The sequence below is a fragment of the Ruegeria sp. C12 genome, assembly GCF_056537745.1.
On sequence record NZ_JBQFSA010000010.1, the window covers coordinates 1 to 190,740 of the forward strand.

Below are 190,740 nucleotides of genomic sequence, written 5' to 3' on the forward strand. Positions count from 1 at the left end.
AGCGGGGCAAGGCACTGGCTGAAAGGCATAACCCCGGTTTGGAAGAGGCCCTAGAGGCGCGTTACGGCGCGCTTCTACCTGGAATGCCGCAAGACCTGATCAGTTTCGTCTATGGGCAACACTATGATCGACCTGGATTATCGCTTCGTGATCGCAGCCTTGCGACGATCTTCGCCCTTACTGCTTTGGGCGGTCAGACAGCCCCTCAACTTCGCATTCACATTGAGGGAGGGCTGAAAGCGGGTCTCTCTAAAACGAAAATCGCCGAAGCGATCTGGCAAATGTCATTGTATGGTGGCTTTCCAGCCGCCATCAATGCACTCAATGTAGCTCTGGACGTATTCAAGGAGCGCGACGAGGCTGGACAATAACCCCTTGCCAATACCTATGTGCCAAAAATGGTCGAATTCGCGTCGTAGACGAGGGCCGTTTCGAGCTGTACGAGTTTCTGGACGTTGATTTGCACAAACAGGCATTCTCATGGAACAAATCTACATCTATCTCCCAGGCATTCTTCTGGCATACTCCGTTTTCCTGGTTGGGGTGGCTAGTCCAGGGCCCAACATCCTTGCAATCATTGGTACGTCCATGAGCGTTGATCGCCAATCTGGGGTTTGGCTGCCACTCGGAGTGGCTTTGGGTTCGCTGACATGGGGGATGCTGACCGCTCTTGGCCTGTCTGCCCTTCTTGCTACCTACGCATCTGTATTGTTGGTCATCAAAATCGTCGGCGGAGTGTATTTGCTTTGGCTGGCCTACAAGTCCTTCAAATCAGCGGCTTCCGTTTGTGATCTGAGTGCCGGAGCCACAGATCAGCCAGAGAAATCTCCGACCCGTTACTTTCTAAGCGGCTATGCGGTTCAGATGACCAACCCCAAAGCCGCTTTAGCGTGGATTGCCACAATTTCATTCGGGCTTCAGCCGGGATCGCCTGTTTGGGTGGCCGTGGCAATTGTCGCTGGCATTTTTTTGATGTCGGTCATCGTCCATGTACTGTATGCCGTCGCGTTTTCTACTCCGCTGATGGTCGCGGCCTATAGTCGTTCCAGGCGGTACATTCAGGCGATGCTCGGCGTGTTCTTTTCCTTTGCCGGCCTAAAACTCCTGACAGAGAGATCATAGGTTCGAGCAAGCCTCATGGAGGATAGAAACAGTCACGCGTTTTGAGCCATCCGCACGAGATTCTGGAGCGCGGTGGCGGGCATAGTGCAGACCGGGATCACTATAGCCGGAAAGAAAACACGCGCGAAATCGGTAGAATGGTAGATCGCGAACCTGGCCTCGCATTGCCGGGATTCAGCTCAGCACCGTAAGATTGATGCCGAAAAAGGAAAATTGTGAGGCTAGTGCGGCTATGGGTTTTCAGGGATAGCTGGCCCGAACGTCCGCAGTGCATCGTCACGGCCAGACAAACGGGCGCTTTCCTTGTGCTGTCAACGCAAGAAGTTCGGGACGAAGCGGTCGATCATGGCTCAGCCGTGTTCTGCCGCCATCATCCCCATGAACTTAGACGCTGTATCTTTGGACATTCCAGCAGCTTCGAAGATTGCGGCGGTGAAACTAGCTGGATCTTCACGCCGCCATTACGTGCGGCCTCAAGGATGTCGGCCGCATGGCCTGATGCATCATCCATTCCTGAAAGGGCCATTTTGCTGTCTGGGAAGCTTGGGAAATAGTCGTTCTGAATATCGACCAAAATCAAGGCTGTTTGGGTCACGTTATTCTCCTATCGTTTGGTAGTGGTTCCGCTGTGTTTACAGCTTGGGGGCGGACCAATACCATTGGCGTATATGACAAACTCTGTGCCATATGCGCCAAGCGTTGCGATAATCGCATATGATGGCGTTCAGCAATCCGCCCTGCATGGGTTGGGTGAAGTGTTCGATGTCGCCAACAGGCACGTCGAAGAAGAATCCGGCCGGAAGATTCGTCATCAACTATTGAGCCCTTCCACGATTCGGGAGGCTTCCGGACTGAATGCCATCATACTGCCCCCGAACCTTATAGGGGCGAGAGGCGCGGGAGACCGGGACTTGCATAACTGGCTTCGGCGTCAGCATCTTGCAGGGACGATTATGTGCTCGGCATGTGCGGGGAGCTATTGGCTGGGCTACGCGGGCGTTTTGGACGGTCGTCCCGCGACAACCCATTGGGCGCTTGAAGCGAATTTCAGATCGGCTTTTCCCAAAGTGGACCTATACCCCGAACATATCCTGGTTGATGACAACGATGTTGTGACCGCAGGCGGCGTTATGGCCTGGGTGGATTTGGGAGTTCATCTGGTCGGACGTTGGCTAGGGCCGCAGGTCGTATCGCGGCTGTGTCGCCAGATGTTGATTGATCCTGCCGGGCGCGAACAGCAGGCCTACCGCAGTTTTCAGCCCAGAATGACGCACAAGGACGATGCGATCCGAGCCTTGCAGGTATGGATGGAGGGAAATGCTGCATCCGATTTATCGGTGAGCGCATTGGCACGCCGGTCAAGCCTTTCCGAGCGCTCCTTGCATCGCAGGTTCTTGAGTGGCACGGGCTTATCCGTGAACCGGTATGTTCAAGAGTTAAGAGTGGAAAAAGCAAAGGGTTTGCTGGAGTTGACCAATCTCTCGGTCACTCAAATCTGCTGGCAAGTCGGTTATCAGGATGTTTCGGCCTTCAACCGGGTTTTCAAGTCCCTTTCAAGCATCAGCCCGAGTGAGTATCGGCACCGCTTCAAACTCTGTTGACGCAAAACACCGTGGCGTGGCGGTAGCAAGTCGGAGCCAGAGCGCGAGATCGGCGGGGAGACAGATTGTGAACGAGGTCTCAGTTATTGATCTACTGCATATGTTGAAGGGATTGGGGCGGTTTTTTTCGATGCCTTCAGGCCCACTTCTGCTCAGGGGGATGATAGCCGCCCATCAAATCCAAAATCCGGTCGGGAGTATCGTTGAAAATCAATATGTCTAGGTATTCAGGTTTCATGAATCCCTGTTCCGTCATATGGGCGACTAAGGCCTGCATGTGATTGTAGAATCCGTTGATGTTCAGGAATGCTACTGGCTTTCCGTGTATTCCGAGCTGGCCCCACGTCCATTGTTCGGTGATCTCTTCGAGGATTCCCGCGCCGCCTGGCAATGCGACAAAGCCATTTGAAAGCTCAGACATTTTTGCTTTTCTCGTCGCCATGTCTGGCACGACATGCAGCTCTGTCAGTCCCGGATGCGAGATTTCGCGCTCTACCAGTGCCTCTGGCATTACGCCAATGACACGACCACCTGCTTGCAACGTGGCATCGGCAATCTGTCCCATAAGGCCAACCTTGCCGCCACCGTAGACCAACGTGATCGAGCGCTCTGCCAGAGCCGTTCCCAGGTCGATGGCTGCCTGAACATATTCTGGACTATTCCCGGTGCTGGAGCCGCAAAATACCGCTACCTGCTTCATGAAGCATATTCCTTTGTGCGATTGTTTGTTCGGAAGAGAACAAGACTGATTATCAATAATACTGGTCCCGAGAGACCGGCCAGACCAATCCATCCAATCCCGGCGTATAGCGCACCCGACAGAAGCGAAGCCGCTGAAGAAGAGATTGCCAGGATCGTGTCGTTTGCGCCTTGAATGAGTGGGCGTTCCTGATCCTTGAGTGCAGATTGCAGCAAGTGTGTGCCGCTTACGAAACCAAAATTCCAACCAACTCCGAGCAGGATGAGGGCGGTATAGAAATTCAGAAGCTCCAGCCCTGACACGGCAACAAGGGCCGAAAACAGGAGCAGGGCGATCCCGATGGCAGCAATGTGTCCCGCTCCAAAACGCTTGATGAGTGATCCGGTAAAGAAACCAGGGGCGAACATCGCCACTACATGCCAGCGGATCACGTCAGCAGCCTGGTCGTCCATAAAGCCACACCCGATCATCGCCAGAGGTGTTGGCGTCATCATCAGCACCATCGTCGCCTGCGATAGGGCGGCAATACCGATTGCCACGGCAAGTCTGGGATTTCTGGCAATGATGTCTCGGACAGTTGTAGAGGACTTTGGTGCCCGTTTTGCCTCAGCGTTTTGCATCTTGAGGCAAAGAACGGGAACAGCGCCCAATATTCCCAGAACTGCCATAGCTGCGTAGGCCCCTGCCAGCGGTGTTGGCGCAAGGGCATCCTTCGACCAGGAAAACAGCTCTGGGCCAATCAGTGCCGCAACCAACCCCGATGCCAAAGTAAAGGAAATGGCCTGCGGTCGGTGTTCTTCGGCTACCGCTTCAGAGGCTGCGAAGCGGAAATAGTTCACGCAGATCAGCGCCGCACCCAACGCGACATGGGCGAGACAGAGCAACATGAAGCTCTGAATCTGAAGTGCAAGAACAGCGAGAATAGCCCCTGAGATTAGCGCAACCGTCCCTAGCAAGAATCCTGCACGACGTCCAAAACGTCCCATGAACAGCGAAATGGGAGAGGCGACAGCTATCCCGGCAATCATTTGGGCCGATGGCGGTGCGGTGGCCAGCCAGCTTTGTGGGGCCAGCCAGGCTCCAGCGAGGCCGCCCAGGATAATCAGCATTGGCATCGCCGACCCAAGAATGACATTGCCTACAAGGATCAGGGTGAAGTTTCGGTTTAGCATCAACAGGTCCGATATTCAGGAGACGTAGTGCTTTTCTAACTGCTGGCAGTATTGGCGATAATGACATATTATCATCAATTATGGACAAAATACGCAGCATCGACATTCTACTCTTTGACGACCTGAACATCCTGGATGTTGCAGGACCTGTTCAGGCTTTCAGCTCTGCGAATGATGATGGCGTGAACCGTTATCAACTGCGCTATGTCTCGCTCGATGGCGGCGCAGTCACATCATCCTGCGGGTTGCGGCTTCAGGCAGATCAGGTGTTGGAGATTGAAGCCCATCATGACCTGCTGGTTCCGGGCGGCCGTGGTGTGGACCGTATGTTGCAGCGACCTGTACTACGTAAGATTCTGAGCGGTTGGCAGAGGTCTGGAAATGGTCAGAGAGTGATTTCAGTTTGTTCTGGGGCTTTGATCCTCGCCGACGCCGGGCTTCTGGATGGCCGATCTGCAACCACCCATTGGGGACGTGCGAAACAAGTCCGCGACCTTTTTCCCATGGTGAATTGGGTCACCAATGAGCTTTATAGAATTGATGATCTGATCTTCACTTCGGCGGGTGTCACATCGGGCATAGACTTGGCGCTGGAAGTCATTCGTAGGGATCACGGCTCAGCGGTCGCGTTGTCGGTAGCGCGGGAACTGGTGGTGTACCTCAAACGCAGCGGAGGGCAGAACCAGTTCGCCGACATCCTTGAGGCACAATTCACAGAAGACAGGGAGTTGGCCCGCCTGATCTCTGCTTTGCACGACAATCCAGGGGAAGAATGGACACTCGATCTAATGGCTGACGTTGCCGGACTGACTTCTCGTACTCTGGTGCGGCGCTTCTCCGCCATGACCGGCCATTCACCCGTGAAATTCCTGGAGCGTTACAGGGTAAAACGTGCCTCTGATGCTCTTAGCAGTGGTCTCCCTATTGGCAAGAGTATCGAAATTTCCGGTTTCAGAGACTTCCAGCAAATGCAGAGGGCATTCAAACGGCAGCTCGGAACAACCATTGGCAACTATGCTGAGAATTTTGCCAAATGATTAGATTGTAGCTGTTCGGAAGTTGATCTCAGCCTCGCGTAATGGCGCAAAAACGGTCCTTTCTGCTGGAAACAAAGACGGCTGGAATTCTAACCACCTAAACGAGCGCGATTCCTCTGCGCCAGATCGCGCAGAAATTCTGCGACGGCACGGACGCGGCGTGAGTGAACAAGATCGGAATGGGTGACAAGCCAGATCGTCTGATCGACGCCAAGCTCTGCGTTGAGGCACACAAGACCGCGCGGACGCGCCAGAAAATGCGGCAGGATCGCCAGGCCAAGTCCATTTTCACAAGCGACAAACTGTGTCGCCAACGAGGTCGTGACCAGCACAGGTGGGCGACCCTTTAACATGCGTTCAACCCACTGAGCGGCTGGAAGGTTCGCGTAGGCCTCGGACCAGGCAATGAAATCGTCTGTATCAAACGCGCTGGCATCTGATGCTGCGCCGCGAGCAGACACATAATCCACCGAGCCATAGAGGCCAAAGCCCAAGCGTCCCAATCTTTGCAGTGAGACGTTGCCCCGGTCAGGTTTCACCATTCTAAGGGCGATATCCGCATCACGCCGATGCAGGTTAACTGTGGATACGTCCGTCACAATTTCCAGCGATAAGTGTGGGTACTCTGCCTTCAATCGCCCCAGTTCCGGGATGATCAGGCCGGTTGCCAAATTCTCGGCTGTGGCCAGCCGCACGGTGCCCGCGACGGGTGCGTCGTGGTGCAGCCCGGAGGTTAGCGACAGGGCCGCTGCTTCCATCTCTTCCGCACGTTCAATCAGCGCCGCACCATCTGCTGTCAGACGATAGCCGGACTGGTGCCGCGTAAACACAGGTAGGCCCATCGCAGATTCCAACCGTTCGATCCGGCGCGAGACGGTGGCGATCCCGACCCCTATCTGCGCCACTGCTCCAGACAACGTGCCTGTACGCGCCACAGCCAGGAAAGCGCGGATGTCATCCCAGATCAGATCATGGTTGGAGTGCTTTCCGATTTTGGAAATCCTGTTTTCAAATTCACGGATGTTTATACAGATTTGAAAATGCCATCTCTTTGGTCAACAGACAAGGAGAGCGGCATGAAACAACGGACATTGGCGCAAGGTTTCGATGTATCGGCCATCGGCCTGGGGTGCATGGGCATGAGTGAGTTTTACGGCCCGCGCGATGACCAGATGTCGATGCGGGTCTTGAATGAAGCTGTAGATTTGGGGATCGGTTTTTTCGATACCGCCGATATGTATGGCCCGCATCACAATGAAGAACTGCTTGGTGCGTTCCTAGCAAATTCGAAAGCCCATCCGAAGATAGCGACCAAGTTCGGCATCGTTCGCAAACCCGGCGAATACCGACGCAGCCTGGATAACAGTCCGGACTATGCAAGGGCCTCCTGCGAGGCGTCATTGAAACGTCTCGGGGTCGAACGGATTGACCTCTACTATGTGCATCGGATCAACCGTGCGCAGGATATCGAAGACACGATGAGCGGCCTGTCGCGCCTGGTCGAGGAAGGAAAGATAGACCGGATCGGCCTGTGCGAGGTCAGCGCGGATACACTGCGCCGCGCACACGCAGTGCATCCTGTCACTGCTGTGCAGACGGAATACTCCCTATGGTCGCGCGATGTTGAAAAAGAGGTGCTGCCTACCTGCCGCGAGCTGGGGATTGGCTTTGTGCCCTATTCACCGCTTGGTCGCGGTTTCCTGACCGGGCGGTTCCAGATTGATCACGAATTTGAAGATGGAGATTTCCGCGCGTCTCTACCGCGTTTTCAGACAGAGGCAGCGACATCCAACAAGCGCATCGCCGACCTGGCACGCGTCATTGCAACCCGCAAGGAATGCACACCTGCGCAACTGGCGCTTTCCTGGTTGCTGGCCCAAGGCGATGATATCGTCCCAATCCCGGGCACAAAGAAAATCACATATCTGCGGGAGAACATGGCTGCCGCCGAAATCACCTTGAACGAAGAGGATTTGCAGGAGCTTGAGGATGGTCTGGCCACGCTTCCGGTATCTGGCGCGCGATACACCGAAGAAGGCATGAAAGGGGTCAATGTCTGAGCCAGAATCTAAGCGTAGGTTGTTGTTGCAGCCCGCATTGAATGGCAACCGAACAGCGCACCCCTGATCCCAATTCAAACAGAGACAAGATATGAAAAACGCATATGAGCGCGGCAAAGCGCTGACCGAAGAACATAATCCGGGCTTGGAAGAGGCACTTGAAGCTCGGTATGGCGCTCTTTTGCCGGGGATGCCCCAAGACCTGATCAGTTTTGTTTACGGACAACACTACAGTCGCCCGGGTCTAGCATTGCGGGATCGAAGTCTTGCAACGATTGCAGCGTTGACGGCTTTGGGCGGACAAACTGCTCCTCAGTTGCGCATTCACATCGAAGGAGGTTTGAAAGCGGGCCTAACCAAAGTCGAGATTGCCGAGACAATCTGGCAAATGTCGCTCTATGGTGGGTTTCCAGCGGCTATCAACGCGTTGAACGTAGCCTTGGATGTTTTCGAAGAGCAAAGCGGAACAGGAGAGTAACTCGCTGCCAATATCGGCCGTTTTCGCCGGTGACAGCAATGTATGAGTTTTGGCACATCCTGCAGTGCGGAGAAGGTCCGGAACGAGCCCACTCTTACCGTTGCTGCGGGAAGCGCGTGTATCCGCTTAGCAGAAAACTATTTGAAGCAATCTCATTGGTTTCGATTTTCATCCTCGAACCGCTTCAGCCCATGCGCAATCAATCTGTTGATAAGCTCTGGCCCGTCGATCCCGCTTGCGGCCATTAACCTCGGGTACATGCTGTTGTCTGTGAAGCCTGGCATTGTGTTCAGCTCGTTCACAACAACCTCAGCATCAGGACCCAGGAAGAAATCGACGCGAGCCATTGCGTCACACCCGGCTGCGTGGAAAGCCTCTGCGGCCATCACCCGGATCGACGCTTCCTCTTCCTCAGAGAGAGCGACCGGAGCGCTCAGTTCGGCCCCTTCCGGATCAACGTATTTCGCATCGTAGGTGTAGAAGTCGTGTTTGGCGGACGGAACAATCTCTCCCGGCCTGGAGACGAAAAGCGATCCATCTGCGTTTTCCAGAACTGCGCACTCAATTTCGCGGCTTTCTATGAATTCTTCCGCAAGCACCCGTTGATCATGTTGGAAGCCGGCTGCCAGCACAGTTTGGAACTCCTCATCGTTTGTAACTTTTCCTACGCCGACCGATGATCCTTGGGTGGCGGGTTTAAGGAAAACTGGAAGGCCCAACTTCCTTTTGACCAATTCAAAAGAGTCCGGACTGCCCCGATGGAGAACAATAGATCGTGCTACTGGTAAACCCGCTTCGCTCAGAAGTCGTTTTGTGATTTCCTTGTCTAGCGCATTTGCCGAACCCGAAATGCTGCAACCGACCAGAGGCACGCACAAGGTGACGATGGTCCCCTGTATCGATCCGTCTTCACCCCATTGGCCATGCAGCACTGGAAAAATTGCATCAATGGGAGCTAGTTGAGCAATTGGGGTATCTGCCTCCACGTTTAATAGGCGGCCCCGCCCACCTGGGACGGGAGCGATGCATGGTCCTTCAGTTGGTTTGGACAGTTGCCCCTCTTTAAAACTGCTGAGCCTCCAGCGACCGTCCCGTCCGATATAGACCGGCACCGGCTCATGTTTCGTGCGATCCATTGCTGACAATATATTCGTCGCTGAAAGGACTGAGACTTCGTGCTCATCAGACCGGCCACCAAACAGAACCATCACGCGCAGCCGCTTTCTATCTGTTGTGTTCGTCATCATGTTCTTATCCTGCATTGATTGCGGCCACAGAAGGTTCTGGCCTCCTGTCCCATACTAAGACGATGATCGCCGTCGCAGTGATCTGGGCCACCGCAAATACTGCCATTGCAGACAGAAGGCCGAGCATATCCGCAAGTGCGCCGCTGGCGACCACCGGAAGCGAGAAGCCGAAGTAAGCGTATACAAATAGCCCTGCCGTTGCGCGCGCCCGATCCTTCGGAGCACGCAAGGAGACCTCTGCCAGAGAGGCAAGATAAGTAAAGCCGTAGCTGGCCGCGCTGGTAATGCAGGTGCCGAGAAGAACAAAGGCCAGCACTTTCATCCAAACACCTGCCAGAAGAACCAGGAAGCCAAGCGGGATCAGAACGAAGCCGAGGGCAAGGGCACAGCCGTTGGTCATGCGCCGCGCAATCGGCTGACACAGAAAACCTACGAAAATCGCCAGAAAGATGACCAGGCCGGTCCACCCCCCGAGATTGTTCTCGGCCAGCTCCAGTGGAACAACTGCGATGGTCATCCCGGTTGTGGACCATGCCAGCGCCATAGCCGCCCCAAAGACCCATGTTCCAGTGGGGAACACCGGGAGGCGCAAAAGCGAAACCGGCTTTGGCTTGTCGACGCGGGGCAGTGCGAGGGCGATCACAGCTAGAACTGGAGCCATTGCGAATAAGGCAATATAGCTGGCCGGTAACAGCGTATGACCTTGCAGGCCGAGACTGATACCAGTCGCCAGTGCGCCGCCGCCAAAACCAAGAGACGTAGACGAAGTCACAATAAGGGCCGCATTCTTAGCACGGTCAGCACCCAGGATTTCTGTCATGTAGGCGGTTCCAGCTGTTGTCGCGAGGCCGGTGCCAGTCCCGAGCATGAAACGTGCGATCACCAAACTAATCCAGCTTGGGACTTGCACAAGTAGCGCTGTCGCCGTGGTGCCAAGGATCAGTGCCAAGGCAATCGGAAACCGCCGTCCAATCCGGTCCGAAAGACCTCCGAGCAACAACAGCGTCGGCATAAGCCCCCCAACATAGGCCGCAAATGCTATCGTTACGGCCGTCGCACCCACATTACTTTCCGCCGCATAGGCATCATAGAGAGGGGCCTGAAGATTTACGGCAAATGTCACAGTGAACAGACCAAGGGCGAGAAATGATACCGGGATTGCTTTGAGCATGGGTGGACCTCGGAGATTGACTTGAGATCGAAATGCCACGAAGAATAATGCATGACAATTTATCTATTGTACTAGATACAGTGAGAATATGAAGAAACCCAGATATGTGCGTTTGGCAGATGTGCTTTCCACCGCGATCCAGGATGGCAAGTTGGCTCCGGGCACAAAGTTACCGACACATCGAGCATTTGCGGAACAGGCTGGTGTAGCTCTCGCTACCGCAACCAGCGCTTACAGAGAACTTGAAAAGCGGGGCCTGATTATCGGCGAAACGGGTCGCGGTACGTTCGTGCGCGACCACGGATTGCCACCAACGCTCGGCGTTCAGCAAACTGCCACCGATGGCCTTGTTGATCTGATCTTCAATATGCCAGGCGCTGCATCTGATGCCGATATGCTTCGTACAGGACTCCGCCGACTCGCATCAGCGGGCGATCTTGAGGCGATGCTGCGCTATCAACCTCACGGCGGGCGAGCGCATGAACGCCGGATCATAGCCGAAAGCCTCGGCAGCATCCTCGGCCCCATTGATCCGGAATGCCTTCTGGTGACATCCGGCGGACAACATGGGCTGGCGACCATAGCTCTCGGGCTGTTTCGTCATGGGGAGGCAATCGCGACTGACACCATAACATATCCCGGCTTCAAATCCGTCGCGGCGCTGAAGGGTCTCGAACTCATTCCGGTCGAAGGCAGAGACGGCGTGATGAACCCGGATGAATTGGAACGACAATGCCGCGCGCGCAAGCTACGGGCGATCTATCTCATGCCGACAGTCCATAGCCCTTTAGGCACAGTCATGGATGATGCGACACGTCTGCGTCTGGTCGAAATCGCCTGCAAGCATGACCTTTTGATTATTGAGGACGCAGCCTATGCCTTCCTGGAGCCTGACCCACCGCCAAGCCTCATTTCCCTTGCGCCGGAGCGGACGGTTTATGTGGGGGGGTTCTCAAAAAGTATTGGGACGGGATTGCGCCTCGGATACGTGATTGCTCCTAAATCAAACATCGACAGATTACTTGAGGTTATCAGAGCGACGACCTGGAACGCTCCGGCTTTGATCTCCGGGCTGGTCACGGGCTGGATCGAAGACGGCACGCTCGCCAAATCCGAAAATACCAGGAAGCGGGATGGCGCAGAACGCCAGCAGATTTGTCGGACCGTTCTGGGTGAATCGGCTATTCTGGCGCATCGAAATGCAAGCTTTGCTTGGCTGCAATTCGAGAAGGGTATCAGAGCCGAACCTATTGTCACGCGCTTGAAGGAACGCGGCATCTCTGCGTCCGGAGCAGAGCCATTTGCTACCACGGTTGCTGTACCACAGGCACTTCGGCTTGCTTTTGGGGGTATTCCAATGGAGGAGTTGGAAGGGGTGTTTCAGATGGTTCGCTTTGCTGTCGAAGAGGCTTCAGGATCATAGGCACTACGGCGGACACAAACGGTCCTTTTAGCCGCCCTGCCGCGCCCCACGAACGATCAAACACATAAACCGGTCAAAAACCCCCAGCGAAATTCAAACAGTTTTGACAGGTTTGTGCCGCAAGTGATCAATGTCGTTAGTGTGGGACTTTGCAGACATTCAGACAACGGCCCACTAGGCTCAAGAAATGAAACCGTCAAATGATCTTGGGTTGCTGCTTCTTCACGCCTTACCGTTCGATAGGCGAATGTGGCAGAAACAGCTTCGGATCATGCCCGAGCGGACTGTTGCACCTAACCTGTATGATTTTGGGAGCGACATTGAACAATGGGCCGCAAAGAGCCTGAACCTTGTTTCACAAGATCGCTTTGTTGTTGTCGGTTGTTCAGTAGGCGGGTCATGTGCATTGGAAGTTGTCAACTTGGTACCGGACCGCATTGCGGCGGCTATCTTGATTGGAACCAAGGCGCGGTGTGATCCGAATCCAGTTTCTCATTCTGAGGCACGTAGAACAGTTATTGATCAGGGAGTTGCGAGCGCGTGGGAACGGTATTGGGCACCTCTATTTGAGGGTGAAGATACTGCTGGTATCGCTCAATGGGCTGAAGAAATCGCGTTGGACCAGTCCCCAGAAGCTCTGACACGCGGTCTCGATGCCTTCTACACACGCAGCAGTTGCGAGCATGTAGTCAATGAAAGCACCATTCCAATTCATGTCGTAACAGGCGACCGCGACGAACTGCCGGGTTTGAGCTATTCATGCCGACTTGCAGAACTATCGGCCAATGCTTGCCTGCATGTGATCAAAGACAGTGGCCACTACGTTCCGATGATGCAACCAAGCGCGCTGAACAATCTGATCTCCGACGTGGTTAGAGAGGCCGACATAGACTGTGTTTTCTAGGTCAAGTCCAAGCAGGCTGTATTAGCGTTCCTGCGTCTGCATCAATCTGCGTATGAGTGCCAATCAGGACGGATCGCGCATCTGGATCGTGGCCAATCGGCAGCCCACCAAGGATCGGAACGCCAAACCCCTCAAGGTTTTGACGCAGCAACCCGACTGCATCAATCGGCGGGTTCGGTGGGGTGCCGCTGATGTGGCCGATTGCAGCGCCCGCAATGCCTTCAAGATGACCCGCTCTCACTAACATGGTCAGGTCCCGTTCAAACTGGCCGATGGCGACCCCATCAGACTCGATCAAAAGGATTGCCCCGCGCAGGGAGGGTAACGCCCACCCGGCGGCAGTAGCCAACATCGTAAGGCTACCGCCGATCAGCGTGCCACTTGCTTGCCCCTCTGTTGTCAGCGCCCCGGACTCAATGGCGGGATCGGACGAGACCGTGATCGGTTCACTCTCCATCAGGACGGAGCGTAAGGAACGCGCCGCAATATCGCTGAGCTGGTCGTCATCACTGCCGGTAAGCGCGCCGTGGACGCTGGGAGCCGCGCTGTTTCTCCACAGGGCCATTTGAAGCACGGTGATGTCTCTGAACCCAATCAGCGGCTTGAGGTCGCAGGCGATTGCGTCAAAAGGCAGTCGGTGGGCAATACGATAAGACCCCTTACCGCCCCGCGTCGCAAAAACCGCGCGCACCTCTGGGTCAAGCAAGGCTGTGGTGAGGTCGGCAAGACGTACCTCATCTGGGCCTGCGAGATAGCCCATCCTATCGAACGCGTGCGGCCCAATTTCAACCCGCAAGCCCCATGACCGCAAAACTTCGGCACGTCGTTCAATTGCCCGCGGTTCCGCGCGGCTGGCTGGCGAAACGAAGCGCACGAGATCATCTGGTTGCAGCAGGGGCATGATTCAGTCTCCGCCTGAGGGTCGGCTATGCGGGACAAGGCCGAATGGAGGATACTTGACATCAAGCAATGCCGGGAATTCGCTCCGCTTAGAAAGAGTTACGACCGGAACGTTTGGGCCAAAGCGATCAATGGCACTCGCTAAGCGAGGCGCAACTCTCGTCTCAAATGTCCAGATATAGGTCAGGAACTCGCGATCTGGTAACTGCTCTGGGCATTCCTCTGCCATATCGATCCGGACTTTGCCGTAGTTTGCAAGAACTCTTCGCGCGACACCGCCCAATGCGACGCGTCTTGGAACTCGAACCCATATCAACAGATCGGTGCGAGGAAGACGCAAATCGAATGTAGATACAGTTGTGCCGTCCATTACCCATCGATCTCTTCTCACCAAGTCTGCAACAATTTGGCGCTGCTCCTCGCGGTCGCGAACTTGCCAGCCGGGCAACCAGCGGACGTCGCGGTCATACGATAGATACTCCAAGTTGAAGCGCTCAGATATTTTGAGTGAAAGCGTGCTTTTTCCACCTCCTGAACACCCAACCACGAGCACACGTTTCGCCGTTCTAAGCAAGCTGGCTGCGTGAGATATGGGTACATTGTTCGGCATGTCAGCGGGTCCATTCTCGAACGGCATTTTCGTTGATGCGGCAACTTTCACAGAACCCCAAGGTTCTAGTCTGGCTGCGTCATGTTGAAGAGGCCCATGAAATCAATTCGACGGAATAGCGCGATAGCCTTTGACCATCATTCCCATCCCGACCCCGAGCAGACCAAGCCCGCTCAACACCTCGACATTCAGCCAGCGGGACGTCACCTTGTGTACCGCGAGCATCGCCAGCAATGCATAGCCAAGAATGGAAACCGCATCTAGAACCAGAAAGATACACCCATAGACGACACTCTGAAGCAGGATGTTGTGATCCGGAGAGATGAAGTTCGGGAACAGCGCCACGAAAAACACGATGGCCTTTGGGTTGGTCACACAGGCAAAGAACCCGGCCCAGAACGTGACGCGGTGGTTTGTGGCAACAGGCGCTTTGACTGGATGGCGAGAGGCCCTGAAGGATTGGATGCTCATGTAAATGATGAAGGCACCGCCCACGATTTGCAGGAATGGCAGAACCGTTTCAGAAATTGCGATCAGGGTTGCCAGCCCCCAGACAGCAACGCTGATGTGAACCACGGTCCCCAAGGCATCGCCAGCCACAGTGATTGCCGCCGCTTTTGTCCCATGGCGCACGGCCTGAGCCGAGGCGAAGGCCACAGATGGTCCCGGCACGGCGACGAATAGCAGTGTCGTGGTTACAAATGCGGCAAATAGAAACGGGTCCATATCATCCCTTTCAAAAAACGAGCAGCTTCAAAGGAGTACAGGCTTAACGCTATTTGGCGAGCGTCTGGTGCGCAAGACAGACCTTTACTGCCTGATCTTCGATGATAGAGTGTTTTCGCCCATCCATGTGCGGCTAGGGTTCCGCTGATTTATCAGGTCTGGACCGAGCGCCGTTATGAGCCCGTGTACGGGCGGACACCTTAAAGACGAGAAAGCTAGGGGGGATGGACGGGCGTGCTTACGCACGTCTGCTTGAAACTCGTCTTTGAGGAAAATACAATGTCCATCCTTGGCTTCGCGCTCGTCCTGACAGCCGCATTCTGTCACGCAACCTGGAACTTCTTCGTCAAACGCATCAATGCCGGACCGGAGCTTGTCTGGCTTTTCTCGGCTCTGTCGGTGGTGATCTACCTGCCGCTGGCGGTCTGGATCGGGGCGGATATTCCGTTGTTCAACGCTACGCAAATGCTCTTCATCGCGGGCAGCGCGGCCCTGCATCTGGGATATTTCCTACTGTTGCAGATTGGTTATCGAAAGGGAAACCTGTCGCTGGTCTATCCGACAGCGCGAGCCACCGGGCCGCTGCTTTCCACCTGTTTTGCTGTGCTGTTTCTGGGCGAACAGATCACGCCGCAGATCGCCACAGGCGGCGCGGTCATCATCTTTGGTGTCCTGATGCTGACAGGCGGGTTTCGCCGATCCGGCGGCAGTGCGTTGCTGTCTCTCGGTTTCGGGTTGATGGCAGGTCTGTTCATCGGCAGCTATACGGCATGGGATGCCTACGCTGTCTCAGCGTTGATGATCCCGCCGCTGCTGCTGGATTACGTGTCCAGCGTGGGGAGAACGGTTCTGCTAGCGCCGCTGGCATTGCGCCGCCGCACATTGGTCCAGGACATATGGCAGCAACACAAATTTGGCGTGCTGGTTATCGCGGTTTTTAATCCGCTTGCCTATATCCTGGTTCTCATCGCGCTCACCTTCACCCCGGTTGTCTTCGTCGCTCCGATCCGTGAGCTGAGCGTTCTGCTGACGGTATTGATGGGCAGCCTGCTACTTGGCGAAGGCCAGTTGAGACACCGCCTGACCTGGGCAAGCGTCATTCTGGCAGGCGTCGTGGTTCTTGCTCTGGCTGGAAAGCAGGCATGACAGCAATCAATACATGACAAGCCAACGGGACAAAAATATATGGTTTGCGAGACGCCGCTGCCTGGGCATAGCTATCTGTTCTTTTTGAGACGGCCATGCTAAAATTTCTACATGCTACGCTTGGTCCGACATATCTTCTGCTGGCTTAAGGAAAGACGAACCGAGTTATCAGGCATTGGATACATCATCCATATGGCAGGTTGGTTCACGTGTTTGTACCTATCGTTTCACTGGGGCCGGGCCTGGCTACATATGTTGGACACTATCGAAGCTGCGCTGGCTGCATACCATTGGAGCACTTGGCATGGTTTCTACTGGCTCGATGCGCTCATCGCGATACCGGTTCATATCTTCTCTGAGCCAATCTACTGTCTGCAAGTCTTTGCAATCAGCCTCATTTACGCGTTCTTCGTAAACAAAGAAGGTTACTATCGGTTCGGATCGGTGCCGTCAGCTCGATCTACTGCAAGCGGTTCAAGCATGGCGGCAATATACCTGTTCTTCCGACGCTAGGATTTCGCAGCTTTGTTGGCAATTCTATTTTGCCTTCCGCGCTGGCCTTCTCGACCTATCTGCCCTGCTTGCGAAAGCGCCCCTCCTGAAACAGCTCCCGCTTGATAGGACCCCGCGATAGATCCCGCCTTCACTGCATTCGCAGTTTGAGCGCCAAGATCATCGCCCAGCCCGTCTATCCATTTGAAAATTCGGGCCGGAAAGACGTTGATAAGGCTGAAGGACCAATCAATGATAACCACGTAGATCACCGCAACAAAGACCGTAAGTACTGCCAGCACCAAATACGTGGATAGAAAACCGAATGCGTCCGGGTCGGCGGCCATCTGTGAGGTTAAGGCCGCAAACATCATTCCGTTTAGAGAAAACGCTGCAATTCTGAACAAAACCATGCCGAGAAGCAGTCCAAATATCATTAAGAGAGGCGTTAGAAAGAGCATCAAAAGGAGCGACCATCCTTTGCGGGCGATGTTCGATGAAATGCCATGGCCGTCCATGGACAGCATCGCTACAGCCCACAAAGGTGCGGCAAATACAGCCTCGATAACTAACAGCATGAAGGCAAGAACGGCAATCAGCCAGATAATTGCTGGAAGATATGGGAGAATGAAACCAACAAAAATTGCGGCAAAAATTCCAACCTGGAACAATCCGCTGGTCATCGATGCAAGTGTGCTCGGGATAGAGCCGAAAATTGGAACCGCAGATGCAGTCGCGAGCACCGCGACTGCTGCCAGTGAGTAGGTCAGAAATGTCGAGGCAAAAGCCATGAGACCAATCATTGGGTCAACAGTGATCGAACTCGGCGAAAGAAAAGAGACGCCCCGTAGCAAATTTGTGGGAGGGGGAAGGAAATTCTCGGGGGATGACGCATCATCTCCAGCGTATGCACGCTCTGTTATGAATGTCCTCAAACCGGCGTTTGCAGCTGCTTCGTTCCAAGCTCCGACACTTGCATTGTAGCTCGCACCAATTGATGCGAGAATTTTCTCGGCGTCTCGATCCGCGTTGCTTTGAAACCAATAAGAACGACCGAGTTCTGTCGCCAGAGTGTTTTGAACACCCCCGTTGAGAGTTGTTGAGATCAGCGTCCCCGGAGTTGCAACCGGAAACATTGAGGCCACCGCATTGGCGTCACTCGAAACCTTACTAAGCAGCATGTAGTAGGAACCAGCCATCATCCAACCGCCGGTTCGTAGATCACCCGCGATGGCGGTCGGAGCAGAAAGGGCACCCGTCCCGTCGCTACCGATGGACTGAATCTGTTGAGAAATTGGCGTTCCACTTTCAGTCTGGACCAACTGGGACAAGGCGTCGGGATTCACGATTGGGTTTACAATTGCAGAATGGCCCAATCGAAGTTGTTGCATCATCCCGGCGAGGCTCGGAATGTCAGTGACAACAACGGGTTCTCTATTTGAGACCTTAAGAGCAACGGACTCGGCCGGTCCTCGCATCGAAGATCGAAGGTCATCGATCAACTGTCGCATCTGAGCGTTGATCACATCCATATTGGTTGTCGGGCTGATCCGTTTCAGTGAAGGCGTCGCCGACGGCAGTGTTACGGATCCACATGCCGCGGTGATACTCGGAGTTGAATATGCAAGACTGAGAGGCGTGTAGCTATCTATCAAGCCGTTTGCCGGTGCACTGTCCAACGGAGACCAAACACCATCGCTGACCAGCTGTAGATTTCCGCCCTTTGAAACCTCATGGTTGTAAGCCGCGCGACAAAACTCCATCCGCCAAAGTTGCTGCAAAAATCTGGAGTCCGAGGCGATGTAGTCAGAACCAACAATGGGCACCTCATCTGCAATTATCAGGTCAGCGGTTTGGTTCCAAAAGAAGCTTCCCGCGGCCGTCCCGGCTCGGACGACATAGGAGATCCCATGCTGCACGCCGTTATATCCGTTGCCAAGCGGGATCAGGAGTGCGAATGCCGTTAGCACCCGGATCGGCACCCAAATCGTTGATTTTTGGCCGAGAACCACACCCTCATGCGCCGAATCCAGCGTGCCTTGAAAGATGTTGTAGAGAAGGAACAGCGCCCCGATCGCCAGAAAGAGAATGTTGAACGACAACATGAGCAGGGAGATTACGGTTCGATCATTCGCGGCCGGTCCCGGGAACAAACTCCCAAAAATCAAATTAAAGAATGTATTTGACCTGTCGTCGCCATCGCCATTGAAGATGTCAGGAACACTGATCGATTGCGCGACGGCTTTATCACCGAATACCGCAAGCGCGACGACCGAAAGAAAGAGGGAAGCCGCAAACCGTTGAGCGGGAGTCATGACTGTTCTCCCCGGCGGTCAGAAGGTGTTTCTCCGCGGTGGCGTTCAGGCAGAATGATCTGAACGTTGCGCGGCAGGCGGGAGCCCAGATAGTCCAAAAATCCGCCAAACCGGCCCTGTTCCAGAATCCAGGCAAAGAAATCCGCGCGGATCGCACGAAAGAGTGCGAATAGGAACAAGCCCACCAAGCCGAAGACAAGGAACTTTGAGATTTGAAAGAAGACCATGCCGAGCGGGATCGCAAGGACAGCGCCAAGAGCTGCATATTGGAAACACGCCCTCTGAACCAGCCAACCTCGATACTGGTCGCCGATTTGGAACTCGGACATGCCTTTCGTGAGTTCGCGAAAGCGCTCGATTCCGCCATCACTGTAGCGGCCTGAAAGGCCCGTCCGGTCAAATGCCTTTGGACGCACTCGATCACAGAGGTCTGACATGAAATCAGCCCCTCGTCTCGTCCCCTCAAAGGCGCGATTGATGCCGCCTCGGCGCGCGAAGAACCCTGCGGCACGACGCGCGCGGCTTTTCTTTTCTTTGGGTTCTCTCGTTTCATCAGGTGTCAAAGTCAGTTTCCAATCGGCGCTCCGCCGCCAGCACCCTCGGTCCCATCCACTGAGGTTGCGAGCTGAGCGGCTTCAACAGCCGCCACGCGGCGCTCCAACCCAAATCGCATCCAGTTCACATGCAGGTTGAGAGCATTCGTAAGAAGGATTTCTCTTTGCACAGCGTCAGGCGACATCTTGGCGATCGATTGATGCCAATCCGGATTTGCAAAACGAGAATGAACGAATATGTCGACGGCCTGCAGCGACGAAACTTTGTCACCTACCTGATAGGGGTATGCAGGCCCGGCCGCATTTTGCGCCCAACTTGCCAGCTCTGCGCCGCCAGTCGGCGTGGCGAGATCTCCGAGATAGGTGAAGACGGCATGAGATGCAGAGCGGCGCGTCGCATCGATCTGCCGCGCGGCGATACGCGCGAGACCTGTTGGGGTCTCCGCCTCCGATGTGGTGACCGGTTTAGGCGGCAGCGGATCCACCATGTTGTTAACCATTCGCGCATAGGCCTGCGCAATCTCCTGGTTGGACGTGTCCAGTGTGATTGCTTCGGTCAGCAGGCGCACATCTGATGTCGGGTCGGCAAAACCACCGACATTTCTGAGGCGGTCGCGATCAACGCGGATTTCTTGGGCAAGAGCCAGCCCGCCCTGACGAACCGGTTCGCCAGCGGCCCCATTCCCGTATGAGCGATTTCGCGAAAGGTTTGCGATGTCGATTCCGCCGACGCCTTGGCTTGTCTGACCACCGCCGTAGTTGACGATGCCAGAGAGATCGATACAGGCCGAGGCAGCAGGGTCATATTTCCCGCCTTCAGCAGCCGCTCTAACCTTTTGCCTTTCCAGCATCACAGCGTTTTGGTCCTGGGCTTGAGCGATGCGCTGTGCAGCCTCTGTTTCCCTTTTTGAGTATGCTGAAAGCTGGGCGACGCCACGCAGGATGTTGTCAACGATGTAGTTGCCGACTTCTGTGGTGTGGTTGTTCACATTGATCCGCGCATCCCGCACGATATTGGCGACCCCGCCACAGGAGCAGCCGCCGAAGGCGTAGGTCGGAGTTGCAATACAGATTGCTGTTAACGCAAATCCTACAACTTGGGCTTTGAAAGCAAGGGCGACAGATAATTGATGGCGACTACTATTCATCGTTTGATGCCTCATCATTCGCGCGTTCGGTCACACACTCGGGCAAGCCGTAAATTTTGTTGTAGACCGCATCAAGATTGTTGCATGTGACTGTCGTGCCCCGGACAACAATGCCTCCACCAACCTGCGGCTCTTGTTTTCCTTGAGTAATTGTCTTGGGGACTTGAAAGCTCGTGAAGTTGAACAAATAAAAAAGAACCACAGCTGCTAGGACCAAGGCCGCTACAATCCACTTTGTTAGCGTCATTTTTGCTAGGAACTCACTGGCCATTGTTGCCTCCGTAAATGCGCTCATAGACTGCATCCAGGTTGTTTGGTGCGTATGTCGTACCCCTTAGGGTAATACCCCCTCCGGTCTCGCCACCGCCAACGTTGAGATCAACGCCACCTATGGCTGTGGTCGAATTGCCTGTAAGACCGCCAATGGGCAGGAAGTTGAAATCGGGCAATTGCAGCAGCGCGTTTACCTCCGCGGTAAGCTCGTTCATCTTCTCCTGAGCGAAGCCACAGATCCGATCCTGCACCATTGAAACGGCCTGGGCGAAAATCGCCTGAAGATTTGGCACCTGAATTGCGATGTCCAAGTTCACGTCGAAGAGGTTGTCGAGGCACCCCAACGCGCTGATCGAATGCGGTGCTTTGAGCGCGTCTTCAGCCCTGAGCACTTCGGCTTCGATGCCCGCGCGAATGGCTTCAGTGAGGTTGATCCTCACGGTATCGGTGCAGCCTTGTCCGCCAGAGGGAAAGAGCTGAAGAATCTGGTCATCGACGGATTGCGCAAATGAAGTTGTTGCGGTTCCCGTGAGTGCTGCCGTTGCTATCGTAAGCGTTGCCAAAAGGGCTCTTGTTGTTCTGAACAATCGATACATCAATTCACTCCAAGCGTTGCGCGTTCGCCCTGGAATGGCGGCGTTTCGCGAATAAGGACGGGACGTTTAGCTCCAAGCCTGGGGAACCCATCAGTCGCGGCATAGGTGCCACCCACGCCACCTGTGTAGGTCGTGCCATTGGGCCCGCCGATCCGGTTCATCAGATGAGCCTGCAACTCATCATAGGATCCAAATCCGTTGGCGGTCAGGTACTCGGGCGGGAATACGGTCGGGTCAAAGCCACTCGCGACCCATTCATTGAGTGCGCCTGCTCCCAAAAAGTGTGCGGCTGTTAAAAGCCCTTCTTGAGTAAATGTGACCCCATTGACCGTCTGACCAACAAGCCCTCTGGTTTGCGACGAAAGAGACGCCAGGTTGCGGTCAGTCAATTCCGTGAAAGCTCGATCCTGCAGCGAATGGCCTGCGCTGCTGTTCAGGAAATCGCTGAGCGAGTTCACACCGGCACTGCTTGCCTGACTGGTCCAGCTATAGTTGGACCAGCTGCCGCGCGATCCACCATTGTGTTGCACGTAGCCGAGGCTTTCCAATGTGCCGGCTGTAATCTGATAGGCCCCGGCCGCTGTGCCACCTTGAGTATTCAAAGCGCCATAATTTCCACTGGATTCCTGAGAGCGAATGAGATCGGCATAAGTAGAGGCCAAAGCGGGGCTGGTAAGCGCCAGACAGGTGATAACCAAAAACTGCGCGAGACGGATCATCGAGACCTTCCCGCAACGTGGATCGCTTGAACGGGGACTGATGACAGAAGCTTGCCACTGGTAGAAGAAACAATCGAGATGCCATTGCGCGTCAGCAGCTCGATCCCGCGAAAGCCTTGCTCATCGCGATGCGTCCGGGAAAGCCCCACCTCTCCTTCAATAGAGCGCAGTACCCGGAAGATCTGATCCTCGCCGTTGAGCAGATAGATCGGGCAGGTAGATTGACCGCAGACAGCAGGTGACCGGACGGCAATGATCTTGCCAAGGTATCCGTTCATGTCGACGTCATAGACATCAACCTTGGGAGGCCCAAACGCATTTAGGCCATCTGATCCATACACGCCGCTCAATTGCTCGGCGACGACACTCAGTTCCTGCTCTGTCGCATCTCTGCGATCGATACTGTCCTGGATCGGTTCTGGAACATAAGCCCTTGCATTCCAGGACCATACGCGATCATCGGCGATGATGGATTTCATCCCCGTGGGCGACACTTCTGATAGAGCAAGCCGGTTTGCCTTGGGTTGGCGAAAAATCTCAAGCCATTGGTCGTTGTAGAAAAGCGCAACCTCGATGCAGTCGTGCGCGCAATCTCGGCCGTTTCCCAGCTCCACCATCAGCTGCTCGGGGTCGTTGCTTGGCGGCTCCAGCCACACCCGCACGGCCCTTACATGGGAAAACTCTTTGCCGTACATCTGCCGGGCAATACGAGTGGCCTGAACGTCAGATTCGTCAAAATCCACTATTTCCGTGGCGATACCGCCATCAATTGCCTGAGCATAGAGCGGCATTGCCGCAAAAACGGCGATCCCCAAAGCGCTGATGTAGGTAGCTAGTCTATTGGGCGTCATGCGTAGGCCCCTTTCGCGAGTTCTTTGGCAAAATTGGCAATAACGTTGCCGCGCGCGGTTTCGTCGATGGTTTGGCCTGACGCCATCAGCTGCTCGAGTTCTGCTTCGATCTCCGGTTTGGCCGACCCCGATGGGAAACGGCGCGCGAGAATGCGTCTGGCTTCTGGACTTCCCAATTGCTCATACAGAAGGGCCCTGAGCGCCGTGTCTTCAGCCGTCGTCGACAATGCCCACAGCTCAATCGGGCCCAATTGGTTGTAAAAGTGCTGAACGTAGGTCTGGGATTTGAGCTTGAAGATGCCGACAATCGGTGCGCCAACACCTGCTTCGGGCCCGCTCAAGCGCGATATCACCGGCTGAAGTGTCTCGGGCAGATCGTAGGTGTCCATAACGGCCCGGACGGAATCCGCTGTTGGAACATTGCAGAGGAAAATATTGGTGGCCAGTTCGCGAATGGAGTTGTCAAAGTCTCCGATGAGTTGGCTTGCCAAGGAAATCTGCACACCGGCTTTTCGGCCAACACGCACGTCAGACACCACCTGGTCTCGGATACCAAGACCTCCTGTCAGATGGTATTCATCGATGCATATCCGCTTTGGCATCTGTCGGTTATTCTGACAGCGAAGCAGATGATGCGCCTTAATCCGTTCAGGCAGATTTGAGGCTTTGATCTCGTCCTCGTCGAGCCAGAAATCAGAAGTCAGGGTTTGGCGCGCCATCATATACATGACAGCCGTTTGCTTGCGACCGCGCGTGCCGGTCGCCTCGGTAACGCCCGCCAGATCGAAAGCAATAATGCGCGCGTTTGAGACATCAAACCGCGTTGGACTTGCCAGAATAATATACTGCTTGATCGCAGCAGTAATCATGCGTTGGAACGCGGCAATCATCGGCTCCTGGGTCGATTGTACCCGCATCTCGACAAACGGCTCCCGAATTGTTTCGGCGTTAGAGATCGGGATCAAATCGCCCAAAACAGGCACCGCCAATCGCTGTGCTAATGCTGCGCCATGGAATTCGCCTCTCTCGAAGAGGAAATCTACGATTTCCCACCAGCTCGTGGCCGTATCGGATTGGAAGCCGTGCTTTTCGAGAGCCTCGTCGACTTTGAGATCCATGGCCGGCGAATAGCGCTTTGGGCTCACCTCGTCGGAATAAACGCGAAAGGCCTCATCGATGCAGGATTCTGCGAGTTGCGATACCCCGTCATAAGTTGTTTCGCTGTCTTCCGGCGTGCAGATCAGTGAAATCAGATTGACCAGGAAAGCGCGCTCGTGGGCAAAGGGGAATCTGCACCCTAGTTGCGTATCAAACGGGTTGACCGCATCCTTGTCGATCATCCGAAGCCGATGAAACATTGCCTCATGGCGACGCTTTGGTGGCAAGGCATCTCTTATCAAGCTGATCAGTCCGGAAGATGACGGTCCGATATCAATGATCGAGATGCGCGGAAGGAGTGCGCCATCGTCTTTACTGCTGCCCGATTGCGGGGAGAGCGCGACCCCCAAATTGATTGCGTTCATTAAGACTGACTTACCCGAGCCCGGCGTGCCGATCATAATGTCGACACTGGCGTTCTGCTTGGAACTGCCCGGCTGATAGGGGAATGGTTTTCCATCTGAGGTGCGGAAGACTATGGAGCCGCGTTCCCAGGGGCAGGCAGGTCTTGCCAACGGTGCCATCGCAAGAACGTCAAGCAGATCAGCAGCGCAGCTTTCCGCAGTCGAAGCCGTCGAAAGCCCAAGCGCCGAGGACATAACACAGTCCAAAGGATCGCCGGAGATGGAGTTGGTCTGACTGTTGCCCCAACTGCGGACCATTTCCTGCAAAGTTGCTATGTGTCCGCGCAGCGTTGCGATTTCATCAGCAGGTGCCCAAGCGCAGAAAGAGGCCCGCCACCTGACGACTGTGTTGCCATCCCCATCGGTTTGCCTCAGCCGGTCGAAGCTTTCTTTGATCCTGCCGTTATGATTGGGTGCCGTCCAAACCAAGAGACGCGATAGTTGCTCGCGGAGCACCTGACCGGCAAACCCACCACTTTCGACCAGCATGGAACACCGCCACGAGATCTTCGTCCCGTTGGTTACGACCCTTCGGATAAGATCGTTGAACGGCACCACGATTTCCGGAGGCAGTGTGATGTCAAATCCGGAGAAAACCGAGTTTCCGATCTGCACGATCTTGCTGTCTATCACCTCCGCATGGTCGGAGAAAATCTGCTCGGACAGGCTCGGCCAAATGAGATTTGAGATGTCTTTGCGTTTGATATGACGGTCGAGCGTTGGCATCCGGCGGCGCAGATAGTCCCCGGGAAGGGTTGCGCGCCATGGGTGTTTCAAGCCGAGTGTTTCAGGTGCAATGACCTTGCGGATGGCATTGAGCGCCGTGTAGCAATCCAGTGTTTCAACAACGATCCCTGCCCCTCCAAACTCGCGACTAAGGGCTGTGACAAGGCTCTCGTGACGCACGGCCAACCCTTCGAGCGCAGTGCCTGGTATTTGCCCCAGCGTCAGAGGCGGCGCAGCACGCAGCACGTCGGATCGTTTCTTGATACTTTGGGTTCGATCGTCGCTTGTTAAAAGCGAGGGCTTCGTCCAAAGCGCCAGATAGCACCGCTCCCCCTGAACACTGTGCGGCAGCAATTGCCTGCGCTCCACAAGCAAGTCTTCAAGGTCAAGCGTGTTGCTGTGCGCGATGCTTGCCGTATCGTCGATGATGTTTTCGATCTCGCGCCGCCCCAGCTCAGGGGAGTGACCAAACCAGAATTGCAACGCGAGACCAGGCTTGGAGAAGAAAGGCGAAAGTCCCACGCGCAATCGGTCACAGGCTTCTGTAATGTCCTGTTCGCCCGGCAAAGACCGAAACCCATCAAGCCGAAATAGGGTGACCATAGAACCGTCATCAGCCAAAAGGGCATGCTCACCCTGCCCGCTCTCCAGACGACAATAGGCGTCCAGAGAGGTGTTGAGCGCATTGCGGCCCAAATAGGCCGCCGCCTGATGCCAGAACGCCACCACGGTCAAAGATCCTTAGTTCAAGGACCGGAGTGTTCCGTCGACAGTGGACTGATCTGCGCCAGTACCAAAGATTGAGGCCACGCCCACATTCAGGAAGGTTGGAATCGCGATCATACAAGCTGCGGCGAGCGACAGCATGAGGATGCGGCTGACTTCGACGGAATTGTCATTCATATTGCGAGATCGCTTGATCATCGCCATGACAGCCATGATCCCGAAAGCTACGCCCAGTACGAAAGATATCGTTCCAAGGATGTCGGCGGCCGGACCAAGCTGACTTGTGCGTACTTCGGTGAAGATGTCACCAAATGTTTGAGCGGACGCGGGCAAAGCAAGTGTGCATGCGAAGAGGAACGACGACGTTGCGGAGATGACGCGAATGGGCGTTGCTCTTGCTCGAGGGCAAGCTATGCGGAGATTGGGCATAGGGATATTCCTTTCAGGGTGCAAAGAAGAGGTTTTCGAAAAGGCCGACGGTGCGTGGCAGATCTACTGCCATGACGCCGGCGATCATGTGGATGGAGCCTTTGCCCATAAGGCCGCTGCCAGGCATGTCTGTTGACTTCACGCAAAGGAACAGACCGCGGACGACAGCAATGAGCCCGATAAACTGAGCCACCCGTACGAGCGCGATCAAAATCGCTTCTCCCGGCGCCCCAGCAACCGGAGCCAACATTTCCGGAGCATAGGCCATGATTTCGCTGGCCGCGCTTGCCGTTGTGTTTGCCGACCCAAAGAGCGATGCGATCCACGCCGATAAAGTCAGATCGAGGGAGATGATTAGAAGTCCAAAAACAACGTAGGCACCCGCCTGCCAAAAACCGTGGCGCCGATGATGTGCATGGGCCCTTTCTTCGGCCGTGATCAAAAAAAGCCGGACGCCCATGACGACAAGCACAATCCCGAGCACAAAACAAAGGACCGCAACGAAGGCCTGGGCAGGCGACAGGATTGCCGTCACGCGCTGAAAGAAGGCGGTCAGTTCGTCCATTTGCGCACGCCCATATCACTGCCCCTGCCCCACCGAAGTCTGACTTTGATCTGGCGTGACAATCACCCTTTGGGGTTGCTCTGCGCCTGTCACATTCACGGGGGTCACTTGGATGGGTCCGGATGGAAATGTCCGAACCTGTGCCGCTCCGTTGAAGTCATCTAGGGACCGAGGCCCGTTGTCACCGTTGCTGAGGATCTGATGGAGAGCCGCCGCGTGGGCTGCCTCGACGCGGCGGCTCTCCCCGAGTCGTTCGATTATCCGCGGGAGCACACCCCCTGGCCCTGAGATACCATCGAACTCGTTACGCAGCTGTGCATTCGCCTGCCCCAATTGGATGAGCCTTTGCTCCAGCGATTGCAGAAGGATCCGGTGCTCCTCGAGAGAAGCGACATCCGTGGGTTCAACACTGCCCCATTGCTTCCAAGAAATGACTGATGCCGTGCATGCAAGAATGAGAAAACCGGACGCACCAATGAGCATCGCGATGCCCGGCGCAGTCCACCGTGAGCGGTTTTGGTCTTGCTCAGTTCTCGACATTCAAACTCCTTGAAGGCAACCGACCCGAATTGAATTGGGGATGACCGCCTAAACGACTCGCAATAGCGCTAGCGGAAGTGATAATAGCGCTATATATAGCGATGTTTATAATGATATGGGAGTCGGCGCAATGCTTTTTGTCACAAGAAGAAATCAGCCCACAGGTTTCATTCTCGAGAGAGTGCCAACCTATCTTGCCTTGGCTATTGCGTTGCCTATCCTGGTGACGTCGGCATCCGCCCAAGATGAAGCGTGGAAGCAGAACTTCGCTGCATGTGCCGGAAACTCCCCGTTCATCGAAGGTCTGCTCAAACGGCACGAGCAGGATCATCGCCCACTCATGCGCATTGGTGAGATGCAGGCATGGGCAATCAAAGACGAAAATGGTGAGCCAACGATTGCTCTGACCACCAATGATGGGCTGACCATTATCGGCGACATAATCGGTCCGCAGGGAGAGGACATTTCTGCCGCTCTACTCGCCACCATGCCTTCGCTGGAGGAACAGGGCACGGCCACACCACATGCTGCACTGGACAACGCGCCTCTGTCGCCTAAGGCAAGTGCACCGCTGCCGCAATCTATGGCCTCGACTCCCCAGCCCGAAGCTCAGTCGACCATGTCTACGGCTCTGAGCAATCTCACAAGGCCAACCCCACCAAACACACCGGAGAACAGCAACGAAACGGCTGCGGCGTCAGAGCCGGCAACCGCACCGATCACAGCCTCGGCAGCACCGAGTGCAGAAGCACAGGCGGGAATGAACACGATCTTCAAGCAAGCAACTGAGGAACGCGTCTGGTTCTCTGCTGCTCAAGCCAGAGATGGCGCGCCAGTTGTCTATATGTTGGCTGATCCCGAATGCCCCCATTGCCAATGGACAATCGACAAGATGCATACGCAGATTGTCTCAGGCGATATTGATCTGCGGATCATCTTTACGCCAATCACCGGTCCGGCTGGCCTCAATACGTCGCTTTCCATCTTACATTCGGGCGATGTCGCACCGACTTTCCTGTCGCACATGACGTCCAAGACGCGCGGCACCCCCGCAGTAGCCCAGATGGATACCAGCACTGCAGATCGCGCAGTTATCCAAGGTATCGTCGACAACATCAACTGGATGAGAACCAACCGCATGCCTGGCGTCCCGTTCTTTCTTTATATGACCGATGAGGGTGCGCGCTTTGCCTTTTCTGAGCTGCCATCGAACATCATGACGGAGGCCAAGCCTTTCTGATGTCAGGTGACAATGAAAATTATGCTGTATTGGAAGCTATCCTGCGCAAAGCGCAGACGTTTGAGGCAGCTTACAAAGCAATGTGCTGGATAGCCCTGGGTCTTGGTGCATCGACCGTGGCGCTCGGCATGTCCACCGCCTATCTGGCAATGTCGAAACCCGAACCGCGCTACTTTGCGACCACGACCAACGGCCAATTGCTTCCGCTCGTACCGTTGGACAAACCACACCAGACTGCCGCGGAAGTCAGCAATTTTGCGGTGCGCGCGGTCACAACATCGCTCACCTATGATTTCGCCAACTACCGCTCTGATTTTAACAACGCCCTAGAGTATTTTACCAAACCCACGGGCTGGAACCAGTTTGTTGACGCGGTTCAGAAATCTCAGATGCTCGACCTGGTCCAGAGCCGCCGTCTCAACACCACAGCGGTTGCAAACAACGCGGTCATCGTCCGCGAGGGCGTGAATTCTCGGGGGGTCTACGAGTGGATCGTCCAAATACCACTACGCGTTACCTATCAATCCGCGTCTGAAGTCACCGGTCAGAATTTCCTGATCACCGTAAACATTGAACGGCTGCAAACCTACGAGTCCCCCTACGCTATGGCGATTTCTCGGTTCATCGCGGCTCCAGGAGGAGCATGATGCCCCGCAAACTCACCATTTCCACTCGCATCCTTCGATCAACAACAGCCCTCGCGTTCGCAGTGGCACTAATGCCGGCGACATTCAGTGTCGCACAGCAGACCATCCTCAGGGACGCGACCGGAGATGAAACCGTGCCGCCGAGCACAGCAGTTCAGACACCCCTGCCCTCTCCCACAGAGCGCCCCGTGGCGACGCTTCCCGGCCAGACCCCAGATACAACTGTGGTTACCATTCAGAACGGCGGGCAACAAAACCCCCCTGCCTTCCCCACTGGACGCGATCCAGTATCTCAGAACGAACTCAATCAGCAGCGACAACCTTCGCAGGCTCCACCCCAAACACCGGTCGGTGACTTTCCCGTCATTGGGGCCACTGAGTTACTGCAGAGCCTTGACGAGTTGGACCGTCCGCTCACACCTGAAGAAATAACCGCCTACGGCACGGCATTGCAGAGCCAGTTTCCGATGACTCCAGAAATGATCCGCGATTATCGCCGTAGACTTGATGAAAGCCAGAAAGCCGCCGCAACACCTCCGTCAGGGCGTTTTCCTAATGCTATCACAGACGCCGCACATATTTACCTCGGGCCCACTCAACGGCCTGAGGTCCTGCTGACTGGGCCTGATACCGTAAGTGTCATGGCATTCTATGACCGCAGCGGTGCGGCCTGGCCCATCGCTTCATACGTCATCGGCAAGCCGTCGAGTTTTCAAGTCTACGCGATGCAGGAAGGCTCAAACCAGCTCGCTGTTACGCCCCTTGTGCCCCATGGGTTCTCAAACATCATTGTCTCGCTGGTTGGCGAAAGCCGCCCCTTGGTCTTTGATGTCCGTACCAATTCCCTGAACACGCACTACCGGCGAGACTTTACGATCGACGGGATGGGCCCCAACGCTGAGAGGCAACCTGTTTCCGTAAGCGCTAGAGAGCCACGTGTTCGTGCATCCAACAACGTGATGATGGCCTTCGCAACGGGTACTGACATTCCAGGCAATGCTGTTCGGTTGGGTACGGACAACCCTGCTGTTCGCGCCTGGAGCTACGACGGCGCAATCTATCTCCAGTCACGTGAGACGGTCATATCCCCACCTGCCTCACAAATCCTGACAGCGGCCGGCCAAATCAAAGCGTACAAAATCAGACCCACGGCAATCGCACTCATTTCTGTAGGTGGCGTGGTCTCAAAAGTGAGGATTGCGCAATGACAGAAGAAGATATCTTGGGTGGCAATGGTTCCGAAGGGAATGGTTCGGGCGGATCTCGCCGCGTCGAGCGAAAGCAATCGAGAGTCCTGCTTTCGTTTCGAAACATTGCTCTCTTGAGCATCCTGGTTGTAGGGGGTGCCGTCGGGTATGAGTTCTGGCGGAACCCTGAACTAGGCGGAGGCAGTCGCGTAGCTGGCGCGCCAAGTCTTGATGCCACACCTGCTGGCAATCAGCTGCGCACATCCGAACGCTATGCCGAAAACTTGCGGCAACAAAATGAAGATGGCGCTCGGCAGGCCGTCGAAAGCGGAGATTCCTTCGTGGCGGTACCCGACGAACCTTTGCGGCAGATTGATGAGCCGGCGCCTGACGTCGTGACCAACCAAAACCGCCCGCTACCACCTGCAAATACACGCCTGGAGCCAACTCCCTCAGAGCCTGTTGTCGTCGAACGGCCACAGGCACCGGTGCGCCAACAGGCCCCTGCCCCGTCTCAGCCTGCACCCGATTACAGTCGGATCAACCAACTTGCTCAGCTGATGGCCTCTCAGCAACAAGGATTGATCCGATCCTGGCAGGCACAACCATCTGGCGTCACGGTTGTTGTCGAGCAAGATTTGCTTCCCACGGACGAGCCCACCACGGTAGATCAGTCAGGATCTCGCGGTGCGGTTGCCAATGGCAATGTGACACCCACCGCAGATCTCCTAGCACGTGCAGGTGATGTCGTCTTGGCGGCAACGATCGTTACCAATGACAGTGACACCCCAGGACCTGTCCTTGCCGAGGTGCGCCGCGGACCACTACGCGGTGCTCGTCTTGTGGGGGGGGTCCAGCCGAACCAGAACAACACGCATCTCATTGTTCAGTTCAACAATGCGGTGCTACAGGATGGAACCGAGGTTCCCATCGCGGCATATGCCGTCGATGCACGCCAGAAGTCACTTGCGGTTCGTACAGATTTGGATCGCCGCCTATTCCAACGATACGCGCCGAGGGTGGCTGCCGCATTCGTCTCCGGTCTCGGAGACGCGCTTTCAGATCCGGGGACGAGCTTGGTCGATCTCGGCGGTACCACCGGCATATCGCGGCCGGCCGCCACTTTCGAACAGGGCGTCTACAGCGGATTGGCTGAGGTTGGCAATGATCTTGCCGGAGAATTTGTGGCGGCAGCGCCGCGTGGGCCACTGATCTCTCTGCGCTCCCGCCAGATCATTGGCGTTCTCTTTACTGCCAACGTCACGAGGCCCTAGGTCGCGCATGGCAGATGAGCGATACAATATCTTTAGATCACCGGTGCATTGGCGTTACTCGATGGCCCGGCCGCAACTGGCATTCTTTGATGCGAGGCTGGTCTTCTTTGTCGGGCTGTTCGCGTTCCACATACGCTGGTGGACTTTCCTATTGTTGATTTTCGCACTCACCCTTTTGGCAGCAGCGAACCAATTGAGTTATTCGCCTGAGAGTCTGTGGCGATTGTTGAAGTCCAAACTGGCCGGTTCCAGACGCCCAGCAGCGCCCTACACACGAACCAGGCCCATGGTCGACTACCGGTCTGATTGACAAACAAATACGCCAACTGCTCTAAGTGGCGGGAATTCAGCGAGAAAACCTTCCTTTTGACTGCAGTCAACATGCGTCAACGCTATTCTGTTATATCTCGTGGTGTGGGTTGGTTCTTCTACATGATCATGCGAAAATGTGACCGAACATCCGATTCATAGGCCGGTTAGTTCCCGCTCAGAGCCGTTGTTACAACTGTAAATCTGACAAATTCTCAAGCATCGATGAAGGCCATCTTTTGTTATGCAGTCGGCAAATTTCAGGGGATACGAGAATTGACAGCCGTGCAGAATCCGGAAAAACCCTATTATTTCAGTTAGTTGCTGAGGATGGCCCTCTGAAAAAGAGACCTGACAAATTATCTGCCACTTTAGAATGCAATCACCACTATATCTGGTGTGGACCACACCATTTGCGGTGCACCTGGTGTGGTGTGCCTAAATACTTGTGGAATCACGGGAATCGGTGTAGTGACGTTTTTAGAGTATAATTCGCGGTAAAAGCGATACTAGAGAGCAGGACGCCGATGAGTGACGCACCAGTTGTCGCAGAGATGAGCAATCTGCACTTTGACGAGATCATCCTCGGTCAAGGTGAGCTAATATCCGATAAGCTCAATATCCTGCGTCAGGAACAGTATCCACCAAATGCCCAAAAAGGTCTACGTCACTTCTCTCTCGCTGAGGTGGCCTATTTCCTGGGTGTAACTACTTCGAACATCAAAAAGTTGCACCTCGAAGGCAAGGGCCCTACTCCGGAAACATCCTCTTCCGGTCGCAGAAGCTACACCGCGGAGCAGATGCTGGAGTTGCGAGAGTACCTCGACAAACATGGTCGACCAGGGAAGAGACCCTATGTTCCGCGCCGTAAGCCAGGCGAAGACTTACACGTAATATCCGTTGTGAATTTCAAGGGTGGTAGTGGCAAGACCACTACCGCTTCGCATCTCGCACAGCATCTTGCACTGAAAGGTCATCGGGTTCTTGCGGTCGATCTCGATCCCCAGGCTTCTCTAACAGCTCTGCATGGCATTCAACCCGAGTTAGATGACGTCCCTTCGCTCTATGAGACACTGAGATACGACGATCAAAGGGTTCCGATTTCGGAGGTTATTCGCCCTACCAATTTCCCGAACCTAGATATCGTACCGGCCAATCTCGAGCTTCAGGAGTATGAGTACGATACGCCGCTAGCCATGACAGCAAAGGATTCGACTGAAGGTCGCGCGTTCTTCACTCGGATCTCCTCGGCCTTGAAAGAAGTTGATGAGCGCTACGACGTCGTTGTCATCGATTGCCCACCGCAACTTGGATATCTGACGCTGACCTCTCTAACGGCGTCCTCGTCTGTTCTTGTGACGGTGCACCCGCAAATGTTGGACGTGATGTCGATGAGTCAGTTCCTGCTCATGCTAGGCGGGATCATGAAGACGATACGATCAGCCGGTGCGGAGATGAAACTCAAGTGGTTCCGTTATCTTGTGACACGCTACGAGCCGACGGACGGACCACAAAAGCAGATGGTTGGCTTCCTTCAGGCCATGTTCCCAAATCAAATGTTGCAAGCTTCAATGCTTAAATCCACGGCGATATCTGATGCAGGTATCACCAAACAAACACTCTACGAGGTGGAGCGCCAACAGTTTGTGAGGACGACCTATGATCGTGCCATGGAATCCCTCAATGGCGTCAACGATGAGGTCGCGGACCTCATTCACAAAGCTTGGGGGCGGTTCTGATGAAAATTGACAGCCGTGCAGAATCCGAAATTTTGACGATTTGTCAGATGATTAGCATCGCAGAAGGGGGGCTCTGATGGCTCGGAAAAATCTTCTCGAAAGCGTTCTTGGCACAGAGACTGAGCAAAATCCAAGCGCAAAGCGGTCCGACTACGCTCTGAAAGGCGCTTCAGGCAAAATGAGAGCGTCTCTCGACAGCTTGGCAGATGATGCGAAGAAGATGTTGGAGGGCGAGACTATTGTCGACGTCGACCCTCAACAGATTGATGTCTCATTCGTCAATGATCGTTTGTCAGGCGATGACGAGGAGTTTCAAGAGCTCAAGGCGACGATCGAACGCGACGGCCAGAATACTCCTGTTCTATTACGGCCCCATCCAAAGGGCTCTGAGCGGTATATGATCGTCTTTGGTCACAGACGGGTACGTGTTGCAAGGGAGCTTGGGCAGACCGTGCGCGCCGTCATCAAACCAATGGATGATCTGGCGCACATCCTGGCACAGGGCCAGGAGAATTCTGCCCGATCTGATCTGTCATTCATTGAAAAAGCCTTGTTTGCGAAGCGTCTCGTCGACCTTGGCAACCCAAAGGATGTTGTCCAGGCCGCGCTTACAGTTGACGCCACGCTGCTTTCAAGATTGCTGTCCGTCTCGCAGAAGATCGATGAACAGATCATCGAGTTCATAGGTCCCGCAAAATCGGTCGGTCGAGATCGATGGGAGACGTTCAAAAAACTCGCTGTGTTGCCAAGCAACCGAGGCAGGGCGCTTGAACTCATCCAAGAGGCCAGCATCCAGGATCTGGATAGCAACGCTCGGTTTGAAAAGCTCCTCGCTACATTGCAGAAAGCGAACGCGAAACCGAAAAAGTCAGGCTCGAAAGCAACGACAACCCGAAAACTTGGAGAGGTTGGCTCCATGACGATTGGGCCAGCGTCAGTCAAACTAACCTTGTCCAAATCTCACGCGGCAGGGTTCAGCAAGTTTCTCGAGCGAGAGATGGATAATCTCCTCGCCAAATACAAAAAGGGTCTCGAGAAACAGTAACCCGCAGTCGCTCATACAACTTCAGGAGTTCCACTGGGGGATCATAACGAGTTGAAACAAGGAAACGAGCAGAGAAAGAGAGAGATACAGGCAAAAGAAAAGCCCTCCACCAAGCGGTAAGAGAGCTCATCTATCTGTTTAGCACCTCATAGATAGCACCCTCCGCGAATCACTGTCAACGCAGAACACCGATTCGGTGAACGGATTTCTATTGCCTTCTTTTAAGCAAAGGAGGTCACACACCCATCATGACACATACAGGTTGGCGCAAGCCAACGCCGGGTCTTGTTCAGGCTGAAAAGTATGCACAAGTCGGCGAACGGCTATCTATACCCAAATCACAGGCTATTGTAGCGGCGAAGAAAGTCGCTGCGGCGATCGGGCTCAAGTCCCAGGACCTGTTGCTCCTCGACACCTTCGGTGCGGTCACGCAAGCCCAGGACTGGGAGCAGGGCAGGCGGCCTATCGTCTGGGCCTCAAACAATTTCCTTATGGAACAGACAGGGTTTTCCCTGGCGACACTCAGACGCCATGTACGCCGTCTTTGCGAGAGCGGCGTCATTTCGATGAAGGACAGTCCGAACGGAAAGAGATGGGGCAGGAGAGACGAAGAAGGGGTGATAATTGAGGCCTACGGCTTCGACTTGGCTCCTTTGGCGGCGCGTACCGAAGAGTTTGAAGCGCTCTATGCGCGTTTACAGGAAGAGCGCGAGTTCTGTGCTTCGGTGCGCAACACGATCACTGTCACACGGCGTATCATCCGGGCAAAGATTGAAAAGGCGCTTGAGAGCCGCCTCAGAGGGCCATGGAAGGAGCTGCGGGAAGAATTCGGTGTCTTGCTCGAGAGCCTCCCAAAGCGCTCCACAGGCCCAGACAAGCTCCTAAGTATTCTGGACTGGTTCAAGGAGCTGCAGGACCGTGTTGAGCGCGCCTTCGAAGCCGCTTTCGACTGGCCGAAGGAATCTGATGCCACAACGTCTTCTCAGGAGACCACATCCAGTGCCAACGTCGTGTCTATTTCTAAAAATATGACACCCTCGAGTCTCGAAAACGAGACCCACATACTAACTACAAACCAACCTAATCCTGTATCTAGTAATAGCTTTGAAACAAAGCCCGCGGCGGGCGCATCGCCCCAAGTGGAACCGCATCAACCGGTGGAGAGGCCAGATGAGATTGATTTAGATATCAACTGGAGCACCCATACCCAAAAACGGGGATCAGAGGTCGATATACCAATGCTGATGGCCTCGTGCCCGCATTTTGCGGAGATGGCGCGCGCGGTTCAGGGCTACTTGAAGGACTGGAACGATGTCCATAGGGCCGCTGCGCAGCTCAGATCGATGGCGGGCATCTCAGAGGACGCCTGGAACGTAGCAAACCGGGTGTTGGGACCCGCGATTGCTGCAGCATCCATCGCATTGATCTTTGATAAACACACCGATGGAGTGGTGAGGTCACCCGGCGGGTATCTTCGAGGGCTCGTCGAAAAGGCGCAAGCGGGCGAATTGCATCTGGATCGTAGCTTCTATGGTCGATTGAATGAGCACGCAGGGCGGCATTGATGTGTATCGGTTATCACCGAGGAGTGAAATATTGGTGGATGGAGATCAAGATTGACAACTAAAGGGGATCAAGACGCACGAACTAAACGCCTCGAAGCGTGGAAAAAAAGTGACGAGCTAAAGCGTGAGATCAGGTATCGAGCAATGATCAACGAAGGACTGCGGATCAGGCGAAGTTCACAGCTTCTCTCGGTGGCCCTTGCCATCGCCATCGTAATTGGACCCGGTCAATCCAATATGCTTGTAAATGTGTTGGGCGAAGGTAGCACTTACGAGATCATGGTCTTTTTCGTTTGGATCGCTATTGCATATAAGACACTCGTCTCTGTGATCTGCTATGATGAGACCGCTAATGGGTTACCGGGCCCAAGGGAAATGTCATTGAACGCACTGTTTCTTAACAGAGACTATACGCCTTCTTTGGGTTCTCATCTCATCAGCTCAATTGCATCCATCCTAAGGGCAGGTGTTCCTCATTTCGCCGTTGTCGGGGTCCTTTTATTGGCGGGAGAAGTCGCCTGGGAAGGTTTCAAGGAAATTGTCAACATTGAAAACTGGTACGCGTTCGCACGCCTGAGAGAAATGTGAATACTCAATAGCTTGCTCCCGAAGTCCTCAGGCAAGATCGTCCGAATGTGTCTGAGACATGTTGGCAAGTATTGTCTGTTTGGGTCAAAACATGCACCTCGGGAAACACCCATTTTGGTCTCTTCAAAGCCCAGCTGCTTTCGTCAGGTTGACCCGGAACCTATCTCGCCGCCGTTGGTAGCGTCGGGTCATCTGAGGGGAGGCGTGTCCGAGCTGCTTCTGAACATAGCGTTCATCCACTTCTGCATAGGAGGCGAGGCCCGCGCGCAACGAGTGACCGGAGAAGAGCTTGAGCCGCTCCGCGTCAGGCACATCAGGTCGTAGCCCCGCCTCGAGCATGGTTCGCTTGATGAGCCGCGCGACATGTTTGTCTGACAACCGATCTGACTGAACTCCGGAGTTATCTCGAAGCACTCTGCGAAAGATCGGGCCAAAATCGACCTTTGCGTAGTACAACCATTGTTCGAGCGCATGGACCGGACAGGTCAGGTCGCTGGACCCGCGTGCTACTTCGGCTTCCTTCCAACCCGTCTTTGTTCTTTGAATGATCACCACACCGCCGTCCTCGATCTCCACCCAGCCTTTTCCGTCATCGGTGTCGTCTCGGTGGACATCAAGGTCAACGATTTCCGACCGTCTCAGACCGGCAGCGTATCCGAGAAGCAAAATTGCGCGATCTCGCATATCTCTGAGACCGAACGTTAACTGTCCAACCATCTCCAAGAGCTCTTCCGGCGAAATAGGCTCCTTTTGTTGAGGTGGGCGGGCGTGTTTACGCCGGATCCCGGCGAGAACAGTCGCTATATGACGATCCTTGCGATCGAGGAGCTGCCCGCGTTGCTGATAGTTCCAGGACAGACCCGACAGGCGACGTTCAATCGTCGAAACAGATAGGGCAGGGGACCCGTTCTGAGGCGCGGCCATCTCTGTAATGTAGAGCCCAATCAGCTGCGCGTCTGGCACAAGGTGGTCCGCGCCACGGCGCCGACACCAGCTCGAGAAATGCGCCCAGTCGTGTTTGTAGGCGGCATTTGTGTTTTCGGCCGTTGCCTGGGTCGCATAATCGCGCGCAGTCTCGACGAGCCGCTCCAATGAGCCAGAGGCGACGACAGACTCTGGAACATCGATTTTTTGGCAATCAGCGTCGACTGGATCCGGCCAGCCGAGCTCGACATGGATCAGATCAGGTTTTGCAATGACTCTGGCTTCGAATGAGCTGTTTTCCAGCGCCCGGCCGATCTCTTCAGATGCATCAAGGTCGGAAACGCTCTTAGTGTTCTTGTCCGAGCGAGCTCTCTCGTCGAGTTGATCCGCGTTTGACGGGATAGGGGTCTCTGAGCTCGAATTCTCGGCCTTTTTAGGTGGTTCGCAAGGCATATCGGCAGGGTATTCTTTTACGTCCGATAATGCAAGATTATTGGACCTAGAAAAGCTGTTTAAGGCGGGGCGGTTTATACCATATTTTGTGGACAAAAGCGCCGCGATAAACCAGACTCTGTGGCATGACCTATGAGTCGCCACGCATCGTTTCGGACCGAACCAACCTAGCGGACCTGCCCGCCTGGGTCACCTCTTGTCCGGGCGAAAGTACTCAGAACGTTGCCTTTTTGTCGGGCGCGACGTTCGCCTTGCTGGACATGATCCTAAAGCAAAAAGATGAATGTGTGCCTAAGGTTCTCCTGGCAAATACGCTGGCGCTGCAGGCGTCGGCAGCAACGTCGAGGCTTGAAGGCCGAATGGCACGCGAGGCAGATATCCGCGATGCCTTTCATCTGACGCCGGCCAGTGATGCGCTCGGGCCAGATGGGGACATGTTGGCCTTTTGGCGCGCAACCTTGCGTCTGTCGCTTCGTGGAACTGACTGGATTGGGAAGGTTGCCGCGCAGGTAGACGATCATCTAGCAGATGATGTCCCGTTCTGGATCGCCGAAGCGATTGATGCGGCTAAACAGAATGGACCCTTGGCAGCCGCGCGCGATGTCATTGGCACTGTTGTACGGGCCGACGATCGCGCGGAACGAATGGCCTGCTTCCTCGCCGATGTGGTGCTTGCGAAGTCCTTGGGATGGGCTCAACCAATGCCGCTGACGGCACACCATTTGAAGAAAGCGATGCTGCGGGAGCTTCGCGACAGCAAGACCGGGTCAGATACTGCCGTTCAAGAGGCCATTACAAAGGGAGCCCAATCAGCTTATCAGATGGCGCGCACCCTCGCGTGGCGCTCCGAAGTGCTGAAAACAGTGGCTCCCAAGTTACGGACACGAGGATCAGAGGACGCGGTGGCTCTGTTCCTGCGCGAAGATGCGGTGGCGCCATCCAGCATGCTCGCCCCGCGCATTCAAGGCACCAACACACCGATGACCGGGCGAGCGGCGCGCCGGCTTTGTGACCGCCTGGTCGAGCTGGGCGCTGTAAGGGAACTCACTGGCCGTTCAACGTTCCGGCTCTATGGGATCGCGCCATGAGTGTCGCGGCCGCAAGACGATCACCATCTACAGAGGGCCGTGCGCTCTTCGACCGCGAGCTCGACGACTTGCCAGCAGAGCTCAGGTGGCGCGAATGGATGGGCCGTATCGAGGCTGTACTGTTCGCGAGTGCCTCACCGGTCGACCGTGAGGATTTGGCGTGCTTGGTGGGGCAGGGGGTCTCAGTCGAGATGCTGATCGACGACATTCGGGCGGAACTGCTGCAGCGCCCGTATGAGTTAGTTCACATTGCTAGTGGCTGGATGTTCCGAACCAAGCCTCATTTTGCCGAAGCAATCAAATCGGTGGCTGATCTTGGAGAGCAGCAGATAGGCTTCACGGAAACCGAAATGGCTGTGCTTTGCGCCATCGCTTATCATCAGCCTATCGATCGTGCTGGCCTGGCCGACATATTCGGCAAAGAGGTCAGTCGCGACTTAATCTCAAGGCTCAAATACCAAAAGCTGATTTCCAATGGGCCGCGCGCGCCGCGACCCGGTGCGCCCCACACCTTTGTCACCACGCCAGAGTTTCTAGCGCTGTTTGATCTTCAGAGTCTCAGAGATCTGCCTGAGTTAGACTTGGAAAGGGTGACATTGCCCTGAGCACATGGAAACAGATCGCATAGGATGTCTTCTGGGGGTCGACTCCGGCTCGGTGCAGAATAGGGCGTTAAGCTCTGATCAAGGTTCTGGAACAGCGCTCAAGCTTCGTTTTCGGTGAGATAGCGGTAGATGGTGGCCTTAGAGAGGCTGTATTCAGCCATGAGGTCTTTGATCAGAGTACCGTGTTTGCGTTTGTCGCGCAGTTCTACGATCTGATCATCAGTAAGCGCGGGGCGTTTTCCGAACTGAACACCTCGATCCTTGGCCTTCTTGATCCCGTCCATTTGCCGTTCGGCTCGAATTTCAGTCTCGAACTGGCCTATGCCCCACGAATGCTGGATACGTTGGACATAACGGGAGCCAGTGTGGCTGAGCCTCTGCTGGCGGCGACCGATGTGATCCGTGATAAACGCGATATTCCAAGTCGCTCAGCCTCCTTTCTTCAGCCACAGTCGAAATGGCGAAGTCACTTGCGGAATCCGGAAACCAATCGAGACCGTCTATGGGTTGTTGCGGTGCTGTTCCATCTACGTGACGCCTTCAGATCGGGAGATGTTTGGCTTGCCAATTCCCGCCGCTACAGCGACATGAAACAGGCCTTGGTTCCGGTCGATACCGCTCAGACTATGGGTCTGTCGATGCCATTGGAGCCAGAGGTATGGATTGAGGATCGCAAGCGGCGCTTAGAAGACGGACTACAAAGGCTCGCAACGGCGGTCAGAAAAGGAGTCCTTCCTGGCGGTGTCATCGAAGATGGCCGGTTGCGCGTAAAGCGTCTTGAAGCCGATATTCCTGCCGAAGCGGATAGCCTCATCCTTGATCTTTATCACCGCCTGCCGGAGGTGCGAATCACGGATATCCTTATGGACGTGGACAATGATACCAAGTTCACCGATGCCTTCACCCATCTGCGCACCGGGGCACCGTGCAAAGACAGGCTCGGATTGCTGAACGTCATTCTGGCAGAGGGTCTGAATCTCGGCTTGAGCAAAATGGCCGGGGCCAGCAGCACGCATAGTTTTACTCAGTTGGCACGGCTCTCGAACTGGCATGTCGAAAGTGAGGCCATCAATCGGGCATTGGCCATCGTGATTGAAGCGCAGGCACAGCTACCAATGGCAAAATACTGGGGTGCTGGCGAGACTGCTTCCAGTGATGGTCAATTCTTTCCCACCACGCGACAGGGTGAAGCGATGAACCTGATCAATGCGAAGTACGGCCATGAGCCCGGCCTGAAAGCCTATACTCATGTATCAGATCAGTATGGCCCCTTTGCCACGCAAGTCATTCCCGCCACAGTGAACGAAGCCCCATATATTCTGGATGGGTTGTTGATGAACCCAACGGGCAAACGGATCAAAGAACAATATACCGACACAGGCGGTTTCACCGATCTTGTGTTCGCCGCCACTTCGCTGCTTGGCTATCTGTTCATCCCGCGCATCCGGGATTTGCCGTCCAAACGGCTGCATGTCTTTGATCGGCGCAGTGTCCCGAATGAACTTAGAGGCTTGGTAGGAGACAAAATCCGGGAAAACACCATCATTGCCAATTGGCCAGATGTTCTGCGGTGTATTGCGACAATACTCTCAGGCAGGATGCAGCCCAGTCAGCTTCTGAAGAAACTGGCGGCACGCCCACGGCAACATGATCTGGTAGTTGCTCTTCGGGAGATCGGGCGCGTTGAGCGGACATTGTTCATCATCGAATGGCTGCTCGATGTCGATATGCAACGCCGTGCCCTGATCGGGCTCAATAAAGGCGAGGCGCAACACGCCCTGAAGAATGCACTGCGGATTGGTCGGCAGGGGGAAATCCGGGATCGCACCACAGAAGGCCAGCACTTCAGGATCGCAGGGCTGAACTTGCTGACGGCAATCATCATCTACTGGAATACAAAACAGCTCAGCAAAGCGGTCGCCGCGCGAAAAAAGACCGGGTTGGATACGCCAGCCTATCTTCTCGCGCACATCTCACCCCTTGGTTGGGCACATATCATCCTCACAGGCGAATACAGGTGGCGGAAAATGAGGGCGGAAATCCTGTAGGAGTTCCTATTGTAACAACTCTGTCTATTCCAGCGCCAATCAGCAAGTTCGGGCAGAGAGCCCAATTTGATTGATGCTGCGCATTAGATGCGCGGTTGCCCTGACGGTTTCGCAGATGCTTTTCGCAAGCTCTTGTGATAGCGAGGCATCATGCCATCATCTCATCTTGTCCGTCAGTCTTCTAGTGCTGTGCTGCGCGCTGTAGTTTCCCAAAAACCTGTTGTCGTGCTCGTAAGGCAAGGATGCAAGAGCGTCATTTCTAATGATACAAAGCTGACAATTCTCAGTGGCAGCGTGGGCGTTCTCCCTGCGAGAGTGCCACTTACGATTGAGAACAAGCCGAACAATGGTTGTTATATCGCGTCGGCCATTCTCCTCGATGAGAAGCAAATCGAAGAATCCGCGATACCACCGGGCGTTCCGACAGGTACATCGCGCGATGATCGTACAGTTGCGGCATTTGAGCGGGCGGTGATCGCATTGGACGACCCCCTAACTCCGAGCAAGATAAGTGAACATGCCGTGCGGGAGGCGTTGCTTTGGCTGGCAGAGGCCGGAATTGGTTTTGGGCCAACGCGACCGATAGGCTTTGTAGACCGCTTACGGTCGCATATTGCAGCTGAACCCGATGTCCTGTGGCGGTCAGCGGAAGCCGCGCGGGGAATGGCGGTCAGTGAGGCCACCATGCGTCGGAAACTGGCTGCGGAAGGCACCACGTTTGGCGACTTGTTAGCTGATGTTCGAATGACACAAGCCCTTGGGCTTCTACAAACTACAGAGTTACCGATCAATCGGATCGCACTGGACGTGGGATACTCGTGCGCCTCACGTTTCGCACGGCGTTTCCGCGCTCGCTTCGGTGTTGCGCCCTCTGCTATTCGTGCCAGCCGCCACAAAAACATGACTGTATCGGCACATTGATTGAGCGCGGCGGCACTGCCGCACTCTGGCAAAACGTCTACAGTATCTCGGGAAAAGCTACCCCGGAGACGTAAACAATGAGAGAGCCTTCAAAACACATCCAAATCATTGCTACTCTTACGGTATCTGCATTTCTGGCCTCGCCGACTTTTGCTGACATGAACCTGACTTCCCCCGACATTGCAGAAGGGGAATTCATGGACATCGAGCAGGTCTTTTCAGGATTTGGATGTGAGGGCGGTAACCTGTCGCCGTCGCTCACCTGGTCTGGAGCACCGCAAGGTACAAACAGCTTCGTAGTGACTGCCTACGATCCGGATGCTCCGACTGGCTCTGGTTTCTGGCACTGGTCGGTCTTCAATATCCCTGCGTCTGTGTCCGCCCTGCCTGAAGGGGCTGGAACCGTCGCGGCTCCGCTCCCGGAAGGCGCTGTACAGGCACGCAATGATTTCTCACAGAACGCTTTTGGAGGTGCTTGCCCGCCCGAGGGCAGGACGCACCGATATGTATTTACAATCTATGCGATGCCGCAGGACACGTTGCCAATCGACGAGACCGCATCCGGAGCTCTTGTCGGCTTTTTTGCCAATACTAGTAGCCTTGCTAGCGCCTCGATAACAGCCGAATTCGGGCGCTGACTGTTTTCCATTAAAGGGTGAAATGACCACCTGGACGTTGCACAATGGGGCGGGCGGCACGCAAGACCGCCCCATTTTTCGAGCAGGTCGGCCAACTATCGCAATAAACGTGCTTGTCCGACAAACCATCAAGCTTTGATATTGACCAGGCTAATCTAGCAATGGAACTTTGGATTATCTTCACGCTCGCGGCGGCATTCCTGCAAAATGCGCGGTCAGTGTTACAGAAGCAATTGAAGGGGCAATTGAGTACAGCGGGGGCCGCATTCAGCCGCTTTGTATACGCTTTGCCGCTGGCACTGCCGACGTTGCCATTGTTTGCAACATTGACAGGGGAACCGGTTCCTGCGGTTCATTGGCCGTTTTTAATCTTCTGCGCTCTGGGCGGGTTGAGCCAAATTCTGTTCACAGTGGTTTTGTTATGGATGTTCAGTTTTCGTAGCTTTGCTGTAGGGACCACATTTTCAAAACTGGAAGTCGTAATGATCGCAGGTCTTGGCGCTGCCTTACTCGGAGACGAGATTTCCCCTTTGGGAATAGTTGCTATTGCACTCGGCGCAATGGGGGCACTGGCGCTTGCCTTTTCGGAGGCGAAACTGACTATTGGCGGTCTTTGGCGTGGACTGTTTGAAAAGGCTACAGCGGTTGGGCTGTTAAGCGCTGTCCTCTTGGGCGCGTCCGTTGTGTTTTTCCGAGGCGCTACGACCTCTTTGGAGGGGGCTTCGGTCGGCATGGCTGCGATGACGGCACTGACGGTCGGATTAACAATGCAGACGATCATGATGGGTGCTTGGTTCTTTGCCTTTGACCGTGAGGAAGGTAAGCGGGTGTTAGAAAAATGGCGCGTAGCCTCGCCTGCCGGAGCCGTTGGTTGGCTGTGCAGTGTTTGTTGGTTTACCGCATTCACGCTACAGAATGCAGCCTATGTTCGTGCAGTTGGTCAAGTTGAGTTGATTTTCACGTTTCTAGCAGGCGTTTTTGTGTTCAAAGAACGCACAACGCGGATTGAAGCGATTGGCATCGCTCTGGTTGCGATATCAATTCTATCGCTGCTTCTGCTGAGGTGACCGTAAAAACCAGCACGCATCCCAGCCAAGCCCTTGACCTGCTACCCAATTACCTGATCGCCTCAGCTTAGGAATACGGGCACACTATCGTATAAGAGTTTGATCGCAGTAAGGACCAAGAAGCCGTACACCACCATCACAAACTTCCTCTGGTCTATGTATTTGTGGAGACTAAACCCCAAGACAACACCAACAAGAAGGACCGGAGCAAGCTGCGCGCTTACCTGCAAGCTAGGGACAGAAAGTGTGCCAAAGGCTCCATAGGCCAGCGTTTTCAGGAAGTTCAGCGAGAAGAAGAACACAGTGTTGGTTCCGACAAACCAAGATTTTTCCAGTTGCTGTTGTAACAGGTAGCCCTTCACCGGAGGTCCACCTGCATGGGCGATAAAGCTGGAAAATCCAGAAATGACGCCTAACCCGAACATGATGGGCTTGGGCGTAAATGCAGACGTTTTCCTTCGCCGCTGTGGCAGGATAAATTGCAGCACAAAGAATGCCGCCAGAAGTCCAATGAAGAACTTAACGGTATTTGCATCCATGTATTGGAAAGACAGGCTGCCTAAAACGAGGCCAACTATAGCGGCGGGAAGAAGGCCCAGGACAATCGCCCGATCCCAGGTTGCGCGATACCGCCAGACGATCAGTATGTCCATTGTCAGGAGAATAGGCATCATTACGGCAGCGGCAAACTGAGGTGTCACGAAGAGCGACATCATGGGAACAGCCATCACACCCAGACCTCCGCCAAAGCCACTCTTTGAAAGACCGGTCAGTAATACGGCTAAGATCGCAACGATGTAGAATGTAGTTGTGTGGTCCATAACGCTCAGAATCCTCTTTTCCGAACCGAGCGCTATCAGCTATTCGTAAATCTAAGAAACGATTACATTTGGCTCTAAAAATCGGAGAAATAGATTTTGCTTGATCTTCGGGAACTGCAAACCTTTGCTCTGGTCGGTGATGATTTGAACTTCACGACGGTCGCAGCGCGACAAAACACCGTTCAATCCGCGATCAGCGCACAGATCAACAAGCTTGAAACAACCGTCGGGCAACGCCTGGTCGAGCGAGGGCGTGGACAAAGTATGTCCCTGACGGCGGAAGGGCGGGCCTTTCTCATCTATGCAAAACGCATCCTTGCGCTCTCTGAGGAAGCTCTGGAAACAGCGCAAACCGCGAATGCCCGGCGGGTTCTTCGGCTAGGTACGACGGTCACTTTAGCGATGTCGATTGTTGCCGAAACCCTCGGCAAGTTCGCGCACCAGCGACCAGACGTCCAAATTCAGATCCAATGCGACCGAAGCGACCGATTGCTGCGACGGCTGGAAGATGGCGACATCGACATCGCCTTTATGATGGACCAGGGCCGTCACAGTTCTCGGCAATTTGTTCACACAATGGAATTGAGCTGGGCCTGTTCGCCGCAGTTTGTAATGCCATCCGAGGGACCTATTCCATTGGCGTTTTTGACGGATGGGCGTGATCTTCGGCACTACGCACTCCGAGCGCTTGATGTTGCGGGAATGAAAGGGCGTGTGTCTCATCTAAGCCCACATCCTGTCGGGGTCAGAACGCTCGTGCAGGCAGGATTGGCCCTGACCGTGATGCCATCCCGAACAGTTGTGCCGCCACTTGTACCGGCGGCAAAGACGCTGGGCTTACCTGATCTCGTTCCGATTGCGCTTTCAGCGTACAAAGAAACGCATGACAGTAAAAATGGTGGCGAGTTATTGGTTAACCAACTCACCGCCGCGTGCCGGACAAATTGATTGCCGGCGTTGGCTAGTCAACTGCTAGTACTTAGTGATCAGCACATTCGGGAATTTCCTAAACGCCCTATTTTGCACTCAGCCGGAGTCTACCCCTTCTGGGGCACCTGTGCTGAAAGGGAACAGACATTTGGACAATATATTTTTTACGAGGTTTGCGCGAGAGACTGACAGCACGTCCGAGATCGAGGCGGCAATCAAATTTCATTCTGTCACGTCGCACTCAATCGTGCTCCCCGTTGATCAGCTAAGGTTTGAAGCATCCCGCAGAATGCTCCATCGCCAACCGAAACTCATTACAGATGGCGTCATCAAGTTTGTCGTTGGCAGCGACAAGGGCGGTATCGCCGAGTATCTGGGTGAACGTCTCACTGGAATTGATGCAACCGGACGGGAGGTGATCCAAACCATCGAGACAACCCCTGACGCGCTTCAGACCTATGAGCAACCGGACACGTATCTGACGTTTAACCAGCTGTTCTGGGATCAAGTTGAAGATCCCGAGTCGTTCGTTCGACGCTATGGCGTTGTCTCGGCAGTAGATTGTGATGCGCTCGTTGCCGAGAACAATGGGGCCGGGATAAAGGGGCGCCAGCTTTATGAGTTCATTGACAAATCCTTTGAAGGGGAAACCCGGCTCTTCTTGAGAGACTTGGCTGAATACATTTACCTTTATGCCGGCGCGAAACACTCCGGGTGCCGGTTGATCTTACCGCAGCAAGAGCTCATTGACTGGTCCGATGCAGAGTTTGCCCCCAATGAAAGCGAGATCTCTGAGCAAAACCTTTTCTTTGATGTGCTCATTGAGAACATATTGCTGCTGGCTGACGATCTTTCAGATCTTGATCATATGGGCTTGGTCACCGACACCAACTTCGAAGCGCTAACCTATGATGACGTCTTTGCCTTAAGGGCTGGGATCAACTTTTCTGGCTTCCTCGGCCGATATGTTGAGATCATCAAGAAATGCGAGGCTCTTTCCAAGAACTTCGAAGATGACAGGGTCTTTCGCGACATCGATGAAATTCTGCAGCTTCGCGAAGAACTGGTGAAGGTATTCAATGAGGAGGCGACGCAAGATGTTGCAGCCTACCGCATGCTGAAGGGCGCTGAAGGCTTTGTCGCGTTCTTTGGCAGCGTCCTTGGTCTATCCTACGGTGTGCGTGCACTGTTAAACTCATTCGCAGTGGTGATGAAACGTGAGAAGGAATTCAAAGACTGGCAAGACAGGCGTCTAAAGCGCCTTCGCCAAGCATCGTCCTGGGGACGTGAAAAGATGACCGGTGGCAATGTCATCCCCTATCTGTTGGATGTTGAGCGGCGTATTGTCGATCGTCTCGCTGGCAAGTGAGTTCCGGCCAGAAGTCTAGAATCTCGCACGCCGTCGCCGGTACCGTACGGTTCGACGGGTGGGCGCGCCAAACAACACATCAGGGAAGGGCGTACTTTCAGAGATATGTTCGACCAGCGTGTGTTTCGGATACTGAAACCCATATACCCAGTCGTTCTTGATACGGCGGAGAACCCAAACCATGTCCTCCCCAAAATCGAAAGCGACGATCACCCCGACATGGACCCATTCCTTCAGCAGGCGTGAATCATAAATCCACAGTTGCTGTACAAGACCGTCCTTGGTCGGATGTTTCACGCCACCCCTCAACGCGTTCTGAAACTGTTCCCGATCCGTCTTCCGCCGCGTTCCATCCACAACCCAGAACATCGGATTGTGAAACTCCGTTCTCTTACGGGCCTCTGTCGGCTTGATGTAAGAGTGCTGAAATTCGACAACCAAACCCTTTGGCGTCTTGATGTCTGCGATATGAAGTTCACCCGCTTCATCTCGTGCTGGGATCTCCTGCCAATCAGACGGGAAGTGGTTCTTCCAGTCCCGATGCCACTGCGTTTCGTTTTCCCACCAGTGGTCGCAATGCCGCTGACCTTTATGGGCCCAGTGCCAAACTTTCTTGGTTCCGCATCGTGCGATGAGTTCTGCACCACATCCTGGGCATTTGCCCTTGGCGCCGGGGGAGGCTTCAACTCGTTTGCCGTCGTCTAAAGCGAAACGCATCGATACGCCCTCACCTGTGCGGGCCATGTACCGCGATACCCCGATCGCATTATTCGCTCGCAAGCCATTTGTGTCATTCCTTTCTCTTGTTCGGTGATTGCGGCCGCCCACCCTTGCACCAATGAACCTGACCCTTTTTGACCCAGAAGTGGCATCCACAGTCATTTTGCTGATGCACCGACGGGCGGAGTGTGGGTCTCTGCCAGAAATCTGTCTTAATGCTCCAGCGAGGTCGGCGATCTGGGTTGAGAGACAAAGCGATCCTCTCGCCGCAGCCGCCAGGGCAGGAGAGACAGGCCCATTTTTGGATCGTGCCGCTCTCGACCAGGATTAACTCGGCCGGTTCTGTTTCTGGCGTTTGCGGGAAGGCGTCTTGCCTGCTCACCAGATAGTCATACCTCAGCACTCCAAGCTGCCGAAGCATGTTTGCCATTAGCTTTTTCATCTCACGTCACCATGTCCAGAAAGGGTGTCATGTCCCCCCGGCCCAGCGTTTCAGTTGCATCACAACCCGGGCAACCCGGCCGGGGCGAAATCTCAGGAAAACGCTCATCGCGCGCATGAAAACGGCGCATCCGCGTCGGTACCATTCCGTTTGTTCCGGCAAACCCGGTGATACCGGTCAGCCATTCATTGACCGCCATGGCACCCGCCTCTGTCGTGAAGGTCACAACGGCAGGGGAGGGGTCACCCTCACCAAGCAGATAGGCTTCCTCTTTCAGTTTTTCATAAGCCTCCGGATCGGTCCGCTGCAGGACTTCCTCGCGCGCGCGTTGCGGGTTGATGAACCCGCCGCAAAGCAGACAGGGGTGTCCGGGCACAAGGGTGGTAACCCGGGCAAACAGATCGAACGACTGAGCATCGCGACGCTGCATTGCGAGACCGACATCGATGACCGCAATGCCATAGAAACGGGCGAAGCGGTTCAGAAAGAGCCGACCGGCGTGATCATCCGTGCAACAGAAAATCACATCACAAGACTTCAATGCGTCCCATGTGCATGGCTCACCGGCCCAGGCATCGATGGTTACCAACGACATGCCAAGATTGGCCTCCGCAACTGTCCGCGCATGAATGTCGGCCTTGGCTCGAAGAGCATCAACATCCTCCTGTCGTGCGCCGTGGAGCCTGTTGAGATTTGTATCTTCAGCATGGTCCTTTTCGAAGAGGACCGCCTCGCGCACGCCAAGACGCATCAGCAAGGGCAACACTGCGCTTCCCGTAGCACCTCCTCCGGAAATACCGCAGCGAAACTGAGTGATCATTGCATTGGCCTGATCGCCGAAAAGTCGGGTTTGACGGTCCAGGAAGCCCAGCTCGCTGCCGCTCTCCGCGGTGAGGGCCAGACGCGGCCCAGTGTGAAGAATACGCCTGATGGCCGTCGGCTTGTGGGCCGAGCGCCAAATCCGCACGGCAATCTCGCCGTCGCTCGCAATCAAAACGCTGATCAGACCGGGTGCACCCTTGATCAGGGCGGTCCGCGCAAGTTCCGCTTCGTTCCGGTCATCTTGTTTGGAAAAACGGGCCCGGCCCTTTGGATGGGTATGAACGATGGCGGGAACCAGGCCATTGGATTTGGCGCGCCCAAGCAATCGCATGAAGCTATCGGTTTGCCACGTCACGTGGCTCTCGGAGGCTGAGACCACGTCGTCATCATCGAGGTCGATGAAAGCGTGCGAAATGAGCCGGGTGCGAGCAGAGTCCGTCCAGGGGTCTTTCTCAATCGCCGCTGTGCCAAAAAGCATGTAGGCGGAACGCTCGGCACCGGCACACTGCGCGAGCAGGGACCGGATACCGGCTTCGTGCGGATCAGCCAGAACAATATCCAGCGGGCCCTTCATGGCCGCGCCTCGGCGAGAGCAGTTTTGATCCGCGCCACCATCGTGCGCAAACCATCAATCCCGGGCCGCCAAGCGTTGTTGTGGCGCGACCAACGCTGCCAAACACGACCTGCATAGGTGTGTTGCACCGTGCAGGCTTTCGGGACCTGACCGCTCGCCAGCGTCAAATGCGGAGAGGCATAAAACATATCAGGCGCGCAATCGGGATATCCGGCTGGCAGGAGTACAAGGATATCTGCGGCTTCGACATTAAATTTGCCTTCCGGCAGGTCGAGCGACTTCAGGATGATGCCCGTTTCACGGCCTTGCTGAACGACGTCGAACTGATAGCCGTGGTCCACCAGAAAAGTCTGATCGAACGACGGAAGGGTGTCCCCCTCCGTCGTCTGATCGATGAGCGAGATGAACCGCTCCACACCCTTGGCATCGAGATTGATGACATCGCTGTCTGCAATCTTGCGGTCCTGCTGGCCCGGGATTTCCTGCCAGAGATTGTAGTTTTCTGGCAGGTCCGCAAGCTTACGCAGAACAAATCCGCTGATGCACGCGTGCGGCCATTCAAGATCCTTGTCGTCGATCTTAAACTTGAAGACACGGTCAGTCCGCGCGACCAGCACTTTCTCAGCACCGCGACCGCGCAGATCATAGCTTTCGTCGAGGCGAATGTCTTCGAAATCCCCATTTGGCAAGATGGCGATTGCCACATGCTCATCAACAGGATGTCCGCCGGCAGCTTCGATCAACTGGCGACCGAGAACCTTTGGGTCATCGAAAACGTGTTTTTTGTAGTTGAGGCCCTCATCAGCGATGAAGACCGGGAAGCGAGGATCATTTCCTTGCGATTTCATTGTGTTCGTCCTTAAGAAGTTGGCGGACGCAAACCTCATGTCTGCGCCTTCACAAGGACAATCGCGGCGTCAGGAGGAATCCGGTAAGCCTGATCCGATTTTTTTTCGGAGCGTGCCTGAGGGCGGTTCGTTGCAGATGAAGAAATATGCGCAGCGGGCGCAGCGATCAGTGCGTTTTGGGGGAAAGTGCCCTTCGAGGATCGCAATTGCAGCTTGAGCGATCTTTGTTTTCCGGTTCCCCAACTTCGTGCTGCTCATGGTCAATCGGTCCTGCGTGGCGCCGGTCAGGAACACGAATTCTGCCTGGCCGTGGCCTTCAGCGGCGAGCTGAAAGGCAGCCGCATCTAAGGACTCGACAGCGTTCGTGGTCTTGCGTCCTGTTTTGATGCGCCGCAATACCCGGCCAGACCCTGCATCGACTTCCTCATGTGCAGATACGACAATCTCTGCCTCACCGAACTTCAAGGAAATTGGGGTTGGTGCGCGCCGTTTCTCGCCTGTTCGGACCAACCGGAAGAAACTCAGCAGCTCGTCTGAGATTTGACGGTACTCGGCAGCGTAACCATGATCCACCGGACCATTTTCCACCCACGCCTTATCCATAATGGCTGCGAGTTCTGCATCGCTTGGTTCATCGTTCAAACGAGACGTCAGCTCATCGACAACGCCCTGGACTGCGTTGTGCATACGCATAAGGGGCGACTCTGCGCGACGACCGCCGACTTGTAACACATGTGCAAAGAAAAACCGCCGTGGGCACTTTTCATAGGCCGCGAGCTGGGAAGGCGATATGCGAGCGATGCCATCAACCTCCAACCTTATTCCGTTCGCTGATACCGCGCCTTCAGCCGGTGCAGATTGCGGAGCTTCGCTCAGAACATGACCAGAAATGTCATCCACGAACTTCGATCTCTTGCTGTAGGCATAAAGTATCAGTCGCTCCTCCGCTCTGGATAAAGCGACGAAAGACAAACATTGCTGCTCCTCGTCATGCCCAGACGTGAGCGCATCACAGCCCTTAAAGGGCGCACCCTCGATCATGCCGTCAGGAGGCGCAAGGCCGCGGTTTTGCTTAGCTGACAGCGGAATGGATCGGCTGGTTAATGCCGGCAAATGAAGGACTTTGAACTCAAGCCCTTTGCTGCCGTGAATGGTCATGATCCGGACGGCGTCGAGGCTTTGCGCAGCTTCAGGCAGATCGCGTAAGTCACGTTCATCTGACACTATAACAAGGCGCCGGATGTGATCGAGAAGATCGCGAATGGGGTACCCGGATTTCTTCGGCAGTGTCGATCTCAGAAAGTTCTGAAACTGCCACAGCGCAATCGCAGGATTTGCGTTGCCTGATCTTGCTTCCTTCGCAAATTCGGCTGCCAAGCGCGTCTTGTCGAGATAGAGAGTTGTAATCACGCGCCAGGCCGATGAAGTTGGTTCAAACTCCCCAAACACCTCAATCAACCTTGAGAGGGACTTCTCACCCTCCTCGCTGATGTCGTCTAGGCCCGAAAGCGTCTGCCTCCAGTCCAAGGGCAGCGTGTTCTTTGCGGCACGAACCGCATCAACACAAGCTGAAACATCCCCAATCGCCATTTGAAATGGGCGGAGAGACGCGACGCAGGCAAGTCCCATGGCGCGTGGATCAACCACAAGGGAAAGGACGGAAAGCGCTTGCTTGATTTCTGGTCGGTCGAAGAGGGGCCCAAGAAACAAGACCGGAATACCCCGCGCCTCTAAACCAGCGGCGATTTCTGCCAGTCTCGCATTGCCCTTACAAATGACGGCCTGATCACGGAAAGACGTGGTCTCGTTGCAGGCGTCTTTAATTCGGAAAGCGATTTCATCGATTTCGCGGTCCTTGGCATTAACACCCACAAATACGGGACTAACCCCACTGGCACCCTTAAACGCCGTGGCTTCAAAGCCCGCCCCGGCCGCCGCCATGCGCGTTTGAGCGAAGCCCTTGAATGTGTCACAAATTTCTTGTGATGACCTGTAATTGACATTGAGCGGGAGATTTTTGCCTCCGGAGAAATCCTCGGTCTCAAATCGATCGATGTTATACGAGGAAGCACCTCGAAACCGGTAAATTGATTGTTTGGCATCTCCCACCACCCAGAGGTTGGTGCCGTCAGGTTTCAGCGCTTTCAACAATCGCACACTGGCCCGGTTTACGTCCTGATACTCGTCCACCAAAACATGGTCGTAGAGTTGTTGAAGTTTCTCGCGAACATCCGCGTCACTTTCGACGAGCATTGTCGGCCGGGCGACCAGATCACCAAAATCGACTACGCCGCGTTCCGCCTTGAGTTCTTCATAGAGATCATAGACAGCTGAGATCTCCAGACACTTTTCTGCTGCCTCGATATCCGCCTCTGTGACCGCGGTCTCCATCATTTTCTCGGCGAGCTTACGGTAGTGGTTGTTGTCGACCACCTCATCCTTGGCCCGTGAAATGGCTGAAAGGAGAGAGCGCAGGGTATCTGTCGGATCCCAAAGTTCATTGAAATGCTTCAAACGCAGCCGTGGGAATTCATCCTCCAATAGGGCTATGGCTTCGGTCGTATCAATCATACGTGGATCCGCGGGAAGACCCATGCAGTCATGAAACCTGCGCAAGATATCAAGCCCAAATGAATGAAAGGTCCCAATCCAGGCCGCACCAGCCGCTTCCGGCCAAACACGCAGCGCCCGATCGGTCATCTCTCCTGCGGCCTTGTTGGAAAATGTCAGAAGCAGAATGGATTCTGGCTGCACATCACGGTCTCGTAGCACAGACAGGCGGCCAACGAGCGTCTGGGTTTTGCCCGTCCCGGGTCCCGCCTTCAGCAGAAGCGCTTTTCCGTCATGATCCGCAGCAAGTTGTTGCTCACGGTTCAATGGTTTGGGCGCGCTTGTGATATCCGGCGTTTCCTCCACCACCGGTAACAAAAGCGCATCAAATAGCTGCACCGCAACCATATCGTAGGGGGCGCCAAGACGCTCCGAAATCTGCTTTGCGCCAAGGTTGTTTTCGACATGCCAGGACCAGGCCAAACTGCGCGGAAAGAGGAACTCCCGCGCAAACATATCCATCTGGACTTCCTGGCGGGCACGGTTGCTGTAATCGACAACGCGATCCGCCCCAACGGAAGCTGGATCAGACGATCGTGCCGGATCGATGTTCACCGTTGGCGGGACATCAATACCTCCGCCAAATTCATCATGACCTAGCTCATGGGCAACAAGAAACGCATTTAAAAACTCATTGCCCGTATCCTCATGCAGGATAACTTTGGCTCTCGGCTGCAAGAGCGCCCGCCCCCCTTTGAGCTGGGGATGGTCCGGAGCGAGCTTGCGGACTTCGTAATCCCGATCTTCTGCCTCTTGGAGAGCAAATGAATAGGGCTGGGTTGGATCGCCTCCCTTGCTCCGACGCTCAGTATGAAGATGTGCGGCGCATCGACGAACGGCTTCAATTCGATCCATCATCTGCAAGCAACTCTTGCAATGCGCGTTGCTCCTCCTCGGTCAATCCAGCCTGGTCTACATAATCTTGGAATTCGATGGCCGGTTGCGCTTCAGGTTTCACATCAGATTTCATCGCAACGGCCTGTTGATCGCCAATTTGCATGCCGCTGATGACATCCTGCAGTCTCACATTCATCAGTTTTGCGAGCTTATTAAGGAGCGAAATCGGCATCGAGCCGATATGGACTACACTTGCTTGCAACCCCATGAGGAAACTCCGCGGCAACCCCAACGTTTTTGAGAGTTCACGAACGTCGGCGCCGTACAGTGCTTGCTCGACCTTCTGAACCCGCAAAATGCTGGTCTTCATAGCCTTGGTCTCAAACGGGAGACTTGCCTCGACCGCTTCCATGTCGCTCATTGTCAGCTCGTGGAACAGATCCAGGAGATCGTCTGCAAATTCAGGGTATTTGCTCAAATAGGTTTTCAGCACGGCAGACGACATTTCTGGCTCAATCGTAAAGTCGCTGAGGACATCTTCTCTATTGGTCATCATTGTCCTCCAGTTTGAGTGCGCGTCTGATCTTTTCAAACGCACGATCACGCCTATTTCGTACGGTTTTTTCGACGCAGCCGAGCAGCTGGGTCATTGAAGGTTCACCGTCTTTGTTCGTCTCAATGGGAATCTCTGCGAGCATCAAATCGATCACCTTTCGTTCTTCCTCGGGTAAGGCGTCAATCGCGCGACGTATGCGAAACCGGTAATCAAAATCTTCTTCTTTTGTCAGGCCTGACTTTTTGTATCGCTCAAGCGCCTCTTCGACTTCCTCGCGGATATCCTCGCTGCCATCATGGTGCACAACGGATTCGGTGGCATTTTCCCGACCACTTACCTGACGAAATTTGTCTATGCGAACGGAGCGAACGGCCCGGTCAAAAAACACCTCGTATGCGTCAAGCTGTTCTACGTAACCCTGCCGGTCCTCAAACATGAGCTCGGTGACACGTTCTATTATCTTGTCGCGGATCTCGGCGACGCGAAAATCCTCGACGTCCTTATCGCCGCGTCGGCTATTGGGCCGGGGACAGGCAGCTTCAATCCGATCCAACAAAATGTTGTAAAGTGCCACAAACCGGCCATCCGCATTGTCGGTCTTGGTTTGTCTCAGGTGATAGAGCAGCACTTCGGAAGGCACGTAGTCGGCGTGCCGCCGATCTCGCATCGCAGCTTTGTCCAGCAGCTCATCAAAGGGCCAATCAAGGCTCAAGCGGATAAACGCACTAATCTCCTCCCGTCGGGTATAGAGCTCTCCGCTTACTGTTCGTTTTCTGAGGGGTTCAATGCACATATCAAGTTCATAATTGTCTTAAATCAATTCGTTAGTTCGGCTTCTCCAGCGCGTTCCCTTCTTTGCTTTTACCTTGCAAACCGTCAGAAAACAAGCTATATATCTGACACAAAGGAGCTGACATGCGAACCACGTCCGAAGCGATCAAAGCCTATGCAGAAGGGTTGCCGGAAGGCGCGACCCTTTGTGCAAAAGAGCTTCTCCACCTTGGAGAGCGCGCTGCAATCGACCAGGCCTTGTCTCGATTGGTGAAGCGTGGCGAGCTCATGCGCGTAAAGCGTGGTCTGTTTGCTCTGCCTGTAAAGACACGCTTCGGGGCGCGTGCGCCATCTGTCGAGGCTGTTGTTGAGAGCATCGCAAAAACCACAGGAGAACGTGTGTCCTTAAGCGGTGCCTCCGCGGCCAATATACTTGGTTTGTCGACGCAGAACCCCTCCCGCCAGATCTACTGGACGTCCGGTCCCAGTCGCTATCTGAAGCTTGGGGCCCAAAACGTGGAATTGAAGCATGTTCCAAGTTGGCAGCTACGTGCGCCAAACAGCCGGGCCGGGCATGCCTTCAGGGCATTGGCTTACTTTGGCAAAGCAGAAGCAGGCAAGGCTTTGGGGCGGATCAAGTCCCAACTGAGTGAAGACGAGCGGCGTGAGCTACTCGCCTTACGCGCCAGCGCGCCAACTTGGATGGCGAAAGAACTAAGCACCCTAGCCGCGGCGTGATGACACGAACCCCAAGCTATTTCGATCTTACCGAAAGAGACAAAATCGACGCGCTCGAAGCGGCTGCCTTAAATTTGGGGCGGCCCGCTGATCTCCTCGAAAAAGACATCTGGGTCGTTTGGGCGCTCAATGCTCTTTTCGAAAGCGAATGGAGCGATCATCTCGTATTCAAGGGCGGAACGTCGCTGTCAAAAGTCTACAAGGCGATCGACCGATTTTCCGAAGACGTCGATGTGACCTATGACATTCGACAAATCATTCCCGATCTCATCTCAGACCCCGAGACCCCATATCCACCAAACCGGTCCCAGGCAAGGAAGTGGACAGAGGCTGTGCAAGAGCGCCTGTCCGCCTGGATCGAGACCGACGTAGCACCTTTGTTCATCGCTCAATTTGAAAGCCAGAAGCTCCCCGCATCACTGCGGCAGGACAATGACCGGCTCTACCTGGACTACGAAGCTGTGCGCGGCAACAACGGATATGTGCGACCCGCGGTGCTCCTCGAGTTCGGTGCACGCTCAACGGGCGAGCCTGCCGAACGGCACAAAGTAACCTGCGATCTTGTCGAGGGGGTCGAAGGGCTCACGTTGCCCACGGCCCACCCAAGGGTCATGATTGCCGAACGCACATTCTGGGAGAAAGCCACTGCCGTTCACGCCTATTGCCTGCGCGGAGCCTTTCGCGGTGGCGATCGTTATGCGCGACATTGGTACGATCTTGACTGCCTGGATCAGATCGGGATTGCCCAAAAGGCCTTTGATGATCGAGGGCTCGCCAACGCTGTAGCCGAGCACAAGCAACATTTCTTTCGGGAGACTAACCAAACAGGAGAGGTGATCGAGTATGCGACAGCAGTATCCGGTTCACTTTGTTTGGTGCCCGAGGGAGAACCATTGGAGGCGCTTCATGAGGATTACCAAAAGATGATTGATGCCGGGCTCCTGCGATCCGATGCAATCGGCTTTGATGAACTCATGGAAAGAATGGCCGATCTGCAAATCCGCGCCAATAAGATGGTGAAATAGTGTCTCGGTCACCGAACGAAAATCCGTACTGGCACGAATTCAAAAAACCACTCGCCTTTGATTGCGACGCGATCGAATCCATGTGCCTTGAAGCATTCGAGATCGCGCTCGCAACGAGAGGTGTTGAGGCCTTTTGGAATGATGATCTTCAGGAATTTGGCGAAGATCCCGTGTGGTCGCACCCATTGCTGGTCAAACGGCACCAAGACGCAGCCGAGGAGCGACTATCGAGGATTCTATTGACCGTAGCGGCGTCCTACCGCGCGCTCGATGACCAGTTGCGAGAGGAACGAGAGTTCCAGATCTTCAAAGCCGAACAGCTTGCCGCACATGGCGGGTTTCTCACCATCTATGAAGGCGAGGAGATCCCCGAAACACTTCGCGAATGCTGCAACAAAATTATTCACACCGATGACTTTCGCCCCGTCTATGACAATGGATCACAGCCTCGAGACGAGGGCATTTGGTCGATGATCGGAGACATTGAACTCGAAGGAAAAATGCGGCGCAAACCCTGGCAAGTTGCATTTGACCTTTTCAGCTTTCTAGAGGCCATACTCGAGACGGTCGAATACCTCACAAAGACGCATGGTAATGCTCCGACCTGAGTTTTTGGCCAGCAAAATTGATCGAAGCCGCAAGAGCGGTTGTGGAGCGCATAACGCCGAAACCGCAGTTGAACCCCAGTCGTGGCGGCTCAACGGTTTGCAGGGTCAGTTGGGGTTCTTTTGCCGAGCGCGTTCTGAGCGGAGATCGCCAGTTGATACGCTGCCTTCCAGCTCCTCATCGCGGCCATCGAGCTCTCTTAAGAGCTGACGCGCGCATTCGCGAATGCGATGTTTTGCGAATTCATCAACTTCCGCGTCATCCTCGGCAAGAAGAAATACGGCCTCTGGCGGCACAATCGCTCCGAGAAATCGCCCATACCGGTCAAAGCCGGTAATCGTCTTTCTGCCATAGGAATCTTGGATGAAGTCAGGAAACCGACGACGTCCCTCGGTCGTCGGAAAAACAATAGTCTCTGTGCCACTTCGCACCGAGCGATTTGGTTTTGGTTTGGCCATTCAAAGCTCTCTTCGTTTTATTGGTGATCATGCGGAAGATTGTCTTTGAGCATGATCTTTATTGCAGGCGGCATCAGCGAAAGCTCCGGCGTGATGTCCGCGGTTGCGCTGGCCGTCGGATCGCAATTGCGTATCTCGGCGGAGCGAATTTCAAGGCCCGTAATAAATCTCTCAGTTCTTACAAAAGCAATCTCGAAATCACTTTGTAAATTCTCAGAAGAATTAATTTGGGCTATTTCAAACTCTATTCCTGTATCAACATAACTATTACCCGTTAATTCAAACTCAGAAATAACGTGGGTGCCCGGCAGTATTAATATCCAAGTCTGCCTGTTCGGACGGACGGGCTCTTCTTCCAGATCCTTGGCGTTAGCAAAGAGCTGCCGCAACGCGTCCGGCAATACCGGGAACACGTTGCCGGCAGGCGTTGCCCAACGACCAGCAAACCGACCGCCGCCAGGAGGCAGCCCGTCTGGGTCGCCGTCCTCGAAGATCTCAACAACGACCCAATGCTTGGAGGTCGGCGTCTTGCGGACGCAGACGAAAGCATAGGGGTGGACGCGGGTGATGGCCGAAAGCGCGGTTTTGTGCTCGCGGCTGAACGCATCTAAATCTTCGGAAAGCTGATCGACCAATTCGAGGACCAAATTGAACGCATCATCTTCAAGACGGCGAATGCGCTCGCCCATCTTTTTGCTGATTGTGACTTTGGTTTCCTCGACAGTCATAACGGGCATCTTAGTACAGAAAGGACAACATCGCAAGTATGGCGCTATTAGACAGTGTTGACAGTAACTTGCTATTTTAGCGAATGTCGTCTATGTTGTACAACATGTGCAATATTCTTCAATCTCCTCCAAGGACGCTGAAGCCGCTCGATGTCGACGGCGTGATCTTCCTTGCAGATATGATTGATCCTACAAAACGCAATTCGTCCTTTGCAAACCGTCGTGATCTGGAGAAAACCACACCAGAGACACGTGATGAAGTTCTGAACGGCCTGCGCAAGGCCGGATACACCGCAGTTCACATGCAGCATCCCGCTGATTTGACACAAGATATTGCTAAGTCTCAACGCCATATTGTCCTGTCGACCTATGGCGGTGAGGTCCATCGCAGCCGTACCACCTGGGCGCCGGCGATTTGCGAGGCTCATGGCATTCCCTATGTCGGTCTCGACGCCTACGGGCAGGGGATCTGCCACAGCAAAATGGCCGGTAAGGCGCTTGCGCGAGAGGCAGGGCTCAATACACCGCGTGCACGTGAGTATCATAGAGCTGCGGACCTGCGCCATCTCGGCGACTGGGCATTTCCGGTCATCGTAAAGCCCTCGGCCGAAGGCTCTTCAATCGGAATCAGCCAAAGCAGCATCGCCCAGAACGCGATCGAACTGCGCATGACGGCCGAGGCGCTTTTTGCCGAGCTTGACGCGGCTGTGATGGTGGAAGAATTCGTCTCAGGTCGCGAAGTATCCTTTGCCGCCATTCAAGCCCAAGAGGGCCTCTATGCCTCCTTCAATGAAGTTATCGTTGAAGGTTCACCGGATTACTTCGAAACGCGCGTATGGGATGCCCAGGAGAAATATCACGGACATCTGCCTCGTCGCGTCGTGTCCATTGACGGCGAGCTGCATCCCGATGACTGTCGCGCGCTCATCCGATTTCTGACAGCTCTCGGCCCCTTTGGTTACATCCGGTTGGATGGGCGCCTGACGAAAGGGCGCTTGCATTTTTTGGAAGCCACACCGGACGCCTGGCTTGGCGAAGGCGGCCAACTGAGCCAGGGGTTTGTCAACGAAGGCTGGGCCTACCACGAGGTCATCGGCGCTATTGTGGAAACAGCGCGCGCACGACTTCCCAATCCAACTGCCACTGGCTGAGGAAACTGGGATGGTAGGGCTTTTCCATAATCTCCGGTGCGTAGATATCGGGACGGGCGTCGCTCAACCCGAAGCGCCAGGACCAATAGACACTGCCTTCTATATCGATTCCAAAGACATCGCGAACATGCACAAGCACTTTGCGGGCAGCCTCGGCGTCGCCAGCGTCTTTCAATATGACAAACGCCGTGTGACCCACAGTGTCCGCCAGAAGGCTGGTAGTTGCGTCAACCACTCGGATAATGCTCAGCGCCTGTTCGATGGTCCCAAGGGCGGCGCGCGCGCCGCGTCCTTGCCAGATCGCAATGGCAAGATTTTGCAGGATTGTCAGGTCGCTGAATTTGTCGCGGCTCAACAAGAGCGCGCTTCGCAATTGGGCTTCCGCTTTTTCAAAATCAGGCCCCTCATCGAGCAATTCCACTGCGGCCTGGTTGTTGAGAAAAAACTGGCGCGAACTAGCGGTGTCCCTGAGGCTTTCGCTGGCGGCATCAAGCATGGCCTTGGCAGAATCGATCTCTCCGCGTCGGGCAAGATGGCGTGTGACCGTAATGCGAGATTGCGCTGCGGACCGCTCGAGACCGGCTTGCACGTAAACGCGCGCACTTCTTTTGCAATAGTCAATGGCCGCTTCGGTAGAAACTGCGCTTTCCAAAAGCCGGTAGATATGGCCAAGCAAAAGGCTGTTGCGGCGCTTGGCAACCTTGGCCGCACTTTCCAGGCGTCGGGCGCAGGTCTCAAGATTGTCTTCCACAAGATCAAGATTTCCCAAAATAAGATCGCTGACGAGATCGGCATCGGGGTAGGGGAGATCGGCGCGCAACACCGAGGCAATCTCACGGGCTTCAGGTTCCCGAATCTCCTCAATCAGGCTGTGGGCGCGGACACAGTCCCACATCGGTCCAACGAGTTGGCCGATCTCAATCGCTTTAAGAGCGAGGTCGAAATTACTGGATCGATAAGCATGACGCGCTGCCCATTCGGCAAGCGATCGGCGCTCTCCGGGTCCAAGATCAGCGGTGTCCCGCAAACTGGCGATGACCTGATCGACATAGAGCGTTGGATCGCCTTTGGCTTCGATCTCGCCATCGAGCCGTTCGAGCAGCTCTTCAAGGAGAACCGGATCGGGAATAAGGGCGGCGAGGCGCGTCGCATGGCGTGTAGAGATAGCGCGGCTGATGCTGCCTTCATCAGCAGCGCGCGCGGCGTCATTGTAGTGATTAAGCAGCAACCGCCGGGCGTCGCCACTATAGAGTGCGGCATCGGGCAGTTGGCTGATCGCGGTGGCGACATCGTCATTATTGAGGCCGATTTGCGTGCTGGAGACAGAAAGAAAACTCTCGGAAAGGCCCGCAAGGGCGTCGGGCAAACGCAGCGGCAGGCCGCGGGCCGGATCGATCGTCTGCCAGAGGGCATCAAAAACCTCGCGAGAAATCGGTTCGTTATGCTCTTTCAGCAGCGCGAGAACAAATCGTTCCGCACGCCCGAGTGCCGACATCCGTTCGCTGATAGCTTGAACGGCATCGTGTGGAATCGCCTGAGTGGGGTTTGTTGGAAAGTTGCCGGTTCCGAAAGCCACGCGATATTGCAGATCCGAGACGGTACGCAGATTACCGTCCCATTTGGCGCGAAACTCACCAATCACGTCCTGATCATGCTGTCCGTGCCGTTCGAGAAGTTCGGCAACATAGGGCCAGGGCAACACATCGATATGCCAGATCTTCGGTTCGCTGAACTGTTCGATTTGCGCTTGATGGCGTTTTTGAAACGTTTGATCTTCGGTTGTGTACTCAAGCAGGGGAAAGAAGCGACCACCTTCGCTCAAGCATTGCAGGATGTGTCGCAAACTGGTCGTGTCGCAATGCTGCGCCTCCTGAACGACCAGGACAAAGTCAAACGCGTCGGCAGCTTGGCGAAAATACTCGGCACACACTTCGATCGCGAACCGATCATCGCTCTTGAGGAGAACCTCAGGAGAAAAGCTGCCCCGACCTGTGACCCGCTCGGTCGCATCGATGGCACGGCCGACGAGCTTGTGCGGGCTCACCGCATCCCGTGCAGTTCCTTTAACATCAAAGCCTTTAAGGTTCTTCCAACCGCGGTTTCTGACGAAACTCTCAAACGTTTCAAAACCCGGTTTCGCCACCTTGATTTGTTCGGAAACGGCTGCGACGCAGTGCTGCAGGAAATATCCCTCATAGGCACGATGCGGGTCCCGGTCCCCGCCGCGCAAATAAGGATCGACAAGCGCGACCGGCACAGACATTTGGATTTGTTTGGTGACAAATCCGGTGAGAGAGGACTTACCGACACCAGTGGGCCCCAGGATGATCAGCAGTTCCGGCGCCGTCGCGACAGGCGGCAACGACGCAAGCAGCGTTTCCCGCTCGCCCTCGCGATCGAGAAACACGATGTCCTGAGTATCATCCATGCCAGCTTTCAACTGCAATCCTCAAATTCATTTTCGCCCCAAGCAATATCGACAAGGTTGGCCCAATGACAAATGTATTGGCCTTCAATTCAGAGCCCGGCGCATGCGATTATGGGTTGATTTACGATCTTAATGCCCTTGCACACAACGCTAAAGTCGTTCTGTCCATCGCAAACGCGTGTCAGTTCGAATTGCGCGCGGTTCTCAAAGGCGGGTATGCTGATCCAAATATTGTGCACCATCTGAGTTCGATTAAACGCTTGCCTCTAACCATCGGTCATTCAGTTGGTGCGTTTGACGCGACGTCCAAGCACGCCGATATCGCCACACTTTACCCAGGACAGGCCGCGGTCTGTCCTGAGTTGACCTACGTGCGCCGCGTGAGCGAGGTATCGCTTCCCGGCATCGCAGAAGCGCATCGACGGTATGATCACCCAGAGGTCATGCTTGTTCTCAAGACATCTGAAAACCGAGAAGGCCTAGATATTCGCGATGTGCCTGGCTTCATCGAAGAGATTACGCACAGGTTCGGCGGGCGCACTGTGATCCGCGGGTTTCAGCTGAACTACGGCTGCGTTGTTGAGGCCGCTCCACAGTTGGCCGAGCTTACCGCAATATTCGAACGGCTATCGGACTGGGCTATCCTCTCAAAACTCGCCACCGAACCCATTTTGTCGCTTGGCGGCTCGGTTCTTTTGCCGGTCCTCGGCGAGATTAGGGTGCCGTCCTGCTATCTGGCAGAAATCAGGATTGGCGAAGCTTTGACCACAGGAACAATACCTGGACAACGCTCATCCTTCGGGTTGGAACGAACGGCGCGGTTAAATGCCAGAGTTTTGCAACATGCGGAACGTTCCCTTGACGACTTTGAACGCCTCGTTGTGGATGTGGGAAGCCAGGTTTTGAGTGAGAACCGTGAGACGGTCTGGCAGGATGGTCAGATAGTCGAATCCATGGGATCGGAGATTTCGGTCGTTCAGAGACCCGCAGGTTCTGTCCGGAATCTGAACGATCCGGTGTCCTTTGTCCTGAACTATTCGGAGACCGAGAGGGCCTTAACGCGCCTCACCAAGAGCAATGCCGCACCATCTATTCACTGGGCGGGTTCAGGGGCTGCTTCCTGATGTCCCGCACATTCAGTATCAGGCAAGCAACCCCCGAGGACGAGACGCAATGGCGTCGGCTGCTGGCGGAATACGGGGCCGAGAGCGAGACCACGCTCAGCCCCGATACCGTTGATCGTCTTTGGTCCTGGGTTCTCGACTCGCAACACCAGACCAGGTGTTCCGTCGCTGCGGATCCCCAAGGAGGTCTCATCGGATTTGTCCATTTCCGTTCCTTTGAGCGCGCATTGACTGCTTCGACCGGGATTCACATTGAGGATGTTTTTGTAATAGTCCGCGCCCGAGGTGGGGGTGTCGTCGATGCGCTGCTCAATCACGTGTTCCATCAAGCGGCAGAGGCGGGTTCCGATCTCGTGACCTGGATGACGTCCGAAGACAATTACCGCGCACGCGCGGCCTATGATCGGCATGGAGAAACATGTGATTGGGTAGTCTATGAGCGCGCAATCGATCTCCTACCAGCCTTAGAACAAGATTCTCGTTCTTACAAATAGGGTAGAGGGCGAGGCAATGCTATTGAACTGAGGTGGTGAGGCCCGCAGCGCGCGAGGACACGGTTCAGACTAAAAGAGTTGCCTGAGGGAGAGGGCAGCGCCCTCGCCCTGACCGCTAGGGGCGTTCGGATCGTCCAAATCCCGCTGGCCCACATACTGAATGTGGAGGGACTTTTGTTTTCGCCTCAATTCAATGTCTGTTGATCGTGCAAACCTCGCAAACGCTGACGGGCAATCTTCCGCCAAGGCTAGAGTTTCGTATTTTCGAATCTTGTTGCGTATAGTATATTACAGTTAACTCGCCGAAAGATTGTACGCAAATGCCTCAACAAATAAAGATTTCAGGTCCCATCCCGGCCATCGTGACGCCCTTGACAAATGACGGGGTGGATTTCGCAACAGCCGCCACACTTGCCAAACGCGCCGCGACCCATGCCCAAGCAATTGTAGTGGCAGGCAGTACGGGTGAAGGTACGTCGCTTTCGGATGCAGAACGGAACAAACTGTTAGAAGCCACAAAGAAGGCCATCGGTGTAGATTCAACCTTAATCGCCGGGATCTCGGCGGCCTCGACCCGGCAGGCTGTACAAGCTGCTGTTGAGGCAGAAGCGGCGGGCGCTGATGCGCTTCTCATGTCAACACCATACTACGTGAAGCCGGAAGAGGATGGTGTTCTTCTTCACTATCAAGCGGTTGCGGAAACTATCACGATCCCGCTAGTGCTATACAATATTCCCAGCCGCACCGGCACCAACTTGAGCAGTTCGGCGATTATCGAACTTTCAAAGCGCGGCACTATTGCTGGCCTGAAGGAAGCAGCTCAAAATGCCCATCGCATCGGAGAGATCGCCGCACAGGCCGATCCGTCGTTTGCAATTTTCTGCGGTGACGATGTTGCCTCGCTTGAAATGCTCTCAGCCGGTGCGTGCGGAACTATTTCGGTAGTGGCCAATCTGTTACCGGAGCTTTGCGCCGTCGCCCATAGCCATTTTGAAAATGGAAACTTCTCCGAGGCCGAAGCAACGTTCATGCGGATGCGGCCGCTCGTGGAGCAGTTAGGGCGCGCAGCAAATCCGACGGCTGTCAAACACGCCATGCACCTGCTTGGCCTATGCTCACCAGAGTGTCGGTTGCCATTAACCAGCGTGCCCCCTGACGTCGCTCGTGGAATCTCCAAGGCATTAACACGTTTTGAAAACGACAAACTTCAACAAGCAATAGATGGAGCAAATCAATGCAAACCCATGATTTACCTATGAACCTTGAGGCGCTGGCAAACGGTTCTGTCGTTGCCGAAAGCATTTTCTCAACCATTTCCAACGAAGACGTTGCACGACTTATTTTTTCTCGCTTCGAAGACGACGATGACCAAGCCTTCGCACTGGGTGAGAGCATCCTCGAAGGGGATGTTGCCGGTCACTTGGTGCTGAGCAAAGGGGTCGCCAAGGCGATTAATGAAAACAACGATTCAGACGGATCGACTGGATACATTTACTCAGTAGCAGAGGGTGACATTGATGACTTCCAAGCCATCAAGCACTCGTCCGCGTTTTTCACCAACAACCCGGGGAAAACCACGTTCTCACCTGTTCAATCGGTTTCGGAAGGGAAACCGACGATCATTTCAGTCCCCGTTGAATACCATGAATCCCCGGACGAAGTGGAGCTGACGTTTCAACGCTCTGATGGCACATCCTGGACAATAAAAAGCAAGAAACGGTGGATCACTCTCGACGCATCGGATGGGAGCCAGCTAACAATTGCCGAAGGCAGCCCGATCTCTTTGGCCTGTGGCGAAGGCAAAGTATTTTCTGGCAACCGGCCCATGCGACGCTCAGACATTGATGATGTATATACATTGCTGGCCCAGGCATACGCAGAATCCGAGCGAGAATTTGGGTCTGAACGGGCGTGGAAGAAAATATCAGACACCAAATACTTTGAAGGCATCGCCGCAAAGCTTTCGAAATTGACCAACAACGACCTGTTTGCAGGCTTCCAGAAACTCAGAGATTTCGCAGTTGATCGAACCCCGCTGGATGTTTTGGTCAATGTGCACAACACCAGTTGCGTTGTGAAAGCGAAGCTTCTCGCCTCAACGGTTTGGATGGAAAATGGCAAGTGCCAGATTGTCGATAACGGGCTCAACTATGGCGTCGGACTGCTACGCGACGAACGGATGTGGACCGACCCGGAAGATATCGACATGCTGCGCATTATTCTTCTCGGTCCAGATTGTACAACGGGTGAGCGCTATGAGCAGGCCGTGACCGATTACAAAGAACGACATGGCGCAAAGTATTACTCGATCTTCTGTGCTCAACCTGGTGACACCTGCGTTATTCGCACACTCTGCATGCCGTTCAGCAAGTTTCTGCCAGACACCTTCGACATTGAGGCGTTTTGCCAGAGGCAGGGGCTCGACGCCGCAATTGTCTCAAAGGAGTTTTCCCGGATATCTGGCGAAAAAGAGGTCTATCATGGCTGTCGTGGCATCCGCCTCTTCTCCATCCGCCCCGATCTCCTGGAACTCTGGCTGCGAACCGTCCTGACAGCTTTGAAAAAAGCACATGATGCCGGGATTCCGACCGACGTTCGGTTCCTGCTTGCGACCCTCACACTTCCAGAAGAGGCCAAGATTTTCATTGAGGCGTTGGAACCGATTGCGGCAGATATCTTCGGGTCGGCCGAGGCAGCTCCAATCATGGGAGTTGCATCCATGCTGGAAACAGGCGGTGCCTTCATCGCACTTGAAGAAATTCTCTCGCAGAAGGGGAATACCTTCAAGGTGAACGGTGGTTTGATCGGGTCTAATGACTTCACGACCGCATGCCTGAACATGAACCGCGGCGACGCGCCGAAGTATCTTATCCCAGGATATGTTGAAAAAGGCATCTTCCCGGCCAGCCCCTTCAAACATGTATATGCGCCCATCGTGGGCAAAGCCATGCAAGGCGCTTTGCAACGATCGACACAGCTCGGCCTCGGCACCGATCAGAAACATCTCTGGGGGTTGGCGGGCGAACTGACAACGGATTGGGAGTCGATGAAATGGCTCAGCAAGCATCTGGCACCCGTTGGCCTGGACTACGCATCGACCAGTCCCGAGACTATTGTGCAGGCCCTGTTCGCAGCAACGTCCACTCTGTTTGAGAATAGGGGGCGCAGCGCGAGCGAGAAATCACACGCCGCACAGGCCGCCTAGTTAAGTCGCATAGCCACTAAGAAACTGGCGGCAAACCTTGCCGCCAGTTTCGAATAAAACACTCCGGAGACACTATGACCTATTTCGCACCAGTCCCTTTGATATTGCCTTTTGTCCTGTTGCTCGGACTTAAGCAAACAGGTCTCCGGGCTAGCTTGATTTCAGCGCTGGTCGCCCTCATCTTTGCCGCATTGATCATCGGGGATCTTGACCAGATCGTTCAAACCAACGCCGACGCGATGCGACGCGCGGTGGGTATTTCGTTTGGCGTGTTAACCGTGCTTTTCCCCGGTCTGCTTCTGTACAAATTTCAGTCCGTTACCGGGAATCTCGAAAAAATCGTCGACCTCCTGACGAGCCTGATGGGTTCCAAGGAGCTGCAAGTCGTCGCCCTGGTGATCGGCGTTTCTCCGTTTCTGGAAGCTATCAGCGGATTTGGTGTCAGTGTTTTGCTCGTCGCGCCATTGTTGATGGCACTTGGGTTTTCAAGCTTGAAAGCGGGGATACTCGTATTGCTCAGTCAGATCAGTGTGCCCTTGGGCGCGTTAGGGGTTGGCACGATGATTGGTGCCCAACTGGCAGAAATCCCGCAGAATGATGTTGGCCAGGTGTCCCTACTTCTTTCCGCACCACTGCCCGCGCTGTTCGCAGTGGTTTCTCTGATGGTGGCCTTCGGTACTGACAGCGCTCGTCGGTTTGCACTACCCGCAATTCTTGCCGGGCTTGTTAAGGCGATCGGAGACTACTACCTCGCAGGCTATGTCGGCATCGAAGTTGCCGGCTCACTGTCATGTCTGTTCGTAATTGCGACTGTTGTGCTCTATGACGTGATGTCGCCCAAGATTGCACATGAAGCCCGTGCGTTCCGCGTCGAAGGTGCGATGCGCGCTTGTTTACCTTACTTGTTCCTCATCCTCGCACTAGTGGTTACGCGGATCATCCCGGCAATCCAGGTTCCGCTTTCGAAATTCTGGAATGTCGACATTCTCGGCAGTGGATTTGCTTACCCACTCCTTTACATGCCGGGGACATTCGTACTCGCCTCGGTGGTTTTGGCCGTGCTGGTCAATCATGTTTCTTGGAGCGCCATAAATTCTACCTTGCGGCAAACCGTCAAACAATTCATCCCCGCCGGTTTGACGATCTTCTTCTTCATTCTGCTGTCTCAGATCATGATCGTTTCGGGAATGGTCGCCCAGATCGCAGAACTGGGAACCCACATGGGTTCAGCATATGTGCTGCTGGTTCCTATCCTGGGTGCTCTGGGTGGGTGGTTAACTGGATCAAACTCAGGCGGAAACGCCATGTTCATGCCAATGCAGGTCGAAATTGCTGGCAATATCGGGTTATCGGAGAAGTTGGTCGCCGGCGCACAGAATGCGTCTGCATCCTACGGAACCATGGGGTCGCCAGCACGTATCGCCCTAGCCGCTGCCACCCTCTCCGACAAAACTATTGAGGGTGATCTCACTCGAAAAATGTTTGCGTATGTGGTTCTTGGTGCCGTGATCATCGGGGCGGCATTTGCATGTTTCGTCGCTTTTGGAACTTCAGTTTAGGAACTTAGTCATGTCTTATTCCCCTCCCAGAGAATTTGTTGAAAAGATGGTCGATGCCGGTGCTGAGAAAGTACACATGAAAACAATGCCAACTCTGATACGGGCCTATATGGCCGGAGCGATCTTGGCCCTTGCTGCAGCCTTTGCAGTGACGGTAACCGTCCAGACTGGAAGCGCGATTTTCGGTGCTATTCTGTTCCCTGTCGGGTTTTGCATGCTCTATCTGCTGGGCTACGATCTTCTGACCGGGGTGTTTGTACTGACACCTCTTGCCCGGGTCGACAGGCGCCCGGGCGTGACCTGGCCCCGAATATTTCGGAACTGGGGTCTGGTGTTTCTCGGAAATTTCGCGGGCGCCGTTACCGTCGCTCTGATGATGAGTGTCGTATTGACAGTAGGATTCGCTGTTGAACCGAATGCCGTTGGCGAAAAACTGATGGATATCGGACGGCAACGAACCATCGGCTATGCTGAATTTGGCGCAGCTGGTATGCTGACCATCTTCGTTCGGGGCGCAATGTGCAATTGGATGGTGTCAACCGGTGTGGTGGGTGCCATGATATCAAACACCGTTGGCGGGAAAGTGATCGCAATGTGGATGCCCATCATGGTCTTTTTCGCCATGACTTTCGAACATTCTGTGGTCAACATGTTCTTGTTCCCGGCTGGCCTCATGCTCGGCGGTGACTATTCATTCATTGATTATTTGGTATGGAACGAAATACCGACCGTGCTCGGCAACCTGATCGGCGGACTGTGTTTCACGGGTTTGGCACTCTATTCGGCTCATGTGATCAGATCTGACGAACCGGGTGAGCCTCACATCGGCCACCTGCGAGAAGCGTCGTAGTCGGCAAATTTTTTGGCGATGTAAGCTAGGTTTTCAGGCCCAAAGCGCCAGAACTCATGACCAATATCCAGGTCACGGGCAGATCGGTGTCGTTGCGAAAAGCATGCGAAACACTTGCGTCATAGTAAAGACATTCACCCTCCCGGACCTCAACCGTCTGATCTCCGAGAAAACCGGTCAATACGCCCTGTAGAACGAAGATATGTTCTTCAATACCGGGGCGATGCGCGGGAAAGATCGGCGTCTCGGATTGAGGTTCGAGTGTGTTGTGAACAAACTCAATGCTCCTGCTCTCAAACGTCGGGGATAGTGTTCGCCTGACAAAACCACGTTCGACATCCTCAATGACGGGCTGCTGTTCAGGGGCGTGTAGGAAAAACTTCTTACGCTCATCAAGCTGCAACAGATCTGAAATGCCAACACCTAGAGCTTCCGAAATCTTGCCTAGCGTTTCCACAGAAACTCCAACTTCCTTGCGTTCGATTCGGGATATCATCCCTTTGCTGACACCAGACTTATTAGACAGAGAATCGAGAGTTTCCCCACGGGCGGATCTGATTTCCGCCAAACGCGATGCTATTGTTGATGATAGGTCTGTAGACAAAATTTTTCACCTTCCTAAGGATGAAACGCAGCTTACAACTACAATGAAGAAAGAAAAATCGTTTACTGCGATCTATTGTTTCAGAGCATCGACCAGATAGCGCCGCCAGGGAGCCACACGCGGCGTCACAATTTTGAATCCAGACGGCAGTCGCATCGAGGCTGGCCAGGATTTTCGAACACCCGGCCCCGGCATTACCATGACCCAAAGCGGGCGCATTTTTGTTGTCGACTACGGTGGGACTACCGTACGAGAAATACTCTTGAGCGGAGGTTCAAAAGTTATTGCGGACGGCTTTTCCAGTCCGGTGGGTCTTGTCGTGACACCTGATCAAGATGCATTGATGACAGCAACTTGGGGTCGAGATGCTATATTCCGTATTCCGCTTACAAAGTAGTAAGCACTTAATTGCGGACTGAACTAAAGTCCTGCCATCGGGCAATCCTCTATCTCACCTTTGTGCGAGACAACAAACCGTCGCGCCGTCATTCCACGATTAGCATAGCACGGTCACCCGATATCGTACGTACCCAGCATTGCTCGACCAGCCATCACAGCCGGGCCTCTAAGGTCCGGTGCTGGTCGCTTTCCTGGCTAAGTTTTTGAATCCGGCTGATCCAATAGTTTGCCCAATTCATTGTTCTCGTCTTCATGCTCACCGACATATGTGTCATGGCCATCTTTTGCCGTTCTTTGCCCCGGGAGGCCGGCCCGACTGAGTTGATCCGGATTTGACGCATGATTATTCTTGAACAGCGAAGGCGTCGCTAAACCTCTGCTGCGCCAAGTCTTCAGCTCTTATGAAGAATGCGAGTGAACCGCTGGCGTACTCAAAGCCCCAGCTCGGATCATGATCAATGGTCAGTAGTCTGACAACGCCTTGGTCGGGGGTTCCCACCGTTTCGTAGCCTGTGACACCGCTCAACAGCCGGTGCATGCTATCTTGTGCGGTTGTTGGTTTCCCATTCTGTCTTCTGAACCAATTTGAAAGTCGGTTAGTTGAGTTCTGACGGGCAATTATAGTGTTTTGCAGCTGTTTGCATTGCAATACGTATGCACGACAGGCGATTTCATATGCAGCATGGTCAGTGTTTTCGTTTTCAGTCAGCAACGCATTCGGGTCGATAGCTTGATACTCGACTAGTTCCACCGGGCATTGATCAAAAGACGCCCTGGGATTTCTAGCCCACCAGAGCATTTCAGAAATACTCTGAAGTGTTTCAGGCATTCTAGGTGGCGTTCTTAGTGCAACGTCTGCAACATCGTCCTCAACGTAAATAACAGAGGATTTCCTATTCTCCACGTCCTCGACATAACTTGCAAAAAAGTACAATGCCCCGCTTTCCGGTAATCCACGCTGGAAAGCGCTCTTTGGCAGTTGCGCAAGATCAAACTGCCCAAAAAAACTCATTGGGTACTTAGGATCCTCGCCATCAAACACCCATGGCCAATCGATATATTCTGGCAATTTTGGGCAACCACCCAACCAGCAGCCCGGAGAGCCTTCGGATTGCATATTTGGTGTCTTCGAAAGAAAAACTGCTGGCACAAGCGTGCGAGAAAGAAGTGCATCGAGCTCGGCCAGCTCCGGCGACAAATTCGTTCTGTCTAACTTGAGCCAAAGCTCCAAGGTATTATCATCAATCGCCGACATATTTCGTCGCTCCAGTGTTCTACTCACCTGGTTAAGATAGATCCAAGTGAAGTGGCAAAAGTACGGAAAATTCAAGACGTTACAACTAGTGATCGTGGTTTCGCCCTTTAACTGGCTTCAACGACGCGCGCGCGGCCAAGCGTGAACGTTCATGATACTACAATGAACGTCACCCAATCTCGGCCCAAATGTCGGAATAGTCGATGCCATTGGCCATATTGCCTGGCAAAATCGAGAGTCTGGTTCCAAGCTGACACAATTCGATACACGATGAGAATGGGTCATCGGACCGGATGACAAGATTGCCTTTCAGCAATAGCCCTTTATTGCCTTTTTCTTTTGCGACTTAGGAAAGGACGGTGCCAGTTCCGGCATTCGTCTGCGTGCCCATTGCCCAAGACTGATCCGTGGTCGGATGAGGCATACTCAAAAAACCTGTTTCACTTGGATGATAGCCGGTCGCCGATATAGTCGTGCGAAGCGTTTGCCCTAGCCTGACTCCTTGCCCCCTGTGTTTCTTGAGGGATGGGACGTGGCAGAGAACCTCATTCGGCAAAATCACTAAACAGCTCCGCTGCTCCAGCCACTCCCGTGTCCTCGGGTCCTCTCTGCGTTCGTTTCCTGCGGGCCGCACCACCCGTGGCTTCCGGTGATTGTGCCGTCTGAGAACACTCTGCCTTGGCACGACCCATCGAAACACGAAGAACCAAGGAGACAGACATGATCAACTACGCAACCTTCCGCATCATCGGCCGCATCGGCAACATCAACGCGCACGAAACAGTCACCCACATCTCCGTTGCCTCTGACCGCCAGGTCAAACGCGACGAGGAATGGGTCACAGAGACAGACTGGAACACCGTCACAATTTTCCACCCCGGCCTGCGCAAACGCATTTCAAACGCCAAAGTCGGGCAGAAAGGCAACCTCGTCATCTTCGAAGGAACCATTCAATCCAACGCCTATGAAAAAGACGGCGACAAGCTCTACCAGACCTCACTCATCGGCCAGTCCTTCGACGTCCTCGCCTTCAAGCGTGACGCGCAATGAGACGGAGAAATTGGTGGCCTATTGGCCACCACCTCCTCTCGGAGGCCTCAATCGATCAGACCAGCTTTCAAGCCCGTCTCAACGCGGCGGAGCGCGATGCAGATCGAACCCAGGAACTTCTCGAGGCGGCGCATTTTGCTGGCGCCGGTCTTGAAGAGCTCGAGACCCTCGCGCAAGAGGCGATCAAAGCACGCCATCGATACTACGCAGCCCTCAATACGGATCTGGCTCTCTGAGCCAGCTTCGCTTCTGACCCCTCAACCAGTTCTATTCTAAATCCGGTTCTCGCTCGGGTTTCCCGCATTCACCTCAAAAACGACCTAACTCAGGTCCTCCCTGAGCCGCTCGCTCGTTTGATATGCTGATCCCTGCATTTTCTCGCGCAGTTAACAGTTTTAAGGAAGGTCACGTTTCGGTCTTTGGGCGCGCCGTACCGGCCGCGCTCTACTCGCTGCGCTCCCGAAGCCCATCCTGCGCAGGCTCCGGTTGGTCTTCGCCATTCGGTAACGATCGCTCACGCGTAACCACTGCATGGAAAGTTGATATAGCGCACAAATATCACAATATTTTCTTGCTATTTTCCAACATTGTTTCTCACTCGCGATTGCGTTTTTCTCCATTGCGCGACATATTCAGCCTGCGTTTCCGGCAGGAAGCGTGAGGCTTAGAAACCTCCCTTCAGGAACCAGACGGCCCACTAAGTTGCGGCCGGGTGGCGTTCGCTATGTCCAGGGTGCTTTCGCCTAAAGGCGTCCGCGCCTTTCCTGAGGAAGGTTTCTAACGCCCGGCTTTGGGCGTTTGGCCTCGTTCGTAGGGAGGTCGCGACGTGGGACAAAGAACACTTTTAACGCCCGAAGAGGGAAGCATATTGCAGCAATCGCTCGCGCGCGGAGATGCAAATAAGGCATTCGTTCAGTTGGCAGCGTTTCTCAAGAAGAACGATCTTCGCCTCTCCGACGCAACCCTGCGCATCTACATCGAAGATGAACTCTTCGATTGTTTTCAAGATCGAGGTCACGGACTCGCAACGCTGATGGAATCTCTTCGCAGTTGATCGTGAACCTCCTTGGCGAAACGGGTCGCTGATCTACAAATGATCAAACCGTTGTCGGCAAACAGATCTCGACATGCGGCAACTGCAATCTTGAAGCGAATGTCGATAGGCGATTTTCTACCACAATCTGTTTATGCTGCTTCACTTTACCGCCACATTGGTCTACAAAATACCGCTATATATAGCGGTATAGAGATGATGAAAAACCTCCCTCATTCTGGCGGTAAGACAGTACTTTCTTTCAGAGACAGTTTGATCAAGGCGCTTGATGAGGAGAGATTTGACGATCTCTTGCTTCTGCTCTCCAATCGTCTTCGTTTGCGCCAGCAAACTGTCAGTCCGCACGCGCGAAAGGCAATCCCAATTGATACCACCAAAGCATCGCCACTTCGCAACACAAAGCTCACCACCGACGAAATCAACACCTTCGACATACGCGACAGAGGGTGGCACCTCATCGCACTTAAAGACCACGCGATCATCGGGGCCGAGAGATTTCCGGTTCGACACGATGATCCCCATTTCCGCAAAAGTCTGCTCGAATATGTCGAAACCATCGTCTCATACTACGGCAAAGATGCGCTTGTCGTTGCCGCTTACCACAAGGATGGCATGCTGATCGAATGGCAGTTTCTCAACGACTTTACGGCCGAACCGGTACGTTAGCGTTCACGGCCCTTCTTGTCTGGGCAAGTCCTCAAGTCGCAACGCCTGAGACGATCTGGCGTGTCTGTCAGCCTCATGAAAAACGCATCACATGTATCGTCGACGGCGATACATTTTGGTTCCAAGGTGAAAAAATGCGCCTTCTTGGTGTCGATACCCCAGAAATGGACGGCGCCTGTGCCCGCGAGAGACATCTTGCGACCAAAGCAAAATATCGTCTGCTGGAGCTGGTTTCGACAGGCATCCTCACCATTACCCGGCATGGTCAAGACGATTACGGCCGCAGCCTCGTCAGTGTCGAAACGCGCGTCGGAATGGTCGGTGACCTTCTCCTCAAAGATGGCCTTGCCGATCGTTTCGGAGACGACCAACTACCAAGATGGTGTGGATGATGCCAGGCTCCTTCACATGGACCGCGAATGTACGCATTGGCTCGCTAAAGCCCTACGAGCAAGCCCTGGTCATTACGGTCGTTCATGAGCTCGAGCGCTTCACCATTGATCATGGCTCCACCACCACGCCCTGTTGGAACACCGTCGTTTGTTTCAAGCAGACCCTGAGAACGCAGCTTGAGGCATCCCTTGCTCCCGGTGATCTGGTTCATTTCCAAGGGTTCGTTCGCACAAGCTCTTATACCGATGACAAAAAGGCAAAACGCCGAACCGTTGACCTCGTCATCACGCAGTTCGATATTCTGCATAAACATATCGAGGGTCCGGTTCCAGCCGAGTAGTTTGACCGGGTCCATCGCCCAGTCGTCGGCGTCACACCCACCGTAGCCGACGCGCTCGTCGCCATCACGAACCCGGGCCGCGCCTTTTCAACGCGCTTTGCCGCGACAAATTCGATCCAAGGGACATCTCAATGCCAACAGTAGGGTCCCGGCGAACCCTTGTTCGTCAATGGGTAGGGCAGGGCAAATGCTCAGGGCGTCTCCTCCTTTCACTTGAGCGACTGTCTGGCCCATATTCCTGATCGGCGCCACTGGGCATGGGCGCTCCAAAACGCAATGTCGAAAGCCCCTCCCGTGTCCTCGGGCTGTGCCCTGCGGGCCGCTCCATTCGGGTCTTTCTCGTTGCGTTTTCTCGGCTCTCCCCATGCTTTTCCAGTGCCATCAGGAAAATGGATCCTGACAACATTTGAAAGGAACTGACCCATGAGCAACAAACTTGCATCCCTCACCAAAAACGAAAAAGGCATCTTCACCGGCACGCTCGCCACAATGGCTGTTCGCACCCGCATCACTGTTGTCCCGAACGCCAAAGCCCATGGCGAACAGCCCGACTACCGCGTCTTCGCAAATGGCGACTACGAAATCGGCGCCGCTTGGTCGAAGACATCGGAAACGACTGGCAACGAGTACCTGTCGGTCAAACTGGCAGCGCCCGAACTCGGCGGTATGGCTATCTATGCCAACGTCATTGCCCTCGACGAGATCGGAGACGATGGCGTGACCCATCTGATGCTATGGTCCGCGCGAGAGCCGCAAACAGGATCCTCCCAGATGGCCGCCTAGGCCATCACCGGAGAGCTGACGGCCATATCCGTCGGCTCTCCACGAAGCCAGATGACACAATCGAAGTATCACGATATATTCACGCTATCGTCCACCGGGTTCTTGACTCGACAATCACATCGGCGGAGCGGATCAAAGGAAGTCACAGCGAGTTAATAATAGCCATGCAATTCGATCCCAGAGATTTGTTCGACGACGCCTATGTGAAGTTTTTCGACGGCCCGCCTAAAGCCTCAGACCTCAAACCAGGACAACTCGGAATCAACGCTGATCTCTTCAAACAGGTAAAAACACATTACAGAAAAGCCCGCGAAAACAGCGCCTGCCGCGTTCTCGCTGATATCTGTCAAGACATCCAGGGATCAGGTTATATCGGAACACTCGAGGACAGTGCGATGCGCGTGGGAACGTCGTGGACAACTGTACAGCGATGGCGCTCAAGATTCTACGATACCGGTCTTCTCAAGCAGCATAACCGTAACGGACTTTATTCCGTCGACCCTAAAGTTGCGATTAAACTTGGTGACGACGGCAAGGTCTTAAAGCCCAATCCGAAGAACAACGGCATCTTCACCTTCTAGCGACTGACCTGTTATGCCAGCTGACGTTCAGGGTGTCTAAAAGCAACGCCCCCGCGCGCTTGGCACAAAACTACCGATCAATTTCTAACCCTTTGTCGCCCCTCTCGATCTCGCCAAATCGCATTTCTTCTTGAGCTGTGATCTCCTCTTGATGCGCAATTGCGTCTTCATCGTCAAATATCTCTCGTAACCGTAACGTCCATCCCGCCGCGCGTTCCGCGACCCGGAGCTCCTTGCTCTTGGAGTAGGGCACCATAACCCGATAGATGTATCGTCCGATCCCACTGACCAAGACATATACGCCCCGTTTGTGTAGCAGGGGGCCGAGCTCAGTCTGAAAATCAGTTCGATGCATTGCAGGTTCACGCTTTTCATCCCGGATCCATTTCAGACGACCCGAACCATCCGTATCGCGTCGATGAGTGATCAGGATTGAGTTGCCGAACTGATCCTCGAGGCGTCGCGCAGTTTGCCCAACATTGATCTTGGCGATCACTTTTGTACCGATCAGGGATTCAATTTGATCGGCAACCTGCTGCGAGTACTTGGCAACCAGTTGCTCCAATCCCTGAATCCCGAGAACGACGGCCAGACCCTTGGATCGACCGGTTTCCAGCATCGCTTCAAACCGATGAACTTTGGGAAGCTGAGCGAATTCATCGACAAATAACCACACGCGACGCTCCTTGCTTTCCCCAAAAGAAATGTCGGACACCGACGAAGACATCACCGTCAGAAACGCCGAAATCCACCCCTCGGACTGATCCTGAAACCGCCCCGAGCGCTGCAGGATCAACGTTCGGTGCGGCGTCTCTTCATCAAGCAGCCATTGCCTCAAAGAGAAGCTCTGCCGTTGGTTCTGTTCCTTGCGCCAGCCATAGGCCAACATCCGCACAGCCCCCAATCCAGCGGCCATTGTCGATATGGTCGCCGCCACCTGTCGGTAGTCCGCATTGAGATAGATCATCGCGTCCCGGTGATAGCGCTTGGCAAACCCCTGCAATGTATCGAGGGGCATCTGGGTCGTTTCCATAAGCTCCCACCAGGTCCATTGCCGCGGCTTTGTCTTCATCAATGTGATCATACAAAGTGCCAGGATTGTGCGTGCTGAATCTGAAAAGAACCGATCTTTGCTCTCTGGAATGATGCGGTTCGCCACTTCGATCGCGTCTTCTTCAACCACCAGATCATTGGCAACATCCCAGATCACCGACCTATCATCATGCGGTGCCAGGATGAGCGGCTCCGCAAGCTCGGTTTTGCCTTTCGGCTTGGAATACGCCATGCGAGTGTAGTCACCTTTGAAGTCAAAGATCACCACTTTGTCACCCCGCTCCATCACGGATCGCAGCAGCGGTAGGATCGTTTGTGTTTTGCCGCCACCAATCGCGCCATAGATCAAGAAGTGGTTCACCTCACGCAATCGGCTTAGCTGAAACGGACCAAACCATGGCAGCCCGGCCACGTCCTTTTTGATCTCTGCGCGTGACGCTTGACCCAGTTCTTTCTCTCCGGCGACCGAAAGACCTGTCTTGACGATGAGCGGTCTAACTCTCAATCCCCACTCCCAAACGAGGTAGACAAAGGCACCAATTGCGAGCATCGCCAATGCCGCAAATGTTGTCACACTGAGATAAAATTGTTCGGCCGAGCCTGCACTCATGGCCTCTCTAATCGTACGGCAGTACGCCTGATCAAACGGATTGAGGCATGCTTTCACGTAGTCCCATTGAATGGGGATGGGCGCGCCCTCTGGCGTATCGTAAGACAAATGAGAGAAGCCGTACCAACAAAAGAGGGGCGCCGCTGCGCCACCTCCAAGCACAAGACAGATGATCAGCCCGTAGTTTGGTTCTTCAGGCTTGCGGATCATGATATTCGTTCCGATCGCTGCCTAAGCGCGCCGTAAGATTTGTCTGAGGTTGTCCTTGACGCGCGCTCGGGAAAGCTGGTTTCGAGATAAGATGACAAAGCCTCTATGATGTCGTTGCGGCTCAAATGCGCAGCGCCGGCGGCTTCAACTGCTTCCCCCAGTTCCAAACGTCTACGTGTTTCAACCCGTCTTTCTGCGTGCTTAGCTTGTCGCATTCTCTGCTCCGCTCGCGCGCGCTTGGCCTGAATTTGAAGCAGGAATAGAGGCTTTGGGAGGTGCGCGAAATCGTTCTGCAATCGCCTTGAACTCCCTCAACAACTCCGCATCCGAGATATCAAGCATGTTGAGTTCGGCTTTGGCCGCGATCTTACCGATCTGCACCGCACGGCTTTCCAAGGCCTCTTCTCGTTGCGCCTGAAGTGCTGCGATTTCTTTGTCGATGTCGGCAACAGATTTCGATTTGCGTGCCATCTCGGTCATCTCCTTTCCGGTTGGGGTGGGCGGCTCCACTCAGGATGTCGCAATGACTATACCAGATTATATCGTTTACATATAGCGATATATATGCGATAGGAGTTGAAAACAACGGCGCACTTATACGTCGCATGCGACAGGTGCGGCCCGAGGAAGGGCCGTTTTGGGCGAATTGAGCGGTCTGGTCAGCGATTGCGGGACTGGTTGCGCGTTGTGATTTGGCCAAAGCAGGCCAAAGAGGAGAAAGCGCGGTGGCGATTTACCATCTGTCGGCGCAGATCATTGGAAAAGGGTCCGGGCGGTCTGCTGTGGCCGCGGCCGCCTATCGTCATTGCGCTAAGATGGAGCGGGAAGAGACATCCGAGGAGATCGACTACTCCCGAAAAGGTGGCAACGTCCACTCCGAGTTTGCGTTACCAAAAGAGGCACCATCCTGGATATCTGATTTTGCTGAAAGCCATACGGTGGCTGAAACCAGCGCCTATTTCTGGAACGCGGTAGAGACATTTGAGGCGCGGCGGGATGCGCAATTGATGCGCGAGATTGTTCTGGCGCTTCCAAACGAATTGACCACAGATCAGAACATAGAGTTGGTCCGGGATTTTGTGTCACGGGAATTGAGCGCGCATGGGATCGTCGCCGATTGGGCCTATCACGACATGGACGGAAATCCTCATGTGCATGTGATGACGTCGCCGCGACCGCTAACCGACAATGGGTTTGGAGCGAAACGTGTACCGGTCTTGGATGGCGATGGTGCACCCTTGCGTGGGTTCGAAGGCAAGATCCGCTACACGCAATTTACGGGCGGCATGGAGCGCCTCAAGGAGATGCGTGAGGCTTGGGCGGACATCCAAAACCACCACCTGGCAAAGCATGGTCACGACATTCGGGTGGACCACCGGTCTTTTGAGGAGATGGGCATCGATGCGGTGCCGTCGACCCATCGGGGGCCGGCGGCAGACAATATGGACGCGCGAGGTGAAGCCTCAGAATTGGCGGAGAAAGCGCGCACCGCCGCGCGGGAAAACTATGAGCGCTATACAGAAGACCCGAGCCTCGTCCTGCAGAAGATCACAACGCAGAAGGCGGTGTTCACCAAGCATGACATCGCTCGGGAGATCCACAGGACAGAGTGTTCTGCGGCCGAGTTTCAGGCGCTTTACTATCGTGTTGGCGCCCATGAGGAGCTTGTTCCAATCGCTGCGCCGGCCTTTGATCCCTTCACGGGAGACGAGACCAGCGATGCTTTGTTCTCGACCAAAACCATGGTCGAGCTGGAGCACCAGATGGTGCAGAACATCCAAGGGATTGCTCAGAAACCGGGGGCAAATCTCTCACAGAAGGTTCTGGGGCAGGCCTTTGAGGCGTTCGAGCATAAGCGCGGCTTTGCCCTTAACGATCAGCAGAAGATGGTGGTGCGCAATCTGACCGGCGAACAGGGTGCAGCTGCGCTGGTGGGCTATGCAGGGGCGGGTAAGTCGACCGCAATTGATGCGACGCGTATGGCATTGGAGGCGCAAGGCCACACTGTGATTGGGGGTGCTTTGGCCGGAATTGCTGCGGATAATCTGCGCGCGGAATCAGGCGTTCAGTCGCGGACACTGGCCTCCTGGGAGCACCAATGGGCGCGTGATCGGATGCTGCCCGATGCAGGGACCGTTTTCATCATGGACGAAGCTGGCATGGTGTCCTCAAGCCAAATGGAGAGAATTACGAGGGTCCTTGATGAGGCCGGCGCGCGTATGATTGTCCTTGGTGATGCGCGGCAATTGCAGCCCATCCAGGCCGGTGCCGCCTTCCGGGCGTTTGTGGACGTGACGGGGTATTCGGAACTCGACAGCGTTGTGCGTCAGTCTGAGCCCTGGATGCGGGACGCCGCGATTGCCTTCGGGTCGGGCGACGCCGATGCGGGTGTTGATGCCTATATGGCGCATGACAAGTTTGCCTGGGCTGATACGTCAGAGGATGCGCGCTCCTCCCTCATCGCCGATTGGATACCACTCCATCAGGCAGGTGCCGACGTCACCATCATGGCACATCGCAACAAGGACGTGATCGCACTCAATGTCGAGGCGCGGGAGTCCTTGAAGCGGGCAGGGGCGCTTGGTGAGGATCAGAGTTTTGCAGCCGAAAGGGGCAAGCGGGATTTCTCCAACGGGGATCGCGTGCTCTTCCTCAAGAACGAACGCAGCCTCGATGTGTTTAACGGATCGACCGGAACTGTCACCAAAGCGGACCGCAACAGGCTCGATATATTGGTCGACGGCCATGCGGATCCGATCACCATTCGGGCCAATGAGTACAACCACATCGACCACGGCTATGCCCGGACAATCCACAAAGAACAGGGCAATACGGTTGACCAGAGTTTTGTTTATCTCTCGCCAACCATGGACGCGCAGCTTTCCTATGTCGCGCTGACCCGCCACCGCGATGATGTGCGGCTCTATGCGTCTCACGAGGAATTCCGCAGCTCAGGTGAGATGGTCGAGCAGATGACCCGCGACCGGCTGCAGGATTCCACCGCGCTTTATCGACAAACTTATGACTACCAGGATGTGGTCCGTGGATTTGCTGAGCGGCGCGGCTTTCCGACAAGCCAAGTTCTCTCCGATTTCGTCAAATCGAATCTTGCTTATTTGCGCGAGCGCTTTGACAGTTTGGCGGCCGCTTTTGAAAAGCTTCGCAAAGCCGCGCCGGACCATACCCTGCGCGACGAGGCCATCCGCGTGCGTCACGCAGCGCCCGCGCCGGCCTTGCGTGTGCCGTCATCGCCCCCCGAACTGACGCCGCAGCTCAGCCAATCCATGTCGCGGCTGTCCCATGACCTGGCCTCAGAAACTCTAAAAGGACGCAAAGCGCGAGGCTTTAAACGCAGCGCTCACTACGAGCTTAACATGGCCGGGTCCGCCGCCGAGCTGCGCAGTTTCAATGAGCGCATTCGCCGGCAGATCAGCGGCGACGCGATCCTGACCCATGGGTCCCATCAGCCAAAGGAGGATGCCGCAATTCTGCGTGGCCAACCGGAAGTTTGGTCGACGTTCGCCCGGGAAAACTGGGACGCGATCTTCGCAGCTCAATGGGCTGAGACCCTAGCCAGACTGCAGCCTCTCATGACAACAGCCCGACCCATCGAACCCGAACGGCAAGCGAGGACAGCGATGCCAGAAGACCAAAGACCCGCGCAAAGGCCCCTCATCGAAGCGATGCCCGAACTGCCACCGCTCCCAGAAAGGGAATTGAGAGATCGCGCAATCGCAAGCAAGATGATTGGCCCGACGATGGCCACCGCATCCGACGTGGCTGGTCGCATTTACACCAATGGCGATGCTGCCGCCGCCGCGATAGCGGCCCGATACGCGGAGCTCGGGAACGCGGATGCTGTAACCTCTGAGGTCGAACGCAAACCGGCGTCATTTGGTGAGCTGAAAGGTGCGACCCGTCTCGGTATGGCGAATGCGGAGCGTCGCAATGCGCTCGAGTGGGTTCCTCAAATGGCGGTCCAAGCAGGTAAGGTGATTGAGGCGGCCGGTCGCGCCGAGAGGGAAATCACAAAAAATCACGACGCTATGCGGACGGCGAAAGCAAAGCCATTGCCGGATCTTTCGGAAAATGCCCAGCACTTCCTCGCCCGGGTTGATGCTGTATCCAAGCTGCCCAAGGGGGAAGCCAAGGTGGATGAGATGAAGGTGCTGCTCAAAGACAGCGCAGCGATCCAGGAAGTGCAATCCTTTAGGAAGTCGCTCTCAGATCGCTATGGCCGCGGCGAGGGGATGATCAGGGAAGGTGTCGCCGCGGACCCGGGTCTCAAACAAAGAAGTGCCCCGGATCAACAGATTGCCCTAACCCGTATACATACCGTCCTGTCTGGTTTCCCTAAGATTGGTGAGATGCAGACCCAAGTGAGGTCACAGGATCGCGCACATGATCGTAGCAAGGATCAATCCAGAAGCATCGAGAGGTAGGTCCTACTCTGGAGTACCGATTTGGCTGATGGGTGATCACTTGGGACAGGCCAGCGAATCTTCTCGCGCATAATTTACCGCTCGGATGGGTGAGCATCACCTTCACCGGGGAACATTGATGACGGCCGACAAGCGCAGAAACAAATTGAAACCTCTCGTGCCTACAAAAGCTGGCACTTGTGCATTGCGCTGCGGAAGCGAGCGAATGAGCCCAAAGTGTCCGATGCTGCACGCGACACGAATGGCCGCTCTATTGATCCGGGTCGTTCTTGGCCAGCCAGATTTCAAAGGCTTCGAGGATGTCATCCCCATTTCTTTCGAAATGCGTTTCCGCTTCCAACCCTTTCAAACCGATGAACGCATCGTCTGGAATATGCCATCTCAATTTCTTGCCCTCTGAAAGCGCAGCGTGCATCTTCGTTTCGTAGGCGAGGACACGTTCTGGCTCTGACGGGGCGTAGTCTCGCGACGCAAAGCTCGCAGTGTTCATACGCTTTAGGATGGCATCATTGCGGTGCACGTCTGCCTCAAATATCCCGAGAGGGTTTTTCTTGGCGTCGTTTTCCCAGAGATACTCTTCGATCGACATCGGTGATCCAGAGCCGAGAAACAATTGCCATCCCGTACCAAGATCGCATTTCGGGTGCAGCAAGCAGGCCATCGCCCAGTCCTCATCGAAAGGACCATCATAGTAGATGTTGCTCACAAGATAGTGGATATCCCCCGCATCCAACTTGGCCAGAAAAGCACGACCTTCCTCGCTGTCTGGCGTGATTACGCGCAGGTTCAATACGCACGCGCTATCAAGCCATTTCTGCCTGTGTTGCGCATTTTCTTGGCGGCGGCGACGCAAACTAATCTGTTCCTCTGACATGTTTGCTTCCTGGATTTTTTGAAATGTATTGGCGTCATTCAATTGCCGAAGAAGGCGACCTCGCCTCCAACCTTGAAAGAACTTCATAAAAAAATTCACGCCGTTGGCCCCTTGCTACCCATGTCTTCCTTTTTTGGCCAATCAAGCCGGATGTACGGCTAATTGTCGTCAGTCGATCTCTTGCCGTCCAATAGATTGGTGGCCCAGGCTCCGACCTCAAGCTGGACGATGTTCATCTCCCAGATGCGACCAACCACTTCCTTGACCCCATCTCTGAACTGTGTCGGTGAGTCCCAGCTTGCCCTCATCTGAATCAAATGAGCCAAGACGCTAACTCATAACCAATAGAACACCGGAGACACGACCGCGACTTCTGCAAAGTGAACGATTTGAAACGCAACGCCTTGGTTTCCCGTTTCATAGTTTAGTGATCCAGCTTCTGGTAGTCGTCATGGAGCTTCCTCAGCCGCGGTGGCGACGATAACATCATCGAACTCTCTTCCGTCGGCAAGGATGGCATATCTTTTCTGATACCAACCGTTACTTTCATTAATCAAAAGGTTCAAAACTGGACGGGGTTGATATGACTGCAAAAGATTAAAAACAAATCCCCCAAAGAACACCTTCCAACCTAGTAAAGTTACGTCGAAATGTTAGGCGCAAAAACCTCGAAGTTCATGAGCTGTCATTCATCCCGCGCTCGGCATCCGGCAGATCAGGCGCTCCTGACATTTTTGGAGCCAACTAAGTATATGCTTCTGCGAATGTTGAAAACCTTGAAAGCACCTGCTCAAGATTTCTTAGCACAGGTAACTCTCCGGCTGACTGGAGCGTCATATCCGAGGGGTCAAACAGTATCCCAAGATCAGCGTCACGTAGCATATCAAGGTCATTAAACCCATCCCCGATTGCAAGGAACGGTGCTTCTCCCTCGGGCAGGAACTCATAAATCCGGGCCTTGCCTTGCCCGATATGCCAGTAGAAACAGTCAGCGGCAAAACCGTGACAATCGACCGTCAGATGGTTCGTGAAGACGCGGCTCACGGAAAGCGCCCCAAGTGCGCTGGCGTTCATCGGTGCAAATGAATCTGTGACAATCACGACGTCAGCGAAAGTCTTGAGCGTTTCAATGAAGTCAATGGCCCCGGGCAGAAAAGACAATCCTGATACAATCTCCTCAACCTCAGTAAGTTGGACCCCATTGCAACGCAGGAGCTCAAGCCGTTGTGCCATAAGCGTCGGATAGTCAGAGACTTCACGCGTTGTAACTTCGAGTCTCGTATCGCCTATGGCCGATGCGATTGAGGGCCACATTTCAGGAAAGAGCACCCCTTCCAGATCGATCAGTGCGACTGGTTTTGGCATGTCAAATCCCCAGATCATTTTTTAGAAGCAAGAAGCACCCCAGCAGAAGCAGGACAAAGCCGATGGCGATGTTAAATGCGCGCTGGTTGTTGAGTATGCGAGTGCGGATGGCAGATGCAGACATGAACATGGAAACAGCGCTGAACCATAAGAAGTGAGAGATTGCGATAAACGCACCCCACAGCAATTTGGCTTCGAGCGATGTTTCTGGCCCGATGACCTGGCTGTATAGGCTGATGACAAATAGCGATGTCTTTGGGTTCAGGCTGTTGGTTAGCAACCCCATCCCGAAGTAACGCCAGTTGGTGAGTTGATTGTCATCTCCATCATTTGCGCTCACCTGAACTGGCTGGGAGCGCACCATCGCCAGACCCAGATAAAGCAGATAACCAGCGCCGATGATCCGAACATATTCAAAGAATCCAGGCACATATTGCGATATGAGTGCCAGGCCTAAAATCGCATACGCGACGTGAACAAAGCACCCGGAGGCAATACCCACCGAAGACGCGAGTCCCGCACCGTGGCCGAAGAGCGACGAATTTCTTGAGACAACGGCAAAATCTGCCCCAGGACTGATGACTGCAAGCCAAGTAATGGTTGCGATCACCCATGCTTGAGTGATGTCCAAAGCTAGGTTCCTTTCATAGGCCCGTCACCAGCATGGCTGGTGACGGGCGGCTTACTTGCTATTTTCTTTTGAACGTGACGACGAACATGTCACGATGACCTTTGAGCTCGGCCGACGCCGGAAGAATGGCCGAGACGCCATGTGCTACACGAAGATCGTTCACCATGACGGCCTCAAACGGCTTGGTGAGGGTGAACTGTGCAACTTCGTTGTTGTCCGCATCAAGGACACGCGTGGTCCCGTTGACGACATTGTGCCGGTCTACGAGAACCATGAGGACATAGTCAACGCCGTCGCGGTGAACGCCCTCAGGTGTCGGCTTTCCTCCGGTGGACAGGGCGTTGATGCGAAACTGATGTGTCTCGATATGCCAGTCATACATTGGTGACAGCATCCCAAAGCTGCGCGACGCGAACTTCAGGATACCATTGAGAACTTTTCCGTCGGCCACGTGATCTTCCAGCGGTGCAAAATATCGTTGGACGCCGCCGTTCAGATCGTTGAAGGTTCTGGTTTGGTAGTGCGGCTGGTGCGCTTCGTGAGCGATACCACCCCCTGCGCGCGTCGCTGAAAAAGTGCCGTGACGCCGCTTGCGGTATGTACCGCCGTCAGCCATGTGTTGGTCAACTTCAAGATTGTTCCAGCTATCGCGAAAACTCTCCAGCTCGTGCTGCGGCAGGTCGTTGATTTCCCGCAGAAAGGCTTCCGGGGACATATGCACAAAGTCATATTTCGCCAATTTTTCGCAATAAATCGGGTAAGTCGTAACGGGGGCGGATGGGGTCGCCAATGCGGCCGGGGATTGCATTTCCAATTCCTCCAAAGAGCAAGTTATACTGGATATGTTGCACGCTGAAATTGAGGCGCGACCGGCAAAATTACAAACGAGTAAAGGTCATGCAGTACCAAGAGTTTTTTTCATGAAAGATCAAAGACGGCAAAGGTACAAATGGAGCCTGAAAGCAATGCGCACGTTCGAAGTGTGTGCAAGGCGAGGAAGTTTTGCAGCGGCGGCTGAAGAACTCAGGATCACCCAAGGAGCCGTCAGCAAACAAATCAAAGGTCTTGAAGAAAACTTGGGATTGCCACTCTTTTATCGCCAAGGCAATCGTATTGATCTGTCAATTGAAGGCTCGGAGCTTGCTGCGCATTTGTTCGAGATGTTCGAAGACTTGGATAGTCTTGTGAACAGGCTGGCACCCGACCATGCGACTACTCCTCTTGTTGTTTCCTGCGAACCCACGATTTGTCTTAAGCTATTGATTCCCCTTGCACCAGTGATCGAAGAGGAAACCGGTATAAAGCTCAAAATTCTCTCGGGTGGCGGTGCGGTTGACTTTCACAGGCACGGTATCGATCTTGCGATCCGCAGAAACGACTTCGACCTTGAGCCAGACCTGCATATCGAAACAATTGCGAAAGAATTTGTCGGACCGGTCATGAACCTGGATCTTTCCTTTGGACGGGGTTCAGAGCCGCAAAATCACACACGCATCAGGTCTTCTAGCCGCCCTGACGCCTGGCTGAACTGGAACGATCAAACCGGGAAAGACACGCTGACTCGCGAGGTTGAACACCAACATCATTTTCTTGCTCTAGAAGCAGCTGAGAATGGGCATGGCATTGCAATGATGTCGCTCTTTATGGTTGCCCGAAACATGGAAAACACTAGGCTGACGGCGCCTTTCGGCTTTGTTCCAGATGGTTCCAAATACCTCTGTATATCAACTCGGCCTATTGACAACGACCCACGCAAGCGTGCTCTCGTTGATTGGCTGAAGAAGAAATTTCACGACTATAAAAACTACTTTGCCACAGAGGCTGCTGGGCATCGTGACCGAAGTTCATCATCGCGATGAGCTGGCCGCGAAACGCCTACGTGAACTGCTACAACGGACCTTCGTGCAGTCTGCAGCATTGGTCGAGATGGGCTCTTTTTCCTCTTTCGCGGCGTGATTTCTGACGGTTGCTCACAAGAAAGGGGCTTGGAGTGCCGTTTCGCCCGGTGTGCAAACGACCCCGCTTTGGTGATCGTGTCTCAATGAGCGTAGAAGCTGAGACCGCTCGCCTGTCGGGTCTCTTTCAATGTCTCATTGGGCGTTTCTTGCATGACTTTAGAGGTATTGAGCCGCTTGACGATACACTGCCGCAGAAAACTCTTTACCGCCCTATTCTGCACTGAGGCACACGCTCCAGAGGCAGTCGAGCAGGATGAGCAAGGCAAACTTCATTACGTCAGCGCATGTTCAGAAATAGTTTGGCCGCAAATCCGATCAGGATGACGCCGGAAAATTGTCGGAATCTGTCATACCGAGCCCGCGTCATGAAACTGCTCGAGAAAAAATGTGCAAGCGCCGAATAGGTGGCGAGCGACAGAATGGACAGGCCACAATAGGTCAGAATGAGAATGCTCGCTTGTGGCGCCAATCCCCGCTCCAAGTCCAGAACTTGAGGGAACAGCGCCATATAGAACAGCAGCGCCTTGGGGTTGGTGGTTGCCAGTAGAAATGCCTCTGAAAACAAAACGCGAGCTGGCACCGTTAGGTCGGCCTGAGAGTTCAGAGACAAGGTTTCTCTACTAACCAATAGTTTGACCCCAAGCCAAACCAAATAGGCCACTCCCACCCATTGAAAAAGGGGCCAGAGCAAATCTGATGCCATCACAAATGACGTGATACCCGCTGCACAAATGGCTCCGCCTACAGCAAGACCAAGGGCATTGCCAAATATTGTGGGCGCAACCTGCTTCATTCCCAATTGCATCGCGCGCCGCACAGTATTCAGGTTCGCCGGTCCTGGCGTGACAATGTTCACAGCGGAGATTGCCGCAAAGGATGCCCAAAGTGCCCAGTTCATAGTCTCTCTCAAATTTTAATATTGCTTCCATGTAAAGATAAAACGTGATTGCGAAAATGTGCTTCTGGAAATAAAAGCAGATAGATGGTTTTAAGCATGGAAAAGGAAGCATTTTTGGGTATCTGCATTGGAATGGAAAATACTTTAGACGACCTTGATCGCGGCATTCTCACCGCATTGGTGGATGATGCGCGCATCAGTTGGAAAGACCTCGCCGCTGATCTGGGGGTCTCTTCGCCAACAATCCGTGATCGTGTCAGGCGATTACAAGACAGAGGTATTGTGCAAGGGTTTTCGATCGAGGTTTCACCGGTAGCCCTGGGGTATGCTCTTGAAGCTGTTGTCAGATTTCGCCCACTACCCGGTAAGCGCCATGTGCTGGAGCAGCAGATTCAGGATACGGATAGAATCGTGCAGTGCGACAAAGTTACGGGTGAGGATGGGTTTGTGGCCCGGTTGCTGCTGAAAGATATTGGTGAATTGGATCCACTGCTTGAAACATTTGGGCGGATGGCAACAACGAACACGTCAATCGTGAAGTCGAGCTCCGTCAGAATGCGACCCCCACCGTTTTGAACCAAAGCAGACGTTGGAATGACTGTGCCGAACGCCCGCTTCGTCCGCGTTCGACCCCGACGCTATGAATGGCCAGTTTCAAGCTAACTTACTCAGAAAACTTCGTACTGCCCAATTCTGCATTTAGCCTGAAGCAACCCCTATTGGTCTATTTCCCGGAGCGAGACGTCTCTCAAAGTGCGCTCGATTTTGGTGATCGAGCATTGCGAAATATCAGCCTTTGCGCCACGTGAATTCGGTGACGGAAGGAGGCCGCGCTGGTAGGCCATGTGGCGATACACAAGGTCGCGTTCTTCAGGGTTGCGCTCATTTATGAGCGCAACGATTGGCGCGAGCTTCGTATGCAACGCTTGAGCATCAAAGAAGCGACCTTGTTGTGTTGCTTGATACAGGCTGGTGACTTCATATGGTGCAATCATGGCCAAACGAGAGAGGACTCCGTCACCACCAGTATTTAGGCTGTGAAACAACGCGCCTTCAGATGACGAAAGAACTGCGATCGGTCGGTTCACTGATTTGAGCGCATAGTAGTGTTGATCATACATCACGACGTCGTCTTGGTCGCCAATGCCAAATCCAAGAACGCGGCTACAATTTTCCGCGATGCTCGTGACTAGTGTCTGATCTGAATGCGAGCTTCGCTTGTTCTGTCGCAGTGCGATCACGACTGGCAAGTCCATTCGTTCTGCGAGACTTGGAAGTTGTTTGAGCCATTTGTGCCTAGGGTCTGCGGCCCCGCAATCAGTAAGAAACACGATAACCGCATCTGCACCAACAGAACGGAACTCTGAGCATCTCTCTAAAACGTCGTCCCCGAATTCTCCAACGCAGGCAAGAAGAACCTTTTCTTTCGAGAGACCTAACCGCGTTGCTGCAACGACCTCAAGACTCTCACTTTTCGACAGGTTTGCACGATCTCGAACCGGTGTATTGACGGCAATTCCTTGAATACCGCTTATCCGCGACAATCTTGTCGCCTGCGCGCTGATCACCTCTGGCGCCAGTGACAAGTCTTCGTTAAAAACCGCTAGTGTTGAGACAAACACGCCGCCTGAGATTGATTGCGATGTCAGTCTTTGTGGAACGTAATTCAAATACTCAAATGTCCTGCTCAGTTCGATGTAATGTGTACTGCTTCGTCCAGGAAGCTTGGGCTAAGATGTGCTCATCCTGACCCAAGACGTATACCTTGGCACGAGGCTCTTAACTCTTGTCGTTCACCTCTGATGGCTTGTTCACTCGACTAAGTGGAACTCTTGTGGATGGATTTACGTTTCTAATAACGTGGTTCTCCGGACGCTAAGAAACGTTGCTGCTTGTCGCTTCCAAGTGAACTCTAAATCCATTGAGAAAAGAGCGTGCACGGCATGCGATGAGTGACTCCAACTCGACTTGCGCGGGCATTTTGAACACCCATTGTCGTACGCCGAGATAAAAAAAGCTGGAATGAAACCCCCAGATCAATTCGAGTGCCATCTCGCGATCCGCTGGGTCGAGATCGGTTTTTCTTCCCATCTCTTGTAAAAGCTCGTTCAGGAGCGGTTCAAAAATGCGCTTGCGCAGAAGTGCGATGTACCTTTGCGAGATCACCGGGTCATCAAAGGCGGACAGCAGAAAAATTCTGACCCAATCCTTTTGCAGGACCACCTTTGTATAGTCTTGAAGATACTTAACGAGACGCTCTTCAACAGAACGGCTCTGGTCAATCAGAGTTTCATCCCATTCGGGGTCCCAACGTCCAAGATAGACGCGTTCGTAGATTTTCTCCACGATATCGTCTTTGTGTTCAAAGTAGCGATATAGAAGGCTCTGGCTTATCCCCAAATGTTTGGCGAGGTCGCGGGTAGAGAAGTTCAACCCTCGATCTGCTACAAAATCAATTGCTCCCTTTACAATTTGGTGCTCGCGCTCTTGAGGTGAAAGGCGTTGTCGCTTCTTGGTTTGCGGTTTTGTTGATGTTTCTTTCTGTACCATAAGTCTCGAACTGCCTCTGCTTTGTAACCCACGTTGTTAGCTCACGTGCCCTATATAGCATGTGCGGAGGATGCCACCCGTCGAAACGGGTGGCATCTTCGTTTTATCGCAAAGCGTAGGGAAGCCAGGTCGAGATTGCCGGAAAGAAGGCAACGATAATGAGGACCAGCACCTGCAAGCCAATAAAGGGTAGCACACCAAGATAGATATCCTTTGTCGATATCTGAGGAGGCGCTGCCGAGCGGAAGTAGAACAGCGCGAACCCAAAGGGTGGCGTCAAGAACGATGTCTGAAGGTTTAGTGAGATCAAAATGGCAAGCCAGATCGGATCGATCCCAGAGGCCAGAAGCACCGGTGCAATCGTCGGAACAATCACAAAGATGATCTCAATGAAGTCCAGAATGAATCCCAGCAAGAACATCACTGCCAAGACGGCCGCAAGCGCGACATAGGGGCCACCTGGAACACTTGAAATCAAATGCTGAACCGCTTCATCACCACTAAAACCGCGGAAAACCAAAGACAGCATTGCCGCGCCGATCAAGATCATGAAGACCATAGCGCTCAATCGCGTGGTTTCAGTAGCTGATTTGACAAGCGCTGATGATTTCGCCGTTTTTACAAGGGCCACAAAGAAGAACCCAAAAAAGATGATCACTGGAATGCCGACGATGATACGCTCAGCGAACAAGGAAACTTCGACGTTTGCAAAGACAAGCTGTTTCAACAAGACTGCAAGCCCAAGAAATCCAAGGGCGATGTTAGCCCGAGCTCGATGCTCCGTGCCAAACCCGGCTAGAAGAACGGCGCCAGCTGCACCAATGGCTGCTGATTCGGTCGGAGTCGCTACACCGCCAAGGATAGATCCGAGTACACCTAGAATAAGCGCCAATGGAGGCACGAGCCGAGCCAAAAGAGTTGAAGCTGAGATTGTCATCTCATCTGCTTCGCGCTCCGGCGGAGGAGGGCAGGTGTTCGGTGCAAAAAACGCCAGGCAAATCTGATAAGCGAGAAATATCACCACCATCAAGAGACCTGGAAGTAGCGCGCCAGCAAACAGGTCCGAGATCGAAACTGTGTCAGGCGAGAAGTTCCCCATCTCCAGTTGCGCCTTTTGATAGGCAGACGAAATCGTGTCAGCCAGCAGAACCAGAACCAAACTCGGTGGAATGATTTGGCCAAGCGTCCCCGCCGCGCAGATAGAACCGGCCGCAAGTTTTGGGGAATATCCCCATTTCAACATCACGGGAAGCGAAAGCAGAGCCATCGTGGTCACGGTTGCGCCGACAATTCCTGTGGAGGCGGCCAAAAGCGCACCTACAAGCGTAATCGCGTACCCGAGCCCACCCCGACGACGACCAAACAAGCGGCCGATGCCATCAAGGAGTTCTGAAGCGATGCCACTTCGTTCCAACATCGCACCCATGAAAACAAAGAGTGGGACTGCCAAAAGGATGTCGTTTGTCATGGCGGCATAAATTCGTTGCGGAATCGCAGACAGGAACGACGCATCAAAATGTCCCAGCAAGACTCCGAGCCCACCAAGAAGAAGGGAGAACCCGCCGAGCACAAATGCGACTGGGAATCCCGACATCAAGAACAGAAGCAAACCAACAAACAGAGCGAGCAGGTAGAGGTTGTGAACATCAATCATTGGTCTGCCCTCCAAGCCCGATACAGCGGGCAAAAATTGCAAGGGACTGAACAATAACCAACACCAATGCCACTGGGATTACCGTTTTGAACAAGAAAACACCCGGCAAACCTGTCGCTTCGCGAGACCCCTCAAAAGAAGCCCAGCTGTTGAGAACATATTCTCGCGAGCTCCAAAGCATGAAGAGGCACAGGGGCAGCAGAAATATGACGATCCCTGCCGCGTCTACGAAGCGCTTTTTTCCTTCAGAGTATGTGTGATAGAGCATGTCGACGCGAACGTGCCTATCCGCTGCAAGACTATCGGCCAATGCAAGCATGAACATTGTACCAAACAGGTACAGTATCGCTTCCTGAGCCATCACTGATCCCGCATCGAATAGGTATCGGGCAACGACAACAAAAAACTGTAGCAAGACCATTGCGACCGCCAACCAGCGGACAGCTTTGCCAAGTTTTTCGATAATGAGGTCGAGCCAACTGCTACCGCGCATATGGCCTTGGTACTCGGACATTTTTTCCTCCCTGAAGTGGTGCCAGGAAGGTCCGTAAACCGGAAGCCCTATATGCAATACTGGCACTTAATAGATCGAATGTTTCACCGTCGAGGCCAGGAAATCCGTAAAACCCAGCCTCGACGATTCTGCTCGCTTCAGCTTTGGGCTGAAGGAACTGCCTGTATGGATGCTAGGATTAACCCTGTTGCTTCAGGCGTGCGTTGGCATAGTCGCCGATTTGACCCCATTCGCGCTGCGATTCACGGAACGCAATCCAGCTTTCGTGAACCTTGCCCGCGATCTCGCTTTTTGCGGAATTCTCGGCAAGCACGTCAGGCGCGATGCGCTTCATCTCGTCGACAATGTCGCTTGGCCACTCATGCAATTGGACGCCATGGTCATCAACCAGTTGGTTCAACGCGGACAGATTGCGTGCATTGTATTCAGCGAGCGAGGTCATGTATTCGGCATCCGCTACGGATTGCAGAATTTCACGCTCTGAATCGCTCAATCCTTCCCAAACATCCTTGTTGATGTTGGAGCCGAGCGTGTGACCCATTTCGTGGAAGCCGGGGTAGTAGTAGTGCTTTGCGGTACGATGGAAACCAAAAGCCAGGTCATTCCAAGGCGCAATCCATTCCAAACCATCGATTGTCCCGGACTGCAACGCAGTGAAAAGCTCACCACCAGGGATGTTGATCGGAGTCGCACCAAGCTTTGAGAGCATCTGCCCACCGAGACCCGGGTAGCGAACTTTCAGACCCTGCAGATCGGCAGCTGACTTGATTTCCTCTTTGAACCAGCCGCCCATCTGAGCACCGGTGTTCAAGCTTGCAAGAGGTTTGACGCCGTGTGCGGCACCCAACTCGTCCCACAGTTCCTGACCGCCACCAAATCTCAGCCAGGTGAAATGCTCGTCCGCGGTCAGTCCGAAGGGGACGGTCGCAAAATAGACGAAGGCCGGATCTTTGCCGAACCAATAGTAGGGTGTGTCATGGGTCAAATCGCCTGCACCCGAAGCGACTGCGTCGAGGACTTCGAACGGGGCGACAATCTCGCCAGCACCGAAAACCTTAATCCGGAGCTTCCCGCCACTTGCCGTGGCAACACGTTCCGCGAAGCGTTCCGCGCCCGTGCCAAGCCCTGGAAAGTTTTTTGGCCAGCATGTGAGCATTTTGAGCTCTGTTCCACCTTCTGCAAGTGCAGGTGCTGCAAGCGCTGTAGCACCTGCACCCAAGGCTGCTGTTTGAACAAAGTTACGACGTGAAATTTTGTTGGTCATGAGACCTCCCTTTCATTTGATCTGGATGAATTGACATGAGGCCGCTGCAACTGATCACGAGCAGACGAGCCCCGATCCAAAGCACGTGAGCAAAAAACACAGTTCCCTGCGAACGCGAGCCATTCTTCATGCCGAAGCGTCTCCACGCGTCAATCATCTCCTCCTTAATGGCCAAACGATCAATAAGCAGACTTTTGTGTTGCGTCAACACACAAAATGCCCTTACAAAAGCTGTTTATATCGACTACTAAAATGTTCGAACGATCAATAGAATCAAGTTTTGATGAAGGAGGAGCAAATGCCAAACGACATGAACCCAGAAAATTTCTCGAACTGGACAGAGGAGTTTCGTGCTGAGATCAAAGCCAACTGGAACAATCGTCAGGTGGGATCTCGCGTTGTGTCAGAGACAGAGACTTTGCGGATTTGGCATCTTGAGCTGGAACCCGGAGAGCGCGCTCCGTTTCACCGGCATGAAGAAACCTATTTCTGGACCGTGACCGGGCCCGGAAAATCGCGCTCTCACTATCATGACGGTTCCGTGCGCGATACTGACTACCAAGCAGGTGACACGCGGCACTTTGAGCTCGAGGACGGCGACTTCTTTGTCCATGACCTTGAGAACATTGGCGACACGAAGCTCACTTTCGTGACGGTCGAGTTCAAAGCGAACTGAACAAACGAGGCTGCCATTGGATCGTGAGAAGCGAGGCCAATGGCAGTCATTGCAACTCACGAAAGTAGTGGAAACCTTGTCAGGCGCCTCCCAGATGGAAACTCACGTAGTCAGTGCATACGACCGCACAGAAATTGCCAAAATAGAGCAGTTGGACTGGTCGCAGGTGGAAGCCGCGCTGGCGCGAGCGCAGAATATGCACTGTTCGGCGGATCAAAAGCTCCCTCGCTGGAAGCGCATCGAAATATTGGAGAACGCAGCTTCGATAATTTTGGCTCGTAAGGCGGAGCTCGCGCATCAAATTGCACTGGAGGGTGGAAAACCTTTGGTGGACGCTCTGGTGGAAGTCGAGCGCGCCGCCAGTAGTACCAAACTTGCCGCGTCGTTACTGATTTCTGAAAGAGGCGACGAAATCCCGATGGGGATTACGCCGGCAGGTGAGGGGCGGATTGCCTTTACCCGTAGAAAGCCTATCGGGCCGGTGGTTGCGGTGAGCGCCTTCAACCATCCGCTCAATCTGATTGCGCACCAAGTTGCACCTGCAATCGCAGCCAACTGCCCCGTAATCATTAAGCCCTCGATGCTGACACCATTATCCTGTCTCGCCTATGTCGACATTCTGCGGGAAGCCGGATTGTCGTCCGAACGTTGTTTCGTCGCGTTGTGCGATAGAGAGACATCGGAACGTTTGGTTCGGGATCCTCGAACCGCTTTCTTTAGCTTTATCGGCTCCGCAAAAGTCGGCTGGTACTTAAGGAGCAAGCTTGCTCCAGGAACACGTTGCGCCCTAGAGCATGGCGGAGTTGCGCCAGTGATCGTAGACAGCGACGTCGATCAGGAAGAAGCCATCAACAGCATCTGCAAGGGCGCCTTTTATCACGCAGGCCAAGTCTGTGTCTCTGTGCAACGGGTGTTCGTCGTCGGGGAGCAAGCGGATGGTTTCATTGAAGCCCTGACGGCCAAAGCAAAAACACTGATTGTTGGTGATCCAACGCACCCTGATACTGATGTTGGCCCCCTAATCGCGGACGCAGAAGTTGATCGAGTGTCCGATTGGGTCTCGCAGGCAATTGCCGAAGGTGCAGATTGTCGTTGCGGAGGCCGAAAGCTCTCTGAGACGTTATATGAACCTACCGTTTTGGTTGACCCCCCCGACAACAGCAATGTTGCGCAGCGGGAAGTGTTTGGCCCGGTGGTTTGTGTGTTCAGGTGTCGCTCTCTGGAGGAAGCCGTTGAGCGCGCCAATAGCGTGGATGCCTCCTTTCAGGCAGCCGTATTCACTCAAAATATAAACACTGCAATGCGTACAGCTGATGCATTGAACGGGTCCGCCGTAATGGTGAACGACCACACAGCCTTCAGAGTTGATTGGATGCCATTTGCCGGCCTCGGCACCTCTGGGCTCGGTGTTGGCGGCATCAAAGGCAGTTTCGAAGACATGACCTACGAAAAGATGACGGTCATTCGCACTTGAGGGCGAAGTTGCCCCTTCCGCGAATGACAAATGGATAAATTGGAGGAACCAATGAAAGCAGCAGAGCTGTTCGTGAAGTGCCTAGAAAATGAAGGTGTAGATTATATCTTCGGGGTTCCGGGCGAAGAAAACATCGACGTGATGGACGCCCTGATCGATAGCCCAATCGAGTTCGTGACGACCCGTCACGAGCAAGGTGCCGCGTTCATCGCCGATGTATATGGGCGGCTGACTGGGAGAGCTGGCGTGTGTCTTTCGACACTCGGTCCAGGGGCGACCAACCTCGTTACAGGTGTTGCTGACGCGAATATGGACCGGGCGCCCATTGTCGCGATCGCCGGACAAGGCTCGACCGATCGCCTGCACAAAGAAAGCCACCAGATTCTTGATTTGGTTAATCTCTTCGAGCCCATTTCAAAATACTCGACACAAATTCGAACACCGGAAATCATTCCGGAAATCGTTCGCAAGGCCTTTAAACGCGCTCAGGCAGAAAAGCCGGGATGTTCGTTTATCGACCTGCCGGAAAATGTGGCTGGAGACGACTTGGACGCTACCCAACCGCTGAAAGTTCAAGCTCCTGTGCCTCCAACGGCGCCTGTCGGAAAATGTGCTTCCGTCGCCGAAATAATCGGTAAAGCCAACGCTCCGGTCATCATGGCAGGAAATGGGGTTATCCGGGGCGGAGCGTCTGAGGCCATGGTTGACTTTGCCGAGAAGATGAACATCCCAGTGGCGACGACATTCATGGCGAAAGGGGTTATTCCGTTCAGCCATTCATTAAGCCTCGGTACGATTGGGCTGAAAGCACACGATTTCGTGTCATTTGCGTTTGATGAAGCAGACCTCATCATCTGCGTGGGTGTCGATATGGTGGAATACCATCCCGCGCTTTGGAACCCCGAGAAAAGCAAAAAAATTATACATATCGACGAAAGCCCGGCCGAAGTTGATGCACACTATATACTGGAGGCTGGGGTCGTCGGAACGATTGAAGATTCATTGTCGCGTATTGCTGCACGGTCTCGACGTCGCCCAAACACAAAAGTTCACAAGCTGCCTGCCATCATCAAAGAGCAGATCGCAGAGCACGCAAATGATACAGAGTTTCCGGTTAAGCCTCAGAAAATTGTCTGGGATCTGCGCCAGGCGCTCGGCCCAGACGACATCACAATTTCGGACGTTGGTGCCCATAAGATGTGGATGGCCAGAATGTATCAGGCCGAGGCACCAAACACCTGCATAATTTCCAACGGGTTTGCTTCTATGGGGATCGCTCTGCCAGGGGCAATCGCCGCAAAACTTGCGTATCCAGATCGTAAGGCTGTTGCAGTCTGTGGCGACGCCGGCTTCATGATGAACAATCAGGAGATCGAGACCGCAGTTCGCTTGGGGCTGGATTTGGTGATCCTGATCTTTAACGATAGCAAGTACGGTCTCATTGAATGGCACCAAGAGCGCCATTTTGGTCGCTCGACAAAGATAGAGTTCGACAACCCTGATTTCGTGAAATTTGCTGAAAGCTTTGGTGCCAATGGTTACCGGGTCGAGAGCGCCGAAGAGTTGCTTCCAACTCTGCAAACTGCCCTCAACGATGGCACGGTTTCGATAATCGACTGCCCCGTCGACTACCGAGAGAACATGAAGCTGACAGAACAGCTGCAAAACCTGACTTCGCCGATCTGAGGGGGGCGTTCAGATGACTTCGTTTAGTTTTCAAACAACACGATCTGTTCTCGCCGAGATTGGGGCAACCGCCAAGATCGGCAAGATTCTCTCTGACCGGGGTTGCAAAAAAGTTGGTTTCATAACCGACGCGATGATTTTGAAACTTGGGTTGGCCGATCCAGCGTTGGAGGGGTTTCGGCAAGCTGGGCTTGATGTTTGGACATTTTCCGGCGTTCAGCCCGATCCTCCTGAGGATATGATCAAATCCGCCGTCGACCGCGCCCGATCTGAACGCATAGACTGTGTGGTCTCGATAGGCGGCGGGTCTTCGCTCGACACAGCCAAGCTGATCGCCGTTTTGGCAAACACCGATCAAGACTTGGCAGACATGTATGGCGTAAACCTAGTCCGGGGAGAGCGTCTTCCTCTGATCTTGGCGCCCACGACTGCCGGCACGGGGTCCGAAGTCACTCCGATTTCCATCGTGACGACAGGTGCCAATGAAAAAAAAGGGGTGGTCGCTCCCCAACTCCTGCCTGACTTTGCTGTTTTGGATGCTGAACTCACTATTGGCCTTCCTGCACCGGTAACAGCGGCTACTGGTATCGATGCGATGGTACATGCCATCGAAGCCTACACGTCAAAGCGACTCAAAAATGTGGTGTCAGACTGCCTGGCGAAACAGGCGTTAGAATTACTCGGGGCCAATATACACAAAGCGTGTTTCAGCCCGGAAGATCGAGATGCCAGGGGCAATATGCTACTCGGTTCGATGCTTGCGGGGATGGCATTCGCAAACGCTCCGGTCGCTGCCGTACACGCATTGGCCTACCCGTTAGGAGGGCATTTTCATGTTCCTCATGGGCTGTCAAATGCGCTGGTATTGCCCCACGTGCTTGAGTTCAACTTGCCGAACGCGCACTCAGAATATGCCGAATTGGCACCAATCATATTCCCAGGGCTTTCAGGGCTCGGAGAATCTGAACGCGCCGATGCAATGATTGCGCGGTTCCTGGAGCTGGGTTCTGAACTGGGCATGCCGAGCCGGTTGAGTGATGTGGACGTCAGCCACAACCACCTGCCGATGTTGGCAACGGATGCCATGAAACAGGAGCGATTGCTGATCAACAATCCTCGCGAGATGACTTACGAGGCAGCGCTCGCCATTTATAGCAAAGCGCTGTGAGGTCGGTCATGGCAGACAAACCTTCCGAACCTTACCCATTTCTCGATATGTGGTTGCGCTCCCAGAGCGCCATGATTGATGCTCAGCGACCCTTCTGGGAGAACATATCAAAATCACTCACTACGAGCGAAAATGAAGTAAGCGCGCGAATTGCCCAGCAGCTTTGGGACAAATCTGTAACAGCCAGCCAAGATTGGATCTCAGCAGCGTTTCAGAATGCTCGCTGGGAAAATGACGCAAATGACATCGCTAAGACAACGCTTAGCAAAGTAATGGACCCGAGCCAGTTTCTATTGTTCGGTTCAGATGAAGTTAATTCCACTATTCAAAAGCTTGTCGATGGCCCCGGGCATTTTAGTTCTGCAGATCTCAGTGATCTTGGAGCGCAAACGACGAACGAGTGGGCGGCGCTTCGCGAGGCCAGCGCGACATATCGGAACATCGTCCTGAAGGCTTGGTGGGCGGCATATGAGACCTTCCTGAAGGAACACAGCGGTGATCTTTCAAAACTGGGGCATTCGCCAAATGAACTTATTCAGAACTGGCTCCAAATCGCCAACGAAGAACTCACCAAAACCCAACGCACCAAGCGCTACCTCGATGCACAAAGAAAATTGTTACGTGCCGGCGTGGACTACAGGCTCAAAGAGCAGGAACTGGTTGAGAAATGGTGTGAGACGCATTCCCTTCCAACTAGATCAGAGGTCGATGAGCTTCATCGGTCCGTCTACGAATTGAAGAAATCGCTTCGAGACTTGACCAAGCAGATTGCTGATCATGCTTCCGCTCCGCCGTCCCGCAAGAAACCAGGTTCCTCCAAGTCTTCTGGAGAAAAGAAATGAGTGACGAACAAAACTCCCAAATGGGCTTGTTTCAGGATGCGATCAAATGGAATGACCAGATTTCGAAAAGCCTGAAAAACCTGAGCGCCGTAAGTGCCGATGATGTGGATGTTGGCGCAACGCCAAAAACTCTTGTCCTAGAGCAAGATAAGGTCACCCTGCACCACTACGACCCGCTCCCAGACACTGAAGTACAATCTGGTCCTGTAATTATCGTCTATGGGCTGGTTGGGCGATACACGATGGTCGACTTGCAAGAAGACCGGTCTCTTGTGCGCAATCTACTCGGTCGCGGGGTGGATTTGTATGTGGTCGATTGGGGGCATCCGACCCGCGCCGATCAGTACCTGACACTGGATGATTATGTGGACTGGTATCTTGATGACTGCATAGAGAGAATTCGAGAAATCTCCGGCGCCGATCAGGTGACAATCCTCGGCATCTGTGAAGGAGGGACATTCTCGGTCGCCTATGCGGCTTTGCATCCCGAGAAAGTCAAGAACCTCATCTTGACCATTACGCCAGTCGATTTTCATGGTGATCTACAGGATGACAATGAGGCCCATGGATTCATCAATCTTTGGACCCGCAGCCTGGAGGAAGAAGATGTTAATCGCCTGATCAAGGTCTTCGGAAACCTGCCGGGTGAAATTATGGCGAGCGTGTTCCAGATGATGACGCCCGTTCGGACCATGACAAAGTACAATATCGACCTTCTCGAAGCAGCGTCGGACGAAAAGCGACTTTTAAATTTCCTGAGAATGGAAAAATGGCTCGCCGATCGTCCACACCATCCCGGTGCAGCGGCCAAGCAATGGCTTATCGAATTGTATAAGGAAAATCGGCTTGTGGAGGGGACTTTCGAACTCTCAGGACGCCGCGTTGACCTCAAGAATTTGGATATGCCGATCCTCAATGTCTTCGCCAAACAAGATCACATCATTCCACCACCATGTTCAACGGCTCTGGGCAAGCATGTGGGCACCGATGACTATACAGAACTCGCGTTGCCAGGTGGTCATGTCGGCGTTTACGTCAGCAGAAAGAGCCAGGGCATTGTCGGGTCAGGTGTTTTCGATTGGCTGATGGATCGGCAGTAGAGCATGGGACATCCAAGCATCAGTGTTCCTGCTCGAGACGCCATTTCCGTTATACGCGACGGCGACACAGTCTGTGTTTCGGGCTTTGTCGGTGTTGGAACGCCAGACGAGCTCCTGATTGCACTTGAAGAGAGGTTTTTGGAAACAGGCCACCCCAGAGATTTAACTTTGGTTTTTGCGGCAGCCCCGGGCGACGGTGGCGAGCGGGGATTGAACCGCCTTGCGCATAAGGGTCTCATCAAACGTGCCATCGGTGGTCATTGGTCGTTGGTGCCAAAGCTATCAGCCATGGCTGTTGAAAACGAAATAGAGGCATACAATCTTCCGTTGGGCTGCATCAGCCAGCTCTATCGGGAAATTGCTGGTGGAAAGCCGGGCATGTTCTCCAAGGTCGGTCTAAGGACATTCGTTGACCCTCGACAATCCGGTGGGAAAATAAACGACCGGACAGTTCAAGACCTTGTCGAACTGGTACATCATCAAGGGGAAGAATGGCTGTACTACAAAGCATTTCCAATTGATGTCGCGCTATTGAGAGCAACGACCGCCGATACAATGGGCAATTCCACGATGGAGCGGGAAGCCCTCAAACTGGATGCCACAGCCGCGGCAATGGCCGCACATAATTCTGATGGGGCGGTGATCGTTCAGATCGAGCGAATGGCGATTCACGGCACACTGTTGCCCAAGCGTGTCATGATTCCGGGAGCACTGGTTGACTGCGTGGTAATCTCCAAGGCAGAAAACCATCGGCAAACTTACGCCACACCCTACAACCATGCCTATTCAGGTGAATTGCGCTTGCCATTGGATCAGGTGAATTCGCAACCACTAACTGAACGCAAAGTCATCGCGCGTAGGGCTGCTTTCGAATTGCCGATAGACGGCGTCGTCAATTTGGGCATTGGGGTTCCCGAAGGTGTGGCCGCTGTCGCGGCGGAAGAAGGGTTGCTCAACAACGTGACGCTCACTGCTGAACCCGGCGTGATTGGCGGCATGCCACAAGGAGGGTTGGATTTTGGGGCTGCACTAAATCCTGATGCTGTCGTCGCTCAGAGCGCCCAGTTCGATTTTTACGATGGAGGCGGTCTCGATATGGCGTGTCTCGGCATGGCCCAGACAGACCGTTTCGGCAACGTGAACGTTTCGAAGTTTGGTCCGAAATTTGCCGGGGCGGGTGGTTTTATTAACATTAGCCAGAACGCTGGCCGCTTAGTTCTTGCAGGCACGTTCACTGCGGGCGGGCTCAAAACCGAGATTGGCGATGGCAAGATCAAGATTGTCCGCGAGGGGGCTGTCAGAAAGTTCGTCCCATACGTCGAACAAATCACCTTCTCCGGAGAGTTAGCTGCCGAGCGGGGACAACCCGTGCTCTATGTTACTGAAAGGTGTGTTTTCCAAGCTTCGGCGGAGGGCCTGGTGCTAGTCGAAATCGCGCCAGGCATCGACCTAAAGAACGACATTTTGGCGCTTATGGATTTTACACCCATCATTCGCGAGCCGAAACTTATGGATGAGCGAATTTTTCAACGGGAACAAATGGGCCTTCGTGAAGATCTATTTGGAGCATCCGTGGATACACGTGTTCAACTGAATGAGCATACTGGACAGTTGGAGATCAATTTGCGCGGCTTCTTTTTGAGCAAGAAAGAAGAACTGTCTCAGTTGGAGGAACACGTCCGAGATCGGTGTAAAGGGCGAGAAGGATCGATTGACTGCACAGTTTGGTATGACGGATTTGACGTCCATCCAGACCTGATTGATGAGTATCTTCGTTTGACCAGTAAGCTCGACGAAAAGGTGTTTAGAAAAGCGACCAGGATTACCAAGAGCCCGTTTCAAAGGCTCAAGTTTGGCGTGGAACTCGCCAAACGCGAGCTACGATCCTAACGAAAGCTTCTGGGGAAAAAAACGGTGACCTTACGCGCTCTAAAATCAAACGACCAAGTCTCATCATCTGAGGCACAGGGCCGAAGTGTTATATTGAACCATGCAAGAGGTATCAGTCGGCATGGATTTCACACACTGGCCTACCGTGAGTACCCATGCCTTGAACCAACCAGTGATGTAATTTGCGTTCATGGTTTGACGCGAAACAGTCGTGATTTTGATGTGCTCGCCTCACGTCTTTCATCAACGCGAAGAGTTATTTGTGCTGACCTGGCTGGGCGCGGTGATAGTGATTGGCTGACCGATCCATCGGATTACAATCTCCTGCAGTACAACATGGATATGACCGTTGTGGCCGCCAAAGCGGGTCTCTCACGCTACGACTGGATCGGAACATCTCTTGGGGGACTAATCGGCATTGCTTTGGCCGGGCTCGAAAACTCACCAATTCAGCGCCTTATCATTAACGACATTGGGCCGGATATTCCGTTCTCGGCACTTCGTCGGATCACAAGCTATGCGGGACAGACGAGCCAATTTGATAGTTTGAAGGAGGTTGAGAACCACCTTCGGCAAACGCTTAGCCCATTTGGGCCGATGACCGACACCGATTGGGCGCGAATGGCAAAAACCAGCTGCTTTGAAACGTCCGAAGGCTACCATATGCATCATGACCCAGACATTATGCAGAACTTCCGCAACTACTTCATGTTCATGCATTTCAATCTTTGGAAATTCTGGGACAGGATCAAATGTCCTGTTCTGGTGCTGCGGGGGATGGACTCTGATTTCTTGCCCGAAAGCCTGCTGGACAAGATGCTCCGCCGACTACCGAACGCAACTTCCATCGAGTTTCCGGATGTTGGGCATACGCCAACCTTGAACGCCGCCGAACAAATTGAACCCATTCAGAGCTGGCTTTCTGAGACCGACCCCGGGATACGTGAGACAAAATCGTGATCGACCGAGGGTTTGTCGGTTACTGTTCGGCCGCCTGATCGCGCATCCATCTTTTAGAAAACTCAAACTGACAATTCGATGCTTCCAGATTGTTTGGCTGGTGTCATTTCTTACGCTTTGCCGAGCAAAAGGAACGTCAATGCAGTTAGATCACGTCACAATCAGAACAAAGGATCCAGCGGCCGTGAAATCCTTTTTTCTCACGGTCTTTGACGAAATGCAGGCAGGATCGCGGCCTAAAGCGATCCAACATATCCCTGGGTTTTGGCTTTACGCCGGAGATAAACCGATTTTGCATTTGATCGCTACAAATCGATTGGGTCAGGACCCTCAATCTGAGGCTTGGGACCACGTCGCTTTTCGCCTGAAAGGTTACCATAAGTTTCGAGCCAGACTGGAGAACCTAGGCATTACCTACAGCCCTATGGACCTTCCCGAACTCAGCGAAAGACGGCTGTTCTTTAAGACGCCGGAAAACCTCTTGGTCGAAGCAGTTTTCCGCGAATGCCAATCATGAGGAGCAATAAAATGAGCTTTAACGAGACCACCAAATCGATCGTGATAGGAGGGACTTCAGGAATTGGACGCGCCGTTTGCGATGCTCTGTCGAGGCGTCCGGGTACCGTAGTCGCGGCAAGTCGTTCTACAGGCTTGGATATCTCTGACAGAACCTCGATAGCTCGATTTTTCGAAGAACAGATCGACCTGGATCACCTCGTCATTACAGCGGGCTCACAGGCCCCTGGAGGAGAGATTTCAGCTCTCGATCTCAAAGCCGCCCGACAAGCCTTTGAAACAAAGTTCTGGGGGTCCATTGAGACAGCACAGGTTGCCTCAAAGTATATGCGAGCCGGAGGTTCAATTACTTTGACTTCGGGGTTTTTAGCACGTCGCACAGTTCCGGGGACGTTCACCAAGACCGCAATGAATGCTGCTCTGGAAGCCTCGACGAGGCTACTCGCAAGAGAGTTGGCTCCGCTTCGCGTAAATGTCGTGAGCCCGGGATTGACCGATACAGAAGCCTACGCAGGAATGGATTCAACAGCGCGCTTATCGATGCTCCAGAACGCTGCCAACACGCTTCCGGCCGGGCGCGTCGCCCGAGCTGAAGACCTCGCTGCCGCCTATCTTTTTGCGATCGATTCCCCATCCATGACCGGCGCAACGATTGATGTCGAAGGCGGCGCGCTTATCGTTTGACAGCCAACATTTACAAAAAACCTGACTGCTTAGGTCGGCGACCCAAGGTTGCCGACCTCTTTTGTAGAACTCAGTTTGAGCGGCCAAAGAGCCCAAATTCTTACGATGGCAGATAACAAATATGACGTGCCAAAAAACACAGGAGCATATGTCGCTCTTGTTGTTTCTGTTGTGATGTTAGGGGTGAACTGGCCCTTTATGAAACTAGGCCTAGCCTACTTTAGCCCATTTTGGATGGTGTCTCTCCGGTTTTGCCTCAGTGCACCTGTTGTTGCTCTACTGGTCGTTGTGCTCAAAAGGCGTTTGCCCGTTTTTAACAGGTTGGACTTGCGGGTGATTATTGGCGTCGCACTAATGCAATTTGTCACTCAGATGGGGCTTGTGACGCTGTCGTTAAAATGGATTCCCGCTGGAACTGCGAGCATACTTATCTACACGACGCCCCTTTGGCTTGTCTTGTTGGATCTATTGGTCTTTCGAGCCAGAATCGAAAAACATCGTCTCGCCATTACCGTTGCATCTGCATTTGGGTGTGCCATCGTGGTCTTCAGCTCCAGCCAGGCGATGCCGGTTGTTCCCCTATTCATGGTTCTTCTAGCGTCAGTTTTCTGGTCGCTCTCGATGCGACTGATTGCAACACATAGGTGGTCTGGCGATGTTCCGGATGCAGTTTTTTGGCAATTCTTGCTTGCAGGCCTTGTTACATTACCGCTGGCTTGGTTCATGGATGGATCACTAGCACCTGAAGCATTATCGCTGCCGGGTTTGCTCCTTTTGCTATTTGTTGGTCCCTTTGCGACTGGGCTCGGGTTTGGGCTGATGATCGTCGCAGGACGTTCCCTTCCTGTCGCACGTGTTTCGCTAGTCAGCACGGCTGCCCCACTTATCGGGTTCTTGAGTTCAGCATTGATCCTTAACGAAGCGATTACCGTCTGGGTCGCTTTCGGCGGCGCTGTCATTTTAGCCGCTTTGGTTGCGGGATCCTTTGAGTCAGTCAGGCGTGGCGCCAAAGGCTAGCTCACAAACTGCAAAAGCCGCGCAATGATCGACCTCTCAAGAATTGTAGGCGCTGGCCGAATATCGAGGATTTGTGTCCTCTTACAGAATGCAGGCCACGTGATTTACGTCCATTCTTGGAACAACGCGTGAATCCAATAAGCGTAGTTTACCATTGAAAGGAATGCGAAGATGGCCGCCTCGGACCTACCTACACCCGACTTTGCAAAAAACATGAAACTCATTGGTCATTGTGATCAGGGTGGTCGTCCGGATGGTGTTCAATTGATGATCAACAAGGGCTTTGCCTTCACAGGGCACATGTTTTCAAAAGGCTTCAGTATCATAGACGTACGCGATCCTCGGAACCCTAAGCCAGTGAACTATATCGCCGCCCCGAAAAACACTTGGCATCTTCATCTGCAAACTTACGAAGATCTCTTGCTGGTCATAAATGCGAAGGACATGTTTGCATCGGCTGAGTTTCAGGATGAGAGCGAATACTATAAGGGCGCACTTGGTCGGAAAGTTGGCACTGCGGATATGAACCGTGAACGCGACTGGACCGCGGGGATGTCTGTATACGATATCAAGGATCCGGCAAATCCGCGTCAGATTGGTTTCTTGTCCGTAGAAGGCGGTGGTATTCACCGGCTTTGGTACACCGGTGGTCGATGGGCATACGCATCGGTACTGCTCGATGGATTCACAGACTACATATTCATGACCATTGATATGAGTGACCCATCTAATCCAAAAGAGGCCGGGCGCTATTGGTTGCCGGGAATGAATGCGGCGGCAGGAGAAGAACCTGCAGATGAGAATGCCCGCGGTGGATTGCACCACGCCATTGTACACGGTGATATCGCTTATGGTGCGTGGCGCGATGCCGGCATGGTTGTAATGGATGTTAGTGACCGGACCAATCCAGAGCTGATTGTGCATCGCAATTGGTCGCCGCCGTTTGGTGGAGGGACCCATAATTGCTTGCCCTTGCCCGATCGGGACCTGCTCGTCGTCGTAGATGAGTCTGTTCTTGATAATTGTGAGGATGGTATCAAACACATCTGGATGTTTGATAACCGTGTTCCGTCCAATCCCGTCAGCATCTCTACTTTCCCTGTCCCGTCAGAAGCCGACTATTGCAAGAAGGGGGGGCATTTCGGCCCGCACAATATCTATGAAAACCGGCCCGACGGACTTGTCAGTGATCAGCTGATTTTTTCAACCATGCAGAACGCAGGTATTCGCGTTACCGACATTTCTGACGAATACCGCCCCAAAGAGGTCGCAGCGTTTGTGCCACCAGCACCCAAAAAGCTGGTTGATCACCGGCCAAACCGTCCCTTGGTCATTCAGAATTGTGATGTCTATGTCGACAAGCAAGGACTGATCTACGCTAATGACTACAATGGCGGGCTCTACATTCTTGAGTACGAAGGCTGATATGAAAGACCTGCCACCTCAAGGAATGCCGGATGTCAGTCTGACCGTTACTTCCTATTTTGACAGTTTGAAAAGTCGCGGATTCCTTGGAGAGCTGGCGTCGGATACAGCTAGCCGGATTGCTTGCTCGACCGACAATTCGATCTACCAGATCATGCCGCAAGCGGTGGCTTATCCCCGCTGCGGTTCTGATATCGATCTGCTTGTGCAGGTCGCTCAGGAGGAAGCGTTTTCTTCCTTGAGGTTTTACCCACGGGGTGGCGGAACATCGACAAACGGACAGTCGCTGGGAACAGGCGTTGTCGTGGACACATCGCGTTTCATGCAAAACGTCCTGAGTTTTGACCAAGCCAAGGGTTTGGTGCGTGTCGAGCCGGGTCTGGTGCGCGACAAACTGATTGATTTCCTGAAACCGCATGGCCGCTTTTTTGCGCCACATGTCTCAACCACGAGTCGCGCGACCCTTGGAGGAATGACGTCAAACGACAGTTCCGGGAAAGGATCAGTCGTATATGGCAAGACTTCTGACCATGTTCATTCGATAGAGTTTGTTCTGCCCAACGGAGAATGTGTTGAGATAGGGGAGGTGGCAGAGGCGGGTTTGCCAACCCTCGGTGGCGCAACAGGAGAGCTGGCCCGACGGGTGGATGCCATTCTGGCACCTCATGTTAAGGAAATTCAGAAGCGCTTTCCTGACATGAAGCGCGGGTTTACCGGCTACAATCTGAAAGAAGCGCGGAATGTGGACGGAAGCCTGAACCTTGCGAAATTGGTGGCAGGGTCCGAAGGAACGCTTGGATTCATCAAATCGATCACTCTTAAGGCAGAACCAATTCCGGCCCACACGGTGCTTACCGTTCTGGTCTATCCCAGCCATGAAGCAGGACTACGCGCTGTTCCGGGTCTACTTGAGGCTCGTCCTCACGCGATCGAGTTCATCGACGACAAGATTTTGGGCGCTGCATTGCGTTCGCCCTTCGCGAATGATGTGCGGGATGTTCTGGGAATTGAAGGGGATGGTGAGACGCTGGCGGCCCATTTCTTTGAAATGTCGGATGATGATGGCGATACTCTGGATCGCCGTCTGCAGGAATTTCTGGCACATTTCGAAACCTTACCCGATGCAGGCCTGCGCCCAATCGGCGTCAAGGTGTTGCGGGACCCGGAACAGATCGCTCGAGTCTGGGAGATCCGCCGCGCCTGTCAGGGCTTACTCGCTGGTTTTGATCGCAACAAACGTGCTGTCGCCTTTATTGAAGATTGTGCGGTTCCACCAGAACATCTGGCCGATTTCGTTGGCGAACTGGAAGAAGTGCTGTCAGCAAAAAATATTCCGCTGGGTATGTACGGCCACGCCGATGTTGGCTGCGTCCACATACGACCGCTGATGAACCTGAATTCCGAGGACGAGCGGCGGCAAATCCGTGAAATCTCGGATGCGGTGTTTGACCTCACGCGCAAATATGGTGGCCTTCTGTGGGGTGAACACGGCAAGGGTTTGCGCGGAGAATACTCAGAACAGGTTATTGGGGCCGCGCTTTATAAGGTTATGCAACAGATCAAAGGGGCATTCGATCCTCTCAACCGAATGAACCCTGGAAAAATTGCCCATCCAGATGGTGGCTCCTCGCAGCTTCTTGCTTTGGATGGTGTCACCATGCGCGGCGAATTTGATCAGCAGATTACACCGGACCTCGCACAATCCTTTTCAAACATGCTGCGATGTGATGGCAATGGGGCCTGCTTTAATCAGGATGAAACGCAAGCATTCTGCCCGTCTTACAAGGCGACAGGGGACAGACGGTTGTCCCCGAAGGGGCGTGCAGGAATGCTTCGAGAATGGGCGCGCAATCTGTCTCAGGAGCAAGAGTCACAAGTGTCCAATATGGCTGAGGCCCTACATGAGGTTCTGGATACATGCCTTGCATGCAAAACCTGCGCAGGCGCAGGCTGTCCGGCAAATGTTGATATCCCAGAAATGAAATCACAGTTTTTGGAATGGTATCACCGATCACAACCCAGGCCGTTTTCCGACTTAATGGTGGCCAATCTTGAACGGTTGGCTCCTGTTCTGGATCATTTTGGCGGAATCGCAAACTGGGTTCAGTCAACGAAGATCGTCAAGAAGCTTATGGCAGATCGGGTCGGTCTGGTAGACATACCAAAACTCAGGAGCCGACGAGAGTTTAAAAGGGCGCTCAACAGGCTTGAGGTTCCAGTACTTGCCGCGGAAAAGATATTGGCGATGCAGCCCAGGACCCCCAGCAACACGGTCGTCTTGGTCCAGGATTGTTTTACAAGTTTCTACGATAGCGGTGTTGTTCTCGCCCAAATCCAACTGATAAAAAAGCTCGGTTTCCGCCCAATAGTGCTGCGCTATCGGGAGGGCGGTAAGCCGCTGCATGTAAGGGGCATGCGCGGGCGCTTTAAGTCCGTTGCCACCCGGCAGGCGTATGATCTTGCGCAACTTGATCATGCAGGCTTTACCTTGGTTGGCGTGGATTCAGCCACAACGTTGATGTACCGACATGAATATCCTGACACTCTAACAGACTGCCCGGAGTTCCGGGTGAAAGTCTTGAGTGAATGGCTATCTGGGGTACAGCTTCCACGGTTATCCGGACTTCAAAGCTTCGCCGTAATTCAGCACTGCACCGAGCGGGCTCTCGTCCCAGAAACGTCAGCGCAATGGGTGCAGATCTTTGACAACTTTGGGATCAAGCTGAAAATCGTCAATGCAGGATGCTGTGGGATGTCTGGCCTGTTCGGTCATGAAACGGAACATCAAGATATTTCTAAGACGCTCTACGATCAGAATTGGCGAAGAATTGTTGAAGCGGAAGATCGCCCAGACTTGATTGCAACCGGCTACTCTTGCCGCTCGCAAATCAAACGTTTGTCAAAGGTTACCGTGCTGCATCCTGCAGAAGCGATCCTTCGAGCGTGGCAGTAAACTTCCCCACCAGGCGCGAAACCGATGCAGATCTTGCCGGGCCCACCTTCGTAGGCTCCGGCAGTGGTTTAGGTTAAAGCCCTTCGCGTTCTTTGTTGTAAGGATGATCAGGATCATTCCCAAAGACCGCGCGGTAGGTGTCGTATCTCTTGCCACGATGCTCTCGATACAGGCACACCAGAAATAGACCCAAACTGGAGGCTATAAGGAAAATGGCCAGGGACGGCATTGGATATTGAGACAAACCAGAGCCTACCGCGCCAGCAGCGCAAACTAGCGTCAGGAAGCCTGTTGTTTTGTGGTAGCTCTCCATACGTCTGCGGCGACGCGTCATACTGTAGTGATCCCCTTCCCAAGTATTCGGATCATCAGGGTCGGCAATTTCATAATATCGTCCGCCATGACTGCCGCGGAACAATGCCGAGACACCTTGTAGTATTCCAAGCGCAATGGTGGCCAACCCGAAGAATGAGTGCACCGTTCCCGAGAACCCCTGACTAACTACAAGAGCGACTGCCATACCAGCCAAAGACATAAGGATTGCGATGTTCAGGCCGTATTGATGAATGTGGAACCAAATCCACTCTGGCCGCCATATAGTGCGATAAACGGTAATGCCTGTTTTTGTGGGTTTGGGTTTGTAATAGCGCAAGGACATAATGCATATTGGCACTAGAACAAGCCAGATACCGGTCATGAGTATCGCGTGATAGTTCCAGTGAATCTCGATCGTTCTTCCTAAGAACTCAAGGTAGACCTCTTTAGGTATTTGATGCTCATTGGTCATGCTTTCCTCCCTCGGTGAGTTTCACGTGTCTGCTCCGCGTGGCCCGGCAATGACCGTGAAGCTAGCCTTCGCCAGCGTGTGTTGATGGATAAAGAATCCGGCAAGCGCGCCTGTCGCGTTCTCAGGTACCTCCAGCTTCTCAACGTCTAATGCATGCACATAGAATGTGTATCGGTGTTTGCGTCCAACTGGGGGGCAGGGGCCAAAGTACCCGGGCTCTCCAAAATCAGTGTTCGCCTCTTTTGAACCTTCTGGCTTCGATCCCGTCTCAATCCTAGAAAGGGTTGCCGGTATATCGAACAGAACCCAATGCCAGAAGCCACTGCCAGTAGGCGCGTCCTGATCATAGAGAGTGAGGGCGTAGCTCTTAGTACCTTCCGGTGCATTGCGCCAGGTTAGAGTTGGACGTTCATTTTGGCCGGAGCATCCAAAACCGTTCAGATATTGAGCCGCGGAGATGTCTGCACTTTCCGCCAAGTCTGGACTGGATAGTGCAAATGCTTGAGGTTCGGTCACTTCATTCTCCTCCGTTTCATGTGTCACGCGCCATCTCGATGGCCAACTGGAAGGGCTCTGCGATTACGGCAGAAGGCAGACGCGGTTAAACGTGCAGCAAACAGCTTGATGGTAACTGGCCCAAAATAGCACGCATGGCCAAATTCTGCCATTTTCGGCCAGATGTTGCATGCTGAATTCGGCCAATAAATTTCGGCTATCGGACAGTGTCTGATCAATAACAGGTTTTTTGTCCAATAACCCGGGGTCTGGGCCGAGTGAATCGAATCTTTGGAGAAAAGGTGTATGTTAAGTGTATGATTTATAAGAAATAAAAGTGACTGGCAAATCTGATCCCCGTGCCTTCAAATCGGCGTATGTCGGTCTTAGTTCGCGTCGCTTGTGATTGTTTCTTTAGTGTTGAACCTCCCGCTCTTTAATGTTTTTGACAAATGCGGAAGGTGTTTTTCCGACGTACTCAAGAAATGCATTGGAGAAGGCGGAACTACTGGAGAACCCGACTTCAAATGCTGTTTCCGTTACAGACTTCCGTTCCTTTCGGAGCAAGTCCATCGCTTTGTTCATGCGTATCTCACGAATGAACTCGCGCCAACTCTGGCCGAGTTCTGATTTCATGTGTCGTCTAAGATTTCGCTCTGACATCCCAACATGTGCAGCGACCTCTGGAAGAGAGATGCCCGGCCCTTTTTGACGGGCAAAGTCAATCACCTTTTGCACCGAAGAATTTTCAGCATACGGTGTCCACATGATGCGCTCGTGTTGAAACCAACCAGGCACCATTTCTCCCAAGGTTACAAAAAACGCCTTTGCCTTGCGGCGTTTCCTGTCTTCTTCACAGCTCCATTTCAAAGAGTAATTTGAAAGGTAGCTGGCCATTTCTTGAATTGGTCCAACCCAACATCCGTTGTGGTCCCAGCTCACCTCATTGCGACAGAATTTTATTGTCATTCCTGAGGTCGGAATCCGCACCCGGATTCTGAACATTCGGTCTGAGGGCACAAAAACCATATAGCCCGACGGGATAATCCATTCTCCGTTGTGGCCGTACAGTTCGACTTCGCCGGCTTGGCACAGAACAAGCTGGCCGCAAGGTTCGGCTTGAGACGAAAAATTATGTCTTTCGATTTTGAACTGTGTCGCGTGGCTGTTCGCGAGGTCCTCGACTCGGAATGGTTCTTGCATGTGTTCGTTCCTATTGGGGCGTCGGCTAGTGAGCGTTGTGTCCGCACCGCTGCAACCGTGATCGCAGTGGCCGAAAATGTAGTATATTTGTCCGATATTCGGTTGCAGGACAAGTCCGAAATCGTGAAATATCGAAAAATCGTTGAATTTGGGACAACCAAGTCGGCGATGGGAGGAAAAAACATATGACAACGACTCACGGAAAAGGCGCGCAAGCGCCGGTTCTATCGGTCACGTCGGTCAGCAAGCGATTTGGGGGTACCAAAGCTGTTACCGACGTGAGTTTTTCAGTGTCGAAAGGCGAAATTGTCGCTCTCTTAGGCGAAAATGGAGCGGGGAAATCGACACTCATTAAAATGCTGGCCGGAGTATACACGGCCGACGCTGGCAAGTTCGCGTTTGAAGGCGCAGAGTTTGACCCCAGAGAAGCTCACCCAGGCATCGCATTCATTCATCAGGATCTGGGTTTGATTGAATGGATGACCGTCGCTGAGAATATCGGCCTAATGCAAGGCTCTTTCCCGCGCCGATTTGGGTTCATCGATTGGAAAAAAATGCGGTCAGAGGCGGCGCAGGCATTGGCTGCGGTGACAGACACAATTGATCCAGATGCGCGAGTTCAAGAGCTGACAAGGACAGAAAAGTCGCTGGTCGCAATCGCACGGGCGCTGGCTCGCAACGCCAAGCTTTTGGTGTTGGATGAGCCGACGGCCAGCTTGCCGCAATCCGACGTCGAGATGCTTCATGAAGTGCTGTGCCGTCTCCGGGAGAGCGGTGTTGCGATGATCTATGTCTCTCACCGGCTTGATGAGGTTTTTGCAATTGGAGATCGCGCGGTCGTATTGCGGGATGGCTACCTTGTTGGTGATGAACCTATCGGGAAGCTCGACGGTGACCGACTTATCAATCTGATTATCGGGCGCGCCTTGGAGGAAGTATTCGTACATCCACCGGCAGTCGAAAACAGCCCGGTTGCACTGCGTCTGGAGGCCATGTGCACTGAGGACGTCGGTCCGATTAGCTTTGAGCTGAAGCGCGGCGAGGTACTTGGGTTAGTGGGGCTCAGAGGCGCGGGGCAAGACGCCGTAGGGCATGCTCTCTTCGGCCGCAGCCAAATTACCGGAGGTTCGGTTGTTCTGGAAGATGGCTCTCAATTGAAGACAAGCCACCCAGAGGAATCTATCAGCCAGGGAATTTGCATGGTTGCAGGTGACAGGAACGCAGAGTCTGTTGCGCAGGGCCTAACCATTCAGGAGAATCTGTTTATCAATCCGGCCCTCACAGGCAGAGGGCTGTTTTCGTTCAAGTCGCCTTCCAATGAGGCTGAAGACGCCCGAAAAATCGGAAAAACATTCGACATCCGTCCAAATGATCCCGCAGCACCGATCGAGACGTTGTCAGGTGGAAACCAGCAGAAAGTCGTAATGGCAAGATGGATGAGCGTAGGCGGCTCCATTCTTGTGCTTGAGGACCCAACGGCAGGTGTGGATGTCGGATCGAAAGCAGACATTTATGCACTCTTGGCCAAAGCCTTGGGTGATGGGCTCGCCGTCCTGCTTATCTCAACAGATTTCGAGGAAGTAGCGGCCTTAAGTCATCGGGCCTGTGTATTCCATGATGGCCAAGTAGTCGCAGAGATACCGCAAAGCGACCTCTCAATCACATCACTTTTGAACGCCGCGTCGCTTGATGCCGGGCGTAAGGAGATCCAGCATGCAATCGCTTGAATCAAATGCGCTAGAGCCAACCACGTCACAACTGCGAGGATTGTCCACTTCTCAGAAAATCGTGCGGTTGTTGCCCGTCTATGGTTTGCCAATTCTAACAATTGCTCTGATAATCCTGTTTTCAATACTGCTCCCCAAAACGTTCCCGACATATCTAAATTTGCGGGCCATCTTGGGTGAAAAGTCGGTTATCGCGTTGCTTTCTCTGGCGGCCATGATCCCGATGATGACTGGCCGTATTGACCTGACAGTTGGGTACGGCATCGTCATCTGGCATGTCCTCGCAATCAGTTTGCAGACGGTCTACGGGTTTGATTGGACAATAGCAGTTGTCATCGTTCTTTTGGGCGGATGCACCCTTGGTCTGCTCAATGGCCTCTTGGTCGAAGTCGCACGGATTGACAGTTTCATCGCGACGCTCGGAACCGGCACAATCATCTATGCACTGGCTTTGTGGCACACTGGCGGACGCCAAGTCATTGGCGCGCTTCCCGAAGCCTTTACTGGAATATATGCGCAAACCGTCTTCGGCTTGCCAATTGCAGCATTCTACGTCCTCGCGATCGCTGTCATCCTGTGGATCATCTCCGAGTACCTGCCAATTGGTAGGAACCTGTACGCTATCGGAGCGAACTCGCGCGCGGCGGAACTAAACGGTATTCGCACCAGGCGCTATGTCATCGGAGCATTCATCGCCTCAGGCTTGATCGGAGCTATTGCAGGGGTCGTTCTGGCTGCAAAGCTTCGCATTGGGCAAGCTAGCGTCGGGCTCGAATTTCTTCTGCCTGCCTTGGTCGGCGCCTTTCTGGGGTCCACAACGATCAAACCGGGTCGCGTGAACGTATGGGGCACGATCGTTGGCGTCATCATTCTGGCCGTCGGGATATCGGGCATCCAACAGCTTGGCGGTGCATTTTTCGTCGAGCCGCTTTTCAACGGAACGACGCTCCTGATCGCCATCGGGATCGCAGGATACGCGCAAAGAAAACGTAGCTCGGTTCGTCACGCACGTCTGCCTACAGCGCAGTCGAATAGCGACGGAGGAGACGAGGAGTCTCCAGACGACAAGGTTTCAGAAACTTAAGTCAAAGTGTTCAACAAGGAGGAAACGCAATGAACTTTGGAATGAAAACTGCGCTCACAGTGGCGCTTATGTCGGGGGCAGCTATTGGGGGGCAGGCCGCATATGCAGATGCCGTCAGTGACGCGATCGCATATGTGGAGGCAGCGTCGGCTCCCAACGCTCCTTGGACAGGACCCACGACTGGACCTGAAGCACAAGCGGGTAAAACAATCGTCTACGTTTCCGCGGACCAAAGAAATGGCGGGGCCCTGGGCGTAAGCGAAGGGGTTAAGGAAGCAGTCGAAGCAATCGGTTGGGATTTGCGCATCATCGACGGTCAGGGATCGGTTTCCGGTCGGTCCGCGGCCATGCAACAGGCAATCGCGCTGCAACCCGATGGGATCATCCTGGGCACGGTTGATGCCAATGAACAAGCAGAAGCGATCCGGCAAGCTGACGAAGCAGGTATTGTTGTCGTTGGATGGCACTCCACTGCCTCCACCGGTCCGTCGGACAAACACGCGATCTTCACGAATATCACAACTGATCCACTGGAAATCTCCCGTGCTGCAGCTTCGCTGGCAGTCGCTGACAGTAATGGAACGGCAAACGTGGTGATCTTCACGGACAGCGTTTACGAGATTGCTATCGCCAAATCTGACGCAATTGCGGAGGTGATCAACGCTTGCGAAGGGTGCAAAATCCTGTCGGTCGAAGATACACCTCTGGCGGAAGCCAGCACCCGCATGCCACCGTTGACAAATGCACTGCTGCAGCGTTTCGGCGACGAATGGAATTATTCCCTGACAATCAATGATTTGCCATATGATTTCATGGCACCCGCGCTGATCTCCGCAGGCAAGACCCAGGATGACTTCCCGCGCAATATTTCGGCGGGAGATGGTTCTGAAGCAGCGTTCCAACGTATTCAGCAGAACTTCTACCAGTATGCGACTGTGGCCGAGCCTTTGAATTTGCACGGATGGCAGGTCGTTGACGAAATGAACCGGGCACTCGCTGGCGAAGAGCACTCTGGCTATGTGGTTCCAGTTCATCTCTTCACGCCAAACAACATCATGGAAGATGGTGGCGCTGACCTCTCTTACGACCCTGGTAATGGCTACCGCGATATCTACCGTGGTATCTGGGGCGTAAATTAACACCTCGGCGTTCTCGATTGGATGCTCGAGAGCGCCATTTCAGGATCGATTGCACCGCATTTGATCCCCAGGTTGCCGGATGTGGCTGACTCCCTCCGCATCCGGCAACTTCTCGTCAACGAACGGCGGCCTTACCAACTGCCATCTTTAAGATATTGGTCTGCCAAAGGAGCACCTATGCTATTTGATCTTAGAAAGTACCGAACTCGCCCGGGAACACTGCAAAAGCAATTGGCACTCTATTCGGAAATGGGATTCGAGGCTCAAAAACGTCACCTAGGCGCTCCGCTGTTCTATGGTTCCGTCGAAACTGGTGATGTGAATTCTTATTTCCATATTTGGAAATATGAGAGTGCGGAGGATCGCGAGAAGCGACGACTGGCGCTTTATCAGGATGCCGATTGGCTCGCTTATCGCGAGGCGGGCGCGGAGCTTGGTTATCAGATTGAACAATTCAACACGCTCCTAAAACCGGCTGCATTCTGGAATCCAGGAGAAGAACAATGATGGGACAAACCGTTAAGACTGCCGATTTGGTTTGGGGGGAGAATGGCGCGCTTTTTGAAGTGTTTCTCGAGCCGACTTGCCCGTTTTCTGCCTTGGCATTTGGCAAACTCCCAGCTTTGCGTCGGCAGCTTGGGGAGGACGGCTTTGTCCTAAAGATCTGGCTGCAGTCGCAACCATGGCACCTTTTTTCAGGTATTGTTTGTCGCGCTATTCTTGCAGCGTCTACGGGTCCGGGTGGTAAAAGGGATGCCTGGGCGGTCATGGAGGCTATCTTTGAGCATCGCGAACAGTTCGAGTTCGAGCATCATTGTTCTGGCCCTAACTTGGACGTGACACCGAGCACGTTGCTAAAACGGATAGAAACTGTGAGTGGAGTATCGGTGAAAGAGGCCTTTGGTCAAAAGGATCTGGATCGTGACCTCAAGCGTCATGTTAAGTATGCGCGCCAAAACGGCATTCACGCGTCACCAACCTTCATGGTCAACGGTATCATCGAACCCGGGCTCGGCAGCCGCGACCCAATTGAGAACTGGATGGCGGCACTGACAAAAGCATGATGGGATGGCGGTTCAAACGAACCGCCTGCGATATCAGAGGCTTACTTGCTTGCAAAATTAGGTGCCGAAACATGGGGCGGATAGTTTGAGTATCCCACTTCGGTTCCACCAAACAGTGTATCTGGGTCAAATTCAGCTAGAGGCAAGTTTTCGGCAAATCGTCGTGGCAGGTCTGGATTGGCAATAAAGGGACGACCATAGGCCACGATGTCGGCAAACCCCTCGCATATAATCTGTTCACCTCGTTCCTGTGAGTATTTTCCGGCAACGATAATTTTTCCGGAAAAGGCCTCGCGAAGGTCTTGGCGGAAATACTCTGGTATAGTTGGAGCGTCGTCCCAATCTGCCTCTGATAAGTGGATATAGGCGATGCCAAGGTCGTCCAGGCATTCGGCGGCTTTCAAGATTACTTCGATGATCTCAGCGTCGGCCATGTTGCGTTGTGTGATGTAAGGCGACAGGCGGATGCCAGTCTTCTCGGCACCGATTTCATTCACAACAGCCTCGGTAACCTCGTTGAGGAAGCGGATACGGTTTTCCTGCGACCCGCCATATTCATCAGTGCGTTGGTTCGAGGATCGGCGCAAGAACTCATCTATCAGATAACCATTTGCCCCGTGGATTTCTACGCCGTCGAAGCCGGCCGACATAGCATTGGCCGCTCCCTTTCGGAAATCTTGAATAACATCTCGGATTTCGGCTTTGGTCAGTGCGCGCGGAATAGGGCAGTTCACCATTCCGCCTTCACCAGTAGCAGGATCGACAATCCAAACCTGTGCATCAGGGGAGAGCGCGGACGGGGCAACCGGCTTGCCATCTTCGTGGAAACTCTCGTGGCTCATTCGGCCGACATGCCAAAGCTGCAGAAATATGCGCCCTCCGGCATCATGGACCGCATCGGTAATAAGCTTCCAGCCCTCGATCTGATCTCCTGTGAAGATGCCAGGTGTGAAAGAATAGCCTTGCCCCTGCCTCGAAATCTGAGTGGCCTCAGAGATGATTAACCCTGCGCTGGCGCGTTGAGCGTAGTAATCTGCCATCATTGCATTTGGAATATCGCCAGGCTGACTGGTGCGAGCACGTGTCATCGGCGCGACGGCGATCCGGTTCGGGATTTTCATGCCGCCTAGTACCAGCGGTTCAAACAAATTTTGGCTCATATCAAGGGTCCTTCATTTTCCTTAGGGGAAAGGCACACATCGGACGTGCCAACACTCTGAATGGACCTTCGTTCTTTTAAGAAAATTTGTTAATAATGGGATGCGGATAATACCTTTTAGGGATATCAAATAATATGATTGAAAAAATATCTGACCTAAAACTGTTCAAAAGGATCGCGGAGCTGGGGTCACTCAGCGCAGCGGCCGGAGATTTGGGAATTTCGCCGGGATCCGCTTCACTACGTTTGTCGGCAATGGAAACTGCCGTAGGTGCCACACTTTTTCGGAGAACCACCCGCCAGATGCATTTGACCCAGGCCGGCGAAGATTTCTTGGAAGTGTCCCTCAACATACTAAATGATCTTGCAAATTTTGACGAGAAGATCACTCATGAGAGGCGACAGCTTACAGGCCAGGTCAAAGTCACTGCACCCGTTGACCTCGGTAGGAACTACATTGCACCGGCCCTCGACAGGTTTCTGACGATCAATCCGCAGATGTCGATAGATTTAGTATGCACAGACTTGGTCACGGACCTCACCGCACGCGGTATTGATATTGCTATCCGCTACGGTGCTTTGATGGATAGTAGTCTAAAGCTGAGAAGGATCTCGTCTAACAAGCGAATACCCGTTGCTTCACCCAGTTATGTTGAACTCAATGGCATGCCAAACCATCCCAAAGATCTTGTGCACCACAACTGCATGCTTCTTTCATCACTTGGCGCAAAAAATGACACTTGGACTTTTGTGGAAAATTCTAAGTCTCTCAACGTGCGTGTGTCTGGCTCACGGGCCACAAACGATGGAGAAGTTTTACGCCGATGGGCCACGGAGGGAAAAGGCATTGCATTAAAGTCAGCCTGGGATGTTGCTGACGACATCCGCGATGGTCGCCTTCTCCCGCTCTTGAGCAGCTTCTGCCCTCCAAATGTCGACCTTCAACTGGTATTTCCGCCGATCGCGCGTCAACCAGCGAAGGTAAGACGCCTTTCGGATTACTTAGTCAAGGAGCTGAAGGAGCTCGATCATTGCTTAGAGATGATTGATCTCAAGCCTCACTATCTTTGAGAGCGTACTGCTTCAACATCTTCGAAAGGAAAGAGTGGAATGAAATACCCCGCAATCGCGAGTCCGGCGTGTTGGGTAGGCGATTTGGGTAAGTCGGCAATAGGGCATCTCAAAAAGGTACTTTTAAGAATATTAATACCACTTTAGAGGGCGCATTAGTATTCTAAATCTGCCTGAAGATGTTGGGCGATCTCATCTTATACCATTGGAGAATTCCATGAAAAACCTAGCGGTCACGACTCTTTTGCTCTCACTTTTGACTACCGGCGCTGGCCCGGCGATAGCCGGGGAGGCTACGGGCAAGGTTCTGCGGCAGTTTTGTTCTCAATTTGATCCCGAAAACCCTGCAATACCAAAAGTCTGCCTTAAGCTAAAGTAAGGGGAAGGTTAAATAAGATCACTTACCATCATTCTGATGGTAAGTGATCGCAGGCCAAATGGGAAAAGGCAATGTGACTGTTGCGGATGCTAACCGAACTCAGTGATCAGCATTCACCTTAACCTGAATTCGAATTGATGCCAGTTTGACTCAATCCAACATCTGGCGGCTTCAATAGGCTTTTTTCCTTCCACACATATCTCGTAGTCCAGATTGGAAAGAGCTTTGTTACCTATTCTCAAGCTTTCAAGCATCTTGCGTCCTTGGGTGTTAACTTTGTGTTCGGCGTCGCGCCTAAGCAACAGTGTCGCATCGTCGTGACCGCCAAGCAGTTTTTTAGGATCTTTCAACTCTCTCAACGAGTTATTTTGGTGGAGCCATTGAGGATGCCAAAGTGGAATAATGGCAAACTCGCCTGCTTTTTCGGCATCAAGGAATGCATTTGCACAATCTTCTAGTGTGCCGTTTTCAAAGTAGAAACCCTGTCGTTCTAAATCGTAGTCGTCAATCATTTGACGAGAAAAACGGCTGATGCCTGCACCAGGATTTATCCCTTGAATGCGCTTTCGGAACAACTCCGCAACTTCGGGTTTAGAGAGATCCTCCACGGATTGTATGTGAGATGGAGCGCGCTCAGAAATACCCCATATGCAATAAGGATTGTATAGAACCGCCAGTTTAGCAAGTTGGTCTTGGTATTCCTTGATGTATTTCTCGTGACTCGCTGGCAACCAAGATGAAACCAGGAGATCGATCTCTCCCTTCCCAAGCATTTCATACAAATCTTCATGCGAGGCTTGTTTTACTACGACATCGTGCCCCAACCGCTCAAGGAGTTCACAAACAACTGCTGAAGTAGCGATGTGAAAACTTAGAGCGATTTGCCCAACTACTAAGGGTTCAGTCATTTGCTTTGGTCCTCAACTATTCCAGAGTCTACGTATTCGAAGTGAAGCGCAGATGACCAATTGGCAATTCGGAAATTCCGGAAAACAGTTTTTTCCTGCGCCAAAGAATGACGCAGGCCAGAGCCTCTTCTTTCGAGATCAATAGATGATTGAGATCTTACCGATTGTAGCGCCTGTTTCGATGGATTGATGAGCCGCCTTGAAAGATTCAACGCTCAACCCTGGTAACTCCTGTGTAACGGTCGGACGCAGCCTGCCTGTATCAGCGAGGTCTGCAATTAGAGAAAGTATCTCTCCTTGCCGCGACAAATCGGACGTGCTGAACAAGGATCTCGTGAACATAAGTTCCCATGCGAAAGTTACGGACTTGCCCTGAAGTTTTGACAGATCGACGCCTCCATCAAACTCAACAATGGCACCGATTGTACCCTGCGGCGCAATGAGGTCCGCCATTGCATCCCAATGTCCTTTTGTGTCTGCCGCGTTGAAAATGTAATCGACATTCTCAAACCCAAGGTCGCGCACGGATGACACCAGATCACGGTGATCAGCCACATGATCCGCGCCCATACGCTGAACCCAGTCATGGGTTTCCGGGCGTGAAGCCGTTGCGATGACTGTCATGTTCGTCAGGGCTTTTGCAAGCTGGATCATGGTCGAGCCAACACCGCCAGCTCCGCCAATGATCAGCAGCGAGCCGCTCTGATCTTTGGACAGTTTCATGCGATCAAATAGCGCTTCATAGGCCGTCAAAGATACCAGAGGCAGGGCTGCGGCTTCTGCATTTGCTAGGGTTTGAGGAGCTTTTGCGGTAATCCTAGCATCCACCGCCTGATACTCTGCATAAGAGCCATCGCGGGTGACATCGCCAGCGTAAAACACGCGGTCCCCAAGCGCAAAGCCTGTTACCGCCGAGCCCATTGCTTCAATGGTTCCTACTGCGTCATATCCGAGGACCCGCGGGGTTTCCCTGTCTTGATCCTGCGCCGATCGAATGCGGATTTTGGCATCTGCAGGGTTCACGGAAACTGCATCAATCCGCACAATCAAATCGTGTTCAAGTGGTTCGGGCTTGGGTACTTGGTACTCTTTGAGTGAAGCAGGGTGATCGATAGGGTAAGAGCGGGTAAATCCAACGGCTTTCATTTGGTGTCCTTTTCGTTGCTGTTTTGGATGTAGGCAACGTTCAACGAAGGATAATCTCGGAGGAGCCCAAGTCAGATTTTGGGTTTATGAAACAATCGTTCCAAGGCCAGTTTTGCGAAACCGTTCCTCAAGAAAGCTGGTAAATGCCTGTACTCTTGGTGGAGTGGTCCGGCTGGCGGGGCGGACTGCCCATACCTGCCATTCTGGTGAAACGGTATGACTGGGCAAGACACGTATCAGTCGCCGGGTCTTTAGGTGGTCTGATATGTCCCAGACAGATTTAAGCCCGATCCCTATCCCCTGAAGCGTAGTATCGGTCACCGCCTCGCCAAAGTTTGTGGTGAAGTTTCCGCCGACACGTACTTCTGTAATGTTCCCTGCCTCGTCCTTGAGCGCCCAATTTCGCGTTTCGCCAAGCACGATACAGCGGTGTGATTTCAGGTCCGAGGGTTGCTGTGGAACGCCGAACTTCTCCAGATAGTCCGGCGAGGCGACAAGCAGCCGTGGATTGGGCGCAAGCTTGCGGGCCAACAGCGTTGATGAGTTTAGCATCCCAACCCGGATTGCCAGATCATACCCCTGCTCCACGATGTCGATGATGGAATCATTAAGGTCGAGCTTCAGAGTGACATCTGGGTATTGATTAAGGAATTCGCCGATATGTGGGACAATCTGTGAGCGCCCAAAAGAGGCCGAAGTGGTCACGCGCAGTTCACCTGCAACCTGTCCTTTGACAGTGGAAACCGCTGCTCTTGCTTCTTCGACGCTATCGAGAACCCTTTGCGCATGCTCCAGGAATAGCTCTCCGTCCGGCGTAAGAGACACTGCTCGGGTTGTCCGGTTGAGAAGCTTAGTTCCCAGATCCGCTTCGAGCATCTGTATGCGCTGGGTCGTCGCCGTGGGCGATAGCCGGAATTCTTCGCCCGCCCGTCCGAGGGCTCCAAGAGCGGCCACTCGGACGAACAGTTCCAGCGATTTCAAGTCAAAGGTCATTCTTTGAGTGAGCCAAACAAAGCAGGCAAAATCAACCGCATTGTTTGCAGCGGCGGCATGGCCTCAAACGGTCAAAATGACTTTTCCGGCAAAGCCGCCCTGTTCAGCGAACTCATGCGCGGCCACAATCTGGTCCAGAGGGAAGGACCGCTCGATTTTGAGTTTTAGTGCTCCGGTTTGAAGACATGCGTTTATGTCCTCAATCGCATTCTGTTGCGCTTGGGCGGGGATTGCATAGACAAACACGAACCTGACGACCGCATTTGTTATCAGAAGGGAGCGATAGGGCAGGGGAGCGGCAGGGTCACTGGTAGCATAGTGCGCAATGACGCCGCCCTGTTTGAGGTAGAGGTGGGCCTCCTTCATCGTATCCGACAGGGCTACATCAACAATCCGGTCAATTCTTTCTCCGCCGGTGATGGCCAAGATTGCGTCGGGCAGGTTTTCTTCCCGGTAATTGATGATGTGGTCTGCCCCGGCTTGGCGAGCGATCTCCGCTTTTTCGGGTCCGCTGACCGTGGCGATCACCCGCGCGCCGGCCCATTTCGCCAGGGCGATGGCGCATTGGCCAACGGCACCGGCTCCTCCAGTGACCAGAATCCACTGGTCTTTAACTGTCCCGTCCGCCAACAGCGCGCGATGGGCGGTCATCGCCGGCACACCAAGGCAGGCCCCCTGTTCGAAGGAGTTGCCATCGGGCAGCGGGGCCGCAAGTTCGGCTTTGACCACGATCTGCTCCGCGGCGGTGCCCCTGTTGCCCTGGGCTAGGCCGTCTTCAGTACGGTTCACATTGAACAGCCAGACACGCTGGCCGATTTGGTCGGAGGAAATCCCCTTGCCCACAGCCTCAATGATGCCGGCACCATCTGAATGAGGGGTTACATCGCCATCAGGCAACGGGCCCTGAGCGCCCGAGCGGACTTTATAGTCTGACGGATTGATTCCGCTGGCGTGAATACGCACGCGCACTTCGCCTGATCCAGGTTCAGGTACGGCGCCGTTTGTGATGCGGAAACTGTCTTTTGCGGCTCCTTGGCCAATTGCGGATACGGTTTTCATGTGTGTGTCTACTTCCAAAAAAGGGGTCCGCACGGTTATCCGCGCGGACAAGTTTGGGGAGAGGTGTCAGTGTCCGACACGCCCTGGTGCCTCGGGGCGGAATCGGTAGATCAAATAAGGCGCTTCGTTCTTCGCCTCACCATCGTTGAACAGAGCGGCTTTGGATATCTGGGCTGCAGAAACATACATGTAGCCGTCCAACGCGTAGCTTACGCCATCTGGCCAGGACAAATCCTCTGCCACGGCGTAGCGGCGATATTCCCGGCTGTCTGCCGGGATGATCCCGACAGCGTTGGTTTCCACCTCGGTCAGATAGAGGTTTCCAGCCTGGTCGATTGACAGACCGCCATTGTTGGGCTTGTCGGCATAGCGTTCGACCCGCGCGCCGAGCTCAGTCTCGGTCAGGGTTTCATTCAGAAGATCGGCAAAACGGATGCGATAGATGGCGGAGCCGTTAAGGGGACCGTAGTACAACCATTCGAATTCCGTATCCGCAGCGATACCGTCCGCACCCACCTTGATCACGGCCTGCCCGCCATTGCCATCCGGGACGGTCAACGGCTTGCCATCCACTACGATCGCGACATCCTCGGGCAAGGTCGACACATGACCCTGCAAAACGCGCCGCGTGGCGCCAGTCGTCATGTCGACAATGACCAATGCCGCCGTCGTTCCGTCGCCACCCGGCCCGATGCCTTCGTCGGCGATGACAAACACGCCATCCTTGTGATTGACGACAAAATCGTTGTGCTGGCTTTCGGGGCGCGAGGCCGGGGCGGGAATGTAGTAAATCTTTTCCAGGCGATCCTCCCAGGTGTTCCAGCCCACCAGCTTGGGTGTCAGCCCGGTGCGCTGACCCATGTCGAGGATCCAGACGATCCCGTTTTCATCGCCGCGAAGACCCAGCACGCTGTCGAAATAGCGGTCGGTTCCATCCCGTGGTGTGTTCCATTCAGTGTTGGGAAACGGGGCAAAGGAATTGCCGTCTTCGCCCAGTTCGGCCACCCGGATTTCAGGCGAAAAGAACGGGTGGTGGCTATAGATAATCCGATTATCCGGCGTGAATGTGATATTGCCGACAGATAGCGGGAGTTCGGCAACGACCTCAGCAGTTTGCGGGGCTTCGCTCCAGGCTGGAAAGGCGATGGCCGCACACATGCAGAGCGAGGTGACAAGGTGTTTCATGGAGTCTTCCCTTCTTGGTTTCAGCTAATTCGGGCCAGACGGAGCGGGCGTCCGTTGAGCGCTAGTTCCGCCGCTCTCATGATCGCATCGGCGTCGATGCGGTGAGCGCGGTACAGATCTGCTATTGATCCGGTCTGCCCAAAATGCTCGACTCCAAGAGGGCGAACCCGCTGACCCAAGACCGACCCAAGCCAGGACAAGGCGAGGGGATGCCCATCCGTGACCGTGACGATGGCTGCATCTCGGCTGACCTCGGACAACAACGTTTCGACATGGGATTGCGCATTGGGATGCCCCAGGGCGCGAGCCCGGTCCGCGGCGTGCCACCCCGCGTTAAGCCGGTCCGCCGATGTGATAGCCAGGACCCCGATGTCGCGCTGATCCTGTCCAGTTCGCCCGGCAGCGGCGATCGCTTCGGCTGCTACTACACCGGTATAAGCTATCACGAGGGCGCAACCCGGACCTGGCTTGCGCAGCCAGTAACCACCATTGACGATGTCGCGCCTTAGCCTGTCATCCAATGTGCGTGTCGGCTGTTCCAGCTTGTGGGTGGACAGGCGCAGATAAACCGATCCGCCGGTTTCATCGCGCAGCCAGTCGCCGGGTTCGGGGGCCTCTTCTCCGTCACGCTGCAAATAGTCGAATGACCATTCCAGGATGCATCCAAGCTCGTCCACAAAGGCAGGTTCGAAACTGGCCAGGCCATCTTGCGATATGCCGATCAACGGTGTTCCGATGGACTGATGCGCGCCGCCCTCTGGCGCAAGGGTGATGCCGGATGGCGTCGCGGCCACAATGAAGCGGGCATCCTGGTAGCAGGCATAGTTCAGCGCATCCTTGCCGCGTTCGATGAAGGGATCGTACAGCGTCCCGATGGGAATCAGGCGCTCGCCGAACAAAGAATGCGACAGCCCGGCGGCACCGAGCAGAGTAAAGAGATTCATCTCGGCGATGCCCAGCTCGATATGTGCGCCGTCGGGCGATGCAGCCCATTTCTGCATCGATGCAATGCCCCGATCCCGAAACTCGTCCGCAATCGGGGTCTTGGCAAAAACCCCCTTGCGGTTCACCCATCCAGCCAAACCTGTCGAGGTTGCCACGTCCGGTGCCATCGTCAGAATGCGATCCGATAGAGGTGAGGAACTGCGCGCAAGATCGTCCAGCAGCTTGCCGAACCCTTCCTGTGTCGACAGAGCGGCTTTTGCCAATACAGGCGTCAGATTCGGCACGTTGATACGCGCGGCGGTGTAACGCCGACACCCTTGCGCGATGAAGGGCACCTGATTCAGGAATGCGTCGTATTCGGCGGCGGGGCGGGGCAGACCCTCGAAAAGGTCCCATTCATGGCCGGTGCGAATTTGGTGCGCATCACGCAAGATTCCCAACTGGGCGCTGTTGATCTGGCCCGAGTGGTTATCCTTGTGACCCGCAAGAGGCAGACCATAGCCCTTGACTGTATAAAGGATGAAGCAAACGGGGCGATCATGGTCGATTGAAGCAATAGTCTGCATCAAGCTACGCTGGTCGTGACCACCCAGGTTGGTCATGAGCCTAGCCAGTTCGTCATCCGTGCGGCTCTCAATCAGGCGGCTGACATCGCCTTGATCGCCAAGATCATTCAGCAGTTGTTCGCGCCAGGCGGCCCCGCCGGAAAAAGTCAGCGCCGCATAGGTCTGATTGGAACAGCCATCTATCCAGTCGCGCAACTGCTCACCTCCAGGTTCGGCGAACGCTGCCTCTAGGAGCGATCCGTACTTGAGCTCGACCACCTCCCAGCCCATCGAAGAAAAAACATCGCGAAAAAACGCATTCTGCGCATCTTTCGTGACTGCATCAAGGCTTTGCCGATTGTAGTCGATGAACCACCAGCAATCACGAAGATCGTGTTTCTTGCCCTCAAGCAGCGCCTCGTAGAGGTTGCCCTCGTCCAGTTCGGCATCGCCAAGGATGGAGATCATGCGCCCCGTAACCCGCTTGCCCCAACCCTTGGCGGCAACGTAGTCCTGCACCATCGCAGAAAACACCGCCATCGCCCCTCCCAGGCCGACCGAACCTGTGGAAAAATCCACGTCATCGGCATCCTTTGTACGGGACGGATAAGATTGCGCGCCGCCGAATCCACGGAAGTTTTCGAGGTTTTCGCGGGTCTGTCGCCCGAGAAGGTACTGCCAGGCATGAAAGATTGGAGAAGCGTGCGGTTTTACGGCGACCCGGTCCTCGGGCCGCAGCACCGCGCCATAGAGTACCGCCATAAGGGTTGAGAGCGAAGCCGACGACGCCTGATGACCACCAACTTTGAGAGTATCCGATTTCGGGCGGATGGAGTTGGCGTGGTGTATCGTCCATGTCGATAGCCAGAGTGCCTTCTTCTCGAGGTCTTCAAGAACGGTGGAGTTCGCGCAATGGTCCGACATCAGGTTTTCCTTATTTGTCGGAACAGCCTATGCGCACGTTTCGGCCAGATAATCAGATCAGTTGCGAAATCTATTTTTGGGAATGGCAAACAAAGGCCGACCGAGGGGCCTCGGCCGACCCTGACCCGATCCAATGTGACTGCTATTCCTCGCGCGGTCCGGCAATCACATCTAGTGTTGCGGTGGCGATGGCATTACTATTGTAGAAAAATCCGGCAAGTGCAGCCGAGGCGTTTTCAGGCAGATCTAGATGGTCTGTCGAGAGCGCATATACGGTGTAGGTATAGGTATGTGTCCGTCCGACTGGCGGACAAGGGCCGAAGAAACCGGGCTGGTTGAGGTCAGTGTTGTTTTCAACCGCCGCCGCTGGGAGATCCGCGCTAACTCCGGTTTCACCGGCGGGAATATTGTAGGCGCTCCAGTGCCAGAAACCGCTACCGGTGGGTGCGTCGTTGTCATAGAAAGTGACGGCAAAGCTCTTTGTACCTTCAGGCACATCGGTCCACGCCAACTCTGGGCGGGTGTTTTCCCCGGTGCAGCCGAAACTGTTCCAGTAATACTCGGCCGGAATCGTCTGACCCGCCTGTAAATCAGGGCTTGTCAGAGTAAAGTTGTCCTGTGCATGGGCGGTGCCAGTTGAGAGGGTGATTGTCAGGGCACTGATCAGAACATTGAGGCGCATAGCGACGGTCTTTCTGTGTTGAGTTGAGAACCCTAGCGTAACGCTTATGGCTTCCAAAAAAATCATGTGGTTCTCAAATGCAGATTTTGATCAGGCCAAACAATAAAGCTTCTTGATGCCCAATTGTTTGGCCGCGAAATTCGCTGAAATGTTAAAAAATGCGCGGGGGATTCACCGGAATATCATCCTGTTCCAAAGTGTATTTTGCGATTTCATCTTTGCGCATGAAAACCACGCCTTCATGTTGTTTGGCATAGGTCAGGAACCGATCCAGCGCACCTACAATCCCTGGGGCTCCTCCAATGCGATCATGTGTGCTGATAGACATCATGCGCCGCCTCGTCGCGCCTTCGGCATACAAAACATCAAATTCGTCTTTCAGCTCTTGTTCAAAGCTCGACGCTGTCATGGCCTGGGATGAAAACCGTCCGATGTCGTTGCAGCGCAACGTGTAAGGCACCACAACAAGCGGCTTATCCTGCACCATGGTCAACGCGGGTTCATCGCGGGATAAGTCATCTGTGTGGTACAGAAATCCCAGTTCTTTCAGGATGTCGAATGTCGCTCGTGTCTGCCGCATCCAGAAAGCATTAAAGCCGACTGGGCGCTGACCAGTTATCCGCTCAACAACCTCAATGTTCTTTTGATAGGATGCGCGCTCTTCGTCGGGTGTCATCCCAAATTGAGGGGTCCAGTTGTACCCATGTGCCGCGGCTTCGTGCCCCCGGACTACCAGTTCTTTGGCCAAATCCGGTCTACGTTCAACCGCTTGTCCGACCATGTGAGAGGTCACTTTAACCCCATGGCGATCCCACAGATCAAGCAGCCGGGGAATTCCTTCGTTCATCCCGTACTCGTACCATGTCGGTGTGATCGTATCGACCAGTCCGGCATCCATAGGTGGGAAGGGTCCTTCAGCGTCCTTTCCTTGCGCCCCTGCCTCAAACTGCATCGAAATCGAGATGGCAAGTTGCGCGCTACCTGGCCAGAAACCGGTGCCATTTTGATGTTCTTCCGTCATAACCCTTGTCCCGTGTTTGGATAGATTTGAGTTTTTCAACAGAGACTAGAGGCCATGCACAGACGAACAATTTCAAACACCTGAATTCATTATTTGGCTTTGTTAACGAAACCCGGGCGGTTTTAAGGGCATCTGCAAATGAAAATCACCTCGGTTGGGACTGGCTGTACAGAAATGTCGATGAACCTTGTCGACCGCGCTTGGCATTGGGGAGCAGCACCCAAGTCACGCCCGGAACTAACCAGATAGATAGTAAAACGCGTTACTTCAACGCTATCCTATTTGAACGACCAGTTCCTGCTGTTGTACGTAGTCGAGGCCAAACTGCCTATGGTTTCTGCACTTAGATGATGGTCCCAAATAGTGAAGCTCCGGCATGACTCGTGCGACAAAGCCCCAAGAGAGAAGTATTCGTTGGGAAAGCTAAAAACAGTTTTTGTCAGCCTGAAGTGTGAATCCTGTTTAGAATTGATCTAAATCAATAGGTTTTTCTGGCGTGGAGTGTTTTTTGTTTTTTCGCGAGACACCTACGCAATAGGAAAGACCTAGCCATGAGATCCAATCTTTTTGCAGTTTCCACATTTACCTGCCTAGCAGCGGGAGGAGCTTATGCGGATGAGCTTCGAGAGTTGGCGCTGGAAACCTTTAAGCCGCTACCATCAACGGTTCCGGCAGTATCCGAAAATCCAATTTCAAGCGAGAAAGTTGAACTCGGGAAGGCATTATTTTTTGACCCCAGGATGTCGGCGTCTGGCGTGTTTTCGTGCAATTCCTGTCATAATCTTGCAACTGGTGGGGATGATAACCTTGAAACCTCCATTGGCCATGGTTGGCAGCGCGGTCCTCGCAACGCACCAACAGTCCTAAACGCCGTTTTCAATGAAGCCCAGTTCTGGGACGGTCGTGCAGCGGACCTTGCTGAGCAGGCCAAAGGGCCTGTTCAAGCAGGAGTCGAAATGGCCAACACACCGGAAAACGTGATTGCGACATTGAAATCTATGCCGCAGTATGTCGACTGGTTCAGCACCGCGTTTGAAGGCGTTGAAAATCCCGTGACCTTCGACAACTTTGCCAAAGCTATTGAGGCGTTTGAAGCGACGCTGCTGACGCCATCCCCATTTGATGCTTGGCTTAATGGCGACGACAACGCGATGACCGAAACGCAACTTGCCGGGTTGGAGCAGTTTGTGGAACTCGGGTGCTCTTCTTGTCATTCAGGTGTCAATGTTGGTGGGCGCGGGTATTATCCGTTCGGCTTGATCGAAAAGCCAGGTGCGGAAATTCTGCCTGCGGGAGACAAGGGACGATTCGCTGTAACTAAGACTGTTGACGATGAGTATGTTTTCCGAGCGGCACCACTGCGCAATGTAGCCTTAACAACTCCCTATTTTCACTCTGGTAAAGTTTGGGACCTGAAGGTCGCAGTGCAAATCATGGCTGAATCTCAGTTAGGAGAAGCACTTAGCGACGAAAGCGCTGATCAAATTGTTGCGTTCCTTGAAAGCTTGACTGGTACAATACCAGAAGTAGTTTATCCGGTAGTGCCAACTGAAACGGCAAATACTCCGCGTCCTTCAGGCGAAGTAATTCCCCAATAGAACGGTCGGTCGAGAGGGAACGCGTGCACCCGTCCGGAGAACCTAACCTAATGACAGCGCGAGAGGTCGACCAAGTGTCCACCATCGGCAGTGGACAAAACGATGTACTCTGAGAGCAGGTTTAAGGAACAGTTTCCGGTCGGGCACGGATAAACCACCAACAATTGCGTAGACTATGCTACTTGCCTTCAAACAATTCTTCCTAGAGTTTACCCTCGACCAGTTCGGTATCACCAAGGATGGAGATCATACGCCCGGGCGCGCGCTTGTCTCGTATCCGTCTGGTTTGCCTGATTTGAGTGCCGATAGTGTGTAGGAGGTTGGTTTTTGTTTCACAACCCGAACAGCGATTGGGGTACAAGCTTTTACCCGAGTGAGATCGACTTTTTAAGTGATGTGGGTTATCGATTTGAACCCAGTGCCAATAGCGCTTAGGAAGATTTGAAACGATGAGTAGCCGCGGCCCAACCCAGTCTGACGTAAAGTTTTCCCAAGCGGATGATAGGGCAAGAAATTTTGGTTTGGAAAAAGCGGAGCAGCAGTCTCTGTCAACTCTAAACTCTTCAAGAGTAGTAAAAGTCTTCATACAAGGTGTGAAGCGCTCTCCTAGGTTAAGGGTGAGGTGCCCCTAGATTTGTAGACGCTTTGCTTGGTATTTTTGGAAGTAAAGGAAGACGCAAATGTCAGGGCAAATTCGTTACTCAGATGAGTTCAAGATTGACGCGGTGTCGCAGGTCACCGAGCGGGGGTATTCCGTAAGGGAAGTCGCCGAGCGGCTTGGTATCAGCACCAAATCTCTCTACACGTGGATGATCAAGTTCTCGAAACCGCAAAAGCAAATGGACCAAGAAGCTGAGGTTCGCCGCCTTAAGAGCGAGCTGGCCCGGGTCACTGAGGAGCGCGACATCCTAAAAAAGGCCACCGCGTACTTCGCCAGGGATGCAAAGTGAGGTACGCGTTCATCCACGCGCATCGTCAGCAGCATCCCGTCCGTGTTCTTTGTAAAATGCTCAGCGTTCATCCCAGCGGGTTCTACGCATGGGCTAAAGAACCGTTAAGCCAGCGTGCGTTGGAGGACGCGCGGCAGATCGACCTGGTCAAACAGGCCTGGAAAGACAGCGGCAAGGTCTATGGCTATCGCAAGATCCACGACGATCTGATCGAGATGGGCGAGGCGGTTTCTGAGAACCGCGTGGCACGACTGGCCCGTCTTGCAGGCATTCAGGCGCAGATCGGATACACGAAGAAGCCGGGCGTTTACGGTGGCAAGCCTTCCGTCGTCGTCGACAACACGTTGGATCGTCAGTTCGCTGTCGATGCGCCAGACAGGGCTTGGGTGACAGACATCACCTACCTGCGCACGCACGAAGGGTTTGCGTATCTCTGTGTCGTCATTGATCTGTTCTCACGGCGCGTCGTTGGCTGGGCCGTCCAGTCCCGCCAGACTTCGGAACTGGCGGTGCAGGCCCTGCTCATGGCAATCTGGCGACGAAAGCCCGGGCCAGGCCTGTTGATCCACTCGGACCAAGGGGCCCAGTTCACAAGCCGTGAATGGGCTGCCTTCCTGCGCGAACACAATTTGGAACACTCGATGAGCCGCAGGGGCAATTGTCACGACAACGGTAACCGTCCGGTCTGCCCGCTCTGACGCCATTTGAAGGAGAGTGATAATGTCCATTTTCGATAGTGGACATCTTGAGGCGGTTTATGGCTGGGAAGAAGGGACAGAAGAAGCGGTTTTGGTCGGATGATGAGAAGCGCTCGATTTGTGCGCAGACGACAGTGTCGGGCGTGTCTGTGGCGCAGGTTGCGCGTCGGTATGCGATGAATGCCAATCTGATCCACAATTGGTTGAAGGACCCAAGGTTTGTCCCGGAGCCCGAGATTGCTGAACCGGATTGCCACGGTGGCTTTCTTCCAGTTGAGATCGAAGGCGCGGTTGCTGTTCCATTTTTTGAAGATTCGAGAGAAATGGATTCGGCAGTTTCGGCGCAGCGCGTCGATATCACCTTGTCGGATGGTCGACGGATTTTGATCGAAGGCCCCACGGCATTGTCTGGTGTTCTGGCTTTGGTCGAAGGGCTGATGGTGTGATCCCGGTTCCAGCCAACACACGCATTTGGTTGGCCGCAGGTGTCACAGATATGCGCAAACAGTTTAACGGCCTGTCAGCCCTGGCGGAAAGCGTTCTGAAGCAGGATCCGTATTCCGGGCACCTGTTCGTGTTCCGCGGTCGGCGCGGTGATCTGGTGAAGATCGTGTGGTGGGACGGCCAGGGGGCTTGCATGTTTTCCAAGCGTTTGGAGAAGGGCAAGTTCGTTTGGCCTTCTTCTTCCACAGGCAAGGTGACAGTCAGTCCGGCACAATTGTCCATGCTTCTGGAAGGGATTGACTGGCGGGCACCGCAACGCACTTGGCGGCCCTTAACGGTCGGGAACTTGGAAGCAAATGTAGGGCCTTAGGATTCACATCTGGTGGGTACTCGGCTATAAGCCAAGGCATGTTCGATGCGCCCAAATCCCTGCCCTCTGATCCGGGCGAATTGCGCGTGGCCGCGGAGGGTTTGGTCGAATTGGCCAAGGCGCAAGCCTTGGAAATCGAGAAGCTGAAGCACCAATTTGCGGGGCACAATCGGCACCGTTTTGGATCCAGATCTGAGACCGCAGATCAGCTTAACTTGCAGCTAAGACTTGAAGAGGAAGAAACGGCTGCCGCGAGCACCGCGTCCACAGAAGACGTCAGCGATACGCCCGAGCCGAAGCAAAAACCAAAGCGTAAGCCCCTGCCGCCAGAACTGCCGCGAAACGAGCAGGTGCTGAGCCCCGACGAGGTTTGCAAATGTGGCGGCGACTTCAGGGCCATTGGGGAGATGTTACCGAAGAACTGGAGTACGTTCCTGGCCGCTTCATCGTAAACCGTATCGTCCGTCCGCGCATGGCCTGCAAATGCTGCGATAAAATCGTTCAGGCGGCTCTGCCCTCGCGCCCGATTGAGCGCGGTCGCCCCGGTGCCGGTCTTTTAGCGCATGTGTTGGTGAGCAAATACGCGGATCACTGCCCCTTGTATCGCCAAAGCCAGATCATGGAACGCGACGGGATTGACCTTGACCGCTCTACTCTGGCCGGCTGGGTTGGACAGTCCACAAAGCTTCTGGAACCGTTGGCTGATGCCATCGGTCGGTATGTTCGCGCAGGTGCGGCCATCTTTGCGGATGACACTCCGATCAAGATGCAGGCGAGGAAGAAGTGCACGACAGCCCGTGTCTGGACCTATGTGCGCGATGAACGAGCCTGGGCTGGGGACGATCCGCCAGCCGCCTGGTACAGGTTTAGCAAAGATCGGGAAGGCAGGCATCCCACCGAACATCTGGCCAACTACCAAGGCTGGATCCACGCGGATGGCTACACCGGGTTCAACGATATCTTCGCCAAAGAGGGCGTTCATGAGATGGCCTGTATGGCACATGTCAGGCGCAAGTTTGTTGATATCTTCCAGTCGCAGGGATCGCAGATCGCCGAAGAATCGATCCGGCGTATCGCACTGCTCTATGCCGTCGAAAAGGCCGCGCGTGGTAAGTCACCGGAAGAACGCGTTGCCCTGCGACAGCAGGACGCCAAACCCGTGTTCAACGAACTGGAAACCTGGCTCGACACCCAGTTAAACCGCATCTCCGGAAAATCCGATCTCGCCAAAGCCATTCGATACGCCCTTGGACGCATGAAGAAAATGCGCGGCTATCTGGAAAACGGCTTTCTGGAATTGGACAACAATTCTGCGGAAAGATCGATCCGCTGTGTCGCTTTGGGCCGAAAGAACTACCTCTTCGTCGGTTCCGAAGGTGGTGGAAAGGCCGCTGCGATTGCCTACACCCTGATCGAAACTGCCAAGGTTAACGGCGTCGATCCCCAGGCTTGGCTCACATGGGTTCTTGCCCGCATCGCTGATCACAAGATCACTCGACTGGACGAGCTGTTGCCTTGGCGTTACGCCGCCCAAGCAGCGTAACAGACAGCTTTGCCATGGCACCAGTGCAGTCAGACCAAACGGCTACGGTCAAAAGGGAAAGCCTTGGCCGGAAGTCCCCGTGGTCAAGGATCGTGTTGTGACCCGGTATGATGAGGTTTTGGGCAATGTAGAAAGCCCGGATTCGGAGGCGATTGAGCCCGAAGGTGAGCAACCTGGCTCGGAACTTTCCATATCGCAACAAGCGGCGGTCTCGGGTCCGTGGCCAACACCGATCCGCCCGTCCGTACCAACGGATTATGGTTATTTCGACGACCTTGAAGAAGCTGAAACTGGCGAGGAAACGCAGGAAGATCACAAGCTGAAGCAGGTGATGGAGACCGTCAAAGCGCCGAATCTGGCGGTGAACCTCGGGGATTTGCTGAAACTGGCTCCGATCATCCCCGAAGCCGAAGGCGATCTCGCAACGCTCGCCCATCGCCTGTCACCTGATGAATTGGTTAACAGGTTGGCGCCTCTGTTTGCAAAACCGGACGAGACGATTGACCCAGTCACATGATCCAAGCTGTTTGAATGTACTGAGCTACTCCCCGATCGTTGGACAGGATCTGGCGTAATTTAAGCTACTCTCTGCCGCTGCTGACTAGGTTGGGTTTCGTCTTTTCTCAGCCAATAGACCATGGCAGGAGGCTTGCCGCCAAGGGCGGAATGTGGGCGTTTTCGATTATAGAACTCGATCCATCTGCCGACGCCTGCCTTCGCCTCTGATCCAGTCTCCCAAGCGTGCAGGTAGACGCACTCGTATTTCAGACTCCGCCAGAGCCGCTCGACGAAGATGTTATCGAGGAACCGGCCTTTGCCATCCATCGAGATGCGCACACCGGATCGCCGCAGCCTGTCCGTCCAGGCGAAGGACGTGAACTGGCTGCCCTGATCTGTATTCATGATCTCGGGCGGGCCGAACTTGTGGATGGCCTCGTTCAGCGCCTCGACACAGAAGTCCGCTTCCAGCGTGTTCGAGATGCGCCAGGCCAGCACCTTGCGGGTGTGCCAGTCAATGATCGCCACCAGATACAGGAACCCCTTGCGCATTGGCAGATAGGTGATGTCCGCCGCCCAGACCTGGTTCGGGCGCCCCACCCGCAGACCACGCAGCAGATAGGGGTAGGTCTTGTGTCCCTTCGCTGCCTTGCTGGTGTTGGGCTTCTGGTAGATCGGCATGAGCCCCATCACCCTCATCAGCCGCCTGATCCGCTTTTCGTTCACCAAATGACCCTCATTGCGCAGATGCCAAGTCATCTGCCGCACACCGAAGAACGGCGTTTCCAGGAACTGTTCGTCGATCCGACGCATCAGCATCAGGTTCAGAGCCGTCTCGCCTTTGGGTTGATAATAGAACGACGACCGCGAGATCGACAGCAGCTTGCACTGCTTGCCAATGGGCAGATTGGCATTTGCAGGCTCGATCATTTTCCGCCTCACTTGCCGATCCACGGTTTGAGCTTTCGTGACAAAAAATCGTTGGCAACGGCCAGCTCCCCAATCTTAGCGTGCAGCTCTTTGACCTGTTCTTCGTCAATCTCCGGGGTTTTCTTGCCGCCACGCTCGAACACGCCGGACGCGCCCTCCAGGAGCGCCCGCTTCCAGCTGTGGATCATCGTCGGATGAACGCCAAATTGGCTTGCCAGCTCTGCAACAGTCCGCTCGCCCTTCAAAGCCTCAAGCGCGACCTTGGCCTTGAACTCAGGCGAATGGTTCTTCCGTTTCGACATCTCTGATCTCCTCCGCGTCGAAGATCAACAGACAGCAATTCGTAGCTTACGTCAGTGTCCGAAATTCAGGGGGTAGCTCAGTACAAAGAGAACTTTAGAGCATCCTAGTCTTGATTGCCTCGCGCCCGCGCCATTTCGCGATGGTCGTTAGATTTACGTTCAAAGTCCGACTCCACGCCACGGTAGAAACTTGTGGGCGCTGTATTACTGCTCGTGAGCGGGGCCGTGACGAGCTTGTCTCAAAGTGCATCCTTCCGTTTCCATGAATGGACCGGTCCATCTAACCGCAGGATCAAACTGTACCTAACTGCGCAGGACATTCCCTCCAACGAGAGGCGAAGATTGCAATGGCTGTTCAATCATCTCCGGGACGTGAAATTTTTTTCGCGGCTAAATTCAAAGTTAAAAACTGATCGCTGAAGTGAATTATTAAAGCCAATACTTGCAAATCCAACCCGCCTCAATATCTTCTGAGAACCCACATTATCTGGATGCGCAAATGCAGTAAGAGTAGTTAGATTTGTATTCAGGTGTGAAAATTTTAAACAGGCTTTCGCGAACTCTGTCCCGAATCCAAAACCCCAAACATTACCGGAAAAGAAATAAGCTAACTCTGATCCATACCCAATATCAAATGGATCTTCATACAGCCCGCCCCATCCAACTATCTGCTCGGTCGACTTATCCAATATAGTCCAAGGGGCAATGCCCAATTTCACCCGTTGATTTTCATGTACAGTTAGCCGTCTGTAGCACTCTTCTTCTGACCGGTAGCAATACGTATATTGCATAGCCTTAGGATCGCCCAAAAAGGAAAACAGCGCCGGCACATCGTTGACGTCAAACGGACGGCAAAACAAACGTTTTGTCTCCATTTGGGAAATTTCCCGAACCAACAAGGACTCATAGTTTTGTAGCATAGATCACCAAGCCGACTTGGTTAGTTTTTGGGCGCCCACTGAAACTGCCATATGTGTAGATGTCAGCGAAGCCGCTGCTTGACAGCATTCCGATCAAAGTTTCAGTTCTATATAATCGCGTTTTAGTAGTAACAATCTCAGCCCCCATTTCATAATCAACGGATAATATTCCTGTATCGTAATCAACATGAATCGTCTCACATACTGGACCTGTCTTGCGTACATATTTGCCATTTTCGTTCAGTAGGTGTGCCTCATTGCGATCTATCTCTTTAGAACGCTCAATATCACACACTTCCATCACCAATCGCCCACCCGGTCGAAGTGCAGCAAACCAGTTATCCAAGCAAGCTTGGTCCTGCATTTCTGAGGATAAATACCCAAAACTTGAATAGATATTTAATATTACATCATAGGTGTTCGATGGAACCGCATCCATCTCACCAACAGAATACATAGGGCCAGCATAGTCTTTTCTAGCTATTTGGATTTGCTCTGAGGATAGGTCAATACCATCTACTTCAAATCCTAGGGTGTGCAGTTCGTGTGCAATTCGCCCAAACCCGCACGGCACATCAAGAATCCGGTCAGATGCCTGGATGCTAGCAAGTTGCACGATATCGCGCACATCTTCCTTAGTTGTATTGTATCGGCCCAGTATTTCGTTCATTTCATTAAAGCTGGAAGGAAGCGGTGGCATCACCATTAGTTTACACCCTCTGCTGGTTGCGCATTTTCAAGAATAAAAAATCCATCACCTTCTTCAATCGTGCGAATCGATTGATAGTCTGCTTCAAGCTGTTCAACAGACGGGTGAGTAAGATAAAATACACCGGGCGACGTTGAAATATCCACGGTTACCTCAACACTATCTCCTACATTGCTAAGTGAGTGAATCTTGGAGAAACTCGGTAAAGTTCGGATTTTGTCGATATTCTTCAGGCCAACTACGCGGCCCTTTTTGTGCGAGATTAGTGAGACGCACCGGACAGATGAAAATCCATCTTTGAAATGAATTGGTTTGCTGAACTTTTCCGGAGCGCAGACCGCGTCAACGGACAAACTGACGTGGCTATAACCTATAGCTGATTCAATTAGATCTGGATCAATGCTACCCTGCGTGCGGCAGCCTACCTCAATTAACTTCGGGCCCTCCTCCGTGATGATAACCTCACTATGCGCGGCACCTTCAGCAACGCCTAGAGCATCAAGAACCGACAAGACATAGTTTGACAGAAGCGATTGCACCTCGCCTTCAAGTGCTAATAACTGCTCAAAGCTATAGGCAACGCCATGTGCTACTTCCTGTCTATTGTCCGACCATATCTCACTAACAAGATGCCTGCCACCCGCACTGACCGTGTTTATAATATATTGTGGTCCTTCAAGGAACTCTTGCACTAAAACCGTTTCGTTAAGCGAATTCATGGAGTTCACTTGGCCAATCAGTTGTTCAATTGCTTTCTCTACTTCATGTAGCTTCGAACAAATATGAACTCCATCTGATCCCGCTGCGTCTTTCGGCTTAACTACATACTTTCTAACGTTAATTCTCGGAAAACACGTCAAAAACTCCGAGTAGCTACTCACTTCGATTGATGTCGGCCCACTGATTCCAGCCGCTTGCAACGCAAGCTGCATTTTTTGTTTATCACGTCTAGCAAGTGTCAATTGTGGGTCATTTCCCGGAAGCCCTAAAGAATGCGACAGTTGATCTGATAAGATAACTCCAGATTCGCTGCCCGCTACAATTGCGACAACGTTCTCTTGCGCAAGCTGAGCGACTGTGCTCGCGATCGAGCGATGAACAATGTTTTTCGAGTAGCTTCCTTCCCGGAAGGAAGATATATCAAATGGATTTATCGGATCCTCAGACTGCACGTGAATGCATTCCATCTTCATATCATTGAATTTTGGCGCAAGGAAACTTCCTGTGGAGTAGCCATCTACAATCACTACTTTTCCATCAAGCATGTCTTTGATCCTTCATTTGAAAATATACAACAACAACAACAATTCCCACCAACAAAACGTTGGCAAAAATCGAATGATACGAAATTTCGACACGGGAATCGAAGAGTTGAAAAATCAACGTTAATGCCGGTGCGATTGCGATAATCATTTCGACCGTCATTGGCTCGCACAGTCTAGTCCCCTCTTGCAGGAGAAACAGACTAACTATCACGCCAAAAAAGGAGATGAGTAACATGATAGCAAACTGCTCTTGCAGGAAGGAAAGGAACGTTGCCATGCCACCAGACATAAGAACGGCACCAATTACCAAAAGGTAAAACCGATGTGCCATTACCGTAGCCGAGCTCAACCCCCTATCGTGCAACCTCTTAGAGTACACAGTGGTTGCAGAAAAACTTACCGCTGCAATGCTTGCGTATCCTAACCCTTTCCATGCGCTAGAAGAGTCTTCATACTCAAGGCCGCTATTACCGGACACGACGACCCACGCCAAGTAAGTTCCCACCAGGCCTATTGCTAGCGAACCCAAAATCTCTGTTGGGGCAACAATTGAACCAGGCCGGAGCATCTTGTTTATTATCAGTGTACATATTGGGTTCAACCCGCCAATGAGAGCACTTACCAGTGCCGGCTCCACAAGCGACAGTGAGAAGTACAAAGACAGCCAGCTAACCGCTGTGGTAATATTTAGCCACAGGTGATCCGATGCGCGACCTTTTGGTGCAACGAGTTTTCTCCTATCTGTTATTAACACGGCGCTTTGAAAAAACAGCATCGCAATAAGAAAAACTGACGCGGTCATTAAGTAGGGATTGTACTGACTGGCTTGATTTCCGATTGCAACATCTTTTGCCGCTGCAAACACGTTGTATAGCAATAGCGCGACCACACCGAAGCTAGCCAAGCGGTACTTTTTTCTTGATCCCATAATATTATTTTGCATGTGACATAAAATCCAAGATCGCTTGAACTAAATAATTTATCTGGTTTGGGGAGTGATCGCTGTATACGGAAAGCCGTATACAGCCTTCGTCGGGTGCCCCAGCATAGTTCGACAAAATGGCGATAATGGAGCGATCCTTTAGGTGTCGAATTAGCGCTGCATTTTTTTCTCGATTTCCGAACGAAAATGCAGCGATGGGACTCTCAGATTGATCTACCTCTATTCCAATTCTGGACAATCCAGACTTTAGAAGTCGGGAGTTTCTTTTTAAGTTTCCTAGGATTTTTAAATCTTCTTGAAGCAAGTTGAGCGCGGAAATCACTGCCATCGCTACAGGGACTGTTGGTAGTGTTGTTCCACCATAGATCTTGGAAGTAGATTTGATTTTCTCAGTCAGCGTGCGATCTCCAAAAACCACGCCGCCTTGAAGAGAAAGCGACTTGCTGAACGTCGCCCCCCATACTAGGTTCTCTAGTCCCCTGAATAGCGCAGGACTGCCTCGCCCGCTCGGGCCCACAGTCCCAAATCCATGCGCGTCATCAACTATCAAAACACCGTTTTTGGGGCGCAAGCAACGGGAATAGACATCCAACGGTGAAATACGCCCCGTCGTTGGGGCAACACCATCAGTGAGGATTGCCGGCGCACCTGTAAAAGGAGTATCGGAAATCAACTGCATCAATGCGTAATCTGTTGTTGCGGGGTCGAAATACGAGCAGGGTATCTGCGCCGCACGCAGTCCAAATTCAGCACTGTAATGAGTGCCGATTGGTAGAAAGGCATGTCCAATGCGATCAGAAAATGCTTCGACCGCTATAGGATAGAACAGATATCCAGTCGCAAAGAGTACTGCGTCTTCTGTACCGACAAACTCGGACACCGCTGTTTCAACGAGCCGTAGAACCGGGCATTTAATACCATAGCCTAAATCATTACTGAATCCATACTGCTCTATCCCTTGCGACATTGCTTCCGCAATTTCGTGGCGGCCGTTTAAACCAAGGTAGCAAAAACCTGAGAAATTCAGATATTCAATACCATTCACATGAATGAGAGCCCGATCGGGGCTCTCTATTAACGCATCAAACATAGTTGGGCCTTATGCGAAGAGTTCGTTCATAGTTTCATGGGTTTTTTGCGCCGCCACATCAGCGCCATTCGCATAAACCATGTTCAGAACAACTCGCTCAGCGTCGACTAATAGCGGGGTTACTTGATGCAACAAGATATCAGAGCGAAACAAATATACATCACCAGTCACGTGCTGCTTTGTAAGTATATTTCCTTCATTTTCAGCAAGGATGCTTTGAATATTTGGGTTCTTTTTGTCCCAAGACGTGTCAGGTACAATCTCGAGATTGCCGCCAAATTCTGGCGCCGGAGCCCTTAGCACCCATAGAAGCGAGTAGGCATAGTCATCCCAATGCCATCCATGGGTGTCGCCGGCTTGGTGTAAGCATGTTGCGATGTACCGCTCTTCCTTCCAAGGGCAATCAAACACTTCTTCCGAAACTAAGTATGAGATTAACCCCTTGATCACATTCGATTTGTAAACAGAGTCAATGCCTGGGCACTCGCTTTTTAAGTCAACATACCGAAGATTTGTCATCTTTCTCGGGGTGTTTTGAGTAGCTGGGATATTTAGATCACGTCGCACTCCATGGGCGCTTAGGGCTCGATCGACCTCACAACGCAAGAAATTTACAATCTCCCCGGGTAGTAGGGATGTAACTTTAGCATATTGCTCACGTATGAAGCAATTTTTGCCCTCTTTAGCTAATGCCGAAAAACCCATAGATGTAAAATGATTGGAAAGGGTTTGTTCAATTTGAGACGGTTGGAGAATAGCTTCAAAAAGTTGAATTTCTGAGTCCAAGCCGTCGTTGCGCGCATCTAACATGTTAACCTCATTAGTAGATAAGGAATAAACCTGTGGGTGATGAGTAGTTCTCTAAATCAACTCAAGCAAGATTATAATCGACCAAATTTTTCTCCCTAAGCAAAGTTTCGCTGAGCCGGTTGTCCCCGGCGCGGTTTGTGATCATGAGCAGCATTTATGGCTGCATTAAACCGTTCATATGCCCGCTTATTCTTGATGTGATTAGCTCGCGTTAACCGAGTCACTTGTGTGATTTCTGCCGCTGACCCAAGGGGTTTCTGACGCATTGACACTGTGATCGACTGCTGCCCTGTGTAGATCTCTGAATCTAGTGCTACGGGCCGGGATGGTGATGAGCAGGGTCGGTCAAAATCTACCGAGCGTGCATTATGGCTCAAGCGGTTCAACTGAGTTTCCCCATACCGGTATGTTTGGTCATTTTCCCATTCTGATCATCATGACCGGATTTAGATTTGATATCGGAATTAGAGCAATCGCCTACACCACGAGAAAGAGCGGATCGCCAGTGATATTTGTTTAACGCTCACTTGTTCCGCAGCTCCCTAACCGCAACAGGCCGCCTTTGATCGCCGCTCTTCCGAAACTGCACAATCACGTCAATCATCGAGCGGCAGTATTCGAGGATCTCGGAATAGGTCAGCCCGGTATCCGCCTGCATCACCATCAACGCCAATCGCGACAGTGCCGCCTCCGGCGACGCGGCATGCAGCGTGGAAATTCCACCTAGATGTCCCGAGTTGATCGCCGAAAGAAAATCATAGGCTTCCGCCCCGCGCAGTTCCCCCATAATGATCCGTTCCGGCCGAAACCGCAGGCAGGCTTTGAGCAAATCGCTGCTGCTTGCGTGTTCATTCACAACAAGCGACACCACATTCGGCTGGCGGGGCCGGATCTCCAACACATCCTCAATGGTCATGATCCGCTCAGACGGGTCGACCTCTGCCAGACAGGCCCGCAGCCAGGTTGTCTTGCCAGATGACGTGCCGCCCGACAGGAGGATGTTCCATTTGGCTTTCACCGCCGCCCGCAGGAAATCCCCAAACCCTCCGTTTTCATGGGATTCGAACACGGCGGCATCTGCCGGGTCTTCGCCGGATTTCAAGTCAGCCATGTTTGCGGTGAGATCGGGCAGCCCGTTCATCAGATCATCCAGCGACATTTCCTTGGCCACGGCCCGCCGCAAAGCAAAGGCCACCCCATCTTCCACCGCCGGTTTCATCGCCACCTGTGCGCGCCAGAGCGATCCGGCGATTTCAAATTGGGACCCGGCCAGAGGTCTTTTCGCCGAGATCGGGTTGTCGCCCGCGAGATCCTCCGCCAAAGCCTGTGCATCATCTTCGCGCAGAGGCTCATCCAGCGGCTGCATAGCGGGATCACCGCTGCGCTCAACCCAGACCCGACCGTCGGGGTTCAGGACGATCTCGGACAGGCGCGGATCGGAGAGCAATTGCTCTCCGAACACACGGGTCAAAATCGCTTCGAGGTGGCGGCTCATCGGCTGAATCCCCGATCACCTTTGGCCCGGTCCTCGCGTTCCCGCTGCCTGCGATCCTGAATATCCGGATCGCGGTCGATGCGGCGGTCGATGTTGGTCACATCCCAGGCTTTGCGGGTGACGCTGACCTTCTCGATCTCGTCTGACACCGAATTGCGCCGATCCCGCGTGACCACTTCTTTACCGGCCGCTTTGAAGGTGGCTTTGTCCCCGATGCTGAGATTGTTGCGCTCCATCTGATCCTGCAAGGCGGTGCCCCAGAGGCGTTTGGGGGCCTCCTGCCCGTCACTCTTCACATCCACGTAAAAGGACTGGCTTTCGGGGTCGTTGGGCCGGGCCAAGGCCTCTTTCGCATCGACGATGACGCCGGTGACACCGGTCTGAACGGACACCTCTTCCCGTACCGCGCGTTCGTTTTCCCCCTTCCCGGCCTGCTCATGGGCTGGCCCACGCGATGCCGTGGCTCGATCCTGATCCTGCCCCCGGTCCTGAGACCGCTCTTTCTCACGGGAACCATGCTCAATGTCACTGGCTTTCCAGGCGCGGCGGCGGGTTTCAATCGTCTTCTCTTCGCCGGTCTCTTTGTCTGTCTTTTTGACGGACACCGACAACGCGGTCGCTGAGAGCTTCTTTCAGCTCTTGAAGAGAGAGAAGATCAGGCGACGCAAATATCTGACACGCGAGCAAGCCAGAAGGGACGTGTTTGAATACATCGAGCTGTTCTATAACCCAAAACGCAAGCACACGAACAACGGAATGCTGTCGCCTGTTGACTTCGAATACAGACAGCGCAAACTGAAAGAGGCAGGTGTCTAGGAAACTAGGGGCACCTCAGGAACAGCAATGACGTGCTGCTCGACAAAGTATAGATCGACCATGTGTGATGCAGGTTTGAGGAATCGTCGAAGCATCCTATTGTGCACCTCGAATCTGTAAACCGTTATCGAACAGAATCAGCGATTTGCCGTTCCGGCGTTCCAGCCGAACGCGGATATCCTCATTTAGAAAATCGACCGCGTTTGGGAACTTGAGAACACTTTTTACCAGTCCAAGTGCTGCCATCTCGGATTCAAAGAGTTCATGACATGGCGCTTTGAAGAACTTTTCGGGCAAGAAGTTGCAATGCCCTTGGAACCGGTCGGTGCGGGGTGGAACCGGGTCTAGGAACAAGAAAACCGATGACAGTTGATTGCCTTTGAAAACGATACCCATTCCGTCATCGGTCAACTCCAAATCGGGTCGGTTGATCTCGGGATCGGGGTCAATAAGTACCTCCCGGCTCTTCAAAACTTCCAAAATGTCATCAAGAATGTCACGTGGTTTGAGCCTGATCTCGTCTGAGCCCAATTGAATGATTAAGGTATCCAATGCGCTAAACCTCCGCTGAAGTGGAGATCGGAAAAACACACAGCAGCACATCAATGCGATTGATCTTGTAATCCGGCAAGCGCACGAGAACCCATGTGAGCCATCCAGCTACCACGAAACCATTGCAATCAAGGAAGATACTTCTACTCGAAACACGCCTGTCATCAACGCGAGGTTTCCCTTGGGGTTGCCGAAAGTAAGTTGCCAGACACGACACCCGTGCGTCTGTCAGCCAGAAAAAGCCAGACATGGTCACTGCTCGATTTCGAACCGTGAATCTCGCCGGCCAACAGAAATCAAAGGGTCCTGCCTCTAACGTACTACATGAACGGCACATTGAGCATGACGAACGACGCGCGCCGCAGTGGTGCCAATCAGCAAGTCCTTCATTCCTGGTCTGTGACTGGCGATGACAATGCAGTCTTTGTCGTTTGATTGGGCAAAGTCCAGGATGCCACGTGCAGGATGACCCTCTACAACGATCACTTTTGCATTCTCGATATCCTGAACCAAAGGTGACAAACTCTCAGTTACAGAGCGTCGAGCGGTTTCAAGATGATCGTCGGGCAAGAGATCGCTGGCGTATTGGGGTAGGTACTCCAGCACATGTAAGACCGTTATCGACCCACCACTTTCGCAAAGCGCACGCGCGATCGTTATTGCTTCAGCAGCGTCTCGGTCAGCCTCAAAAGACAAAGGCACGAGGATGTTTCGGTACATTTATTGCTCCATTAGAAAGTTTTGATCTCACTCTAATCGCACAACGAGCCACTAGATACCACAAAAAACGCGGAAAAACCGCTTGTTAAGGGAGGCGCGTCTTCTAAAGTGTACCAGCAATAATACTCGGAGTTCTTCCTACTGGTGAAAGTACTTGACCGTTTCTGCCTTCATTGTGATCCGCAAAGCAGAAAACACTCGACATAAAATGAGTAGTAAGAAGCAATCAATGTCGGACCATCGGCGGAAGGAGGCCTGAAATGCTTCTGCGCGATGGGATGTAATGCATGCGAGACCAAATGGGAGAAGCACAAAATGACGCAAGACCGAGTTTGGATTGGTACGGTTTCTTCAACCACACTTGGTCGGCCCGGGCTGCGTCACAAGTATCCTGACCGCCCTTGGGAGGAGCCATATGAAAACCATGTTGTTCCGCTAAAGGACGGCGAGCAGATGTCTATTTTGAAGAGATACAACTCGGGCCAACACGTAAATCCAGATGAGTTGATAGAAGCATCGGCAATTTACGATGCCAAGTGTTTTGCCCGCCAGAGGCATCTAACCGGAGGGGCCATGGCCTATCTTGTGGACACTGAACTGGCGGGATTGTTGTCACAATTTGATACTGGACCGTACGGTTTGCTACCTCACACGATTTATGAAGAGGATCTTAAAACACCAATTCTAGAAACCTGGTGGTTGCTTGGTCTAGGCGTTCAGAAAGACACATTTTGCGGAGCTCGCAGTAGGAATGTTGATCTTATTTTTGACGGTGGCTCAGAACGGGAAAATGTGTACTTTCCATCTTTACCAGATGACTGGGATTATTGGTGTTCTGCTGCCGCCTTGGAAGGAGCAGACTTGTGGTGCGAAAGGCGCCTCTTAAACGCCTTCTTCTTTAGCAACGCCCTTGGTCAATCGCTGAAAGATAATGGCTACGGCGAGCTCCTCGGATTGCGATCAATAGGGATCCTTGGCTAGACTATCTAGCAGTCTTCGTCGAGATTCCGGATTTACGTTAGGGCCTAAACAGGACTACTCCGAACGCTTAGTCGAAACTTGGATGAATGGGCTCGATAAGGTTAAAGCTCATGCACGAGATGACTTATATGCTCTATCGACTTCGTTTTCATAGCTAGTAGCCGACCCGAAATTGACTTTTCGACTCCCATCCCAACTGAACCAAGACCGAAGCGCAGCGTTTATTTCATGGCTTCGAATCGCACGTGCAGCGTCCTCAAGCTCGCGGACGTGTTCGACAGTATGAGGTGTGAAATACTTTTCTGCCATGATCTGAACGCGACTGATGCTAATCTGAAACACCCAGAAGGTAGCAGGTTCTCACTGATTGACCTCACAAATTTCGATAAGCTGAATTGCCCGTGCTGCATACCTCAGAAAACTGACAGGTATCAAAATACTGCATCTGCCTGCAACTAAGGTTGCTGCGCCAACATGAAACCCAAGAGAATTAGGACGGTCCAAAACCGGGTTACTCGGCTAGGAGGAATAGTTCCTTTGAATGAGCTTGCACCAAGTCAGAGGCGCGTTTTGATGCTGCTTTCACCAGTTCAATACTGACTTTCTCGTCAAAAACCGGCCCTGATAGCGAGGAGGACAGCATCGAAATACCGATGGCTGCCAGCGCCATACCATCTTTGCCAAAGATCGGGGCACCAATACAACAAATCTGCGGATCACCCTCACAATTATCGAAAGCAACTCCCGCCTTTTTCACGGTCGCCAATTCGCGTTTAAGAGCGGACATTGTTGTGATGGTATTTTCTGTGTGTGTGGTGAATCTCAGCGACTTTAGAAGCGCGTTTTGTTCAAATTTTGGAACGTTTGCGAGTAAGGACTTGCCAACCGCACTGCAAAAGAGCTCGTCAGCATCACCTGGTGCTTGTCTGATCGTGACTTTGGCGTTCGAGCCGATCGCCACTTCAGCCAGGATGGCATGGTTGTCCTGACGAATGGCTGTATGTGCGATGCGTCCAGTGGTTTCGGCAAGCTCGACAACGATGGGATGCAACAACTTCACCATGCGATCCGTTGTCGAGAAGCTTCTAGCAAGCGCTTGCACCTTATCGCCCGGCCCATATGCCTTCCCGATTGAGAGCCGCGAAACATAACCAAGTTGTTCAAGCGTCTTCAGGATGCGGTGGGCGCTGGCCATATCAAGCTCGAACGCCTCCGAAACATCTTTGAGACGAACTGCGCGTTGGCTAAAAGCAATGAATTCAAATACCTCCAACCCGCGCGCGAGCGATTGAGCGGGAAAAGATTTGGCGACTCGCTTACTCATACGTGTTGGAATCCTTGTTAGTGTTCGTTCAACATCTCAGATAACTAATCTTTGGCACTGAGCTCGGCTCGATTGGGTGTGTTATAGTTCAGAAAGCGCTGCCCCAAAAGCCTCCTAGGTTCAGGACCTTGCTGTCTCGGGACCTCATCAGGGTCGAAGGGTGTGCTTGGTTGCCTTTCCCCAGATCGCTCGCGGGCTCATTTGGTGGAAATTTTCTATGCTGGTCTGTCTATCGGAAGGCTTGTGAAAGAAAGAGCGCCAGAGGTCGCGCCCTTTCAATGTCAGCCACCATACATCAGATTTGGCAAGAACAATGACAACGCAGGTATCGCAAAGATTATCGCAAGAACGATGATTTCGACCTGAAGGAACCACCAGATCCCTCGGTAAATCTCTCCCAAACTGAAGTTCGGCGCAACACTTTTTAGAACAAACGCGTTAAGTCCAACAGGTGGGGTGATGAGCCCGATTTCCAGTGCCTTTGTGACCAAAACACCAATCCAAATCGCGTCAAATCCAAGTGCCGTTAATGCAGGCAGAAAGATTGGCACTGTGAGAAACATCACTGAAATCGGGTCGATGAACAGACCGAGGATCAGCATCAAGACCAAATACATGATCATCAGGACCTGCGGGTGAACATCCAAGCCAACAATCGTTTCTGTGATCGCCGCGGATGTTCCACTGACCGCCAGAAAAGATGTGAAGATCAACGCGCCGACCATGATGATGAAAATCACCGATGTGGTTTTTGCGGTCTCCAGGAAAACGTTTCCCAACACCTTGAAAGAGAGGCGCCGACGAAACAATGCTATCAAAAAGGCACCAGCTGCCCCCATTGCCCCGGCTTCAGTCGGCGTAAAGATCCCGGCATAAATTCCTCCGATGACAAGAAGCGCAAGAAGGACCGCAGCCCAAATGCTCCTGACAGCTTCGACTTTTTCCGCTGTAGTTGCTTTTGGAAGAGGTGGCGCCAACTCAGGATTTTTGAGGACCCTCAAGTAGATCATCACGCCGAAAGCGAAAGCGGTTAGCAGCCCTGGTACAATCCCGGCAATAAACAACCTGGGGATCGACTCTTGAGCAATAATGCCAAAAACGATGAGAACGACACTGGGCGGTATCATACCAGCTAGGGTCCCAACCGTCGCGATGCAGCCGGCGGCAAGGCGACGATCAATTCCAGCGTTCATCATTTCGGGTAGTGCTACCTTGCCGAAAATTGCTGTTGTCGATGTTGTTGAGCCGGAACAGGCCGCAAAACCTACCGCTGCAACCGTTGTCGCAAGAACAAGACTCCCGCGAATATGCCCGACGATCGCGCGTGCCGCTTTGAACATGTCATCCGTTACACCGGACGCGATTGCCATATGCCCCATCAATAAGAAGAGTGGGACGGCACTCAAAGAATATCCCGAGCCGATATCAAATAGCCGAGCACCCAATGTCTTGAGCGCTGATTCCAGTCCCCGGGTCATAGCAAAACCAATCGCGCCCATGAGCAAAAGCGAAAACCCTACAGGCATTCGCAAAGCCAATAGCAAACCCGCTCCCGAAACTACAAAAAGGGGGATGGCTGCATCCATATCAGACCTCTTCGATCTGCGCCTCATGGCGCTCTTCAATTAGTGAATTCCAAAAAACCAACATCACTAGCTGGTTTAGGAGCCGGGTTGATAGGAAAAACAATCCGATGGGAATCATGATGCGTGCAGGCCAGGTGAGAACTGCGATAGCGCCCAGTATTGTGTCTCCCATTGCATAGTTTTCCCAAGCCGAAACGCCGGTGAACCAGGTCAAAACTGCAAAGAAAGAAAACAAAACGAGCAACTGAATTCCCTGTATCAGTCTCCTGACTGGGCGGGGCAGGCGCGCGTAAAGCATGTCGATCGCAATATGCGCGTTTTCGCGTTGAGCAAGAGCGAGGCCAAGATAGATCACAAATACAAAGGCAAGGCTCACGAAAGAATAAGAACCGGGAACATTCCACGGCGTGAGATAACGCACCAGGACATCGATGACGGTGATTACCATCATCACAGCGACAGCTGCGGCTGACACGTAACTCAGAACATTCTCAAACCGGCGTTGGACAACTAACAAAGCGATGCCCTCCATTATGGCAAGTTGGACAATAAGTGGCGACCTGCCCAAACCAGCAGGCCGCCAATTGGAGGAACAACTCAGTTGTCGCTGCCTGCAAGTTGTTGGTACCGGTCCAGCAGGCCTTGGCCATCGACACCAGCATCGTTCATGCCATCAACCCATACGGACCAAGAGGCTTCCCCTGCGGCTTTTAGCTGTTCGGCATCATCGAACTTGACGACGGTCACTCCGAGGTCCTTCGTCAGGGTTTCTGCGGCAGTTTCCTGCTGCACCATCATCAGTTCCATTGAACGTTCGACCATCTCCGTGTTCAATTCTTCGATGATCGCTTGAATATCTGCGGGTAGTTCGTCCCAGGCATCTTGGTTGAAAACCAAAGTCATCGGCATGTAGTACCAATCGAGGCCTTCGTACCAGTATGGGAAGATGTCGCCAAAACCGAAGTCGACCATATCCGATGGCCCACCCATAGTGACAGCTTCAACCACTTTCTTTTCCGCTGCCGCGGGGAGCTCACCGAACGGGATCGCGTAGGATGTAATACCAGCTGCCGTTAGAGCATCCGCAGACCCCCCATGGGCTCGGATTTTGATCTCGGCCAGATCATCCATGGTCCGGACTTCGTCATAGGACATCATTTGCATCCAGATCCATGTTCCGTTGAACATGAACTTTTGGTTCAGCGCATCAAACTCACTCTGGAATTCCTCAGATCGATAGAGTTCATCCATGACCCGATTGTGAGTGAGAACATTGTCAGAAATGAACGGCAGAATACCTACAGTCGCTCGAGGATAGAGTCCGGGGTTGTAGACTGCTGAGACTTGTCCCACATCGAAGGAACGAGCTTTCAACCCCGTCGGCTGACCCGAAAATTTGCCCAAGGCTCCGCCGAAGATGCGATTAAACTTCACGCGGCCATCTGTTCTTTTCTCCACTTCGTCCATCCAGACGCGTGCAGATTCATTGAGGCCAGCTTCACCGAACGCCGCGTGAAAAGTTAGGTTGTAGTCAGCTGCGAAAACGGAGCTGGCTGAAGTTGCAAAAGCTACGCTGACGGCCGTGAGTATTTTCTTTGCTGAGATCATTTTGGACCCCCCTTTTGTTGGCAGAGCTAGAAGCGCCCAAGTCTCCTCATGATGGACACGCTCTGATATTGTTGAGATTGAAGTCGCTCATTTTGAACGACCGAGAGTTTTCGTTGTTTGCTCCTCCTTGATTTGCTGATTGATGACTGGTGAACTTCGTCCTTCGGCCCGTAGGATTGGTGGCTTCCGGGCGATTATCTAAGGAGGTGCATTGGTCTTAAGGGTGGGGTGAGCACGCTCATATTGCTTCGGGTAAGTCAGGGAGACTCCAAGTTCTTCCGCAGCGCGCCAAGTCCATCTTGGGTCGAATAAATGGCGGCGGCCGATGGCAACCAAGTCTGCGGCACCAATTCTGAGTAGCGTTTCTGCCTGAGAGCCGTTCGTTACATGGCCCACAGCAATAACTTTCGCCGTCACCTGCTGTTTGATCGCTTCTGCAAACTTGGCTTGGTAGCCTGGTCCAGCGTTGATCTCTTGAAGCGGGCTTACTCCGCCACTGGAGACATGAATATGATCGCAACCCAAAGCATCAAGTGCCTTTGAAAAGGCAATGGAGCTTGCGATGTCCCAGCCTCCGTCGACCCAATCGGTTGCCGAAATGCGGATTCCCATGGGTTTTTCGTCAGGCCATTCAGCGCGAACCGCTTCAAAGAGCTCGAGACCAAACCGCATTCGATTTTGGAGGGTTCCACCATACTTATCTTGCCTAATGTTGGAGATCGGAGACAAAAACTGATGGATGAGATACCCGTGTGCCGCGTGGAGCTCGATGGCGTCTGCACCGGCGGCATTGGCACGTTTCGCTGAATCCACGAAACTCTCGATGATGTCGGTGATTTGAGAGGCTGATAGTTCAGTCGGAACGGGGAAACCGTCTCGAGCTGGAAGAGGCGATGGAGCAAAGGTCTCTGATCGTTGCTCTGCTTCTAGCGGACCGGCACCCTCCCATAGTGGTTTATGACCCGCCTTTCGCCCTGCATGGCACAATTGCACGCAAAAACTTGCGTCCGTATTCGAGTGAATGAAATCGACAACTCGACCCAGTCCACGAGCTTGCTCATCAGAGAAAAGGGCTAAACACGCGGGGTTGTTGCGAGCATGAGGCTCGACGTAGGTGCTTTCGGTAAAGACGAACCCGACACCAGACACGGCAAACTGACCTAAGTGCATTAAATGCCAGTCACCAGCAACTCCATCGACCGCGCTGAACTGCGTCATTGGCGGCAAGACCACGCGATTAGGCAGAGTAAGCCCACGCAGCTCCAATGGTTCGAATAACAAAGGTGCCATGATCCGTTTCGAAACCATTATCTGGTTTCGATCTCCCCAAAGTCAGGTTCTTCGATGTTCCGTTCGTATGAGCGAACGCTCCCACGGTTGGCCTCCGATGCACGCCCTCATCAATTACATGCGGGATGTATCAGAGGCCTCCCGGGAGGTTCTCAATGAGTGGTTAGCGGTCGTCCACTTGAGCCCAGAGAACGACCAGAGTTGCGCAATCCAGGCACATACCCGGATCCGAATAGATCATTCGAGAATGCCGGCCCTTTGAGCCAAACACTTCGTTGATGAGGTGAGATGCGCCGTTCAATGCTTGGGGTTGTTCCGTGAAGTCAGCAGTAGCTTGGATTGATCCCTCAAGGCGGATGATCCGCTTGATCCGGCTCAACTCCCCAACCGCAGATTTCAGCTGTGCGATCGCGTTGAGTGCTGAAATTCGAAATGACTGATACCCATCTTCCGTTGTGAGTGTGTCTCCAACCCGTCCGGCATATTTCATATCACCATCAATCCACGGCAATTGACCTGAGGTGTAGATGATGCCGTTGGCTTCCGTCCACGGCTCATAGTCACCAACCGCTGAAGGTACCGAAGGTAGCGTCAAGCCCATTTCCAGAAGACGTTCTTCGGGTGTCTTTGTGTCATCAAGCATATTTTCCTCCCTTGTAAAAAGTTTCACTATTAGAAAGAAACGTGAAAATCAAGACGAAACAGCTACCATCAACACAAAAAATTGCGTTATATGAAATAAAAAGTCATGAAAATAGGATGAAAGTGAGGGGCCTCCAGACAACGAGGTTGTTCATCAAGGCTATGAAAAGACGATACTTTTTCGTGAAGTCGATGTCGTTCTCCTGCACAGCCGGGTCGATCCGGTAGCTCGAAGCCCGGCCGCACGCCTTGTGCCAGATAGCTGGCGCCCCATCCTGATGAAACCGCTTCAGAAGCCGGAAAATCTGCCTGCGTGTTAGTCTAGGATGATTGCTGCATTGCTGACGCTCACCCTCATTGAATTTTGGGGTGTTGTGACCTTCCTGAATTGCTCATGGGTGACATTTTAGCTCTTCGGCTTGCGAATCCACTACTTGTGAACTCACATCGCATAATCAAGCTTATGTTAATAGTAAGTGCCCAGCTGTTCGGAGGTGAGATCGATGAGGCAATGCCTCTAGAGCTTAGTCTTCGTCCGAAATAATTGAGAATGAAGACCAAACTGGCATATGGTCTGAAATATTCCGAATGTGGTCGCTCAAAGGTGTGCCCTCGACTTTGTACACGAAGCCGCTGCTTCGGACGAATTCCGATGTGATGCTCGGATTGATCATCACATGGTCAATCAAGGATTCTGATCCCTTTCGGTAGGAGTACTGTCCGGAACCCGAAGCTTTGTAGTCCATCTGGGAATGAAACCCTGCGTCCCGAAGTGGCTCAAGAGAATCCTCTCGAGAGCGTGCATTGAAGTCGCCTACAAGAATGATGTCGTCTTCATCCAGGGTTTCGGACAAGTCGCTTACATGCGCGAGGAGATCTTGCGTCTGACGTTCGCGAATCTCATCAGGACACCAGCCCGGAATTCCCCTAGAGCTCTTGGACTTCAGATGCACCGCAGCGACCAAGAAATCGAATTCACCGGCTCTAAATTGTGCTGCCACAGGTTTGCGCAGACCTTGATACCGACAGCCGTTGCCAAGATTGTATTGGGTTGCGGCGTCTATTTCGACAGGACTGCCGGCAACTAGCTCCACCGTTGATGTCCGGTATAACAGGACAACGAATTGGTTTCGTCCGCTCGTTGTGCCCTCGATGGCGACAGAGTATCCGCGGTCCTCAAGGAGTTGGCTCAGTTTATCCCACTCAGAACTTCCTGTGTTGATCTCTTGAAGTGAAAGAACATCCAGATTGGCTTCTTCCGCGATGAGGTCAGCGATATCTTCAAGATCCTGATCGCTACGTTTCGCGATCGGCGTGTTGTTGCGCTTCCTCGTAGATCCTAAGAGCTCAATGTTGAATGAGCCAACACGTGCGCAAGTGTCCTGGGTGCAGTCGCTCAGTTGATTTGCAAAGGACGGCCCTACCCCACCCAATACTCCGCAAATTACCAGGGCTCGCGTCACGTTTCGAAATTTCATCTCAAACTCCATAATTCCAAATGCGAATGAGCAATAAACACCCTTACCTGCGCCAATACCGGTCAGCCTTGCTGCTTTCGAGTGCATCTTCGAGGGTGTCTTCCATATCCGGGAAAAAATCATATCCAGATACTTCTTCAATCTCGTCGATGGTTGCGATGTGACGCTCCAGGTGAGGCCTACTGCTACCGACCGACGAAAAATTGTGGGGTATTAGGAACGAGATGGTGTCCAGTGTCCCATCTGAGCGCTCGTCGACAATAATCTTGAAAAAGTTTGTCGGTTGAGCAACCCGCTCTTCAAACTGAATTCGGCTTACATCCTCTTCGGCGTCCGGCTTACCGTCCTCGTCTTCGTCAAATATCGGACCAGCGACGATCAACACAGATCCCCGACGCGCCGCCCACAGGCGCACCGACTTCTCGAGATACTGCCATACCCCACGATTATTGCTCGCAGACTGTGGCATCATGTTGGACAGATAAAAGGTATTCACGGATGTCGAAAACTTTCGATGCATGTCACCAACGGGGACCAAGTGCCCTCTGTCAAAGACAGGCTCCTCATAGTCCGCCAATGTCGATCTGGCCTCTTGATCAAGCCGATGATCTTCACGAAAACAATCTCTGCGATCACCGCTGACAATGTCTTCTCGATCGAGCCTATAGGTGGCAAAAACCGGCTGTCTGAGATTGGTGTTATATCCGAGAATGTAGTCATGGTGATGCAGCAGAACTTCAAATCCTGTGTCTTCAATCTGCTCGGGCAGCCCATACTCGGCATGCTCGTCCTCTGCATCGCGTTTTGCATCGTCATCGATCGGGATCAGTAAGTCGAACTGAGCCGCCAGTGCATCTGAAATTTCACATCCATCACTCCCAATGGCCATAGTTCCAACATTGTCCGGGCGAAGTCCCAAGGCCTCTTCGGAAAAGAACTCGATTTGTTCATCGAATGACAAATTTTCATCGGGCAGTTCGATGACGTCAGCGTGCGTAGCACTTGAAAACAGGGCTAAATGAAAAATTGCTATTGTAGAGAGCGTAGGTAAGGTTGTTCGAAAAAATGTCATGTAAAAACCCTCAAATACGATACCCGAAAAGCTTAGACCCAATCGAACAACGAGTCAGGTCTTTTTGAAATATTGAGATCATAACTATTGGTAAATGAACCCGAGCTCACAGCAACACTGGATAGTGTACAAAACAATTACCGCTACTTCGCAAATGTATGCGGCGTAGCCTATGGCACCAAATTTTCTGATGGGGTTCCGTTGGTTGATACGCCGTCTGTCCAATTTTTCGTTCGCGAAAAGCAACCGGAACAAGATTTGGCCAAGTCGCTTCCAAAATTCGTCTATGCGCGCTCGCCCACAGGCTCCATCGATCGATCGGTTCGCATCCCAACCGATGTCATTGAGTTGAGGAACCTCGAGATGTGTTGCTTTGCGGGAAATGAAGTCACGCGTGTTGGCGGATCAACCGGATCGGTGGCTTTGATGTTTGAAAACAAAACCGCTGACCGAAAAAAGCTTGTCGTTACTTGCTCCCATGTTGTCGGCGATTTGGCGGCTGTACCAGCTGACGCCGAAATTCGCGGCGGTGAGCCGATCCCAGGCGGGTGCTTATTCCGGGCCCACGTGATTGCCAGTACACAGGCCAAGAATGGCCAGCTTGACTATGATGTAGCTATAGGTGAGGTCTTCTCGTCTTCGGATTTCTTCGACCTTGCTCTGGCCAATAGCTCGACCATCTTCACTGAGTTTGCAAGAGAGGAAGATCAGGCGCGCGATACCACCGTGGAGTTTCGCTCATCAATTAGCCCGGACCGAACGGGGGACATTACGTCAAGCACAACCACAATCCGGCGCATTCTCACGCCTGAAGGGAACCATGTAACGGTCCACAATTTGATTGCCTGCAAAGGCACAGCCGTCAAAGGCGATTCCGGGGGAATAGCTTTTGTTGAGGATCGAGCGGTGGGCATGCTTGTTGCTCGCGCGGACGACGATTGGGTGTTTATCCACCCAATGAAAGATGCGCTTGCCCATCTCGCTGAAGCATCGGGGCTTCCGATCCAGTGTTTTGACTAGCGCAATCCTAAAGTAATTTATGATCGCCTCATCGCCCGCTCACTCAATCCAGTCATCTGGTTCTAATAATGCCTGTCGATTTGATGGTGGTGGGGTAGATCTTACGCCAGCCCTGCAATCGCTTTACTTAACGGATCTTCCATACCCTCAAAGGCCAGATCATTCAGAAACTGACGACGCCAGAATAAGACGCGGTCAACTTCGCTCAGATTGACCTCTTCACAGATTTCGTGCCAGCGACTGCGGATCAATGCGATTTGATCGGTGACAATGCGAAGCGCGTCCTCGTCTGAAAGGTGAAACTCTGGCGCCGCAGCTAAGCAAAGTGAGAGCTGGCTTCTTCGCTCATTGCCAACAATGCGCATGGCCTGCGAGGCTTCCCTACCCGCGCGCGCCTGTGGGCAGATGTCATATGCGGGGCTTAGGGTCAGCTGGTCGCCATTCCAAAAAGCGGCATGGTTTCGAGCATGATCATCCGTGTTACCGACCAAAATGTTGAAGGTCATGCGGGCGAAGAGCTCATGCAGTGTTTTTTTGGGTTCTGTGAAACGCGCGCGGATCAGCTCTGCCAGTTCCGGATAGCTCGCATGGGCTGCCATGATCTCATCAAGCTCAAGCATGGTCAGAGCCGAAACGAGCATACGTTTTGACCATCCATTTTCTATGTGTACCCGGTCAAATCGCTCAATCAGCAAGACATCCTTGCCGAGGGACTTTGTGAGTTTCACAGGCGCAACATCCAGTCCTGCCAGCGCTGCCAATCGCATCGCGATGAATTCACCTTTCACCACGCTGTAGGTGTCATTCGAAGATGAAAACTTCGCGATGTATTTCTTGTCGCCATCTTCAATCAGGGCCTTTGGACGTGCACCGCCGATGGCCGTGCCGTGTTGGAGGACCTCGGCCAGTGCAGGCGTTAGCGGGACACCTGCATTGACGATATCAGCCGCCTCCTGGAGTTCATCGATCGTCGCGGAACTGGTTTCTCTTGCGGTGTATTCGGTGGGCGAATGCTGGAAATCGAGCGCACCAATACGGTCCGATCCCGACTCGAGCATAAAAGTCAGCTCGTCTAGATCGACGACATCTGCGTCCGCACCTGCTGCACCCGTCAGTCGATTGATGATCACCCGCCGACCCCAGGCATCAGGCGCTGCGTCACGCAATGAGCTCGCCATTTTAAGCGGAGCGATTGGTTCAATCCAGCCCGCTCTCATCGGTAGCTCAGGTAGATAGAGCGGAATTGCCTTGTCTGAGCTCAGGTAAGATCGGCCATAGTTGAAAACATAAAAATCGCCGTCCCTCTCGATCCGGCCCGCCACGACGGGCTCGGTGGCCTCCGGAAGCCACGCCCAGACAAAGGCACCTTCCGGTGCGGCAATCTCAGAAGTCATCCTGCACCTCTGTCTTTGGCTTTCTGATCTTACCGGGCATCAGCGCAAGCTTGTCTCCCATCCGCTCAAGCTCTGGTGCCAGCGATGTCGCATCCGGAACAAAGAGTGGCTGGCCCACCAGCACGGCTGCCTCAAAGGCAAATCCAATATCAACCTGCGGATCCCCTTTTTCGATTTTCTGCAGTGTGCTGCGGGCAATGCCGATGCGATCTGCCAGATCCTTCTCGGACATATGCCGTTCCTTACGGCCAAGCTTAATCTGTATTCCCAGAAGCTTCAGCGCCTGCTTTGTGAGCCGGGAATAGGTCCTCTTTGTCATTGGCTTGTTCTTTCTTCCTTGACTGCGAGCGCGGTCATATAGCCTCTATTGACCGTTCTGGCGGTCATACATCAAACTCGTCGCTTTGTAAAGGAATGACCGTTAGGGCGGTCAATTCGTGGGAATTGCCTGTTGTCGCGGTCAAATTAGGTATTCTTGAACTTCGCATCATCCATTTTTGAGGACGTGTTTGAATTTCCGGCCAAGAAGAAGGAGCGGCAAGGCCTCAGAGAGGTAGAGGAGGGAAAGCCCGGGATGCCGGGCTTGATAGGGAGAGAGAGGCTCTCCCGGCCCGGGTTCGGACGAAAAGGACCCGAAACATGACCAAGACACAATCCAAAGCAAAGACCGACTCTCCCGCGCAAGCCGCAGCTGTCGTCGCGATTGAGATGATCCCGCTTTCAAAGCTTGTCCTCAGTCCCATGAATGTGCGTAAGACCCAGGCGAGCCCCGAGGCGGATGCCGAACTCTATGCGAGCATCCTGGAAACAGGCCTCAAACAGAACCTCATTGTTCACAAAGTGGGTGCCAAATACCATGTCCATGCCGGTGGCCGCCGTCTCGCAGCATTGCAGAAACTCAAAGAAGACGGCCACATCAAAGCAGGCCATGCAGTCCCCTGTCAGATCGAAGCCAAAGACGTCGCTGAAGATACATCTGCGGCCGAGAACATGGTCCGCGCTGCTATGCATGCGGCCGACCAGTTCGAAGCCTTCGCAGTATTGCGTGCAAAGGGCCGGACCGAAGATCAGATCGCGGCTCAGTTTGGCATCACGACCGATCTCGTACGTAGGCGCCTCAAACTCGCATCTGTCGCGCCCGAGCTGATGGAGCAGTTCCGATCTGGCGATATCTCGCTTGATTGTATCATGGCGTTTACTTTGACCGATGATCACAATCGCCAGATTGACACTTGGGAGGCGGTCAAACAGCAATACAACCCGAGCGCCTACGCGATCCGCAATCACCTGACGCAGAAATCCTATTCTGGCCGCTCAAAGCTCGCAAAATTCGTCGGCGTTGAGGCTTACAAGAAGGCTGGCGGGGACGTGATCGAAGATCTGTTTTCGGACAATGACACCGTCCATCTCAAAGATCCCGCGCTTCTGGAACGGCTCGCGCAAGAAAAACTTCAGGGTCTCGCCGATGAAGCGGGCAAAACTTGGAAATGGTCCGAAGCTCACCTCGAAACCGACTATGACAGCTTTCGTCCCTATGGCCGCGTCTATCCCCAACCATTGGATCCCGACCCTGAACTCGACGCCGAATATGAAAAGCTTCAAACCCGAAAAGAAGAACTCGAAGCCGATTATGATGAGGAGACATGGACAGAGGCGCTCCAGGAAGAGGAAGAGCAAATCTGGGATCGCCAACGCGAAATTGAAGACATCCGCGAAGCCAACGTCGCCTTCACTGAGGAAGACCACGCGATCGCCGGATGTGTTGTGACCATCAATCACGCAGGCGAGGTCACCCGACACGAGGGGCTGGTGCGTCCAGAAGACATTCCCGAACCCGCTCAGGAACTCTCGTCGGAAGACGCAGATATCGACGGCGTCGAAGAGAGCCGAGATACCGCAGGTCCAACGATTGAGCTACCGCAATCCATGCGCACCCCCTCCGCACCGGTTGATTCAACGACGGCCACACGCAAGGACCAAGGCATTCCGAGGGCATTGGCAGCTGATTTGCGCGCATCGCGCCATCAAATCCTGCAAGCGCATTTGGCAGCTGGTTATGCGACAGCATATGATGTCATGCTCTATGCCATGGCGCGCTCAGTTGTCGGACGCGGGTCCTATACCAGCCCCCTCGACATGTCTCTGCGACCAGCTATGACGATGGGCTCGCGCGAACTTCTGAAAGAGACCATAGCGCAGCATATGCTTGATGCGCTGAATAACGGTCTGGACATGACCTGGGCAGAAGCACAGGCCCCGGAAGACTTCGCGCTCCTCTGCGCCCTGGCTGAGCCGGAAAAACAAAAGCTCTTCGCTTGGTGCACGGCCTACGCGCTGAAGCAACAGCTTGCCAATGACAGCCAGTCCAACCCAATCATCGAAATGATTGGCGATCGCCTCTCCGTTGACGTCGCTGCCTGTTGGCGCCCCACATCTGAGAACTATTGGGGCCGGGTCAAAAAGGACCATGCTCTATCCACTGCAAGCACACTCGTCGGTGAGCGATGGTCAGATGACAAATCCGGTCTGCGCAAACCCGAATTGGCCAAAGCGATGGAGCAGGCATTCTCAGAGAACCCGACTGAGGCAGCAGGGCTCACGCCCGCCAGCGCCGCGAAAACATCGCGTTGGCTGCCCGATGGTATGAGCTTCTGCGAAGCGACCGCCACAGAACAAGGCGCAGCAGGTCCAAGCGAAATAGATGAGGCAGCCGAACTGCCCGACTACCTGAATTCAGAAGCGGCTTAAGACCCGCACTTATCGAGCCCACTTGGATCGCCCGCGACCCTCCACCGAGGTCGTGGGCGGTCCTTTCTCAATGCCGGCTGAACTTGTGCGGGATGGTCCCGCCTGCACCGGCACGGAGAATATCCATGCCAAATGATGAGATCATCCTCAAAGACCCACCCGCCTTGAGCACTGCCGAAACCGCTAAAATCATTGCGGAGCAAAACGACAGTTTTCGACGTGCTGCTTTTGGCCGCGCCGAAAAAGCCCCCATTCCCCAAGGTCGCGTCATGATGACCGCCGGTGTTTCAGAACGTGGTGAGGCTTTCCGCGCTGCTCTCATCCATGCCGTGGCCGCCTATGACGATTTCAACCCCGATTGCGATCCCTATGGGTGGCACGAAATGGGCGTTATGGAGATTGAAGGCGAGACAGTCTGGTTCAAGATCGACCTCTATGACGAGGCCTATGAATATGGCTCATCAGATCCAACAGAGTTACGTTTCACACGTCGTGTCCTGACACTGCTGCTTCCAAGCGAATACTGAGGCGCAAAATTACCAATCGAAGACTATTCGTTTGATCTTTGGATTGCGTTCAAACATGACGAATTGCTGATCGTTACATCGAATTCTTGTCGGAGCTTTGATCGATACAAGGGTGCTTCAATCGAAATAGGGGCAATCTCTGTTTCCGGCAATGGACGACCGATGGGCAACATCCCGTCGCTGCTCGCATTCGAAAGCAATCAAGCGCTGAAGCGTCATGAAACAGAAACCCTGACGATCGATGCCCTACGGCACGCCTGGGAGAAGTGGTCGCAGAGCGCCGGGATGCTGGATTGTCCGTTCCGCCAGAACTTTTTGCTCACACCTCACCACTTGGCCGGATCCACATCCTGCTCACCGAAGAATACAAACGACCGAAGATGCGGTGAGGCTTCGCCGTTCGCTGCGCCGCGCACCAACTCAACAAATGCGGACAAACCTGACCTTTGTGCTTTTTCCGCGAATGCCTGCTGTGGAGGATTTGGCCGGGCTTGTGCCGTGATCAGCTCGAAGTGCTTAGACCAAATCACCTATTTCACTTTCTTGTTTGTAACTGCGCAGGATTTCATCTGTATCCACGATTTTCGCAAAATCACATTTGATATGCGCCATCGTCACGTCAAAAATCACTTGAGCGGAATGGTCTGATCCTGGCAAACTAAATCCTATCACAGCATCTTCGGCGACCGTGACTGCGAAACCGAGGTCAGACGCCCCCCGGACGGTTGTGTTCACGCAAAATCCAGCAACCGCACCTACGACAAGAAGGTCTGTAATCCCTTGCGACTGCAAGTAGTCCGCCAACCCGGTAGACACAAAGGCCGAAGATGTACTTTTGAAAAAGACTGCTTCTCCGTTAAGTGCGGCAGCACATGGCATCGGTAAGTGCGTTTCAGCCCCTTCATGAAGCGGTGACGCTGGATTGTGATCGCTGTGGCGAACATGGACAACCGGAAAACCCTGCTCGCGAAAAAATGAGCTAAGCACCTCGATACGGTCCGGCGCATCCGCGTTGACGCAGTCCATTCCCGCATCGATCCGGCGCTGCATTTCATTTTGCATGTCGATGATCAGAAGTGCTTTCATCTGACAGTCCTCAATGTTGTAATTCCCATTCTAAGGTGCTTCATCCTTATCTGGCCAATCTGTCAAACAAGGTTTCGAGATCTCTTCGTAAGTCGTCCGTGTCTTCCAGGCCGATACTGATCCGCAGGATTGTGTATTGATGGTCAGGCTCCGGGTACTGCCTGATCCGACCCAAAGAAACCGGAACGATAAGGCTCCGAGTGCCACCCCAGCTTGCACCGATCCGCATCGTTCTGAGACAGTCCAGCCCAGCATCAAGATTACGTTCCTGACATGCGTTCAACACAACGCTGAAGACACCGGAAGCGCCGCGAAAGTCGCGTTTCCAAATGTCATGCTGGGGGAAATCCGGAAGCGCAGGATGCAGAACTTTGCCCACGTCGGGACGCGCTGCGAGGTACCTAGCGAGATTCTCGGCCGTCTTACTGACATGTGCCATCCGAACTGCCATTGTTTCAATCCCGCGCAAAGCAAGGGAAACTTCATCCGGACTCACGCCAATGCCAAGCATCCGCATTGTGTCACGTAGCTTTCTACGCAGGTCCATGTCTTTGACACTGATAGAACCGAGCAACAAATCCGAATGCCCCCCGACATACTTGGAGAGCGCCTGCATTGAAAAATCAAAGCCTAGGTCGAGCGGCTTCATATTCAGTGATGTTGCCCAAGTATTGTCCGCTCCGGTCAGGATACCATGCTTCTTTCCGAGCGCCGCAATCGCGGGCAGGTCTTGGAATTCCATCGTCGTTGATCCGGGTGTCTCCGCCCAGATGAGCTTCACCGATGGATCGATCAACGCATCAATCCCCGCACCATCGGGCCTGTAGACCCGATGCGTGATCCCACGGGGGGCGAGGTAATTGACACAAAAATCGACAACCGGCGGATAAACATTGTCGGGGATCAAAACGCAATCACCCGGCAAAAGAACACTCAGGAAAACAATCGATGCCCCCGCCTGACCGGATGGCACGATGACCGAACGGAGACCGTTTTCGAGCCCGGCTATCTGCGCTTCTAACGTCCTTGTCGTCGGCGTGCCGAAGAGACCGTAGGTATAGCTGTCGAGGTCCCGTTCTGCCCGCGTGGCATAGGCCTGCGCATCCTCAAACACAATTGTTGATGCCCGGTGTGTGGGAACCGTCAGACTCTCATATTCCGATAGGTCAACGGAGGGATGGATCGTACAGGCTGTCGTGTCGCGCATAGTAGTTTCTCTCGCAGTTTTCGCACAATCAGCAGATTTTCTTCTGGCGCACAATTAATACCTTGGCATAATTCTATGCATAAAACTTATAAGTTGCGAGTGACCCAATGAAGTTCAGGCAAATTGAGGCCTATCACTGCGTGATGATCTCGGGATCTGCTGTCCGCGCTGCTGAGTTGATGGGCATCACGCAACCCGCAGTCAGCAGAAGCATCGCAGAACTTGAGACCGCGCTTGGCTTTGCTCTGTTTGACAGGGTGCGCGGGCGTTTGGTTCCTACAACGGAGGGCCAGCTTTTCTTCCGTGAAGTCTCGGCGAGCTTCAAGGGCATGGATCGCCTGAAATCGGCCGCAGCGGCAATTCGTGACTTTGGGTCCGGGCAACTCAAAATCGCTTCGCTCTCAGCGCACGGCGCTGAGTTGGTGCCTAAAGCTGTTCAGAATTTCAGAACGAAACACCCAAAGATCCGAATAATGCTCCAAATCTTGCCCTCGGCACAGGTGCGCAATCAGGTCGTCGACGGTCATTTCGATATCGGCCTAGCAGCGGATGAAATCGATCGCTCCGGGCTGGATACAACTCATTTTGCTGGGGTGTCTGGTGTAATCGCTATGGCGTCAGGCCACTCGCTAGCAGAGAGGGATATCCTGAGCCCCGCAGATCTCAAACATCAGCCAATGATTGGGCTGGCACCCGAAGACAGGGCACGCCACCGATTTGATGCCATCCTCCGCGAGGCCGGGGTAACACCAGAGTATGTGATTGAAACACCATCATCGACCACAGCCTGCGCCCTTGCGTTGTCAGGTGACGCGATCGGCCTGGTCAATCCGCTTGTGGCAGACGGTTTTGTTGCCAGGGGTCTGGTTCTGCGCCCATTTGCACCCGCCGTTAACTTCCGCTCATTTCTTTTATTCCGACCGGATGTGCAAAAGTCGAAAATAGTCCGTGATTTCGCAAGATGCCTTTTTGAATTGCGCGATACGCTTGGTTAGAAATTGCACCTTCGCGTGACCGCAGCGAAGCTGGTCTGCCCTAGTTAAACAGCGGTTGGGGCCAGAATTTACAGATGCTGCTTACTTTCTCTTTGCGGACACTCATGCGTACTGCAGCACCAAGAACTTTGGGCTCTCTACTGCCGACTGCTCACGCGGCGAGACCGATGGCTCTGAGGCAACAGAAGCTGCCACCCAGAGTTACGGCCAAGTCCTTGAAATCGTGCGGCCTGGAACGGCGACCAGACGTTTCCGTATCGGCAGCAGATGTTCGTGTGGCAGACGGCGAAATTTGACTGCGAGCCCACTTCGACCGATGCTGCGGTGATTACGAATGTCGGGTTGCACGCGTGGCTCCTCAGTGCGGCCTGCGTTCTCGTGGCCTGATTGAGACAATCAAACCAGCGGCGGCAATTAAGACGGCTCCCAAGATGATCGATGGTGTCGGAACATCTGAGAAAATCAAAAAACCGATTGCTGCTGCACCGATAAGTTCGACATATACAAGCGGTGCGAGAGTTGATGCCTCTGCATGGCGGAAGGCAATAATCGTCAAGAAATGACCCAGCAGTGAGAACAGGCCAAGGCCAACGAACAGAGGCACCAGATCGTATGCCGGTATCTCAGCGACAAGGAGTGCAAGAGGTGTCAGCGACAACGTGCCGAATAGGCATTGAAACGAAAGAGTCCTGATTGGGTCGCTCTGAGCAGATGTCCGGCGTGTGATCACCAAATACACCGCGAAGAGGCATCCAGCACCCAATGCGAGGAGTGCATACGCGTCAAAATCTCCGCTTGGTTGCAGCACAATCAGCGCCCCAATTAGTCCAACCAACATACCCAGAACTTTGGCGACGGTCAGTCGCTCACCGAGGAATATGACGGACAACGCGACCGCGACCAGAGGGCCAACAAAATATGCACTTGCGGCTATCACCAGCGACACCTTCGATATTGCAAAGAAATACAGCGTCATTGCCCCGACGAGGCAGAGTGTGCGGGTGGCGTGAAGCGTAATACCATCAGTTGGCAGAACTCTCCGCCCGTTGCGCGCGAACGCGATTGGCAAGATCAGAGCGGTAGAGGCTGCATATCTGGCCCAACTTATGAACAATGGTGAGTAATCGTCGCTTAGGTATTTTGCCAGCCCATCCACAATCGGGATGACCAGCATCGCTGCAATCATAAGGACAATCCCGACACTCGGACCGGATGGATGCGCACCGCTCCTATTTTGCATCTGTATCTAGAGCCCCCGGACAGCGCCGGTTTCAGCGAGCCAATCCTGTGTTGCCTCGTTTACACCAGGAATGGGTTCGGCGGCGGCGGATAGCCTCAAATCCGCAAGGCTGGTTGTTGCAAGAACGCGCCGCCATTCGGCATCCGCTTTGTGCATAACCCGGGCGATGTTGCAGGGCGCTCGGTAGTGTTCTGGTGCCGCTGCGCACGGGCCTTTCTGACGGATTTCGGAACAACGAAAGAAGGTCTTGTGATCCTCCAGAGCCATCACGATCTGTAGAAGTGAAACATCTTCAGCAGGTTTCGCCATGGCCAACCCACCAGACCGACCTTCCACAGATTGAATGATCCCGGCAGCTACGAGCTTCTGCATCGCCTTGGAGAAGTAACCAGGTCTGATCCCGTGGTATTCCGCCAAAGAGCGCGCTGGAATGCGTGCGCCGTCAGGCATCATTGCAAGGGCAAGGCAAGCATGAATTCCCCACTCGACAGTTTCTGAAAGCTGCATTATAAACTCCGATATAACTTATCTTAGTTTAATCCAAGCGCACCGAAAGGGAAGCAGAATGTCTCAAGTGCAAGAAGCAGGGTTCGCTGTTGTTGGCCTGTCAAAAGTGGTCAGGAATGATGACCCCGCAGCTATTGGGGCGCTCTGGGAAGCTTTCTATGCCAGCGATGTTCGCACAAAGGTCGGCGTCGATGCTTCCGAAGGCGTCTTTTGCGTCTACCACGACTATGAAGGCGGTTTCATGGACCCGTACCGTATGACCATTGGCTATCGCGCTTCGTTGACAGATGCGCCGGAGGGTCTTCACATCGCCAAAGTGCCCAGACAATCGGTCGTTACATATGAGGTGAAAGGTCCGCAGCCGCAGTCATTGATCTCTCAATGGCAAGCCATCTGGAACGGTGATCTCAACCGGTCATATCTCGCAGATTACGATATATACGACGTCGCCGATCCCGAGGCAGTTAGCATAAAGGTAGGCGTGCTGCCCTAGCTAGGGGTGCCATTGCAGACATTGGCGCAGTCGCAGCGAACTGGTGCTTTGTCCCGCGACCTGTGAATTCGGGTGAGTGATCTCGCTGCGGCGCGCATGAGTGACCGCTCTTCCTGCTGCTTGGCGGCATCAAATTTCTTGCTCACGCGGCGATTTTTCTGCTGCGAGCACGCGCAGCGAGAAAATCCAAGGTACAGGTTGGGCTCTCCTGGCATCTTCGCCGCTCGATGCACCAATGCGTGCTGTTAGAAACCGCTACCAACCGCACCATCGTCCGTGAACAGGTGAGGTGCGAGACAAAGCGCCCTTTCTCTGCGACTGCGCGAAGGTCTGTTTTCAAAGTGTCATTGGATCCCATAGATTGCCCGCTCGCCTCCAACTCAGACTTCACTTGCGCCTTAGAAGGTATCGGTACAGTCTCTTCGAGTTAGACGATTTGGAAAGACCGACATGGACATTACTTACTGGTTGATATTCGCTGGAACCGTTATCGGCGTTTCACTAATACCTGGCCCCAGCACCTTCATAGCATTTGCTCACGGTGCGACCTATGGATGGCTGCGAAGCATGTCCACGGCTTGTGGAAACGCTTCAGCCTCGACCCTTCAGGCAATTGCAGCATCTGCTGGCCTTGGCTTGATCATCACCAGTTCGGCGCTCCTATTAGCGATTATTAAGTACGCAGGAGCCTTGTACCTGATCTACGTAGGCATCCAGCTTTGGCGGTCCGCCGCGCAGCGTGTGGCGTTAGGAACGATGGGAACCGGTGCAGCAGAGCCTACATTCAAGCTCTTCTCCGGTGGGTTCACCGTTGCTGCTAGCAATCCAAAAGCAATTGCATTCTTCACGGCACTGTTCCCTCAATTTCTATCCCCAGATGGAAACGGCATCGGTCAATTGGCGGGAATGGTATTTGTTGTTTGTCTTAGTGCATTCGCAGTTGCAGCGTTTTATGGGTGCCTCGGTGCTTATGTGCGCGGACTGGAACTGTCTCGCTCGCTGATGACTGTCCGTCATCAAATGAAGTGGTCCGATTGAGCTGACAGCTTTCAGGTTGGTCTGGCTCATCGTTTGTGATCTTAGGCGGCGTGCCCGAGATTGAGCAAGCGTCGCTGTTTAAGGGTTCTTTCCTTGATGGTTCTCCTTTCCTTAAGAATGCCGTCGCTGCGACCGAAGTAGACATCGGCCGGAGTCAGATTGCTGAGGCTCTCGTGATAGCGGCGGTGATTGTAGTGGTCGACGAAGGCTCTGATCGCTTCCTCGAGTGCGCCCGGTAGGTAATAGTTCTCCAACAGGATGCGGTTCTTGAGCGTTTGGTGCCACCGCTCGATCTTGCCCTGGGTCTGCGGATGATTTGGTGCCCCTCGAACGTGGTCCATGCCCTGATCTAGGAGCCAATCCGCCAGGTCACCAGAGATGTATGATGAACCGTTGTCGCTGAGCAGCCTCGGTTTGTGTCGGACGGTCGCCGACGAACAGCCTGATGCCTCCAACGCCAGTTCCAGAGTGTCGGTAACATCGTCGGCCTTCATCGTTGTGCAGAGCTTCCATGCCACGATGTAGCGGCTGAAGTCGTCCAGAATCGTCGAGAGATAGAACCAACCCCAGCCAGTCACCTTCAGGTAAGTGAAGTCGGTCTGCCAAAGCTGGTTCGGTCTCGTGGTCTTGTCGTGAAACTCGTCCGCAGCTTTGATCACATTGAACGCCGGCCCAGTAATCAGATCCTGCTCCTTGAGGATGCGATAGACCGAAGGCTCTGACACAAAGTACTTTTTCGTGTCTGTAAAGCGGAATGCCAGCTCGCGGGGCGATAGTTCCGGCTCATCAAGAGCGAGGTCAACGACGGCCTGCCGGATCTCGTCAGGGATGCGGTTCCAGACCCGGCCGGGGTGTGGACGGCGATCTTCAAGCCCCGCTTCACCAAACGCCTCATAGCGGGCACACCAGCGGTAGAACGTGGTCTTCGGTATGCCCAGCTTCGACAGCGTCCTCTTTGCTGGCAAGTGGGACTGCTCGACGAGGCGAATGATCTCGAGCTTCTCGGTTGCGGGATATCTCATATGTCGCCGTCCCCATCCCCGAGCATGCTTTTTTTGAGCAAGCGGTTTTCCAAGGTGAGGTCGGCAACGGCCTCCTTCAGGGCCGACGCCTCGGCCCGCAGCTCCTTCACTTCGGGGCTAGTCGCTTGCCTGGCTGTGTCGCCTGCCAGCCGCTTCTTTCCGGCCTCCAGGAACTCTTTCGACCAGGAATAGTACAGGCTCGTGGCAATCCCCTCGCGACGGCAGAGCGAGGCGATGCTCTCCTCGCCACGCAAACCCTCCAGCACAATGCGGATCTTCTCCTCCGCAGAATGGTGCTTGCGCGTCTTGCGGCGAATGTCCTTGACGACCCGTTCAGCCGTCGGTTTGTCGGTTCCAGCTTTCCGTCTCATCTTAACTCCTTAACGGTTCAGATGAGCCAGAAACCTTCCGTTATGCAAATCCTTCAATCAGGCCCAAAGGTGCTGATGTCAGACACCCGTTTGCAATCCTGCCCTCGCTGCAAGGATCGATCATGTTTCTGACCTCGCTGAGGTTCCGATTATTAGGGACAGTAAGACAACACTCGAATGGGCAACTTGGCTCGAACCCTTGGGTTCGCAAGACGTACATCTTCGCCAAGGCACAAGCTATTCTGACGCGTCACTCTGCATTGACGCGGCAATAGCAGGCGGTGGCGTGTTTCTGGCCTGGGACATGCTGGCGACGGATGCGGTTTTGGATGGTAGTCTGATCAAGCCATACGAACAGATTTCTCCTTCTGGGCTGTCTTACTGGCTCGTGCAGCCAAAAAGATCTGACCGCCAAAAACGCCTCAAGCAATTAGAAGACTGGCTGAAGTCTCAAATCGCAGAGTCGCTCTGACACGTTGGCTCACGAAGTTCCCATAGGCGACTTATGCAAAAGCGGCCGGTTGCAGCTGGACCTTATATGGCCCAACTGGACCGAACGTGCATATTTGGGCGCTATGAGGAACAATAGTGGAACTTAGCAACTCGTCAATTGATCAGAAAAGACTAGCCGCTATGCCTCGGTGTCAAAAAACTATATATTTTTAAGGATACGTAACTCCTCATCAGAGCTTGGCGAGATCTGTTTCAGGGCCTCCAACTCATAGCTAAGGAGCGTGTTTTTGATCCCATCATTGAAGTTAAACTGAAATTTCCAATCCAATTCTTGAAGAAATCGACGCACATCAAGCGCACAGGGATAATCTCTGAACGGGAAATACTCTCTCGTCGCAAACCCTTTCGCGTGAGCTTTACCAGAAACGATATTGGGTTTGACACCAGCGATATCGGCTACCCTTTTAACCCACTCTCCTGCGTTTATGATTTCCGGTTCGGCAACATTGTAGATAGCCTGCTTCCCAGAATCCACTTCAGCGAAGTGGGCAATGATATTTGCCAAATCTTGAACATGTAGAAATTGGATTTGTGCTGAACCGTCACCCGGCACGATGATCGCCCGCCCGCTTAAAGCCCGAGACCAAACGAAAGTTTCACGGTCATTGGAGTTGTTTGGACCATAGAGATAAGGTGGGCGCAAAATGACAAGAGGGCATTGCGCCTGCTGGATAAGGAACTCATCCGCCTCGGATTTGTCTGTTCCATAGGTGCCCCAGACAGTGGCTCCGCCAAGTGCGTCATTCTCATGTGGTAGACGATCCGGGGTCTCGCGATAGACGGCAGCGCTGCTGAGATGAATCCACTTTCCGGTAGTGTCACCGAACACAGAAAACGCAGTTTCAACTTGCTTCTTCGTATAACCGCTGGTGTCAATAACCACGTCAAACGTTTTTGCATGACGGGACAATTCTTGAATATCATCGCGGTCAGCAATGATCTGTGATGCGCCGTCCACTGTCCGATTTCCGCGATTGAGAACCGTTACTTCAAAGTTCGACTTCCTAAGAGTCGGAATGAGAGCTTGACCAACGAAGCCCGACCCGCCGATAACTAATATACTATTCAATGCTTTTCTCGCTTGCAAAACTCGTTAGCTGAACGGTTAGCTGCAGTGCAGAAAATGTCAACAGAAGCCCTCCGCAGGTCTTTCTAGGCTGGACACGGCCAAGGGGATCGACACCTTCGACTGGCTGACTCAGTTTAGGCTTCGGCTCGGCGAACATGGTTGCCACCCGGTATCCGGCGTGTAACTAACCACTATAATAGTACCTCTTTCCGTGAGCCGAGTATGACCCTAGTCCCTTCCACTCAAAATCTTTTCATCGTTGATCTACACTACATTGCGTCATTCGATGAAATTGAACCTCAGCTCGATGCCCACGTCGAATTTCTAGAAAATAACTATGCTTCGGGGCTGTTTATCGCATCCGGCCCCAAGGTTCCTCGTACCGGAGGGGTCATCGTCGCAACGGCTGAAACACGGGAAGCCCTTGAGACCATCTTGGAGGCTGACCCATTTAAAGAAAAGAAACTCGCGCGTTACACAGTGACGGAGTTTCGTCCTTCAATGATGGCCTCACAGCTTACTGAATGATGTAGAGCTGAATTGTCAGGGTAACATTGCGGCGACCTCAATCGAGAGCTTTTTTAATTTCTGTGTTTGCGAGCGCCCGGTGGACGGTCATTCTTGAAACCCCGAGATCACGAGCAATCTTGGCTTTAGCGACGCCTTCACCTGCTAACTTTCGGATTTCTTCGTCATCAACGGATTTCCGACGCCCTTTGTAAATTTCCTTTTCCTTGGCAGCTTCGATCCCGACACGTTGGTGGTCACGAATGAACTTGAGCTCCATATCGGCCACCATGCCGAGCACAGCGATGACCATGCGGCCCATGTCTCCGGCTGTGGTAACTTCGGGTTCGAGCACACGGAGCGATGCGCCTTTGGCGTCCAACTCATGCACGAGATTCAGCACATCTCGGGTGGACCGACCAAGGCGGTCCAGGCGGTGAACGACCAATTCGTCGCCTTCCCGTAAGAATTCCATCACCGTCACCAGTTCGGATCGGTCATCACGAGACACCCCGGAAACCGTTTCCGAACGGATGACCTCGCAGCCTGCCGCCTTCAGTTTGGCTTTCTGAATGTCGAGGCCCTCGCTTAATGATCGGCCGGCTGGTGGCGATCGCACGGGAACTGGCCGGGTTCGTCTGGGATATCGCGCGGAAAACGCCGTTGCCTGTATGAACCGCCGATCAGCCTGCCTGTGCAGTACGCTGGAGATGGCGGCCAATGATGGGGAAATCCTCGGCGCACGTTGGGACAGATATCCGTGCTTAGAGAGAGGCAATAAAGAGAATCTGTTGCCGTTCGGTGAAAACTATCAGGCTTGAATTTAAGCTGCCGTGTAGTTTGGCTGTTTATCCCATTTGGCCCCAAGCTCTTTGATCTCGCGCTGAATAGACCACTCGATGAGTTCACCCCAGAGTCTTCGGGCCAGTTCGGGGTCCAGTCGCTTTCCGGATGCCGTCTTGCTCACTTTATCAAGCACTTCGGCTACGCGATCTGTTGTCCTTGCAGGCAAGCCTTCGATCTTCTTCAAATCGACAGCACGGTCGATGTAGTCGGTGCGGGTGGCCAGAAGTGTGATCAATTCGACGTCAATGGCGTCGATCTGAACGCGAAGCTCGGCCATAGTTGTGCAGGCCTCGGGCGGAATAAGTTCACTCATGATTTTCCTCAGTAGTAACTTGGTTGCTAAGAAGCCGGCGAAGAAGGCTCACAGCCCTCTGAGCGCGCGCCACACAAAATTCCGCTGTCGGAGCTGGGAGGCGCCCGATCACACGCCGGATTTGCTGGTCGCCGATCAACAGGTCCAGATAAAGGCCTACGGCCTCTCCGGACGCCTCAAAGTGCAGTTGACCCTCGCGCCGTGCACGAAGCAGCACCTGCTCTAGCAAGGGAAATACGGATTCGCGCCCGGCCTTTGAAAGTGTCGCGCCGAGCTCACCGCTTTTATCAGCCGCTGCGGCGCGATTGAGGGCAACAGCGCGATCACCTGTCAGTAAATCCAAAAGCTTTGGACCCAAGGTGCCAAGAATAGAAAGCGCGTCATGGTCGGTTTCCAACTCGGCTTCCAGGTGGGACTTCACTTCTTCGGCGTTACGCGTGACGAGCGCACGGAACAGCCCCTGTTTATCTCCGTACCAGTTGTACAACGTCTCGTTTGAGGCGCGGGCCTGTTTGGCAATGCCCTGCATGGACGTGCCCCCATACCCTTTGACCTCCAGAACCTCGTAGGCAGCCGCCTCGATCTGTTGCTGACGCAGGGATCGTTTCTCTTCTCGCAAAATCACTCTCCGGCCTGTTGACATAAACCGTAACCAACATTACGGATGTGTGCAACCGTAATAAGCATTACGCTTCTTAATGCGCAAGGAAAAAGACATGAGTATTCTGAAATGGACACTGGGCAGCGTTGCCGTTTTGGCCCTGGGGGCTGGCACCGCAGTCGGGATTGGCAGTTACAGGACCGAAAGAGACATCTCCGCGTTCCAATCCCGCATCGCAGAGCAGGCCCACCCGTCCGATTTTGCGACATTAAGTCAGGCCGATCTGGACGTCTTGCCCTCGCCCGTCCAACGCTACTTCGACTTTGCTTTCCCCAACGGCGTCCCAGAGGCGCGCCTTGTGCGGCTCACGTCCGAGGGAGAATTTCGACGCCCACAGACAAACGGGTTCAACTTCACGACAGCCGAACAGGTCATCGCTATCTCGGAACCGGCGCTTATGTTCTCGGCGACCACGCCGATCCTCCCTGGCATCTGGGCCCGAGCGTATGATTACTTTGCCGACGGCGAGATGGAGATGCAGGCGAAGATCCTCTCAACACTGACGGTCGTGGACGAGCGCGAAACGCCCGAACTCAATGTTGTTTCACTGCGCCGTTGGCTATTGGAAAGTGCCCTTTTTCCACAGGCACTGTTGCCCGGTGGACCTGTCACATGGGAACCGATCAACACTAACAGCGCGCGCGCCATTGTCGCCGCCGATGGTCTTCGGTCTTCGATGATTGTGCACTTCGCCGACAATGGCGCCATCACACATATGGTGGCTGAAGAGGATGGCGACTTAAGCACGCCCTATCACGGCTCGGGTGAGCATGTCACACGTTCGGATTACCGCGAAATCGGCGGCGTTATGATCCCCCATGCCTTTGTTATTTCGCGCATGGCAGAAGGCGAAGTTTACCCGTTCTTTGATGCACAGTTGACTGGGTTCAATTTCGAATGACCCTGCAAGGAGCCAGACCAATGCCAGGAATTCTCACCTTTATGTCGATGCTCTCGCTCCTGAGCATCGGCGCTATCTTCGGGTTTTTCTACGCCTGGGTCTGTTCAACAATGTGGGGGCTGGACGCGACGGACCCACGAACAGCCATTGCCGCGATGCAAGCGATGAATGCGTCGGTCCGAAACGCGGTGTTCTTCCCGGCCTTCTTCCTGACACCAGTCATTCTGGGCGCAACGGCCATCATCGCCGCCCGGCAGACCAGAAAAAAATCAGCCGTGCTCTTTGGACTTGCTGCCATTCTGTACATCGTTGGAGCCTTTTTCGTCACTGCGACGGTGAATGTGCCCATGAATGAAGCCCTGGCAGACGTCGTTGTGCCAGCCGATATCGGGGCCGCCCAAGATATTTGGCAAAGCTACTCGGCCTCCTGGCAGGTCTGGAACTTGCTTCGCACTATTGTGAGCGGGGTTTGCCTAATCCTGACCGGCTTGGCCATTTTCTTTCTAAACCTGGAGTCCGCGTGATGGAATTGTCTCTTCTGACATTCGCCCTTCTGGCACTCATTGTCGTCATGACACCCGGTCCGACTGTTCTACTTGCCTTGTCCAATGGATCACGGTTCGGAATCGCTACGGCAGGGTACGGTATCGCCGGGGCTGCTGTCTCTGATGCTGTTCTGATCACGGCAGCCGGTTTGGGACTCGGAGTTGTTCTTGCCGCGTCAGCGTTTTGGTTCAGCATCGTCAAATGGATCGGCGTTGCTTACCTCGTCTGGCTGGGCGTCCAAATGATGCGATCATCAGGTCAGTTGGGGCCAGTCGCGAACCCGTCCGAAGACGTGAGGTCGGGTGCGCTTCGCAACAACACAGCAGTCTTTAGAAAGAGCTTTCTTGTCGCGGTCACAAACCCCAAGGGATACCTGTTTTTTACTGCTTTCCTGCCGCAGTTCCTCAAACCGACAGAACCTATGTTTCAACAATACGTAACGCTGGCTCTGGTCTTTATCACGATCGATGTCATCGTCATGGCCGCCTATGCGGGACTGGGCGCAAAAGCAGTTCAGTTTCTCAGCAATCGCGGGGCGCTTTGGATCGACAGGGCATGTGGCAGTCTTCTTGTTGCCTTGGGTCTTGCATTGACTTTCTTAAAGCGCGCCGATGTGTAGGTCTCAAACACGCCAACCTGGAACAGGCTCTATGCGTGTGGCTTTTGGTCGAACAGGATCACACGCCCGTCCCCGGTGTCGGGGTTGCTGACCAGCACGAACGGCACATACGCTCCACCATTCTCATTGAGACCGCGATATTTTAGTTGGTAGACCACTTTCAGGTGACTTCTCCAGGTCGCATCTTCGTCAGTCTTGCTTTGGCGCAAAGTACTGCTTTGATGATGCTGAGATTGAGGCAACTGAAAAGTAAGAGGGAGGCTGGGGAGGGCAAGCCCTCCCCCAGAATGAGAGAGTGCGCGCGCACTCCGGGCGGACGGCACAACCCTTCGTTTTCGGAGACCTCAAATGAAAGAACCATCTTACCCGCTCGCCGTGCCCACCGCTTCAGGCAATTCCAACAAATCGGACCGGTTGCTCAAAGCCGCAGAGCTTCTTTTGCCCTCATTTGAGCGTGGCTTGTCCATCGAACAAGCGTCGCTGCGCCAGGTTATGGAGGAGGCCTTCTGCGCGAGTGATGCCTCCGGGGCCTGGGTTTGGAAGGACGCGTATGATGCCTGTGAAGCTGCTCAGGTCTTGATGCTTGCGAAGTATGGCGCCGCGATGATGCGTCGGGCAGCAAGCCCCCAGGCCTTTGTCGAGATGCTGACACGCGTCTCTGACCTCGCCCCGTCCCACACAAGGCGGTCTGAGGATTCCCAAAAACTGCAGCAGTTTTCGACGCCCTTGTCTTTGGCTGCAATTGTGGCGCATGCGGCACAAATCATGCCGACGGATGTTGTCTTGGAACCATCGGCCGGGACGGGCCTCTTGGCAGTTCACGCCGATCTCAAAGGGGCGCAGCTTCATCTAAATGAGCTGGATGGGCTCCGGGCAGACCTTCTGTCATTTCTCTTTCCGAAATGTCTGGTGACCCAACATGATGCCGCGTCTATTCACGACAGGCTCGATCCTGCCATCGAACCATCAGTAATCGTAATGAACCCGCCGTTTTCCGCGTCTCCAGCGGTTGCTGGCCGTTACAAAGGCGCGATCTCGGATCATGTCCTCTCTGCTTTGGCTCGCTTGAAGAATGGCGGTCGACTTGTTCTGATTTCCGGAGCGAACTTCTCGCCTACAACCGCCAGTTTTCGAAAGACGTTCGAGCGCATCGCAGACCTGGCCACAGTGCGGTTTTCCGCATCGATCTCCGGCAAACTCTATGCCCGCCATGGTACTACCACCGAAACGCGCTTGACGATCATCGACAAGGTCAAAGACACCGATCCCGGTGACAAGCCCCGTTATTGGCCTCAAGCGGAAACCACCTCTGCCCTCTTGGGCTGGATGCAGTCGACCAATATTGACCGAACCGCAGTCGGCGCGGTCCCTGACCCCGCGACACCACCCTCGGACTCTGCGAAACGCCCAACAGTCCACGCGCTGCTCGATGCGGCCCGCAACACTGTCCGCGCGGCAGAAGCGGAACGCTCAAAGCACCCGTTTGATCGCGTCGAGACGGAAGAGATTACCTACACACCGACCGATTGGACCGAGCCGGTGGGTGGCCTGACTGCCTCCCTCTACGAAGGCTACACTGTTCAATCGATTGCAATCGAAGGCGCGTCAGACCACCCCACAGTGCTCGTGCAGTCGGCGGCCATGGCATCCGTGGCGCCACCAATCCCGACCCATCGTCCAAAACTCCCGATCACTGTGCGATCGAAAGGTCTTCTGTCCGACGCACAGCTTGAAAGCATAATCTATGCTGGTGAAGCTCATGGTCAGCATCTCGCGAGTTGGTTTCGCCACGACCCGGAAGACGGACATCTCATGGCGGCCGAGCCAGAATGCAACGGAGCGTTTCGCCTGCGCAAAGGATGGTTCCTCGGCGATGGAACCGGCTGCGGAAAGGGCCGTCAGGTTGCAGGTATCATCCTGGACAATTGGCTCAACGGTCGACGGCGCGCAGTCTGGATCTCCAAATCCGACAAACTCATCGAAGATGCAGTGCGCGACTGGACGGCCCTTGGCGGAAAAAGCTCCGACATCGTGCCGCTCTCACGTTTTAAGCAAGGCACCGACATCCGATTGGACGAGGGCATCCTTTTTGTGACCTATGCGACGCTGCGCACCGCGGAGCGCCAGCACGGCGACCAATTAAAGGCCTCGCGCCTCGACCAGGTGGTTGCTTGGATGGGCCCTGACTTCGACGGCGTCGTCGCTTTTGACGAAGCCCATGCCATGGCAAATGCGGCAGGCGAAAAGGCCAGGGAAGGCAGCCGAGGTGAAAAGAAAGCCTCTCAGCAGGGCCTTGCCGGCCTCAAACTTCAGGACCGCGCACCAGATGCGCGCATTGTCTATGTTTCCGCCACAGGCGCGACGGTCGTTGGCAATCTGGCCTATGCCTCGCGTTTAGGTCTCTGGGGCACCGGGGATTTTCCCTTCGCAACGCGCGAGCAGTTTGTGGCCGACATGGAAGCCGGCGGGATCGCTGCGATGGAAATCATCTCTCGCGATCTTAAGGCGCTTGGTCTCTATCTCGCTCGGTCCCTATCATATGAAGGGGTTGAATATGAGATGCTCGTCCATGAACTGACACCGGCGCAACGGGGAATCTACGACAGTTATGCCGAGGCCTTTCAGGTCATTCATACAAATCTGGAAGCCGCCCTTGAGGCTTCGGGCATTACGTCAGACGATGCGACACTCAACGTACAAGCCAAATCCGCTGCGCGCTCTGCGTTTGAAAGCAACAAACAGCGTTTCTTCAATCACCTGATCACTGCCATGAAATGTCCGACAGTCATCAGGTCAATTGAGGCCGACCTTGCTGCGGGTTATTCGGCTGTCATTCAAATCGTCTCCACCAGTGAAGCACTGATGGAGCGACGTCTGGCCCAAATCCCTGTATCGGAATGGGGTGACCTTCACGTCGACATCACGCCTCGCGAATATGTCCTCGACTATTTGATGCATTCCTTCCCGACCCAGCTCTTTGAGCCTTTCACCGACGAGGATGGCAATCTGAAATCTCGCCCTGCGCGCGATGCTGACGGAAACCCAATCGAAAGCCGCGAAGCGGCCGGACGTCGCGACGCCATGATCGAACATCTGGGGGCGCTGCCGCCGGTTCAAGGCGCGCTTGATCAGATCCTTTGGCATTTCGGCAAAGACCGCGTTGCCGAGGTAACCGGCCGATCCCGGCGGATCGTTCTGGGGAATGATGGGCGCCACAAAGTCGAGAACCGACCGGCGAGTTCCAACCTTGGCGAGACGCAGGCCTTCATGGACGATCAAAAGCGGATCTTGATCTTCTCCGATGCCGGCGGGACCGGGCGCTCCTATCATGCCGATCTCGGTGCCCGGAACCGGCGTTTGCGCGTTCATTACCTGCTCGAGCCCGGATGGCGCGCTGACAACGCAATCCAGGGCCTCGGGCGAACCAACCGCACCAACCAGGCGCAGCCGCCGCTCTTCAGGCCTTGCGCGACGGATGTCAAAGGCGAAAAGCGGTTTCTCTCCACCATTGCGCGAAGGCTCGACACGCTCGGGGCCATCACAAAAGGGCAACGCGAAACGGGTGGGCAAAACATGTTCCGTGCCGAAGACAATCTGGAAAGCGCTTATGCCCGCAAGGCCCTGCGTAATTTCTTCTGGGATTTGACCAAGGGTCGTATCTCGGCCTGCTCTCAGGATCGGTTTGAGGAAATGACTGGCCTATCTCTTTGCGACAGCGATGGAACTCTGAAAGAGCAACTGCCGCCGATTCAGCAATTTCTAAACCGATGCCTCGCGCTGACGATTGAGATGCAAGACGCAATCTTCGACTGTTTTGGGCAATTGCTCGAAGCGATCATTCAGGACGCCATTGCGTCGGGCACTTACGAAGTCGGACTGGAAACTCTGCAAGCTGAAAAGTTCGAGATTATCGATCGCAAAACTATCTACGAGCATGAGGCGTCTGGCGCTATGGCCACAGCCCTGACCGTCGAGCGAACAGAACGTAATCATCCGCTGACGCTCGCCAAAGCAAAGGCGTTCTGCTTCGCTCGGGAAAACGCGCGCCTGTTGCTCAATCGTAAATCAGAACGTGCGGCGATCTGTGTGCCCGGGACAAGCTTCATGACCGAAGAGGGCGAACCGATCGCACGCGTTGAGCTTGTTCGACCGATGGCCGAAGAGCGCATGCTTGAGTTTGAGCTGTCGAAATCCCATTGGGAGGAAGTGCCCGATAGCGTGTTTGAGGCGGCTTGGACCAATGAGGTCGCCGCCATACCGGAGTTCAGCGTTTCGAAACTCACCCTGGTATCAGGGTTGCTGCTGCCGATCTGGGATCGACTGCCCACGGACAATATGCGCATCTATCGCCTTCAGACCGACACTGGCGAACGTGCACTGGGGCGGTTGGTGACCCAAGACCAGCTTGCTCGTCTCTATGCCGCTCTCGGTCTCGATCACAGCGTGGAACTGACGGTTGATGAAATCCTCGAGGCGGTCATGGAGCGCGGCCAATCGGTCCATCTCTCCGGTGGTCTGAGCCTGCGTCGCTCGCGCGTGATGAGCGCGATGCGGCTTGAATTGGTGGGCGCGACGCCGCCGGCATTGGCGCAGTACAAGACGATGGGATGCTTCACAGAGATCATTTCATGGACCACGCGGCTCTTTGTGCCGACAGACAAACCCGACGTGCTCGCTCGGATCATGGCACAACACAAGATTGTCGTGGGGGGCGCACAGGAAAGGACAGCAGCATGACCCGGATACATCGGTTTGATGCGGGTGAAATTGCCCGCGACCTTGCCCGCGATACCCCGGGTTTCTGCGCAGAGTTCTTCCCCGAAGGCCGGCGCGTCGGAAATTACTGGCAAATGGGCGACACCAGCGGAACACCTGGGCGGAGCCTGTCCATACGCCTCTTTGATCACGGCGGCCGACCTGCGGGCAAATGGACCGACCATGCCACTGGTGAGTTCGGCGATCTTCTGGACCTTTTGCGCGAGAACCTAAGTTACGCGAGCTACTCTGATGTTCTTAAGACCGCCTCCGATTTCGTCGGCGCGCTCAACACAGACGCAACATTTGCAGAGGCATCCCCGATGCCACCAAGGCAGTCCGGTGACCGCATTGCTGCTGCAAGGCGCCTGTTCAGCTATGGCCGCTCGATCCAAGGTTCCCTCGCCGAGCAGTACCTTCGAAGTCGCTGCATCGAGCGCTTTGGATCATCGCTTGCATTTCATCCCAATACATTTCTGCGGGGTGATGACGGCGAACGGATCGAGCACCCTGCCCTCCTGGCACGCATCCAAAACAACGCCGCCGAAACCACTGGCTGTGTCAGGATATTTCTCAATCCAAGTGGGTCAGGTCTGGCTGATATCAGTGCTCCGAAGCGCGTTCTGGGCAATCTCTATCACCACGGTGTTCGCTTCGGTCCCTGGCAATCTGCCCGTGATCTTATCGTCGGTGAGGGCCTCGAGAACACGCTGTCACTCGGCACTGCGCTCCCCCATGCAGCACTTACGGCCTGTATCACGGCCAATCACATGGCAGGGTTTGTGGCTCCAACGCATCACGAACGCATATGGATTGCTCATGACAATGACGAGGCTGGCAGGCGTGCCGCATCTCAGCTCGAAGATCATGTCAGGGCGACAGGAAAAAAGGCCTATTCAATTCCCTCTCTTCGCGAGGACACAAATGCCGATCTCGTAACTGACGGCGTCGAGACGCTTCGAAATCATCTTGTGAGCGTGATCGCTGAGCAGGCACACGACCATGATCTCTGGCCTCATGTGAAGGTGGCCTGAAGGAAGAAGGGAAAAGCCTGCGCCCTGCCGCAGAAGCCTCGCCCTGCCCCGTTTGGATTTACGGGTCGATGGACCAGCAGGTCGGGCGCAGAGGCGCCCTCGACACATCAGCAACGGGCCCTGGTCGAAAATTTCCCCGGCGGGCCGAGCCCCGCCTCCTCGCGCAACAAATTTGCGCCCCTGCCCCGTCCTCCGCGTGTGCTCCGGCCCTTGCGGGTGCGGATGTGCCGCTACTGGTCCTGTCATCGCCCCATCCAAATCGGATCAGGACGAAACAACTTTGAGACAGGACACCATCATGACCCTTCATCCAGCTTCCACGAACTTCTCTGAAAGCCCAACCGCTCACGCCCTTGAAACCCTCGCCCTCCATGGCGCAACACCACCAGACGACGAAGTCGACACGCGGCCCCTTCCAGAACAAGATCAGCTGACATGTGCTATTGGAGCGATGGTGGAAGCCACACACATGCTTCTTTCAGACACCCAACTTGAAGAAGACCTCGAAGAGATCCTCTGGTCGCTAACCAACATCTTTCACCGTCGTCTTGGCCTCCTGGAGCGGCGTTTGGACGAAAATGAAGCCGAGCAGCGCATTCTGGCCCGTGAGCAAGACGGATCGGAAGTCAAAAGCCTGGAGCTTGAGCGCCAGACCGCCCGCGGCCAAAAACTGGTCGAACATCGCGACGCCTATGAGGCAATGCGTGACGAAGCAGCCAACTACTTTCGGGTCGAAACGGGTTCGATCTGGATGCCCCGGACAGGATCGCGCGTCTCCCACAAGGGTCTGACATCTTCCGTCATCGACAGCCGGAATTTCCTCTCTGCAGAGCGTCGCAAGAAAAACGAAGTTCACTGCCCTCCTGGAACGCGGATCGCATTCACCGGTGGCGATTATCAAGACTTTGATCGCATCTGGAACGTGCTGGACCAAGCGAAGGAAAAGTACCCCGACATGATCCTGCTGCACGGTGGCACACCAAAGGGTGCCGAGCATATCGCGAGCCTTTGGGCAGACAATCGGGGCGTATCCCAGGTGGTCTTTAAGCCAAACTGGGCGGCCCATAACAAAGCTGCACCGTTCAAACGAAATGACAAGCTCCTGGAAACGATGCCTGCTGGGCTGATCGCCTGCCCTGGCTCTGGAATCACCGACAACCTAGTCGACAAGGCTCGAAAACTGGGCATCGCAGTCAAGCGGATTGGGGCTTCATGACCCCTACTCCCCAACTTTGAATGCAAAAAGATGTCACTGCCTGAGGCATCTTTTGTTGAAGAGAAAAATAACGTATAGTATAACGCTATATATGTCGATATAAGCAACCCGAAGCACTGGCGAATTTGATCAGGGCAATGAGGGTCGTGCATGTATCGTAGCATTCCAATCTTACTGTTAACACTAGGCCTTGGGGCCTGCGCGTCGCAGCGCTCTGAACCCTCTGCATCGGTCGCAGCGCTTGTGGCGCAGCAGACAGAGGACGTTAAGCGCGAAATTGCCGACGCTGGCCAGTATTATGGTGTTTTGGAGCCTATGGTTGCTGGCAAAGTGACACTAACCAACCCTGAGTACATCGTTGATGATGACCTGCTAAGGGTCGTCCAGTCGGCCTTTACCGGCAAGATCGAAGATCTGGTCTCAGTCATAGCGCGCGAGACCGGCTACCGGGTTGTCGCCGACGGCGAAAAGCCTGGGGCACCAATCGTCGTCGTTTTGGTTCAACAAGACCTGCCCGCGCTCGGCGCGTTGCGCGAGGGCTTTGGGCAGGCGAAAGGACGTGCACGGCTCATAGTCAACCAGTCAGCCAAAACCATGACCATCCACTACCTGCGTCACGAGAACTCTCCCGTGCCCCATATTGAGGACCGTGAAGTATGAGTGCTGGACGTATCCGTATCATGCCAGTCTTATGCGTTGCCTGCGTACTTGCGGGTTGCGAAACGCTTCAGTTAACCCAAGAAGATGACGCACCTCCTCCGCCGATTTTCCTAGGAGGTCCGGATCAATATCGCAGCGATCGGATTCCTGATGATTTCTCCCAATTTGCGGCGCGGGCGCAGCGCGGCAATTTTGAAACCGAAATTGAAGAAGAGCGCTACGACCTTCTGCGAGAAGCGGCCCTCTCTTATGCGGCTCAAGCCGGTTACAAACGCCGCGTCTGGGAGATCATGCGCCAGCTCGAGGCTGACAGCCCGCAACTGTCTGGAGCATTTGATTTCAATCGAGTTGCCTATCGCTCGCCACGAGAAACTGGCTATATCCTGCCGCCCGTCGTCTCGCGCGCAACGGCTGCGATCAATGTCGACGACAGTGGTCGCTCTGCTGTAGCCGCGGACGAATACTACCGTATTGAGGTTCCGGGGCGCATAACAACAATCGTTCCGACCTGGCGCGATTACTTGACCATCCCGTTGGAAGAACCCTCCCTGCAAAACGATGATTTTCTACCTCAGGACCGAGAGGAAAAGCGCGTTTTCGCACGGTTTGCAGCCGAGGGTTGGCAAGCAGGTGTCGAACAGGCTGATGAGGCGCTCGAGCTGAATTTCGCACGCCTACGACGCGACTTTCTTGGCATGGTCGAGTATCGCCGGATGGTTCGGGCGGGGCTTGTCACGGAATTGGTCATCCGGGACTCTGAAGTCCGTTCTGCCGGCGACGGAGATGAGCTCTTCATTGGTGAACGACGCGTTCGCATCGTCAATGCGGCACGTTCTGTACGCGATCCATCCAAGTGGCGATCCCTGCAGCGTCCGATCAGCAAATGATCGATCTGGACAGGCTTGACCTGACGGATCCGGATCCCGCCTCGCCGGAGGTTTGTGTCCTCAAATCAGAACCCAATCGCTTCGATACCGATCTCGACGCTTTCGATCATTTCCTTGTTGGTGCCGCACTCAAAGGGGCGAGCGACATCAACATCGCCGCCGACTTGCGCATCCGTGTGGAGATGCATGGCAAGCCGAAGCTGGCGACAAAGCGCCCGCTTCTACAGACAGAAGCGCAAGCCATGTTGGCACATCTTTGGACCGCAAATGATGCCATGTCACTTGTCAGTGCAGGGCGTGCTCTGGACTTCTCCTACGAAAAGAAGGTCGATCGAGCGAGCGCCAAACGCTTTCGGGTGAATGCTGTGGGCGAGCAAAGACTTGGACGAAACGGCGTGCAAATCACGCTCCGCATTTTGCCCGACAAAACACCAACTTTGGAAGAGGTTGGGCTTGAGGAAGAGCTGTATGACAAGCTCGAACCCACAAGCGGCATTATCGTGATTGCCGGCGCCACTGGGCACGGGAAATCCACAACGATGGCGGCAATGACGCGGTCTCATCTTGAGAACCAGGAACGCCCACGAAAGATCGTCGATCTGCAGGCTCCTATCGAATACACATTCCGCGACATCGAAACTGACGCGCATGGCAATCCATCCTTCATTAGCCAGTCCGAAATCGGCGTGGGTCGGAACATCCCAACCTTCGCGGAGGGAATTCGGGCCGCGATGCGACGTGCACCGGCGATCATCAATGTCGGTGAAAGTCGCGATCGCGAAAGTATGGAGGCGTGCATCGAGGCCTGCTTGACCGGTCACCTAGTCAACACCACGACGCATGCAGGATCAATCGCTGAGGCCTTGCGCCGTATGGCGTTCCTCTTCCCGCCGGAGGAACAAGAGGCACGATCATTCGATTTGATGACATCTCTCAATCTCATCATTTGGCAACGTTTGCTTCCGCGGGCTGATGGGCTGGGGCGCGTGGCACTGCGCGAATATCTCGTTCTCGATCAAAAGATCCGGAACAAGTTCCTCAAGCGACCAGTTCTGGATTGGGTACACATCGTCGGAGAAGTCCTTGAGGAGAGTGTTTGGGACCCCACAATCATTGGCCGATCAAAGGAGCACTCAGCAGAATTGCTCTTGAAGACGGGCAGCGTCCACGAGGATGTCTTAGCGCGAGCTGTCCAGCTTTAGAGAAGTGTTAAGCGCTAGATCCCGTGGCCCCTTTCATTCAGCAGGATTTGCAAATAATGCTGTTTGCTCTGGGTTGGCTGATATCACTCATCACATTTACCCCTGCCATTCTTGGCTTGTTCGCTGGCTACTGGGTCGTTCGCAAGGGGTTACCCGCTTCATTGCTGATAGGCAGATTTGTGGTCTGAGTTTGCGCGATCGCCGCGGTGTTTGCGGTCTCAATACCGATCCTCATGGTCCTGAGGATCGTGGCCTTTGGCGCTCGGCAAGATCATCCCGGCTCATTTGAAAAAGCCTAACGGTCTTCCAATGCGTGCCAGACGCGCACAATAATGACCTCATCATCATGCAGTCGATAGCGGATCACATATCCCCGCTTTCCAAATGGCACGACGAGATCTCGGAAACCATCTTCAGCAGACCAAGGATGCCCCTTTTGGGGAAACTCGGCGAGTGAGTTCGCTGCCCTATCAAGGGTGCGAAGAGCTTTGGCCGCGGCTTCAGTGTTGTATTCTGCTATGAAGTCATAAAGGCGATCCAAGTCATCTTCGGACTTTGGCAGCCATCGAACGCGCGCCATCAAGTTCGGTTCTTAACTTTTTTTGAAATCAGGTTTTCGATCCGGGCTGTCATGTCGTCAGCTTCAATGGCCTCACCGGTGATCTCAAACTCTTTCCATCTCTCAAGAACCAATTGCCGTTCGGATTCCAACGCCTCTTCAACATCCAGATATCGTTCTATGGCGGTTTTCATCAAATAATGGGGTGTGCGATCCCGGATTTTGCCCAAGGCTTCAAGTCGGGTTTCAATTTCTTCTGTAAGTCGAACATTGGCCATTGTCAGCTCGCGTTTTTATGCCTGTAGATCAATGTAACACAAAGTAGTGCAAAATTCAATGATGGGGATTCTGGCATCTCCTGTCGGAGCGCGCTCTAGGCTGCGCCCCGAGCCAGGCTAAAGCCCGTCTCGTCCCATTCGGCTGATGCGGGCGCCCCTCGCGCTTTCTGGACGCCGAATGCTGAGTTGTTCAACCTCCTGACTAAACGGGAATTGCTGGCCATTGGGACTGACACCCTTGGGGCATCATGGGCCGACAATCACACCAAGGTCAAAAGGGTCGTTATCGCCGGTGACATAAACGTGTGAGTTTTGGCGCTACGAGCCTTCTTCTGCCAACGAAAGTAGTTCGGAGAAAACTATCGGAGAGAGTGCGATGCCGATCTTGAAACTCTGGAGCGCGTCTTCAGCTTGGGTAAGCTGATCTCTGCGGGCGAGGTTTGACAATTCGATCTGAATATCAAGAAGACGCGCCAGAATGTGCTGCGCCGTCTTCTTCGTCATGCGACGTGTTTGAGTCAGATATGCCGAGTGCTCCGTGTCCCGTGCGAGGTAGGTGCTGCGAAGAAATGCCATGTTCAACGCCACGAGGGCGTGATGCAGTGGGCCGTCGCGGCGAAACTCGACCGGGCTTTGCACGGTCAGGCGGATGCGATTGCCCGGCATAACTTCCGCAAGCCCGATGTTTTCCAGAGTCATGCCCAGTTTGAAAATCCTCTGCTTATCCAGCTGATACTGTTCCTGGATCACCTCAATCGTCATGCCATCCAGCAGCAGAAGAAATAGGTTGAAGGCTGGGCGGTTCTCGGCAAGCCGCGCCTCCTGACGGTCAGTAAGTCGGGTCGGCTGCACATCAACGCGGTTCGCCTCTGCCACCAAATCATCAAGGGTCAGGCCGAGTGCGCCGCAAATCTCGTTCATTCGGCTGAGCTTACAATCCCTCTCAGCAAAGATGCGTTTGATGGTTGGTTCTGACAGTTCCAGCAGCACAGCCAAGTCTGCATAAGTCATCCGACGCGCTTTCAGAACAGTCTTCAGAAGTTCGAAAAGTTCTTCCTGCATGATAACCTCACAATGCTGAGGAGTATAAAAAGTATCGTATTACAATACCAGAGAACGGAAAATTGGTATATCCGTATCTGAAATATAGAGGTTGCTGCACAGCAACGGAGCAACCCATGATACACACCATCACTTCTATCGCGACGGTTCTGATAGGTCTGACCTCACCTTTGCATGCCGATCCGACAAGTTGGACTGCTGGTCCGTTCGATATGCCCGAAAGTGCGATTTTCGACGCAACGCATGACCGTATCATCGTCAGCGTCATCCACGGGCACCCCGGCGAAGCAGACGGAAACGGGCACCTGGCCCTGCTGTCGCCGGATGGCGAGATTTCGGAACCAAGCTGGATCACGGGACTCGACGCGCCAAAAGGCATGGCGATTGTCGGAGAAACGCTCCTTGTCGCCGATCTCACACGTTTGCACGAGATCGACCTGCCGACAGGAACCCTTCTGCGCAGCCTGGAGGTTGATGGTGCGGTGTTTCTGAATGACATCACATCCGATGGCGAACAGGCCTATGTCAGCGACTTCATGGGCAATCGTATCTGGCACTATCAGGCTGGCGACATGACCGTCTGGCTTGAGGACGAGGCACTGGCCCATCCGAATGGCCTTTACTTGGACGAGGCGTGGCTTGTCGTCGGGTCTTGGGGACAAGGGATGCGCGACGACTTTTCTACGGAAGTACCAGGCTCTTTGCTCGCGGTCGATCTTGAGACCCACGCGATCAGCACCATTGTCCCGAACCTTGGCAACCTCGACGGTGTTGTACGGATGGGCGACACGTTTTTGGTCAGCGACTGGATCACGGGACAGCTCTTCGAGGTCGGGGCGGATGGCGCTTATACGGTCGTGGCCGAGTACCCTGTTGGGCTTGCGGACATTGCGGCATACGGCAACACGCTGGTTCTTCCTTCCATGTTGGAAGGCAATGTGTCAGCGCGAGCCTACCCCTGAGACTTGAGAGGATGAG

At 53.8% G+C, this 190,740-nt stretch carries 181 protein-coding genes and 5 pseudogenes; 92 read left to right on the forward strand and 94 right to left on the reverse strand.

The window, feature by feature from the left end; genetic code table 11:
- Together ACR0C9_RS18435 and ACR0C9_RS18440 are read left to right on the forward strand one after the other, a co-directional pair.
- On the forward strand, positions 1-371 hold a 371-nt coding region (locus ACR0C9_RS18435; RefSeq protein ID WP_480781647.1), incomplete at its 5' end, for a carboxymuconolactone decarboxylase family protein.
- Positions 372-480: 109 nt separating this feature from the next.
- Positions 481-1,122, forward strand: coding sequence for a LysE family translocator (locus ACR0C9_RS18440; RefSeq protein WP_480781648.1), 642 nt, complete (start codon positions 481-483; stop codon positions 1,120-1,122).
- A 370-nt stretch (positions 1,123-1,492) separates the two neighbouring features.
- Here the strand turns inward: ACR0C9_RS18440 and ACR0C9_RS18445 are convergent, their stop codons facing one another.
- Positions 1,493-1,717 carry a hypothetical protein gene (locus tag ACR0C9_RS18445; protein WP_480781649.1) on the reverse strand — a complete coding sequence of 75 codons (225 nt, stop codon included), beginning with the start codon at positions 1,715-1,717 and terminating at the stop codon, positions 1,493-1,495.
- Positions 1,718-1,790: 73 nt separating this feature from the next.
- On the opposite strand from ACR0C9_RS18445, the gene ACR0C9_RS18450 reads away from it, so the two are divergent.
- Positions 1,791-2,723, forward strand: a complete 933-nt coding sequence (locus tag ACR0C9_RS18450) for a GlxA family transcriptional regulator (RefSeq protein WP_480781818.1) — start codon at positions 1,791-1,793, stop codon at positions 2,721-2,723.
- Between the two features lie 136 nt (positions 2,724-2,859).
- Here the strand turns inward: ACR0C9_RS18450 and ACR0C9_RS18455 are convergent, their stop codons facing one another.
- Both ACR0C9_RS18455 and ACR0C9_RS18460 read right to left on the reverse strand, forming a co-directional pair.
- A complete protein-coding gene (locus ACR0C9_RS18455; RefSeq protein WP_480781650.1) occupies positions 2,860-3,423 on the reverse strand; it encodes an LOG family protein in 564 nt (187 codons plus the stop codon).
- A complete protein-coding gene (locus tag ACR0C9_RS18460) occupies positions 3,420-4,595 on the reverse strand; it encodes an MFS transporter (RefSeq protein ID WP_480781651.1) in 1,176 nt (391 codons plus the stop codon). The genes ACR0C9_RS18455 and ACR0C9_RS18460 overlap by 4 nt, the downstream gene beginning before the upstream one ends.
- A gap of 80 nt (positions 4,596-4,675) precedes the next feature.
- Here ACR0C9_RS18460 and ACR0C9_RS18465 point away from each other — a divergent pair, with 80 nt between their 5' ends.
- Positions 4,676-5,632 carry a GlxA family transcriptional regulator gene (locus tag ACR0C9_RS18465; protein WP_480781652.1) on the forward strand — a complete coding sequence of 319 codons (957 nt, stop codon included), beginning with the start codon at positions 4,676-4,678 and terminating at the stop codon, positions 5,630-5,632.
- An 89-nt stretch (positions 5,633-5,721) separates the two neighbouring features.
- Here ACR0C9_RS18465 and ACR0C9_RS18470 read toward each other — a convergent pair whose 3' ends face one another.
- Positions 5,722-6,666, reverse strand: coding sequence for a LysR family transcriptional regulator (locus ACR0C9_RS18470; protein ID WP_480781819.1), 945 nt, complete (start codon positions 6,664-6,666; stop codon positions 5,722-5,724).
- A 42-nt stretch (positions 6,667-6,708) separates the two neighbouring features.
- Here ACR0C9_RS18470 and ACR0C9_RS18475 point away from each other — a divergent pair, with 42 nt between their 5' ends.
- Both ACR0C9_RS18475 and ACR0C9_RS18480 read left to right on the forward strand, forming a co-directional pair.
- Complete coding sequence (locus tag ACR0C9_RS18475) at positions 6,709-7,692, forward strand: aldo/keto reductase (RefSeq protein WP_480781820.1); 984 nt, start codon at positions 6,709-6,711, stop codon at positions 7,690-7,692.
- Positions 7,693-7,783: 91 nt separating this feature from the next.
- Positions 7,784-8,170 carry a carboxymuconolactone decarboxylase family protein gene (locus ACR0C9_RS18480; protein WP_480781653.1) on the forward strand — a complete coding sequence of 129 codons (387 nt, stop codon included), beginning with the start codon at positions 7,784-7,786 and terminating at the stop codon, positions 8,168-8,170.
- Between the two features lie 152 nt (positions 8,171-8,322).
- Here the strand turns inward: ACR0C9_RS18480 and ACR0C9_RS18485 are convergent, their stop codons facing one another.
- Together ACR0C9_RS18485 and ACR0C9_RS18490 are read right to left on the reverse strand one after the other, a co-directional pair.
- Positions 8,323-9,417: a D-alanine--D-alanine ligase family protein gene (locus ACR0C9_RS18485; protein ID WP_480781654.1), complete on the reverse strand. Its 1,095-nt coding sequence runs from the start codon at positions 9,415-9,417 to the stop codon at positions 8,323-8,325.
- A gap of 4 nt (positions 9,418-9,421) precedes the next feature.
- Positions 9,422-10,588 carry an MFS transporter gene (locus ACR0C9_RS18490; protein WP_480781655.1) on the reverse strand — a complete coding sequence of 389 codons (1,167 nt, stop codon included), beginning with the start codon at positions 10,586-10,588 and terminating at the stop codon, positions 9,422-9,424.
- Between the two features lie 88 nt (positions 10,589-10,676).
- Here ACR0C9_RS18490 and ACR0C9_RS18495 point away from each other — a divergent pair, with 88 nt between their 5' ends.
- Both ACR0C9_RS18495 and ACR0C9_RS18500 read left to right on the forward strand, forming a co-directional pair.
- Positions 10,677-12,011, forward strand: coding sequence for an aminotransferase-like domain-containing protein (locus ACR0C9_RS18495; protein WP_480781656.1), 1,335 nt, complete (start codon positions 10,677-10,679; stop codon positions 12,009-12,011).
- Positions 12,012-12,198: 187 nt separating this feature from the next.
- Positions 12,199-12,915 (forward strand): alpha/beta fold hydrolase, encoded by a 717-nt coding sequence (locus ACR0C9_RS18500; protein ID WP_480781657.1) that lies wholly within the window; start codon positions 12,199-12,201, stop codon positions 12,913-12,915.
- A gap of 1 nt (position 12,916) precedes the next feature.
- On the opposite strand, the gene ACR0C9_RS18505 is transcribed toward ACR0C9_RS18500, so the two are convergent.
- Positions 12,917-13,816, reverse strand: a complete 900-nt coding sequence (locus ACR0C9_RS18505) for a S66 peptidase family protein (protein WP_480781658.1) — start codon at positions 13,814-13,816, stop codon at positions 12,917-12,919.
- A gap of 711 nt (positions 13,817-14,527) precedes the next feature.
- On the reverse strand, positions 14,528-15,151 hold the full coding sequence (locus ACR0C9_RS18510) for a LysE family translocator (protein ID WP_480781659.1): 624 nt from the start codon (positions 15,149-15,151) through the stop codon (positions 14,528-14,530).
- A 279-nt stretch (positions 15,152-15,430) separates the two neighbouring features.
- Between ACR0C9_RS18510 and ACR0C9_RS18515 the strand changes: the two genes are divergently transcribed.
- Entirely contained in the window at positions 15,431-16,297 is an 867-nt protein-coding gene (locus ACR0C9_RS18515; protein WP_480781660.1) for a DMT family transporter, read from the forward strand.
- A gap of 509 nt (positions 16,298-16,806) precedes the next feature.
- Here ACR0C9_RS18515 and ACR0C9_RS18520 read toward each other — a convergent pair.
- The 10 genes from ACR0C9_RS18520 to ACR0C9_RS18565 all read right to left on the reverse strand — a co-directional run bounded on the left by ACR0C9_RS18520 (position 16,807) and on the right by ACR0C9_RS18565 (position 27,253).
- Positions 16,807-19,104 (reverse strand): DotA/TraY family protein, encoded by a 2,298-nt coding sequence (locus ACR0C9_RS18520; protein ID WP_480781661.1) that lies wholly within the window; start codon positions 19,102-19,104, stop codon positions 16,807-16,809.
- The gene (locus tag ACR0C9_RS18525) at positions 19,101-19,541 is read right to left on the reverse strand and encodes a hypothetical protein (protein WP_480781662.1); all 441 of its coding nucleotides are present in this window, start codon (positions 19,539-19,541) and stop codon (positions 19,101-19,103) included. The genes ACR0C9_RS18520 and ACR0C9_RS18525 overlap by 4 nt, the downstream gene beginning before the upstream one ends.
- A 128-nt stretch (positions 19,542-19,669) precedes the next feature.
- Positions 19,670-20,821: a hypothetical protein gene (locus tag ACR0C9_RS18530; protein WP_480781663.1), complete on the reverse strand. Its 1,152-nt coding sequence runs from the start codon at positions 20,819-20,821 to the stop codon at positions 19,670-19,672.
- Complete coding sequence (locus tag ACR0C9_RS18535; protein ID WP_480781664.1) at positions 20,799-21,077, reverse strand: hypothetical protein; 279 nt, start codon at positions 21,075-21,077, stop codon at positions 20,799-20,801. Before ACR0C9_RS18535 ends, ACR0C9_RS18530 begins: the two co-directional genes overlap by 23 nt.
- On the reverse strand, positions 21,067-21,675 hold the full coding sequence (locus ACR0C9_RS18540) for a hypothetical protein (RefSeq protein WP_480781665.1): 609 nt from the start codon (positions 21,673-21,675) through the stop codon (positions 21,067-21,069). Before ACR0C9_RS18540 ends, ACR0C9_RS18535 begins: the two co-directional genes overlap by 11 nt.
- Positions 21,675-22,394 (reverse strand): hypothetical protein, encoded by a 720-nt coding sequence (locus ACR0C9_RS18545; RefSeq protein ID WP_480781666.1) that lies wholly within the window; start codon positions 22,392-22,394, stop codon positions 21,675-21,677. The genes ACR0C9_RS18540 and ACR0C9_RS18545 overlap by 1 nt, the downstream gene beginning before the upstream one ends.
- Entirely contained in the window at positions 22,391-23,245 is an 855-nt protein-coding gene (locus tag ACR0C9_RS18550) for a hypothetical protein (RefSeq protein WP_480781667.1), read from the reverse strand. The genes ACR0C9_RS18545 and ACR0C9_RS18550 overlap by 4 nt, the downstream gene beginning before the upstream one ends.
- Positions 23,242-26,268: a hypothetical protein gene (locus ACR0C9_RS18555; RefSeq protein WP_480781668.1), complete on the reverse strand. Its 3,027-nt coding sequence runs from the start codon at positions 26,266-26,268 to the stop codon at positions 23,242-23,244. The genes ACR0C9_RS18550 and ACR0C9_RS18555 overlap by 4 nt, the downstream gene beginning before the upstream one ends.
- Before the next feature lie 6 nt (positions 26,269-26,274).
- Positions 26,275-26,688, reverse strand: coding sequence for a hypothetical protein (locus ACR0C9_RS18560; protein WP_480781669.1), 414 nt, complete (start codon positions 26,686-26,688; stop codon positions 26,275-26,277).
- Positions 26,689-26,701: 13 nt separating this feature from the next.
- Positions 26,702-27,253: a hypothetical protein gene (locus ACR0C9_RS18565; protein WP_480781670.1), complete on the reverse strand. Its 552-nt coding sequence runs from the start codon at positions 27,251-27,253 to the stop codon at positions 26,702-26,704.
- A gap of 670 nt (positions 27,254-27,923) precedes the next feature.
- Between ACR0C9_RS18565 and ACR0C9_RS18570 the strand changes: the two genes are divergently transcribed.
- From ACR0C9_RS18570 to ACR0C9_RS18610, 9 genes are all read left to right on the forward strand, one after another.
- Positions 27,924-29,033, forward strand: a complete 1,110-nt coding sequence (locus ACR0C9_RS18570; protein ID WP_480781671.1) for a thioredoxin domain-containing protein — start codon at positions 27,924-27,926, stop codon at positions 29,031-29,033.
- On the forward strand, positions 29,033-29,680 hold the full coding sequence (locus ACR0C9_RS18575; RefSeq protein WP_480781672.1) for a type IVB secretion system apparatus protein IcmL/DotI: 648 nt from the start codon (positions 29,033-29,035) through the stop codon (positions 29,678-29,680). The genes ACR0C9_RS18570 and ACR0C9_RS18575 overlap by 1 nt, the downstream gene beginning before the upstream one ends.
- Positions 29,680-30,888, forward strand: coding sequence for a DotH/IcmK family type IV secretion protein (locus ACR0C9_RS18580; protein WP_480781673.1), 1,209 nt, complete (start codon positions 29,680-29,682; stop codon positions 30,886-30,888). Before ACR0C9_RS18575 ends, ACR0C9_RS18580 begins: the two co-directional genes overlap by 1 nt.
- Entirely contained in the window at positions 30,885-32,141 is a 1,257-nt protein-coding gene (locus ACR0C9_RS18585) for a DotG/IcmE/VirB10 family type IV secretion system protein (protein WP_480781674.1), read from the forward strand. Before ACR0C9_RS18580 ends, ACR0C9_RS18585 begins: the two co-directional genes overlap by 4 nt.
- 61 nt (positions 32,142-32,202) lie before the next feature.
- Positions 32,203-32,451, forward strand: coding sequence for an IcmT/TraK family protein (icmT, locus tag ACR0C9_RS18590; protein WP_480781821.1), 249 nt, complete (start codon positions 32,203-32,205; stop codon positions 32,449-32,451).
- A 526-nt stretch (positions 32,452-32,977) separates the two neighbouring features.
- Positions 32,978-34,189 (forward strand): plasmid partitioning protein RepA, encoded by a 1,212-nt coding sequence (repA, locus tag ACR0C9_RS18595; RefSeq protein ID WP_480781675.1) that lies wholly within the window; start codon positions 32,978-32,980, stop codon positions 34,187-34,189.
- A gap of 76 nt (positions 34,190-34,265) precedes the next feature.
- Entirely contained in the window at positions 34,266-35,234 is a 969-nt protein-coding gene (repB, locus tag ACR0C9_RS18600; RefSeq protein WP_480781676.1) for a plasmid partitioning protein RepB, read from the forward strand.
- A gap of 248 nt (positions 35,235-35,482) precedes the next feature.
- Positions 35,483-36,799: a plasmid replication protein RepC gene (gene repC / locus ACR0C9_RS18605; RefSeq protein ID WP_480781677.1), complete on the forward strand. Its 1,317-nt coding sequence runs from the start codon at positions 35,483-35,485 to the stop codon at positions 36,797-36,799.
- Positions 36,800-36,850: 51 nt separating this feature from the next.
- The gene (locus tag ACR0C9_RS18610; RefSeq protein WP_480781678.1) at positions 36,851-37,387 is read left to right on the forward strand and encodes a hypothetical protein; all 537 of its coding nucleotides are present in this window, start codon (positions 36,851-36,853) and stop codon (positions 37,385-37,387) included.
- Positions 37,388-37,510: 123 nt separating this feature from the next.
- On the opposite strand, the gene ACR0C9_RS18615 is transcribed toward ACR0C9_RS18610, so the two are convergent.
- Positions 37,511-38,764: a tyrosine-type recombinase/integrase gene (locus ACR0C9_RS18615; protein WP_480781679.1), complete on the reverse strand. Its 1,254-nt coding sequence runs from the start codon at positions 38,762-38,764 to the stop codon at positions 37,511-37,513.
- Between the two features lie 125 nt (positions 38,765-38,889).
- Between ACR0C9_RS18615 and ACR0C9_RS18620 the strand changes: the two genes are divergently transcribed.
- Together ACR0C9_RS18620 and scpB are read left to right on the forward strand one after the other, a co-directional pair.
- Entirely contained in the window at positions 38,890-39,852 is a 963-nt protein-coding gene (locus tag ACR0C9_RS18620) for a DUF1403 family protein (RefSeq protein ID WP_480781680.1), read from the forward strand.
- Positions 39,849-40,457, forward strand: a complete 609-nt coding sequence (scpB, locus tag ACR0C9_RS18625; RefSeq protein ID WP_480781681.1) for an SMC-Scp complex subunit ScpB — start codon at positions 39,849-39,851, stop codon at positions 40,455-40,457. The genes ACR0C9_RS18620 and scpB overlap by 4 nt, the downstream gene beginning before the upstream one ends.
- Positions 40,458-40,555: 98 nt before the next feature.
- Here the strand turns inward: scpB and ACR0C9_RS18630 are convergent, their stop codons facing one another.
- A complete protein-coding gene (locus tag ACR0C9_RS18630; RefSeq protein WP_480781682.1) occupies positions 40,556-40,741 on the reverse strand; it encodes a helix-turn-helix domain-containing protein in 186 nt (61 codons plus the stop codon).
- A gap of 36 nt (positions 40,742-40,777) precedes the next feature.
- Here ACR0C9_RS18630 and ACR0C9_RS18635 point away from each other — a divergent pair.
- The 4 genes and pseudogenes from ACR0C9_RS18635 to ACR0C9_RS18650 form a co-directional block, all read left to right on the forward strand.
- Positions 40,778-42,505 (forward strand): annotated as a pseudogene (locus tag ACR0C9_RS18635) (Tn3 family transposase); the annotation flags it as partial.
- Between the two features lie 150 nt (positions 42,506-42,655).
- A complete protein-coding gene (locus ACR0C9_RS18640; protein ID WP_480781683.1) occupies positions 42,656-43,426 on the forward strand; it encodes a helix-turn-helix domain-containing protein in 771 nt (256 codons plus the stop codon).
- 77 nt (positions 43,427-43,503) lie between these two features.
- Positions 43,504-44,064 (forward strand): YbhB/YbcL family Raf kinase inhibitor-like protein, encoded by a 561-nt coding sequence (locus ACR0C9_RS18645; protein WP_480781684.1) that lies wholly within the window; start codon positions 43,504-43,506, stop codon positions 44,062-44,064.
- A 113-nt stretch (positions 44,065-44,177) separates the two neighbouring features.
- Positions 44,178-45,131 carry an EamA family transporter gene (locus ACR0C9_RS18650; protein ID WP_480781685.1) on the forward strand — a complete coding sequence of 318 codons (954 nt, stop codon included), beginning with the start codon at positions 44,178-44,180 and terminating at the stop codon, positions 45,129-45,131.
- A 62-nt stretch (positions 45,132-45,193) separates the two neighbouring features.
- Here the strand turns inward: ACR0C9_RS18650 and ACR0C9_RS18655 are convergent, their stop codons facing one another.
- On the reverse strand, positions 45,194-45,952 hold the full coding sequence (locus tag ACR0C9_RS18655) for a sulfite exporter TauE/SafE family protein (RefSeq protein WP_480781686.1): 759 nt from the start codon (positions 45,950-45,952) through the stop codon (positions 45,194-45,196).
- A 96-nt stretch (positions 45,953-46,048) separates the two neighbouring features.
- Here ACR0C9_RS18655 and ACR0C9_RS18660 point away from each other — a divergent pair, with 96 nt between their 5' ends.
- Positions 46,049-46,900: a LysR family transcriptional regulator gene (locus tag ACR0C9_RS18660; RefSeq protein ID WP_480781687.1), complete on the forward strand. Its 852-nt coding sequence runs from the start codon at positions 46,049-46,051 to the stop codon at positions 46,898-46,900.
- Positions 46,901-47,171: 271 nt separating this feature from the next.
- Positions 47,172-48,251, forward strand: coding sequence for a hypothetical protein (locus ACR0C9_RS18665; protein WP_480781688.1), 1,080 nt, complete (start codon positions 47,172-47,174; stop codon positions 48,249-48,251).
- A 15-nt stretch (positions 48,252-48,266) separates the two neighbouring features.
- Here ACR0C9_RS18665 and ACR0C9_RS18670 read toward each other — a convergent pair whose 3' ends face one another.
- The 7 genes from ACR0C9_RS18670 to ACR0C9_RS18700 form a co-directional block, all read right to left on the reverse strand.
- Positions 48,267-48,995 (reverse strand): competence protein CoiA, encoded by a 729-nt coding sequence (locus tag ACR0C9_RS18670; RefSeq protein ID WP_480781689.1) that lies wholly within the window; start codon positions 48,993-48,995, stop codon positions 48,267-48,269.
- A gap of 46 nt (positions 48,996-49,041) precedes the next feature.
- Positions 49,042-49,413: a ubiquitination-like system serine protease family protein gene (locus ACR0C9_RS18675; protein WP_480781690.1), complete on the reverse strand. Its 372-nt coding sequence runs from the start codon at positions 49,411-49,413 to the stop codon at positions 49,042-49,044.
- 1 nt (position 49,414) lies between these two features.
- A complete protein-coding gene (locus ACR0C9_RS18680) occupies positions 49,415-50,809 on the reverse strand; it encodes a ThiF family adenylyltransferase (protein ID WP_480781691.1) in 1,395 nt (464 codons plus the stop codon).
- The gene (locus tag ACR0C9_RS18685; protein WP_480781692.1) at positions 50,806-51,657 is read right to left on the reverse strand and encodes a multiubiquitin domain-containing protein; all 852 of its coding nucleotides are present in this window, start codon (positions 51,655-51,657) and stop codon (positions 50,806-50,808) included. The genes ACR0C9_RS18680 and ACR0C9_RS18685 overlap by 4 nt, the downstream gene beginning before the upstream one ends.
- A 69-nt stretch (positions 51,658-51,726) precedes the next feature.
- A complete protein-coding gene (locus tag ACR0C9_RS18690; protein ID WP_480781693.1) occupies positions 51,727-55,125 on the reverse strand; it encodes a UvrD-helicase domain-containing protein in 3,399 nt (1,132 codons plus the stop codon).
- On the reverse strand, positions 55,109-55,657 hold the full coding sequence (locus tag ACR0C9_RS18695; protein WP_480781694.1) for a hypothetical protein: 549 nt from the start codon (positions 55,655-55,657) through the stop codon (positions 55,109-55,111). Before ACR0C9_RS18695 ends, ACR0C9_RS18690 begins: the two co-directional genes overlap by 17 nt.
- Entirely contained in the window at positions 55,647-56,372 is a 726-nt protein-coding gene (locus ACR0C9_RS18700; protein WP_480781695.1) for an RNA polymerase sigma factor, read from the reverse strand. Before ACR0C9_RS18700 ends, ACR0C9_RS18695 begins: the two co-directional genes overlap by 11 nt.
- A 203-nt stretch (positions 56,373-56,575) precedes the next feature.
- Between ACR0C9_RS18700 and ACR0C9_RS18705 the strand changes: the two genes are divergently transcribed.
- From ACR0C9_RS18705 to ACR0C9_RS18715, 3 genes are read left to right on the forward strand one after another with little or no spacing between them, the layout of a single operon-like run.
- Positions 56,576-57,169, forward strand: coding sequence for a DUF6088 family protein (locus ACR0C9_RS18705; RefSeq protein WP_480781696.1), 594 nt, complete (start codon positions 56,576-56,578; stop codon positions 57,167-57,169).
- Positions 57,169-58,194 (forward strand): nucleotidyl transferase AbiEii/AbiGii toxin family protein, encoded by a 1,026-nt coding sequence (locus tag ACR0C9_RS18710; RefSeq protein WP_480781822.1) that lies wholly within the window; start codon positions 57,169-57,171, stop codon positions 58,192-58,194. The genes ACR0C9_RS18705 and ACR0C9_RS18710 overlap by 1 nt, the downstream gene beginning before the upstream one ends.
- Positions 58,194-58,802 (forward strand): hypothetical protein, encoded by a 609-nt coding sequence (locus tag ACR0C9_RS18715; protein ID WP_480781697.1) that lies wholly within the window; start codon positions 58,194-58,196, stop codon positions 58,800-58,802. The genes ACR0C9_RS18710 and ACR0C9_RS18715 overlap by 1 nt, the downstream gene beginning before the upstream one ends.
- Positions 58,803-58,907: 105 nt before the next feature.
- On the opposite strand, the gene ACR0C9_RS18720 is transcribed toward ACR0C9_RS18715, so the two are convergent.
- Positions 58,908-59,258: a hypothetical protein gene (locus ACR0C9_RS18720; protein WP_480781698.1), complete on the reverse strand. Its 351-nt coding sequence runs from the start codon at positions 59,256-59,258 to the stop codon at positions 58,908-58,910.
- 17 nt (positions 59,259-59,275) lie between these two features.
- Positions 59,276-59,986: a hypothetical protein gene (locus ACR0C9_RS18725; protein WP_480781699.1), complete on the reverse strand. Its 711-nt coding sequence runs from the start codon at positions 59,984-59,986 to the stop codon at positions 59,276-59,278.
- 92 nt (positions 59,987-60,078) lie between these two features.
- Here ACR0C9_RS18725 and ACR0C9_RS18730 point away from each other — a divergent pair, with 92 nt between their 5' ends.
- Positions 60,079-61,137: a D-alanine--D-alanine ligase family protein gene (locus ACR0C9_RS18730; protein WP_480781700.1), complete on the forward strand. Its 1,059-nt coding sequence runs from the start codon at positions 60,079-60,081 to the stop codon at positions 61,135-61,137.
- Here ACR0C9_RS18730 and ACR0C9_RS18735 read toward each other — a convergent pair.
- On the reverse strand, positions 61,085-63,565 hold the full coding sequence (locus ACR0C9_RS18735; RefSeq protein WP_480781701.1) for a hypothetical protein: 2,481 nt from the start codon (positions 63,563-63,565) through the stop codon (positions 61,085-61,087). The two genes, ACR0C9_RS18730 and ACR0C9_RS18735, sit on opposite strands and share 53 nt — an antisense overlap.
- A 65-nt stretch (positions 63,566-63,630) precedes the next feature.
- On the opposite strand from ACR0C9_RS18735, the gene ACR0C9_RS18740 reads away from it, so the two are divergent.
- The 6 genes from ACR0C9_RS18740 to ACR0C9_RS18765 all read left to right on the forward strand — a co-directional run bounded on the left by ACR0C9_RS18740 (position 63,631) and on the right by ACR0C9_RS18765 (position 70,797).
- A complete protein-coding gene (locus ACR0C9_RS18740) occupies positions 63,631-64,689 on the forward strand; it encodes a hypothetical protein (protein ID WP_480781702.1) in 1,059 nt (352 codons plus the stop codon).
- Positions 64,689-65,183, forward strand: coding sequence for an N-acetyltransferase family protein (locus tag ACR0C9_RS18745; RefSeq protein WP_480781703.1), 495 nt, complete (start codon positions 64,689-64,691; stop codon positions 65,181-65,183). The genes ACR0C9_RS18740 and ACR0C9_RS18745 overlap by 1 nt, the downstream gene beginning before the upstream one ends.
- A 320-nt stretch (positions 65,184-65,503) precedes the next feature.
- Positions 65,504-66,442 carry a 4-hydroxy-tetrahydrodipicolinate synthase gene (dapA, locus tag ACR0C9_RS18750; RefSeq protein ID WP_480781704.1) on the forward strand — a complete coding sequence of 313 codons (939 nt, stop codon included), beginning with the start codon at positions 65,504-65,506 and terminating at the stop codon, positions 66,440-66,442.
- Positions 66,418-68,388 (forward strand): putative PEP-binding protein, encoded by a 1,971-nt coding sequence (locus tag ACR0C9_RS18755; protein ID WP_480781705.1) that lies wholly within the window; start codon positions 66,418-66,420, stop codon positions 68,386-68,388. Before dapA ends, ACR0C9_RS18755 begins: the two co-directional genes overlap by 25 nt.
- Positions 68,389-68,462: 74 nt before the next feature.
- The gene (locus ACR0C9_RS18760) at positions 68,463-69,947 is read left to right on the forward strand and encodes an L-lactate permease (RefSeq protein WP_480781706.1); all 1,485 of its coding nucleotides are present in this window, start codon (positions 68,463-68,465) and stop codon (positions 69,945-69,947) included.
- Positions 69,948-69,957: 10 nt separating this feature from the next.
- A complete protein-coding gene (locus ACR0C9_RS18765) occupies positions 69,958-70,797 on the forward strand; it encodes a formate/nitrite transporter family protein (protein WP_480781707.1) in 840 nt (279 codons plus the stop codon).
- Positions 70,798-70,822: 25 nt separating this feature from the next.
- Here ACR0C9_RS18765 and ACR0C9_RS18770 read toward each other — a convergent pair whose 3' ends face one another.
- Positions 70,823-71,365: a helix-turn-helix domain-containing protein gene (locus tag ACR0C9_RS18770; protein WP_480781708.1), complete on the reverse strand. Its 543-nt coding sequence runs from the start codon at positions 71,363-71,365 to the stop codon at positions 70,823-70,825.
- Positions 71,366-72,143: 778 nt separating this feature from the next.
- Positions 72,144-73,055: a DUF1963 domain-containing protein gene (locus ACR0C9_RS18775; protein WP_480781709.1), complete on the reverse strand. Its 912-nt coding sequence runs from the start codon at positions 73,053-73,055 to the stop codon at positions 72,144-72,146.
- 720 nt (positions 73,056-73,775) lie between these two features.
- On the opposite strand from ACR0C9_RS18775, the gene ACR0C9_RS18780 reads away from it, so the two are divergent.
- Entirely contained in the window at positions 73,776-74,105 is a 330-nt protein-coding gene (locus ACR0C9_RS18780) for a single-stranded DNA-binding protein (RefSeq protein WP_480781710.1), read from the forward strand.
- Positions 74,106-74,152: 47 nt separating this feature from the next.
- On the opposite strand, the gene ACR0C9_RS18785 is transcribed toward ACR0C9_RS18780, so the two are convergent.
- Positions 74,153-74,281 (reverse strand): hypothetical protein, encoded by a 129-nt coding sequence (locus ACR0C9_RS18785; protein ID WP_480781711.1) that lies wholly within the window; start codon positions 74,279-74,281, stop codon positions 74,153-74,155.
- Positions 74,282-74,931: 650 nt separating this feature from the next.
- On the opposite strand from ACR0C9_RS18785, the gene ACR0C9_RS18790 reads away from it, so the two are divergent.
- The 6 genes from ACR0C9_RS18790 (at position 74,932) to ACR0C9_RS18815 (ending at position 77,922) form a co-directional block, all read left to right on the forward strand.
- Positions 74,932-75,159: a hypothetical protein gene (locus tag ACR0C9_RS18790; protein WP_480781712.1), complete on the forward strand. Its 228-nt coding sequence runs from the start codon at positions 74,932-74,934 to the stop codon at positions 75,157-75,159.
- 39 nt (positions 75,160-75,198) lie between these two features.
- Positions 75,199-75,825, forward strand: a complete 627-nt coding sequence (locus tag ACR0C9_RS18795; protein WP_480781713.1) for a hypothetical protein — start codon at positions 75,199-75,201, stop codon at positions 75,823-75,825.
- The gene (locus tag ACR0C9_RS18800; protein WP_480781714.1) at positions 75,783-76,217 is read left to right on the forward strand and encodes a thermonuclease family protein; all 435 of its coding nucleotides are present in this window, start codon (positions 75,783-75,785) and stop codon (positions 76,215-76,217) included. Before ACR0C9_RS18795 ends, ACR0C9_RS18800 begins: the two co-directional genes overlap by 43 nt.
- Entirely contained in the window at positions 76,217-76,558 is a 342-nt protein-coding gene (locus tag ACR0C9_RS18805) for a single-stranded DNA-binding protein (protein ID WP_480781823.1), read from the forward strand. Before ACR0C9_RS18800 ends, ACR0C9_RS18805 begins: the two co-directional genes overlap by 1 nt.
- 423 nt (positions 76,559-76,981) lie before the next feature.
- Positions 76,982-77,341: a DUF736 domain-containing protein gene (locus tag ACR0C9_RS18810; RefSeq protein WP_480781715.1), complete on the forward strand. Its 360-nt coding sequence runs from the start codon at positions 76,982-76,984 to the stop codon at positions 77,339-77,341.
- 164 nt (positions 77,342-77,505) lie between these two features.
- Positions 77,506-77,922, forward strand: a complete 417-nt coding sequence (locus ACR0C9_RS18815; protein WP_480781716.1) for a hypothetical protein — start codon at positions 77,506-77,508, stop codon at positions 77,920-77,922.
- A gap of 70 nt (positions 77,923-77,992) precedes the next feature.
- Here the strand turns inward: ACR0C9_RS18815 and ACR0C9_RS18820 are convergent, their stop codons facing one another.
- Genes ACR0C9_RS18820 through ACR0C9_RS18830 form a run of 3 tightly spaced genes read right to left on the reverse strand, consistent with a single transcriptional unit; the run spans position 77,993 to position 80,266 of the window.
- The gene (locus tag ACR0C9_RS18820; RefSeq protein WP_480781717.1) at positions 77,993-79,795 is read right to left on the reverse strand and encodes a type IV secretion system DNA-binding domain-containing protein; all 1,803 of its coding nucleotides are present in this window, start codon (positions 79,793-79,795) and stop codon (positions 77,993-77,995) included.
- Positions 79,792-80,010, reverse strand: coding sequence for a conjugal transfer protein TraD (gene traD, locus ACR0C9_RS18825; protein WP_480781718.1), 219 nt, complete (start codon positions 80,008-80,010; stop codon positions 79,792-79,794). Before traD ends, ACR0C9_RS18820 begins: the two co-directional genes overlap by 4 nt.
- Positions 79,997-80,266, reverse strand: a complete 270-nt coding sequence (locus tag ACR0C9_RS18830; RefSeq protein WP_480781719.1) for a TraC family protein — start codon at positions 80,264-80,266, stop codon at positions 79,997-79,999. The genes traD and ACR0C9_RS18830 overlap by 14 nt, the downstream gene beginning before the upstream one ends.
- Before the next feature lie 254 nt (positions 80,267-80,520).
- Here ACR0C9_RS18830 and traA point away from each other — a divergent pair, with 254 nt between their 5' ends.
- Positions 80,521-84,237, forward strand: a complete 3,717-nt coding sequence (gene traA / locus ACR0C9_RS18835) for a Ti-type conjugative transfer relaxase TraA (RefSeq protein WP_480781720.1) — start codon at positions 80,521-80,523, stop codon at positions 84,235-84,237.
- Positions 84,238-84,487: 250 nt separating this feature from the next.
- Here traA and ACR0C9_RS18840 read toward each other — a convergent pair whose 3' ends face one another.
- The 5 genes from ACR0C9_RS18840 to ACR0C9_RS18860 all read right to left on the reverse strand — a co-directional run bounded on the left by ACR0C9_RS18840 (position 84,488) and on the right by ACR0C9_RS18860 (position 87,915).
- Complete coding sequence (locus ACR0C9_RS18840) at positions 84,488-85,111, reverse strand: hypothetical protein (protein ID WP_480781721.1); 624 nt, start codon at positions 85,109-85,111, stop codon at positions 84,488-84,490.
- Positions 85,112-85,269: 158 nt separating this feature from the next.
- On the reverse strand, positions 85,270-85,419 hold the full coding sequence (locus ACR0C9_RS18845) for a hypothetical protein (RefSeq protein WP_480781722.1): 150 nt from the start codon (positions 85,417-85,419) through the stop codon (positions 85,270-85,272).
- A 436-nt stretch (positions 85,420-85,855) separates the two neighbouring features.
- Positions 85,856-86,494, reverse strand: coding sequence for a bifunctional phosphoserine phosphatase/homoserine phosphotransferase ThrH (thrH, locus tag ACR0C9_RS18850; protein ID WP_480781723.1), 639 nt, complete (start codon positions 86,492-86,494; stop codon positions 85,856-85,858).
- Positions 86,478-87,107 (reverse strand): LysE family translocator, encoded by a 630-nt coding sequence (locus ACR0C9_RS18855; RefSeq protein WP_480781724.1) that lies wholly within the window; start codon positions 87,105-87,107, stop codon positions 86,478-86,480. Before ACR0C9_RS18855 ends, thrH begins: the two co-directional genes overlap by 17 nt.
- A 58-nt stretch (positions 87,108-87,165) precedes the next feature.
- The gene (locus ACR0C9_RS18860; protein ID WP_480781725.1) at positions 87,166-87,915 is read right to left on the reverse strand and encodes a 2OG-Fe dioxygenase family protein; all 750 of its coding nucleotides are present in this window, start codon (positions 87,913-87,915) and stop codon (positions 87,166-87,168) included.
- Positions 87,916-88,027: 112 nt separating this feature from the next.
- On the opposite strand from ACR0C9_RS18860, the gene ACR0C9_RS18865 reads away from it, so the two are divergent.
- On the forward strand, positions 88,028-88,966 hold the full coding sequence (locus ACR0C9_RS18865; protein ID WP_480781726.1) for a LysR family transcriptional regulator: 939 nt from the start codon (positions 88,028-88,030) through the stop codon (positions 88,964-88,966).
- A gap of 376 nt (positions 88,967-89,342) precedes the next feature.
- Here ACR0C9_RS18865 and ACR0C9_RS18870 read toward each other — a convergent pair whose 3' ends face one another.
- Complete coding sequence (locus ACR0C9_RS18870; RefSeq protein WP_480781727.1) at positions 89,343-89,963, reverse strand: LysE family translocator; 621 nt, start codon at positions 89,961-89,963, stop codon at positions 89,343-89,345.
- Between the two features lie 96 nt (positions 89,964-90,059).
- Here ACR0C9_RS18870 and ACR0C9_RS18875 point away from each other — a divergent pair, with 96 nt between their 5' ends.
- Positions 90,060-90,539, forward strand: a complete 480-nt coding sequence (locus ACR0C9_RS18875; protein ID WP_480781728.1) for an Lrp/AsnC family transcriptional regulator — start codon at positions 90,060-90,062, stop codon at positions 90,537-90,539.
- A 140-nt stretch (positions 90,540-90,679) separates the two neighbouring features.
- Here the strand turns inward: ACR0C9_RS18875 and ACR0C9_RS18880 are convergent, their stop codons facing one another.
- From ACR0C9_RS18880 to ACR0C9_RS18900, 5 genes are all read right to left on the reverse strand, one after another.
- On the reverse strand, positions 90,680-91,633 hold the full coding sequence (locus ACR0C9_RS18880; protein WP_480781729.1) for a dihydrodipicolinate synthase family protein: 954 nt from the start codon (positions 91,631-91,633) through the stop codon (positions 90,680-90,682).
- A gap of 205 nt (positions 91,634-91,838) precedes the next feature.
- Positions 91,839-92,513: a TetR/AcrR family transcriptional regulator gene (locus tag ACR0C9_RS18885; RefSeq protein ID WP_480781730.1), complete on the reverse strand. Its 675-nt coding sequence runs from the start codon at positions 92,511-92,513 to the stop codon at positions 91,839-91,841.
- Positions 92,514-92,616: 103 nt separating this feature from the next.
- Positions 92,617-94,167 (reverse strand): TRAP transporter large permease, encoded by a 1,551-nt coding sequence (locus ACR0C9_RS18890; RefSeq protein ID WP_480781731.1) that lies wholly within the window; start codon positions 94,165-94,167, stop codon positions 92,617-92,619.
- Positions 94,160-94,681, reverse strand: a complete 522-nt coding sequence (locus ACR0C9_RS18895) for a TRAP transporter small permease subunit (protein ID WP_480781732.1) — start codon at positions 94,679-94,681, stop codon at positions 94,160-94,162. The genes ACR0C9_RS18890 and ACR0C9_RS18895 overlap by 8 nt, the downstream gene beginning before the upstream one ends.
- A 178-nt stretch (positions 94,682-94,859) precedes the next feature.
- Positions 94,860-95,945 carry a TRAP transporter substrate-binding protein gene (locus tag ACR0C9_RS18900; RefSeq protein WP_480781733.1) on the reverse strand — a complete coding sequence of 362 codons (1,086 nt, stop codon included), beginning with the start codon at positions 95,943-95,945 and terminating at the stop codon, positions 94,860-94,862.
- A 310-nt stretch (positions 95,946-96,255) separates the two neighbouring features.
- On the opposite strand from ACR0C9_RS18900, the gene ACR0C9_RS18905 reads away from it, so the two are divergent.
- The 13 genes from ACR0C9_RS18905 (at position 96,256) to ACR0C9_RS18965 (ending at position 112,336) form a co-directional block, all read left to right on the forward strand.
- The gene (locus ACR0C9_RS18905; protein ID WP_480781734.1) at positions 96,256-96,621 is read left to right on the forward strand and encodes a cupin domain-containing protein; all 366 of its coding nucleotides are present in this window, start codon (positions 96,256-96,258) and stop codon (positions 96,619-96,621) included.
- A gap of 16 nt (positions 96,622-96,637) precedes the next feature.
- On the forward strand, positions 96,638-98,095 hold the full coding sequence (locus ACR0C9_RS18910; RefSeq protein ID WP_480781735.1) for an aldehyde dehydrogenase family protein: 1,458 nt from the start codon (positions 96,638-96,640) through the stop codon (positions 98,093-98,095).
- A 51-nt stretch (positions 98,096-98,146) separates the two neighbouring features.
- Positions 98,147-99,781, forward strand: a complete 1,635-nt coding sequence (locus tag ACR0C9_RS18915; RefSeq protein WP_480781736.1) for an acetolactate synthase large subunit — start codon at positions 98,147-98,149, stop codon at positions 99,779-99,781.
- 13 nt (positions 99,782-99,794) lie between these two features.
- Positions 99,795-100,949 carry an iron-containing alcohol dehydrogenase gene (locus tag ACR0C9_RS18920; protein WP_480781737.1) on the forward strand — a complete coding sequence of 385 codons (1,155 nt, stop codon included), beginning with the start codon at positions 99,795-99,797 and terminating at the stop codon, positions 100,947-100,949.
- A gap of 8 nt (positions 100,950-100,957) precedes the next feature.
- Positions 100,958-101,791 (forward strand): poly(R)-hydroxyalkanoic acid synthase subunit PhaE, encoded by an 834-nt coding sequence (locus tag ACR0C9_RS18925; RefSeq protein ID WP_480781738.1) that lies wholly within the window; start codon positions 100,958-100,960, stop codon positions 101,789-101,791.
- Entirely contained in the window at positions 101,788-102,891 is a 1,104-nt protein-coding gene (gene phaC, locus ACR0C9_RS18930; RefSeq protein ID WP_480781739.1) for a class III poly(R)-hydroxyalkanoic acid synthase subunit PhaC, read from the forward strand. Before ACR0C9_RS18925 ends, phaC begins: the two co-directional genes overlap by 4 nt.
- Positions 102,892-102,894: 3 nt before the next feature.
- The gene (locus ACR0C9_RS18935) at positions 102,895-104,781 is read left to right on the forward strand and encodes an acyl CoA:acetate/3-ketoacid CoA transferase (RefSeq protein WP_480781740.1); all 1,887 of its coding nucleotides are present in this window, start codon (positions 102,895-102,897) and stop codon (positions 104,779-104,781) included.
- A 24-nt stretch (positions 104,782-104,805) separates the two neighbouring features.
- Complete coding sequence (locus tag ACR0C9_RS18940; RefSeq protein ID WP_480781741.1) at positions 104,806-105,741, forward strand: alpha/beta fold hydrolase; 936 nt, start codon at positions 104,806-104,808, stop codon at positions 105,739-105,741.
- Between the two features lie 139 nt (positions 105,742-105,880).
- A complete protein-coding gene (locus ACR0C9_RS18945) occupies positions 105,881-106,258 on the forward strand; it encodes a VOC family protein (RefSeq protein ID WP_480781742.1) in 378 nt (125 codons plus the stop codon).
- An 11-nt stretch (positions 106,259-106,269) separates the two neighbouring features.
- The gene (locus ACR0C9_RS18950) at positions 106,270-106,941 is read left to right on the forward strand and encodes an SDR family oxidoreductase (protein ID WP_480781743.1); all 672 of its coding nucleotides are present in this window, start codon (positions 106,270-106,272) and stop codon (positions 106,939-106,941) included.
- A gap of 105 nt (positions 106,942-107,046) precedes the next feature.
- Positions 107,047-107,958 carry a DMT family transporter gene (locus ACR0C9_RS18955; RefSeq protein WP_480781744.1) on the forward strand — a complete coding sequence of 304 codons (912 nt, stop codon included), beginning with the start codon at positions 107,047-107,049 and terminating at the stop codon, positions 107,956-107,958.
- A 171-nt stretch (positions 107,959-108,129) separates the two neighbouring features.
- Positions 108,130-109,383, forward strand: coding sequence for an LVIVD repeat-containing protein (locus ACR0C9_RS18960; RefSeq protein WP_480781745.1), 1,254 nt, complete (start codon positions 108,130-108,132; stop codon positions 109,381-109,383).
- A 1-nt stretch (position 109,384) separates the two neighbouring features.
- Positions 109,385-112,336, forward strand: a complete 2,952-nt coding sequence (locus ACR0C9_RS18965; RefSeq protein WP_480781746.1) for an FAD-binding and (Fe-S)-binding domain-containing protein — start codon at positions 109,385-109,387, stop codon at positions 112,334-112,336.
- 73 nt (positions 112,337-112,409) lie between these two features.
- Here ACR0C9_RS18965 and ACR0C9_RS18970 read toward each other — a convergent pair whose 3' ends face one another.
- From ACR0C9_RS18970 to ACR0C9_RS18980, 3 genes are all read right to left on the reverse strand, one after another.
- The gene (locus ACR0C9_RS18970) at positions 112,410-113,123 is read right to left on the reverse strand and encodes a cytochrome b561 domain-containing protein (RefSeq protein WP_480781747.1); all 714 of its coding nucleotides are present in this window, start codon (positions 113,121-113,123) and stop codon (positions 112,410-112,412) included.
- Positions 113,124-113,144: 21 nt separating this feature from the next.
- A complete protein-coding gene (locus ACR0C9_RS18975) occupies positions 113,145-113,639 on the reverse strand; it encodes a YbhB/YbcL family Raf kinase inhibitor-like protein (protein WP_480781748.1) in 495 nt (164 codons plus the stop codon).
- Between the two features lie 393 nt (positions 113,640-114,032).
- Positions 114,033-114,515 carry a helix-turn-helix transcriptional regulator gene (locus tag ACR0C9_RS18980; protein ID WP_480781749.1) on the reverse strand — a complete coding sequence of 161 codons (483 nt, stop codon included), beginning with the start codon at positions 114,513-114,515 and terminating at the stop codon, positions 114,033-114,035.
- A gap of 162 nt (positions 114,516-114,677) precedes the next feature.
- Between ACR0C9_RS18980 and ACR0C9_RS18985 the strand changes: the two genes are divergently transcribed.
- The 6 genes from ACR0C9_RS18985 (at position 114,678) to ACR0C9_RS19010 (ending at position 119,835) form a co-directional block, all read left to right on the forward strand.
- The gene (locus tag ACR0C9_RS18985) at positions 114,678-115,010 is read left to right on the forward strand and encodes a hypothetical protein (protein WP_480781750.1); all 333 of its coding nucleotides are present in this window, start codon (positions 114,678-114,680) and stop codon (positions 115,008-115,010) included.
- Entirely contained in the window at positions 115,007-116,548 is a 1,542-nt protein-coding gene (locus tag ACR0C9_RS18990; RefSeq protein ID WP_480781751.1) for a sugar ABC transporter ATP-binding protein, read from the forward strand. The genes ACR0C9_RS18985 and ACR0C9_RS18990 overlap by 4 nt, the downstream gene beginning before the upstream one ends.
- Entirely contained in the window at positions 116,535-117,632 is a 1,098-nt protein-coding gene (locus ACR0C9_RS18995; protein ID WP_480781752.1) for an ABC transporter permease, read from the forward strand. The genes ACR0C9_RS18990 and ACR0C9_RS18995 overlap by 14 nt, the downstream gene beginning before the upstream one ends.
- A gap of 29 nt (positions 117,633-117,661) precedes the next feature.
- Positions 117,662-118,771 carry a substrate-binding domain-containing protein gene (locus tag ACR0C9_RS19000; RefSeq protein ID WP_480781753.1) on the forward strand — a complete coding sequence of 370 codons (1,110 nt, stop codon included), beginning with the start codon at positions 117,662-117,664 and terminating at the stop codon, positions 118,769-118,771.
- Positions 118,772-118,948: 177 nt separating this feature from the next.
- Positions 118,949-119,278, forward strand: coding sequence for an NIPSNAP family protein (locus ACR0C9_RS19005; protein ID WP_480781754.1), 330 nt, complete (start codon positions 118,949-118,951; stop codon positions 119,276-119,278).
- Positions 119,275-119,835 carry a DsbA family protein gene (locus ACR0C9_RS19010; protein ID WP_480781755.1) on the forward strand — a complete coding sequence of 187 codons (561 nt, stop codon included), beginning with the start codon at positions 119,275-119,277 and terminating at the stop codon, positions 119,833-119,835. Before ACR0C9_RS19005 ends, ACR0C9_RS19010 begins: the two co-directional genes overlap by 4 nt.
- A 41-nt stretch (positions 119,836-119,876) precedes the next feature.
- Here ACR0C9_RS19010 and ACR0C9_RS19015 read toward each other — a convergent pair whose 3' ends face one another.
- Entirely contained in the window at positions 119,877-120,995 is a 1,119-nt protein-coding gene (locus ACR0C9_RS19015) for an alkene reductase (protein WP_480781756.1), read from the reverse strand.
- Positions 120,996-121,129: 134 nt separating this feature from the next.
- On the opposite strand from ACR0C9_RS19015, the gene ACR0C9_RS19020 reads away from it, so the two are divergent.
- Positions 121,130-122,065, forward strand: coding sequence for a LysR family transcriptional regulator (locus ACR0C9_RS19020; protein ID WP_480781757.1), 936 nt, complete (start codon positions 121,130-121,132; stop codon positions 122,063-122,065).
- A 492-nt stretch (positions 122,066-122,557) separates the two neighbouring features.
- On the opposite strand, the gene ACR0C9_RS19025 is transcribed toward ACR0C9_RS19020, so the two are convergent.
- From ACR0C9_RS19025 to ACR0C9_RS19060, 8 genes are all read right to left on the reverse strand, one after another.
- The gene (locus ACR0C9_RS19025) at positions 122,558-123,352 is read right to left on the reverse strand and encodes a glycine betaine ABC transporter substrate-binding protein (RefSeq protein ID WP_480781758.1); all 795 of its coding nucleotides are present in this window, start codon (positions 123,350-123,352) and stop codon (positions 122,558-122,560) included.
- Positions 123,353-123,490: 138 nt separating this feature from the next.
- Positions 123,491-124,498 carry a zinc-binding alcohol dehydrogenase family protein gene (locus tag ACR0C9_RS19030; protein ID WP_480781759.1) on the reverse strand — a complete coding sequence of 336 codons (1,008 nt, stop codon included), beginning with the start codon at positions 124,496-124,498 and terminating at the stop codon, positions 123,491-123,493.
- 84 nt (positions 124,499-124,582) lie between these two features.
- Positions 124,583-125,491: a LysR family transcriptional regulator gene (locus ACR0C9_RS19035; RefSeq protein WP_480781760.1), complete on the reverse strand. Its 909-nt coding sequence runs from the start codon at positions 125,489-125,491 to the stop codon at positions 124,583-124,585.
- A 63-nt stretch (positions 125,492-125,554) separates the two neighbouring features.
- On the reverse strand, positions 125,555-126,550 hold the full coding sequence (locus ACR0C9_RS19040; RefSeq protein ID WP_480781761.1) for an NADPH:quinone reductase: 996 nt from the start codon (positions 126,548-126,550) through the stop codon (positions 125,555-125,557).
- A gap of 66 nt (positions 126,551-126,616) precedes the next feature.
- Positions 126,617-127,735 (reverse strand): L-dopachrome tautomerase-related protein, encoded by a 1,119-nt coding sequence (locus ACR0C9_RS19045; protein WP_480781762.1) that lies wholly within the window; start codon positions 127,733-127,735, stop codon positions 126,617-126,619.
- Positions 127,736-127,755: 20 nt separating this feature from the next.
- Positions 127,756-130,149 (reverse strand): transketolase, encoded by a 2,394-nt coding sequence (locus ACR0C9_RS19050; RefSeq protein WP_480781763.1) that lies wholly within the window; start codon positions 130,147-130,149, stop codon positions 127,756-127,758.
- A 142-nt stretch (positions 130,150-130,291) separates the two neighbouring features.
- Positions 130,292-130,897 (reverse strand): YbhB/YbcL family Raf kinase inhibitor-like protein, encoded by a 606-nt coding sequence (locus ACR0C9_RS19055; protein WP_480781764.1) that lies wholly within the window; start codon positions 130,895-130,897, stop codon positions 130,292-130,294.
- A gap of 85 nt (positions 130,898-130,982) precedes the next feature.
- Positions 130,983-131,852, reverse strand: a complete 870-nt coding sequence (locus tag ACR0C9_RS19060; RefSeq protein ID WP_480781765.1) for a polysaccharide deacetylase family protein — start codon at positions 131,850-131,852, stop codon at positions 130,983-130,985.
- Positions 131,853-132,403: 551 nt separating this feature from the next.
- On the opposite strand from ACR0C9_RS19060, the gene ACR0C9_RS19065 reads away from it, so the two are divergent.
- From ACR0C9_RS19065 to ACR0C9_RS19090, 6 genes and pseudogenes are all read left to right on the forward strand, one after another.
- On the forward strand, positions 132,404-133,450 hold the full coding sequence (locus ACR0C9_RS19065) for a cytochrome-c peroxidase (RefSeq protein ID WP_480781766.1): 1,047 nt from the start codon (positions 132,404-132,406) through the stop codon (positions 133,448-133,450).
- 680 nt (positions 133,451-134,130) lie between these two features.
- Positions 134,131-135,071, forward strand: a pseudogene (locus tag ACR0C9_RS19070) (IS3 family transposase); the annotation flags it as partial.
- 86 nt (positions 135,072-135,157) lie between these two features.
- On the forward strand, positions 135,158-135,544 hold the full coding sequence (gene tnpA / locus ACR0C9_RS19075; RefSeq protein ID WP_480781767.1) for an IS66-like element accessory protein TnpA: 387 nt from the start codon (positions 135,158-135,160) through the stop codon (positions 135,542-135,544).
- Positions 135,541-135,912, forward strand: a complete 372-nt coding sequence (gene tnpB, locus ACR0C9_RS19080; protein ID WP_480781768.1) for an IS66 family insertion sequence element accessory protein TnpB — start codon at positions 135,541-135,543, stop codon at positions 135,910-135,912. The genes tnpA and tnpB overlap by 4 nt, the downstream gene beginning before the upstream one ends.
- Before the next feature lie 38 nt (positions 135,913-135,950).
- Positions 135,951-137,455, forward strand: a pseudogene (tnpC, locus tag ACR0C9_RS19085) (IS66 family transposase).
- 79 nt (positions 137,456-137,534) lie between these two features.
- Complete coding sequence (locus ACR0C9_RS19090) at positions 137,535-137,972, forward strand: hypothetical protein (RefSeq protein WP_480781769.1); 438 nt, start codon at positions 137,535-137,537, stop codon at positions 137,970-137,972.
- Between the two features lie 59 nt (positions 137,973-138,031).
- Here the strand turns inward: ACR0C9_RS19090 and ACR0C9_RS19095 are convergent.
- The 9 genes from ACR0C9_RS19095 to ACR0C9_RS19135 form a co-directional block, all read right to left on the reverse strand.
- A protein-coding gene (locus tag ACR0C9_RS19095) for an IS3 family transposase (RefSeq protein ID WP_480781770.1) occupies positions 138,032-139,185 on the reverse strand; the annotation gives its coding sequence in 2 pieces (ribosomal slippage) (positions 138,032-138,924 and positions 138,924-139,185; 1,155 coding nt in all).
- A gap of 359 nt (positions 139,186-139,544) precedes the next feature.
- Positions 139,545-140,060 carry a GNAT family N-acetyltransferase gene (locus ACR0C9_RS19100; RefSeq protein ID WP_480781771.1) on the reverse strand — a complete coding sequence of 172 codons (516 nt, stop codon included), beginning with the start codon at positions 140,058-140,060 and terminating at the stop codon, positions 139,545-139,547.
- Positions 140,061-140,088: 28 nt separating this feature from the next.
- Positions 140,089-140,811, reverse strand: coding sequence for a class I SAM-dependent methyltransferase (locus tag ACR0C9_RS19105; protein WP_480781772.1), 723 nt, complete (start codon positions 140,809-140,811; stop codon positions 140,089-140,091).
- The gene (locus ACR0C9_RS19110; protein WP_480781773.1) at positions 140,811-142,079 is read right to left on the reverse strand and encodes an ATP-grasp domain-containing protein; all 1,269 of its coding nucleotides are present in this window, start codon (positions 142,077-142,079) and stop codon (positions 140,811-140,813) included. The genes ACR0C9_RS19105 and ACR0C9_RS19110 overlap by 1 nt, the downstream gene beginning before the upstream one ends.
- A complete protein-coding gene (locus ACR0C9_RS19115) occupies positions 142,072-143,022 on the reverse strand; it encodes an EamA family transporter (RefSeq protein ID WP_480781774.1) in 951 nt (316 codons plus the stop codon). Before ACR0C9_RS19115 ends, ACR0C9_RS19110 begins: the two co-directional genes overlap by 8 nt.
- The gene (locus tag ACR0C9_RS19120; protein WP_480781775.1) at positions 143,012-144,112 is read right to left on the reverse strand and encodes an aminotransferase class I/II-fold pyridoxal phosphate-dependent enzyme; all 1,101 of its coding nucleotides are present in this window, start codon (positions 144,110-144,112) and stop codon (positions 143,012-143,014) included. The genes ACR0C9_RS19115 and ACR0C9_RS19120 overlap by 11 nt, the downstream gene beginning before the upstream one ends.
- Before the next feature lie 9 nt (positions 144,113-144,121).
- Positions 144,122-144,922 (reverse strand): HalD/BesD family halogenase, encoded by an 801-nt coding sequence (locus ACR0C9_RS19125; RefSeq protein ID WP_480781776.1) that lies wholly within the window; start codon positions 144,920-144,922, stop codon positions 144,122-144,124.
- Positions 144,923-145,445: 523 nt separating this feature from the next.
- Positions 145,446-146,417, reverse strand: a complete 972-nt coding sequence (locus ACR0C9_RS19130; protein WP_480781777.1) for an ATPase, T2SS/T4P/T4SS family — start codon at positions 146,415-146,417, stop codon at positions 145,446-145,448.
- The gene (locus tag ACR0C9_RS19135; RefSeq protein ID WP_480781778.1) at positions 146,414-147,022 is read right to left on the reverse strand and encodes a hypothetical protein; all 609 of its coding nucleotides are present in this window, start codon (positions 147,020-147,022) and stop codon (positions 146,414-146,416) included. The genes ACR0C9_RS19130 and ACR0C9_RS19135 overlap by 4 nt, the downstream gene beginning before the upstream one ends.
- A 1-nt stretch (position 147,023) precedes the next feature.
- On the opposite strand from ACR0C9_RS19135, the pseudogene ACR0C9_RS19140 reads away from it, so the two are divergent.
- Positions 147,024-147,233, forward strand: a pseudogene (locus tag ACR0C9_RS19140) (IS3 family transposase); the annotation flags it as partial.
- 96 nt (positions 147,234-147,329) lie between these two features.
- On the opposite strand, the gene ACR0C9_RS19145 reads toward ACR0C9_RS19140, so the two are convergent.
- Together ACR0C9_RS19145 and ACR0C9_RS19150 are read right to left on the reverse strand one after the other, a co-directional pair.
- Positions 147,330-147,785, reverse strand: coding sequence for a hypothetical protein (locus tag ACR0C9_RS19145; protein ID WP_480781779.1), 456 nt, complete (start codon positions 147,783-147,785; stop codon positions 147,330-147,332).
- Positions 147,786-148,097: 312 nt separating this feature from the next.
- On the reverse strand, positions 148,098-148,505 hold the full coding sequence (locus tag ACR0C9_RS19150; RefSeq protein ID WP_480781780.1) for a universal stress protein: 408 nt from the start codon (positions 148,503-148,505) through the stop codon (positions 148,098-148,100).
- Positions 148,506-148,820: 315 nt separating this feature from the next.
- Here ACR0C9_RS19150 and ACR0C9_RS19155 point away from each other — a divergent pair, with 315 nt between their 5' ends.
- Positions 148,821-149,486: a hypothetical protein gene (locus ACR0C9_RS19155; RefSeq protein ID WP_480781781.1), complete on the forward strand. Its 666-nt coding sequence runs from the start codon at positions 148,821-148,823 to the stop codon at positions 149,484-149,486.
- Positions 149,487-149,997: 511 nt separating this feature from the next.
- Here ACR0C9_RS19155 and ACR0C9_RS19160 read toward each other — a convergent pair.
- From ACR0C9_RS19160 to ACR0C9_RS19195, 8 genes are all read right to left on the reverse strand, one after another.
- Entirely contained in the window at positions 149,998-150,810 is an 813-nt protein-coding gene (locus tag ACR0C9_RS19160) for an IclR family transcriptional regulator (protein ID WP_480781782.1), read from the reverse strand.
- A gap of 281 nt (positions 150,811-151,091) precedes the next feature.
- Positions 151,092-152,396 (reverse strand): TRAP transporter large permease, encoded by a 1,305-nt coding sequence (locus ACR0C9_RS19165; protein WP_480781783.1) that lies wholly within the window; start codon positions 152,394-152,396, stop codon positions 151,092-151,094.
- Between the two features lies 1 nt (position 152,397).
- Positions 152,398-152,928 (reverse strand): TRAP transporter small permease, encoded by a 531-nt coding sequence (locus ACR0C9_RS19170; RefSeq protein WP_480781784.1) that lies wholly within the window; start codon positions 152,926-152,928, stop codon positions 152,398-152,400.
- A 65-nt stretch (positions 152,929-152,993) separates the two neighbouring features.
- Positions 152,994-154,004 carry a TRAP transporter substrate-binding protein gene (locus ACR0C9_RS19175; protein ID WP_480781785.1) on the reverse strand — a complete coding sequence of 337 codons (1,011 nt, stop codon included), beginning with the start codon at positions 154,002-154,004 and terminating at the stop codon, positions 152,994-152,996.
- A 198-nt stretch (positions 154,005-154,202) separates the two neighbouring features.
- Positions 154,203-155,312 (reverse strand): NADH:flavin oxidoreductase/NADH oxidase, encoded by a 1,110-nt coding sequence (locus ACR0C9_RS19180; protein WP_480781786.1) that lies wholly within the window; start codon positions 155,310-155,312, stop codon positions 154,203-154,205.
- Positions 155,313-155,457: 145 nt separating this feature from the next.
- Complete coding sequence (locus tag ACR0C9_RS19185; RefSeq protein WP_480781787.1) at positions 155,458-155,937, reverse strand: RidA family protein; 480 nt, start codon at positions 155,935-155,937, stop codon at positions 155,458-155,460.
- A gap of 523 nt (positions 155,938-156,460) precedes the next feature.
- Positions 156,461-157,555 (reverse strand): endonuclease/exonuclease/phosphatase family protein, encoded by a 1,095-nt coding sequence (locus tag ACR0C9_RS19190; protein WP_480781788.1) that lies wholly within the window; start codon positions 157,553-157,555, stop codon positions 156,461-156,463.
- A complete protein-coding gene (locus ACR0C9_RS19195) occupies positions 157,458-158,486 on the reverse strand; it encodes a DNA/RNA non-specific endonuclease (protein WP_480781789.1) in 1,029 nt (342 codons plus the stop codon). Before ACR0C9_RS19195 ends, ACR0C9_RS19190 begins: the two co-directional genes overlap by 98 nt.
- Before the next feature lie 87 nt (positions 158,487-158,573).
- Between ACR0C9_RS19195 and ACR0C9_RS19200 the strand changes: the two genes are divergently transcribed.
- Positions 158,574-159,506, forward strand: a complete 933-nt coding sequence (locus ACR0C9_RS19200; protein WP_480781790.1) for a serine protease family protein — start codon at positions 158,574-158,576, stop codon at positions 159,504-159,506.
- A 101-nt stretch (positions 159,507-159,607) separates the two neighbouring features.
- Here ACR0C9_RS19200 and ACR0C9_RS19205 read toward each other — a convergent pair whose 3' ends face one another.
- Both ACR0C9_RS19205 and ACR0C9_RS19210 read right to left on the reverse strand, forming a co-directional pair.
- Positions 159,608-160,900 (reverse strand): type II toxin-antitoxin system HipA family toxin, encoded by a 1,293-nt coding sequence (locus ACR0C9_RS19205; protein WP_480781791.1) that lies wholly within the window; start codon positions 160,898-160,900, stop codon positions 159,608-159,610.
- Positions 160,890-161,219 carry a helix-turn-helix transcriptional regulator gene (locus ACR0C9_RS19210; protein ID WP_480781792.1) on the reverse strand — a complete coding sequence of 110 codons (330 nt, stop codon included), beginning with the start codon at positions 161,217-161,219 and terminating at the stop codon, positions 160,890-160,892. Before ACR0C9_RS19210 ends, ACR0C9_RS19205 begins: the two co-directional genes overlap by 11 nt.
- 320 nt (positions 161,220-161,539) lie before the next feature.
- Here ACR0C9_RS19210 and ACR0C9_RS19215 point away from each other — a divergent pair, with 320 nt between their 5' ends.
- Complete coding sequence (locus ACR0C9_RS19215) at positions 161,540-163,648, forward strand: ParB/RepB/Spo0J family partition protein (RefSeq protein ID WP_480781793.1); 2,109 nt, start codon at positions 161,540-161,542, stop codon at positions 163,646-163,648.
- A 125-nt stretch (positions 163,649-163,773) separates the two neighbouring features.
- Entirely contained in the window at positions 163,774-164,175 is a 402-nt protein-coding gene (locus ACR0C9_RS19220) for a DUF3768 domain-containing protein (protein WP_480781794.1), read from the forward strand.
- A 516-nt stretch (positions 164,176-164,691) separates the two neighbouring features.
- On the opposite strand, the gene ACR0C9_RS19225 is transcribed toward ACR0C9_RS19220, so the two are convergent.
- Together ACR0C9_RS19225 and ACR0C9_RS19230 are read right to left on the reverse strand one after the other, a co-directional pair.
- Entirely contained in the window at positions 164,692-165,261 is a 570-nt protein-coding gene (locus tag ACR0C9_RS19225) for an isochorismatase family protein (RefSeq protein WP_260094649.1), read from the reverse strand.
- Between the two features lie 46 nt (positions 165,262-165,307).
- Positions 165,308-166,468, reverse strand: coding sequence for a trans-sulfuration enzyme family protein (locus tag ACR0C9_RS19230; protein WP_260094648.1), 1,161 nt, complete (start codon positions 166,466-166,468; stop codon positions 165,308-165,310).
- A gap of 107 nt (positions 166,469-166,575) precedes the next feature.
- Here ACR0C9_RS19230 and ACR0C9_RS19235 point away from each other — a divergent pair, with 107 nt between their 5' ends.
- Positions 166,576-167,463, forward strand: coding sequence for a LysR substrate-binding domain-containing protein (locus tag ACR0C9_RS19235; RefSeq protein ID WP_260094647.1), 888 nt, complete (start codon positions 166,576-166,578; stop codon positions 167,461-167,463).
- Positions 167,464-167,821: 358 nt separating this feature from the next.
- On the opposite strand, the gene ACR0C9_RS19240 is transcribed toward ACR0C9_RS19235, so the two are convergent.
- Together ACR0C9_RS19240 and ACR0C9_RS19245 are read right to left on the reverse strand one after the other, a co-directional pair.
- Positions 167,822-168,703, reverse strand: a complete 882-nt coding sequence (locus ACR0C9_RS19240) for a DMT family transporter (RefSeq protein ID WP_480781795.1) — start codon at positions 168,701-168,703, stop codon at positions 167,822-167,824.
- A gap of 6 nt (positions 168,704-168,709) precedes the next feature.
- Positions 168,710-169,210 (reverse strand): RrF2 family transcriptional regulator, encoded by a 501-nt coding sequence (locus ACR0C9_RS19245; protein ID WP_480781796.1) that lies wholly within the window; start codon positions 169,208-169,210, stop codon positions 168,710-168,712.
- Positions 169,211-169,268: 58 nt separating this feature from the next.
- Between ACR0C9_RS19245 and ACR0C9_RS19250 the strand changes: the two genes are divergently transcribed.
- Together ACR0C9_RS19250 and ACR0C9_RS19255 are read left to right on the forward strand one after the other, a co-directional pair.
- Entirely contained in the window at positions 169,269-169,703 is a 435-nt protein-coding gene (locus tag ACR0C9_RS19250) for a GyrI-like domain-containing protein (protein ID WP_480781797.1), read from the forward strand.
- Between the two features lie 450 nt (positions 169,704-170,153).
- Positions 170,154-170,741 (forward strand): LysE family translocator, encoded by a 588-nt coding sequence (locus tag ACR0C9_RS19255; protein WP_480781798.1) that lies wholly within the window; start codon positions 170,154-170,156, stop codon positions 170,739-170,741.
- A gap of 41 nt (positions 170,742-170,782) precedes the next feature.
- On the opposite strand, the gene ACR0C9_RS19260 is transcribed toward ACR0C9_RS19255, so the two are convergent.
- Positions 170,783-172,134 (reverse strand): IS3 family transposase gene (locus tag ACR0C9_RS19260; RefSeq protein WP_170755080.1). Its coding sequence is split into 2 segments (ribosomal slippage): positions 170,783-171,798 and positions 171,798-172,134, totalling 1,353 coding nucleotides; the frame shifts between segments, so codons are not numbered across the junction.
- A gap of 100 nt (positions 172,135-172,234) precedes the next feature.
- Between ACR0C9_RS19260 and ACR0C9_RS19265 the strand changes: the two are divergent.
- Positions 172,235-172,606 (forward strand): annotated as a pseudogene (locus ACR0C9_RS19265) (LysR substrate-binding domain-containing protein); the annotation flags it as partial.
- A 180-nt stretch (positions 172,607-172,786) separates the two neighbouring features.
- Here the strand turns inward: ACR0C9_RS19265 and ACR0C9_RS19270 are convergent.
- On the reverse strand, positions 172,787-173,734 hold the full coding sequence (locus ACR0C9_RS19270; RefSeq protein WP_480781799.1) for an NAD-dependent epimerase/dehydratase family protein: 948 nt from the start codon (positions 173,732-173,734) through the stop codon (positions 172,787-172,789).
- Between the two features lie 204 nt (positions 173,735-173,938).
- On the opposite strand from ACR0C9_RS19270, the gene ACR0C9_RS19275 reads away from it, so the two are divergent.
- On the forward strand, positions 173,939-174,244 hold the full coding sequence (locus ACR0C9_RS19275; protein ID WP_480781800.1) for a YciI family protein: 306 nt from the start codon (positions 173,939-173,941) through the stop codon (positions 174,242-174,244).
- 37 nt (positions 174,245-174,281) lie between these two features.
- Here the strand turns inward: ACR0C9_RS19275 and ACR0C9_RS19280 are convergent, their stop codons facing one another.
- The 3 genes from ACR0C9_RS19280 to ACR0C9_RS19290 all read right to left on the reverse strand — a co-directional run bounded on the left by ACR0C9_RS19280 (position 174,282) and on the right by ACR0C9_RS19290 (position 176,001).
- Entirely contained in the window at positions 174,282-174,842 is a 561-nt protein-coding gene (locus ACR0C9_RS19280; RefSeq protein ID WP_480781801.1) for a recombinase family protein, read from the reverse strand.
- A gap of 204 nt (positions 174,843-175,046) precedes the next feature.
- On the reverse strand, positions 175,047-175,382 hold the full coding sequence (locus ACR0C9_RS19285; protein WP_480781802.1) for a chorismate mutase: 336 nt from the start codon (positions 175,380-175,382) through the stop codon (positions 175,047-175,049).
- Positions 175,375-176,001 carry a TetR/AcrR family transcriptional regulator gene (locus ACR0C9_RS19290; protein WP_480781803.1) on the reverse strand — a complete coding sequence of 209 codons (627 nt, stop codon included), beginning with the start codon at positions 175,999-176,001 and terminating at the stop codon, positions 175,375-175,377. The genes ACR0C9_RS19285 and ACR0C9_RS19290 overlap by 8 nt, the downstream gene beginning before the upstream one ends.
- A gap of 97 nt (positions 176,002-176,098) precedes the next feature.
- Between ACR0C9_RS19290 and ACR0C9_RS19295 the strand changes: the two genes are divergently transcribed.
- The 3 genes from ACR0C9_RS19295 to ACR0C9_RS19305 are packed head-to-tail and all read left to right on the forward strand — an operon-like array spanning position 176,099 to position 178,109.
- Positions 176,099-176,944: a DUF6920 family protein gene (locus ACR0C9_RS19295; RefSeq protein WP_480781804.1), complete on the forward strand. Its 846-nt coding sequence runs from the start codon at positions 176,099-176,101 to the stop codon at positions 176,942-176,944.
- Positions 176,945-176,964: 20 nt separating this feature from the next.
- Complete coding sequence (locus tag ACR0C9_RS19300; protein WP_480781805.1) at positions 176,965-177,468, forward strand: anthrone oxygenase family protein; 504 nt, start codon at positions 176,965-176,967, stop codon at positions 177,466-177,468.
- A complete protein-coding gene (locus tag ACR0C9_RS19305) occupies positions 177,468-178,109 on the forward strand; it encodes a LysE family translocator (RefSeq protein ID WP_480781806.1) in 642 nt (213 codons plus the stop codon). The genes ACR0C9_RS19300 and ACR0C9_RS19305 overlap by 1 nt, the downstream gene beginning before the upstream one ends.
- Positions 178,110-178,138: 29 nt before the next feature.
- Here ACR0C9_RS19305 and ACR0C9_RS19310 read toward each other — a convergent pair whose 3' ends face one another.
- Complete coding sequence (locus tag ACR0C9_RS19310; protein ID WP_480781807.1) at positions 178,139-178,267, reverse strand: hypothetical protein; 129 nt, start codon at positions 178,265-178,267, stop codon at positions 178,139-178,141.
- Between the two features lie 190 nt (positions 178,268-178,457).
- On the opposite strand from ACR0C9_RS19310, the gene ACR0C9_RS19315 reads away from it, so the two are divergent.
- The 6 genes from ACR0C9_RS19315 (at position 178,458) to ACR0C9_RS19340 (ending at position 187,863) form a co-directional block, all read left to right on the forward strand.
- Positions 178,458-182,846 (forward strand): strawberry notch-like NTP hydrolase domain-containing protein, encoded by a 4,389-nt coding sequence (locus ACR0C9_RS19315; protein ID WP_480781808.1) that lies wholly within the window; start codon positions 178,458-178,460, stop codon positions 182,844-182,846.
- On the forward strand, positions 182,843-183,898 hold the full coding sequence (locus ACR0C9_RS19320) for a DUF7146 domain-containing protein (RefSeq protein WP_480781809.1): 1,056 nt from the start codon (positions 182,843-182,845) through the stop codon (positions 183,896-183,898). The genes ACR0C9_RS19315 and ACR0C9_RS19320 overlap by 4 nt, the downstream gene beginning before the upstream one ends.
- Before the next feature lie 298 nt (positions 183,899-184,196).
- The gene (locus ACR0C9_RS19325) at positions 184,197-185,114 is read left to right on the forward strand and encodes a DUF2493 domain-containing protein (protein WP_480781810.1); all 918 of its coding nucleotides are present in this window, start codon (positions 184,197-184,199) and stop codon (positions 185,112-185,114) included.
- 150 nt (positions 185,115-185,264) lie between these two features.
- Positions 185,265-185,774: a DotD/TraH family lipoprotein gene (locus ACR0C9_RS19330; protein ID WP_480781811.1), complete on the forward strand. Its 510-nt coding sequence runs from the start codon at positions 185,265-185,267 to the stop codon at positions 185,772-185,774.
- The gene (locus ACR0C9_RS19335; protein WP_480781812.1) at positions 185,771-186,661 is read left to right on the forward strand and encodes a type IV secretory system conjugative DNA transfer family protein; all 891 of its coding nucleotides are present in this window, start codon (positions 185,771-185,773) and stop codon (positions 186,659-186,661) included. The genes ACR0C9_RS19330 and ACR0C9_RS19335 overlap by 4 nt, the downstream gene beginning before the upstream one ends.
- Positions 186,658-187,863: a type IV pilus twitching motility protein PilT gene (locus ACR0C9_RS19340; RefSeq protein WP_480781813.1), complete on the forward strand. Its 1,206-nt coding sequence runs from the start codon at positions 186,658-186,660 to the stop codon at positions 187,861-187,863. The genes ACR0C9_RS19335 and ACR0C9_RS19340 overlap by 4 nt, the downstream gene beginning before the upstream one ends.
- A gap of 295 nt (positions 187,864-188,158) precedes the next feature.
- Here ACR0C9_RS19340 and ACR0C9_RS19345 read toward each other — a convergent pair whose 3' ends face one another.
- From ACR0C9_RS19345 to ACR0C9_RS19355, 3 genes are all read right to left on the reverse strand, one after another.
- Positions 188,159-188,443 (reverse strand): type II toxin-antitoxin system RelE/ParE family toxin, encoded by a 285-nt coding sequence (locus tag ACR0C9_RS19345; protein WP_480781814.1) that lies wholly within the window; start codon positions 188,441-188,443, stop codon positions 188,159-188,161.
- Positions 188,443-188,700: a CopG family ribbon-helix-helix protein gene (locus tag ACR0C9_RS19350; RefSeq protein WP_480781815.1), complete on the reverse strand. Its 258-nt coding sequence runs from the start codon at positions 188,698-188,700 to the stop codon at positions 188,443-188,445. The genes ACR0C9_RS19345 and ACR0C9_RS19350 overlap by 1 nt, the downstream gene beginning before the upstream one ends.
- Positions 188,701-189,018: 318 nt before the next feature.
- Positions 189,019-189,762 carry a helix-turn-helix domain-containing protein gene (locus ACR0C9_RS19355; protein ID WP_480781816.1) on the reverse strand — a complete coding sequence of 248 codons (744 nt, stop codon included), beginning with the start codon at positions 189,760-189,762 and terminating at the stop codon, positions 189,019-189,021.
- A gap of 116 nt (positions 189,763-189,878) precedes the next feature.
- Here ACR0C9_RS19355 and ACR0C9_RS19360 point away from each other — a divergent pair, with 116 nt between their 5' ends.
- Complete coding sequence (locus ACR0C9_RS19360; RefSeq protein WP_480781817.1) at positions 189,879-190,724, forward strand: SMP-30/gluconolactonase/LRE family protein; 846 nt, start codon at positions 189,879-189,881, stop codon at positions 190,722-190,724.
- Positions 190,725-190,740: the final 16 nt, after the last annotated feature.

Bases quoted from the DNA above. Each gene is read 5' to 3' on its own strand.
- ACR0C9_RS19130 (WP_480781777.1), bottom strand. From the start codon at position 146,417: ATGAGCCGCCACCTCGAAGCGATTTTGACCCGTGTGTTCGGAGAGCAA.
- ACR0C9_RS18755 (WP_480781705.1), top strand. From the start codon at position 66,418: ATGCAAACCCATGATTTACCTATGAACCTTGAGGCGCTGGCAAACGGT.
- ACR0C9_RS19205 (WP_480781791.1), bottom strand. From the start codon at position 160,900: ATGACTTCTGAGATTGCCGCACCGGAAGGTGCCTTTGTCTGGGCGTGG.
- ACR0C9_RS18900 (WP_480781733.1), bottom strand. From the start codon at position 95,945: ATGACCAACAAAATTTCACGTCGTAACTTTGTTCAAACAGCAGCCTTG.
- ACR0C9_RS19285 (WP_480781802.1), bottom strand. From the start codon at position 175,382: ATGAGTGAACTTATTCCGCCCGAGGCCTGCACAACTATGGCCGAGCTT.
- ACR0C9_RS19010 (WP_480781755.1), top strand. From the start codon at position 119,275: ATGATGGGACAAACCGTTAAGACTGCCGATTTGGTTTGGGGGGAGAAT.
- ACR0C9_RS19185 (WP_480781787.1), bottom strand. From the start codon at position 155,937: ATGCTTGATGACACAAAGACACCCGAAGAACGTCTTCTGGAAATGGGC.
- ACR0C9_RS18680 (WP_480781691.1), bottom strand. From the start codon at position 50,809: ATGAAGGGCCCGCTGGATATTGTTCTGGCTGATCCGCACGAAGCCGGT.
- ACR0C9_RS18990 (WP_480781751.1), top strand. From the start codon at position 115,007: ATGACAACGACTCACGGAAAAGGCGCGCAAGCGCCGGTTCTATCGGTC.
- ACR0C9_RS18740 (WP_480781702.1), top strand. From the start codon at position 63,631: ATGACAAATGTATTGGCCTTCAATTCAGAGCCCGGCGCATGCGATTAT.
- ACR0C9_RS18550 (WP_480781667.1), bottom strand. From the start codon at position 23,245: ATGACGCCCAATAGACTAGCTACCTACATCAGCGCTTTGGGGATCGCC.
- ACR0C9_RS19100 (WP_480781771.1), bottom strand. From the start codon at position 140,060: ATGGAGACAAAACGTTTGTTTTGCCGTCCGTTTGACGTCAACGATGTG.
- ACR0C9_RS18895 (WP_480781732.1), bottom strand. From the start codon at position 94,681: ATGTCCGAGTACCAAGGCCATATGCGCGGTAGCAGTTGGCTCGACCTC.
- ACR0C9_RS19020 (WP_480781757.1), top strand. From the start codon at position 121,130: ATGATTGAAAAAATATCTGACCTAAAACTGTTCAAAAGGATCGCGGAG.
- ACR0C9_RS18630 (WP_480781682.1), bottom strand. From the start codon at position 40,741: ATGGACGGGATCAAGAAGGCCAAGGATCGAGGTGTTCAGTTCGGAAAA.
- ACR0C9_RS18915 (WP_480781736.1), top strand. From the start codon at position 98,147: ATGAAAGCAGCAGAGCTGTTCGTGAAGTGCCTAGAAAATGAAGGTGTA.
- ACR0C9_RS19015 (WP_480781756.1), bottom strand. From the start codon at position 120,995: ATGAGCCAAAATTTGTTTGAACCGCTGGTACTAGGCGGCATGAAAATC.
- ACR0C9_RS18815 (WP_480781716.1), top strand. From the start codon at position 77,506: ATGCAATTCGATCCCAGAGATTTGTTCGACGACGCCTATGTGAAGTTT.
- ACR0C9_RS18955 (WP_480781744.1), top strand. From the start codon at position 107,047: ATGGCAGATAACAAATATGACGTGCCAAAAAACACAGGAGCATATGTC.
- ACR0C9_RS18515 (WP_480781660.1), top strand. From the start codon at position 15,431: ATGTCCATCCTTGGCTTCGCGCTCGTCCTGACAGCCGCATTCTGTCAC.
- ACR0C9_RS18620 (WP_480781680.1), top strand. From the start codon at position 38,890: ATGACCTATGAGTCGCCACGCATCGTTTCGGACCGAACCAACCTAGCG.
- ACR0C9_RS18875 (WP_480781728.1), top strand. From the start codon at position 90,060: ATGGAAAAGGAAGCATTTTTGGGTATCTGCATTGGAATGGAAAATACT.
- phaC (WP_480781739.1), top strand. From the start codon at position 101,788: ATGAGTGACGAACAAAACTCCCAAATGGGCTTGTTTCAGGATGCGATC.
- ACR0C9_RS18615 (WP_480781679.1), bottom strand. From the start codon at position 38,764: ATGCCTTGCGAACCACCTAAAAAGGCCGAGAATTCGAGCTCAGAGACC.
- ACR0C9_RS18820 (WP_480781717.1), bottom strand. From the start codon at position 79,795: ATGATCCGCAAGCCTGAAGAACCAAACTACGGGCTGATCATCTGTCTT.
- repC (WP_480781677.1), top strand. From the start codon at position 35,483: ATGACACATACAGGTTGGCGCAAGCCAACGCCGGGTCTTGTTCAGGCT.
- ACR0C9_RS19345 (WP_480781814.1), bottom strand. From the start codon at position 188,443: ATGGCGCGCGTTCGATGGCTGCCAAAGTCCGAAGATGACTTGGATCGC.
- ACR0C9_RS19155 (WP_480781781.1), top strand. From the start codon at position 148,821: ATGACGCAAGACCGAGTTTGGATTGGTACGGTTTCTTCAACCACACTT.
- ACR0C9_RS18800 (WP_480781714.1), top strand. From the start codon at position 75,783: ATGGCAGTTTCTCAACGACTTTACGGCCGAACCGGTACGTTAGCGTTC.
- ACR0C9_RS18795 (WP_480781713.1), top strand. From the start codon at position 75,199: ATGATCAAACCGTTGTCGGCAAACAGATCTCGACATGCGGCAACTGCA.
- ACR0C9_RS18730 (WP_480781700.1), top strand. From the start codon at position 60,079: ATGTTGTACAACATGTGCAATATTCTTCAATCTCCTCCAAGGACGCTG.
- ACR0C9_RS19240 (WP_480781795.1), bottom strand. From the start codon at position 168,703: ATGCAAAATAGGAGCGGTGCGCATCCATCCGGTCCGAGTGTCGGGATT.
- ACR0C9_RS18440 (WP_480781648.1), top strand. From the start codon at position 481: ATGGAACAAATCTACATCTATCTCCCAGGCATTCTTCTGGCATACTCC.
- ACR0C9_RS18675 (WP_480781690.1), bottom strand. From the start codon at position 49,413: ATGAAAAAGCTAATGGCAAACATGCTTCGGCAGCTTGGAGTGCTGAGG.
- ACR0C9_RS18860 (WP_480781725.1), bottom strand. From the start codon at position 87,915: ATGCAATCCCCGGCCGCATTGGCGACCCCATCCGCCCCCGTTACGACT.
- ACR0C9_RS19325 (WP_480781810.1), top strand. From the start codon at position 184,197: ATGACCCTTCATCCAGCTTCCACGAACTTCTCTGAAAGCCCAACCGCT.
- ACR0C9_RS18585 (WP_480781674.1), top strand. From the start codon at position 30,885: ATGACAGAAGAAGATATCTTGGGTGGCAATGGTTCCGAAGGGAATGGT.
- ACR0C9_RS19050 (WP_480781763.1), bottom strand. From the start codon at position 130,149: ATGTCGGACCATTGCGCGAACTCCACCGTTCTTGAAGACCTCGAGAAG.
- ACR0C9_RS18525 (WP_480781662.1), bottom strand. From the start codon at position 19,541: ATGTCAGACCTCTGTGATCGAGTGCGTCCAAAGGCATTTGACCGGACG.
- ACR0C9_RS19320 (WP_480781809.1), top strand. From the start codon at position 182,843: ATGACCCGGATACATCGGTTTGATGCGGGTGAAATTGCCCGCGACCTT.
- ACR0C9_RS18670 (WP_480781689.1), bottom strand. From the start codon at position 48,995: ATGGCCCGCACAGGTGAGGGCGTATCGATGCGTTTCGCTTTAGACGAC.
- ACR0C9_RS19195 (WP_480781789.1), bottom strand. From the start codon at position 158,486: ATGACATTTTTTCGAACAACCTTACCTACGCTCTCTACAATAGCAATT.
- icmT (WP_480781821.1), top strand. From the start codon at position 32,203: ATGGCCCGGCCGCAACTGGCATTCTTTGATGCGAGGCTGGTCTTCTTT.
- ACR0C9_RS19360 (WP_480781817.1), top strand. From the start codon at position 189,879: ATGATACACACCATCACTTCTATCGCGACGGTTCTGATAGGTCTGACC.
- repA (WP_480781675.1), top strand. From the start codon at position 32,978: ATGAGTGACGCACCAGTTGTCGCAGAGATGAGCAATCTGCACTTTGAC.
- ACR0C9_RS19105 (WP_480781772.1), bottom strand. From the start codon at position 140,811: ATGGTGATGCCACCGCTTCCTTCCAGCTTTAATGAAATGAACGAAATA.
- dapA (WP_480781704.1), top strand. From the start codon at position 65,504: ATGCCTCAACAAATAAAGATTTCAGGTCCCATCCCGGCCATCGTGACG.
- ACR0C9_RS18485 (WP_480781654.1), bottom strand. From the start codon at position 9,417: ATGATGACGAACACAACAGATAGAAAGCGGCTGCGCGTGATGGTTCTG.
- ACR0C9_RS19210 (WP_480781792.1), bottom strand. From the start codon at position 161,219: ATGACAAAGAGGACCTATTCCCGGCTCACAAAGCAGGCGCTGAAGCTT.
- ACR0C9_RS18945 (WP_480781742.1), top strand. From the start codon at position 105,881: ATGCAGTTAGATCACGTCACAATCAGAACAAAGGATCCAGCGGCCGTG.
- ACR0C9_RS18710 (WP_480781822.1), top strand. From the start codon at position 57,169: ATGACACGAACCCCAAGCTATTTCGATCTTACCGAAAGAGACAAAATC.
- ACR0C9_RS19340 (WP_480781813.1), top strand. From the start codon at position 186,658: ATGATCGATCTGGACAGGCTTGACCTGACGGATCCGGATCCCGCCTCG.
- ACR0C9_RS18520 (WP_480781661.1), bottom strand. From the start codon at position 19,104: ATGACTCCCGCTCAACGGTTTGCGGCTTCCCTCTTTCTTTCGGTCGTC.
- ACR0C9_RS19305 (WP_480781806.1), top strand. From the start codon at position 177,468: ATGGAATTGTCTCTTCTGACATTCGCCCTTCTGGCACTCATTGTCGTC.
- ACR0C9_RS18690 (WP_480781693.1), bottom strand. From the start codon at position 55,125: ATGATGGATCGAATTGAAGCCGTTCGTCGATGCGCCGCACATCTTCAT.
- ACR0C9_RS18780 (WP_480781710.1), top strand. From the start codon at position 73,776: ATGATCAACTACGCAACCTTCCGCATCATCGGCCGCATCGGCAACATC.
- ACR0C9_RS18890 (WP_480781731.1), bottom strand. From the start codon at position 94,167: ATGATTGATGTTCACAACCTCTACCTGCTCGCTCTGTTTGTTGGTTTG.
- ACR0C9_RS18465 (WP_480781652.1), top strand. From the start codon at position 4,676: ATGGACAAAATACGCAGCATCGACATTCTACTCTTTGACGACCTGAAC.
- ACR0C9_RS18960 (WP_480781745.1), top strand. From the start codon at position 108,130: ATGGCCGCCTCGGACCTACCTACACCCGACTTTGCAAAAAACATGAAA.
- ACR0C9_RS18725 (WP_480781699.1), bottom strand. From the start codon at position 59,986: ATGACTGTCGAGGAAACCAAAGTCACAATCAGCAAAAAGATGGGCGAG.
- ACR0C9_RS19120 (WP_480781775.1), bottom strand. From the start codon at position 144,112: ATGTTTGATGCGTTAATAGAGAGCCCCGATCGGGCTCTCATTCATGTG.
- ACR0C9_RS19055 (WP_480781764.1), bottom strand. From the start codon at position 130,897: ATGATTTTTTTGGAAGCCATAAGCGTTACGCTAGGGTTCTCAACTCAA.
- ACR0C9_RS18575 (WP_480781672.1), top strand. From the start codon at position 29,033: ATGTCAGGTGACAATGAAAATTATGCTGTATTGGAAGCTATCCTGCGC.
- ACR0C9_RS19215 (WP_480781793.1), top strand. From the start codon at position 161,540: ATGACCAAGACACAATCCAAAGCAAAGACCGACTCTCCCGCGCAAGCC.
- ACR0C9_RS18510 (WP_480781659.1), bottom strand. From the start codon at position 15,151: ATGGACCCGTTTCTATTTGCCGCATTTGTAACCACGACACTGCTATTC.
- ACR0C9_RS19255 (WP_480781798.1), top strand. From the start codon at position 170,154: ATGGACATTACTTACTGGTTGATATTCGCTGGAACCGTTATCGGCGTT.
- ACR0C9_RS18810 (WP_480781715.1), top strand. From the start codon at position 76,982: ATGAGCAACAAACTTGCATCCCTCACCAAAAACGAAAAAGGCATCTTC.
- ACR0C9_RS19170 (WP_480781784.1), bottom strand. From the start codon at position 152,928: ATGGAGGGCATCGCTTTGTTAGTTGTCCAACGCCGGTTTGAGAATGTT.
- ACR0C9_RS18455 (WP_480781650.1), bottom strand. From the start codon at position 3,423: ATGAAGCAGGTAGCGGTATTTTGCGGCTCCAGCACCGGGAATAGTCCA.
- ACR0C9_RS18565 (WP_480781670.1), bottom strand. From the start codon at position 27,253: ATGGACGAACTGACCGCCTTCTTTCAGCGCGTGACGGCAATCCTGTCG.
- ACR0C9_RS19355 (WP_480781816.1), bottom strand. From the start codon at position 189,762: ATGCAGGAAGAACTTTTCGAACTTCTGAAGACTGTTCTGAAAGCGCGT.
- ACR0C9_RS19250 (WP_480781797.1), top strand. From the start codon at position 169,269: ATGTCTCAAGTGCAAGAAGCAGGGTTCGCTGTTGTTGGCCTGTCAAAA.
- ACR0C9_RS18570 (WP_480781671.1), top strand. From the start codon at position 27,924: ATGCTTTTTGTCACAAGAAGAAATCAGCCCACAGGTTTCATTCTCGAG.
- ACR0C9_RS19045 (WP_480781762.1), bottom strand. From the start codon at position 127,735: ATGAAACACCTTGTCACCTCGCTCTGCATGTGTGCGGCCATCGCCTTT.
- ACR0C9_RS18545 (WP_480781666.1), bottom strand. From the start codon at position 22,394: ATGATCCGTCTCGCGCAGTTTTTGGTTATCACCTGTCTGGCGCTTACC.
- ACR0C9_RS19115 (WP_480781774.1), bottom strand. From the start codon at position 143,022: ATGCAAAATAATATTATGGGATCAAGAAAAAAGTACCGCTTGGCTAGC.
- ACR0C9_RS18905 (WP_480781734.1), top strand. From the start codon at position 96,256: ATGAACCCAGAAAATTTCTCGAACTGGACAGAGGAGTTTCGTGCTGAG.
- ACR0C9_RS18530 (WP_480781663.1), bottom strand. From the start codon at position 20,821: ATGAGGCATCAAACGATGAATAGTAGTCGCCATCAATTATCTGTCGCC.
- traD (WP_480781718.1), bottom strand. From the start codon at position 80,010: ATGCGACAAGCTAAGCACGCAGAAAGACGGGTTGAAACACGTAGACGT.
- ACR0C9_RS19110 (WP_480781773.1), bottom strand. From the start codon at position 142,079: ATGCTTGATGGAAAAGTAGTGATTGTAGATGGCTACTCCACAGGAAGT.
- ACR0C9_RS18645 (WP_480781684.1), top strand. From the start codon at position 43,504: ATGAGAGAGCCTTCAAAACACATCCAAATCATTGCTACTCTTACGGTA.
- ACR0C9_RS19125 (WP_480781776.1), bottom strand. From the start codon at position 144,922: ATGTTAGATGCGCGCAACGACGGCTTGGACTCAGAAATTCAACTTTTT.
- ACR0C9_RS18765 (WP_480781707.1), top strand. From the start codon at position 69,958: ATGTCTTATTCCCCTCCCAGAGAATTTGTTGAAAAGATGGTCGATGCC.
- ACR0C9_RS19065 (WP_480781766.1), top strand. From the start codon at position 132,404: ATGAGATCCAATCTTTTTGCAGTTTCCACATTTACCTGCCTAGCAGCG.
- ACR0C9_RS19225 (WP_260094649.1), bottom strand. From the start codon at position 165,261: ATGAAAGCACTTCTGATCATCGACATGCAAAATGAAATGCAGCGCCGG.
- ACR0C9_RS19175 (WP_480781785.1), bottom strand. From the start codon at position 154,004: ATGATCTCAGCAAAGAAAATACTCACGGCCGTCAGCGTAGCTTTTGCA.
- ACR0C9_RS19180 (WP_480781786.1), bottom strand. From the start codon at position 155,312: ATGGTTTCGAAACGGATCATGGCACCTTTGTTATTCGAACCATTGGAG.
- ACR0C9_RS18475 (WP_480781820.1), top strand. From the start codon at position 6,709: ATGAAACAACGGACATTGGCGCAAGGTTTCGATGTATCGGCCATCGGC.
- ACR0C9_RS18830 (WP_480781719.1), bottom strand. From the start codon at position 80,266: ATGGCACGCAAATCGAAATCTGTTGCCGACATCGACAAAGAAATCGCA.
- ACR0C9_RS18885 (WP_480781730.1), bottom strand. From the start codon at position 92,513: ATGGTACAGAAAGAAACATCAACAAAACCGCAAACCAAGAAGCGACAA.
- ACR0C9_RS19335 (WP_480781812.1), top strand. From the start codon at position 185,771: ATGAGTGCTGGACGTATCCGTATCATGCCAGTCTTATGCGTTGCCTGC.
- ACR0C9_RS18580 (WP_480781673.1), top strand. From the start codon at position 29,680: ATGCCCCGCAAACTCACCATTTCCACTCGCATCCTTCGATCAACAACA.
- ACR0C9_RS18540 (WP_480781665.1), bottom strand. From the start codon at position 21,675: ATGTATCGATTGTTCAGAACAACAAGAGCCCTTTTGGCAACGCTTACG.
- ACR0C9_RS18805 (WP_480781823.1), top strand. From the start codon at position 76,217: ATGCCAGGCTCCTTCACATGGACCGCGAATGTACGCATTGGCTCGCTA.
- ACR0C9_RS18920 (WP_480781737.1), top strand. From the start codon at position 99,795: ATGACTTCGTTTAGTTTTCAAACAACACGATCTGTTCTCGCCGAGATT.
- ACR0C9_RS18845 (WP_480781722.1), bottom strand. From the start codon at position 85,419: ATGAGGGCAAGCTGGGACTCACCGACACAGTTCAGAGATGGGGTCAAG.
- ACR0C9_RS18535 (WP_480781664.1), bottom strand. From the start codon at position 21,077: ATGGCCAGTGAGTTCCTAGCAAAAATGACGCTAACAAAGTGGATTGTA.
- ACR0C9_RS18665 (WP_480781688.1), top strand. From the start codon at position 47,172: ATGCTCCATCGCCAACCGAAACTCATTACAGATGGCGTCATCAAGTTT.
- ACR0C9_RS18980 (WP_480781749.1), bottom strand. From the start codon at position 114,515: ATGGCCAGCTACCTTTCAAATTACTCTTTGAAATGGAGCTGTGAAGAA.
- ACR0C9_RS18685 (WP_480781692.1), bottom strand. From the start codon at position 51,657: ATGAAATCGCAAGGAAATGATCCTCGCTTCCCGGTCTTCATCGCTGAT.
- ACR0C9_RS18735 (WP_480781701.1), bottom strand. From the start codon at position 63,565: ATGGATGATACTCAGGACATCGTGTTTCTCGATCGCGAGGGCGAGCGG.
- ACR0C9_RS19160 (WP_480781782.1), bottom strand. From the start codon at position 150,810: ATGAGTAAGCGAGTCGCCAAATCTTTTCCCGCTCAATCGCTCGCGCGC.
- ACR0C9_RS18745 (WP_480781703.1), top strand. From the start codon at position 64,689: ATGTCCCGCACATTCAGTATCAGGCAAGCAACCCCCGAGGACGAGACG.
- ACR0C9_RS18450 (WP_480781818.1), top strand. From the start codon at position 1,791: ATGACAAACTCTGTGCCATATGCGCCAAGCGTTGCGATAATCGCATAT.
- ACR0C9_RS19165 (WP_480781783.1), bottom strand. From the start codon at position 152,396: ATGGATGCAGCCATCCCCCTTTTTGTAGTTTCGGGAGCGGGTTTGCTA.
- ACR0C9_RS18500 (WP_480781657.1), top strand. From the start codon at position 12,199: ATGAAACCGTCAAATGATCTTGGGTTGCTGCTTCTTCACGCCTTACCG.
- ACR0C9_RS18870 (WP_480781727.1), bottom strand. From the start codon at position 89,963: ATGAACTGGGCACTTTGGGCATCCTTTGCGGCAATCTCCGCTGTGAAC.
- ACR0C9_RS18560 (WP_480781669.1), bottom strand. From the start codon at position 26,688: ATGCCCAATCTCCGCATAGCTTGCCCTCGAGCAAGAGCAACGCCCATT.
- ACR0C9_RS18840 (WP_480781721.1), bottom strand. From the start codon at position 85,111: ATGTCAGAGGAACAGATTAGTTTGCGTCGCCGCCGCCAAGAAAATGCG.
- ACR0C9_RS18720 (WP_480781698.1), bottom strand. From the start codon at position 59,258: ATGGCCAAACCAAAACCAAATCGCTCGGTGCGAAGTGGCACAGAGACT.
- tnpA (WP_480781767.1), top strand. From the start codon at position 135,158: ATGGCTGGGAAGAAGGGACAGAAGAAGCGGTTTTGGTCGGATGATGAG.
- thrH (WP_480781723.1), bottom strand. From the start codon at position 86,494: ATGATCTGGGGATTTGACATGCCAAAACCAGTCGCACTGATCGATCTG.
- ACR0C9_RS18995 (WP_480781752.1), top strand. From the start codon at position 116,535: ATGCAATCGCTTGAATCAAATGCGCTAGAGCCAACCACGTCACAACTG.
- ACR0C9_RS18935 (WP_480781740.1), top strand. From the start codon at position 102,895: ATGGGACATCCAAGCATCAGTGTTCCTGCTCGAGACGCCATTTCCGTT.
- ACR0C9_RS19230 (WP_260094648.1), bottom strand. From the start codon at position 166,468: ATGCGCGACACGACAGCCTGTACGATCCATCCCTCCGTTGACCTATCG.
- ACR0C9_RS19220 (WP_480781794.1), top strand. From the start codon at position 163,774: ATGCCAAATGATGAGATCATCCTCAAAGACCCACCCGCCTTGAGCACT.
- ACR0C9_RS19035 (WP_480781760.1), bottom strand. From the start codon at position 125,491: ATGACCTTTGACTTGAAATCGCTGGAACTGTTCGTCCGAGTGGCCGCT.
- ACR0C9_RS18965 (WP_480781746.1), top strand. From the start codon at position 109,385: ATGAAAGACCTGCCACCTCAAGGAATGCCGGATGTCAGTCTGACCGTT.
- ACR0C9_RS18970 (WP_480781747.1), bottom strand. From the start codon at position 113,123: ATGACCAATGAGCATCAAATACCTAAAGAGGTCTACCTTGAGTTCTTA.
- scpB (WP_480781681.1), top strand. From the start codon at position 39,849: ATGAGTGTCGCGGCCGCAAGACGATCACCATCTACAGAGGGCCGTGCG.
- ACR0C9_RS18655 (WP_480781686.1), bottom strand. From the start codon at position 45,952: ATGGACCACACAACTACATTCTACATCGTTGCGATCTTAGCCGTATTA.
- ACR0C9_RS19295 (WP_480781804.1), top strand. From the start codon at position 176,099: ATGAGTATTCTGAAATGGACACTGGGCAGCGTTGCCGTTTTGGCCCTG.
- ACR0C9_RS18865 (WP_480781726.1), top strand. From the start codon at position 88,028: ATGAAAGATCAAAGACGGCAAAGGTACAAATGGAGCCTGAAAGCAATG.
- ACR0C9_RS19030 (WP_480781759.1), bottom strand. From the start codon at position 124,498: ATGAAAGCCGTTGGATTTACCCGCTCTTACCCTATCGATCACCCTGCT.
- ACR0C9_RS18505 (WP_480781658.1), bottom strand. From the start codon at position 13,816: ATGCCCCTGCTGCAACCAGATGATCTCGTGCGCTTCGTTTCGCCAGCC.
- ACR0C9_RS18775 (WP_480781709.1), bottom strand. From the start codon at position 73,055: ATGTCGGCGATTGATGATAATACCTTGGAGCTTTGGCTCAAGTTAGAC.
- ACR0C9_RS18925 (WP_480781738.1), top strand. From the start codon at position 100,958: ATGGCAGACAAACCTTCCGAACCTTACCCATTTCTCGATATGTGGTTG.
- ACR0C9_RS19025 (WP_480781758.1), bottom strand. From the start codon at position 123,352: ATGACTGAACCCTTAGTAGTTGGGCAAATCGCTCTAAGTTTTCACATC.
- ACR0C9_RS19330 (WP_480781811.1), top strand. From the start codon at position 185,265: ATGTATCGTAGCATTCCAATCTTACTGTTAACACTAGGCCTTGGGGCC.
- ACR0C9_RS18460 (WP_480781651.1), bottom strand. From the start codon at position 4,595: ATGCTAAACCGAAACTTCACCCTGATCCTTGTAGGCAATGTCATTCTT.
- ACR0C9_RS19275 (WP_480781800.1), top strand. From the start codon at position 173,939: ATGACCCTAGTCCCTTCCACTCAAAATCTTTTCATCGTTGATCTACAC.
- ACR0C9_RS19245 (WP_480781796.1), bottom strand. From the start codon at position 169,210: ATGCAGCTTTCAGAAACTGTCGAGTGGGGAATTCATGCTTGCCTTGCC.
- ACR0C9_RS18480 (WP_480781653.1), top strand. From the start codon at position 7,784: ATGAAAAACGCATATGAGCGCGGCAAAGCGCTGACCGAAGAACATAAT.
- ACR0C9_RS18705 (WP_480781696.1), top strand. From the start codon at position 56,576: ATGCGAACCACGTCCGAAGCGATCAAAGCCTATGCAGAAGGGTTGCCG.
- ACR0C9_RS18950 (WP_480781743.1), top strand. From the start codon at position 106,270: ATGAGCTTTAACGAGACCACCAAATCGATCGTGATAGGAGGGACTTCA.
- ACR0C9_RS18495 (WP_480781656.1), top strand. From the start codon at position 10,677: ATGAAGAAACCCAGATATGTGCGTTTGGCAGATGTGCTTTCCACCGCG.
- ACR0C9_RS19005 (WP_480781754.1), top strand. From the start codon at position 118,949: ATGCTATTTGATCTTAGAAAGTACCGAACTCGCCCGGGAACACTGCAA.
- ACR0C9_RS19235 (WP_260094647.1), top strand. From the start codon at position 166,576: ATGAAGTTCAGGCAAATTGAGGCCTATCACTGCGTGATGATCTCGGGA.
- ACR0C9_RS19350 (WP_480781815.1), bottom strand. From the start codon at position 188,700: ATGGCCAATGTTCGACTTACAGAAGAAATTGAAACCCGACTTGAAGCC.
- ACR0C9_RS18695 (WP_480781694.1), bottom strand. From the start codon at position 55,657: ATGACCAATAGAGAAGATGTCCTCAGCGACTTTACGATTGAGCCAGAA.
- ACR0C9_RS19000 (WP_480781753.1), top strand. From the start codon at position 117,662: ATGAACTTTGGAATGAAAACTGCGCTCACAGTGGCGCTTATGTCGGGG.
- ACR0C9_RS19150 (WP_480781780.1), bottom strand. From the start codon at position 148,505: ATGTACCGAAACATCCTCGTGCCTTTGTCTTTTGAGGCTGACCGAGAC.
- ACR0C9_RS19315 (WP_480781808.1), top strand. From the start codon at position 178,458: ATGAAAGAACCATCTTACCCGCTCGCCGTGCCCACCGCTTCAGGCAAT.
- ACR0C9_RS18640 (WP_480781683.1), top strand. From the start codon at position 42,656: ATGCCATCATCTCATCTTGTCCGTCAGTCTTCTAGTGCTGTGCTGCGC.
- repB (WP_480781676.1), top strand. From the start codon at position 34,266: ATGGCTCGGAAAAATCTTCTCGAAAGCGTTCTTGGCACAGAGACTGAG.
- ACR0C9_RS19060 (WP_480781765.1), bottom strand. From the start codon at position 131,852: ATGACGGAAGAACATCAAAATGGCACCGGTTTCTGGCCAGGTAGCGCG.
- ACR0C9_RS18490 (WP_480781655.1), bottom strand. From the start codon at position 10,588: ATGCTCAAAGCAATCCCGGTATCATTTCTCGCCCTTGGTCTGTTCACT.
- ACR0C9_RS19040 (WP_480781761.1), bottom strand. From the start codon at position 126,550: ATGAAAACCGTATCCGCAATTGGCCAAGGAGCCGCAAAAGACAGTTTC.
- ACR0C9_RS19300 (WP_480781805.1), top strand. From the start codon at position 176,965: ATGCCAGGAATTCTCACCTTTATGTCGATGCTCTCGCTCCTGAGCATC.
- ACR0C9_RS18760 (WP_480781706.1), top strand. From the start codon at position 68,463: ATGACCTATTTCGCACCAGTCCCTTTGATATTGCCTTTTGTCCTGTTG.